General features: G+C 62.4%; 215 protein-coding genes, 1 tRNA gene and 2 pseudogenes. 102 read left to right on the plus strand and 116 right to left on the minus strand.

The annotated features are described in order from the left end of the window. Positions 1 to 4 precede the first annotated feature (4 nt). Complete coding sequence (locus C453_RS08960) at positions 5 to 394, plus strand: DUF7522 family protein (RefSeq protein ID WP_008323988.1); 390 nt, start codon at positions 5 to 7, stop codon at positions 392 to 394. A gap of 4 nt (positions 395 to 398) precedes the next feature. Here C453_RS08960 and C453_RS08965 read toward each other — a convergent pair whose 3' ends face one another. Continuing rightward, complete coding sequence (locus C453_RS08965) at positions 399 to 3236, minus strand: DEAD/DEAH box helicase (RefSeq protein WP_008323989.1); 2838 nt, start codon at positions 3234 to 3236, stop codon at positions 399 to 401. Positions 3237 to 3326: 90 nt separating this feature from the next. Here C453_RS08965 and C453_RS08970 point away from each other — a divergent pair, with 90 nt between their 5' ends. Beyond that, entirely contained in the window at positions 3327 to 3605 is a 279-nt protein-coding gene (locus C453_RS08970) for a hypothetical protein (RefSeq protein WP_008323991.1), read from the plus strand. A 34-nt stretch (positions 3606 to 3639) separates the two neighbouring features. After that, complete coding sequence (locus C453_RS08975; protein WP_049907615.1) at positions 3640 to 3918, plus strand: hypothetical protein; 279 nt, start codon at positions 3640 to 3642, stop codon at positions 3916 to 3918. Positions 3919 to 3968: 50 nt separating this feature from the next. Here the strand turns inward: C453_RS08975 and C453_RS08980 are convergent, their stop codons facing one another. Genes C453_RS08980 through C453_RS08990 form a run of 3 tightly spaced genes read right to left on the minus strand, consistent with a single transcriptional unit; the run spans position 3969 to position 7949 of the window. Beyond that, on the minus strand, positions 3969 to 4751 hold the full coding sequence (locus C453_RS08980) for a metallophosphoesterase (RefSeq protein ID WP_008323994.1): 783 nt from the start codon (positions 4749 to 4751) through the stop codon (positions 3969 to 3971). Between the two features lie 4 nt (positions 4752 to 4755). Next, entirely contained in the window at positions 4756 to 6672 is a 1917-nt protein-coding gene (locus tag C453_RS08985) for a rpa-associated protein (RefSeq protein WP_008323995.1), read from the minus strand. Then, entirely contained in the window at positions 6669 to 7949 is a 1281-nt protein-coding gene (locus C453_RS08990; protein WP_008323996.1) for a Single-stranded DNA binding protein, read from the minus strand. Before C453_RS08990 ends, C453_RS08985 begins: the two co-directional genes overlap by 4 nt. Positions 7950 to 8065: 116 nt before the next feature. On the opposite strand from C453_RS08990, the gene C453_RS08995 reads away from it, so the two are divergent. Next, on the plus strand, positions 8066 to 8431 hold the full coding sequence (locus tag C453_RS08995) for a DUF7510 family protein (protein WP_008323997.1): 366 nt from the start codon (positions 8066 to 8068) through the stop codon (positions 8429 to 8431). 8 nt (positions 8432 to 8439) lie between these two features. Here C453_RS08995 and C453_RS09000 read toward each other — a convergent pair whose 3' ends face one another. Then, on the minus strand, positions 8440 to 9480 hold the full coding sequence (locus tag C453_RS09000; RefSeq protein WP_049907616.1) for a glycosyltransferase family 4 protein: 1041 nt from the start codon (positions 9478 to 9480) through the stop codon (positions 8440 to 8442). Positions 9481 to 9591: 111 nt separating this feature from the next. Here C453_RS09000 and C453_RS09005 point away from each other — a divergent pair, with 111 nt between their 5' ends. Both C453_RS09005 and trxA read left to right on the plus strand, forming a co-directional pair. Then, positions 9592 to 10251, plus strand: coding sequence for a 2,5-diamino-6-(ribosylamino)-4(3H)-pyrimidinone 5'-phosphate reductase (locus C453_RS09005; RefSeq protein WP_008324003.1), 660 nt, complete (start codon positions 9592 to 9594; stop codon positions 10249 to 10251). 112 nt (positions 10252 to 10363) lie between these two features. After that, entirely contained in the window at positions 10364 to 10699 is a 336-nt protein-coding gene (trxA, locus tag C453_RS09010; protein ID WP_008324004.1) for a thioredoxin, read from the plus strand. 102 nt (positions 10700 to 10801) lie between these two features. Here the strand turns inward: trxA and C453_RS09015 are convergent, their stop codons facing one another. Continuing rightward, the gene (locus tag C453_RS09015) at positions 10802 to 11116 is read right to left on the minus strand and encodes a NifU family protein (RefSeq protein WP_083881586.1); all 315 of its coding nucleotides are present in this window, start codon (positions 11114 to 11116) and stop codon (positions 10802 to 10804) included. A 125-nt stretch (positions 11117 to 11241) separates the two neighbouring features. Here C453_RS09015 and C453_RS09020 point away from each other — a divergent pair, with 125 nt between their 5' ends. Beyond that, on the plus strand, positions 11242 to 11958 hold the full coding sequence (locus C453_RS09020; RefSeq protein ID WP_008324006.1) for a ribosome assembly factor SBDS: 717 nt from the start codon (positions 11242 to 11244) through the stop codon (positions 11956 to 11958). Between the two features lie 66 nt (positions 11959 to 12024). On the opposite strand, the gene C453_RS09025 is transcribed toward C453_RS09020, so the two are convergent. Continuing rightward, positions 12025 to 12354 (minus strand): FUN14 domain-containing protein, encoded by a 330-nt coding sequence (locus tag C453_RS09025; RefSeq protein WP_007539889.1) that lies wholly within the window; start codon positions 12352 to 12354, stop codon positions 12025 to 12027. A gap of 266 nt (positions 12355 to 12620) precedes the next feature. Here C453_RS09025 and hflX point away from each other — a divergent pair, with 266 nt between their 5' ends. Then, on the plus strand, positions 12621 to 13916 hold the full coding sequence (gene hflX, locus C453_RS09030; protein ID WP_008324007.1) for a GTPase HflX: 1296 nt from the start codon (positions 12621 to 12623) through the stop codon (positions 13914 to 13916). An 89-nt stretch (positions 13917 to 14005) separates the two neighbouring features. Here the strand turns inward: hflX and C453_RS09035 are convergent, their stop codons facing one another. The 3 genes from C453_RS09035 to C453_RS09045 form a co-directional block, all read right to left on the minus strand. Beyond that, entirely contained in the window at positions 14006 to 17116 is a 3111-nt protein-coding gene (locus tag C453_RS09035; protein WP_049907589.1) for a PGF-pre-PGF domain-containing protein, read from the minus strand. A 159-nt stretch (positions 17117 to 17275) separates the two neighbouring features. Next, the gene (gene moaC, locus C453_RS09040; RefSeq protein WP_008324009.1) at positions 17276 to 17809 is read right to left on the minus strand and encodes a cyclic pyranopterin monophosphate synthase MoaC; all 534 of its coding nucleotides are present in this window, start codon (positions 17807 to 17809) and stop codon (positions 17276 to 17278) included. Beyond that, a complete protein-coding gene (locus C453_RS09045; RefSeq protein ID WP_083881587.1) occupies positions 17806 to 19239 on the minus strand; it encodes an NAD(P)H-hydrate dehydratase in 1434 nt (477 codons plus the stop codon). Before C453_RS09045 ends, moaC begins: the two co-directional genes overlap by 4 nt. 106 nt (positions 19240 to 19345) lie before the next feature. Here C453_RS09045 and C453_RS09050 point away from each other — a divergent pair, with 106 nt between their 5' ends. The 3 genes from C453_RS09050 to C453_RS09060 all read left to right on the plus strand — a co-directional run bounded on the left by C453_RS09050 (position 19346) and on the right by C453_RS09060 (position 23404). Next, on the plus strand, positions 19346 to 20530 hold the full coding sequence (locus C453_RS09050; protein WP_008324011.1) for an MFS transporter: 1185 nt from the start codon (positions 19346 to 19348) through the stop codon (positions 20528 to 20530). Between the two features lie 44 nt (positions 20531 to 20574). Next, positions 20575 to 20970: an ArsR/SmtB family transcription factor gene (locus C453_RS09055; protein ID WP_049907590.1), complete on the plus strand. Its 396-nt coding sequence runs from the start codon at positions 20575 to 20577 to the stop codon at positions 20968 to 20970. 79 nt (positions 20971 to 21049) lie between these two features. Continuing rightward, complete coding sequence (locus tag C453_RS09060; protein WP_008324023.1) at positions 21050 to 23404, plus strand: ATP-dependent DNA helicase; 2355 nt, start codon at positions 21050 to 21052, stop codon at positions 23402 to 23404. Between the two features lie 24 nt (positions 23405 to 23428). Here C453_RS09060 and C453_RS09065 read toward each other — a convergent pair whose 3' ends face one another. Further along, a complete protein-coding gene (locus C453_RS09065) occupies positions 23429 to 23617 on the minus strand; it encodes a DUF7576 family protein (RefSeq protein WP_008324025.1) in 189 nt (62 codons plus the stop codon). Positions 23618 to 23854: 237 nt separating this feature from the next. Here C453_RS09065 and C453_RS09070 point away from each other — a divergent pair, with 237 nt between their 5' ends. Then, positions 23855 to 24076, plus strand: a complete 222-nt coding sequence (locus C453_RS09070) for a DUF7511 domain-containing protein (protein WP_008324026.1) — start codon at positions 23855 to 23857, stop codon at positions 24074 to 24076. 42 nt (positions 24077 to 24118) lie between these two features. Here C453_RS09070 and C453_RS09075 read toward each other — a convergent pair whose 3' ends face one another. After that, a complete protein-coding gene (locus C453_RS09075; protein ID WP_008324027.1) occupies positions 24119 to 25861 on the minus strand; it encodes a DNA mismatch repair protein MutS in 1743 nt (580 codons plus the stop codon). A gap of 65 nt (positions 25862 to 25926) precedes the next feature. Then, positions 25927 to 26232, minus strand: a complete 306-nt coding sequence (locus tag C453_RS09080) for a UPF0058 family protein (protein ID WP_008324028.1) — start codon at positions 26230 to 26232, stop codon at positions 25927 to 25929. Between the two features lie 492 nt (positions 26233 to 26724). Between C453_RS09080 and C453_RS09085 the strand changes: the two genes are divergently transcribed. Continuing rightward, positions 26725 to 28776 (plus strand): PAS domain S-box protein, encoded by a 2052-nt coding sequence (locus C453_RS09085; RefSeq protein ID WP_008324029.1) that lies wholly within the window; start codon positions 26725 to 26727, stop codon positions 28774 to 28776. Positions 28777 to 28928: 152 nt separating this feature from the next. Further along, entirely contained in the window at positions 28929 to 30674 is a 1746-nt protein-coding gene (locus C453_RS09090; RefSeq protein ID WP_008324030.1) for a bacterio-opsin activator domain-containing protein, read from the plus strand. Here the strand turns inward: C453_RS09090 and C453_RS09095 are convergent. The 8 genes from C453_RS09095 to C453_RS09125 all read right to left on the minus strand — a co-directional run bounded on the left by C453_RS09095 (position 30671) and on the right by C453_RS09125 (position 35804). Further along, positions 30671 to 31108 carry a response regulator transcription factor gene (locus C453_RS09095; protein WP_049907591.1) on the minus strand — a complete coding sequence of 146 codons (438 nt, stop codon included), beginning with the start codon at positions 31106 to 31108 and terminating at the stop codon, positions 30671 to 30673. The two genes, C453_RS09090 and C453_RS09095, sit on opposite strands and share 4 nt — an antisense overlap. 62 nt (positions 31109 to 31170) lie before the next feature. Then, entirely contained in the window at positions 31171 to 31377 is a 207-nt protein-coding gene (locus tag C453_RS20675) for a DUF7835 family putative zinc beta-ribbon protein (protein WP_007539905.1), read from the minus strand. Between the two features lie 112 nt (positions 31378 to 31489). Then, complete coding sequence (locus C453_RS09105; RefSeq protein WP_007539906.1) at positions 31490 to 31870, minus strand: helix-turn-helix domain-containing protein; 381 nt, start codon at positions 31868 to 31870, stop codon at positions 31490 to 31492. A 136-nt stretch (positions 31871 to 32006) separates the two neighbouring features. Beyond that, positions 32007 to 33044, minus strand: coding sequence for a sulfite exporter TauE/SafE family protein (locus C453_RS09110; RefSeq protein WP_008324032.1), 1038 nt, complete (start codon positions 33042 to 33044; stop codon positions 32007 to 32009). Then, the gene (locus C453_RS20415; protein ID WP_008324034.1) at positions 33044 to 33193 is read right to left on the minus strand and encodes a DUF7512 family protein; all 150 of its coding nucleotides are present in this window, start codon (positions 33191 to 33193) and stop codon (positions 33044 to 33046) included. The genes C453_RS09110 and C453_RS20415 overlap by 1 nt, the downstream gene beginning before the upstream one ends. Before the next feature lie 470 nt (positions 33194 to 33663). After that, positions 33664 to 34128, minus strand: coding sequence for a DUF6691 family protein (locus tag C453_RS09115; protein WP_008324035.1), 465 nt, complete (start codon positions 34126 to 34128; stop codon positions 33664 to 33666). After that, positions 34125 to 34616, minus strand: a complete 492-nt coding sequence (locus tag C453_RS09120) for a YeeE/YedE family protein (RefSeq protein ID WP_008324037.1) — start codon at positions 34614 to 34616, stop codon at positions 34125 to 34127. The genes C453_RS09115 and C453_RS09120 overlap by 4 nt, the downstream gene beginning before the upstream one ends. Beyond that, positions 34617 to 35804 carry an MBL fold metallo-hydrolase gene (locus tag C453_RS09125; RefSeq protein ID WP_008324039.1) on the minus strand — a complete coding sequence of 396 codons (1188 nt, stop codon included), beginning with the start codon at positions 35802 to 35804 and terminating at the stop codon, positions 34617 to 34619. Positions 35805 to 36075: 271 nt separating this feature from the next. Here C453_RS09125 and C453_RS09130 point away from each other — a divergent pair, with 271 nt between their 5' ends. Beyond that, positions 36076 to 36327 (plus strand): sulfurtransferase TusA family protein, encoded by a 252-nt coding sequence (locus C453_RS09130; protein WP_008324041.1) that lies wholly within the window; start codon positions 36076 to 36078, stop codon positions 36325 to 36327. Next, positions 36324 to 36905: a DsrE/DsrF/DrsH-like family protein gene (locus C453_RS09135; RefSeq protein ID WP_008324043.1), complete on the plus strand. Its 582-nt coding sequence runs from the start codon at positions 36324 to 36326 to the stop codon at positions 36903 to 36905. The genes C453_RS09130 and C453_RS09135 overlap by 4 nt, the downstream gene beginning before the upstream one ends. A 64-nt stretch (positions 36906 to 36969) precedes the next feature. Here the strand turns inward: C453_RS09135 and C453_RS09140 are convergent, their stop codons facing one another. The 6 genes from C453_RS09140 to mce form a co-directional block, all read right to left on the minus strand. Further along, positions 36970 to 37773, minus strand: a complete 804-nt coding sequence (locus C453_RS09140; RefSeq protein ID WP_008324045.1) for an N-acyl homoserine lactonase family protein — start codon at positions 37771 to 37773, stop codon at positions 36970 to 36972. A gap of 126 nt (positions 37774 to 37899) precedes the next feature. After that, entirely contained in the window at positions 37900 to 38562 is a 663-nt protein-coding gene (locus C453_RS09145; protein ID WP_008324046.1) for an AIM24 family protein, read from the minus strand. A gap of 130 nt (positions 38563 to 38692) precedes the next feature. Next, positions 38693 to 39844: an acyl-CoA dehydrogenase family protein gene (locus C453_RS09150; RefSeq protein ID WP_008324047.1), complete on the minus strand. Its 1152-nt coding sequence runs from the start codon at positions 39842 to 39844 to the stop codon at positions 38693 to 38695. Positions 39845 to 39993: 149 nt separating this feature from the next. After that, complete coding sequence (locus C453_RS09155; RefSeq protein ID WP_008324048.1) at positions 39994 to 41655, minus strand: long-chain fatty acid--CoA ligase; 1662 nt, start codon at positions 41653 to 41655, stop codon at positions 39994 to 39996. 87 nt (positions 41656 to 41742) lie between these two features. After that, positions 41743 to 43890, minus strand: coding sequence for an o-succinylbenzoate--CoA ligase (gene menE / locus C453_RS09160; RefSeq protein ID WP_008324052.1), 2148 nt, complete (start codon positions 43888 to 43890; stop codon positions 41743 to 41745). Positions 43891 to 43978: 88 nt separating this feature from the next. Then, entirely contained in the window at positions 43979 to 44362 is a 384-nt protein-coding gene (gene mce, locus C453_RS09165) for a methylmalonyl-CoA epimerase (protein WP_008324053.1), read from the minus strand. Between the two features lie 54 nt (positions 44363 to 44416). On the opposite strand from mce, the gene C453_RS09170 reads away from it, so the two are divergent. Next, on the plus strand, positions 44417 to 44761 hold the full coding sequence (locus C453_RS09170) for a YbjQ family protein (protein ID WP_008324054.1): 345 nt from the start codon (positions 44417 to 44419) through the stop codon (positions 44759 to 44761). Beyond that, positions 44758 to 45057 (plus strand): hypothetical protein, encoded by a 300-nt coding sequence (locus tag C453_RS09175; RefSeq protein WP_008324055.1) that lies wholly within the window; start codon positions 44758 to 44760, stop codon positions 45055 to 45057. The genes C453_RS09170 and C453_RS09175 overlap by 4 nt, the downstream gene beginning before the upstream one ends. A 47-nt stretch (positions 45058 to 45104) precedes the next feature. On the opposite strand, the gene C453_RS09180 is transcribed toward C453_RS09175, so the two are convergent. The 4 genes from C453_RS09180 to C453_RS09195 form a co-directional block, all read right to left on the minus strand. Next, positions 45105 to 46064: a phosphotransferase family protein gene (locus C453_RS09180; protein WP_008324058.1), complete on the minus strand. Its 960-nt coding sequence runs from the start codon at positions 46062 to 46064 to the stop codon at positions 45105 to 45107. A 136-nt stretch (positions 46065 to 46200) separates the two neighbouring features. After that, positions 46201 to 46485 (minus strand): hypothetical protein, encoded by a 285-nt coding sequence (locus C453_RS09185; RefSeq protein WP_008324059.1) that lies wholly within the window; start codon positions 46483 to 46485, stop codon positions 46201 to 46203. A 267-nt stretch (positions 46486 to 46752) separates the two neighbouring features. Beyond that, complete coding sequence (locus C453_RS09190) at positions 46753 to 48429, minus strand: acyl-CoA mutase large subunit family protein (protein WP_008324060.1); 1677 nt, start codon at positions 48427 to 48429, stop codon at positions 46753 to 46755. A gap of 40 nt (positions 48430 to 48469) precedes the next feature. Then, positions 48470 to 50335 (minus strand): right-handed parallel beta-helix repeat-containing protein, encoded by a 1866-nt coding sequence (locus tag C453_RS09195; RefSeq protein WP_008324061.1) that lies wholly within the window; start codon positions 50333 to 50335, stop codon positions 48470 to 48472. A 140-nt stretch (positions 50336 to 50475) separates the two neighbouring features. Here C453_RS09195 and C453_RS09200 point away from each other — a divergent pair, with 140 nt between their 5' ends. The 3 genes from C453_RS09200 (at position 50476) to C453_RS19565 (ending at position 52426) form a co-directional block, all read left to right on the plus strand. Beyond that, positions 50476 to 51144, plus strand: a complete 669-nt coding sequence (locus C453_RS09200; RefSeq protein ID WP_008324062.1) for an O-methyltransferase — start codon at positions 50476 to 50478, stop codon at positions 51142 to 51144. 182 nt (positions 51145 to 51326) lie between these two features. Next, positions 51327 to 51704: a nascent polypeptide-associated complex protein gene (locus C453_RS09205; RefSeq protein ID WP_083881588.1), complete on the plus strand. Its 378-nt coding sequence runs from the start codon at positions 51327 to 51329 to the stop codon at positions 51702 to 51704. Then, positions 51701 to 52426: a tRNA (adenine-N1)-methyltransferase gene (locus C453_RS19565; RefSeq protein ID WP_008324067.1), complete on the plus strand. Its 726-nt coding sequence runs from the start codon at positions 51701 to 51703 to the stop codon at positions 52424 to 52426. The genes C453_RS09205 and C453_RS19565 overlap by 4 nt, the downstream gene beginning before the upstream one ends. A 177-nt stretch (positions 52427 to 52603) precedes the next feature. Here the strand turns inward: C453_RS19565 and C453_RS09210 are convergent. From C453_RS09210 to C453_RS09220, 3 genes and pseudogenes are all read right to left on the minus strand, one after another. Next, a pseudogene (locus C453_RS09210) lies at positions 52604 to 53164 on the minus strand (DUF6517 family protein); the annotation flags it as partial. Between the two features lie 39 nt (positions 53165 to 53203). After that, a complete protein-coding gene (locus C453_RS09215; RefSeq protein ID WP_007539939.1) occupies positions 53204 to 53524 on the minus strand; it encodes a transcription factor S in 321 nt (106 codons plus the stop codon). A gap of 98 nt (positions 53525 to 53622) precedes the next feature. Next, complete coding sequence (locus tag C453_RS09220; protein ID WP_008324068.1) at positions 53623 to 53880, minus strand: DUF5789 family protein; 258 nt, start codon at positions 53878 to 53880, stop codon at positions 53623 to 53625. Between the two features lie 123 nt (positions 53881 to 54003). Here C453_RS09220 and C453_RS20180 point away from each other — a divergent pair, with 123 nt between their 5' ends. Both C453_RS20180 and C453_RS09225 read left to right on the plus strand, forming a co-directional pair. After that, entirely contained in the window at positions 54004 to 54156 is a 153-nt protein-coding gene (locus C453_RS20180) for a hypothetical protein (protein WP_160163393.1), read from the plus strand. A 169-nt stretch (positions 54157 to 54325) separates the two neighbouring features. After that, positions 54326 to 55663, plus strand: a complete 1338-nt coding sequence (locus C453_RS09225; RefSeq protein ID WP_008324070.1) for a methyl-accepting chemotaxis protein — start codon at positions 54326 to 54328, stop codon at positions 55661 to 55663. A 15-nt stretch (positions 55664 to 55678) separates the two neighbouring features. Here the strand turns inward: C453_RS09225 and C453_RS09230 are convergent, their stop codons facing one another. Continuing rightward, positions 55679 to 56452, minus strand: coding sequence for an enoyl-CoA hydratase/isomerase family protein (locus tag C453_RS09230; protein ID WP_008324071.1), 774 nt, complete (start codon positions 56450 to 56452; stop codon positions 55679 to 55681). 101 nt (positions 56453 to 56553) lie between these two features. Here C453_RS09230 and C453_RS09235 point away from each other — a divergent pair, with 101 nt between their 5' ends. Further along, positions 56554 to 57054 (plus strand): DUF5797 family protein, encoded by a 501-nt coding sequence (locus tag C453_RS09235; protein ID WP_008324072.1) that lies wholly within the window; start codon positions 56554 to 56556, stop codon positions 57052 to 57054. Here the strand turns inward: C453_RS09235 and C453_RS09240 are convergent. Together C453_RS09240 and C453_RS09245 are read right to left on the minus strand one after the other, a co-directional pair. Next, positions 57051 to 58022 carry a DUF5787 family protein gene (locus tag C453_RS09240; RefSeq protein ID WP_008324074.1) on the minus strand — a complete coding sequence of 324 codons (972 nt, stop codon included), beginning with the start codon at positions 58020 to 58022 and terminating at the stop codon, positions 57051 to 57053. The genes C453_RS09235 and C453_RS09240 overlap by 4 nt on opposite strands. A gap of 120 nt (positions 58023 to 58142) precedes the next feature. After that, on the minus strand, positions 58143 to 58598 hold the full coding sequence (locus C453_RS09245) for a bis(5'-nucleosyl)-tetraphosphatase (RefSeq protein ID WP_008324076.1): 456 nt from the start codon (positions 58596 to 58598) through the stop codon (positions 58143 to 58145). Positions 58599 to 58757: 159 nt separating this feature from the next. Here C453_RS09245 and C453_RS09250 point away from each other — a divergent pair, with 159 nt between their 5' ends. Next, positions 58758 to 59090, plus strand: coding sequence for an uS10/mL48 family ribosomal protein (locus tag C453_RS09250; RefSeq protein WP_008324078.1), 333 nt, complete (start codon positions 58758 to 58760; stop codon positions 59088 to 59090). Between the two features lie 171 nt (positions 59091 to 59261). On the opposite strand, the gene C453_RS09255 is transcribed toward C453_RS09250, so the two are convergent. Together C453_RS09255 and C453_RS09260 are read right to left on the minus strand one after the other, a co-directional pair. Further along, positions 59262 to 59522, minus strand: a complete 261-nt coding sequence (locus C453_RS09255) for a DUF7513 family protein (protein WP_008324079.1) — start codon at positions 59520 to 59522, stop codon at positions 59262 to 59264. Then, entirely contained in the window at positions 59519 to 61069 is a 1551-nt protein-coding gene (locus C453_RS09260; protein WP_008324080.1) for a Na+/H+ antiporter NhaC family protein, read from the minus strand. The genes C453_RS09255 and C453_RS09260 overlap by 4 nt, the downstream gene beginning before the upstream one ends. A gap of 150 nt (positions 61070 to 61219) precedes the next feature. On the opposite strand from C453_RS09260, the gene C453_RS09265 reads away from it, so the two are divergent. Both C453_RS09265 and C453_RS09270 read left to right on the plus strand, forming a co-directional pair. Further along, a complete protein-coding gene (locus C453_RS09265) occupies positions 61220 to 62512 on the plus strand; it encodes an amidohydrolase (RefSeq protein WP_008324081.1) in 1293 nt (430 codons plus the stop codon). Between the two features lie 119 nt (positions 62513 to 62631). Further along, positions 62632 to 63690 carry a sensor histidine kinase gene (locus tag C453_RS09270; protein WP_008324082.1) on the plus strand — a complete coding sequence of 353 codons (1059 nt, stop codon included), beginning with the start codon at positions 62632 to 62634 and terminating at the stop codon, positions 63688 to 63690. Here C453_RS09270 and C453_RS09275 read toward each other — a convergent pair. The 6 genes from C453_RS09275 to C453_RS09300 all read right to left on the minus strand — a co-directional run bounded on the left by C453_RS09275 (position 63665) and on the right by C453_RS09300 (position 72013). Further along, entirely contained in the window at positions 63665 to 65080 is a 1416-nt protein-coding gene (locus tag C453_RS09275) for a geranylgeranyl reductase family protein (protein WP_008324083.1), read from the minus strand. The two genes, C453_RS09270 and C453_RS09275, sit on opposite strands and share 26 nt — an antisense overlap. A gap of 105 nt (positions 65081 to 65185) precedes the next feature. Further along, complete coding sequence (locus tag C453_RS09280; protein ID WP_008324084.1) at positions 65186 to 66289, minus strand: ABC transporter permease; 1104 nt, start codon at positions 66287 to 66289, stop codon at positions 65186 to 65188. Next, complete coding sequence (locus C453_RS09285) at positions 66286 to 67551, minus strand: ABC transporter permease (protein WP_008324085.1); 1266 nt, start codon at positions 67549 to 67551, stop codon at positions 66286 to 66288. The genes C453_RS09280 and C453_RS09285 overlap by 4 nt, the downstream gene beginning before the upstream one ends. Then, positions 67548 to 69116, minus strand: coding sequence for an ABC transporter ATP-binding protein (locus C453_RS09290; protein WP_008324086.1), 1569 nt, complete (start codon positions 69114 to 69116; stop codon positions 67548 to 67550). The genes C453_RS09285 and C453_RS09290 overlap by 4 nt, the downstream gene beginning before the upstream one ends. Positions 69117 to 69328: 212 nt before the next feature. Continuing rightward, entirely contained in the window at positions 69329 to 70459 is a 1131-nt protein-coding gene (locus tag C453_RS09295) for a BMP family lipoprotein (RefSeq protein WP_008324087.1), read from the minus strand. Positions 70460 to 70651: 192 nt separating this feature from the next. After that, positions 70652 to 72013, minus strand: coding sequence for a phosphopentomutase/phosphoglucosamine mutase (locus C453_RS09300; protein ID WP_008324088.1), 1362 nt, complete (start codon positions 72011 to 72013; stop codon positions 70652 to 70654). Between the two features lie 135 nt (positions 72014 to 72148). On the opposite strand from C453_RS09300, the gene C453_RS09305 reads away from it, so the two are divergent. The 3 genes from C453_RS09305 to C453_RS09315 all read left to right on the plus strand — a co-directional run bounded on the left by C453_RS09305 (position 72149) and on the right by C453_RS09315 (position 73373). After that, the gene (locus C453_RS09305) at positions 72149 to 72433 is read left to right on the plus strand and encodes an acylphosphatase (RefSeq protein ID WP_049907592.1); all 285 of its coding nucleotides are present in this window, start codon (positions 72149 to 72151) and stop codon (positions 72431 to 72433) included. Positions 72434 to 72489: 56 nt separating this feature from the next. Next, a complete protein-coding gene (locus tag C453_RS09310) occupies positions 72490 to 72732 on the plus strand; it encodes a hypothetical protein (RefSeq protein ID WP_008324090.1) in 243 nt (80 codons plus the stop codon). 278 nt (positions 72733 to 73010) lie between these two features. Then, complete coding sequence (locus tag C453_RS09315) at positions 73011 to 73373, plus strand: ABC transporter substrate-binding protein (protein ID WP_008324092.1); 363 nt, start codon at positions 73011 to 73013, stop codon at positions 73371 to 73373. Positions 73374 to 73476: 103 nt separating this feature from the next. Here C453_RS09315 and C453_RS09320 read toward each other — a convergent pair whose 3' ends face one another. Next, entirely contained in the window at positions 73477 to 74361 is an 885-nt protein-coding gene (locus C453_RS09320; RefSeq protein ID WP_008324094.1) for an IS1595 family transposase, read from the minus strand. 186 nt (positions 74362 to 74547) lie between these two features. Here C453_RS09320 and C453_RS09325 point away from each other — a divergent pair, with 186 nt between their 5' ends. The 5 genes from C453_RS09325 to C453_RS09345 all read left to right on the plus strand — a co-directional run bounded on the left by C453_RS09325 (position 74548) and on the right by C453_RS09345 (position 79030). Next, a complete protein-coding gene (locus tag C453_RS09325; RefSeq protein WP_275039768.1) occupies positions 74548 to 75492 on the plus strand; it encodes an ABC transporter substrate-binding protein in 945 nt (314 codons plus the stop codon). Positions 75493 to 75514: 22 nt separating this feature from the next. Next, the gene (locus tag C453_RS09330) at positions 75515 to 76399 is read left to right on the plus strand and encodes a branched-chain amino acid ABC transporter permease (RefSeq protein WP_008324096.1); all 885 of its coding nucleotides are present in this window, start codon (positions 75515 to 75517) and stop codon (positions 76397 to 76399) included. Positions 76400 to 76466: 67 nt separating this feature from the next. Continuing rightward, on the plus strand, positions 76467 to 77504 hold the full coding sequence (locus C453_RS09335; RefSeq protein ID WP_008324097.1) for a branched-chain amino acid ABC transporter permease: 1038 nt from the start codon (positions 76467 to 76469) through the stop codon (positions 77502 to 77504). Then, positions 77501 to 78256 carry an ABC transporter ATP-binding protein gene (locus tag C453_RS09340; RefSeq protein WP_008324098.1) on the plus strand — a complete coding sequence of 252 codons (756 nt, stop codon included), beginning with the start codon at positions 77501 to 77503 and terminating at the stop codon, positions 78254 to 78256. Before C453_RS09335 ends, C453_RS09340 begins: the two co-directional genes overlap by 4 nt. 51 nt (positions 78257 to 78307) lie before the next feature. Next, positions 78308 to 79030 carry an ABC transporter ATP-binding protein gene (locus tag C453_RS09345; protein ID WP_008324099.1) on the plus strand — a complete coding sequence of 241 codons (723 nt, stop codon included), beginning with the start codon at positions 78308 to 78310 and terminating at the stop codon, positions 79028 to 79030. Positions 79031 to 79092: 62 nt separating this feature from the next. Here C453_RS09345 and C453_RS09350 read toward each other — a convergent pair whose 3' ends face one another. The 4 genes from C453_RS09350 to C453_RS09365 all read right to left on the minus strand — a co-directional run bounded on the left by C453_RS09350 (position 79093) and on the right by C453_RS09365 (position 85147). After that, positions 79093 to 81621: an efflux RND transporter permease subunit gene (locus tag C453_RS09350; RefSeq protein WP_008324100.1), complete on the minus strand. Its 2529-nt coding sequence runs from the start codon at positions 81619 to 81621 to the stop codon at positions 79093 to 79095. A 3-nt stretch (positions 81622 to 81624) separates the two neighbouring features. Then, a complete protein-coding gene (locus tag C453_RS09355; protein ID WP_008324102.1) occupies positions 81625 to 83202 on the minus strand; it encodes a COG1361 S-layer family protein in 1578 nt (525 codons plus the stop codon). Positions 83203 to 83474: 272 nt separating this feature from the next. Next, positions 83475 to 83921 carry a hypothetical protein gene (locus tag C453_RS09360; protein ID WP_049907619.1) on the minus strand — a complete coding sequence of 149 codons (447 nt, stop codon included), beginning with the start codon at positions 83919 to 83921 and terminating at the stop codon, positions 83475 to 83477. Between the two features lie 542 nt (positions 83922 to 84463). Further along, positions 84464 to 85147: a winged helix-turn-helix domain-containing protein gene (locus C453_RS09365; protein WP_008324104.1), complete on the minus strand. Its 684-nt coding sequence runs from the start codon at positions 85145 to 85147 to the stop codon at positions 84464 to 84466. 376 nt (positions 85148 to 85523) lie between these two features. Here C453_RS09365 and C453_RS09370 point away from each other — a divergent pair, with 376 nt between their 5' ends. The 3 genes from C453_RS09370 to C453_RS09380 all read left to right on the plus strand — a co-directional run bounded on the left by C453_RS09370 (position 85524) and on the right by C453_RS09380 (position 87398). After that, positions 85524 to 85955, plus strand: coding sequence for a DoxX family protein (locus C453_RS09370; RefSeq protein ID WP_008324105.1), 432 nt, complete (start codon positions 85524 to 85526; stop codon positions 85953 to 85955). Positions 85956 to 86122: 167 nt separating this feature from the next. Next, positions 86123 to 86704 carry a flavin reductase family protein gene (locus C453_RS09375; RefSeq protein WP_008324106.1) on the plus strand — a complete coding sequence of 194 codons (582 nt, stop codon included), beginning with the start codon at positions 86123 to 86125 and terminating at the stop codon, positions 86702 to 86704. 40 nt (positions 86705 to 86744) lie between these two features. After that, positions 86745 to 87398, plus strand: coding sequence for a hypothetical protein (locus C453_RS09380; RefSeq protein WP_008324107.1), 654 nt, complete (start codon positions 86745 to 86747; stop codon positions 87396 to 87398). A 34-nt stretch (positions 87399 to 87432) separates the two neighbouring features. Here C453_RS09380 and C453_RS09385 read toward each other — a convergent pair whose 3' ends face one another. Further along, on the minus strand, positions 87433 to 87858 hold the full coding sequence (locus C453_RS09385) for an SRPBCC family protein (RefSeq protein ID WP_008324108.1): 426 nt from the start codon (positions 87856 to 87858) through the stop codon (positions 87433 to 87435). 488 nt (positions 87859 to 88346) lie between these two features. Here C453_RS09385 and mvaD point away from each other — a divergent pair, with 488 nt between their 5' ends. The 5 genes from mvaD (at position 88347) to C453_RS09410 (ending at position 94275) form a co-directional block, all read left to right on the plus strand. Further along, positions 88347 to 89321: a phosphomevalonate decarboxylase MvaD gene (gene mvaD / locus C453_RS09390; RefSeq protein ID WP_008324111.1), complete on the plus strand. Its 975-nt coding sequence runs from the start codon at positions 88347 to 88349 to the stop codon at positions 89319 to 89321. 83 nt (positions 89322 to 89404) lie between these two features. After that, complete coding sequence (locus C453_RS09395; protein ID WP_008324112.1) at positions 89405 to 90538, plus strand: NAD(P)/FAD-dependent oxidoreductase; 1134 nt, start codon at positions 89405 to 89407, stop codon at positions 90536 to 90538. A 223-nt stretch (positions 90539 to 90761) separates the two neighbouring features. Continuing rightward, complete coding sequence (locus tag C453_RS09400; protein ID WP_008324113.1) at positions 90762 to 92459, plus strand: histidine kinase N-terminal 7TM domain-containing protein; 1698 nt, start codon at positions 90762 to 90764, stop codon at positions 92457 to 92459. Between the two features lie 253 nt (positions 92460 to 92712). After that, a complete protein-coding gene (locus C453_RS09405; protein ID WP_008324114.1) occupies positions 92713 to 93867 on the plus strand; it encodes an acyl-CoA dehydrogenase family protein in 1155 nt (384 codons plus the stop codon). 96 nt (positions 93868 to 93963) lie between these two features. Further along, positions 93964 to 94275: a non-histone chromosomal MC1 family protein gene (locus C453_RS09410; protein ID WP_008324115.1), complete on the plus strand. Its 312-nt coding sequence runs from the start codon at positions 93964 to 93966 to the stop codon at positions 94273 to 94275. A 78-nt stretch (positions 94276 to 94353) separates the two neighbouring features. Here C453_RS09410 and C453_RS09415 read toward each other — a convergent pair whose 3' ends face one another. Further along, complete coding sequence (locus C453_RS09415; protein WP_008324116.1) at positions 94354 to 94974, minus strand: class I SAM-dependent methyltransferase; 621 nt, start codon at positions 94972 to 94974, stop codon at positions 94354 to 94356. A gap of 252 nt (positions 94975 to 95226) precedes the next feature. Here C453_RS09415 and C453_RS09420 point away from each other — a divergent pair, with 252 nt between their 5' ends. Next, a complete protein-coding gene (locus C453_RS09420; protein ID WP_004041873.1) occupies positions 95227 to 95421 on the plus strand; it encodes a cold-shock protein in 195 nt (64 codons plus the stop codon). Between the two features lie 201 nt (positions 95422 to 95622). Beyond that, positions 95623 to 96681 (plus strand): NAD-dependent epimerase/dehydratase family protein, encoded by a 1059-nt coding sequence (locus C453_RS09425; protein ID WP_008324117.1) that lies wholly within the window; start codon positions 95623 to 95625, stop codon positions 96679 to 96681. Between the two features lie 99 nt (positions 96682 to 96780). Here the strand turns inward: C453_RS09425 and C453_RS09430 are convergent, their stop codons facing one another. Further along, a complete protein-coding gene (locus tag C453_RS09430) occupies positions 96781 to 97005 on the minus strand; it encodes a DUF1059 domain-containing protein (RefSeq protein ID WP_049907593.1) in 225 nt (74 codons plus the stop codon). Positions 97006 to 97266: 261 nt separating this feature from the next. Between C453_RS09430 and C453_RS09435 the strand changes: the two genes are divergently transcribed. After that, positions 97267 to 98775 carry a molybdopterin-dependent oxidoreductase gene (locus C453_RS09435; RefSeq protein WP_008324120.1) on the plus strand — a complete coding sequence of 503 codons (1509 nt, stop codon included), beginning with the start codon at positions 97267 to 97269 and terminating at the stop codon, positions 98773 to 98775. A 97-nt stretch (positions 98776 to 98872) separates the two neighbouring features. Here C453_RS09435 and C453_RS09440 read toward each other — a convergent pair whose 3' ends face one another. Further along, positions 98873 to 99565, minus strand: coding sequence for a PKD domain-containing protein (locus C453_RS09440; protein WP_008324123.1), 693 nt, complete (start codon positions 99563 to 99565; stop codon positions 98873 to 98875). A gap of 307 nt (positions 99566 to 99872) precedes the next feature. Between C453_RS09440 and C453_RS20825 the strand changes: the two genes are divergently transcribed. Next, a complete protein-coding gene (locus tag C453_RS20825; protein ID WP_275039767.1) occupies positions 99873 to 100001 on the plus strand; it encodes a hypothetical protein in 129 nt (42 codons plus the stop codon). Positions 100002 to 100165: 164 nt separating this feature from the next. Beyond that, entirely contained in the window at positions 100166 to 100378 is a 213-nt protein-coding gene (locus C453_RS09445; protein WP_008324124.1) for a hypothetical protein, read from the plus strand. A 271-nt stretch (positions 100379 to 100649) separates the two neighbouring features. On the opposite strand, the gene C453_RS09450 is transcribed toward C453_RS09445, so the two are convergent. Continuing rightward, positions 100650 to 100724 (minus strand) — tRNA-Arg (locus C453_RS09450). Positions 100725 to 100818: 94 nt separating this feature from the next. On the opposite strand from C453_RS09450, the gene C453_RS09455 reads away from it, so the two are divergent. The 3 genes from C453_RS09455 to C453_RS09465 all read left to right on the plus strand — a co-directional run bounded on the left by C453_RS09455 (position 100819) and on the right by C453_RS09465 (position 102951). Next, positions 100819 to 101673: a geranylgeranylglycerol-phosphate geranylgeranyltransferase gene (locus C453_RS09455; RefSeq protein ID WP_008324136.1), complete on the plus strand. Its 855-nt coding sequence runs from the start codon at positions 100819 to 100821 to the stop codon at positions 101671 to 101673. Between the two features lie 153 nt (positions 101674 to 101826). Further along, the gene (locus C453_RS09460) at positions 101827 to 102438 is read left to right on the plus strand and encodes an RAD55 family ATPase (protein WP_008324138.1); all 612 of its coding nucleotides are present in this window, start codon (positions 101827 to 101829) and stop codon (positions 102436 to 102438) included. Positions 102439 to 102528: 90 nt separating this feature from the next. Then, positions 102529 to 102951 (plus strand): CoA-binding protein, encoded by a 423-nt coding sequence (locus tag C453_RS09465; RefSeq protein ID WP_008324140.1) that lies wholly within the window; start codon positions 102529 to 102531, stop codon positions 102949 to 102951. Between the two features lie 36 nt (positions 102952 to 102987). Here the strand turns inward: C453_RS09465 and C453_RS09470 are convergent, their stop codons facing one another. The 5 genes from C453_RS09470 to C453_RS09495 all read right to left on the minus strand — a co-directional run bounded on the left by C453_RS09470 (position 102988) and on the right by C453_RS09495 (position 108549). Further along, on the minus strand, positions 102988 to 103968 hold the full coding sequence (locus tag C453_RS09470; protein WP_008324142.1) for a PLP-dependent cysteine synthase family protein: 981 nt from the start codon (positions 103966 to 103968) through the stop codon (positions 102988 to 102990). Positions 103969 to 104344: 376 nt separating this feature from the next. Then, complete coding sequence (locus tag C453_RS09480) at positions 104345 to 104659, minus strand: DUF5798 family protein (RefSeq protein ID WP_008324144.1); 315 nt, start codon at positions 104657 to 104659, stop codon at positions 104345 to 104347. Between the two features lie 77 nt (positions 104660 to 104736). Beyond that, positions 104737 to 105795, minus strand: a complete 1059-nt coding sequence (locus tag C453_RS09485; RefSeq protein WP_008324145.1) for an ABC transporter permease — start codon at positions 105793 to 105795, stop codon at positions 104737 to 104739. Then, entirely contained in the window at positions 105788 to 107629 is a 1842-nt protein-coding gene (locus C453_RS09490; RefSeq protein ID WP_008324146.1) for an ABC transporter permease, read from the minus strand. Before C453_RS09490 ends, C453_RS09485 begins: the two co-directional genes overlap by 8 nt. After that, complete coding sequence (locus C453_RS09495; RefSeq protein WP_008324147.1) at positions 107626 to 108549, minus strand: ABC transporter ATP-binding protein; 924 nt, start codon at positions 108547 to 108549, stop codon at positions 107626 to 107628. The genes C453_RS09490 and C453_RS09495 overlap by 4 nt, the downstream gene beginning before the upstream one ends. 143 nt (positions 108550 to 108692) lie before the next feature. Here C453_RS09495 and C453_RS09500 point away from each other — a divergent pair, with 143 nt between their 5' ends. Both C453_RS09500 and C453_RS09505 read left to right on the plus strand, forming a co-directional pair. After that, positions 108693 to 108908: a hypothetical protein gene (locus tag C453_RS09500; RefSeq protein WP_008324148.1), complete on the plus strand. Its 216-nt coding sequence runs from the start codon at positions 108693 to 108695 to the stop codon at positions 108906 to 108908. A 37-nt stretch (positions 108909 to 108945) separates the two neighbouring features. Continuing rightward, positions 108946 to 109473 carry a hypothetical protein gene (locus tag C453_RS09505; RefSeq protein ID WP_008324149.1) on the plus strand — a complete coding sequence of 176 codons (528 nt, stop codon included), beginning with the start codon at positions 108946 to 108948 and terminating at the stop codon, positions 109471 to 109473. Positions 109474 to 109494: 21 nt separating this feature from the next. Here the strand turns inward: C453_RS09505 and C453_RS09510 are convergent, their stop codons facing one another. Continuing rightward, complete coding sequence (locus C453_RS09510) at positions 109495 to 110355, minus strand: 3-hydroxyacyl-CoA dehydrogenase family protein (RefSeq protein WP_008324150.1); 861 nt, start codon at positions 110353 to 110355, stop codon at positions 109495 to 109497. 163 nt (positions 110356 to 110518) lie between these two features. On the opposite strand from C453_RS09510, the gene C453_RS09515 reads away from it, so the two are divergent. From C453_RS09515 to C453_RS09530, 4 genes are all read left to right on the plus strand, one after another. After that, the gene (locus C453_RS09515; RefSeq protein ID WP_008324151.1) at positions 110519 to 111547 is read left to right on the plus strand and encodes a helix-hairpin-helix domain-containing protein; all 1029 of its coding nucleotides are present in this window, start codon (positions 110519 to 110521) and stop codon (positions 111545 to 111547) included. Between the two features lie 296 nt (positions 111548 to 111843). Next, the gene (locus C453_RS09520; RefSeq protein ID WP_008324152.1) at positions 111844 to 112737 is read left to right on the plus strand and encodes a class 1 fructose-bisphosphatase; all 894 of its coding nucleotides are present in this window, start codon (positions 111844 to 111846) and stop codon (positions 112735 to 112737) included. Positions 112738 to 112861: 124 nt separating this feature from the next. After that, the gene (locus C453_RS09525) at positions 112862 to 114607 is read left to right on the plus strand and encodes an acyl-CoA carboxylase subunit beta (RefSeq protein WP_008324153.1); all 1746 of its coding nucleotides are present in this window, start codon (positions 112862 to 112864) and stop codon (positions 114605 to 114607) included. A 127-nt stretch (positions 114608 to 114734) separates the two neighbouring features. After that, positions 114735 to 115094 (plus strand): hypothetical protein, encoded by a 360-nt coding sequence (locus C453_RS09530; RefSeq protein ID WP_008324155.1) that lies wholly within the window; start codon positions 114735 to 114737, stop codon positions 115092 to 115094. Between the two features lie 178 nt (positions 115095 to 115272). On the opposite strand, the pseudogene C453_RS09535 reads toward C453_RS09530, so the two are convergent. Continuing rightward, positions 115273 to 115755 (minus strand): annotated as a pseudogene (locus C453_RS09535) (MaoC family dehydratase); the annotation flags it as partial. 200 nt (positions 115756 to 115955) lie between these two features. On the opposite strand from C453_RS09535, the gene gdhB reads away from it, so the two are divergent. From gdhB to pyrI, 5 genes are all read left to right on the plus strand, one after another. Further along, on the plus strand, positions 115956 to 117242 hold the full coding sequence (gdhB, locus tag C453_RS09540; protein WP_008324161.1) for a glutamate dehydrogenase GdhB: 1287 nt from the start codon (positions 115956 to 115958) through the stop codon (positions 117240 to 117242). Positions 117243 to 117382: 140 nt separating this feature from the next. Next, entirely contained in the window at positions 117383 to 118222 is an 840-nt protein-coding gene (locus tag C453_RS09545; RefSeq protein WP_049907594.1) for an HpcH/HpaI aldolase/citrate lyase family protein, read from the plus strand. Positions 118223 to 118378: 156 nt separating this feature from the next. Then, a complete protein-coding gene (locus tag C453_RS09550) occupies positions 118379 to 119632 on the plus strand; it encodes a Glu/Leu/Phe/Val family dehydrogenase (RefSeq protein WP_008324164.1) in 1254 nt (417 codons plus the stop codon). Positions 119633 to 119843: 211 nt separating this feature from the next. After that, positions 119844 to 120758 carry an aspartate carbamoyltransferase gene (gene pyrB / locus C453_RS09555; RefSeq protein ID WP_008324169.1) on the plus strand — a complete coding sequence of 305 codons (915 nt, stop codon included), beginning with the start codon at positions 119844 to 119846 and terminating at the stop codon, positions 120756 to 120758. Then, the gene (gene pyrI / locus C453_RS09560) at positions 120751 to 121218 is read left to right on the plus strand and encodes an aspartate carbamoyltransferase regulatory subunit (RefSeq protein ID WP_008324172.1); all 468 of its coding nucleotides are present in this window, start codon (positions 120751 to 120753) and stop codon (positions 121216 to 121218) included. The genes pyrB and pyrI overlap by 8 nt, the downstream gene beginning before the upstream one ends. Before the next feature lie 9 nt (positions 121219 to 121227). Here the strand turns inward: pyrI and C453_RS09565 are convergent, their stop codons facing one another. Further along, positions 121228 to 122715: a hybrid sensor histidine kinase/response regulator gene (locus tag C453_RS09565; RefSeq protein WP_008324173.1), complete on the minus strand. Its 1488-nt coding sequence runs from the start codon at positions 122713 to 122715 to the stop codon at positions 121228 to 121230. A 427-nt stretch (positions 122716 to 123142) separates the two neighbouring features. On the opposite strand from C453_RS09565, the gene C453_RS09570 reads away from it, so the two are divergent. Further along, positions 123143 to 124015 carry an alpha-amylase family protein gene (locus tag C453_RS09570; RefSeq protein WP_008324175.1) on the plus strand — a complete coding sequence of 291 codons (873 nt, stop codon included), beginning with the start codon at positions 123143 to 123145 and terminating at the stop codon, positions 124013 to 124015. 237 nt (positions 124016 to 124252) lie between these two features. Here the strand turns inward: C453_RS09570 and C453_RS09575 are convergent, their stop codons facing one another. The 8 genes from C453_RS09575 to C453_RS09610 form a co-directional block, all read right to left on the minus strand. Next, positions 124253 to 125011: an SDR family oxidoreductase gene (locus C453_RS09575; protein ID WP_008324179.1), complete on the minus strand. Its 759-nt coding sequence runs from the start codon at positions 125009 to 125011 to the stop codon at positions 124253 to 124255. Positions 125012 to 125136: 125 nt separating this feature from the next. Then, positions 125137 to 125853: a ThuA domain-containing protein gene (locus tag C453_RS09580; protein WP_008324182.1), complete on the minus strand. Its 717-nt coding sequence runs from the start codon at positions 125851 to 125853 to the stop codon at positions 125137 to 125139. Positions 125854 to 125907: 54 nt separating this feature from the next. Further along, complete coding sequence (locus C453_RS09585; protein WP_008324184.1) at positions 125908 to 126711, minus strand: enoyl-CoA hydratase/isomerase family protein; 804 nt, start codon at positions 126709 to 126711, stop codon at positions 125908 to 125910. Between the two features lie 72 nt (positions 126712 to 126783). Next, positions 126784 to 127806: an o-succinylbenzoate synthase gene (gene menC / locus C453_RS09590; RefSeq protein WP_008324187.1), complete on the minus strand. Its 1023-nt coding sequence runs from the start codon at positions 127804 to 127806 to the stop codon at positions 126784 to 126786. After that, complete coding sequence (locus C453_RS09595) at positions 127806 to 128705, minus strand: 1,4-dihydroxy-2-naphthoate polyprenyltransferase (protein ID WP_241430718.1); 900 nt, start codon at positions 128703 to 128705, stop codon at positions 127806 to 127808. Before C453_RS09595 ends, menC begins: the two co-directional genes overlap by 1 nt. A 115-nt stretch (positions 128706 to 128820) precedes the next feature. Further along, positions 128821 to 129687, minus strand: coding sequence for an NAD(P)/FAD-dependent oxidoreductase (locus C453_RS09600; RefSeq protein WP_008324191.1), 867 nt, complete (start codon positions 129685 to 129687; stop codon positions 128821 to 128823). 2 nt (positions 129688 to 129689) lie between these two features. Continuing rightward, positions 129690 to 130904, minus strand: a complete 1215-nt coding sequence (locus C453_RS09605) for an ABC transporter substrate-binding protein (protein ID WP_008324196.1) — start codon at positions 130902 to 130904, stop codon at positions 129690 to 129692. A gap of 80 nt (positions 130905 to 130984) precedes the next feature. Continuing rightward, positions 130985 to 131902 carry a 1,4-dihydroxy-2-naphthoyl-CoA synthase gene (locus C453_RS09610; protein ID WP_008324197.1) on the minus strand — a complete coding sequence of 306 codons (918 nt, stop codon included), beginning with the start codon at positions 131900 to 131902 and terminating at the stop codon, positions 130985 to 130987. Between the two features lie 123 nt (positions 131903 to 132025). Here C453_RS09610 and C453_RS09615 point away from each other — a divergent pair, with 123 nt between their 5' ends. Both C453_RS09615 and C453_RS09620 read left to right on the plus strand, forming a co-directional pair. After that, complete coding sequence (locus C453_RS09615; protein WP_008324199.1) at positions 132026 to 132451, plus strand: CopD family protein; 426 nt, start codon at positions 132026 to 132028, stop codon at positions 132449 to 132451. Next, a complete protein-coding gene (locus C453_RS09620) occupies positions 132444 to 132953 on the plus strand; it encodes a hypothetical protein (protein WP_008324201.1) in 510 nt (169 codons plus the stop codon). The genes C453_RS09615 and C453_RS09620 overlap by 8 nt, the downstream gene beginning before the upstream one ends. A gap of 2 nt (positions 132954 to 132955) precedes the next feature. On the opposite strand, the gene C453_RS09625 is transcribed toward C453_RS09620, so the two are convergent. From C453_RS09625 to C453_RS09635, 3 genes are all read right to left on the minus strand, one after another. Continuing rightward, positions 132956 to 133462: a hypothetical protein gene (locus C453_RS09625; protein ID WP_008324203.1), complete on the minus strand. Its 507-nt coding sequence runs from the start codon at positions 133460 to 133462 to the stop codon at positions 132956 to 132958. Positions 133463 to 133545: 83 nt separating this feature from the next. Continuing rightward, positions 133546 to 135291: a 2-succinyl-5-enolpyruvyl-6-hydroxy-3-cyclohexene-1-carboxylic-acid synthase gene (menD, locus tag C453_RS09630; RefSeq protein ID WP_008324205.1), complete on the minus strand. Its 1746-nt coding sequence runs from the start codon at positions 135289 to 135291 to the stop codon at positions 133546 to 133548. A gap of 61 nt (positions 135292 to 135352) precedes the next feature. Beyond that, positions 135353 to 136678, minus strand: coding sequence for an isochorismate synthase (locus tag C453_RS09635; RefSeq protein WP_049907595.1), 1326 nt, complete (start codon positions 136676 to 136678; stop codon positions 135353 to 135355). A 272-nt stretch (positions 136679 to 136950) separates the two neighbouring features. On the opposite strand from C453_RS09635, the gene C453_RS09640 reads away from it, so the two are divergent. Continuing rightward, a complete protein-coding gene (locus C453_RS09640; RefSeq protein ID WP_049907621.1) occupies positions 136951 to 137382 on the plus strand; it encodes an ester cyclase in 432 nt (143 codons plus the stop codon). Positions 137383 to 137429: 47 nt separating this feature from the next. Here the strand turns inward: C453_RS09640 and C453_RS09645 are convergent, their stop codons facing one another. Then, a complete protein-coding gene (locus C453_RS09645) occupies positions 137430 to 138023 on the minus strand; it encodes a sulfite oxidase-like oxidoreductase (RefSeq protein WP_049907622.1) in 594 nt (197 codons plus the stop codon). Positions 138024 to 138208: 185 nt separating this feature from the next. Between C453_RS09645 and C453_RS09650 the strand changes: the two genes are divergently transcribed. From C453_RS09650 to C453_RS09660, 3 genes are all read left to right on the plus strand, one after another. Then, complete coding sequence (locus tag C453_RS09650) at positions 138209 to 138421, plus strand: ribbon-helix-helix domain-containing protein (protein WP_007540115.1); 213 nt, start codon at positions 138209 to 138211, stop codon at positions 138419 to 138421. 58 nt (positions 138422 to 138479) lie between these two features. Continuing rightward, positions 138480 to 138758: a UPF0058 family protein gene (locus tag C453_RS09655; RefSeq protein WP_007540117.1), complete on the plus strand. Its 279-nt coding sequence runs from the start codon at positions 138480 to 138482 to the stop codon at positions 138756 to 138758. 158 nt (positions 138759 to 138916) lie between these two features. Next, positions 138917 to 140572 (plus strand): rhomboid family intramembrane serine protease, encoded by a 1656-nt coding sequence (locus C453_RS09660; protein ID WP_008324216.1) that lies wholly within the window; start codon positions 138917 to 138919, stop codon positions 140570 to 140572. 25 nt (positions 140573 to 140597) lie between these two features. Here the strand turns inward: C453_RS09660 and C453_RS09665 are convergent, their stop codons facing one another. The 3 genes from C453_RS09665 to C453_RS09675 all read right to left on the minus strand — a co-directional run bounded on the left by C453_RS09665 (position 140598) and on the right by C453_RS09675 (position 142849). Further along, on the minus strand, positions 140598 to 141224 hold the full coding sequence (locus tag C453_RS09665) for an METTL5 family protein (protein ID WP_008324217.1): 627 nt from the start codon (positions 141222 to 141224) through the stop codon (positions 140598 to 140600). Next, on the minus strand, positions 141224 to 141619 hold the full coding sequence (locus tag C453_RS09670; protein ID WP_049907623.1) for a hypothetical protein: 396 nt from the start codon (positions 141617 to 141619) through the stop codon (positions 141224 to 141226). The genes C453_RS09665 and C453_RS09670 overlap by 1 nt, the downstream gene beginning before the upstream one ends. A gap of 246 nt (positions 141620 to 141865) precedes the next feature. After that, positions 141866 to 142849, minus strand: coding sequence for a lamin tail domain-containing protein (locus C453_RS09675; RefSeq protein ID WP_008324219.1), 984 nt, complete (start codon positions 142847 to 142849; stop codon positions 141866 to 141868). Positions 142850 to 142990: 141 nt separating this feature from the next. On the opposite strand from C453_RS09675, the gene C453_RS09680 reads away from it, so the two are divergent. After that, positions 142991 to 143941, plus strand: coding sequence for a transcription initiation factor IIB (locus tag C453_RS09680; RefSeq protein ID WP_007540126.1), 951 nt, complete (start codon positions 142991 to 142993; stop codon positions 143939 to 143941). Positions 143942 to 143950: 9 nt separating this feature from the next. Here C453_RS09680 and C453_RS09685 read toward each other — a convergent pair whose 3' ends face one another. Then, entirely contained in the window at positions 143951 to 145594 is a 1644-nt protein-coding gene (locus C453_RS09685; protein ID WP_008324221.1) for a flippase activity-associated protein Agl23, read from the minus strand. 112 nt (positions 145595 to 145706) lie between these two features. Here C453_RS09685 and C453_RS09690 point away from each other — a divergent pair, with 112 nt between their 5' ends. The 3 genes from C453_RS09690 (at position 145707) to C453_RS09700 (ending at position 146957) form a co-directional block, all read left to right on the plus strand. Next, positions 145707 to 145994 carry a hypothetical protein gene (locus tag C453_RS09690; RefSeq protein ID WP_007540130.1) on the plus strand — a complete coding sequence of 96 codons (288 nt, stop codon included), beginning with the start codon at positions 145707 to 145709 and terminating at the stop codon, positions 145992 to 145994. Between the two features lie 33 nt (positions 145995 to 146027). Next, positions 146028 to 146516, plus strand: coding sequence for a universal stress protein (locus C453_RS09695; RefSeq protein ID WP_008324222.1), 489 nt, complete (start codon positions 146028 to 146030; stop codon positions 146514 to 146516). Positions 146517 to 146630: 114 nt separating this feature from the next. Next, positions 146631 to 146957 (plus strand): 2Fe-2S iron-sulfur cluster-binding protein, encoded by a 327-nt coding sequence (locus C453_RS09700; protein WP_008324223.1) that lies wholly within the window; start codon positions 146631 to 146633, stop codon positions 146955 to 146957. A 71-nt stretch (positions 146958 to 147028) separates the two neighbouring features. On the opposite strand, the gene C453_RS09705 is transcribed toward C453_RS09700, so the two are convergent. Continuing rightward, positions 147029 to 148165, minus strand: a complete 1137-nt coding sequence (locus tag C453_RS09705; protein ID WP_008324224.1) for an MBL fold metallo-hydrolase — start codon at positions 148163 to 148165, stop codon at positions 147029 to 147031. A gap of 78 nt (positions 148166 to 148243) precedes the next feature. Then, positions 148244 to 149989, minus strand: a complete 1746-nt coding sequence (locus C453_RS09710; RefSeq protein WP_008324225.1) for a globin-coupled sensor protein — start codon at positions 149987 to 149989, stop codon at positions 148244 to 148246. A 143-nt stretch (positions 149990 to 150132) separates the two neighbouring features. On the opposite strand from C453_RS09710, the gene C453_RS09715 reads away from it, so the two are divergent. The 3 genes from C453_RS09715 (at position 150133) to galK (ending at position 152556) form a co-directional block, all read left to right on the plus strand. Beyond that, a complete protein-coding gene (locus C453_RS09715) occupies positions 150133 to 150768 on the plus strand; it encodes a hypothetical protein (protein WP_008324226.1) in 636 nt (211 codons plus the stop codon). A gap of 73 nt (positions 150769 to 150841) precedes the next feature. Further along, positions 150842 to 151366: an MOSC domain-containing protein gene (locus C453_RS09720; protein ID WP_008324227.1), complete on the plus strand. Its 525-nt coding sequence runs from the start codon at positions 150842 to 150844 to the stop codon at positions 151364 to 151366. Then, entirely contained in the window at positions 151363 to 152556 is a 1194-nt protein-coding gene (gene galK / locus C453_RS09725; RefSeq protein WP_008324228.1) for a galactokinase, read from the plus strand. Before C453_RS09720 ends, galK begins: the two co-directional genes overlap by 4 nt. Positions 152557 to 152571: 15 nt before the next feature. Here galK and C453_RS09730 read toward each other — a convergent pair whose 3' ends face one another. Further along, the gene (locus C453_RS09730) at positions 152572 to 153531 is read right to left on the minus strand and encodes an acetamidase/formamidase family protein (RefSeq protein WP_008324229.1); all 960 of its coding nucleotides are present in this window, start codon (positions 153529 to 153531) and stop codon (positions 152572 to 152574) included. Positions 153532 to 153709: 178 nt separating this feature from the next. Between C453_RS09730 and C453_RS09735 the strand changes: the two genes are divergently transcribed. Beyond that, positions 153710 to 154840: a citrate synthase/methylcitrate synthase gene (locus tag C453_RS09735; RefSeq protein WP_008324230.1), complete on the plus strand. Its 1131-nt coding sequence runs from the start codon at positions 153710 to 153712 to the stop codon at positions 154838 to 154840. Positions 154841 to 154956: 116 nt separating this feature from the next. Here the strand turns inward: C453_RS09735 and C453_RS09740 are convergent, their stop codons facing one another. Together C453_RS09740 and C453_RS09745 are read right to left on the minus strand one after the other, a co-directional pair. Then, on the minus strand, positions 154957 to 156195 hold the full coding sequence (locus tag C453_RS09740) for a mandelate racemase/muconate lactonizing enzyme family protein (protein WP_008324231.1): 1239 nt from the start codon (positions 156193 to 156195) through the stop codon (positions 154957 to 154959). Between the two features lie 95 nt (positions 156196 to 156290). Then, positions 156291 to 156737 (minus strand): luciferase domain-containing protein, encoded by a 447-nt coding sequence (locus tag C453_RS09745; protein WP_008324232.1) that lies wholly within the window; start codon positions 156735 to 156737, stop codon positions 156291 to 156293. Positions 156738 to 157014: 277 nt separating this feature from the next. Here C453_RS09745 and C453_RS09750 point away from each other — a divergent pair, with 277 nt between their 5' ends. Together C453_RS09750 and C453_RS09755 are read left to right on the plus strand one after the other, a co-directional pair. Beyond that, the gene (locus C453_RS09750) at positions 157015 to 158190 is read left to right on the plus strand and encodes a SipW-dependent-type signal peptide-containing protein (RefSeq protein WP_008324233.1); all 1176 of its coding nucleotides are present in this window, start codon (positions 157015 to 157017) and stop codon (positions 158188 to 158190) included. Between the two features lie 57 nt (positions 158191 to 158247). Beyond that, the gene (locus C453_RS09755; RefSeq protein ID WP_008324234.1) at positions 158248 to 158784 is read left to right on the plus strand and encodes a signal peptidase I; all 537 of its coding nucleotides are present in this window, start codon (positions 158248 to 158250) and stop codon (positions 158782 to 158784) included. 844 nt (positions 158785 to 159628) lie between these two features. On the opposite strand, the gene C453_RS09765 is transcribed toward C453_RS09755, so the two are convergent. Continuing rightward, on the minus strand, positions 159629 to 160855 hold the full coding sequence (locus C453_RS09765; protein WP_008324236.1) for an HAD family hydrolase: 1227 nt from the start codon (positions 160853 to 160855) through the stop codon (positions 159629 to 159631). A 144-nt stretch (positions 160856 to 160999) separates the two neighbouring features. Between C453_RS09765 and C453_RS09770 the strand changes: the two genes are divergently transcribed. Continuing rightward, on the plus strand, positions 161000 to 161455 hold the full coding sequence (locus C453_RS09770; protein WP_008324237.1) for a DUF5799 family protein: 456 nt from the start codon (positions 161000 to 161002) through the stop codon (positions 161453 to 161455). A gap of 94 nt (positions 161456 to 161549) precedes the next feature. Here C453_RS09770 and C453_RS20420 read toward each other — a convergent pair whose 3' ends face one another. Then, positions 161550 to 161699 carry a DUF7557 family protein gene (locus C453_RS20420; RefSeq protein ID WP_007540184.1) on the minus strand — a complete coding sequence of 50 codons (150 nt, stop codon included), beginning with the start codon at positions 161697 to 161699 and terminating at the stop codon, positions 161550 to 161552. A 115-nt stretch (positions 161700 to 161814) separates the two neighbouring features. Between C453_RS20420 and C453_RS09775 the strand changes: the two genes are divergently transcribed. Beyond that, positions 161815 to 164982, plus strand: coding sequence for a PAS domain-containing protein (locus tag C453_RS09775; RefSeq protein ID WP_008324238.1), 3168 nt, complete (start codon positions 161815 to 161817; stop codon positions 164980 to 164982). Between the two features lie 26 nt (positions 164983 to 165008). On the opposite strand, the gene fba is transcribed toward C453_RS09775, so the two are convergent. The 4 genes from fba to leuB all read right to left on the minus strand — a co-directional run bounded on the left by fba (position 165009) and on the right by leuB (position 169292). Further along, entirely contained in the window at positions 165009 to 166001 is a 993-nt protein-coding gene (gene fba, locus C453_RS09780; protein WP_008324239.1) for a class II fructose-bisphosphate aldolase, read from the minus strand. Between the two features lie 369 nt (positions 166002 to 166370). Continuing rightward, complete coding sequence (gene pfkB / locus C453_RS09785; protein WP_008324240.1) at positions 166371 to 167279, minus strand: 1-phosphofructokinase; 909 nt, start codon at positions 167277 to 167279, stop codon at positions 166371 to 166373. Beyond that, positions 167276 to 168043, minus strand: a complete 768-nt coding sequence (glpR, locus tag C453_RS09790; protein ID WP_008324241.1) for an HTH-type transcriptional regulator GlpR — start codon at positions 168041 to 168043, stop codon at positions 167276 to 167278. The genes pfkB and glpR overlap by 4 nt, the downstream gene beginning before the upstream one ends. 274 nt (positions 168044 to 168317) lie before the next feature. After that, a complete protein-coding gene (leuB, locus tag C453_RS09795; protein ID WP_008324242.1) occupies positions 168318 to 169292 on the minus strand; it encodes a 3-isopropylmalate dehydrogenase in 975 nt (324 codons plus the stop codon). A 427-nt stretch (positions 169293 to 169719) separates the two neighbouring features. Between leuB and C453_RS09800 the strand changes: the two genes are divergently transcribed. Beyond that, entirely contained in the window at positions 169720 to 170259 is a 540-nt protein-coding gene (locus C453_RS09800) for a hypothetical protein (protein WP_008324243.1), read from the plus strand. Positions 170260 to 170364: 105 nt separating this feature from the next. On the opposite strand, the gene leuD is transcribed toward C453_RS09800, so the two are convergent. From leuD to C453_RS09835, 7 genes are all read right to left on the minus strand, one after another. Next, on the minus strand, positions 170365 to 170973 hold the full coding sequence (gene leuD / locus C453_RS09805) for a 3-isopropylmalate dehydratase small subunit (RefSeq protein WP_008324245.1): 609 nt from the start codon (positions 170971 to 170973) through the stop codon (positions 170365 to 170367). Further along, complete coding sequence (leuC, locus tag C453_RS09810) at positions 170970 to 172391, minus strand: 3-isopropylmalate dehydratase large subunit (protein ID WP_008324246.1); 1422 nt, start codon at positions 172389 to 172391, stop codon at positions 170970 to 170972. Before leuC ends, leuD begins: the two co-directional genes overlap by 4 nt. Further along, entirely contained in the window at positions 172384 to 172701 is a 318-nt protein-coding gene (locus tag C453_RS09815; protein WP_008324247.1) for a hypothetical protein, read from the minus strand. The genes leuC and C453_RS09815 overlap by 8 nt, the downstream gene beginning before the upstream one ends. A gap of 29 nt (positions 172702 to 172730) precedes the next feature. Continuing rightward, positions 172731 to 173771, minus strand: a complete 1041-nt coding sequence (gene ilvC / locus C453_RS09820; protein WP_008324249.1) for a ketol-acid reductoisomerase — start codon at positions 173769 to 173771, stop codon at positions 172731 to 172733. Continuing rightward, on the minus strand, positions 173768 to 174421 hold the full coding sequence (gene ilvN, locus C453_RS09825; RefSeq protein WP_008324250.1) for an acetolactate synthase small subunit: 654 nt from the start codon (positions 174419 to 174421) through the stop codon (positions 173768 to 173770). Before ilvN ends, ilvC begins: the two co-directional genes overlap by 4 nt. Then, a complete protein-coding gene (gene ilvB / locus C453_RS09830; protein WP_008324251.1) occupies positions 174418 to 176178 on the minus strand; it encodes a biosynthetic-type acetolactate synthase large subunit in 1761 nt (586 codons plus the stop codon). The genes ilvN and ilvB overlap by 4 nt, the downstream gene beginning before the upstream one ends. Before the next feature lie 367 nt (positions 176179 to 176545). After that, on the minus strand, positions 176546 to 177772 hold the full coding sequence (locus C453_RS09835; protein ID WP_008324252.1) for a LeuA family protein: 1227 nt from the start codon (positions 177770 to 177772) through the stop codon (positions 176546 to 176548). 366 nt (positions 177773 to 178138) lie between these two features. On the opposite strand from C453_RS09835, the gene C453_RS09840 reads away from it, so the two are divergent. The 3 genes from C453_RS09840 to C453_RS09850 all read left to right on the plus strand — a co-directional run bounded on the left by C453_RS09840 (position 178139) and on the right by C453_RS09850 (position 179884). Then, positions 178139 to 178426 (plus strand): DUF5779 family protein, encoded by a 288-nt coding sequence (locus tag C453_RS09840; protein WP_008324253.1) that lies wholly within the window; start codon positions 178139 to 178141, stop codon positions 178424 to 178426. Between the two features lie 190 nt (positions 178427 to 178616). Continuing rightward, positions 178617 to 179303, plus strand: a complete 687-nt coding sequence (locus C453_RS09845) for an MBL fold metallo-hydrolase (protein ID WP_049907596.1) — start codon at positions 178617 to 178619, stop codon at positions 179301 to 179303. Then, positions 179303 to 179884 carry a hypothetical protein gene (locus C453_RS09850; RefSeq protein WP_008324255.1) on the plus strand — a complete coding sequence of 194 codons (582 nt, stop codon included), beginning with the start codon at positions 179303 to 179305 and terminating at the stop codon, positions 179882 to 179884. The genes C453_RS09845 and C453_RS09850 overlap by 1 nt, the downstream gene beginning before the upstream one ends. Positions 179885 to 179910: 26 nt before the next feature. Here C453_RS09850 and C453_RS09855 read toward each other — a convergent pair whose 3' ends face one another. Next, positions 179911 to 180123, minus strand: coding sequence for a ribbon-helix-helix domain-containing protein (locus tag C453_RS09855; RefSeq protein WP_007540223.1), 213 nt, complete (start codon positions 180121 to 180123; stop codon positions 179911 to 179913). Between the two features lie 76 nt (positions 180124 to 180199). On the opposite strand from C453_RS09855, the gene C453_RS09860 reads away from it, so the two are divergent. Next, the gene (locus C453_RS09860) at positions 180200 to 180526 is read left to right on the plus strand and encodes a hypothetical protein (RefSeq protein ID WP_008324256.1); all 327 of its coding nucleotides are present in this window, start codon (positions 180200 to 180202) and stop codon (positions 180524 to 180526) included. Between the two features lie 41 nt (positions 180527 to 180567). On the opposite strand, the gene aglJ is transcribed toward C453_RS09860, so the two are convergent. After that, complete coding sequence (gene aglJ / locus C453_RS09865; protein WP_008324257.1) at positions 180568 to 181479, minus strand: S-layer glycoprotein N-glycosyltransferase AglJ; 912 nt, start codon at positions 181477 to 181479, stop codon at positions 180568 to 180570. A 280-nt stretch (positions 181480 to 181759) separates the two neighbouring features. Between aglJ and C453_RS09870 the strand changes: the two genes are divergently transcribed. Further along, positions 181760 to 182512 (plus strand): sulfatase-like hydrolase/transferase, encoded by a 753-nt coding sequence (locus C453_RS09870; protein WP_160163394.1) that lies wholly within the window; start codon positions 181760 to 181762, stop codon positions 182510 to 182512. A 13-nt stretch (positions 182513 to 182525) separates the two neighbouring features. Here C453_RS09870 and C453_RS09875 read toward each other — a convergent pair whose 3' ends face one another. Then, positions 182526 to 183614 carry a glycosyltransferase gene (locus C453_RS09875; protein ID WP_160163395.1) on the minus strand — a complete coding sequence of 363 codons (1089 nt, stop codon included), beginning with the start codon at positions 183612 to 183614 and terminating at the stop codon, positions 182526 to 182528. 103 nt (positions 183615 to 183717) lie between these two features. On the opposite strand from C453_RS09875, the gene C453_RS09880 reads away from it, so the two are divergent. Beyond that, entirely contained in the window at positions 183718 to 185133 is a 1416-nt protein-coding gene (locus C453_RS09880) for a lipopolysaccharide biosynthesis protein (RefSeq protein ID WP_008324260.1), read from the plus strand. A gap of 58 nt (positions 185134 to 185191) precedes the next feature. Continuing rightward, positions 185192 to 186172: an alkaline phosphatase family protein gene (locus C453_RS09885; RefSeq protein ID WP_008324261.1), complete on the plus strand. Its 981-nt coding sequence runs from the start codon at positions 185192 to 185194 to the stop codon at positions 186170 to 186172. 28 nt (positions 186173 to 186200) lie between these two features. Here C453_RS09885 and C453_RS19955 read toward each other — a convergent pair whose 3' ends face one another. Continuing rightward, positions 186201 to 187316, minus strand: a complete 1116-nt coding sequence (locus C453_RS19955; protein WP_152418032.1) for a hypothetical protein — start codon at positions 187314 to 187316, stop codon at positions 186201 to 186203. A gap of 223 nt (positions 187317 to 187539) precedes the next feature. On the opposite strand from C453_RS19955, the gene aglF reads away from it, so the two are divergent. Together aglF and C453_RS09895 are read left to right on the plus strand one after the other, a co-directional pair. Beyond that, a complete protein-coding gene (gene aglF, locus C453_RS09890) occupies positions 187540 to 188271 on the plus strand; it encodes a UTP--glucose-1-phosphate uridylyltransferase AglF (protein ID WP_008324262.1) in 732 nt (243 codons plus the stop codon). Between the two features lie 47 nt (positions 188272 to 188318). Then, complete coding sequence (locus tag C453_RS09895; protein ID WP_008324263.1) at positions 188319 to 189209, plus strand: glycosyltransferase; 891 nt, start codon at positions 188319 to 188321, stop codon at positions 189207 to 189209. Between the two features lie 36 nt (positions 189210 to 189245). On the opposite strand, the gene aglG is transcribed toward C453_RS09895, so the two are convergent. After that, complete coding sequence (gene aglG, locus C453_RS09900) at positions 189246 to 190187, minus strand: glucosyl-dolichyl phosphate glucuronosyltransferase (protein WP_008324264.1); 942 nt, start codon at positions 190185 to 190187, stop codon at positions 189246 to 189248. A gap of 115 nt (positions 190188 to 190302) precedes the next feature. Here aglG and C453_RS09905 point away from each other — a divergent pair, with 115 nt between their 5' ends. Beyond that, complete coding sequence (locus C453_RS09905) at positions 190303 to 193482, plus strand: oligosaccharyl transferase, archaeosortase A system-associated (protein WP_008324265.1); 3180 nt, start codon at positions 190303 to 190305, stop codon at positions 193480 to 193482. A gap of 185 nt (positions 193483 to 193667) precedes the next feature. On the opposite strand, the gene aglM is transcribed toward C453_RS09905, so the two are convergent. Further along, positions 193668 to 194960: a UDP-glucose 6-dehydrogenase AglM gene (gene aglM / locus C453_RS09910; RefSeq protein WP_008324266.1), complete on the minus strand. Its 1293-nt coding sequence runs from the start codon at positions 194958 to 194960 to the stop codon at positions 193668 to 193670. A gap of 182 nt (positions 194961 to 195142) precedes the next feature. Here aglM and C453_RS09915 point away from each other — a divergent pair, with 182 nt between their 5' ends. Next, positions 195143 to 196111 carry a DUF368 domain-containing protein gene (locus C453_RS09915; RefSeq protein WP_008324267.1) on the plus strand — a complete coding sequence of 323 codons (969 nt, stop codon included), beginning with the start codon at positions 195143 to 195145 and terminating at the stop codon, positions 196109 to 196111. Positions 196112 to 196144: 33 nt separating this feature from the next. On the opposite strand, the gene C453_RS09920 is transcribed toward C453_RS09915, so the two are convergent. Continuing rightward, positions 196145 to 196699, minus strand: coding sequence for a class I SAM-dependent methyltransferase (locus C453_RS09920; RefSeq protein WP_008324268.1), 555 nt, complete (start codon positions 196697 to 196699; stop codon positions 196145 to 196147). Between the two features lie 128 nt (positions 196700 to 196827). On the opposite strand from C453_RS09920, the gene C453_RS09925 reads away from it, so the two are divergent. Together C453_RS09925 and cutA are read left to right on the plus strand one after the other, a co-directional pair. Further along, on the plus strand, positions 196828 to 197016 hold the full coding sequence (locus C453_RS09925; RefSeq protein ID WP_007540262.1) for an HEWD family protein: 189 nt from the start codon (positions 196828 to 196830) through the stop codon (positions 197014 to 197016). A gap of 24 nt (positions 197017 to 197040) precedes the next feature. After that, positions 197041 to 197355 carry a divalent-cation tolerance protein CutA gene (gene cutA, locus C453_RS09930; protein ID WP_008324269.1) on the plus strand — a complete coding sequence of 105 codons (315 nt, stop codon included), beginning with the start codon at positions 197041 to 197043 and terminating at the stop codon, positions 197353 to 197355. 31 nt (positions 197356 to 197386) lie between these two features. Here cutA and C453_RS09935 read toward each other — a convergent pair whose 3' ends face one another. Next, positions 197387 to 198058, minus strand: coding sequence for an HAD-IIB family hydrolase (locus C453_RS09935; protein ID WP_008324270.1), 672 nt, complete (start codon positions 198056 to 198058; stop codon positions 197387 to 197389). 30 nt (positions 198059 to 198088) lie between these two features. Beyond that, positions 198089 to 199258, minus strand: coding sequence for a Cdc6/Cdc18 family protein (locus tag C453_RS09940; RefSeq protein WP_008324271.1), 1170 nt, complete (start codon positions 199256 to 199258; stop codon positions 198089 to 198091). Between the two features lie 367 nt (positions 199259 to 199625). Here C453_RS09940 and glpA point away from each other — a divergent pair, with 367 nt between their 5' ends. Genes glpA through C453_RS09955 form a run of 3 tightly spaced genes read left to right on the plus strand, consistent with a single transcriptional unit; the run spans position 199626 to position 203918 of the window. After that, on the plus strand, positions 199626 to 201353 hold the full coding sequence (gene glpA / locus C453_RS09945; protein ID WP_008324272.1) for an anaerobic glycerol-3-phosphate dehydrogenase subunit GlpA: 1728 nt from the start codon (positions 199626 to 199628) through the stop codon (positions 201351 to 201353). Then, positions 201340 to 202608: a glycerol-3-phosphate dehydrogenase subunit GlpB gene (gene glpB / locus C453_RS09950; protein WP_008324273.1), complete on the plus strand. Its 1269-nt coding sequence runs from the start codon at positions 201340 to 201342 to the stop codon at positions 202606 to 202608. The genes glpA and glpB overlap by 14 nt, the downstream gene beginning before the upstream one ends. Then, positions 202605 to 203918 (plus strand): anaerobic glycerol-3-phosphate dehydrogenase subunit C, encoded by a 1314-nt coding sequence (locus C453_RS09955; protein ID WP_008324274.1) that lies wholly within the window; start codon positions 202605 to 202607, stop codon positions 203916 to 203918. The genes glpB and C453_RS09955 overlap by 4 nt, the downstream gene beginning before the upstream one ends. 52 nt (positions 203919 to 203970) lie before the next feature. Here the strand turns inward: C453_RS09955 and glmS are convergent, their stop codons facing one another. Both glmS and C453_RS09965 read right to left on the minus strand, forming a co-directional pair. Next, positions 203971 to 205782, minus strand: coding sequence for a glutamine--fructose-6-phosphate transaminase (isomerizing) (gene glmS, locus C453_RS09960; RefSeq protein WP_008324275.1), 1812 nt, complete (start codon positions 205780 to 205782; stop codon positions 203971 to 203973). Continuing rightward, entirely contained in the window at positions 205782 to 206957 is a 1176-nt protein-coding gene (locus C453_RS09965) for a sugar phosphate nucleotidyltransferase (RefSeq protein ID WP_008324276.1), read from the minus strand. Before C453_RS09965 ends, glmS begins: the two co-directional genes overlap by 1 nt. 249 nt (positions 206958 to 207206) lie before the next feature. On the opposite strand from C453_RS09965, the gene glpK reads away from it, so the two are divergent. Then, positions 207207 to 208745: a glycerol kinase GlpK gene (gene glpK, locus C453_RS09970; protein WP_008324277.1), complete on the plus strand. Its 1539-nt coding sequence runs from the start codon at positions 207207 to 207209 to the stop codon at positions 208743 to 208745. Between the two features lie 3 nt (positions 208746 to 208748). Further along, positions 208749 to 209801: a hypothetical protein gene (locus tag C453_RS09975; protein WP_008324278.1), complete on the plus strand. Its 1053-nt coding sequence runs from the start codon at positions 208749 to 208751 to the stop codon at positions 209799 to 209801. A gap of 171 nt (positions 209802 to 209972) precedes the next feature. Here C453_RS09975 and ileS read toward each other — a convergent pair whose 3' ends face one another. The 7 genes from ileS to C453_RS10010 all read right to left on the minus strand — a co-directional run bounded on the left by ileS (position 209973) and on the right by C453_RS10010 (position 217834). Next, the gene (gene ileS, locus C453_RS09980) at positions 209973 to 213104 is read right to left on the minus strand and encodes an isoleucine--tRNA ligase (protein ID WP_008324280.1); all 3132 of its coding nucleotides are present in this window, start codon (positions 213102 to 213104) and stop codon (positions 209973 to 209975) included. 431 nt (positions 213105 to 213535) lie between these two features. After that, positions 213536 to 214126, minus strand: a complete 591-nt coding sequence (locus tag C453_RS09985) for a hypothetical protein (protein WP_008324281.1) — start codon at positions 214124 to 214126, stop codon at positions 213536 to 213538. Positions 214127 to 214181: 55 nt separating this feature from the next. Continuing rightward, the gene (locus tag C453_RS09990) at positions 214182 to 214637 is read right to left on the minus strand and encodes a hypothetical protein (protein ID WP_008324282.1); all 456 of its coding nucleotides are present in this window, start codon (positions 214635 to 214637) and stop codon (positions 214182 to 214184) included. A gap of 52 nt (positions 214638 to 214689) precedes the next feature. Continuing rightward, positions 214690 to 215178, minus strand: a complete 489-nt coding sequence (locus tag C453_RS09995; protein WP_008324283.1) for an acyl-CoA thioesterase — start codon at positions 215176 to 215178, stop codon at positions 214690 to 214692. 103 nt (positions 215179 to 215281) lie between these two features. Further along, positions 215282 to 215725, minus strand: a complete 444-nt coding sequence (locus tag C453_RS10000; protein WP_008324285.1) for a bifunctional nuclease family protein — start codon at positions 215723 to 215725, stop codon at positions 215282 to 215284. 83 nt (positions 215726 to 215808) lie between these two features. Beyond that, positions 215809 to 216438, minus strand: a complete 630-nt coding sequence (locus C453_RS10005; RefSeq protein ID WP_008324286.1) for an ArsR/SmtB family transcription factor — start codon at positions 216436 to 216438, stop codon at positions 215809 to 215811. Positions 216439 to 216505: 67 nt separating this feature from the next. Further along, on the minus strand, positions 216506 to 217834 hold the full coding sequence (locus tag C453_RS10010; protein WP_008324287.1) for a glycerate kinase type-2 family protein: 1329 nt from the start codon (positions 217832 to 217834) through the stop codon (positions 216506 to 216508). 53 nt (positions 217835 to 217887) lie between these two features. On the opposite strand from C453_RS10010, the gene C453_RS10015 reads away from it, so the two are divergent. Together C453_RS10015 and C453_RS10020 are read left to right on the plus strand one after the other, a co-directional pair. Continuing rightward, entirely contained in the window at positions 217888 to 219558 is a 1671-nt protein-coding gene (locus C453_RS10015; protein WP_008324288.1) for a TraB/GumN family protein, read from the plus strand. Continuing rightward, positions 219555 to 220178 (plus strand): zinc metalloprotease, encoded by a 624-nt coding sequence (locus C453_RS10020; protein WP_008324289.1) that lies wholly within the window; start codon positions 219555 to 219557, stop codon positions 220176 to 220178. The genes C453_RS10015 and C453_RS10020 overlap by 4 nt, the downstream gene beginning before the upstream one ends. Positions 220179 to 220541: 363 nt before the next feature. Here C453_RS10020 and C453_RS10025 read toward each other — a convergent pair whose 3' ends face one another. After that, complete coding sequence (locus C453_RS10025) at positions 220542 to 220778, minus strand: hypothetical protein (protein ID WP_008324290.1); 237 nt, start codon at positions 220776 to 220778, stop codon at positions 220542 to 220544. Positions 220779 to 221169: the final 391 nt, after the last annotated feature.

Below are 221169 nucleotides of genomic sequence, written 5' to 3' on the forward strand. Positions count from 1 at the left end.
GGCGATGTCAAATCTCCTTCCCGACGAGGCCCAAGCGAAGTTGGTGACGACGTGCCGGACCGCGGTCGGCGACAGTTTGCGGTCGCTCACGTACTTCAACCGCTTCGACTACGTGCAGGTCTACCTCCGCGACGACCTCGAACAGGAAGCCGACCTGAACTCCTTTATCGGCAACGAGTGGCACGACTTCAAGATGACCCAAGACGCCTACCGCGGGTCCGAACTCGGCGACTACGAGTACACGATTCGCGTGTTCGAAAACGGCTACCTCGTCCGTATCACGCTCGAAGACATCGGCGTGTTCGTCACGACCGACGGCATCTCGATGCAGGACTTCGAAGCTCTCGCCAGCGCGACGACCGAGATTCTCGACGAGTGGGCGATAGCGGAGTGAGTCTTCAGTCCCAAAACGACTGCGTCCGGGCGTATTCACGCTCGCGTTCGAGGATGTCGCGGTAGAAGTCGTCCTCGTCCTCGCGGAGTTTGTTGATGATACGCGCCGCGTTGTGCGGGCCGACGCCGCGGGCCGCGAGCGCGACGACCGCTTTCCGGCCGTGTGCTTGCACCAGACTCGCCGAGCGATACGCTCGCTTCGTCAGACGCTCTTGTTCTTCGTCTTTCTCCTTGGCCCGTACCGCCTTCACCGCCTCGTCGTCCCACGGATTCAACGCGGCGATGCGTGTCGCACCGCACTCGGGGCACTTCGGCGGGTCGCGAACGCGCTTGACCGGTTTCTTCCGCGTCCAGTCCTTGCAGTGGAGGCATGCGAGCAACACGCGGTCGTTCTGGATGCGCTCTTTGACCGTCTGGATGACGCTGGCGTCGGCGTTTTCGGGGACGAGCAAGTCGGTTCCCGACCCGCGTCCGCCGATTCCGATTGGCGTCGGTTCGCGGGCGACCACCAGTTCCACGTCGCCGTCGTGGATACGCCGGAGCAGTTCGACCGTTTCGCCGACCGCGAGGTCCGTGTGGAACACCTCGCGAACCGCCTCGTCGTAGACTGGCGTGCCTTCGAGGGCCGCGAGGAGTCTGTCGCCGCCGAAGCGGCCCTTCCCCTGGTACCGTTTGAGCGTCCCGAATTTCGCGGCGACCTGTGCGAGCGTGAACTTCAGCGAGTCCGAGCGCTTGAGCGCGAGTTCGATGAGGGCTTCGACGTGCTCGGGGTCGGTCTCCCGAAGCACCTCGGCGAACGTCGTCGGACTTACCTTCCCCGGCACGTCGAACTCGACGCGGTAGGGGTCGACCTCCATCCCGACCGACGACCCGGTTCGCTGGCCGACGAGCGCCGACAGAAGGCGGCCGAGCGTCTCGTTCACGCGGTGGCCGTAACAAGTGTTGAGCGTCACTTGTCGGGGCGAGCCTTCGAGGACGAGTCTGTCGGCGGTCGGTATCGGTGCGTCCGTCTCGACCTGTCGTTCGATGGGGCCGAGCGCAGAGGAGACGGTTTCGGCGTCTGTCGGGTACTGCGTGGTGATGTCGCGTGCGACCCCCTCGCGGTCTGCCCCCGACTCGAACTGCGGGGCGGCCACGTCTCGAAGTTCGCCGACCTCCCCGGCGACTGCGGCAGGAACCGGAATCTCCGAGCCGACCCACGACGGGACTTCGCCGCCGGGGTCTTCGATTGGCGAGACGTTCACCCGCGCTTCCTCGTCGTCCACGTCGTTGACGCGCCACATCTCGCCGCGCTGGATGAACGTCGCACCCGGCGTGGCGAAGTTGAGGACGAACTTCTCGTCGAGCGTCCCGATTTGCCGCCGCGAGGAGATGTCGTGGACCTCGTAGGTCTCCTCGTCGGGAATCATCGAGAGATTCGCGTAGAAGTACTGCCACGTCCCGCTGGACTTTTCGAGGAGGTCCTTTTCCTCTTCGACCCAGAGCAGTCGGTTCTGCGAGAGTTCGCGAACGATTCCGCGGAAGTCGTCCTCCGAGAGGTCGCGGAAGGGGTACGCCCGAGTAACGATTTCGTACGCCCGCCGGGCCGACACGTCGCCGTAATCCATGACGATGCCGACGATTTGGTTCGCGACGGTGTCGAGACTCCCGTGGTGGACGCGAGCGGGTTCGACCTCGCCAGATTCGGCGCGGCGGGCGATAGCCAGCGCTTCGAGCGTGTCGTCCGGGTGGTCGGTGACGATGGTGCCACGGGAGACGACCCCGAGGCGGTGGCCCGCCCGCCCGACTCGCTGGAGCAGGCGGGCGACCTCGCGCGGACTGTTGTACTGGACGACGTGGTCCACGCGCCCCACGTCGATGCCGAGTTCCATCGACGACGTACAGATGAGCGCGTCCAACTCGCCTGCTTTGAATCGGTCCTCAACGTCGATTCGCACGTCCTTCGACAGCGACCCGTGGTGGACCTCGATGGGGTCGTCGAGTGCCTTGAACCGCGACCCGAGCGCTTCGGCCGTCTGGCGGGTGTTGACGAAGACGAGCACCGATTCGTGGCTTCGGACGATGTCGCGTATCGTTCGGACGTGACTCGCTATCTCGGGGTCCGTGGCGAGTTTCCCTGCCAGTCGCTCGTCCTCGTTCGTCACCTGCGGCCGCACGACTTCGAACTCCACGCGATTGTCCACGTCCACTTCGATAATCTCGAAGTCTCGGTCTCCGGTAAGGAATCGACCGACCTCTGCTGGCGAGCCAACAGTCGCCGAGAGACCGATTCGCTGGAACGACCCGGCGAGTTCCCGAAGGCGCTCCAAACCGATGGTCAACTGCGCGCCGCGCTTGGCCGACGCGAGTTCGTGAACCTCGTCGACGACGACGTGTTCCACGTCCGAAAGCGCCGTTCTGAGCTTCTTCCCGGTCAACATCGCTTGCAGGGTCTCGGGCGTCGTCACCAGCACGTCCGGCGGGTCGTTGGCCTGCTTTTGGCGCTGGTACTGCGTGGTGTCGCCGTGGCGAACGTCGATGTCGATTCCGAGGTGCTCGCCCCACCAGTCGAGGCGCTGGCGCATGTCGCGGTTCAGCGCCCGAAGCGGCGTGATGTACAGTGCCGAGATTCCGAATCGCTCGTCGGCGTCGGCGATGGCCGAAAAGACTGGCAACATGGCCGTCTCGGTCTTGCCGGTCCCGGTCGGTGCGATGATGAGGCCGTTCTTTCCGGCGGCGAGCGGGGGTATCGCCCGGCGCTGTGGCTCCGTCGGTGTCGTGAATCCGCGCTCCGAGAGGGCGTCGCGGACGGGTTGCGAGAGCCTCGTAAAGGCGTCCATTCCAGCGGCCTCGCCGTCTGGCATCGCCCGAGGTTACGGGTGAACGCGATTAAACGCACCGCTCGGGGTGGTCGTCTCCGGCAGATTCATGTCGAATGTGAGTGAAGTTCGGCCGTGTCCCCGAATCGCGTCTATTGGCTCTCGTTCGTGTGCTTCGGCCTCGCCGCAGCAGCCAGTGCTGGCGTGAAAATCGCCCACGGGGCGACCGACATCGCGACGCTCGTTTCGGCCCTCGGAGGGACCGTCCTCGTCGCTGTCGCGGTGGTCGCGCTGACGAATCCCGAGCGTGCCGACGGCCCAACGGAATGGGGGCCGCTCGTCTATCTCGTCGCGGGGAGTGCAGCCCTCTACGCCGGAATACATGCGTGGGAGCTTGTTTCGGTGGTCGTCTGATGTGGTCGCCACGCGCCGAGGGTGGGGTACCACTGTGACCCCGGAACGGACGTTCTGGCTATCGCAGGCAGGGTTCACTGCCGGGAACCTGCTTATCGTGCTCGGCACCCAGCGAGACGACCTCGCGGCGTGGCAACTGGTCTTCGCCGCAGTGCTTGTGCTTTCGAGTCTCTGGTTCGTCGTCTATGCTGTTCGGGAACGAGAGAAAGGCGTTCCAGCGTTCTTCTTCGAGTGGACCGGCTGGCAGCGACTCGCTCGCGTGACGGCCGGTTCTGTGTTTGTCCTCGGTACTCTCACGTTCGCCTTCGCGTAGGCGCGTCAGAAAACGGAGACCGTGTTTGGCGACCCTGACAACTGCTCCGCTCAGACGTTCCGATAGTCACCCAACCGCGTCCCATCGAGCAGGTACGCCTCCCCATCTACCAGCCCGTCCGGCAGGAACGGCGAGAGAAACTCCTGCCCGGGGACGTTGACCCACGTTCCCCCGGAGGTGTTGTTGAACGCCGGGAACACGACCAATTCGGGGTCGTGCCACTCCAACTCCGATACGTCCACGTCGAAGTGGTCGGCAAAGACCTCCGCCGCGAGCGACCCACGAAGCCAGACGCGCTCTTTTCGCCCGCCGCCAACTTCGTCTTCGAGTCTGACTGCCGGGTGTTCGTGCGCCGAGCAGACGATATCGGCCGCCAGCACCTCTCGCGAGGGCCACGTATGGCCGTGGCAAAACCCAACGTCGCCAAGCCGGACGCCGGAGCCGTCGGTCACCTCTACTCGGTCGCCGAAAAAGTCCGCGAGCCCGCCGTCGTGGTTGCCGGGAACGAGCGTCATCTCCGCGTGGTCGGTCACGGCCTCCACGAGGTCAGTCAGCTCCTCGGCTTCGTCGCCCTTCGGACCGGAAATTCGGTGTCCGAGGTCGCCGAGGACGACCAATCGGTCGGCGTCGGTCCGGTCGAGAAGCGACAGCAGTCGCTCGCGGCGAACGTCGGTGTTCGACGGGAGTTCGACGCCGCGTTCGTATCGCAGACCCGCCTCGATACCGGCGTGGTAGTCGGCGACGACGAGCGACCGCTCGGGGAAGTCCCGGCGTGTCGTTCGTGCGACCGCCGCGGGATGGCCGGGAATCGGTTCGACGAGTGGGTCGGTCACGCCCTCAGATTGCCTTCAGGACGTCTTCCTTCGGTTCGTAGCAGCGACCGCCGAGAAGTGCCTCCTCGATGGCATCGTCGACTGCGGCCGCGTCCACGCCGTACTCGTCCACGACGGAGTCGACGACTGCGTCGCGTGCAGCGCCGTCACCATCGTCGAGGCCCTCCATCGCCTCCACAACGACCGCTTCGAGGTTCACGTCCTCGGCAGCGACGTCCGGTTCGTCCGATTCCGCTGCTGGTTCGGGGTCCGATTCAGCCGCGGGTTCCGTCTCCGCGTCTGCTTCTGGTTCAGGTTCAGGTTCGGACTCCGACTCGACATCGAGCGCCGGTTCGTCGCTAGCCGGTTCGGTGTCTGCCGCCGGTTCATCTGCGGCTTCCGCTTCGAGCTCGTCTGCGTCGGGCACGTCGATGTCTGCCTCGCCAGCGGGGTCGACCTCCGCACCGCTCGTGAACTCGGTTCCGAACTCGGATTCGATTTCTTCGCGCTCTTCCTCGTCGAGTTCGTACATCCCGTTCGGGTCGGCCGCGTCGGTTGCACCGGTCGCGTCGGCCGTGCTGGCTGTGTCGTCGTCAGTCGAATCTGGTTCGTCTCCGAAGTCACCGAGCTCTCCATCGGTCGACTCGGACCCGTCGTCGAAGTCGCCGAGCGTTCCGCTTTCGGTGTCGTCGAAGTCACCCAACTCACCCGATTCGGCCGTCGAATCGCCGAAGTCACCGAGGTCGTCGGCCGTGTCCAGCGACGGCTCAGCGTCGGCTTCAGCATCCAGCGATGGCTCGGAGCCGGGTTCGGATTCGATATCAGGTTCTGATTCGGATTCGATGTCAGGCTCTGGCTCGGAGTCGATGGCGGATTCCGACTCTGGTTCGGACACAGGGTCGGCTTCAGGCTCCGACTCCAGTTCCGGTTCTGGCTCAGGCTCAGATTCAATCTCCGGTTCAGGTTCAGATTCTGGCTCTGGTTCAGTCTCGGGCTCCGAAGTGTCGGATTCGAGGTCGAGTTCCGACTCTGACGGTGTCGAGTCCGAGCCGGGCGAATCAGCCGAGTCAGCCGAGTCGACCGACGCTTCGGCAGCAATCGGCTCAGACTCGGTTGGCGTCTCGGCCGGTTCTTCGGCCGCGTCCGTCTCCGGAGCGTGGTCGGCGTCTGTCTCTTCGACCGACTCCTCGATAGCGACGGCATCGGCAGGTTCGAGGTCGAGTTCCGGCAGCGTGCCGAGCGTCACGTCGCCGGGTTCGTCTGGCGAGACGGTGAGCTGGTCGACTTCCGTTCGGTCGCCCGTGACGAGTTCGAGCGTCTGGACGGCGAGCGTCCGCATGGCTTCGAGGTACCGGCGGGTCGTCCCGTAGTGGTCGATTGCACGCGGGATGCCGGCGGCCAGCGTCGGGTCGACACCGCGGGCTTCCAGCGCTGTCTGGAGGTTCTCACCGCGGTAGGGCATCGAGAGCGCCTCGTCGAAGACGGCGATGCGTTCGAGTGTCGCTTCGGCCGCGGAGACGACCCAACGGTCCCGAACGTCGGCGTCAACGTCGTTGACGCTCTCCGGTCGAATCGACGTGAAGACCACGTCGGAGTCGTCCGGCTCGTAGGTTCGCGCCTTGCCGGTGAGTGCGACGAACGCGGGGGGCTTGGTCTGGTCGAGGAACGCCATCGCCTCGGGCTGGTACTGTCCGGCGTAGGTGACGAACACGCCCGTCGGGTCAGCGAAGCGGCCGCGAAGGACCTCGTCGTTGACGGGTTCGACTTCCGTGAGGACGCCCGCAACGAACGTCCGGTTGAGGCGCGCGCCCGTCGGCGTGACAACGTAGTTCGGGGCACGCTCTTCGTCGCTCTCGGAGTACGACAGCGACGCGTCGTCGAACTCGGCGGCGAAGACGCGGTAGGCGACTTCGCGCGTTCCGACGACTGGTGAGGAGCTCATGCGCCCACCTCCGTGAGGAGGGCCGCGGCACGTTCAGCCGGGTCGTCGTCAGTCTCTTCGAACTCGTCGGCTTCGAGGTTCGCGCCGTACTCGTCCACAGAGAGGTTCCCGCGAACGCGGTACTCGCGGCCGACGAGCGTGTCGGCGATGTCGTCGGCGACGACTTCCTTGTCCATCGCCTCTCGCGCTTGGGCCATCGCGTCTTCCATCGTCCCGCCGTAGACTGCTTCGGTCAGGTCGCGGTCGAGGATAGCCGTCACGGTTCCCGTGCCGTCGTCGAGAATCGCCTTGACGCGCATGTCGTCCTCGCCGTCGACATCGCCGTGTTGGCGACACTGGCCGTTCTGGAGGACGCGACTACAGTCGGAACAGCGTTCGATGAGTCCCGACCCGTCGCGTACTTCGAGGACGTTGCCGAGGAGTTCGATGTCGAAGACGCCGCCTGCGTCGACCGCCTCGCCGATTTTGAGGCGCGGCGCGGAGTCGGAGACTTCCACAGCGTCGTCGAGCACTTCGACGGTCGTGAACTCCGAGAGGTTCACTTGCGGGACTCCGCGGAACTCGCGGACGTACACGTCCGAGAGGCGAAGGCTTGCACCTTCTTTCAGGTCCGGGCGCGGTGCCCAATCGGTGAAGGGGAGTCGCCCGGTTTCGTCGGCGAGGACGCCAGAGAGGATAGTCGTCTCACCGTCGCGGCCGTCGATAGTCCGCGATTCGACTTCGAGCACGCGCGTCTCGACGACCCGGCCGCGGTCGCCAGCCTGCAGGTCGATGAGGTCGGCATCGCCGCCGATTTGGTCGTCGTAGGGCGTCTCGACCGGTTCAGATTCGACCGCGACGGTCGATGCTGCGCCGATGTTTAATTCAGGTTTGCCGTCCCACTCTCGGACGCCAGCGTTGCCGATAGTGACGGAGTCCCCGGGTTCGAATCCGAAATCCTGCCACGCGGTGTAGGAGATTGTCCCGGAGCCGTCGGCGAGTTTCCCCTCGTGAATCGTCTGGGATTCGCCCTGGTAGACGATAGAGCGCGTACCAACCGTTAGGACGCGGACAGTCACCGAGACGTTGCCGCCGTTGGGTTCGATGTCGGCGATGCGCTTGGCCGACGGCGGAGCATCACTGCTCGACGAGCTTCCACCGTGTTTTCGTCGGACGCTCTGTTTCGCTTCGTCCAGCGGGACGCTGTACTGCAAGAGGTTCTGCAAGTCGCTTTTGACCTCCTCTTTGTCGACACCGAGGGCGGAGGCAAGCTCCTCGGCATGGTGATCGAGTTCCATCGGTGAGGGCTTCGCCCCCATTCAATAAAAAGGATTGCCGGGCCGCCAACTCGACTGCGAACCCGGGTCGCCTACGGGAGCGAATCACTAAGTGTTCGCGTGTCAGTTGCATTCGTATGACGAACGACGCCGACCCCGACGCCGCGGAGGCAGTTTCCTTCTCCGTGACCGTCGAAAACGGGTGGACGACTATCGTGATGGAGGGCGACAAGGACACCGCGGTCATCGTCCGCTCGGAGTCGGGCGAGCGAATCTATCTCCCACCAGAAGGCTTCGACACCGACGCGTCCGGCGATAGCCCGTACCAGCGCTCCGACAGCGCCTACCAGTCGGCTGACTCGCCGTACCAGTCAGTCCAGACCGACGATTCACCGTATCAGTCAGCCCGCGGGACGATGCCCCGAGAAGGGATGGTACCGACGCGAGACGGCTACCGAATCCGGCACCCGGAACCGGTGACAGACCTGCGATTGCTGCGGTAGTCCGGTCCCTATTCTTCGTCGTCTAACACGTCGTGGTAGTATTCGACCGTCTCGTCGACGACGCGGTCCCACGTGTACGGTTCGTATTCGGGTTCACCCTCCAGTGAGAGGCCGTACTCGATACCGTCGGCGATAGAGTGCGAGTCGGGTTCGACTTCGATGACGCAGTCGTCGGGAAGGACCTCCGCGGCACCGCTTTCGGTGGCGACGACGCGCGTCCCGACCGAGAGGGCTTCGACGATTGTGATGCCGAACGGCTCCGACAGCGACGGCGAGACGAACAGGTCGGCGGCGGCGTAGTAGTCGCCGAGTGCGTCTTCGGGGACGTACCCTGCCCACTCGATTCGGTCTCCGACGCCGAGCAGTTCGGCGAATCGCTTGAGTTGGTCGGTGAGGTGTCCCGACCCACCCATGACGAGCGTCACGTCGTCGCGGTCGAGTTTTTCCAGCGCGTAGACGAGATGTGAGATTCCCTTCTGGTCTGTGTGCCGCCCGACGAAAAAGAGCATCTTCCCGTCGATACCGAGTTCGGATTTGATGTCGCGGCCGGTCGTCTCACACTCCGAGAAGCCGTTGTAGATGACGTGGCAGTCGCCGCCGTACTCCTCTTTGACCTTTCCAGCGAGGAGCTTGCTCACCGCGATGAGATGGTCGCATCGCTCGACGACGCGGCGCTCGGTTTCGACCTCTCGCTGCGGCGGGTCGATGTTGCGGTCCGACGACAGCGAGTGGAACGTCGAGACCCACGTCACGTCCTCGTTGTTCGACTTCGCGCGCGACCCGGGACCGTAGCCGAACCAGTCGTGGGTGTGGACGATATCGGCGTCTTCGGCTCGCTCGGCGAACGTCGACCCTAACCGGCCGATGCGCGTGATGATGTCGCCGTCGCCTGTCGGGACTCCGATGATGCCCTCACGCTCCGGGGCGTACTCGGCAGGCAACACGAGTTCGATTTCGACGTCGTCGCGGTCTTCGAGACGTTCGAACATTTCGCCGACATGTGTGTCGAGGCCGCCGCTGACGTTCGGCGGGAACCCCCACCCCAGCATGAGGACCTTCGGAACCATTGATGGCACAAGGTAGCACGGTGGCCTATTTAATTCCTCTCCGGCAAACTCGGTCACCGAAAGGGGTTTTCGACGCCCGCGCGACTCGCGAGTATGCACGTCCACGTGAACGCCGCCACGAGCGTCGACGGAAAGCTCTCTTCTCGGCGACGCGAACAGGTCATGATTAGCGGCGACGACGACTTCGAGCGCGTGGACAGGATACGCGCGGCGTCCGACGCGGTCCTCGTGGGTGTCGGGACGGTTCTCGCCGACGACCCGCACCTCACACTCGACGCCGAGGAACTCGTCGCTGAGCGCGCCGAGAACGGAGACAGTGCTCACCCAGCACGAGTCGTCGCCGACTCGCGCGCCAGAACGCCGACTGACGCACGCATTTTGGACGACGCAGCGACGACGTACCTCCTTATCTCCGAGGACGCACCAGAGGCCCGCCGTCGGGAACTCGAAGCCGCGGGCGCGACGCTCGTCGTCGCCGGGGCTGAACGAGTCTCGTTTCCGGCCGCGTTCGAGGCTCTCGAAGACGTAGGCGTCGAGCGATTGATGGTCGAAGGCGGCGGCGAGGTCATCTTCTCACTGTTCGACGACGACCTCGTGGACGAACTCACGCTCTACGTCGGGTCGATGGTTATCGGCGGTCGCGACGCGCCCACACTCGCAGACGGCGACGGATTCGTGTCCGACTTTCCCCGACTCTCGCTTCGAGACGTGGAGCGCGTCGACGACGGGGTACTGTTGACGTACGACTGCTGAGTGGCAGTCGCTCGTTAGAACGGCCCACTCGTCAGAAATTCGACTTCTGCGGTCGTGCATTCCGGCGCAGACGGGCGCAACCGGTAAGAGTGTCGCGCGAATATGAATCTGCATGAGTACACCCGAAGCAACCGGCTCACCTATTCACGTCGAGAGTGCGGACCACCTCGACGAACTCCTCGCCGACCACGATATCGTCCTCGTGGACTACCACGCCGAGTGGTGCGGGCCGTGCAAGATGCTCGAACCGACGGTCAAGGAGATTGCCGAGGAGACCGACGCGGTCGTCGCTAAGGTCGACATCGACGAACTCCAGGCACTCGCCCGCGACAAGCAGATTCGTAGCGTTCCGACCCTCCAGTTCTACCACGACGGCGAGCAGGTAAAGCAGGTCATCGGCGTCCAGAGTAAAGAGGACCTCGTCGAAATCATCGAGCAACTCGCATAGGCTCGGACGGCCGTACTCACTCGAATTCGTGTTTTACTCCGTCACTCGCGTAGCGAACGCTCTCCTCGCGGCGGCGAGAACGTGCCTCTCAGAAACTCGCGTTCAGAACGGTACGTCGGAGATGTCGGGGTCGACTCCGGAACCCTGCCCGTCGTCGTAGGAGCCACCAGTCGTGGCGTGGACTGCGTCGATTTCGTCGAACTCGGCGACCATCCGGGACTTCAGCGCCTGAATCGTCATCGGCGAGATACCGCAGCCAGAACACGCGCCGGTGAGCGAAATCCACACTTCGCCCGTCTCTTCGTCGATAGCGTCGATGCCAGCACTGCCGCCGTGCATCTGAATCTGAGGGAAGTTGCGGCGCATGAACAACTCGATGCGCTCTTCGAGTGACTTCTCGGAGGCTTGGGAACTCATGCCAGAATGTGGGTAGTCGGCGGGCATAACGGTTTCTTCGTCGGAAAATCGACGAATACCCAGTGCGACCGCCGTCGTTCGACAGGCGGCGAGGGCTTTTTACCTCGGAGAGTGAATCGCCGTCTATGATTTCACTCGACGAAGCAGTCACTGCCCGCTTGGAATCACACGGCGCACGCTTCGAGGTCCTCATCGACCCCGACGCGGCACTGGCAATCAAGCGCGGCGAGTTCGACGGCGACCTAGAGGACGTCATCGCCGCCGAAGACGTGTTCGAAGACGCGTCTCGCGGCGACCGTCCCGCAGAGAACGATCTCGAAGAGGTCTTCGGGACGACAGACCCGCTGACCATTATCCCCGAGGTCGTCAAGAAAGGTGAGATTCAGATTACCGCCGAGCAGCGCCGCGAGATGCAAGAACAGAAGCGTCGGTCGCTCATCAACCGCATCGCGCGGAACGCGGTCAACCCGCAGATGAACGACACGCCGCACCCACCAGAGCGAATCGAGCGAGCGCTCGAAGAGGCCGGGTTCACCATCGACCCGATGGAACCGGTCGAATCGCAGGTCGACGACGCGCTCGACGCGCTCCGTCCCGTCCTTCCCATCAAGTTCGCCGAAGTCACTGTCGCCGTCCAACTGCCCGCCGAATACGCCGGGAGCGGACAGGCGCAGATTCGAAGCTACGGCGACCTCGAACGCGAAGAGTGGCAAAGCGACGGCTCGTGGGTCGGCGTCATCACCTTCCCGGCGGGGATGCAGAACGACTTCTACGACAAGGTCAACAACATCACAAGCGGGACCGCCGAGACGCGTATCGTCAAAGACGAAGACGACCTGTAACGACCGAGACGCGACTCAGCGTCGGCTCTGACCGAGCGAAAATCAGCCGCGAAAACCGGCCGCGAATTACCCTTTCTTGAAGCCGACGAGGAAGCCGCCGGAGAAGCCAGCCGAGATGGAGAGCGTCGAGAGGATGGTCGAAATCCAGTCCGGTGGTGCGCCGGTCGCGGCGTCCTGCGTCGCGCTCACGAGGCCGCCGGTGAGACGCTCCCAGTCGACGGTGATGATGCCCCGCGATTCGAGGAATTTGAACACAGCGAGTTCGAGGCCGACGATGACGGCGATGAGCTTTGCCACCTTCTTGGCGGCGAAGCCGATGATGCCGCCGACGACGGCCCCGCTTCCGAATTCGAGACCGAGTTGTTGTGGGTCGATGCTCAGTTGCAAGGGGTCCATACGCCGAACATCCTGCGCGTTCATATAAGTGATTTGTGGGGCGGATTCCTCGCAGGGGGACTCACGACGTTCGCGAAAGCGACGATGACTGTCACTCTGTGGGCGATAACCTACAAGACTCGGCCCGTGGTATCACTCGTATGGACGTGGAGGTGACGAGCACCCATCTCGTCGTATGAGTCTGCCCGAGGGGGGCTTAAGTGCCTCCGCCGGCTAGGGTACACCGACACAGTGCAGGCGAGATACCAGACGAACGGGGGACGGCGATGACTCGCGTCGTCGTCGCGAAGCGCGTCGACAGGGGAGACGCCGACCTCTCCGAGATAACCGACCTCGCGCGAGCGGCTGGCTACGACGTCGTCGCGAGTCTCACGCAAACTCGTGACGAAGACCCCGCGTTCCACTTCGGTGAAGGGAAGGCCGAGGAGTTAGCGTCGCTCGTCGCTCGCGAGGACGCCGGGGCGGTCATCATCGACAACCGACTGGGCCCGTACCAGACGTACAACATCGCCCAGAAACTGCCGACCGACACCGAGGTCGTCGACCGCTTTACGCTCATCCTCGAAATCTTCGGACAGCGAGCGAGTACGCGCAAGGCACAGTTGCAGGTCGAGTTGGCCGAGTTGCGCTACGAACTGCCGCGTGCCGAGGCGAAGGCGTCGCTGGCGAAGCGCGACGAACGCCCCGGATTCATGGGGCTCGGCGAGTACGACGAGAGCCGCGAACGCGACATCAAAGCGCAGATTTCGCGCATCAAGAACGAACTCGACTCTATCGCCGAGAAAGAAGAGACGCGGCGCGAACAGCGCCGGGAATCGGGCTTCGACCTCGTGGCGCTCGCGGGCTACACGAACGCCGGGAAGTCGACGCTCATGCAGCGTCTCGCGGCGGACCTCGAAGTCGGGGAGAACGACGACCTCCATCCCGACCTCGACCCGACCGCCGAGTCACAGGACAAACTGTTTACGACGCTCGGCACGACGACGCGCCGGGCCGAAACAGGCAAGCGAGACGTCCTTCTGACCGACACTGTCGGATTCATCTCTGACTTGCCACACTGGCTCGTCGAGTCGTTCAAGTCGACGCTCGATTCGGTCTACCGTGCCGACCTCGTGCTCTTGGTCGTGGACGCGTCGGAATCGCTCGAAGCGATGCGGGAGAAACTCGTCACGAGCCACGACACGCTCTACGAGCGCAACGAGGCTCCTATCGTGACCGTGTTCAACAAGGTGGACAAGGTCGACGACGAGGAACTCGAAGAAAAGCGTGCGGCGCTGTCGGCGCTCGCGCCGAACCCGGTGCCCGTCTCGGGACTCACCGGAGAGAACATCGAGGAGTTGACCGAGCGCGTCGAGCGCGCCCTGCCCGCATGGGAACAGGAACGACTCTTGCTTCCGATGGCGGACGACACGATGAGCCTCGTCTCGTGGCTCTACGACCACGCACACGTCGAAAGCGAGGAGTACGAAGGCGAGCAAGTGCTCGTCGAGTTCGAGGCCCGCCCCGAAATCGTCGAGAAGGCGCGGGCGAAGGCCTCATCGCTGTCTGCTGCGCCGAACTAGCGATACCGAGTCTGATTTTCAAAAAAGGCCGTCGAGAGATTGCTTCTTGCTCGACCGAGACGGTTGGTGTCGACCGCGACGGTAGGTGGTTAGTCGCGCCAGACGCGCGCAGCCACCAGTGCGAGTGCGGCCAGTGCGACAGTCACCCCGAATCCGGGTGCGTCACTCTGGGTCGTCGAGGCCGCCGTCGTCGGCTGTTGCGTCTCGGTGGCGGTCGTCGCGTCCGAAGACGTGGTCGTCTCAGTCTGTTCCGCCGCGTCTTCGCTCGACTCGGTCGTCGTCTCGTCGCCAGCGTCTGCCGACTGGGCCGAGATGGCGAACACGGAGAACCCCGGCGTCACGGCAGCGTAGCGGTCACCGCCGAGGTGGGTCGTCTCCAGCGTTTGCCACTCGCCGTCGTGGTAGCGAGACAGCGTCACGTCTGACGGGTCGGTCCCGGACTGTTCGAGTCTCTTCGACGGAACCGTGAACGTGATTGTCGCGTCCTCGATGTCGTCGTCGGTCGTTCCAGAGAGGTCGATTTGCAGGTAGCCGACCACCTCCGAACTCGACTCGCCATCGTCCGACTCGGTCCCCGTGAATTCAGGCGTTCCGTCAGGTGCCTCGTCAGCGGAACTGACCGAGACGCCCATCTCCGGGGCCTCCGACGAGAGGTTGAGGTCGAGTTGCGAGACCGACGGTCGCGTGTCGTTCGACGCGTCTTCGGTCGTGTTCGTGGTCGTCGCGTTCGCGGACGTCTCGTTCGTCGCCGACTCGTTCGTGGTCGTGCCGTTCGTAGTCGTCTCGTTGCTGGACACGTTCGACGCGTCGTTCAGGCGGTCGAGGTCGATGCTCACCGTCTCGTCCGGGGAGGCGTTGGTGAGCGTCACCGTCGTCTCCTCGTCGGTGGTCGAGGCGGTTGCGGTTTCCGCGCCCGAGACGGACGTACTTGCGTCGACTTCGGTGGTCGAACTCGTGTCGTCAGTCTCGTCGCTGGTGGTCGTTGTGGTGTCTGCGTCGTCGTCGTCATCATCGTCATCACCGTCGTCGCTCGTGGAAGACGACGGGCTCGAACCGGACGAGGGCGACGACCCCGAAGACGACGGGGAATCGCCCGACTCGGAGTCGCTTCCGGAGTCCGGCGCTAAGTTGACCTGTCCTGCAGAGTAGTGGATGTCGAAGCCGACGTCGATACTGCCGTCGGAGTTCGACTGGGCGTTGACCGACTTGTTCTCACCCTCGTAATCTGCAGAGAGGTCGGACGGCGACGACACGCCCCATTGGTTGAGCAGCGCCGACGGGAGCGTCGCTTCGAACCGTCCTGTGTTGTTGTCGCCAGTGATGGTCTTGTGCGGCCCGGCGACTTCGACTTCGAGCTGTCCGGCCGTATCGTTGTATCTGGGCGGCGTGAACGCCTGTGCGTCGGTGGCGACGACAAGCCCCGACATGTTCGGATTGAACGTCTGGACGCTGTCGTTCGAGACGAACGCGAGCGAGAACATCGGCTTGAACGCCGCAGTCGCCTTGTCTTCGTTCGACGGGAGCGTCTCCCAATCACTCACACCGGTCGCGTTACTGGTGTACTGCGACTCGATTGGGTTCGCCGTGACGTTCACCTCGTAGTAGGAGGACTTGTTCGTCACGTTCATCGAGACGTTCTGTGCCGTCGCGATGAGGACGCCGGGCTCGTAGGAGTGGTTGACGTGGAGCGTCACCTTGACTCTCGATTCGTTCGTGAGGCCGGTCCCAGAGAGGTTCTGCGACCACGTCTTCTGGTAGTCGTTGAGGTCGAACTGAAGGAGTCCGCCCTGCCCCGACGGTGGGGCGACAGACGACTCGACGACGGTCGTGTTCGTCGGACCGGAGACGACGCTCCATCCCTGGACGGTCGCGAGGTCCTCGACACTGACCGTGACGGGCGTCTCGTTGCCGGCGCTGAGTTGGTACGACCCGGACGTGTACGAACTGGAATACGACACCATGACGCTCACGGTGCGCTCGCTGTTCGGTTGGACTTCGAACGTGCTGCTGTTGAGCGCCTCGTAGCCGCCCGCTTGCGGGTACACGTGAACCGTGTAGTTCTGTGCGGTCCCGCCGGTGTTGTTCAGCGTGACGTTCACCGGGTACGACCGGCCTTTGAACAGCGGGTCGTCGTCGACGGTGTACGATTCGAGCGTGACGTCGTTCGTCACGTTCACCGAGAAGCGGTCCTTCGCGACGGGGTTGAGCGACGCCCACTGCATCGAGTCGTCGATGACTGCCGCGCGGACGCGGAAGTCGCCTGCTGCCGTCTTCGCGGGCAGCGTGAAGGTCGCAGAGCCGTCGAGCGTGCTCAGCGAATTGTTGTGGTCGATGACGCCGTTCGGACCACGGAGCGTGAGGTTCGCGTTGTCCTTCGTGACCGAGCCCGTGACGTTGTACTGGACAGTCACGTCCACCGTCGAACCGGCCGTCGTCGACTGGTCCGAGACGGTGACACTCGGCGATGAGGAACCGGAGCCACCGCCGCCAGAGCTGTTGACTTGCACGCTGGTCGTCGTCTCGTTGTTGAGCGTGAGTTGCCGCGTCGTGCCCGCAGCGGACGCTCCGTAGGCGACCGAGATATTGACGGTGGTCGACGCACCACCCAAAAGCGTCTCGGTCGTACTGTTCATCGGCGTCGAGTTACCCTGCTCTCCGTAGACGCGCGCGTCGAAGTCCTCGGAGACACCGCCAGTGTTGTTCAGCGTGGCGTTGACCCAGAACGTCTCACCGGCGTCGACCGCCGTCTCGGAGACGCTGTACGACTCGATTGTGACGTTGCCCCCGGAGTCGACGACGAACGTCTGCGAGACGAGTCCCTCCATCGAAGAACTGTTGTACGTCGTCGCGATGAGCCGCTTTGCCCCCGTGTTGAGCGTCCCATCAGTGATAGACATCGTCGTCGAATCGACGAGCGGCGGGCTACTGGAGTTCGACACCAGCGTCCCTCCCGTAGCCGGGTCGACGACGCTGACGACCAAGTCTGATTGGTCGACAGCCCCCGTCAGATTGTATGCGACCCCGATATCGGTCGATTGCCCCGGCGTGATTGTCGTCTGTGCTTGTGCTCTGATTTCGGGCGACGACGCCGGTGCCGTCAGCCCGGCGGCGGCCGTCACCATCGCCCCGAGTGGAACGACTGACGTAACGACTACGAGCGCCACCACTAATGTCAGAATTTTATCCCTGTCCCCTGCCATGCGAACGAGTAGCTAGACTAAATTGATAAAACTGACTTCAACAGAGTCAGAATTGATATCGGGAGAGCGGCCGAGAGAACGATTACGGGCAGTTAGCGCAGTCGTATGCTGTTGTATTCAAAGAAAATAATATCTCCGAGACTCAGAGAGTGCGACTGGCTACGAATACTTCTCTTTGCGTATAACTTCGATATCTGATAGTTTCGTCCCAGGGTACTGCCCGTCGTCGTCTTTCTCGGCTGCCTTGACCATGTCCCAGACCACGTTGAGACCAGTCGTGACACCTTCCAGCGCCTCCATCTCACACCCGGTCTTTCCTGTCGTCTCGACAGTGACCGAGAGCGTGACTGCGTCGTCGCCGACCTCGAAGTCGGTGTCGACGTTGGTGATGGGAATCTGGTGGCACATCGGAATCGTCTCCCACGTGTGTTTGACCGCCTGAATCGCACCGATACGGGCGGTTGCGAGCACGTCTCCCTTCCCGATTTGGTCGTCCCGAATCGCCCGAACCGTGGACTCGCTGAGGTGAATCGTGCCGCGGGCGACTGCCCGACGGTGTGTATCGGGCTTCGCGCCGACGTCGACCATCTGGACGTTTCCGTCGTCGTCGACGTGTGTCAGGTCGTCCTGTGTGGCTGCGTCGTCCGGCTCGGTTGGAGCGTCTTGGGTAGTCGCGTCGTCTTCTCCCGTCATTCGTCCACCTCCAGACCGGCAGGCACGCGGTTCAGAACGTCGGTCGCGACGAGTCCACCACCGAACTCCTCGACTGCAACGTCACCTGCACGGCCGTTCACGTACGCGCCGACAGCGGCGGCGTCGAGAGGCGGGAGCACACACGCAAGCGCCCCCGTCACACCTGCGAGCACGTCGCCAGTACCACCGACAGTCATTCCCGGATTGCCGGTTCGATTGACGCGCACGTCGTCGCCGTCCGAAACGATATCGTAGGCACCCTTGACGAGGAGCACGTGCCCGAGTTCGCCTGCGAAGTCGCGGACGAGTTCGCACCGGGCATCCCAGTCGTTGGCTGTCTCGCCGCCCATCTTCTGCAACTCTCCCTGATGGGGCGTACAGATGAGCGTCGCGTCGGTGTCAACTTCGGGGACGACCTGCAACGCGTCGGCGTCGACGACGGCGGTCCCGTCGAAGTCGGCGAGGAACGACCCGACTGCGTCGAGCGTCGCATCGGCGTCGCCGAGTCCCGGACCGAAGACGACGACGTCGCGGTCGGCGGCGAGTTCGAGCAGGTCAGGAACGTGGTCGGGCGTGAGGTGGGCACCCGAGAATCCCGAGACGATGAGGTTCTCAGAGTACCCCTGAATCTCGCGGGCGACGTGTTCGGGTGCTGCGACGCGGGCGAGGTCGGCACCGGCGCGGAGTGCGGCCTGCGCGGCGAGCGCGGGCGCACCAGTGTACGGACCGCCACCGACGACCAGCACGTCGCCGTGGTCGCCTTTGTGGCTCTGTGAGTCGCGTCCGAGCGCGATGAGGTCGCCGGGACCGGTGAACAACTCGGCGGCGTCCGGGATGCCGATGTCGGCGACCGTCACCTCGCAGTCGAGCGCGTCGAGGCCGGGCTTGTCGTCGTGAAAAGTGACGACGTGGTCGGCCGCGACCGAGACGCCTTCGGCCTCGCCCGTGTCGGCATCGACACCCGAAGGAACGTCCACAGCGAGCACTGTCGCGTCGGTATCGTTGATTGCTCGGGCAGCGGTCGCTTCAGGTTCGCGGAGCGCGCCCGTGACGCCGGTTCCGAGCATCGCGTCGATGACCACGTCCGGGTCACCGAGGTCGAGGTCGGCTGAGTCGGTGACGGTCCGCACGTCGGCTTCGGCGGCGACGAGCGCGTCCCAATTCTCGCGGGCGATGTCGGTCGAGATGGTTTCGGGACGGCCGAGCAGGTGGACCGTTACGTCGTACGCTTTCAGGAACCGGGCTGTGACGAGGGCGTCGCCCCCGTTGTTGCCGCGCCCGGCGACGATAGCGACCGTGGAACCGGGGTCGGCGAGGTCGCGACACGCCCGAGCGACGGCGTTCCCACTCGACTCCATGAGCTGTTTCCGCGGGACGCCGAGTGATTCGGCGTTCAGGTCGACCGCGGCCATGCGTCGACTCGTAATCATGTGGTGGTGTTCGGCCGGTCCCGCGTTACCGTTTGTGGTCCGGGACCACGCCTCTCGTGCGTCCAGATTCGCAACGTTTGACTCGCCCCCGTCTGAATCGAGGGTAGTGACTCGCCGCCTCTTCGGAACCCTCTGCGGACTCGTCTTTCTCGTCAACTTCGGTCGTGTGGCCTTCCCACCGTTAGTCGAAACCTTGCAGAACCAGTTCGGCGTGGGACCGGCGACAATCGGTATCGTGACCAGTCTCGTCTGGTTGGGGACGGCGCTGCCGCGTATCCCGGTCGGATACCTGCTTACTCGCATTCCTCGTCATCGCGTCGTCCTCGCCTCGGGGACGCTGCTCGTGCTCGCGTCGGCGTTCACCGCGAGCGCGACGTCGATTCCGATGCTTCAGGTCGGCGCGTTCACCATCGGTGTCGCCTCGGGCGCGTACTTCGTCTCTGCGGTGCCGCTCATCGGCGAGTTGTTCCCGGAGCGCGTCGGCCGCATGGTCGGTATCCACGGCACCGCCAGCCAAGTCGCGGCCGTGGTCGCCGCGCCAATCGTCGTCGCCATCCTCGCCGCCTTCTCGTGGCGTGAGACGTTCTGGGCGCTCTCTGTCGTGGCGGCGGCAGTGACGCTCATTCTCTTTGTCGTCTCCCGCGACGGGAGCATGGACGCAGCGACCGGCGCGGACCGGAACTTCATGGCCGCACTCGCTCACTGGAAAGTCATCCTCACGGGCATCCTCCTTATCGCGCCCGCCGGGTTCATCTGGCAGGGCTTGTTCAACTTCCTCGTCTCGTACATGACGCAGGCGAAGAGCTTCGACCCGACGACGGCGAGTACGATGCTCACTATCGTCTTCGCTGCCGGTGTCCCGGCGTTTTCGCTATCGGGGAGACTCGCCGACAAACTCCCGCACGTGCCCTACATCTTTGCGCTTCTCGTCGCCTTCTCGGGTGCGTTAGTCGCACTGACGTTCGCGCAGGGCTTTCTCGCCGTCGCCGCCGTCATCGCAATCCTCGGGTACGTCATCCACAGCCTGTTCCCCGCACTGGACACGTTCATGCTTTCGTCGCTTCCGAGTGACGTGCGCGGGAGCGCCTACGCAATCTTCAGCGGCGCAGCGCTCCTCTTGGAAGCGAACGGTAGCGGGGCTGTCGGGTTCCTGACCGAGGCGAACTACGGATTCGAGTTCATCTTCCAGACGCTCGCTGGCGCGCTCATCGTGACTGTCGTCCTGCTGTCTGTCCTTTACGCCGCCGACCGACTACCAGGAGTACAACGGAAAACGAGGCCGTCTACGTAGGACTCCGAAACGGTTTACTATCTTCACTTCATTTGGCTGATATTGTGTCAGGGTTGTTACCGTCTGACGGCGACGTCGATGTCGGTGGTGAGGGGTCGCCGCGTGTCCATTTATTCGACGACGAGGAGACGGAGGAACTCATCGGAAGTCTCTCGTGTGCGACTGCGCGGGAGATACTGTCGAGTCTACACGAGTCGCCCGCGACGGCCGCGGAACTCGCCGACTCGGTCGATACGTCGATACAGAACGTGCGCCACCACCTCGGAAACCTCGAAGACGCCGAGTTGGTCCAACTCGCCGGGACGCGATACTCGGAGAAAGGCCGAGAGATGAAAGTGTACGCACCGACCGACGACCCGTTCGTCGTTTGTGTCGGCGGACTCGACGACGATGGTGCGAGAGAAGGTATCGTCGACGCCATCGAGTCCTTTTTAGAGTAGTTCGGCCGGCGAGGAAGAGGCACCCCCCACCACCGCCGAACGTTCAAATACGAAACCGCGGCCACTCACCGACACCCCTATGGCCGTCGCAACTGGACCTGAGAGCGTGACCTGGCAGGAGGTGTTTGGCCACCCGGAGGCGTACCCGGAACAAGCCGACGGAATCGAGACTGCGATAGAGACTGCCCGAGACGACGGCTTCACGGTCGTCGAAGGAGCCTGCGGAACTGGCAAGACGATGCTGGCGCTCACCGCGGGTATCGAACTCGTGCGCGACCCCGACTCCGACTACGACCGCGTGGTCGTCCTCACGAGCGTCAAACAGCAACTCCGGCAGTTCGAAGCCGACCTCCGAACCATCAACGAGAACCTTCCCGACGAGTGGAAGCCCGTCTCCGGCCTCACGCTCGTCGGGAAAGCAGACGTCTGTCCGTACAGTAGAGAGCGCTGCGGCGGCATCGACGAATCGACCGTCTACGACCGGTGTGACGGTCTCCGCGACCGGACCCGTGGCCTCGTCGGCGACGGCGGTCGCACCAGCGCGGAGACACTGGCGAAAGACGCCCGCGAGCAGCAGACCGGACTCCTCGACACTGGCTCGTCGGCGGCCGGTCCGTCTTACCTCGAAACTGCGGGCGACCCGACACCGTACCCGAAGTCGATGCCCGAATACGAGGACGTGGAGTACTGCCCGTTCTATGCGAACTTCCTCGCCGACCTGCCCGAAGACGGCGACCCTGTCGAGGCTGTCCCCTTCGAGTTCGACGACGTGGGCCACATCACGCCCGACGACCTCGTCTCGCTGGCCGCCGGTGCTGGCTCGTGTCCACACTCCGTGATGGGCGCACTGTTGCCCCACATCGAGGTCGTCGTCGGCAACTACTACCACGCGTTCGACCCGACGACGGTCGGCACGTTCACCGGCCCGCTCGTCGACGACTCGACGTTCGTCATCTGCGACGAGGCGCACATGCTCGAACCGCGCGTCCGCGACCTCGTTTCGGTCGGCGTCGGCGACCGAACCCTCCGCGACGCCGAAAGCGAGTACACTCGCGTCATCCAGCCCGTCGAGTTCGACGACGCGGGCAAGTCCACCGCCGACGCGGAACTCGTCCGCGGCGAGTTGCAAGAAGCCGACGTGACGCTCCGCGAACTGAAGGAGACACGAGATTTCATCCGCGACCTCCGCGAGGAACTCGACCGCCGTGTGACCGCCTATCTCGACACCGAGTACGTCGGATGGCGCGCCGACGTGACCGAACTCGACGACGAGGAGATTCCCCTTCGCGACCCCGAAGAACCCGGCGTGGACGAACTCACCGAGTGGGCCGAGGAAAACGGCTACGACGAGGGAACGTGGGTCCGCTCGGAAGCCACGGGGTCTGCGGTCGCTCGCATCCTCGATTCGGTCGAAGAAGAAGACAAGCGCCGTGCTGCACCCGCCGCGGGTCGCGCACTCGCCACGTGGGCCTACGCCGACCACGAGCGCTATTTCCGCGAAATCGACCTCGAACGGACGTGGGACGAGATGGAACCGGCCGAGTCGTGGCGGCGGGCCTACAACGCCCACCTGTCGGTCCACAACTGCGTCCCCGGCGAGGCAATCGCCGAGCGCCTCGCCGACTTCGGCGGTGGCGTGCTCATGAGCGCGACGCTTGAACCGCTCGACGTGTTCCGGCGCGTCACTGGCCTGGACTCCCTCGTGGACGACGGCCGCCCGGTCGCCGAGCGAACCTACGGTCTCGGCTTCCCCGACGAGAACCGCGCGAGTTTCGCCGTCGACGTACCGAAATTCACCCACAGCAACCGCGGCGCGCCGGGAGAGGAAAACGAGACGCGACTGGCGCACGCCGACGCTGCGGTCGAAGTCTGTCGGCGCTCGGCCGGAAACGTCCTCGTCGGGATGCCGAACTACGCCGAAGCGGAGTGGATGGCTGGCGTCCTCGACGAACGCGTCGAGCGCCCGGTTCTCCTCGACGAATCGTCTGACGACGGTGCGACAGAGGACCTCAAAAGCGACTTCTTCGGCGGCGAGGCGAAAGTCCTCGTAACGAGCCTCCGGGGGACGCTGACCGAGGGCGTCGATTACAGCGGTGACCGCCTCTCGGCCGCCGTCGTTTGCGGCGTCCCGCTCATCAATACGTCGTCGCCACGGACGCGCGCGGTGATGACGGCCTACGACAGAGAGTTCGGCGATGGATTCGAAACCGCGCTGACCGTTCCAGCCGTCCGAAAGGCTCGGCAGGCGCTCGGGCGCGTCATCCGTGGGTGGGACGAAGTCGGCGTTCGCGTCCTCGTGGACGCGCGCTACGCCCGCGACTCGTGGAACGGGGTGCGCGAATACTTCCCGGAAGAAGAGCGCGACGAGTTCCGCCCGGTCAGCCCGGACATGCTCGGGTTCGCACTCGACCAGTTCTGGTCGGGCGTCGAGTAGCCTGCGGCGGCTCTCGAAACAGGATTACCGCTCGTCGTCCCAGTCGTCTCGACACGCGTCGCCACAGAAGTGTCGCTGTCGTGTCTCCCCGTCGTCGACCCACGTGACGACGCGGTGGCTCGGGCTGTTCACGATTGGCTCGTCGCAGGTCGCACACGTCGGGGCGTCGGCTGGGTCTACGTCTTCTTCTAAGTCAGATGTCGGGTCGACCATCGACACGCATGTGGCGTGGCCGCGTACTTGAAGCCGACTCCGGCGGCAGAAGTCGCCCACCGGACATCGCGACCGTACCGCTGTTTCCGCCGGCGAATCGAACGAAGACACTTGCGACTATGTTTCACATACCTCCGTACCCCCCGGAAACGTGCCCGTTCCACGAGGTATTGGCAATCTGTACCACACTTAGTGAAAGTTATGTAAGCACCGTCGCCTCTGTATATGCGACGGCGAATGTCCGAAATGCCCGCTCACCAAGACTCGGTTGCAGGGACTACAGACCACTTCGGTTCGGAGGCGGCCGAGGAGTACTTCCTCCACAGCGTCGTCGTAAACTACCGAGAAGGCTCCGACCAAGTGACCGTCTACCCGCGGCGAGACAGTTGCTGCGACCAAATCGAGGCGTGGCTCACAGCCGACGCCGACGCCTTCGTCTCACTCGAAGAGATGCGGTGACTGGACGCGACGCCGGACTCTGAGGGCGTCTCCCCGGCGTCGTCAGTCCGTGAATTCCGCGTCCGAGAGGGTCTTCTGTACCGCTTCTTCACCCACAGCCGCCGCCAGCGCTTCGAAGCCTGCGCGTTCGGCCCGGCCACGGGCGTTCGCCACCAACCGCGAGACGATGAACTCCGGCGTGGACTTGCCGACGGTGCCGAACCGCGGCTGGTAGTCGACGCGGAGTTCGAGCGACTCGGTCAGTCCTTCTGCGAAGATACCGTCGATGCGTGCCTCCGGTGGGAGCGGGCTGAGTTCGTCTGCGAGGTGCGTCACGTAGACGCCGAAGGCGTCGCGTTCGACGGTGAGATTCACCAACCCGTTGAGCAGGTCGGCCGCCCGACCCGGCTCGGTGATTGCCTCGAACTCGTCGACGAGCATCATCGTCCGGCCGTCGCCCGAAAGCGGCGGCACGATGGATTTGAGCGTCGATTCGAGGACGCCAGCGTTGAAACTCGCGTGCCGACGGTGGAACACGAGCGCGTCGAACCGACCGACGACCGCCGATTCTGCGGGGACCGGAAGCCCCATCGACGCGAGGATAGCCACCTGCGAGAGCGTCTCCAACAGCGTCGTCTTCCCACCGCTGTTCGCCCCGGTGAGGACCGAGACGCGGTCGCCACTCGGCGGGGCGACGCCCGACGAACACGAGAGGTCGTGTTCGCCGACGGCGTAGGAGACTGGCTGCGGGTCGTCGAGAAAGAGGTTCCGTGCGCCGCAGACTGCCAGCCCTGTCTCGGAGAGCGTGGGCTCCGACAGGTCGTACTCGTCGGCGAAACGGGCGAGCGACAGCGACAGCGCCACGTCGTCGACGGCTTCGACGGCAACGTCCACGTCGTCGCGGGCGGCCCAGATACGGTCTCGAAGCTCCTCGGCGACGGTCTCTTCTCGCGCGTCCACGTCGGCTTCGAGTTCGTCCACGAGCGCCCGAAGCGACGTACTCACGAAGTCGGCAGCGTCGCGGGCGTCAGCAGCGGCGGCCGATTCGACCTCACCGCGCGAGAGGTCTGTCTCGTGGGCGACGTACTCGACGAACGCGGCTCGGAAGTCGTCGAGCGAGCGCACACCGCGTTCCTGAATCGTTTCGAGGACGTCGAAGGCGCTGGATTCGAGCGATTCGAGCGTCTCCAGCCGGTCCCGCATTCGGTCGAGTCGGTCGTCTGCCCCGGGGGCGACCGAGCCGTCGGCGGAGACGTAGCCGAGGGCACCGAGCGCGTCGCGGAGCGCGTCTGGGTCCGCTTCGTCCAACGCCTCGAACGTCTCGCCACGAAGTCCGGCCTCGCGGAGTTCGAGCGCCGTTTTGACCGCGGCGCGTTCCGTCTCGCCAGCCTCGTCGTAGGCGTCGAAGGCCTCCTTCACGGCAGTCCGTGCTTCGTCGTCGAGTCTGGCCCACGCGTCGCGGGCCGCGAGCACTCGGTCGAGTCGCTCGCGGCGGGCCTCGATTGTCGGCAGCGGCGTCAACACGCGAATTCGGTCGGCGGCGTGGTCGGTCACGGCGCACTCGCTTGCGAGCGTGAGTAAGTCGTCGTAGACATCTCTGGCGTCACGCGTCGCAAGTGCGTCGATACCGCTTTTCCCGTTCGCTCGCCGGAGAATACGCACTGCTCGTCCGCGGGTGACTCCCGCGTCCACCAGCGCACGAACGTCGGCCGACTCGATGGCGGCAACTGCGCCCTCCCTGCCGAGTGCCGATTCCAAGCGGGTCGACGTTTTCGGGCCGACCCCCCAGTAGTCTTCGAGTCGCATACCGGCCGGTCACACTGACGTGTCTTAGGTTATCCGTCGTGCGGTCGTACGAGCGAGGAGAAGGATTAGTTCGAAGCGAGGCGCTGGTCTGTTCCTGTGGACTCTGTTCCGTTGGGCGGCTCCAACAGAGACTGACCCGGCACAGTGGTGGTGTCGCGTCCCAGGTTGTGGGCCGCACACGTCGCGAGCGCAGTCGTGAGTGTTCGGACTGCGATTTCGTGGTCTGCACGACACGACCTGAGCGCCATCGGTCCGACTTTGAGTTGGTTGTACGCTTTCATGTCGTCTTGTGTGGCAATCCCTTCTTCGAGGAAGTCCGACGCGATTTCGACGAGCAGTGTGTGCATGTGAATTAGTTCGTTTTTCTTCATGAAATTCACATACGTGCTCATCTGGCCTAAAACCGGCGGTGAAGCGTATATTTAGTCTTTAATCTGCTTCGACTAGAAATGAATGTATGCCGGAGAGACACGTAGAAAATGTATCTGTCGGTCGGAATAACACGCAATTTCGGACAAATTAATCAGTATATAACGTTGGCTGATGGTTCTAATTCGTGCATAACGTTCCGCACCATTCCGCAGACGCTCGGCTCGGCGGGTGAGTGTTCGAAGGGAGTAGGGTTGGGCAGGGACACGTCCCCACGAGAACAAGGGGGGAGTTTCTCGGTGAGGACGTGCGGGCACGACGTGACCGGGAGGGTCACTGTGTCCACTTTATCGAATGGACGCAGCCGTAGTAATTCCAGCCCCTATTCAATTAGGGACCACCTCGCGTCGTCGGGAAACGCACAAGGTGGCAGAGCACACGAGTGCAGGTATGCGACCACAGGGACGTGACTGTCAGCCGGAGGTCGCTGCCAGATGACAGATTCACACTCGACGATGAACGACGACTCACCGGAACGAAGCGCCGACGCTTCCGACCAACTCGGCGTACTTTCTGCGGTCACCGCGGCTCTCACGGACGTGACCGAGCGCATCGGTTCCGTGTCGACCCGCGAGGACATCGAACAGCCGGTCTGTGACCGCCTCGCCGGGGCAGACGCGATTCGCTTCGTGTGGAGTGGCGTCGTCGACGAATCGGGAAGCCGGGTTCGCCCCCTCGCGTGGGCGGGCACCGAAACCGACACGGTGGACTGGGACACCGACACGCTAGACCAGAACACGAGTTCGTCGCCGTCATCCACATCCATAGAGTCGGTAGCTGCCGTTCAGGAGGCGCTCCAGACAGAGACAGTCGTACTCGTCGAGTCGCTCGCTGAAACCCCTGTGTCGGCGGGCGAACCATCCGAGTCAGGACACTCGGTTGCGGTGGTTCCGCTGACTGACGACGGCCGGACTGACGGTGTCATCATCGTCGAGGCCGACGACGCTGTCTTCACGTCCGACGTAACCGGGGCACTTCGAAATCTTGGCCGTGCCGTAGCTCACGGCATCCACTCGGCAGATTCCAGCGCATCCGAATCGAACTCGGGACGGTCTTCGACAGCACTGCAACACCGACGTGAAGAATTCGAGCGAATCGTCGCCGACATCGAAGAGTACGCACTCTTTCGGCTCGACGCATCGGGGCACGTCGAGAGTTGGAACCGCGGTGCTGAGGCCATCAAAGGCTACTCGGCAGACGAGATACTCGGCAACCACATCAGAACGTTCTACACCGAAGCAGACCGCGACCGTGGACTTCCAGAGCAGTTACTCGACGAAGCACGAGAGAACGGTCGGGCCGAAGACGAAGGCTGGCGCGTCCGCGCCGACGGCACCCGATTCTGGGCATCGGTCGTCATCAACGCGTTGACCGACGAGGACGGAACGGTCCGCGGCTTTGCGAAGGTGACTCGCGACATGACGAACAGAAAGCGTCGCGAGCGGCAGTTAGACGCCGTGTTCAACAGCACGTTCCAGTTCATGGGCTTGCTCGACACCGAGGGCACGGTGCTCCGCGTGAACGACGCAGCGTTGGAACTCGTCGAGGAGTCACGTGAGGACATTCTCGGTCGCCCTGCGTGGGAGACGCCGTGGTGGCAGGGGGACGACGAGCGCGTGGCGGCACTCAAAGACGCCATCGAACGAGCCGCGTCGGGCGAGTTCGTCAAATACGAGGTCGACATCGACACCAACCAGTGTGACGACGACCGCCCGGTGACAATCGACTTCTCGTTGACGCCCGTCTACGACGACGACGGTGATGTCTCTCTCGTCGTCCCCGAAGGCCACGACATCACCGTTCGAAAAGAGCGGGCGCGTGAACTCCGCCGCGAACAGGAGCGACTCGAGTTCGTCAATCGCGTCATCCGCCACAACCTCCTGAACGGACTCAACGTGGTCGGTGCGCGGGCGGACATCCTCGGCGATTTCGTCGACGACGCTGGCCACACGCACCTCGACACCGTCCGGAGCCGGGTCGACGAGATGACGGACCTCGTCGGGACCATGCGGACGTTTATGAACGTCATCGTCGAGGACGAACAACACGAGTTCGAAGCACGGTCGATTTCGGAGACTGTCGAGGACTGCGTCACAGCGGCCCGAGACGACTATCCCGACGCGACGATTTCGGTCGGCTCGATTCCGGATATTTCGGTGTGGGCTGACGAGCTACTCGACGAAGTGGTCGAACAACTCCTGGCAAACGCGATTCAGCACAACGACACGCCCCATCCGACAGTCACACTCGACGTCGCAACAGGCGACGAGACTGTCGAACTCTGCGTCTCGGACGACGGGCCGGGCATCCCTGACGCGGAAAAGCACAAGATAGTCGACAAGCGCATCGAGGACCTGTCGAATCCGAGCAGTGGGTTCGGCCTGTTTCTCGTTCGGGAAATCGTCGAGGGGTACGGCGGCGACATCCGAATCGAAGACAACGACCCCGAGGGGTCGACGTTCGTCGTGGAACTTCCTCGTCCGTAGACCTTCCTTACTCGTTGACCTACCTCACTCGTTAACCTGCCTCGCCCGTAGACGCGCTGACAGGAACCGAACCCCGGCGTGTACCAAGAGTAAACACCCCTCGAACGATGGCCAGATATATATCTGTACACTGAGAGGGTTTGTTCGATACGATGGCTTCCGAACGCTCGGCGGGACACGAAACCGACCAACAGGCCGCCGAGCCAGTCGTCCTCGTCGTCGACGACGACAAAGACCTCGCAGACACCTGTCAATATTGGCTCGACGACGGACGGTACACTGTCGAGACAGCCTACGGCGGGACCGCCGCGCTGGAGCGTCTGGACGACAGTATCGACGTCGTTCTCTTGGACCGTCGAATGCCCACCATCTCGGGCGACGACGTGCTCGAGGAGATTCGCGCCCGCGACATCGACTGCCGAGTGGCGATGATGACCGCGGTCGAACCGGACACGGACATCGTCGACATGCCCTTCGACGCATATCTCGTCAAGCCGGTCTCGGAGTCGGAGGTCACAGAGACAGTCGAGGAACTTCTCGTCCGCTCCGGGTTCGAAGCGGAGGTACGCGAGTATTTCGCGCTCGAATCGACCGAGGCGGCGTTAGAGAGCCGCGACGTCGAAGAACTCCGTCATCCGAACGCACTGGAGGACCTCCGTGGCCGTCTCGACGCAATCCGAAGCGAACACGAGACGGCAATCGAAAACCGCGAGCAGCAACTCGCCCGCGTCACTCGGGTCAACGACCTGCTTCGCGAGGTCGACCGCGCAATCGTCGACGCCCGCACACGCGACGAAATCGAACAGACAGTCTGTGAGTCCGTCGCAGACGCCCACGAGGCGGCGTTCGTCGCTCGCCGCACCGCCGCCGGGTTGCTTCGGTGTACGACCGTCTCGGGGCTCGACACCGACCCATCCGGAATCGACCTCGGGTTCATCACCGACGCCCTCGGCCCAGATATCTCACCCGGAGACGTCCGCGCCGTCGACGAAATTTCCGAATCACACCGGGCGGCGGTGTTCAACGGGCAGGCCGACCAGTTTGACTCGGTGTCGGCGCTCTGTGTACCTATTTCGTACCGAGAGACGGTCTACGGCATTCTCGTCGTCTACGACGAGGGGATGCAGTTCGACGAAGAGTCGGCATCGGTGTTCTCGGACCTCGGTTCGAGCGTCGGAAACGGTATCAACTCAATCGAGAGCAAGCGCCTCCTCAACGGCGACAGCGTCGTCGAACTCGAATTCTCCTTCGGCCCTGAGTCGGACGCGCTCGCCGCTGTCACCGCTGACCTCGGCTGTGACCTCTCGCTCGACGGTATCGCACAGGTCGACGACACCGTGACGTGCTTTGCGACCGTGCGTGGTCCCCCTGCGACCGACGTCGTCGAAGTGGCCGAAGACCGCGACCAGTTCGAAAGCGCGCGCGTCGTCGCGGACGGCGACGACGAGTCGGTGGTCGAACTCCGACTCGCCGAGGAGTCGATTCTCATCGCAGCCGCCGAGTACGGAGCGAGTATCGAGGCGCTCGAACTCGACGGCGGCCGCGGCACGCTCGCGCTCCACGTCGCCCCCGACGCAGACCACGGTGCAATCGCCGAGACGCTTTCGGAGTCGATTCCCGGGACATCTGTCACCGCGAAACGCGAAGTCGAGCGAACGGTCACGTCCAGCGAGTCCTTCCGAACTGACCTCGACGACAAACTGACCGAGCGACAGCAGTCCGTTCTCGAAACATCGTACGTCTCTGGGTACTTCGACTGGCCGCGCGGCAGTACGGCAGAAGAAGTTGCCGACGCACTCGGCATCTCGCCGCCCACACTACACGAGCATCTTCGGACGGCAGAGCGGAAGCTCATCGAGACGTACTTCGAAGATAAACGCGAGTCGAACGAAGACTAATCTAAGGTCGCTTCTGCCGGGTCGTCGACGCCCGGGTCTGGGGTATCGCTCACCGTTGCTTCCATCTCACTCACTGTGTGACGAGCGGCGGCTTCGAACAGGTCGGACTTCGTCACCGGTTTGGTGAGAACGCCGTCCGCAGGGAGGTCTGAGAGGTCGTTTTCCGGCGTGGCCGTCATGAGCACGACGCGAAGGTCGTCAGCCGAGTCCCGGCGTAATTCGTCGAGCACGTCGTCACCGGAGAGGCCGGGGAGGTTTCGGTCGAGAAAGACGACGTCGACGGCGTCGTCGAACGCCGAGAGGGCCTCGCGCCCGGAGTACGAGACTCGGACGTCGTAGCGCTCGCCAAGCCAGAGGGCGATGCTGTCTGCGAGCGCCACCTCATCGTCGACGATGAGGAGCGTTGGGTCGTCGTGTGTGGTATCGGATTTCATCTCTCGAAACGGATGGAAGTCGTCTGCGAGCACGCCGGCTCGCCCGTGACCAAGGCGGTTGGTTATGCGTCGTTCATTCGCTGCGAGCGCGTCTCGCCGCATCGTGCACACGTTGACACCCGGTACGGCTCGCGGGAGAACTGCCGGTTCTCCCGTTTTCGGCTTTCGGTCTTGATTTCTATCGAGACCTCGTGTGGGGTGCGCGATTTGCACGACGGACATTCTTCGACGAACTCGTTGCTGCGAGGACTGCTCTTACTCTTCGACATAGGGCGGTCGTAAAAGAAACTACGGGTCCGGCGCGGTTGAATAACGAGCCTAACTGATTTGGTCCGCAGGAGAAGTCCGGTGCCGACTGGCGATTCTACGTGTGGCCGAGCCTTACTCGGCGGTGAGAATCTTCTCGTCGTACTTGTCGCGGAACTCCTGGATGAGCGTGCCCATCTGGGCGTACCAGTCGTTGAGGAGCCGCTGCATGTCGTCTGCGACTTCGTTGGGGTCGGTCGGCCGGTAGACGTGGTAGTAGCCGCCGTGTTCGTAGTTGACCTGTTCTTTCTGGATGAGTCCAGATTGGAGGAGCCGCTGAATCGCGCGATACGCCGTCGAGCGCTCGCGTTCGACAGCCTCTGCGACCTCGTCGACGGTCATGGGGTCCTCAGTTTCGACGAGGACCTCGAAGCACCGTCGGTCGAGCTGCTTGAGTCCGTGGAGACACTCGAGGAGCCCCTCGCACTGCATGTCTGACTGCAGGTATTCGACCATCGAGCTAGCCATTTCAAGTTTGCCTACGTAGTGCGCAGTCAAAAGGGTTTGTATACTTTGTGCAACACCGAGGACCGGAGCGCAGTCGCTCGACGGGGAGCGATTCGAAGTGAGAGAAATGAGCGTCTGAAGGGCGTTAGTCGGCAGTCACACCGGCTGAACCGGGAGCACGGATAGACTTGAGTGCGCTGTAGATGACCGCACTAGCGACCATGAGTGCCGACCCGAGGATGAGTGCCAGACTGACGTAGTCGAGAACGCCCATTCCGAGGTAGTTACCGGCCTGACGGACTGCCACGGCGAGCGCGCCGAGAAGCAGCATGAGGCCGAAGTAAATCTTGATTTCCTCTTCGTTGACGATGGACGTCGCCGCGGAGCCGACGCGAGCACCGAGCGCGGAGCCAGCCAGCAGTGGAGCGACGATAGAGAGGTCGACACCGCCGGACTGGGCGTAGAGGAACGACCCGATACCGCCCGAGAACATAATCTCGAACAGGTCGGTCCCCACCGCGATGGGCACGGGCACGCCGATGAGGTAGAACAGCGCGGGCATGCGGATGAAGCCGCCACCGACGCCGAGGAAGCCCGACAGCAGGCCCGTCGCGAACGCCACGAGAAGCACCATCCAGAGCGAGACCTGGATACCGCCGCGCAGCGTAATCATCGGCGGAATGGAGTAGCTCTGAATCTTCTTCGCGATTTCGGGGATGTCGTCGGCGTTTATCTCGGCGTCTTCTTCGACGTCGTGGCTGACGCCGCCGTCGCCGCTACCGCCCTTGAGCGCTTCGTAGGTGACGAACAGGCCGATACCGCCGAGCAACAGCACGTACGTGATGCTGATGATGTTCCCGGCGAGGCCCAACTCTTCGAGGTGGAGGACGATTTCTTTCCCGACTTCGAGGCCGACAGTCGTCCCGATAATCATCGAGACACCGAGTTTGTAGTCGACTTGGCCGAGGTCACGGTGTTTGAGCGTCGCGATGACGGACGTCCCGAAGACGAACGCCAATCCCGACCCGACCGCCACGCGCGAGGGATAGCCCATCACGAGGAGTGCGGGCGTGACGAGGAACGACCCACCCATCCCGAAGAACCCGAAGAGGACGCCGATGAGCAGGCCGAACCCTGCGAACAGCGCCAGCATCGTCGCCGAGATACCGAATAGCTCGAACATCAGTCTCCTCCGAGGAGTTTGAGAACGGTCGAGCCGACGGCGCTCTCCAGTGCGCCGTATCCGACGTACAGTACCATCGCTTCGACGAGGACGACACCGACGAGTGCCGCCGCCTGCGAGCTTCCAGTCAGGGTTTCGATTCCGAACATCTTACCAGCACCCCAAGGGGTACTCAGTGTGTATTGTACGAATCATGCTTTCCTATACAGTGCTGGCTAACCGGAGTGAGAATATAACGCTTTTGGGAATAGCGTGCAATACCATATCGCTATTGGATATGCATAAGTTATGAGTTTGAGATAGAAATACCGTTATACTGAGCCAAGTTTTGTACCTCAGGAAGTTACGAACAAATACTGCGGCTATCTATGACAAAATTGTTGTTCAAGATTTGTACAATACTATCTGATATCGGTCGAGGCGGCGGTATTCCGCCGCGACTGACTTGCTCGCTGACGCGCCACGCGACCACAACTGACTGACGCGCTGGTAAGCCACTCTACCACTACCGGCTGGGTCGCTGACGCGCGGCTCTCCCTGTGGCGACAACGAAGGAAGGAACGAGAGCGTCGAGAAGCGGTAGGATGTGTCGAGCAGGAGCCGAGAAAGAAAACGGGAGTCAGTCAGCCGACGTGCCGCGAGCGGTGCTCTCGGCGCGTCGAGCGCGCCAGAGGCCCTGCAGATACGCACCGACGAACATCCCGCCGATTGCGATGAGGATGGGATAGTTACCGACGCCGACGCTTGCGTACGCGGCACCGGGGCAGATGCCGGAGAGACCCCAGCCAGCGCCGAAGACGACGCCACCGACGACGACGTTCTTGTCGAACGACTTCAGACGACGACCGTAGTCGGCACCGGTGAGGGGGGCACGGCCCTTAGACCGCTCCGCGAGCGCGAAGACGGTCCCAGTGACGACCGCAGCCCCGCCCATGACGAAGAGCAGGCCGAAGTCCTCGAACTGGAGGAAGTCGAGGACGACTTCCGGTCGGGCCATGTTACTCAGCGCGAGCCCGAACCCGAATATCAGGCCGCCGAGGATGACGACCAGCATGAATCCGAGTCCGCGTTCGTCGTCGCTCACGGCGACACCCCCAGTGCGCTCATGAGTTGTGCGACGCCGATTGCGACGAGCATGAACGTGGCGACGTTGACGAAGGACGTCCGCGACCGAGAGCCGACGCCACAGACCCCATGGCCGGAGGTACATCCCTTCCCGATTCGGGTGCCGATTCCGACGAGGACGCCGCCGACGGCAAAGCGCCACGGTTGGACGTCCGAGACCCACCACCCGTCACCGAGTGTGACGGTGTAGAGGGCGGCCCCGGCCACGATACTCAGCGTGAAGACGACCCGCCAGTTGCGTGACGCGACGTACTTCGCTTTGTTGAACCGCGGGAGGTCCGAGACGTACGAGAGCGTCGACTCGAGGAACGTGCTCGCGCCCGCGATGATGCCCGTTCCGAGGTAGATGATGGCCGTCCCCAGACCGATGAGGAGACCACCGAGCGCGTAGTGCCCGATTCCGTTCGGAAAGAGGGTGTCGACGAGGAGCGGCGTCAGACCCGTCATTTAGTTCGTCAGCGCGTCGTTGCTGGCCGCGCAGTTGTTCGGGCCGAGTTCGAGTTCGAACGCGCGGTCGTCGTCCGACTCCTGCACACCGAGGTTCGTCTCGATGATGTCGACGTAGTTGGCTGGGCGAGGCGGCATGTCCGAGAGGATGAACTCCACGAACTCCTCTTTCGGCATCGAGAGCGCGTCCATGATGTCTTTCAGTTCCCCGAGTGTCGCCGTGTAGCTGCCGTCATCGGCGGGGTTTGCCGCGTCGCTGAAGTGCGCAGAGGCCACGATATCGTCGTCGTCGTGCGAAAGGACGCGCTCTTGGAGCGAGTCGTAGAGCATGCCCGCAGCGTTGGGTGCGCCTTCGTCGCCGTCTTCGAGGTCGGGACGGGCGACCGACTCGATGAACAGGCCGTCGCCCGTAAAGAGCACGTTGTCGACCTTGTAGGTCGTCATGCCGGTCGTGTGACCCGGCGTGTGGATGGCTTCGAGTTCAGTGTCGCCGATTGTGAGCGTCTCGCCGTCCGCGATAGTCTGGTATTCGACGTCGTAATCGACGCCGCGGCCCTCGGCGGCCTCGGGGATGATTCCCGTGATACTCTCGTCTTCGACCAGCGTGCGGACGCCGGAGATGTGGTCAGCGTGGATGTGCGTGTCGATGGCGTACTTCAGCTCTGCGCCCATCGCCTTGGCGTCCTGCACGTACTCGTCGGAGAAGTACCGAAGCGGGTCGACGACCGCGGCCTCGTCGCCGTCGACGATGAGGTACGCGAGACAGCCACTGGAGGGCCGCTGGTACTGTGCGACGACGGCGTCGCCGTCGGTGTCCAGTTCGGTGTACTCGTAGATGCTCGCCCAGCCGTTCATGCCGCGTTCGAGGGCGACTGCGTCGTATCCCTCCTCGATGAGCAGTCCGGCGACGTACTCTGAAGACGACCCCTTCGCACAGAGCACGACGAACTCTTCGTCTTCGGGGAGGTCTTCGAAGAGGTCCTCACCGAGGTCGTCGTCGAGGAACTCGAAGTACGGGATGTTCACGTGCGAAACGTTCTCGCCTTCGATGCGCCACTCCTCGTGTTCGGATTGGACGCGGTTGTCGAGGATGGTGAGTGCTTCACCGTCGTCGATGCGTTCTTTGAGCGTCTCGGGCTCGATGACGGGAACGTCGGTATCCAGTTCCGGAAGGTCGAGTGCAGTCATGTATGCATCACCCACTATTGGGTGGCTTGACTTAAGATTTTGCATAGTCGTTCTATTTTTCTACAAGACTAGAAGAGGCTCGGACAGTTGATTTGTAGTGTAATTACGCACTCACGAGCGTGTGGAATGATACTAAGAGCGACTACACGGCGAATACTAGTCGATGATTGCCTCGGGAAAGCTAGTATTGTGTAGACAGTCCAAGAACCGACAAACTTTTACGAAACACCCTGATATTGTGGGATACACCCAACACAGGTGAACTCAACAAATGAGCCAACACGAAGTCACCCAGACGCTCGACGTGAAAGGACTGTCCTGCCCAATGCCCGTCGTCAAGACCCGTGGTGCGGTCGACGACCTCTCAGCTGGCGAGGTGCTGAAAGTCGTCTCGACGGACTCCGGTAGTATGAGCGACCTGAAGGGCTGGGCCGACAGCACCGACGGTGTCTCGATGCTCGACCAGGAAGAGACCGAAGAGAGCGGCGACACGCTCTTCGTCCACTACATCCAGAAGGAATGAGTTCGAACGCTGACGCGCCCGTCGAGACGGCGACCGCTTCGGTCGAAGACCTGCAAGCGCACGTCGAGACGCTCGAAGCGGAGCTTGCGGACCTTCGCGAGGCGGTCGACGACGACGGCCAGAAGTCGATGACCATCATCGCGACCAAAGGCACGCTCGACATGGCGTACCCGCCGCTCATCCTCGCGAGTACGGCGGCCGCCTTCGGCTGGGATGTCGTGGTCTTCCACACGTTCTGGGGACTCGAAATTCTCCACGAGGAGAAGTCGAAGAACCTCAAACTCAGCGCGGTCGGCAATCCCAGCATGCCCATGCCGAACGCCATCGCCGCGTTGCCGTTCATGGACAACGTCGCCACGAGCATGATGGAAAAGAAAATCGCCGAAAACGGGACCGCGACCATCGAGGAACTCATCGAGACGAGCCTCGATATGGGCGTGGACCTGCAGGCGTGTCAGATGACCATCGAACTGATGGGCTACGACGAAGACGAATTCTACGACGGCGTCACGACCGGCGTCGGCGCGGCCACAGCACTGCAGCACATGGCCGATGCCGACGTGCAACTCATGATCTGATTCGTCTGCGGCGACGCGCTCGTGTCTTCCCCCTCGACACTACCACGTTTCCACAGCCAACTGTTCAGACGTTCCACCCACCCTCGAACGAACGGAACCGGTCTAAATCGTGTCCGAACAACACGTCTGCGCCGGTTTGTCGTTCCAACTCCTTGATTTTCTGTAGACTCTCGAACCAGTGGCGGTCGCTCCACAGCAGCCCCGGTCCGAGTGGGACTTCGTCGGTGTAGTTGCCCTCGACGTAGCATTCGTCGCCAGCGACGAGCACGTCACCGTCCGGCGTTTCGATGTGGGCACCGAGGACGCCGGGCGTGTGTCCCGGTAGGTGCAGCAGCCGGAATCCGTCGAACATCGTGTGTTCCGACCCGTGGACGATGTTCCAGTTCAGGTCGTGGTCGAAGTCCGACGCGAGGTACGCAATCGACCCCTTGGTCGTCTTCGCCGAGTAGTAGGCGAACTTCAACTCTTCTTCGTGGACGTAAATCGGCACGCCAGTCCCGGCGAACTCGGCGAGTCCGCCGGCGTGGTCGAGGTGCAGATGACTCGTCACGACCGCGTCGATGTCGGACCGCGAGTACCCGGCCGCATCGAGGTCGGCTTCTAACGTGTGTTCCGCCGCATCGACGTGCGAAAACGCGTCGTACAGCGGGTCGGGCCAGTAGCCGTTTGCCGCCTCTGGATTCGACCCGGTATCCCACAGCACTGTCTGGTCGGGACCGTCGATAACGGCGTTCCAGACGACGAACTCGGCAACCTCGTGGTCTGGGCCTGGATTCGATGCGCTTCCCATGGAGTAGCCGTCGAGGACGTACGCCATGTCGGCGTAGATTCGGCCGCGGTCGAGCAGGTGGACGCTGATGTCACCCATAGCCGGGTTTAGGATTGAGTGATGATAACGTTTCAGGCAATCAATATATGTGTGTCGAGCACTACTGGTACGAATCTGTTTCGCACGCTCGACGCGGAGCGCTGGAAAAATGCGAGGTGTGCTGGGTTACTGACTCGGGCCGACTTCCTCGAACGGTTGGACGATGACGAAGCCGTCTGCCCCCTCGAAGTGGAGTTGATACGACTCGCCGGACGACCGGCCCAACAGTCCCTTGATGTTGATGTCGCGCTTCGAACTCGGAGTGACGTTCCCGCTCCACGCGACGGTTGCGTGAGGGTCTGTGCTGACTGGTGTCGGGAGGACGATTGGTTCGCCGTGGGTCGTGATTGCCACGTGACCGGAGCCTTCGAGGAAGACGTTGAACAGTCCACCCGTCTTGGCACCGGCGATACTGGAGAGCATCTTGATATCCCACGAGACGGAGTCCTCGAAGGCCAGTACGTCGTTGCCGTTGACGCTGAGTTCCTCGCCCGCGTCGAGTTCGAGAATCTGGACTTCCTTGCCTTGGTCTGCGAGATAGAGATGTCCCGACCCGGACGCCTCCATCATGACTGAGCCCTCGCCCGTCGCCTTCTTTTTGAGCATTCCCGTCAGGCCGCCAGCGGATTTCCGCTCGAAGGAGACGTCGCCGGTGTAGCCGACCATCGACCCTGCCTTGGCCATGACGCTCCCCTCAAGCGTCACGTCGAGCAGTTTCGAGTTTTCGCGTTCGAACGTCTTTCCGCCGTCTTTCGGTGTGTGCGTGTCGATGAATTCGTCGAGGTCCATGAGTGTCACCGAGCCGAGACCGTCACGACTCAGGTGAGAGTGGCGACGGTATCGCAGTTAAGTCTTCGCGCCGCTCGCGAACGAAGAAAACAGAAAAGCGGGGGAGCGCCCAGACTGACCCGTAGAGAGCTTACAGCGAGCCTTGGCTGTAGATGAGGTTACGCTGAATCTCGTTTGCACCCTCGTAGATGACGGGGATGCGAACGTCGCGGTAGACGCGAGAGATTTTGAACTCGTTGAGGACGGAGCGACCGCCGTGGAGTTGCATCCCGCGCTCGGCGACGTCGACGGCCATCTCGGTGGACTTGGTCTTGGCGACCGCAGCCCAGAAGCCGGCGTCGTCGTTGTTCGCGACTTTCGATGCGGCCCGCCAGTTCATCGCCCGCGCGGACTCGAACTCCATGCGCATGTCGGCGAGGATGTGTTGGACCGACTGGAACTCAGAGACGTTGCGCCCGAACGCCGTGCGCCCGTGGACGAAGTCCCACGTCTCTTCGATGGCGGCGGCAGCGAGGCCGATGCCGTGGCCACCGACGATGATGCGACCGTGGTTGAAGAAGTCCGCGAGCATGTAGAAGCCGCCGCCTTCCGTTCCGATGAGGTTCTCTTCGGGAATCTCACAGTCGTCGAAGACGATGTGGCCCTGCTTCGAGGCGCGCATGCCCATCTTCTCGGGGATGTGCTCGGCCTCGTAGCCGGGAGTGTCCGTCGGGACGATAAACATCGAGTAGTTCGAGTAGCGGTCGTCGGAGTCGCCGGTCTTCGCGTAGACGGTAATCCAGTCGGCTTCGACGGCGTTTCCGACCCAGTACTTCTCGCCGTTGAGGACGTAGCCGTCGTCGGTCTTCTCGGCGGTCGTCTCCATGCCAGCCATGTCGGAGCCGGTCTGGGGTTCGGAGACGGCGAGGCCCGAAATCTGCTCGTTTTCAGCGACCGGGCGGAGCCACTTTTCTTTCTGCTCTTCGCTGCCGTAGTGCTGCATAATCTCACAGCCGAAGGAAGCCAGTTGGAGCGTCAGGGCGATACCGGCGTCCGCGCGGTAGAACTCTTCGGCGATGGCGAGAATCTGTTCGAGCGTGAGCCCGCGACCACCGTACTCTTCGGAGATGTCCTGTGCCACGAGTCCAGCCTCCATCCCCGCTTCGAGAATCTCCCACGGGTACTCACCGGATTCGTAGTATTCCTCGGCAGCGGGTTCGATGTATTCTTCTGCGAACTCGCGCGCGTCCTGCTTGATTTCGCGGGCGTGTTCGGGGACGATTGAGTCGTCGAGGAGGTCCATACACCCTTGTCGGCTTCTATCATGAAAAGATATATGGAACCCGTATAAACTTCAAACAAATTCGTTATTGTGATGCCGAGAGACCGCCGTCTGAGACGAGAGACGTCGAAAAAGGAGTGTTGCTGGTCCAGAGTGCGGTCGACAATCGGTTACTCGTTGTCCGTCGGAGCGTCTTCCTCGGGTGTCTTCCCTTCGACGAGCGAGGAGTCGTCGTACTGGTCGCGGAGCACTTTCTTGTCGAACTTCCCGGTCGCGGTCTTCGGAACCTCGTCGATGAAGACGACTTCGTCGGGCGTCCACCACTTGGGGAACTCCTCGCGGACGAGTTCGACGACGCCCTGTTTGACCTCGTCTTCTGTGACTCCGGCGGTCGGGACGACGAACGCAACGGGGCGCTCCTGCCACCGTTCGTGCGGGACGCCGACCACTGTCGCTTCGGCCACGTCGTCGTGGGCCATGATGGTGTTCTCCAGTTCGACGGAGGAGATCCATTCCCCGCCGGACTTGATGACGTCTTTCGCCCGGTCGACGATTTTCACGTAGCCTTCTTCGTCGACGGTGACAACGTCGCCCGTCTTCAGCCAGTTGCCTTCGAAGTCTGCTTCGTTGGCGTCTGGACGCTCGAAGTACTCCGTCGTGACCCACGGCCCGCGGACCCACAACTCGCCGAAGTCCTCGCCGTTCCACGGGACTTCGTTGCCGTCGTCGTCGACGACGCGCATTTCGAGACCCGGCGCGAGGAGGCCCTGTTTCGCGCGCTTGTCGTACTGCTCTTCGGCGGGAAGGCCTTCCATCCCGGGCTTGAGGTGGGCAACAGTACCGACGGGCGACATCTCGGTCATCCCCCACGCGTGCAGCACGTCCACGTCGTACTCCTCGTCGAAGCGGCGGATGACCGATTTCGGTGCGGCCGACCCGCCGATGATGATGCGTTCGAGAGACGACATGTCCGCGTCGTTCTCGTCGAGGTATTCGAGGAGGCCGAGCCACACCGTCGGCACGCCCGCAGTCATCGTCACACCCTCTTCTTCGATGAGTTTCGCGAGGTCTTCGGGTGTCGGCGACGGCCCCGGATAGACGTGTTTCGCGCCCGCTGCCGTCGTCGAGAACGGCAGGCCCCACGCGTTGACGTGGAACATCGGCACGACGGGCATGATGACGTCGCTAGCACCGATGTCGAGCGCCGATTTGGGCAGCGTCGCCATCGTGTGCGCCCAGAGCATCTGCTGGGAGTATTCGACGCCTTTCGGCTTCCCCGTGGTTCCAGAGGTGTAGCACATCCCCGCCGGTTGGTCTTCCGGGAGGTCCGGCCAGTCGTAGTCAGTCGGTTGGTCGGCGATGAACGACTCGTAGTCGGTCACTGGTTCGAGGTCCGTCTCTGGAACCTCCGACGCCATCACGACGAATTGGTCGACCGATTCGAAGGCGTCCTCGTCCACCGCACCCGCAAGCTTGGGTGCCAGCGACGGGTCGACGAAGATGAGTTGGTCTTCCGCGTTTTCGACGATATACTGGATGTGGTGGTCTGGGAGAAGCGGATTGATGGTGTGCAGTTGCGCACCCATCGAGGGCACGCCGAAGTACGTCTCGAAGTGCCGATTGTGGTTCCAGCAGAACGTCGCAACCCGGTCTCCCCTGTCGATTCCCGCGTCGGCGAGTGCACCCGCGAGTTGTGCGACTCGGTCTTCGTACTCCGAATATGTGTAGCGCTCTAGCCCCTCGGCGGTCCGAGAGACGATTTCTCGGTCGGGAAAGAGCTTGCCTGCGCGCCACATAAACGGACGAAGTGTTTGATTGGTAGCACCTACCATAGTGGTACCCATGGCGCATACTGTAATCATTGTTTGGCAAAAAGAAATCTGGACGGCGGCTGTCGATTTCTCGCAGGAGAGTGGTCTTTAGGCTTCGTCAGCGTCGTCTCGTACGCCAGCGTCGTTGTTGTCGTCAGTATCGTCGGCACTATCGCTCTCGTCGTCTTCGGTCTCAGCAACGGCGTCGCCATTTACGACATCGGCCTCCTGTTCGTCCGCTACGTCGGCCGCACTCCCACCGGCATCTTGCGGATCGCTTTCTGGGGCCGTTTCGTCCGGTGTCGTCTCGTTCGGTGCCGTTTCGTCCGGTGTCGCCTGGGTCGGCGTCGTCACTTCGCCGACTGGGTCGCTCGCAGCGGTTTCATCTGGCGCTTCGCGCTGGGTGCTGGTCGATTCGGGTTCGTCGTCTGTTTCGGTGGCACCCGATTCAGCGACTCCTTCAGCGTCGGTGTCGGCTGCGTCGGAACGTTCGGCTTCGGCCTCGGCCGTTTCAGCCGCATCCGTTTCGGCTTCGACTGTGTCACCCTCGCCCGCTTCGACTTCGCCCATTTCGCCATCGTCAGCATCCGCTGCGGTCGCTTCTGCATCGGCGACGAGTTCCGATTCAGCCTTTAGACTGCTGTCGTCCGCCTCACTGGCAGCACTGTCGTCGTCCTGCCATCCCGGTTCCGCCACGTCGACCGGGCGCGCTGCTTCGAGACGCTCGCGGACCGCGTCGCGGTCGATGGTTCCGGAGACCGTTCGCGGGAGTTCGTCCGCAGTCTCGACCAGTCGCGGAATCTTGTAGCCGGCGAGGTGCTCGCGGCAGAAGGATTCGAGTGAGGTCTCGTCGAGACTGGCGTCGGGGTCGGCAGGCACGACGAGTGCAGAGACGCGCTCGCCCCATTCGGGGTCCGAAATTCCGAGGACGCCCGCGTCGTCGATAGCCGGGTACTGACGGAGGACTTCGACGACTTCGCCGGGGTCGACGTTCTCGCCGCCCGTGACGATACGGTCGTCTCGTCTGTTGAGTACGTACAACAAGCCGTCTTCATCTCGATAACCGATGTCGCCGGTTCGGAGGCCGCGGTCGGTGAACGACTCGGCGTTCGCTTCGGGGTTCTGGTAGTACCCTGTGGTGACGGTCGGCCCGGAGACGACGATTTCACCGACTGTTCCTGGTTCGACGGGAGCGCCAGCGTCGTCGACGACCGTGAGGTCGGCGAAGTACAGCGGTCGGCCCACCGTTCCGATAGCGTCGAACGCTTCTCGCGGTGTCGCCGTGGCGATTTGCGACGCCGTCTCGGTCATCCCGTAGGTCGGATAGACGGGCACAGAGTAGTTGCGGCAACGCTCGATGAGGTCGTCGCTGGCGGGTGCGCCGCCGAGCAGGACGACCCGAAGCGAGTCTGAAAGCGTCCCGCGACTGTCGAGCATCCGAGTGAGCATCGTCGGCACGAGCGAGACACCAGTCACGTCGTACTTCCCGATGTCGTCGGCCGCACCGCCCGCGGCGAACTCCTCGCGGAGGACGACCGTCGTCCCGTAGAGCGGACTTCGGAGAATCGGTCCGATGCCACCCATGTGGTGCAACGAGAGCGTGACCATCCACCTGTCGTCCGGTGAGAGACCGAGTCTGAACGCCGAGGCGACGGCGTTCGCCAACAGGTTCCCCATGGAGAGTCGGACCGCTTTCGGCGTTCCCGTGGTTCCCGAGGTGAAAAGCAGCAGCATCGTCTCCGAGAGGCCCCAGCCCGCAGGTGTGATAGATTTCGGCGCGATAGACGAGAGGTTGACGACGCCCTCCCACCGCGGTTCGTCGACCGACGCAACCGGGACGTCAGAAGTCGCTTCCACAGCGACCGCTTCGGTCTCTTCGCCACAGATGAGCGTCGTAACGTCCGCGATGTCGACGTTGCGCTCGACTTCAGTCGCGGTCAGTCGCTCGCTCAACGGAACCAAGACGGCACCGAGCCGAGTGGCGGCGTGAATCAATCTGACGTACTGGATGCCGGGTTCGAGAATGACTCCGAGATGGTCGCCCGATTCGATGCCGAGTGCAGCCAGTTGTCCGGCCGTCTCGCGTACGAGCGCATCGAGTTCTCTGAAGGTCAGTGACTCACCCGACGACGCGAGGATGAGCGCTTGGCGGTCCGGCGTCGCGGCGACGCGGTGAGACAGCCAGTCGCGCATCGGTCGGGAGAGACCTGCTGCGGTCGAATCGTCGTGGTCGTCTGTCGTCGAATCGTTCGTCATCGTTCACCGTGGGTAGAGTTCGCTGGAGGTCGGCCGTGCGGGGATGGTCGTCTGGGGAACGAGCGAAGGTGTAGTCCGACCACTGGAGTTAGTGGGAGACGAACTCCACGAGCACGCCGCCGGTCGATTTGGGGTGGAGGAAGGCAACGTCGTGACCCCACGCGCCCGGCCGTGGTTCCTCGTCGATGAGTTCGACACCAGCGTCGCGTGCGGTCGCCAGCGCGGCATCGATGTCGTCAGTTTCGAGTGCGATGTGGTGGATTCCTGACCCTCGCTTTTCGAGGAACGACGAGATGGCACCGTCTTCGTGGGGTTCGAGGAGTTCGAAATACCCGTCTTCGAGTTCGAGGAACACGACGGTCATCCCGTCGAACGTCTCCTCGTGGGCGACTGGCGCGTCGAACAGTTCTTCGAATAGCGCTGCCAACCCGGCGGCATCCGGCGTGGCGATGCCGATGTGGTCGAAGTGCATAGGGGACGTTCTACGGGCACAAGGGATAAACCCAGTCGATTCGATGCACCTGTCATGATTGTAACGACAACCGAGACCATCGCTGGTGAAGAGATAACCGAAACACTGGGTGCAGTTCGCGGGAACACGATTCGCGCCCGCAACGTCGGCCGCGACATCACACAGGGGCTTCGAAACATCGTCGGTGGTGAACTCAAGTCCTACACCGGCCTCATGACCGACGCCCGCACCGAAGCGACAGACCGGATGGTCGAAGAAGCTGAGGAGATGGGTGCAGACGCCGTCGTCGGCGTCCGGTACGTCACCTCGGAAGTCGCACAGGGTGCGGCGGAAATTCTCGCCTACGGCACCGCAGTCAAACTCGCTGGAACATCCGACTCCAACGAAACCACTGCATGACTCCCGGAACCGGCGACACCAGCATCGGTCGCCGGTTGTGGCGCGTCGCAGTGGCTCCCGAGACCATCGTCACGTTTGCAGTCCTCGCGCTCGCGTGGCTCCTCGGCTTCGTCGGCGTGCTCCCACAGGAAGTGTGGGTCGTCGATTTCCCCGCGCTCGCAGTCGCGTTCTTTCTCGACACGCTCGCGTACAACGAGTTCGGAATTCGAGAGAACACGGTGTTCTATCCGGCGCTTGCACTGTTCGGATACTTGGAAGCGATAGTCGTCGGGGCGGTCATCAGGTGGCTGCGATAGCCGGAGGCCCGCCGACTCAAACGAACTGACGAGTGATTGGAGGGTAGTTAGGTCGTGATTCTATCGAGCAATAGACCCATCTCCCCTTTCATCCATTCGGCGAGTTCCTCGGGGTCCTCGTCGTAGTCGGCGACGAACTTGTCGAAGTAGCCCGGCACGATGAGGAACCAGACGGCCTCGTAGATGGGGCGGCGGTCGTCGTACCCCTCCGGCAGGCCGCCCGCGACCGACCGGTACCCGTCGAAGAGTGCCTCGACACCCCCCTCAGGCGGGTCGGTGCGAAACACGTTGAACTGCTGTTTCTTCGCCCGGTAGAGGTCTCTAGCCGGGTCGCCGACGTGGGCAATCTCCCAGTCGAGAAAGCCGATTCGGTCGTCGAGTCGGAAGCAATTCGGCTGTGCGAGGTCGCCGTGGACCAACGCTGCGGGGGCGTCGTCGAGGAGGCGACGATTCTCTTCGACCGCCGCGACGACCTCGTCGAAGTAGTGGTCGAAGCGGTCCGTCGTCGCGAGCCCTCGGGTGTGGTCGATTGTCTCGACGAGCACGTCAGTCCACGACCCCGTCTCCAGTTCGAGTTGGCTCGCGTCTCCGCCGGTGATGAGTCCGTGGTCGTCGAACCGAAGTGCGTGAACGCGAGCGAGCGCGGCCCCGGTTTCGTAGGCGAGAGAGTCGCGTTCTGACTCGGTGGCGTTCCCCCACGGCTCGACGAGAATCTGGCCGGAGACTGGGGCAGTCGCGAGGTACGGAACTGTCCCGTCGGCCTCGCTCGACAGAATCGTCGGCACAGGAACGTCGGTGTGTGTCCCCACGTAGGCGACGACTGCCGACTCGCGGGCGATTCGCACGCCGTGGTCGTGTGCGACCTTGAGGTAGACGACCTCGCCATCGGCGAATTCCACTCGTACCGTGGTGTTCTTCTCGTTCCACGAGATTCCCGCGGGAGCAACGCTGTCGACGTCGCGGCCGGGAAAAGCACGCCTGAGCGCCGTCTCGATTCGGTCGTCCATTGACATCGCTGTGGACTCGGTAGCGTACAAAGCTGCTGGAAGTCCGCTGGCGGGAAGGAGACTGGTGGAGGAGGGCCGAAACGCGGGGAACTGCTGTGCCGGGGCGGGAGGCGTTCAGTCGCAAGCCGTCGGATGTTCAGTCGCGGGCCGTGCTGGCGACCGTGACCTGAACCGGCAGACCGGGGACATGGACGTTCACCGAATCGCGCTCGGCGCGGCGGGTCACGACGCGACCGAGGGCGACCAGACCAACGGCCGCGGTCATGGCGACCAGCGACAGCACGGGATAGCTGGCGACGACGACCACGCCGACAGTCAGGGCCAGCATGATGGCCTGCACCGTGAACGATGGCGCGGGTCGGTGGCGTGTGGGTTGGTAGTCGGAGTCTGTACGAGTGTCGTGGGAGTGTCTTCGTGACATTCGTGTTCTGATGGGGACAGTCGGATACGATACCGGGGGCTCTCGGGTGAGAGATGCCCCACGACGCGCCAGCCGCATGGCTACACACCGCTGTGGTGTGACCACGAGAAACGCAGAAGCGGCCGGGCGTGTGACGAGGGGGTCAGAATCCAATAAGAGGCATCGTCAATCCTCGTTATTCGCCACACGAGGGTGGATAATAAGTTTTCTTAGCCGGGTGAAAGTGCAATTTATGTGACTAGTTGTCGAGCCACACAGCGTGGCTGGTCACGCCATTCCGGGTTCGTACTCGCCGAACTCCTCGCGGAGGACGCCGCAAATCTCACCGACCGTGGCGTAGACTTTGACCGCCTCGACGATTGGCGGCATGAGGTTCTCGTCGCTGTTCGCAGCGGCGCGAACGTCATCGAGCGCCGCTTCGACGGCCTCGGAGTCGCGTTCTTCCTTCACGGCGTTCAGTGAATCGACCTGCTTTTGCTCTTCTTCCTCGGAGACTTCCTGGACTTCGACGGTCGGTTCCTCGTCGACCTGATACTCGTTGACGCCGACGATGACGCGCTCGCCCGTCTCGATTTCGCGCTGGCGCTCGTAGGCGACGTCCTGAATCTCCCGCTGAATCCACTGGTTTTTGAGTGCTTCGAGCGCGCCGCCGCGTTCGTCAACCTCGTCGAGCAGGTCGAACGCTTCCTCTTCGATGTCGTCGGTCAGCGCCTCGACGTAGTAGCTTCCGGCGAGGGGGTCGATGGTGTCGGCCGCGCCCGACTCGTGAGCGAGAATCTGCTGGGTGCGGAGCGCCGTCCGAACCGACTGCTCGGTCGGCAGCGACAGCGCCTCGTCTTTTCCGTTCGTGTGCAGCGACTGCGTCCCACCGAGAACGGCCGCGAGCGCCTGATACGCGACGCGAACGACGTTGTTCTCGACCTGCTGGGCGGTGAGCGTCGAGCCGCCGGTCTGGGTGTGGAACTTCAACTGCATCGACTTCGGGTTCTCCGCGCCGAAGCGCTCTTCCATAATCTTCGCCCACATCCGGCGGGCGGCGCGGAACTTCGAAACCTCTTCGAGGATGTTGTTGTGCGCGTTGAAGAAAAACGAGAGCTGCGGCGCGAAGTCGTCCACGTCGAGTCCGGCGTCGATTGCGGCCTGCACGTACTCGATTCCGTTGCCGAGCGTGAACGCGACTTCCTGCGCCGCAGTCGACCCCGCCTCGCGGATGTGGTACCCGGAGATAGAGATAGTGTTGAACTTCGGCGTCTCCTCGGCACAGAACTCGAAGATGTCCGTGATGAGTCGCATCGACTGCTCTGGGGGGTAGATGTAGAGGTTCCGCGCGATGTACTCCTTCATGATGTCGTTCTGGATGGTCCCGCGGAGTTGCTCGCGGGGGACACCCTGTTTGTCGCCGAGGGCGACGTACATCGCCAGCAGCACCGCCGCGGGCGCGTTAATCGTCATCGAGGTCGAGACTTCGCCGAGGTCGATGCCGTCGAAGACCGTCTCCATGTCGTGGAGGCTGTCGATGGCGACGCCCGACTTCCCGACTTCGCCGGCGGCCATCATCGCGTCAGAGTCGTAGCCCATCTGTGTCGGCAGGTCGAAGGCCAAAGAGAGGCCGGACGACCCGTTTTCGATGAGGTAGCGGAATCGCTCGTTGGTCTCGGCTGCTGTCCCGAAGCCAGCGTACTGTCGCATCGTCCACAGTCGCCCGCGGTGCATCGTCGGGTAGACACCGCGCGTGTAGGGTTTCTCACCGGGGAAGCCGAGGTCCTCCCGATAGTCGAGGTCCACGTCGGCGGGGGTGTACAACCGGTCGACGGTGTTGCCACCCGTGTCCGTCGTAAACTCCTCCTCGCGCTCCCCGAATCGTTCGAGCGTCGGCGACAGCGTCTCCTCCTCCCACTCGGACTTCGCCTCCCGAATCTGTTCGAGTTCGTCGGGGTCAAACATGGTCGAAAATGAGGGTCGCCCTGACTTAAGCGTAGGCGGGTTACGTGTGAACCTTCACTGTCGCCGCAGTCGACACGGGCGTCTGGTTGGAATCGACGACCGAGAGGCCGACACCGACGTAGTCGCCGTCGTCTCGAACCCAGTCTGCCGACCAGAGAATCGGGTCGTCGCTGTGGACACTGAGCGTCGGCTTGCGCTGATATCGTCGCTCGAAGGCGACGACTGCCTCCCCACCGTCCACGGTGACAGCATGGCGTTCACCCCCACCGACGACGGTCGTCTCCTGACCGCGAACGGCCCGTGAGCGAATCAGGTTCCCAAACAAGATGTTCTGGTCTGCGTCTGGTCCCTCCGCGAGTATTCCATCGGGGGCGACGGTTCCGGCGACGACACATTCTTTTCCATCCACGCTGACTGCCTGCGACGCGTTTCTGATGCGGTTGCCGATGGCCGAAACCCGCTTGGCAGCCTCCGAGATGTGGATACCGACAGCTCTCGGATTGTTCACTGCGTTTCCGAGTAGACTGACGTCGGTCGATTCGACTGCAATCCCGTCTCGCCGCGGTCGTGAGACACGGTTTCCCGTCACCACAGCATCCTCCACGTCAACGACGATACCGGCCCGCCTCGGTCTGGCGACGGTGTTGTTGGCACAGACGACGCCCGACCCGTTCCCGACGAGTTCGATTCCGTGAAGCGAGTAGTCCGAGAGCGTGTTTCCGGTCACAGTCAGGTTCGAGACGTGCCCGGCGACGTAGATGCCTGACCGTCGCTCGTCGAAGGTGGCCTGTCTGCCCACGTTGCCGACGATGGCTACGTTCTCCATTCGGGCTTCGACCCCGAGATACACGGTTCGCCGATGCGTGCCAGCCGCGACGTTGCCGACGATGGCCACGTTTCCCGGCCCGGGTTCGTCGGTCGGCCCCTGTGACGCACCGACGAGCGACCCATCCGAGTTGTCTCTTCCGAGGTTGTTCACGACGGAGACGCTTTCTGCGAACCGTTTCCGACCGTCCGGGTGACGAACCTCAAGTGAGATGCATCGGTCGAACCCGTCGGTGAACTGGTTTCGAGCGACGACGATGTCCCGCCCCGCGACTTGGATACCTCGGTCGCCGATGTCGTGGGTTCGGTTGCCGACGAGCGAGACGTTTGACGCCGACTCGCGGACGCAAAAGCCGCTGCCGCCAGCGTCGTGTTCGTGGTAGGGGTGAGTCTTGGTCGCGTAACAGTCCTCGATACTGACGGTTTGCGCGTCGTCGACGAGGAAGGCGTGGCAGCGCTTCACCTCGTCGTCCATCCTCGAGTGATTGCCGTGAAAGCCGATACCGCGGATACGGACGTTGTTGACGCGACGACGCGCGCCGACGTGAAACCCGCCGACGTTTGCGCCATTGGCCGGTTTAACGAGCGTTGCACGCGGCCCCGCCCCGCGGATGGTCACGTCGTCGCGGTCGATACGGAGCCACTTGGACGTCCGATACGTCCCGGGTGCGAGGACGATAGTTTCGCCGCTGGAAAGGTCGTTGATTGCGGATTCGAGTCCGTCGGTGGTTGAGACGACTCGGTCGGCGATGCCGGGAAGCCGTTCAGTTTGGAGTGCCGGTGTCGAAATCGAGAGCCAGTGCCAGCGACCACCCGTGGAGACGAACAACCGGTTCGTGTCGGTCGCGAAGTACCACGTCCCGGCTGGTGCCGACGACGGTTTGCCTGCTTCCGGGCCGGACCAGTACACGGTTGCCTCGTGGGTGAGGTTGAGTGGGTTGTCCCCTGAGAGCGGTGCGCCACTCGCGGCTGCAACACCCGTCGCCGCCATGAGTTTCAGATACGCTCGTCGGGAGAGTCCAGTCGGCCGCCCGCCGGAAGCAGCCTCGAGACGCCGACCGTCGTCGTCGCTCGGGTGCATAGTAGAATCGTGTCCCCGACGAGTGATAATATCTAGCACAGAATGGGCGAAGGTGCAAGTGCAAAACCCCCGTAGCGACGCGAGCACGGCTGGCCCCGATAATGACAGCAATTTATCCATCCTGCAGACCCTCTTTTGGTATGGATATCTTCACCGAGCACACCGAGCGGTTCCTCGCGGCGCTCGCACCCGAACACGACGCGGTGCAAGCAGAGATGGCGGCGTACGCCTCCGAATACGGCTTTCCAATCGTCGGCCCGGAAGCGGGGAGCGTCCTCCAGTTCCTCGCCGGACTCTCCGGTGGGAAGCGGTTGTTCGAGTTCGGGTCTGGGTTCGGCTACTCGGCGACGTGGTTCGCCAAGGGGATGGCGGACGACGCCGAGCTATTCTTGACCGAACACGACCCCGACGAACTCGACATGGCTCGTGACTTTTTCGATGAGGCGGGTCTCGCAGACCAGACGACGTTCCTCGAAGGCGACGCCCTCGAACTCGTCGAGATGGTCGACGGCGAGTTCGACCTCGTGTTGTTCGACCACCAGAAACATCGATACGCCGAGGCGTTCGACCTCGTCAACGACCGCGTCAGCGTCGGTGGCATCGTCGTCGCCGACAACATGATGCGCGGACCGATAGACTTCGGCGCACTCGTCGAGCGCGTCGAAGGCGAGTCTGACGCACTCGCTGGAGTGAATGCCGACACACGCGGTGTCGCGGCGTATCTCGATGCCGTCCGGGCCGACCCGCGCTACGAGACTATCGTCCTTCCCGTCGGCAACGGTCTTGCGGTTAGTTCCCGCGTGGAGTAGTCCAAACAGGAACTCGGCGGCGCACCATTCTCATCTCCTCTCCGCGGTCGTGTTTCGCTGCCATGACTCGCGCGAACCCATCTGAGTGTCGCGCTCTCCCGAGTGTCGCCCAGGGATTCACCAGACGGGAGCGACTGGGCGTGTTCGCCACGCTTTTGAGCGCCCACCCCGACCCTTCGGGTATGTTTGGAGGCGGCGGGATGAACCCGCGAAAGATGAAGCAGATGATGAAGCAGATGGGTATCGACGTCACCGAGCTCGACGCCGAGGAAGTCGTCATCAAGACGGCCGACGAAGAGCTCGTCTTCACCGACGCCCAGGTCACGCGCATGGACGCGCAGGGCCAGGAAACCTACCAAATCGTCGGCGAGCCCGAGACGCGCGAACTCGGCGCTGGTGACGAAGGCGGCGACGACGCCGCAGCCGATGCCGACGCCGGTATCCCGGAAGACGACATCGAAATCGTCGCACAGCGCGCCGGTGCCTCGAAGGACGAGGCCCGCGAAGCGCTGGAGGCCGAAGGCGGCGACCTCGCCGCGGCAATCGCGCGACTGGAGTGATACTCCTCGTCCACGGCGACCGGGAGTACCTGCGAGCCCCCGGTGAGGAGCTACACACGGACCTCGGGATGCTGACTGTCCCCGAGGACGTCGAAGCCGGACAGACGCTGGAGACACACATCGGCGAGGAGTTCCTCGTCCGCGAGCCACGCGGCCCCGACCTGTTCAACCACTTCGAGCGAACGGGCGCGCCGATGATGCCGCGCGACATCGGACTCATCGTCGGTCACACCGGCATCGCGGCCGGTGAACGCGTCCTCGACGCCGGAACCGGTACGGGTGTTCTGTCGGCGTATCTCGGTCGCCTCGACGTCGAGGTGACCACGTTCGAACGGAACGCCGACTTCGCAGACGTCGCCCGCGAGAACATGCGACTCGCCGGTGTCGAAGAGAACGTCGACGTTCGAACCGGCGACATCACCGACGAACTCGACGACCTGCGCGACGAGCAGTTCCACGCGCTCACGCTCGACACGGAGAACGCGCCGGAAGTCGTCCGCGAAGCGCCGGACCTCCTCTCGACCGGCGGCTACGTCGCCGTCTACTCCCCGTTCGTCGAGGGGACGCGAGCGACCGTCGAGGCCGCCAAAGAGGCTGGCCTCTCGGATATCGAGACGTTCGAGACGATTCAACGCCAGATGGACTTCGGCGAGCGCGGGTCGCGACCGTCGACGGCCGGTGTCGGACACACGGGCTATCTCGTCTTCGCTCGCAACGAGTAATTCGTCTTCGCTCGCAACGAGTAATTCGTCTTCGCTCGCAACGAAAATCGGCCGACCAGCTATCGAGACACCATCTCGTGGGTGGCGGTCACTCCATGCGCCGAACCACGTCGAAGAACTCTTCTCTGAACTGCTCCGGGTCGATGACCTGTCTCTTATACACATCTCTGATGGCNGAACCACGTCGAAGAACTCTTCTCTGAACTGCTCCGGGTCGATGACTTCGCGGAGCGTGGCGGCCGTCTCCTCGTCGCCACCGACGACTTCGCGCGGATACGCGCCTCCCATCAACAAGAACTCACCGCCGACCGGCGTCACTGCGACGTAGGCGTCAGCGAGGAGGTCGACGCCGTTCACGGTGACGTTTGCAGTGTAGTGGACGACATCGGCCTCACCGCTATCGACAGCCAGTGTCCGCGAGTCGATGCGGCGGATATCGGAAAACCCGCGGTCACGGAGGCGCGATTTGAACTCGGTGGTTGCACCGCTTCGGACGAGTTGCGTGAGCGCCGTCGACGGCGGGGTCCGAGGTCGAATCACGAGCCGACTCGCAAAGAGGAACCGCCACGTGTCGCCTCCGGTCTCCGGCATCCGTGACTGAATCGCTTCGTCTTCGTAGACGACAGTCCTCGCGGTGACGCGAACGAGACCGAACTGGAACAGGTGGTCAGTCGATTCGTCGACGCGGACCCAGCCATCGAGCGCGGGGAGTGTCGGCGAGGCTAGCGAATCGACCATACCCTGCGTACGGACGGAAGGGTGAAAAAGGCGTACCGCTCAGTGGTCGTCTTCGCGCCACTTGTGGTCGCACTCGACACACGTGAAGAAGCGCGTCTCAGACTCGTCGGCCGAGCGAATCTGCTTCATCTCGTAGCGGGCAACGTCGTGGCCGCACTCCGGGCAGATAGCCGTCGTCGTCGGGCCGATATCGGCGTTGTCGACGTCAGACATGTCGACGACTTCGCTCGACTCTTGGCCCTCTGTCGTGACCATCGTCTTTTCTTTCTCGCTGTCGCGCGCTTTCTCGTGGCCGTTCGGACAGACCCAGACGCCGTCCTGAGGCGTCATCAGGGACCCACAGTCGTCGCAGAACTCCATGATAGTACGTCCTACCGCTTGAGGCACTTAAGCAACTGGGTTACGTCGCCGAAGAAGGGGTGTGGTGGGTGGGTCCTGATTCGGGGACTGCGGCCGATTCAGGCGTCGCCGTCCGACTGGCCGGGTTCTCCGAGCGCCGCTATCGGCATCGCGTTGTGCAACTCGTAGTAGAGGTCCATCGGGTCGTCGAACTCGTCTGTGACGCAGTCGCGGATGAGCGCCCCGAGGTCGGCGTCGCCGTCGGCCAGGAGGATGGTCACTCCGTCGAAGGCGTTCGCAGCATCGTGCCGTTCGACAGGATAGGAAATGTCCTGAAGGGTCGCTCGGAGGTGACTCAATTTGATTGGTTTATTCATTATTATTCATTATACTTGCAGTGGCTTAGTCATTACATGACACATGATAACACACAACATTTAAAACTGAAGGGAGAGATGTACCACAACCAGACGTACTATCAGTCGTGAGAGGTCGCCAGCATGGTCGACAGTGCCTCGAAGCAGGCCACCGAGGTCCAAGAAGAGACGGCGAGAGCAGTTTCGGCGAACGACACGCAAATCGAAGTCGTCGCCGATATCTCCGAGTTAGTCCGCCAACTCAAGTCGACGATGGCGACAATGGACGACGCCTGAGTAGACGATTGAATCGACAACTGAGTAGACGCTGAATCGGTCCTCAGTCCTAATTTATCACAATTAATTCACGTCCTGTTGCGACAATTACCGCAAGCAGAAGCTGATATCAGTCGTGATATTCTGTGTGAAGGATTTTTAAACTGAGTTTTCATTTCTTCTGACACGTATGCAGAGACAGGCAGCACGGGCTGAACTCGATTGGGAGTTGGACGACTCGCTAACCGAAGCAGAGCGACTCGAAGCAGAGCGCGACTTCTGGAGAGGGCTGTTCGAACAGGTCGTCGCCGATATCCCCGAACCGGCGTTCGTCGTCAACGACGAGGGGCGACTCACACACATCAACGACCTCACGTTCGAGCGGTACGGACTCGACGAGAGCGACTACGGAAAACGCGGCATCGAGGCGTTCGGAACCAAGGGCAAAGACGAGATTCTCGCGGAGACGATTGCGCGAACCGACCAGGTCATCCGCGAAGACGACTTCCGCGAAGTGCCGACCGAAGACGGGTCGCTTTGGAACCGGTCGATGGGGCTTCCCCTTCACGCTCCCGACGGCGAGGTCGTCGGCGCGCTCGAACTCACGCCCATCACGACCGACGTGGCTCGGAAGAACAAACAGATGGCCGAAGCACAGGAACACCTCTCCGAGCAGATTTCCGGTGCTATCGACCAGGCGATGACCTGCACCGACGAGGTGTCCGACAGCGCTACTACTGCTCGTGAAATCGCTGCACAACAGGCGGACGCGATGGAAGAGGTGTCCGACGAAATCGGCTCGCTCTCGGCGACGGTCGAAGAAATCGCCGCCAGCGCCGAGGAAATAAACAAACAGAGCACGGAAGCCCAACAACTCGCAGAAGAGTCCCGCGAAGATGGCGAAGCCGTGGCCGAGGCGATGGACCGCGTTGCGGAGGGCGGCAAACACGTCACCGACCGCACGCATGAACTCGCCGAGCACATCGAGGAGATTGGCGACATCATCGAGGTCATCAACGACATCGCCGACCAGACCAACATCCTCGCGCTCAACGCCAATATCGAAGCCGCCCGCGCAGGGGATGCAGGTGCTGGGTTCGCGGTCGTCGCGGACGAGGTGAAATCCCTGGCGAACGAAGTCCAAGCCGAATCCGAGCGTATCGAGGAGATTATCATCGAAACCCGTGAGGACGCGACGGAGACCGTCGAGGGAATCAAATCACTCACCGAGGACGTCCGCGACAGTTCGGAGCGTATCGACACGCTCATCGAAAACCAAGACGAGATTGCCGCGACGATTCGGGAGGCCGCCACGGGCATGGACGACATTGCCAACGCGACCGACGACCAAGCAGTACGAACCGAGGAGGTCGCGAACATGGTCGACAACGCGGCCAAGCAAGCGGTAGAGGTACAGGAAGAGACCAAGAACGTCGCCACGGCGAACGACACGCAAGTCGAAGTCGTCGCCGAGATTTCCGAATCGGTTCAGGAACTCGAATCGACACTCGGAACGCTCGACGACTGAGCGGCCCGACGTCCGTTACTCGAAGTCTGGGTCGCGTTTTTCGACGAAGGCGTCCATCCCTTCGCGCTGGTCGTGAGTCCCGAAGAGGCCACTCCAGACGCGTGCTTCGTACTCGAGGGCGGCTTCGCGTGGGGCTTCGTGCGACATGTTGATTGCGGCTTTCGCACCCTGCAGGGCGTGGCGAGGCTTCGCTGCGAGTTCCGACGCGAGTTCAGAGACGTGCGAGTCGAGTTGGTCGTGGGCGACGACTTCACCGACGAGACCGTGTTCGTGCGCGTCGCTCGCGTCGATTCGCTCCCCGAAGTAGATGAGTCGGCGTGCGATTTCGTCGCCGACGAGTTTCGGCAGGCGGACACTGCCACCCCACCCGGGCATGATTCCGAGGTCGATTTCGGTCTGTCCGAGGACGGCGCGCTCGGATGCGACGCGGAGGTCGCACGCGAGGGCGAACTCCATCCCCCCACCGAACGCGTAGCCGTTGATTGCCGCGATGGTCGGTGCGGGGAACGTCTCGATTCGCGAGGCGATGCGGTGGCCCTGCTCGGCGTACTCCTGTGCGGCCGGTGTGTCGATGTCCTTCATGTAGCTGATGTCGGCACCGGCGATGAACGCCTTGTCACCCGCTCCGGTGAGGACGAGCACGCGCGCACCCTCCGATTCGGCCTCGTCGAGCGCGTCTTCGAGCGCGTCGAGCGTGTCCGTGTTGAGCGCGTTCATGCTGTCCGGGCGGTCGATAACGAGGGTTGCCACGTCGCCGTCCCATTCGAGTCGAAGTGTTTCCCAGCTCATACGAGTGCCGACGAAGGGCGGCGGGATAATAATTAACGTTCACCGGAGAACCGAAACCCGTCTCGAACAACGTTATATCCCGTCCGTCGAATCGTGCGAATATGACGCTCTCCGATGAGGCCACAGAACGCCTCGCCGACATCGTTCGCCTGCAGCCGACGAAGAACAAGGAGCTTCAAGAGCGATGGGACCTCGAAAGCGGGAGTGAGGTCCACCAGTATCTCGAATCCGAACTGAAGGACTACTACTACCGCGACGACAACAGCCTCATTCGCGCCACGGCCGAGGCGGCGGAACTCGTCGGCGTCGACCCCGGCGTCGAAAGCGACGGCGACGAAGAGTCGATTCCGAGCGTCATCCGCGTGCCCACGCTCGAAGCGCGCGTCTTCCAGGTCGTCGCCGGTCCGGACGAGCGCTCAGAGAGCGTCGTCAGCGTCCTCAACAACGTCCGCGAGGAATTCGACATCGACCCCGACGTGGACGACGTTCGGCGGGCGCTCCAGAGCCTCCGCCGGAAGGGAGTCGTCGAAGTTATCTACCGGACGGTCCCCACGTTCCGACTCGCCGTCGAACGAGACGAGGTCGACGTGGAAATCGTCTAACCGGCGGATTCTGTACGCTCCCGTTCGCGCTCGCGGCGCGCACGGAGCAGCTCCCGCAGCCCCTTTCCCGGCCCGCCTTCGATAGGCCACCCGTTCATCCGCCACGCGGGCGGTTCAGGCTCGAACGCCGAACACGAGTGGGCGCACTCGCGTTGGCTCTGAAAACAGTCTTTTGCGGCACAGCGCGGAACAAGCGCCATGCCTCGGCGCGCGAGTTCGAAGTGGCGACAGTCGGGACGCATCGTATCGACGTAGCTCCGCCAGCCACGGTCGTAGGCTCGCTCTGCGAGGACGAGGCGGCGGCGGGCATCGTCAGGGTCGGGTGTGAGTGTACTCGGGTGCCACAGCACGTCCATCGTCCCGTCGTCGAGCGAGAGGATGCCGACTTCGACCGGGAGGTCTTCGAGCAGTGCCGGTTCGACCCGGTCGCCGGTCGCTTCGGTCGCGACCCACACCTCGTCGGCGAGGCCGCGTTCGACGTCGTGTTCGAGTTGGTCGGCCAGTGCGCGGGCGGCGCTGGCGTCGAGGTCGGGTTTGTTCTCGATGGCGACGATTCGTTCGACCCAGTCGGGATACGGAGTCGTCTGTCGGTACTCGACGCGGTTCCGGCTTCCGCGACGTTTTTCGACCACACCGCGTCCCGCAGCGCGGTGGACCGCCGGGACCACGTGCCGCCACGGGAAGTCGGGTTCCGGAATCGCATCCCGATACCACTGCCAGTCGGCGGGTGCGTGGCGCACGACCCGCAGGAGGTCGGAGTCGAACCCCTCCGTCGAGAGGGCACGGCGGGCGGCGAACGCTTCGGGGTCGACTTCGACGACGACGGTGTCCCATCGTCTGTCTCGCGTCCCGAGTTGCCGCGCGACGAATGCCGGGCGCGGCCCGTCAGGGTGCCACGCGCGCTCCGCCCAGCGACAGACTCGAAGCTCGAAGGCGAACTCCGGGTCGCGGTCGGCGGTGTCGGTCACAGTGAAGCGTCGCTGTGCGTTCGTGAAGGTATTTCGGTCACGGGGCTACGTCCCGTCCGTCAGAGAGCAGTGGCTGGCCGCGGTGGCGAACCGTTCGCTGCCGACGCGGTGCCGACGACCCTATTTCAGGTATTTGTGCTGGCCTTCGTTCTTCGCTGCGAGGTGGTCGAGAAAGTCGTGGGCTTGCTCGAGGATGTCGCGCGGGCCGTCCTGCGTAATCGTGTTGATGGCCTGTTCGTAGTCGCGCCACTGAAGGTCGCGGTGCTCGGTCGAAAGCTCCGCGGACGCCTCGAACGAGTGTGCGATGAACAGGTGCACCGTCTTGTGTATCGTTGTACCGTTCGCTTCGAAGACGTAGTCGTAGTCTTCGCGGAAGCCGTCGATGAGGCGGAAATCGTCTATTCCGGCCTCCTCTTTGACCTCCCTGATTGCCGTTTGCTGGAGCTCCTCGTCCCCTTCGACCCCGCCTTTGGGGAATTCCCAGTCCCCAGGACGGCTCTTCAGGAGTAAGTACTCCCTCCGGCCGCGGGTGTCGCGGAAGAGGATGGCACCAGCGCTTACCGCTTCGACTGCCATTACCCGAGATAAACGTGCCACCGTTTAAGAGGGTATCGGAGAATTACCCCCGCCGTGACATGGTCGTTCGTGCAGAACTGACGCGAGTCGGTCCAACCACGCGCACGTGTAGATGCGTTTTTACCGTCGGAGCAACCAAGAACGTGGTAGTACCCAGCTATGACCTTCGTCACAAAACTCACCTTTCAAAGCGGTGATAAGGCTGTCCTCGACAGAGTCGTCGACAACCTCAAATCGCTCATCGAAAAGAAGGGCGCGGAGTGCCGCGGCCCGCACGCCGACCAGCCAGAGCGCACGAGCGTCCCCCAGTATCGCACGCTCCAACCGGGCGACCAGTTCCCCGCGTGGAACTACACCGTCTACACGCGACGACTGGAGATTCACGGCGCAGACCAAATCGCTCGCCAAGTGAGCGAGCGAGACTACCCCGACAGCGTCCACATCGAAATCGAACTCGAACAGAAGAAACCGCTCGGCCACCGCCGCAACTGACGTCGGCGCGGCCGACCGCGAGCGCGTCTCGACGCGGGTCTTCGCTTTTCGTCTCTCTTTCGTTCGTCTTGTCACGAGGTAGCAACCGTCGGTCCGGCAGGTCGCAGACGATATGAATTCGCCAGCGACGCCACTGGCGAACGCAGTGTTCAAAAAACGAAGTGTGTCGGCTCAGAACTCGCCGAGGAATTCGACGATTTCGGCAGTGCCGACGTGATTTTGCTCGTCGAACGACGTGACCTTCAAGCGGACTTTCGTTTCGATGTCGACGTCGGTCTCTCCTTCGATTCGGAGCACGGAGTCGCCGATTCGGGACGAGACTCCGTCACCGTCGCTGTGGGTGACGAACGCCGTGATGACGTCGCCGGGTTCGAACGACGGCGTCGCGGTGCGGAACGTCCAGCCCTTGAGGAGCTTGTCGAGTCGGCTCATACGCGACTCACCTCCTCGGAGGTACGGTCAGAGACGTATTCGCGGCCGTAGCCGGTCCACGCGGCCACGAGGAACACAGCCACGAGGAACCAGCCGTGGAACACGTACGGCCAGACGGACGCGGGGTTCACCAGCATCTCTTGGGTAAACCACGGCGTTCCGTTCCCGCCGACGAGTCCTTGCATGGCACCGAAGCCAGCGAGCAGGCCACCCCCCCACGGGAAGATGTACCCGAGCGCGGACGTGTTGGCGTCGAGGATGTTGGCACGGCGGTAGCCGTTGATGTTGAAGCGCTTGCCGAGCGTGGCGATGTACGGCGCGATAGCGATTTCGGCTGCCGTGTTGATGGTGACCGTCGCGTTGACGAGCGCCGTCCCGAGGACCATCGTGGTCTCGGCGCGGCGGACGGTGGTCGCGACACGGTCGATGAGCAACTCCTGAATCGCGTCGAAGCCGCCACCGGCGCGCATGATTTCAGCACCAGCGACGAGCAGGAGCGTCAGCACGATGAGCGGGAAGAAGCCCGCCGCACCGGAGTAGATGCTCCCGCCGACGCCAGCCTGTCCACCCGGAACAGTTTCGACGACTGCGCCGAGGAGCGGAAGCGCATCGACAGCCTGCGTCAGGCCGTTTTGCGGAGCCCGGAACAGGAGCATGCTCGCGGCCGAAACGTCGATGAGGTCTGCGGCGCCGAGTGCGACGTTGAACACCGCCGCGGCGATGAGTCCCCACGAGATGGCTTCGATGATGTGGCGACCGCGAACTGCGAGGACGATGACGATGGCGATGTCGAGGAGGTGAACGAGACCCCACGCCGACACCGTAGCATCGACCTGCCCGGTCACGTTCGCGTGCGGCATCCCACTCACGACGCCGGGGATTCCGAACCCGGCGGCGAGATAGGCCGCGATTGCGAGCACCGCCGCGACGACGGCGTACTTCACGCGGGACGCGACGACGCCACCGATGTCGGCGTCTTGCGTCACAGCGGAGACGATTGTGGTGTCACTCACGGGTGCGAGGTTGTCACCGAAGACGGCACCCGACAGAATGGCACCGAACAACAGCACTGGGTTCGCACCGAGGAGCAGTCCCGCGGGGAACACGAGACTCGTGAAGGCGATTGCGGTACCGTAGCCGGTGCCGATACCCGTCGCGAGCAGCGCTGCGAGCAGGAACGTCACCGCCGGGAACAACCCGGGGCCGACGTTCAGCGCAGTCGCCGCCCAAACGAGGCCGTCGACGAAGCCGCCTACTTGAATCGTCTCTGCGAACATGCCTGCCCACAGCCACGCGACCACAGCAGTCGCAGCGACCCGACGGGTCATGCCCGCGAAGACGACGTCCGCGTAGTCCTTCCAATCTCCCCGGACGAACAGCAGTCCAACGATGAGTCCTGTCAGCATCCCCGCGACGAGGCCGGTCGTATCGCCGATTCCGAGGATACCGCTTTGGAAAATAGCCCAGGCGATGAAGAACGCGATAGGGAGCGCGCTAACGAGTCTCCCACCGCGGAAACTGAGCTCAATGTCCGGTTCTTCTGGCATCGTTTGTCAGACATTCACTGTGATATATAATAGGCACGAATTTCCTCTAACTATCTGTCTCGTATTTGAATTTTGCGCCATTCTTTTGCTTCAGGTTAATTTTACCAGCGGTCGAGAGCGTTTATCTCCGTCCGGGGAGTGAGTCGGGGTATGAGTCACCAAGCGACGATGGACGACCTCATCTCGTTCCGGCGCGACCTCCACCGACATCCCGAGCCTGCGTGGCGAGAGTTCTACACCACCGCTCGTATCGTCGACGAGTTAGAGACGCGCGACCTCGACGCCCTCTACGTCGGCCCGGAAATCCTCGGCAGCGAGAATCGAATGGCCGTCCCCGACGACGACGAACTCGACACGTGGTTCGAGCGAGCGCGTGCGGCCGGTGCCCGAGAGGACATCCTCGAACGTCTCACCGGCGGCTACACGGGCGCATTGGCCGTCTTCGAACGCGGCGAGGGACCGACAGTCGGCTTGCGTGTCGACATCGACGCGCTCCCAATCACGGAATCCGACGAGGAGACGCACCTACCGACTGCCGAGGGGTTCCGCTCCGAGAACGAGGGCTTCATGCACGCCTGCGGGCACGACGCGCACGCGACAATCGGTCTCGGCGTCCTCGACGCCGTCCTCGACTCCGACTTCGAGGGAACGCTCAAGGTGTTCTTCCAACCGAGCGAGGAGCGAGTCGCGGGCGGAAAGGCAGTCGTCCAAGGTGGCCACCTCGACGACGTGGACGCTCTCCTCGCGGTCCACGTCGGCCTCGACCACCCGACCGGAGAGGTCGTCTGCGGTGTCGATGGCTTCCTTGCCGTCTCACACTTCCGCGCTGACTTCACCGGCGCGCCAGCACACGCGGGCGCGAAACCAGAAGAGGGAAAGAACGCCAACCTCGCTGCGGCCGCAGCAACACAGAACCTCTACAGTATCTCTCGCCACTCCGACGGCGCGACCCGCGTCAACGTCGGCCTGATGGGTGGCGGCACTGCGACGAACATCGTCGCCGAAGAATCCTTCATCGAGGGTGAGGTTCGCGGTGAGACGACCGAACTCATGGAGTACATGGAAGACCGCGCGCACACCGTCATCGAATCGGCCGCCGCGATGTACGACTGCGAGGTCGACATCGGCGTCGAGGGCAAAGCACCCAGCGCCCGAAGCGACGAGGAACTCACGACGCTCGTCCGGTCGGTGAGCGAAGGCGTCGAGGGCGTCGACTCAATCCTCGACAGCGACGACCTCGGCGGCAGCGAGGACGCGACCTACCTCATGCAACACGTCCAAGACAACGGCGGCCTCGCGGCCTACGTCGGCGTCGGCACCGACCATCCGGGCGGCCACCACACCCGCACCTTCGACGTCGACGAAGAAACGATTCGTATCGCTATCGACGTTCTCTCGGGGAGTATCGAGCAAATCGCGGCCACCGACCCGCAGGCATCCTGACAGTCGGGAGAGAGGCACTCGACCAACTGAGAGAGTGCCGCGCTAACACACAATCCACCGGCGGCGTGACGAACGGACCGCCAGCGGTTATTTGTCCCCCCCGTGCATAGCCGCCAGCGATGGGTGCCCGCCGAGGTGAACTGCTCGCAGACGCCGACCTTCGTCCCGCCGCTCTGGCCGTCGGCGTCGTCGCCGGGGCGGCTACGCTGCAGGTCGTGGTCTTTCCCGGCACGGCAGACACCTCGTGGCTTCGATTCGCGGTCGAGATTCTGCTGGTCCCGCTTCCCCTCATTTGCTCGTTCGTCCTCACGACCATCAGAGACATTCAGACTGTCTGGCGACCACTCTACGCGGGCACCGTCCTCATCGGCGTGTACGCCGTGACCGACGCCCTCGACGAAGTGGTTTCACAACCCGACGCGTTCGCTCTCGTCTTCGAAGACGGGGCGCTCCTCGTCGGCGCGGGCGCGCTGGTCGTCGGGACGTACCGCTGGGTCGAGCGAAAACGCGCCTACGAAGCGGACCTCGAACGCCGAAACGAACGACTCGACCAGTTCGCGTCGGTGGTGAGCCACGACCTGCGCAACCCCCTGAACGTCGCACAGATGCGCCTCGAACTCGCCCGCGACGGCCACGGCACCGAGCACCTCTCGACGGTCGCAGACGCACACGACCGAATGGAATCACTCATCGAAGACGTGCTGCAACTCGCTCGGAGCGGTGAGGCAGTGGGGAACACCGAGCCTGTCGGTCTGGCGACGGTCGCTGCAGACGCCGTCGCGAACACGAATCTCGACGCCGCCGCACTCACTGTCGAAGCCGACGTGGACCTCCAAGCAGACCCCGGGCGACTCACCGCCGTCTTCGAGAACCTCTTTCGGAACGCGCTGGACCACGGCGGCCGGGACGTGCAAGTTCGCGTCGGCCCGCTCGAAGACGGCTTTTTCGTCGAAGACGACGGGCCGGGTATCCCACCGGAAGAACGCAATCGAATCTTCGAATCCGGTTACTCGAACAATCCCGACGGGACGGGACTCGGACTGGCAATCGTCTCGGGCGTCGCAGAAGCCCACGGCTGGTCCGTCGAGGCGACGGCCGCAGAAAGCGGCGGCGCGCGGTTCGAGTTCCGAGACGTGACGCTCGCGACCGAACTCAGTACTTCGGGTCCGCGCCAGTGACTTCGTAGATTTCGTCCATGATGCGGTCGCGTTCGTCCTGCCAGCCAGCGAGTGCGCTCGGCCGCGTCGGGTAGCGGTCGTAGTGGGCCATCAGTTCGTCGGCGAGTCGCTTCACCTTGAAGAAGTCCCAAATCTGGCTCCAGTGGCCGTAGCTCGACACGGCGGTCTGAAGGAGGAGTGCCGGGCTGAACGAGGTCGTCCCCGAGTAGAGCGCTTCGGCCAGGTTCTCGCCGGGGAGCGAGGCGATGAGACCCATCAGGTCGTCTACGTCGACGGCCGTCGAGAGGATGTTGTACACGTCGAGACTGGCGTAGCGACCGCCGAAGTGGTCCATGACGCGCTGGTTGTACCGCCAGAGCGTCTCTTCGGACACGTCACCGTCTTCGAGTGCGACGATGGCCTGCTCACCAGCGTAGGAACCGGCGTAGGCCGCGCCGGCGATACCGCCGCCGGTCGTCGGGTTGACGTGTGCTGCGGCGTCACCGACTGCCATGTAGCCCGGTGCGGTGGCCGAGTCGTAGGGGCGGCGGGTCGGAAGCGCCGCGCCCAGTTTGTCGATGACCTCTGCGCCCTCGAACTCGGGGCGGGCGCGCAAGTCTTTCTTCAGGTCGTCGACGAGCTTCATCGGCTCTTCTGTCATCTGGAAGCCCAGTCCGGCGTTGATTTCGGTCTCAGTGCGCGGGAAGTACCAGATGTAGCCGGCGGCGACGTCGGCCGGTTTGAACACCAGCGCGTCGTCCCACTCGACGGGTTCGGGAACCTCGACGACTTCGCGGTAGGCAGAACAGAACTGCGAGTACGAGACGTTCGTGTCGAACGTCGCATCCGAGAAGTCGACTTTGTCTTGGAGCAGCGAGAGTGCGCCCGCGCCGTCGATGACGATGTCGGCGTCGTACTCGACGGCATCGCCGTCGTGCTTTGCGCGGATGCCGGTGACGACGCCGTCGTCGTCCTGCGTGACGTCCTGTACGACGGTGTCGTAGTGGAACTCGGCACCAGCATCGTCTGCGCCCTCGATGATGAGACGCCCGTACTCCCAGCGGTCGATGACGGCGAGTTCGCCGGGGACGGGAATGTCGAGCACCGTGTCCTCCTGCGGAATCTCGAACCGGCCGTGGTCGACGTCCGTGTTCGTGAACGCGGGTTCGATTTGCGACTTCGGAATCGCGTCGGGGAAGGCGTCTGCGCCTTTCAGGGCGTCACCGCACGCGATGTGTCCTGCTTCCTCGGCGGACTTTCGCTCGACGACGGCGACGTCGTAGCCCGCGTTGGCGATGGTCGCAGCGGCGTAGCAACCGGAGGTTCCCGCGCCGACGACCACCACATCCACGGACTCTGTCCGTGGGTTCGCCGAGGACTCCTCGGCGGTTTCGTTCTCGTCTGTGGACATGGTATCACCTCCATATCGTGGGCAGAAAACTCTTTACTCCCAATCTGTCCTTCTGTGGAAAACGAAACGCCGAACGGGGCGAGAAAATCGAACGCTGACCGAACGTTACCGGTTGTCTTCGCCCGTGTCGTAGTGTTCCCCAGCGGCCTGCGGGATGCGAGTGCGGCCGACGAGTGCGAGGATGACGATAACCGTGATGTACGGAATCGTCTGGATAAGCGAGTCGGGGATTGCGTAGCCCGGGACCTGCTGGAGGCGAATCTGGACGGCCTCCAGTCCGGCAAAGAGGAACGACGCGCCGAACGCGCCGAGCGGGTTGTAGTTCCCGAAGAGGTACGCGACGATAGCGATGAACCCCTTGCCGTTGACCATCGTCTGGTTGTTCCCGATGAACTGGCCGAGACCGAGCGATAGCGCGGAACCACCGATACCGGAGAGGAACCCAGAGAGGAGCACGCCCGCGTAGCGGACGCGACTCACGTCGACACCCACAGTGTCGAGCGCCTTCGGGTTCTCACCGGACGCGCGGATGTGGCGACCGAACGCCGTTCGGTTCAGTACGAACCACGACGCCGGAACCGCGACGAGCATCATGTACACCGCCGGACCAGCGTCGAAGAACGCGCCGAAGAACGGGATGTCCGAGAGGACGGGAATCGTCCACGTTCCGAGCGTCGTCCCCACGTTGTCGGTGTTGACACCGCCGTAGTAGACTGTCGCCGCGAACGGTGCGAGACCGAGGGCGATGAGCCAGACGGCGAGTCCGGCGATGATTTGGTCCGCTTTGAACCGGATGCAAACCACGGCAAAGATGAGGGAGAACACGAGCGATGCGAGCACGCCCGCGAAGAAGCCAATCCAGATTGCCGGGAGGCCGAGGATAGTCACACCTGGGCCGATGACGGCCGTCGTGATGACTGCCGTGAAGGCCGAGATGATGAGCAGGCCTTCCAGTCCGATGTTGATGACACCGGCCTTTTCGGCGAAGATGCCGCCGAGTGCGGCGAACGTGATAGGCACTGCGAGTCGCAGCGCCGACGAGAGCGTACTGCGACTGATGAGGATGCCCAGCAGGTCTGCCCAGATACTCTCGGGGAACACGAGACCGAAAAATGCGATGAACGAGAACACCGCGATAGCCCCGACAGCCAAGAGTGCTCGATAGGACAGTTCCGTGTCGCGGAGTTGGTCAATGGTGGCCGTGCTCATTCGTCGTCACCTCCGAGAAGACTGCGGCCGCCGTCGGTCGCCACGGCGTCGTCGTCAGTTTCGAGGCTGATGCTCGACCCAATCATGCGGAAGAACTCCGGCATGGCGACAAAGAGGATGATGAGGCCGCGAAGGACCCCGACGAGTTGCTTCGGGACGCCCGTCCCGAACTGCACGGCAAGCGACCCGGACTTGAGCGTCCCGAACAGGAGCGCCGCCGGGACGATACCGAACGGGTTGTTGCCCGCGAGGATGGTGACGGTGATGCCGTCGAAACCGAGCGACGGGACACCGGCCTGCCATTTGCCCATGACCATGAGAACCCAGATGGCACCACCGATACCACCGAGGGCACCGGAGAGGAACATACTGGTGACGGTCGTGCGCTTGGCATCGACACCACCGTATTCGGCCGCTTCGGGTTGCTCACCGCTTGTCCGCAGGTCGTACCCGAACGACGTCTGTTCGAGGAGGTACCAGACAGCGACGACGAGTCCCAACCCGAACGCGAGCGCGAGAAGCGAGAAGTCACCGCCCTTGGGGAACGCGACCGGGAGTAGCGTCCCCCAGTCGGGAAGCGGCGTCGTCTCGACGACTTGCGAGTCGGGGTTGCGGAAGAACTCGCTGACGAGGACGAACGCCACCTGCGCGGCGATGAAGTTCAGCATGATAGTCGTGATGACCTCGTTCGCGTCCGCGTAGGCTTTCAGTGCGCCCGGAATCGCGCCATACACTCCGCCGACAAACGCGCCGACGAAGATGGACAGCGGAATCAGGATGAGGCCACCGAGGACTCCCGACGGGAGGAACGGCGCGACGAAGAACGCGAACAGCGCCGTCGCGAGCGCGCCGAGGATGAGTTGCCCCTGCGTCCCGATATTGAACAGCCCAGCACGGAAGGCGACAGCGACCGAGAGGCCGGTAAAGATGAGGAGCGTCGTCTCCTTGAGCGTGAGCGCGAACCCGAAGTTCAGCGGGTTCCAGTTCGGGTTGAACAGTCCGGGAGAGTCCAAGAGGAACGGCCCACCAAGTGCGCCGTTGAACAACACGAGATACACTTCGACGGGGTCGTAACAGAAGCCGAGACCGAAGAGGGTCGTCGCCGCGGTCTGGCACGTGGCGACGCGGCCGGAGACGAGAACGATGACCGCGCCGACCACGACTGCCATGAAGAGCGCCGCGAAACTGATGAGAATACGTTCGACTGTCGAGGCGTTCACGAGGCGGCGAAGGACGGACTTTGCGCCGTCTGCCGCGCTCATCGCGCGTCACCCACCGAGGCGTCCGCAGCGTCAGTCTCAGACTCCGCCGACTCGGGGTGTTCCCCGGCCATCAGGAGGCCAATCTCTTCTTCTGTCGTGTTTCGTGGGTCGACGATATCCATGAGTTCGCCGTCGTGCATGACGCCGAGGCGGTCCGAGAGCCCCTGCACCTCGTCGAGTTTCGAGGAGATAAGGAGGACCGCCTTGCCCTGCTGTCGCAGGTCCAATAGTCGTTCGTGGATGAACTCCATCGCCCCGATGTCCACGCCGCGGGTCGGGTGGGTTGCGACGACGAAATCCGGTTCGCGTTCGAACTCACGTCCGACGATGAACTTCTGCTGGTTGCCGCCCGAGAACGACTCGGCGTCGGCGTCCGCGTGTGGCGGCCGCACGTCGTACTCGGAGATGATTCGTTCTGCGTGTCCGCGTGCGGTGGACCAGTCGATAGACCCACCGGACGAGAACTTCGAACTGTGCTGGCTGCCGAGGATGCCGTTTTGGACGAGGTCGAAGTCCATCACGAGGCCGCGTTCGTGGCGGTCTTCGGGGATGTACGCCATCCCGTCGTCGATGCGGGAGCGACGAGATGCGCGTGTGATGTCGCGTCCCTTGTAGGTAATCTTCCCCGACGTGGGTTCGCGAAGCCCGGTAATCGACTCGACGAGTTGCGACTGCCCGTTGCCGTCGACACCGGCGATACCGAACACCTCGCCCTCGCGGATGTCGAACGACACGTCGGTGACTGCTTCGATACCGCGGTTGTCGTCCGCGTGGACGTTCTCGACCGTGAGGACCTGTTCGCCCGGTTCTCGGGGCGCGCTCTTGGGTTCGAGGAGAACCTCGCGGCCGACCATCAGTTCGGCGAGTTCCTCGTTGGAGGTCTCATCCGCCTTCACCGTGCCCACGTTCTTCCCGTCGCGGAGGACGGTGATGTCGTCGGCGGCGTGCATCGCTTCGCCGAGTTTGTGGCTGATGAAGATAATCGTCTTGCCCTGCGCCGTCAGTTCCTCGAAGACCTCGAACAGCTCTTCGACTTCCTGTGGCGTGAGGACCGCGGTGGGTTCGTCCAGAATCAGAATCTCTGCCCCACGATAGAGTGCTTTCAGAATCTCGACGCGCTGTTGAACGCCGACACTCACGTCCTCGATGGTGTCGTCGGGGTTCACGTCGAATCCGTATCGTTGCGAGAGGTCGATGACCTCTTGGCGCGCGCGCTCCCGGTCGACCGTCGTCCCGAACCATTTCCGCGGCTCGTTGCCGAGGACGATGTTCTCAGCGACAGTCATGGGGTCGACCAGCATGAAGTGCTGGTGAATCATCCCGACACCCGCCTCGATGGCGTCCGCTGGGGAGTTGAAGTCCCGCGGTTCGCCGTCGACGTAGACGGTCCCCTCTGTGGGTTCGTAGAGCCCGTAGAGGATGTTCATCAGCGTCGTCTTGCCGGCCCCGTTTTCACCCAGAAGTGCGTGCACCGTGCCGCGCTCGACGGTCAGGTCCACGTCGTCGTTCGCTACGACGCCGGGGAACCGTTTGGTGATTTCGTCGAGATGAACAGCGGTGCTCATCTTGCACACTTTTTCGGGGGGGTTTGCTTAAACTCGTGGGATTCGATTCGCCGCGGGACACCTCCACACGGGGTATCGAGGCGCTTCGTGGGGGATTTGGAATATTCACCAGCCGTGAATTACCAATTTACTGAAATATGGAAGCGGCAATAGTGTCTGGTTGTTGCGTCGCTCGACTGAAGTATCAAAAAACGACAGATTCGGTGACGGAGTTACTCGGTCGTCGTCGGGACTTCGATGTCGCCGGCGATGATGGACTCACGGGACTCCGTGAGCGCATCCTTGACGTCCTGCGGAATCTCGGAGCCGAGTTGGGCACCGAAGACGGCGGCAACGCCGTCTTCTTCGAGACCGAGCGTCGTGGTCGACCCACCGTTGAACTCGCCGTTGACGACATTTTCGACGGAGGCGAACACGGGCGTCTCGACGCGCTTGACCATCGATGCGAGGATGACGTCGGCGTAGTTCGACTCGGTCTTCGACTGGTCGGAGTCGACACCGATAGCGAACTTGCCCTGTTCCTTCGCCGCCTGGAAGACACCGAGACCGGTCCCACCAGCAGCGTGGTAGACGATGTCCGCACCCTTGTCGTACATCGACGTGGCGATTTCCTTCCCCTTCGCGGAGTCGGAGAACGAACCAGCGTACGCGGTGTCGATGGTGATTTCCTCGTCAGCGTGCTTCACACCGGCCTCGTAGCCAGCCTGGAACTTGCGGATGAGCGGTGCGTCGACACCGCCGACGAAGCCAACGCGCTTCTCGCCGGTCGTCGTCGCGCCAGCGCCCGCAGAGAACTCCTGCGTCGTGAGCAGACCGGCCATGTAACCGACCTGGAACGAGCCCTGCTCCTCGCGGAACTTGTAGCTCGCGACGTTCGGTTCGTCGACCTCGTCGTCGACGATCATGAAGTTCTGGTCCGGGAAGTTCGGCGCCGTCTCGGAGAGCGCAGACTTCTGCGCGAAGCCGATACACGACACGAGGTCGTAGTTCGGGCTCGACGACTGTGCGAAGCGGCGCTGGAACTGCGGGAACTCCTCGGCCGCCGATGGCTGTGCTTCCTCGTAGGCGATGCCCAGGTCGGACTTCGCCTGTTCGATACCGCGCTTGGCTGCGTCGTTGAACGACTTGTCGCCGAGGCCACCGAGTGCGTAAACCATCCCCACGTTGGCTGCGGGTCCGGACTCCTCGGTCGTCTTCTCGGCGGCCGTCGTCTCGTCGCCACCGTTGCCACCGGACTGCTCGGTGGTCGTCTGTTCGCTACCCTCGGACGGGCCGCCTGTACACCCTGCGAGGCCGGCGATACCCGCGACCCCTGCCGCTTTGACAAAAGAGCGTCTGTCCATGACTATTGTCTCCTATTGATACAGGGGCCGTGAAAATTGCATAAAGGTGTCGCTTCGGCGTTCGGTCGATACAAGCCCCCTCGCATACAAATTCGGCAAAACTAGAGTCTCGTTTGTGCCACCGTCACGCGATTTCGACCGGCACCGAGATGGCCGTCGACTGCTCGATGGCTGTGGGCGACCCGTGACCGCTCAGGCGTTTGCGATTTCGTCTTCGACCACAGCAGTCACCGACTCGACGAGCGCGTCGACGTCGTCGGCTTCGGCGTAGACGCGGATGTACGGCTCCGTGCCCGACGGTCGGACCAGCGTCCACGACGCGTCGTCGAATTCGAGGCGAACCCCGTACTCAGTATCGACCGACTCTGGCGACAGCGCCTCGGGAAGCGACGTTTCGAGGGCTGCCATCGCGACTGCCTTCTTCTCGTCCGGGCAGGAGACGCTTACTTTCCGGTAAGGGCGCTCTGTCACCGGCTCGCGCAGGCCATCGAGACCCGACTCGGCGACGAGTCGCGCGACGAGCGCGGCGGAGACAACACCGTCTATCCAGCCGCCGAACGCCGGGTGGATGTGCTTCCACGGTTCGGCCGCGAAGACCACGTCGCCGCCGTCAGCGCGGGCGCTTGCGATTCCCTCGTGGAGCGCACCGAGTCGGACGCGTTCGACGCGACCGTCGGCTTCCCGGACGCGCTCGTCGATTCGGCCCGAAGCGTTCGGCGTCGTGACGACGACCGGATCCTCGACGTCACTCACGCGGACGTAGTGCTCGGCGACGATTGCGATAATCGTGTCCTCGTGGACCACGTCGCCCTCGCCGTCGATGATGACGATGCGGTCGGAGTCGCCGTCGTGACCGATACCGAAGTCGAAGTCGCCGTCGGCGACGAACGCACGGAGGTCAGAAAGCGTCTCGGGCGTCGGCTTCGACTCGCGACCGGGGAAGTGGCCGTCGATTTGCGCGTTCAGCGTGACGACGTGTGCACCGAGGTCACGGAGAACCTGTGGCGTGCCGAGTGCGGACATCCCGTTTCCACAGTCGACAGCGACGTTGAGACCGTCGAGGTCGGCCCCGTGGTCTCGTGCGAAGTCCACGATGGCATCGCGGTAGTCGTCAAGCACGTCGGCAGAGCCGCTTTTCCCCCACTCGTCCCAGTCGGTTGGGTTGACGCCAGCTTCGACGCGGGCTTCGATGTCGCGTTCGAGGTCGCGGTCGTACTCCTCGCCGTCGACGAACATCTTGATGCCGTTGTCGGTCGGTGGGTTATGCGAAGCGGTCAGCATCACACCCCGGCGGCCTTGCGAGGCGTAGGCGAGTGCCGGAGTCGGGACGACGCCGACGCGGACGACGTCCGCACCAGCAGAGAGGAGCCCCGCCTCGACTGCGGCGGCGAGACTTTCCCCACTCGTCCGGCCGTCACGGCCGACGACGAACTCGGCGGTGGCGTCCGATTCGAGTGCGGCGCGGCCGGCGGCGCGACCGACGTCGAGAGCGAGTTCCGGTGTGACTCGCGTCGTCACACTGCCGCGAATACCGGCAGTACCGAAGAGTTCCATACTCCAGCGTGGTGTGGGCTGCACTTAGATGCTGACGATTCGGGAGGCGCGTGCGAGGTGCAGACACGGTCGGGGTATCATGGGCCCGACCGCGTAGACGCCACGCCTTTTGTGTCGGCCGGCGAAGCACCGTCTATGAGTGAGAGTTCGCGTACCCGCGCACACGTGTACGTCTCAGGTCACGTCCAAGGCGTGTACTACCGAGCGACGACCCGAGACACCGCCCGCGACCTCGGCGTCGATGGGTGGGTGAAGAACCTCTCCGATGGCCGCGTCGAAGCCGTCTTCGAGGGGCCGCGCGACGACGTCGAAGAGATGGTTCGGTGGTGCCACGGCGGGAGTCCGATGGCCAGCGTCTCCGACGTCGATGTGACCTACGAAGAGCCGGAGGGAGAGACCGGATTCACCGTCGAGCGGTAGCTCACGTCAACGAATCGGCCAAATTATTCAAGCGGCCACCTCGCAGACGTGGCCGCATGAGCTTCCGGAGCGATACCCGTGGAATCGGCGTGATACAACTGTTTTTCACCATCGTCTGTGGAATCGGACTCGGTCTCTCGATTGGCACCGCATTCCTCATCATCCAAGGCCCGTTTCTCGGCGGCCCGACGCTCGACCCGTTCCCGATGATGGGCGCACTCGCCGCCTTCGTCGTCGGCATCGTCGTGTTGTCGTGGGGGACGACGCGACTGTTCGGCATCGGTGGGACAGCCATCTGAGAGTCCAGTCGAGACAGGACGTCCACAAGTCGAGAGACAAGACCCACTGACTTCCTTGAACATCTCCTGACGTGGGTTGTCGCTTCGTTTGTCATTGACGAGTACAACAACAAGCGGGGAGTATAGTGCAAGAAACGCTGCACTCAGCTCTGATAGGGCCTATTTCACCGAATAACTATACGGCATGTTAACTAACATCAAATGTTATGAGGGGAAGTGTCGACACTGCGAACAGAACTGACCGACGAACGTTTCTGAAAAAGACGGGGGCATGCTCAGTGCTCGCCGCTGGGCTCGCTGGCTGTGTCGGGACCGAGGGGAACGGCGACGGGAATGGTGCTACTCCCACTGACGAGCCCACAGACGGAGACACCATGGACGGCACGACCACAGAGATGGCTGGTCCCGAGCGCGTCCTCATCGGTCAGCCGGCGTCGCTGACCGGACAGTGGGACTTCCTCCAGCCAGCAGTGTCGCAGTCGACGGACCTCGCAGTGCAGGAAATCAACGAGGCAGGTGGACCACTCGACGCGACGTTCGAAGTACAACGACGTGACACGGCAGTCGACCCACAGCAGGCCCGACAGGTCGTCAGGCAGTTGGTCGATAGCGACGAAGTCCACGCGATCGCTCATGTGTAGCAGATTGTTGATTTCAGAGAGTCGCTTTGACAGCGTGTTTGAGTGCTTCTCGACCGGGTTTTCTGAAGAGTTCGCTNCGCTCATGTGTAGCAGATTGTTGATTTCAGAGAGTCGCTTTGACAGCGTGTTTGAGTGCTTCTCGACCGGGTTTTCTGAAGAGTTCGCTGCGTAGCTGAAAGGCTCGGAGATACTGTGTCAACTTGTCCTTCGAGACACCTCGATGCGGCGAGAGCCAGCGTCGCACCAGCGACGCGTGGCTCTCGCAGGTGTTGACGTGGACGTCTCCATCCGCGTACTCGCCGTCACCGTGGACGACGTATTCGCGGGTGAATTCGTCGTCGTCCTCAAGTGGGTTGTATGCCCGAAATCCGTCGGTGTAGACGGTTAGCGACTCCTCCTCGTGGTCGGCGAGGAGGAGTCGCACGGTCGATTCGTCAGCGGATTTCGCTGGGACGACGTACCGCTGTCCCGTCCCACGGTCAACGATAGTGAAGACGGGTGGTTTGTCTCCCTCATACGAACCACGCCCACGCGTAGAGAGGCCACGCGAGCGCGACTCTTGGTCGCGCTCGCGGCCTTTCAATCCGGCAGAGACGTACACTTCGTCTATTTCGACCGGTCCAACGAGGCCGAGTTGAGGCGCGTCGAGCGCTCTGGTAAAGCGCTCGACGCGGCGGTGCATCGTCTTGTAGGTAACACCAATCTCTCGGTGAAGTTGGCGGAGACTCGTGTTGAACCGCAAGAACGCGTAGATCGAGAACAACCACTTGCGGAGCGCAACCTTCGAGTGAGCGAAAATCGTGCCCGTCTTGTCGTTGAACGTGCGGTCGCAATTCTTACAGAGATAGCGTTGAAACGGCCCATAGCTGCCGTTTCTGACCGTCCGGTCAGAACGGCAGCGAGGGCAGGAAACGCCGTCACGCCAGCGAACTTGTTGGAGCAGGTTCGCTGCGAGCGATTCCGAGCCAAACACATCGAGCGGAATCATTCGTGTCGGACACCGCTAGCGCGGTGTCCTTGCCCTCTTCGATTTCAGAGCAGCAGCTGAACTCTATCAACAATCTCCTACAGAAGAGCGANACCGCTAGCGCGGTGTCCTTGCCCTCTTCGATTTCAGAGCAGCAGCTGAACTCTATCAACAATCTCCTACAGAAGAGCGCACGCGATAAACGGTCTGTTCTCCAGCGAAATCGTTCCGCTGTGGGACTTCCTCCAAGAACAGCAAGTGCCGGTCGTCACGCCGTGGCCGGGGACGACGTTCCTCGACACTCGGGGCGGGGACAAGGGAACGGACGACCTCGGTGACGACGAGTGGCTCTGGCGAACTGTCATCGGTGACACCGTCCACACCTCCGGGGCAGCGGAAGCGATGATTGACGAGGCTGGAATCGAGCAGATGGGTATCCTCAGCGCTACGTCCGCTGGCGAAGAAGGGTGGACGAGGCAGTTCGTCAACTGGTACGAGAGCCTCGGTGGAGAGATAGTCGAGGTCGTCTCGGCTCAGGGAGGACAGTCCTCCTATCAGAGCCAACTCGACAGACTGTTCGAGAACGACTTCGAGGCGTGGGCACTCTCCTTTGCTCTCGAGGATGCAACCACAATCATTCGGAACTGGGACGAAGGCGGGTACGGCAGACAGCTTCTGATGGAAGATGGCTTGCGGGACCCCGGCCTCATCGACGCAGTTGGCGACGTCGCCGAGGGAGCATGGATTGCGGCTGGGAGCACAGAGGGTCCGAACTTCGAAAGTTTCCTCCCGAAGTTCCGCGACGCGGGCGATGCCAGCCTCCACCCCTGGGGGGTCGCCGCGTACGACGCCACAAACGTCATCGCACTCGCCATCCACCACGCCGGTGAGACCTCGCACGACGCCATCCAGCAGAGCCTCGGTGATGTCGCCCGAGGGGGCGGGACGACCGTCACGACGTTCGCCGAGGGCAAAGAGGCGCTCGACAACGGCGAAGAAATCAACTACGAGGGCGCGGTCACGAACGTTGATTTCACCCCGCACGGGAACGTCTGGGGAGACGTCGCAGTTGATAGGGTCACTCCCGACGGCTTCGAGAACGAGTTCACCATCGGGGCCGACAAGCTGCAGGCCGAGATCGACGACTACTGACGCGGTTTGTTTCCCCGATACCATGGCACTCCCCCTTGCACAAGAACTAATCTTCGGACTCGTCATCGGGTCGTACATCGCACTGGGTGCAATCGGGTTCACCCTTGTGTACGGGCTCGTCAACATGATCAACTTCGCCCACGGTGAGTTCATCACCATCGGGGCGTTCGTCGGCTACCTCGCCGTCGTGTTCGGTGGGGTGTCCCTCCCGGTCGCGCTCGTCGTCGCACTTGGCGTCGCCGCCGTCACCGGATGGGCCATTGCACGGCTCACTTTCGAGCCGATGAACGATGCCGGTGCGGTGCCGCTGCTTTTGATGTCTATCGGTCTGGGACTCGTCCTGCGGAACGGCATGCGAGCGATTGCGGGACCCGACCGCCGGAACGTACCGGTTGCTGTCACGACCTATCGCTTCGACGACCTCGGCTTCTTCGTGACGAGCAATCAGTTGTTCATCATCGGGGTGACGCTCTTTGTGGTGCTCGTCTTGCACCTCTTTCTCAGCCGGACGATGGTTGGAATTTCGATGCGTGCAACCGCCGACAACGAGCGTCTCGCACTCGTCTCCGGCATCGATACGCGGCAGATTCGGAACGCGGTCTGGCTCGCGGCCTCCGGGCTGGCGGGCGTGGCGGGCGTCATGCTTGCGGTCTCACAGTCTGCGAATCCCAGCGTCGGGTTCGGCCAACTGTTGTTGATAATCACGGCCGCCATCCTCGGGGGGGCTGGAAGCCCGTACGGAGCGGTCGCCGGTTCGTATCTGCTGGGAGTCGGCATCGCTGTCTCCGTGGCCTTCCTCCCAGCCGACATCGTGGCGCTCAGTTCGACGATGGCCTTTGCCATCCTCATAGTGGTCCTTTTGGTCCGCCCTGGTGGCATCGCCAACACGGAGGTGCGGACGTCGTGACCCCACGCGGAGGTGCAGACATCGTGACGGTGCAGTCCGTGGCCGTGGCCGATAGTGAGGTGAGCCGATGAGTCGTCTCGAACTCCCCGCAATCGACGCGACCCGCGCCGGCCTCGTGTTGTTCGTCGCCTCGATTGCCTTCCTCTACAGCCCGATTTTTATCAGGCCACCGAGCGGCACGTTCGTCTTCCTCGAACTCGCCGTCCTCTTTCTGCTGTATGCGCTGATACTCATCGGGCTAAACCTCCAATTCGGCCACACGGGACTCGTCAACTTCGGACCCGTCGCTTTCTTCGCCGTCGGCGGGTACGCCGCTGCGATACTGACCGCGAACGACCCCTACAGAGCTGTCGGACTCGGCTTTGCGTGGCCAGTCGGCCTCGTCGCCGGGGTGCTCGCCGCGGTCGCACTCGGAGTCTTACTCGGCTTCTCGACGCTCAAACTCCGGGATGACTTCCTCGCAATCGTTACGCTTGCAGTGGCCGAAATCATTCACGGGCTGACCATCACATTCCGCGACATCACCGGCGGTTCAATCGGACTACAGAACGTTCCACGGCCGATAGCCGACATGACTGGTGGTGGCGGCGGCGCAGAGCTATTCGCGACAATAGTCGTCCTCGGCTCTGTGTGCCTCCTCGCGTACGGCGTGTTCCATCGACTGTCAGCGTCGCCCTACGGGCGTGTTCTCAGAGCCATCAGGGCCGACGAACAGGTGACAGAAACGCTCGGCAAGCGGGTGTTCCGGTACAAACTCGTCGTATTCATCTACGGGGCAGCTATCGGGGGGCTGGCTGGCGCGCTCCTCGTCTTCTACAACGGCGCTGCCTCGGCGAGTTTCTTCACTATCGACGTCACGGTTATCGTCTGGATTGGCATGCTCATCGGCGGCGCGGGGAGTGACCGCGGCGTGCTCGGCGGACTCGCGCTCATCATGGGCTTTCAGTTGCTCACCCGCTTTTTCAACGACCTGCTTCCGTTCGTCACACAGGACCAGTTCGCTTCGATTCGCCTCGTTCTCGTGGGACTGCTGTTGATGCTCGTCGTCAAGTATCGCCCCGAGGGAATCTGGGGAACCGCCGAAGAACTGGAGGTCGAGTCATGACGCTTCTGGCAGTCGATAGCCTCCACCGCTCGTTCGGCAGCCTCGTCGCAGTCGACGACGTCTCCTTCGAAATCGAGCCCGGGGAAGTCGTCGGGATGATTGGTCCGAACGGTGCCGGAAAGACGACGACGTTCAACTGTGTCTCCGGCGTCCTCGACAGCGACGCTGGCACCGTCACCTTCGACGGCGAGGACGTGACTAACGTCCCCGCGTACGAACTCGCACGGAACGGGCTGGTCAGGACGTTCCAGCAAACCCGGGAGCTATCGACGATGACCGTCGAAGCGAACGTACTGTTACCGACGCCTGCGCATCCCGGCGAGCGAGCCTGGCACGCCATCACGCGGTCGGAGGCGAGCCAGCAGCGCGAGCGGGAGGCACGAGAGCAAGCGATGGAACTACTCGACGTGTTCGACATTCGGTCGAAGGCTGACGAGTACGCTGGCACCCTCTCTGGCGGCCAGCGGAAACTGCTGGAACTAGCGCGGGCATTGATGCTCGACCCGACGATGCTCATGCTCGATGAACCGTTCGCGGGCGTCAATCCGACGCTCACGACGGAACTCGTCGCTCACCTCGAATCGCTCAACGACGATGGACTCACGCTGCTCATCATCGAGCACGAACTAGAGACGCTCACCGACCTCGTCGACCGCCTGATTGTGCTGACCGATGGGCGCGTCTTGGCGTCCGGCACGCCGGCGGAAGTCACGAGCAACGAGGAGGTAATCGATGCCTATCTGGGCAACTAAATTCACCGACAGCAGGGCGATGAAACGACGGCCGAGACAGGGAGGAGACCGATGAGTCTGCTTGAAGTCACTGAACTAGACGCAGGGTACGGCGACCTGCAGGTACTGTTCGGCGTCGACCTCCACGTCACCGAAGGCGAGTACGTCGCAATCGTCGGCCCAAACGGGGCCGGGAAGTCGACGGTGATGAAAGCCGTCGTGGGGTTGGCCACGCACATGGGCGGGGAGATTCGGTTTGACGGCGAGGATATCACGGGGTTGGGGCCCCAGACGAGAATCGAGCGCGGACTTGGGTACGTCCCACAGACGGAGAACGTCTTCCCGACCCTGACTGTCGAGGAGAACCTCAAGATAGGCGGCTATCTGCTCGGCGGCCTCCCGGACGACCGGCGAGAGGCGGTCGTCGAACAGTTCCCCATCCTCGCAGAGCGCTTCGACCAGCGGGCGGGCAACCTCTCCGGCGGGCAACAACAGATGCTTGCGATGGCGCGGGCGCTAATCCCGGACCCGCCCGTGTTGTTACTCGATGAACCGTCCGCAGGGCTGGCCCCGGACCTCGTCGATACTGTGTTCGACCACATCGACGCGGTCAACGACCGCGGAGTCACGGTGGTCATCGTCGAGCAGAACGCGAAGACCGCCCTTCGTCGCTGTGACCGGGGGTACGTGCTCACACAGGGTGAGAACCGATACACAGACGAGGGCGACGCACTGCTGGACGACCCCGAGGTCCGAAAGCAGTTCTTGGGCGGGTCAGACTCTTCCAACGGCTGAAGCCGTGGGGTTTTCTTCGTCTCTCGTTCTCCTCCTCTCTCGTTCCCCTTGGCTCTCTGACTTCAATCGTCTCCCGGCGTGGGACCGATATCCATCTCCAGTGCGTCGAGTGGGACCATCGGGTCGTTGCCGCTGAATCTGTCCCAGACGACGAGTGCTGACGGAAGAACGAGCACCGACGCGAGGAACGAGTAGACGATGCTCGCCGCAGTGAGAAGCCCGAACTGCCCGAGGACCGAGAGGACTGCGAGGACGAGCACGCCGAGTCCGAAGACGGTCGTGAGCATGCTCCCCGCGAGTGCGCCGCCGGTTCCGCGGACAGTTCGGTCGAGCGCCGTTCGGAGGTCGTTCTCCGCGCGCTCGTCGATGAAGCGGTGGACGACGTGGACCGAGTAATCGACGCCGAGGCCGATAGTCAACGCGAGGACCGTCGCGGTGAAGGCGTTGAACGAGATTCCGACCAATCGCATCGTTCCGGCGACCGACGTGACGGCGACCAAGATAGGCACGAGGTTGGCGAGTGCCAGGGACGGCCGGCCTTCGAGCCACCAGTAGATGAAGATGAGGAACGCGCCCGTGCCAGCGAGAGAGATGGCGAGGCTCTGAACCGCCGAGTCGAGGATGAGGTCCGAGATGGCCGTGAAGACGACGACTGTCCCCGTCGCGGTGCTCGTCGTTCGGAACCGGTCGGCTATCGTGCGAGCGTCGGCGACGACCGTATCGTCGTCTGCATCGGCTTTGACGCGGTAATCCACGCGGGCGCTCCGGTAGTCGTCGGCAAGGTAGTTGGCAGCCTGCTCGCCCGACTCGGTCGCGAGCAGCGCGTCGTACACTGTCTCAAGGTCGCGGTCGGGGATGCCGTCGCCGTCGGTATCGTGGCGTGCGACGAGCGTTGCGAAGTCCTCGTTTATGGCTTTCTCAGCCTGCAAAACGGTCAGAATGCTCGTCGAGTCTGCGCGTCGGTTCTCGACGAGGAACGTTCCCGGTGGGTCCTGTGCGACCCGGTCGAGTTCTTCGAGGAACGCGCCGTCTGTCATCCGCCCTTCCAAGAATATCGTCACGACGCCGCTTTGGGAGGACGTAAAGCGGTCTTCGAGGAACTCGATGTCGGCGACGACGCTGTAGTCACCCGGAGCGAACGGTTCGGGCAGTGCCTTCAGATAGGCTGGCGCCTCTGCGGGTGGCAGGAAATCTTCTTGTCCGAACTCGGTGTCGACACCGGTTGCGTACCACATCGCGCCGCTTGAGAGAAGCAGTGCGGCGACGAGGACGACCACAGGCGCGCGGAGTGCAGGGCCGATGCCGACTCGGAGGGCTGACCCGAGTGAACTCCCCTCGCGCCCGAGCGGGGACTGACTGAACGTCGGAATCGGGTATCGCTGGCGGAGACGGTCGACTTCGACCTTCGTGGCGGGGAGGAAGACACCGAAGACGAAGAACGTGAAGATGATGCCGATAGCCGCGACCACGCCGAAATCACGAATCGGGGTGAGGTTGCTCACGAGATTCGAGAGGAACCCGATGACTGTGGTACAGGTGACGATGAAGAACGCGACGAGGAGTTGGTCGGTCGCTTTGCGCATAGCATCGTCGACGTCGTGGCCCTCGGCGCGGTCCTCGCGATAGCGGTTCACCGCGTGAATCCCGAAGTCGATGCCGACCGCCAACAAGAGTGGCGGGACGGCAATCATAATCTGGTTGAAGGGGATGCCCGCGAGGCCGAGGAACCCGAAGGTCCAGACGAGGGCCATCCCGAGCGCCGCAGTACCCAACAATAGGTCCACGAGGTCGCGGTAGGCGACGACGAGAAAGAGGACGATAAACAGCACCGCCGCGGGCACGACGATGATGAGCGAATCGACGATGACCGTGCTGAACTCGTCGGCGATGACGCCGGTTCCGAACACCGAAATGTCGCCGCCGACGGTGGCGACGACGCGCTGTGCTTTGCGCTGAATCGGCGTCAGTTGGCTCTCACCGCCTTGTCCTGCACTGGCGGCTTCGTCCTGCGGGAGCGAGTGGGTGATGACGGCGATAGTCGCCGTCGACGAGGCACCGGTCGGATTGAAGTCGTCGGCAAGAAGCCCGACGAACCGGGGGTTGTTCGCGTTCGCGCTCACCGCGGTGGCGACCTCCCTGTCTGTCGCCCGTTCGACGGCAGTTATCTGTGCGTCGAGTGTCTCGGCGTCCTCGTCGAGCGTCTGTGCGACGACAGACGCCGCACTCGCGGTCGAGCGCACGCGGAGGTCGTCGCGGTCTGCCAGTCGCTTCTGCGCTTCGAGCATTCGAAGGAGTTCACGTCTCGTCAGCACGTTCGGCGCGCGCTGGATGAGTTGCGTGCTACCAGTGGCCTCGGAAAAACTCGGTGAGAACTCCTCGCTGATGCGCGAGAACGCTTCTTCTTCGGGGACTTCCTCGGCGAACTGCTCGGTTCCGGCTTCCGTCTCGACGGCGCTCAGGCCAGCTCCGAAGACGAGCGTCAAGGCGAGAAAGACGAGAATCACGCGCCGAGAGCGATTGACGATGCGGTGGTCGACCCAGTCGACGAACCGCTGAAAGTCGAATCGAGACACCGAATCCAATCGGGACATCGCTCAGTCCTGTCCGCGTCTGCGGACGACGAGGAAGCCAGCACCACCCGCAGCCGCGACGACGACAGCAGCACCGAGAAGCGGCAGTGTGAGACCGAAGGGAAGCCCACTGCGGTCCTCGTTGGACTCGACCTGAACCGGGACACGGTAGGCGTCGGAGATGGTCGTCTCACCGCTTTCGTCTTCGTAGCGGAAGTCGAGTTCGGCCGGGTACTGTTTCTCCAGTGCGCCACCGTCAGCAGCGACCCGGAAGACGAGTGTCGCCGACTCGCCGGGTTCGAGTTCACTGACGAACGATTCGGTGTCCGACGACGACAACGGTTCTTCGAAGTACACCTTCGCCGAGATGTCCCGAAGCGTCTCGTCGCGGGCGTTCACGATGGTGACGCGGAGTTCGGTGCTCTGGCCCGGCGCGACAGTCGATTCTTCGACGGAGACATCGAACTCTGGCGTCTCGGGTGCCACCTCGACTCGCAGGTCGATATCGTCGCTCGACCGGCGCTCACCGTCTGCATCGCGGTAGGTGACGGTGGCAGTGAACTGTCTCGGGCCGGGGTCAGCGTTGCCGGCTACCTGCACGTCGAACGAAAACGGCACCGACTCGCCGGGCGCCATGTCGCCGAGTGCGTACTCGGTCTCGGTCGCTGTCGCAGTTCCTTCGGGCAGCGAGAGCGTCACGACGGCGTTTTTCGCGATCGCGCCACCGTCGTTGACGACTGCACCGCTGACGCGGCCCTCGTCACCGACGCGGAGCGTGCTCGTCACCTCGTCGACGCTGAACGACTGTTCCGCGACTGGGATGAATCCCGCGGCGAGGTCAGTGTACGCCAGTCGCGCCCCGTCCGGGTTCTCGTAGGCGACGTTCACGCCGAGCGCGTAGCCACGGACTGAACTCTCAGACGAGAGCGACGTGTCGTAGACGAAGGTTCTGTTCTCGCCCGCTGGCCACGACACTGCGAACTGCGTCGCAGTGGCCGAGCCCTCGAATCTGACCTCGTCGGATTGCGACGTGACGGCGACGATTGCGTTGCGCGCGTCAAGTTCGCCGGTGTTCTGGATGGTAATGGCAACGTCGCCACGCCCGCCGACAGGGACTGTCGCCTCGGAGCCGACGACTGCGAACCGGACGCGTTCTTCGACGCGGAGGGGAACGTCGAGGGTGTACGTTCGGCGGTGGGCGTTGTCGAATTCGTAGAACACCTTCAGTCCGAGGTCGTACTCACCGGCCGCGATGTTCTCGGGGGCTTCGACGCGGAAGGCGACCTCTCGTGTGTCGCTGTCGTTCATGCGCCCGACGACGATATCACCGGTTCGAACGACGAACGGAGTGTTCCGTGGTTCGAGTCTGACACGGACGTTCTCGGCCGTCTTCGACACGTCTTCAGGTTTGCCCGGGTCGTTGGTGAAGACGACGCGGACCATCATCTCCTCGCCGGGTTCGACGACTGGGTCGACGACGTAGGCGCGAAAGACGGGGACTTTGTTCGGGTCTCGTTCTTCGTCGCTTTGCGCTACGACTGGTGCCGCAATCGGGACGAGGACGAGCAGTACGACAGATAGGATGACGAGAGTTCTCTTCATTTGAGCTCCGAGGTGAACACACCGACTGCGAATCGACCCGCGAGCGTCGGTGGAGGGCGGGGTTGTACCGACCCAACTAGCCACTGATACGTTGCCGACAGGCAAATACCCGTATTCACACTAGTTAGGATACTCAGCCATCCGAGACAGTCAGTTTGTGCTGTGGCTAGGGCCCTGCGAGTGTTGCCCAGTGAGGCGACTCCGTCGGTGTGGTTCTGTGGAGGTGACTCAGTAGGTGCGGTTCTGTGGAGGTGACTCTGTTGTGGTCCCTGTTACGACGTTCGGGGGTGACTACCGAGTTCCGCCAGCGCGCGGACGACGATGTGGGCCTCGACGAGGTCGCGACGTTCGACCAGTGGATTCTCGGCGTCGTCGAGCACTTCGCGTGCCTCCGAGAGGAGTTTTCGCTCTTGTTCGGTCTGGTCTGGTTCGTCGCGGGTGGCGTTCAGAAGCGCCTCGAAATCCTCGCGGATACTGAAGTCAGCACGCGCGACGTTACACCGAGAAAGTGGGTGTGTCCCTAAATCGAGAACGAGTTCGGAGACGAGTTCCCAATCGCTCTCACAGAAGTGCAGCGTCACGTCACCGACGATATCCCGCCAAGCGATGGGGCCGGAGTTCTTCATGAGCAGCACCGCTCGCGGTGGCACTGCGATTCGTGCGACGGTCTTGGGGTCGTCGCAGAGACAGCACGGTTGCTCCGTCCTGCCGGTGTACATACCCGTCATATGGAGGCCAGAGAGATGTACTTTCGGTCCGAATCGACGCGGGACTCGCTCGTCGAGACATGCGTGTCGACGACAGAACTGAGACGTATGAGGTTCGACCGCCGGGGCAAGGCAGTCGAACCCGTTGGCAGCGGGAGGCGCGACCGGCTAACTGGCTGGCACTGAATCACGCATTAGGCTGGGCTGGATGTAACACAGTAGACGGTGTCAGTGGTCACGCCAACTACGCATTTGTTGACTTCTCATAAATATCTTGTTCTACAAGACATAATACGACATATTGTGCACTATATATTCTAACAATAGGTAGAAAACCACCAATATATGAACGATTGTAAATATCGGTGGTGAGTCAGGGTGCGGCCTAGAAGTAGAGGGCTAGCCTCCACACACCAGCCTTCGGGCCAAGAACTGTTCAAATACCGGAGACTGGGGGCAAGAGGCTGGAAGCTGGAGACTGAGGACTAACCACTGCACCACCAAGAGAGCAAAGTCAGGGGCCACTGTTCGCCCCGTGTAGTGAGATTGCAGTACTAGCTTGATTCCAGTGCCGTCACCTGCGTTGCAGAGCGGCACGTCTCGATGAGTCCGCGAAGCTTCCCGTCGAAGTCGGTGTCGACGGAGACGAGCAACGCGAGTTCGCTCTCCACAGGAATCCTGACCACGAGCGCGTCCTCGAGTCCGAATGCGACAAATTCGGGGCCGCCAGTCGGTGAGTCCGCTAACACAGTCCCAAACTCTTCGTCGTCTTTGAATGCAGAGACGATTGCTTTCAGGGTTTCTGGGTCGTAGTTGTCGGATACCGTCGACGAGGCGAAGTTGACCCACGTTTGGTTTGGCTCGCACCAGACGACTGCCCGAAGGTCGTCGTCGTAGGACTCTGCGAGCGACTCGACCAGTTCTGGGGCCGGGAACTCACCTCTCTCGACGATATTCAATTCTGCTTCTCGGTCCGATGCAACTCGTTCGTACGCAAGTTCTCCATGGTCAGTCAGTCCGTACAACCGACCTTTCTGCTGCGATTCGGGAACAAGTAATTCCACGATGTCCCGGTCTCGAAGCTCGGAAAGTGCTCGCGATACGTGTGGTTGTGCGAGTCCAGTCTCCGTCGCTATTCGTGACGGAAGTCCAGAACCATGCTGGACGAGATACTCACACACTGCGAGTCTGTAGCGAGAACTTGCGATGTAGCCAGCCGAATCCCACGTTTCGGTCATGGCGTGTCGTCCTCGCTGTTCGTTTTCATCATTGCTGACACGTCCCGTTTAACTATCGATTTTCGAGACGGGTATATTTTTCGTGGAATTCAAGACAAATCCATACCACATTTATACAATATGTCACTTTGTCAGGAGGAGAGCCGAGAGTCCGCCCACAGTACGGTGATTGTTAAATGAGTTCTGAAATTCGAAATTTTGTCAACCGAATGGTTGTTCAGTATCACCGGTGTGACCTGGTGTGAGTGCAGCCCTCCGGTAACATACATGTTAGCAAACGTACATTAGTGGAACACGCTGTAGTGTAAGGTGCAATGATATCCGATCCACTACAGCCAGCACAGCAGACAAACACCTTCGCGAGCGAGGTGGCGGCGTGAGCGTCCCAGTCCAATTCGCGTCTCCGACGGCCGACATCGCGTTCCTGCTGGCGCGTGTGCTCTTCGGCGCGGTCATCGCGTTCATGGGCCTCAATCACTTCATGAACACTGACCAGATGGCCGGCTATGCCGAGATGAAGGGCCTCCCGGCACCTCGCCTCGGTGTCGTCTTCTCCGGTGGGATGCTCGCCTTCGGCGGTCTCGGTATCGCGGCAGGCGTGCTTCCGGCGCTCGCTGCCGGTGCCATCATCCTCTTCTTGCTCGTCAGCACACCGATGTTCCACAACTTCTGGGCGGTACCCGAAGAGCAGCAAGAATCCGAGATGACCAGTTTCCTGAAAAACGTCGTGATGCTCGGTGGCGCACTCGTCTTCCTCGCGCTCAGTACGGTCTCGTGGCCGTACGCGATTGGACTCACGATGTTCTGACACCACCGAAACCCACGGTGTTCTGATACCACCGACAACCGAGCCAGAACGCTCCCCCACACTAGCGACCGAACTCGGGCGTCCCACCCGACCGACCACACCTTCATCCCTCTACACTCCCCTTCCCCAAGCATGACTGACGCGACGACCACAATGGAGGCACCCTAATGGAGGGGTCGCCGACCGACTTCGGGTCCGCTTACAGACTCCTGTCGGGAGCAGTTATCCCGCGCCCCATCGCGTGGGTGAGTACTCGCGACGACGGCGCAGACAACCTCGCACCGTACAGTTTCTTCACCGTCGCCAGCATCGACCCGCCGATTGTCGTATTCGCGCCTGTCGGCCGCGGTGACGACCTGAAAGACACGCCACGAAACGCCATCGAACACGGCGAGTTCGTCGTCAACGTGGTCACTCGCGACCTCGTCGAACAGATGAACCAGACCGCTGCGACAGTCTCCGCCGATGTCGACGAGTTCGACCACGCAGGTATCGAGAAAGCCGAATCAACGGTCGTCGACGCGCCGCGCGTCGTCGATGCGCACGTCGCCTTCGAGTGTACGCTCCACGATACCGTCGAGATGGGGTCGTCAACACTCGTCTTCGGTGAAGTCGTCCACGCCCACGTCGCAGATGGCGTCTTGACCGACGGGAAACTCGACACGACGAAGCTCGAAGCGGTCGGACGCCTCGCCGGGAGTCAGTACGTTTACACGACAGACCGATTCGAACTCACGCGGCCGCCGTAGGCGGGAAGATTTATTTCTCGATGTTCTGTTCCTTCGGCTAATGAGTGACGTATCGCTGTCGAACGTGCTCTCTTTCCTCGATGTCGACGACCTCGCGACCGTCGTCGAGCGAGTACGTGCTCGACGCGGTGAGCGAACCAAGCGAGTCCACCGCGACGGCCGGACGTTCCTCTTCGTCGCGCCGGAAGGAGAGAAGCAACCGACGGAGGTCGTCTGGGTCGATATCGCAGCCGAGTTCGACACGAAGACGGTCGAGGTGTTCGCCGAGCGCTGCGACTCGCGTGGCGTCTCCGGGACGCTCCTCACGACAGGTGATGGGGACGAGGCCCGGGAGACGCTGGCGAGAGCCTTCGCAACCGAAGAACAATTCGAAGAGCCCGAAGACGAAGAGGCGGAACCGGAACTCGCGGTCGACCCCGAGGACGTCGAGACGCCGATTACGCTCGAGACGCTCGACAACCTCGTCGAGGCGCTGGAAGAACTCGAACTCGACGAGGACGTCATCGACGAGTATCACGAACCGCACGAACCCGAGTTCGAAGAGGTGCTCAACGAAATCGACGCGGAAGAGGAGGGGGAAACCGCGACAGCCGACACGTCCGAATCGGGACTCGGACTGACGACGCTTCTCCTCGTCGCGGTCGTGCTCGTCATTCTCGTCGGCGGGGCACTGGTTGTACTCGGCATTCTCTGAAGGCTATTCGTCGCTTATTCGTCGCACCTCTCACTCAGTGGCGTCGAGAGGCGATATCGTCGATTCGGCGGAGTGCCACCGCACAGACTGCTGCGTAGGGCGCAGCATACAGCGGAATCTCGAATGCGACTTCACATTGCTCGACACCGGCCGGTTTCACTCGGTGGCCGGTCGCAGGGACGCCAGCGACGCGCCACGTCCAGCGGTGGTCTCGACACGTCTCGATGACGAACGGAATCCACGCACCGGCAACCTTGACTTCGCCGCGCGTTCCCTCCTCGATTGCTCCCTCGACGCCCCGAACCGCCGAGACAGATGGTCCCCACTCAGGCCAGTGAGCAACGTTGACGAGAACGTCCCACACCTCGTCGAGCGGCGCGCCGACGACGCGAGCGACGACGAACCGCCGACCATCGGGTGTCTGCTCGATTCGCGGGCGTCGACCTGATATCACATTCATCAACCTAGTATGGTAATAAGTCGTAATATAACATGGGCGAAACCTTTACATAGAAACCGAGTTAGGTGATACCAAGATGCACACAAACCACTCCGCACACTCACGAACCATGAAAGACGTCAGCCACACGCCGCCAGCAGGCGAGAGCGTCACCAACGTCTGGGAACGAGGAAACGAAGCAGAAGCAAACGCAGACGACTGACAGACCGATATAAACTGAGAAACCCAACGCAAACGACTGGAAAGCTGAACGCAGGCGAATAAGAACCCGAACACCAGCGACGAACCTTGTACCGGCCGTCGTCTCCACGAGCCCTGTCGTGGGGCATCCTTCTCCGTTCGAACCAAATCAGCGCGCAGTGACGACGTTCCGTCTCCGCGAAGCCCAGTGACGACGTTCCGTCTCCGCGAAGCCGAATCACGTCGGCCGACCCGCTATTTCGATACCTATCGGGACGTTTAACCCCCAGTCCAACGGGCGTTCGAATATGAAGGCTACCGCCAAGGCTCACCCGATTCAGGGCCTCGTGAAGTATCACGGGATGCGAGACACGGAGCGCCGAATGCCGTACCACGACAGCATCAGCGTCTGCACGGCACCGAGCCACACGAAGACGACGGTCGAATTCCTCCCCGACGCCGACGAAGACGTCTACGTCATCGGCGGCGAGGAAGTCGACGGACGCGGTGCGGAGCGTATCTGCGCCGTCGTCGACCGAGTCCGCGAGCTGGCCGGGTTCGACCACCGGGTTCGACTGGAAAGTGAGAACTCCTTCCCCTCGAACATCGGATTTGGGTCGTCGGCGTCCGGGTTCGCCGCCGCCGCGATGGCCCTCGCCGAGGCGGCCGACCTCGACGTGACGCGTCCCGAAATCTCGACTATCGCCCGCCGCGGGTCGGCGTCTGCCGCCCGCGCCGTCACGGGTGCGTTCTCGCACCTCTACGCGGGGATGAACGACACTGACTGTCGCTCCGAGCGCATCGAGACCGACCTCGAAGACGACCTGCGCATCGTCGCCGCACACGTCCCGGCCTACAAAGAGACCGAACAGGCTCACGCCGAAGCGGCGGACAGCCACATGTTCCAAGCGCGGATGGCGCACATGCACGCCCAGATAGACGACATGCGTGACGCGCTGTACGACGCCGACTTCGACGCCGCTTTCGAACTCGCCGAACACGACTCGCTGTCGCTCGCGGCGACGACCATGACCGGCCCCGCGGGATGGGTCTACTGGCAACCACGCACTATCGCCGTCTTCAACGCCGTCCGCGAACTGCGTACCGAAGAGGAGATTCCGGTCTACTTCTCGACCGACACGGGCGCGAGCGTCTACATCAACACGACCGAGGAGTACGTCGACCGCGTCGAGGAAGTCGTCGCCGACTGCGGCGTCGAGACTGACGTGTGGAGCGTCGGCGGTCCTGCCGAAGTCCTCGACGAGTCCGAAGCGCTGTTCTGACACCGCGACGCGACGGTCTGACTCGCTCGCGTTGATTTTCTGCTGCCGTCACCCTCATTTCTCTCGGCTCCTACGTCACGGTCATGCGCGTCCTCGTACTCGGCGCAGGATATGCTGGCCTGACACTCGCCCGCGACCTCGAACGCCGACTCCCGGCAGCCGTCGAGTTGACCGTCGTCAACGACTCGCCCTTCCATCTCGTACAGCACGAAGTCCACCGCGCGATTCGTCGCCCGTCTGTCGCCGACGCTATCGAAGTGCCACTCGACGAGGCACTCGACCGCGCCGAAATAGTCGTCGACCGCGTGACCGACATCGACAGAACGAGTCGCCGGGTCCACCTCGCCGACTCTGACCCACTCGACTACGACTACTGCGCGGTCTGTCTCGGCGCGACCACCGCGTACTACGACATTCCGGGCCTCGAATCCCACGCGATTCCCCTCAAATCCTTGGACGACGCGGCAGCAATCCGCGCTCGCTACTTCGACGCCTGCGACGACGGCGGCCGAGTCGTCGTCGGCGGGGCCGGTCTCTCGGGTATCCAAGTGGCCGGTGAACTCGCGACACTCAGCGCCGAAGAAGACGCACACACCGATATCGTCCTCGTCGAGCAGTTAGACACCGTCGCACCCTCGTTCCCGGAAGCGTTCCAGCGTGCGGTTCGAGACGAGTTACTCGACCGCGGCGTCGAGATTCGAACCGAGACGACCATCGAGTCCGTGAGCGCGTCGACCGTCGAGACCGATACCGGCGACCTCGAGTACGAACTGCTCGTCTGGGCTGGTGGACTCGCCGGGCAAGACGCGATGGGAGCCGATAGGCCCACCGTCCGCGCCGACCTCCGTCTCGACCGGCGAACCTACGTCGTCGGCGACGCTGCCCGGGCTATGGATGCCAACGGGGAGCCAGTCCCCGCGAGTGCCTCTGCGGCAATCCGCGAAGCGAAAATCGTCGGCGAAAATATCGCGGAACAGGTCGCCCACGAACAGGCAGGAGACATCGGGGACTTCCCACCGCGGCCGCGACAGTACCGGTTCGACGTCCCCGGCTGGATTGTCTCTGTCGGCGACGGGGCTGTTGCCCAGGTCGGCCCGAGCATCTTCTGTGGGAGTGCGGCGAAGGCGATGAAAGCGACCGTGGGAGCAGGCCACCTCACGTCGGTCGGTGCTATCTCGAAGGCGGCCGAACTCGTCGAAGAGGAATTGAACAGCTAATCGAAACGTTTCGGCCGGGACAGAGGCGACCACACCGGATTTGCGGCTGTCGCGATGGTGGTTTTTATCCGGTTCCGATTCTTTCGGCCGTACAAGATGGGACGGTCGAGTGGCGCAGCCCGAAAACGAGACGGTGTGAGGTCGTCGCTCCAGTGAGCGGTGTGAGTTCGACGAGTAGTATCAACACGGTGAACGATGCGGTGCCAATGAGTATCGACGTCTGATGGAGTGGCAGTACACAGTCTACGCGTATCCGACGATATTCGCTGCCATAGCGTCGGCCATCATCTTCGTGTACACCCTCGACTTCATGCGACAGCGAGGACAGAGCCCGGTCGCGCTCTCGTTTGCCGCACTCGCAGTGACGACAACTATCTGGACCGGGACGAGCGTCATCAAGCTACTCGCCGTGGATGCGGGCGTGAAGCTTCTCGCCTACAAAGTGTTGCACATCGGTGGCACGTTCGCTCCGCCGGCGTTTCTCCTCTTCGCGCTGGCTTACACCGACCGAAAGCAGTACCTAAACAGGAAGACTGTCGTGGCGCTCTTCGTCGTTCCGTCAGTGTTCGTCCTCGTGTTGTTTACCAACCCGATGGAACTCGCGTACACGGGGTGGGAACTCACGACTGCCAATGGCATCACGACGCTTAGTGTCGAGGACGGTCCCGTAAGCACCCTCTCGTTCATCTACGTGTTCGTCGCTCTCTTTACGGCATTCGGCGTTATCGGACACCACGTCATCAGGCTCGGCAAACCGTTCAGCCTGCAAGCGGCGTTGTTACTCGTTGGCTTGGTCCTGCCAACCGTCGTCGCCGTATTCGAATTCACCGACACACCACCGCTCGCAGGTGGCGTGAACCTCGTTCCGGCGTCGCTCGCGATTCCGACGACGTTGTACGCGATTGCCGTCTTCCGCTACAAGCTTCTCGACATCCTCCCTATCGCCTACGCCGCGGCCGGAGAGCACTCGACTGACGGGTTCATCGTCCTCGACTCGTCGGAGACCGTCGTTCACACAAACGACACCGCCGCCGAATTGCTCGGGGCGAGACGGTCGCTCAGAGGGAACGCCGCAGCCAACGTTATTCCGGCGTACGACCAGCTGAAACGAAGCGACGAGCCGCTCGACTGCCAGGTACAGCAAGTACCGAACCGATACGTGGAACTCACGCGGATTCCGCTCGAACAGTCTTACGGGCGCGTCGGCTGGGTCGTCACCGTCCGAGACGTGACGCCGCGAAAGCAGTACGAACTGTCGCTGGAGTCACGAAACGACGAACTGGAGATGTTGAACCGAATCGTCAGACACGACATCCGAAACGACATGCAAATCGTCACCGCCTACATCGAGCTTGCGATGGAAGACGGGCTGGTCGAGCCGGACGGGCGACCATATCTCCAGACGGCGCTCACCCGGGCGCAGAACACGGTCGAGTTGACCAACGCCCTCGGTCAGTTAACGAAAGTGACGAACGAGGACGAACGGCTGTATTCGGTCGACGTCGGAACCGTCGTCTCGAAAGTCGCCGACAGCGTCCGCGAGAGCCACCCCGAGGCCACGATTACAGTCGCGTCGCTTCCGGCGGCGACTATCCTCGGAAATGACCTCCTCGAATCCGTCTTCGTGAACATCATCGAGAACGCAATCGTCCACAACGACACCGACGCTCCTGACGTCGACGTGGGACTATCGGTGACTGAAGACGCTGCAACCGTCCGAATCGCCGATAACGGCCCCGGAATTCCAGACGACAAGAAAAAGGAGGTCTTCGGAAAAGGAGAGAAGGGCCTCGAAAGCCCGGGAACGGGGGTCGGACTCTACCTCGTCGACGCAATCGTCACAACCTACGGCGGGAAAGTGTGGGTCGAAGACAACGACCCACGCGGGGCGCGGTTCATGATTGAACTTCCGTTGGCGTGAGCGGTCCGCGCGAGGGCGCGACAGCGTTATCAGTGGTCGGTGCTACGGGACAGACTTGTGAGAGCGCCGCTTATCGCCACGGGGTCGCTGGCCAGAGTGGAAGATACTCCCAATGACTTAAAGCACCGAAATTTGGAGTCTAGGGCACTATACCCACACATTATCTAGCGACGAAAAACTCGAACACAGACAACAGAGTCTCCGTTTTTTTGAGTGTCACAAACATTATTGGACTCGTTTGTGATTAATAACCATGGATTTCCATCTCACAGAGGAGCAGGAGGCCATCCGCGAGGAGGTTCGCCGATTCGCCGAGAACGAGATTGCACCCGTCGCCAGCGAGTACGACGAGGAAGAAAAGTACCCCCACGACATCATGCAGAAGGCAGCCAAGATGGGGCTGACCGGGGCACACTTCCCCGTCGAGTACGGCGGTGTCGGGTACTCGTCGCTGGAGAACGCACTCGTCACGGAGGAACTGTTCGCCGTCGACCCCGGAATCGGACTCTGTATCACGAGCGCTGGCTTCGGGGCAGAGGCCATCATCAACTTCGGGACCGAAGACCAGAAAGAGCGCTTCCTGCCGCCTATCGTGGAAGGCGAGTCCGTGATGGGTGCGGCCATCAGTGAACCGCAAGCCGGCTCAGACGTGACGTCCGTCCGCACGCAGGCAGAGAAAGACGGCGACGAGTGGGTCCTCAACGGCAACAAGATGTGGATTACCAACGGGAGCGTCGGCGACTACTTCGTCGTCATGTGCCAGACCGACCCCGACGCAGACGACCGCTACTCCGGCTTTTCCCAAATCGTCGTCGAGTCCGACCGCGACGGATTCAGCGCCGACAAGATTACCGGAAAGATGGGCATTCGCGCCAGCGACACGGCCGAACTCATCCTCGACGACGTGCGCGTCCCCGAAGAGAACCTCATCGGGACCGAAGGGATGGGCTTCCTCCAACTCATGCAGTTCTTCGACGAGACCCGAACCGCGGTCGCTGCACAGGGCGTCGGCATCGCCAAAGGTGCCTGCGAGCGTGCACTCGAATACGCAAAAGAGCGCGAACAGTTCGGTCGCTCTATCAGCGACTTCCAGGCGATTCAGCACAAACTCGCCGAGATGCACACCGCGACCGAAGCCGCGCGCCAGTTGACCTACAAGTCCGCTTGGAGCGTCGACAACGACGAGGGTCAACTGACCGCGCTCGCGTCCATGGCCAAGGAGTTCGCGTCCGACGTCGCGACCGACGTCGCCGACGAAGCCGTCCAGATTCACGGTGGTGCCGGGTTCGTCAACGACCACGACGTCGAACGCCTCTACCGCGACTCCAAGATTACCCAGATTTACGAGGGGACGACCGAGATTCAAAAGACCATCATCGCACGCGAACTGCTCGGGAAGGGCTTCTAACCCACCCCGTTCAGTCGCCGCTTCGGCGGTGTCGTCACCGAGAAGCACGTCGATTCGACACGAAGTACTAACACCATGTCTGTGGTATAACACGTCATGCCGCGAAAAGATGGCAAGCGAAACTTCGTCCTCATCGAAGACGACGATGAAGAAACGAGCGTATTTAGCGGACAGTACCCACGGCAGGCGGCGTTGAAAGCCGCCCGTCGGCTCCATCCCGCCCCGAGTCGTGACGAGGTAGACGGGAAGGCAACCCTACGACTCCGCGAGCGCGGGACCGACCGTGTCCACGTCTACGAAGGCTGGGCGTGGACCGAATCGAAGAGCGACGACGACCCCGAGTGGATGGGCGACAGCGTCACACGAGCCAACGTTTCGAAACAAGGTATCGAACACCTCGACGAGTGACTACTCGACAGTCTCCGTCGTGACGACGAGCGTTCGGTCGTCGCCTCCAACGTGTCGGAGGCGTTTCGACATGTCGGGTTAGCTGTCTTGCCGTTCGAAGACTCGCAACGTATCTGGGTCCTCGTGCGTGACGTCACGCTGCGACAAGCCGAACTGCGTGAAGATGTCGTTCCAGTCGCGGTAGTAAAGCGGAAAGTCGTACTCAGAGTCGTTCACGTCAGGACCGCTCGTCTGGTTGTCGTCAGCCCCCTCGTTTTCGACGGTGATGAGAAGGTCGTCCGTACACCGGGCGAGTTCTTCGAAGACCCACGCATCGTCGGGGTGGATGTGCTGCAGCGTCTCGATAGAGTATACCACGTCGAACTGACCGTCGTCGAACTCCTCGACGATATCCTCGATGGCTGCCGCGTAGAACGTGCCGCTGGCAGCGAGTTCGGGATACGCCTCCTGCATCACCTCAAACGAGTCGGCGTTGATGTCGATGCCGTGGACGTTCTCGAAGCCGTTGTCTCGAAGGTGCGACAGGTGTCGTCCCGACCCGCATCCGAGTTCTAACACCGACGCAGTCGGGTCGACGGCATCCTCGAGAATCTGATGAATCGTCTCGCTCGTTTCGTTCGGCCCGTAATAGGCGTAGTACTCCGGGGAAAACTCTCCCGACCGGTCTGCCCACTGCCGACGAACATCGTTAGGACCCACAGGAATCACAGGGTTCCTCGACGGGTAAAGCCTCGTCGGACGAGCCGCCCCTGTTGGAGCGAGCAGAACTGCCGATACCACAGAATCCTCTCTGAACACCGACGGTACGCTAGCCGAGCGCACACAGAATAGACGAATCAGAACAAATGTCTATTTGAGTGGCGATATCGGAAAAAGAATTCAACAAAATCGACCCATGATACAACGACCCTCACAAGCTTTATCCCCAAACGGCCACTGTGTCCAAAAGCAATGGCGAAAGGAAACGTTGATTTCTTCAACGACACTGGCGGCTACGGTTTCATTTCGACGGACGATGCGGACGACGACGTGTTCTTCCACATGGAAGACATCGGCGGCCCTGACCTCGAAGAAGGAACGGATGTGGAGTTTGACATTGAACAGGCCCCCAAGGGCCCGCGTGCGACGAACCTCACGCGTCTTTAAATCGGTAGGACGTCGCGCGTAGCGACAATACTACGGATTATTTCTCACGAAGTTACACTCGAAAAGCGGCAGTGCTCTCGACTGTTGTACGACGCTGTCGAAACACAGCGCTGAGCCACTCGTCGAGACCGTCAGGTTTCGAGCCGGGTTGACTATGCTAACGTTGCACATAGTTTTGCGTCGTTAGGTTGTATATCGTGTATGACATCCGCGCTCGTCATTGGGGGGACTGGCTTCGTCGGGCACTACACCACAGCAGAACTGCTCGACCACGGATACAAGGTGACGGTGTTCAGCCGTGGGGTACGAGACTATCCATCGGACCCACGCGAGGGCGTCTCCTACGTCACGGTCGCCAGGGCCGACGCCGACGCGCTCGAATCGGCCGCCGAGCGCGTCGACCCGGACATCGTCATCGACAACGCTCTCTTTCACCCAGAACACGCACGGGTGGCAGTGGAGATTTTCGCGGACGTGGACGCGTACGTCTACGTCTCTAGCGGTGGCGTCTACGACGCTCACGAGATTCCGAAGCGAGAAGACGAAACCGCACTGCATTCGTTCTCCGCAGAGCAGGCGGGCGACAACACAATGCGAACGTATGGCCCTCGCAAGGCCGAGTGTGACCGAATCGTCAGGGCCGCCGCCGACCGAGGTGTCGCAGCCACGTGTGTCCGACCAACGATGGTCTACGGGCCAAAATCGACCGCTTCCGGCGACACCTCGTTGGTGGACGCTATCTCTTGGGCGGCAGACCTTCCAGAGCTGCAGGACCACCACGACTACTGGATTGACCGCATCGACCGCTACGACCGGGTCGTCGTCCCTGGCGACGGAACCGCAATCTGGCATCGCGTGTACGTCGAGGACGTGGCGCGGGCGCTCCGAGTCGTCGCCGAATCGGGGACGCCCGGCGAAGTCTACAACGCGGCCGACCGCACCGTATTCACGATGGAAGACGTTATCGACCTCATCGCCGAGACGCTCGACACGACGGTCGACGTCTATCACGCGAGTCGCCGCGAACTCGCCGAATTCGACCTCGAACCGGACGACTTCGTCCTCTATCACCACCTCGGCAGCGACTACCCGCACGTCCTTTCGACGTGCAAACTCTCGTCGCTCGGATGGGACTCGACACCTCCGGAAGTCGCGATGGAGCGAACCGTCGAAGAATCACTCGCGAGCGAGCGCGACGGCAGCATGTTCGACCCGGGCCGAGAGGCCGAAGAACGATTCATCGAAGCGGTAACTGGCTAGTCACGCTCTCCCGTGAACGTGGCTTCGACGGCGACTCTACAGTGGTGCTCGTCGTCTGCAGCAGAGCTTGCCGTCTACAGTGAGACTCGCCGTCCCCGGTTAGTGGTCGTGAAACGAGTCGTGAAGTTCTCGTGCCTCTTCGAACGTCGTCGTAATCCACTCACCGTCCTCTTGGAGTTTGATTTGGACCATCCCGTCCGGGATATCCGCCTCCACGGTCTTCGCGTGGGCCTCGACGAGATGCTCGGCGTACTGCGCCATCGCTGCATCCGAAGACGGGGCGATGGCCTGCCACGAACAGCCCGGGTGTGAGCAGCGTTTCATTCTCTTACCACCGGCATTCCCCGACCCAGTATGAATCTTTTCTTCAGTGCAGTATTCTTGGTAGCCAGACTGTCAGTATCGAGACGAAGGAGTTCGCCTGCTCGAACGCATTACGGCGAATTGGACAGAGAGTTGGAAGAGAGTTGGAAAAGAGCTCAAGTAGACTTCTGGCCGAGTATACACCTGTACGGCAGTGAATTCGGTGTTCGGCCCGCAGGCATACTGGATTCCACTCACAGACACACCAGCCTCCCATCGCCAATGTCCCACTCCACACACCCTGTCACCGACCGATTGCCCGGCATCGAAGCAGTGCTCGTCGCACTTCTCGCCGGCGTCGCGGGCGTCGCAGGGTCGTTTGCTGTCGCCGCGTTCACGCCCGCGTTTATCGCCGGGCCGATTGCGGGCTTCATGGCCCGAACGCTCCCGGGCGCGCTCATCACGTTCAGTATCGTCGTACTCGGTGACCTCGGAAGCCAGCTTAACGTCCTCCTCGCAGTGGGTCTTTCGACCACCATTTTCGCTGTCGCGGCACTGCTCGGACAAGCCGTCGGGCAGCGCACGGCGTATCCCATCGCTGGCGTCGTCGCGGCCGCGACGACCGCACTCATCTCGGTCGCGATTACCGCCGCCCCGACTCCTTCGGTCGTCGCGGGCGTCGCTACCGGAACTGTGGTGCTGCTCTCCGACCTCAGCCAGAGCCAAGCCGTTTCGTCCCACACTGCCGACCTCTCTGCAGGCCGCCGGCGTCTGCTCGCGGCGGTTGCGAGTGCAGCCTCGCTCGGTATCGGTGGCTACGTACTCGGCTCGCAGCAATCGACCCAAGTCTCCCCACCGACGCTCGAAGGTGCCCAACCGTGGGCCGCTCCCGAAATTGAACCTCTCCTCGCGGAAGCGGCCGAGAAATCCCTCGGCGTCTCAGGTCTCGAACCTCTCGTGAGCGACCGCTTCTACGAGGTCGACATCAACTCCACCGACCCAACGCTCGACGCCACCTCGTGGTCGTTGACTGTCACCGGGACGGTCGACCGAGAGCTGTCTTATTCGTACGAAGACATCCTCTCGATGGAGGTCGACCACCAGTTCGTCTCGCTTCGCTGTGTCGGCGAGGCGCTCAACGGGAAGAAGATGGACAACGCGCTGTGGACCGGCGTCTCGATTATGGACCTCGTCGAGCCCGCTGGCCTCCCCGAAGACTGCTGTGTGATGCTCCGCGCCGCCGACGGCTTCTACGAAGAGTTCCCGCTTTCCGCCCTCCAAGACGGGTTCCTCGCCGTCGGAATGAACGGTGAACCGCTTCCACGCGGCCACGGCTACCCTGCGCGGGCACTCATCCCCGGCCACTGGGGCGAAATCAACGTCAAGTGGCTCACCGAAATCGAGATTCTCGAAGAAGAGCAAGACGGCTACTGGGAAGAACGCGGCTGGCACGGAACCGGCCCGGTCAACACCGTTGCGAAACTGCACGTCATCAACACGCTCGACGATGGACGCAAACAGGTCGGCGGCCACGCCTATGCGGGCGTCCGAGGTATCGACCGGGTCGAAGTCTCGACCGATGGCGGCGACACGTGGGCCGACGCCACACTCTCGGAGCCGCTTCCCGGAACCGACGTGTGGCGACAATGGACCTACACCTACGACCCGCCGGGTGGTGAACACGAAGTCGTCGTCCGCGCGACCGACGGTATGGGCGCGCTCCAACCCGAAGAAAAGTCGTCACCGTTCCCGAGCGGGCCGTCTGGCTGGGTGACCAAAACCGTTCGGTAGTGATGTCGGTCTTGGTGTGACCCGACCCAGCTATTCAGACGCAGATTCTGACGAGGATACGGAGGGTGAGGAGACTCAGCCCTCGTTCTGCCGGGTGTTAGACGGTGAACGTCGTTTCAGTAGTGCTCGTGTTGCCGTGGGAGTCAGTCACGACGAGTTTCAGCGAGAACGTGTTGTCATCGGCGAACTGCTCTACGAACGTAGGGCCAGTTTTCCACGGCGAAGACAGGTAGTCGTCTTGGTGCTCGTGGTTTCGGACGTACCATTCGTAGGACTCGATAGTGCCACGCGGCGCTGCCGAGAGTCGGCCACTAAAGGTAATCGGCCCGCTGTTATCCGGTGCCTCGGGGTGCCGAGTGAGGCGTGCCGTCGGCGTGACCGCTTGGTGAGCGATGAAATCCAGTTGCGTGCTGTCCGTGTTTCCGTCGTTGTCGGTGACGACGAGTTTCAGCGAAAACGGACTGTCGGCGAACGATTCGGTGAACGTCTCGCCGGTTTTCCACGGTGAGGAGGGAAAGTCGTCCTGCGCCTCGTTGTTACGAACGTACCATTCGTAAGACTGGATTCCGGTGGGTGCGCTCGATTCGCTCGCATCGAACGTAATATCGTCACCCTGTTCGGCCGGAAGCGAGTCGGCGTTGATGACGGCGGTTGGACCACTTGATGCGGCGGCGCTGCCGGTACTCGCGCCTACGCTAAGCATCCCAATCCCCGCTGCTGCGCCAGTCTTGAGGACCGTTCGTCGCGTCGAGTCGTCGACCAATCCAGAGTCTTCGTTGTCGTCTTTCATGACAACATTCCAATTGTATTTGAAATACATATTGAACGTTATGGCACATTCGCAACGAGCGGATTGATGTGTGTCTGCAATCCGTCGCGCGGTCGCAAGTAACAGTGGCCGACGAGGAGGTCGCGAGAGGGTGCCATTCCCGGTGAATATACGTCTTAAAAACATTTCGTTATTCTTGGATTTTCCAAAGCTTCTAGCAGTTGATGACTTAAAACTCCGGTCAAATTCTCGGCCAAACTCATGACTGTGGGAAATGATTAAATACCTGATAATAATTAAGTGGTAACAGCCACTGGCTGAGATTGCAATGCAAGAATCCAAACTCAATGCATTGACGTTCGCACTGCCACTGATACCAGCCTTCGTGCTTGCAAGTTGGCTCGACGTAGCCAAGGCCGGTCTCGAAATTCTGCAAATCATCCTCGGCCTGTTCTGATACGACGGGGGACTTCACAGCCACTCCCCCGCCTCCGTCTGGCAGTTAGAACACAGTGGATAGTCGTGTGACCGTCTGCAGTTGCTGGGGCAGAGACGAACGTGGCGTTCACAGTCGGCCGACGAACCGACCTGTTTACACCGAATCGGTGACGAGCCACTCGTATGAGCCACGATTCGAGCGACGACCCGACTGTTCCGATTGTCTGCGACGACTGTGGCACGCGAACTCGCGTTCCGCTTTCCGACCTCGCGGACCTCATCGAACGACACAACGAGACGCGACACGACGGTGACTCGGTCGCTACAGTCGAGCCCGAACTCGCAGAACAAATCGCGGACCTCGTCACGGAAGACCTAGGACTGCTCGAAGAGTAGTGTTTCCTGCCGACCACGGCTGGTGGTGGCGTAGGTGAGTTCACGTCCTTCTGGTTCGGCCCCACGTCACGGTCGGTGAGTGCTTCCAGTTGTCACTTTAACCTAGTCGAATCTGGATGAGCGGCTCTGTTTTCCGATCGTTCTGACAGTTTGAAAAGGCGCTGCAGGATTGTGAACTACGCCCGAGAACCTGCGCTCCGCGCAGAACCTCGGTCTAGTTCAAATCCTTCGCGGAGATGATTCTCCGCTCACGTTGTTCGCGGAAGAATCATGGGCGCTGCAGGATTTGAACCCACGGCAACTTGGTCCGAAGCCAAGCACTCTGTCCAGACTGAGCTAAGCGCCCGACAATACTCCGTCTGTTGCCAACCATTTTAAATGGATTGATTCGCGGCGACAACTCCGCGCGATTTATACCAAGTCACCGAACAGTACGGGGTATGTCTCTGGGAGTGCGGGCGCGCGGCTTTCTCGAACTCACCCGGCCAGGGAACGCCATCGCCGCGGGCGTGCTCACGTTTACGGGTGCAATCGTCGCAGGGGGGACACTCGAAGACACGTTCGTCGTTATCGCGGCTATCCTCGCGACAGTATTCGCAACGGGGGCAGGAAACGCGATTAACGACTACTTCGACCGCGATATCGACCGCATCAACCGTCCCGATAGACCAATTCCGCGCGGGGCAGTCAGCGCCGACGCGGCCAAGTGGTTCAGTATTGCTCTCTTCGGCGGCGCGGTCGTTTCGGCGCTCGCGCTCCCGCTCGTCGCGCTCGCCATCGCGGTGGTGAACCTCACCGCGCTGGTCGCCTACACGGAGTTCCTCAAAGGGCTGCCGGGCGTCGGGAACGTCGTCGTCGCGGCCCTCACGGGGTCGACGTTCCTCTTCGGAGGAGCAGCTATCGGCGAGCCACTCGGTGCAGTCGTCTTGGCCGTGCTGGCCGCGCTGGCGACCCTCACCCGTGAAATCGTCAAAGACGTCGAGGACATCGCTGGCGACAAGGAAGAAGGACTTCGCACGCTTCCCATCGTCGTCGGCGAACGACCGTCGCTCGTGTTCGGGACGGGAGTTCTCGTCGTCGCCGTCCTCGCGAGCGCGGTCCCGTATCTCGACGGCGAGTTCGGACTCGCGTACCTCGGATTGGTCGTGCCCGCCGACGTGCTGATGCTCGCGGGGACAATCCAGTCGTTTGAGGACCCAACGCTGGCACAGCGCCGCCTCAAACACGGGATGTTTCTGGCTGCCGCCGCATTCATCGTCGGCCGGGTTGCAGCGCTCGGTGGTGTTTCGGTATGAATGACCCCCATCGAAATCCAAAATCAGGATGGGATAATCAAAAAGAATATTACTTGCTCACGGTATGGTCGTATTATCCGATGACTCCCGGCGAGCGGAAGCGTCATTCGATTGTCCACCTCGGAGCGAACGGTGAACAGCCGAGGTGCTCGTATGTATGACCTCGGCCCCGACCTCGATGCCGAGGTCGAACCGGGAACGAATCTTCTCATCAGTGGACCGCCGCTGACCGGCAAGCGAGCCCTCGCACTCGACATCTTGGCAGCGGGGACCGAGAAAGGAGAGGGTGCGGTTATCGTCACCACCAAAGACGGTGCCGAACGCGTCCTCAACGACTACGCGAAGCGCATCGACTACGAGGGGAAACCCGTCTCGGTCGTCGACTGCGTCACGCGACAGCAAGGTGTCGGCGACGTGCGTGACGACGAGCGTGTCAAGTACACGTCGTCGCCCGTGGACATGACAGGTATCGGTATCAAACTCTCGGAAGTACTCCAGGAGTACTACCAGCAGCGTGGTCTCGAACAGAACCGCATCATGCTGCACTCGCTTTCGACACTCCTGATGTACGCCGACTTGCAGACCGTCTTCCGGTTCCTCCACGTCTTCACCGGTCGCATCCAGAGCGTCGGCGGCCTCGGCTTGTTCGCCATCGACGCGGACGCGCACGACGACCGGACGATGAACACCATCAAACAACTGTTCGATGGCATCATCACCACCCACGAAGACGCGGAGCCCGACGTTCGCCTCGCAGGCGACTAACGAGTCGGTGGCGACCGCCGAACGACTGCGCATCCGGCGCACGGCCGCCCGCCGTTTTTACCGACTCACTACTAACACCCGGTACCAATTATGCCTAGCACCAGCAGCGACACGCTACAGGACCTCTTCGACCTCGAAACGATTGCGGTCGTCGGCTGTTCGGCTACGCCCGGCAAGGCCGCCCACGAGATTCCGGCGTACATGCAACGCCACGGCTACCGAGTCATTCCGGTCAACCCGTTTCACGACGAAATTCTCGGCGAGACAGCGTACGACTCGCTGGCCGACGTCGAGGAAGACGTCGACCTCGTCAACGTGTTCCGGCCGTCGGACGAAGCGGGCGGCGTTGTCGACGCAGCAATCGAACGAGCACAGACGCGGGGCGACGTAGCGGCAGTCTGGCTCCAGTTGGGAATCAAAGACAACGAGGCGGCCGCCCGCGCCGAAGAGGCGGGCCTCGCGTTCGTCCAAAACAAGTGTTACAAAGTCGAGCACGCTCGGCTCGTCGCCTGAGTAGGACGTAGCAGTCCGGCTACCCAGTGACGAGCATCAGCCTTCCCAGGACTCGAAGTCGCCGTAGACGCCTTTCGAGAGATAGCGCTCCGAGGAGTCGGCGAAGACAGTCACGACCGAGTCGTACGGGAGGTCGACCTCACCTGCGGCAGCGCGCTCGGCGAGGTCGACAGCCGCGAGGCAGTTCGCGGCGGCGCTCGACCCGACGAGGTGACCCTCCTCGGCGGCGAGTCGCTGCATCTCCGCGTGCGTGTCGCGGTCGTCGATTTGGACGATTTCGTCCACGAGGTCCGGTTCGAACAGTTCGTTCGTCGCGGGGTTGTGCGTCCCGATACCTTCGGTCTTGTACTCGGCTTCTTCGACGTCGCGGCCGTGGAGCGTCGAGTAGAGCGAGCCAGCCGGTTCGACGGCGGTGACGTAGGTGTCTTCGTGTCGCTCGCGTCCGTAGCGGGCCATCCCCATGAGCGTCCCCGCGGTTCCGCAGCCGGCGACGAGTGCCCCGACTTCGTCGTCGAGCGCGTCGTAGACTTCCGGCGCAGTGGTCTCGTAGTGCGCTTCGGGGTTGAGCGGGTTCGAGAACTGTTGTGGGACCACGGCGTCGTCGAGTTCCTCGGCGAGTTGGTGCGCGCGGTCGATTGCCCCGCCCATGCCGTCTTCGGTCGGGGTGTTGACGACGTCAGCGCCCAGTGCGCGCATCAGCGTCTGCTTTTCGACGCTGAACCGTTCGGGGACGACGAACACCGCGCGGATGCCGAGTTGGTTGGCAGCGACGGCGATGCCGATGCCGGTGTTGCCCGCGGTCGGTTCGACGACGGTCCCGCCCTCGGGGAGCGTCCCGTCGGCGAGCATCTGTTCGAGCATGTACTTCCCGATGCGGTCTTTGACACTCGCGCCGGGGTTGAACGATTCCAGCTTCGCGTAGACGGGGACTTCGTCGGGCGATGCCTGAACCCGGACGAGTGGCGTCTCAGCGATGGTGTCGAGCACCGAGTCGAGGGGTTCGCGGTGCGTGGTCATACTGGGGCAAATGTTGCCCCCGCTCCTGAACGTTATCATCCCGTCGTTGGGGGACGCGAAGTAACCACTCCCACCGCCATCGAGAGGTAGATTTAATGTTGCTCTGTAGACACCATAGCAGATGTGGAACGTCTCCTCTCGGATGTCCGGGACGAACTCGACAGCGACCTCGAACACCAGAAATTCGGTAGCGTCCTCACTGGACGGGGTTGGCGTATGGGCCACAGCAACGTTCTTCGACTCTGTGGTCCGGGCACCGGAGGCAATCGTCGTCATCACGACTCTGATTGCCGCCGGAGCCACTCCTGCTGTGACGTGGTACGTGCTCAGCAAAAACGGAGTGTGAGGAAGACGGGGAGAAAAGCGAGTCGTCGCGCTACTCGGACTGGTCGGCGTCGGCAGCCTCGTCGGTCGTGTCGGTCGCCGACTCGTCTGCGGGTGTCTCCGCCTCGGCGATGTGTGCGTCGGCGATGACGGCGTCGAGGTCGATACCCTGCTCTTCGGCGATGGCTTCGAGAATCGCGCGCTGTTCTGCGTTCTCGGCTTCGAGTCGGTCCACGCGGTCTTTCGTCTCGGTGACCGTCTCACGAACCTCGACGATTTGCTCGCGGAGTTCGTTGAGTTTCTTGTAGACGTCTTCGGCCATCTCTGCGACCTTCTGGAGCTTTTTCGCGGTTCCTCCGAGTGCCATGTGTCGGTTCTCGAACTCCGGACTTGTACGACTTCCGGTGCTGCGAGAGAGACGCAAAAAGCAGCGACGAAGTGGCCTTAGCCGAGTTCGTTGGGGTCGACGCGTCCGACGACGAATCGCAGGCCGACGAGCGCGACGACACCAACCACGACAAGTCCTGTGACTGCAGCCTGTGCACCCACACCGGCCGTACCGATTGCGAGTCGCGCAGCCGTATTTGCAGGGTTCAGTGGGAGCAGCGACGTGCCCGCGAAGACGAGCAGGACGCCGAGCGAGTAGAGCAGTTGCGCGATTCTCCGGTCGGGTGCTGTCAGCGCCACCGTCGCGCCGAGGGTGACGACGAGCGCGGCTAATCCGGCAACCATCCCGAAGAGCCACGGGAGGTTGTCGATTCCGGTGCCGTTCAGTTGGAGCAGCACCATCCACGCGACCCCCTGAATCGGTGCGAGGGCACCGGCGGCGAGGACCTTCCCGTCGACGACGGCCGAGAAGCTCACCGGGGCGACGCGCAGGAGTTCGAGCGTCCCGCGTTCTATCTCTTCGGTCAACGAGTCGACGACGAGCGACCCGGAAATGAACACCGGGAGGAACAACAGCAGTGGGACGAGCACCGTGTACGTGAAGCTGAAGTACGGGCTCGAAGTCCCGGCAGGCGGGAGCGAAAGCGGCGTCGTCGAGAGGTACGCGCTTCGCTCGGTGCGCTCGCTCCGTTCGAGTTCGCGGAGTGCGTCCCGCAGGCGGACGACCACAGCGGTCGTCTCGACGCCTGAATCGGGAGCGATAGCGAGCACCCGTATCCGCCCATCCTCTCCTGTCGAGGCCTCTATCACCGTGTCGGCGCGCCGTTCTTCGAAGGCGGTCATCGCCGCGTCGGTCGAGGGGTACGACCGCCCGGCGAGTCCGTCTTCGGTGCCGATTGCGCGCAACAGGTCCTCGACCGACTCGTCACCTCCAGTGACCGCGACATCGACCTGGTAGTTGGACGCCCCGGGGTCGTACAGCGAGACGAGACCGACGACGAGGAACGACGAGAACGCCGCCACGAACAGTTGGATAGCCAGCGCGAGCACGATGGTCTTTTCTTTGCCCAGACTCCCGAGTTCGCGCCGGGCGATGTCGAATCGCGGGTTACCCAAGGGAACTCACCACCTGAAGGTTGTAGACGACGTGAATGCCGATTGCGGCGACCAACGCGAGCGCGTAGGCCGACCGTCCACGCGTGGCCCCGAGTGCCGTCACCGTGGCCGTCACGGCGTGCAGGACGAGCGGTGCGAGGAGGAGGCCCGTGGCTGCGACGACGCCGATACCGGATGGCGCGAACGCTGCTTGCCCGAGCGTGAGCGATGGGAGGCCGACGAGTTGGACGATGGCCGTGAACTTCTCGCCGACGAAGAAGCCGAAGCCCGAGAGCGCGCCGAGCAGGAGTGAGACGCGAATCGTCCGGGCGAACCGTGCCTTCTCGAAGGCGGCGTACACGTGGAGGCTCTTCGCCAACTCCTCGACCACTGCGACGGCGAGGAGGACAAGCGGAATCGTCAGGTCCACCGGGAGGACGTACAAGACGGCGATGACCAGCAGTTCGGCGATGAAGACGAACGGAATCGACAGCGCCGAGAGCGTCGCGACCGACCGTGGACGAGAGATTCGACTGTCGAGCGCGTCGAGGAACTTCAGCGGGACGGGACGCTGGGTGAACATATCCTCCTCGCGGTAGACGCCGGTGCCGAGGAGGAACAAGACGAGCGCGGCGAGGAGAATCGGGCCGACCGAGAACGCGAAGTCGCCGAGCGACACGGCCGTTCCACTCAAGTCGCGGACGACCAGCGTGAGCGGCGAGATGAGCGCGATTGGCGTCACGTTCGTGAAGATAGCCGGAACGAACGTGTAGGTCGTCAGGAACACCGAGATAGTCACGGTGACGAAGGTGAGTTCCTTGAACGACCGCGCGAACATCGCGCCGACGAAGGTCGCAGAGAGGAACAACAGCCCGATTGGGACGACGGCGGCGACCGAAACCGGCCCGCCGCCGATTGCGAGCGCGATGGCGACCGTGAGACCGACCATCCCTGCGAGGTACGGCACGGTCTTTCCGGCGACGATGTCACCGGGCGTCACGGGCGCGACGAGGAGGAGTTCGCCGCGGCGATTCACACGCTCGTTGAGGATGCTCGACCCGTAGGCCTGAATGACGAAGTTCATCGGGACGAGGAACGCGAAGGCGAGAACCAGCGATGCGAAGGGGAACGGTGGGCTGATGCTCGCTGGCGACCCGCTGGTATCACCGCCGAGGAAGCCACCCGCGCCGCCGACGTCCGGTGCTGCTATCGGCCCGTCGTCTGCTGCGGCGGCACCACTGGCTGCCGAAGAGCCGGATGTTCCGCCTGCTTGTCCGTCGGTGTCGCTATCGGACGAGCCACTACCGCCGTCCGCTCCTGTGGCGTCACCGCCGGTACTTCCACCACTGCCGCCTCCGTCATCGACGCGACTTCCGGGCGGGACGAGCGCCCCGCGCTCTCGATATTGGAGGTTCACGACGACGGGAAACGCCGCCGTCTGGTTCGACTCGCGGAGCATCTGGCGTTCGTTGTAGGTTTGAACCGCGTCACGGAACGCTTCGTAGGCGGCCATCCCGGTCGGCGTGTCAGTGACCGAGACGTGCGTCTCGCTGACGATGAGTTCGACGTTCGGGTCGGAGACCGACCGCGGGTCGAGAACCGTCGATTCCTCGACAGCGTCGTAGTACGGACTATCGGACGCGACGCCGACTCGATAGAGGTCTTTGTCGATTGCAACGCCACCGCTAGCAGCCCCGAGTGCGACACCGCCAGCGACGAGGACGGCGATGACCCCGAGGATAATAGTCCGGCGGTCGAGCGTCCCGGCGGAGCGCGTGACCTCCCAGCGAGCGATTCTGGCTATCGCACGGGCGTGTGCGGCGAGGCGGGACTTCAGTCCGGTGTCGTCGGTCACGACTGACCGCGACCCCCTTCTGCCGCGCTCGTCGTCGGTGCCTCACGAGCGAGTTGCAGGAAGATATCCTCCAGCGATGGCTCGTCGGTTCGGATGTCGGCGACGCTTCCACCGGCCGCTTCGGCCGCCTCGCGGATGGCTTCCACGTCGGCCATCTCATCGACGACGGCGACGTGCTGGTCGCCCTCGGGTTCGGTCGCCGGGTGGTGGTTTGTCTCAGAGAGAGACACGGTGGTGTACACGCGATAGGTGGTCTCACCGTGTTCCGCGCGGATTTCGGGAATCGTCCCGCGGGCGATTATCTCCCCGCGGTTCATGATGACCACGCGGTCGCAGACCGACTCGACGTGAAAGAGGTTGTGCGCGCTGAAGACGACCGTTTTCCCCTCGTCGCGGAGTTCACGAACGAACTCCAAGACGACGTTCGTCGTCAGCGGGTCCAGCCCGCTCGCGGGTTCGTCGTAGATGAGCAAGTCGGGGTCGTTGACGAGCGACCGGGCGATAGCGACCTTTCGTTTCATCCCCTTCGACATGTCGCCGAGGCGGCGGTCGCGATATTCGAGGTCAAGTCTGTCGAGGACGGCCTCGGTTCGCTTGGTTCCTTCCTCACGCGGCACGTCGTACAAGTCGGCGAAAAAGCGGAGGTACGACCGCGGCGTCATATCTTCGTACAGCGGCGACTCTTCCGGGAGGAAGCCGAGTCGGCGGCGCATCTCCGGCTCTTCGGGGTCGAATCCGAGGACCGAAGCGGTACCGTCGGTGGGTTCGACGAGTCCGGCGAGCATCTTCAGCGTCGTCGTCTTGCCCGCGCCGTTGGGGCCGACGATGCCGAACACCTCGCCAGACTCGACCGAGAAGTCGCTGCCCACGACGGCGGGGAAGTCGCCGTAGGCCTTCCGCAGGTTCTCGACCGTTATCATTGCCAGACCTTCACGCGGGACGGGATAAAAGGGTTCGCGCGGGATTTCAGAACTGATAGGCTTCGTCTCCGGAGGACAACAGTTCCGAGGCGCATCATCGTCGGAAGACAACAGTTTCGTCGCTCCATGGTGAATGGAAAGTCATGCCCGCCGACGATTTCCTGACACCCGCGTTCGTCCTCTTCGTCGGTGGATTCGTGGCGGCGATGTTCTTTTTCGGGGCGCTCTTGGCCAGCGTCGCGGGCGGCGGCTCAGACATCGTGAATGGGTTGGCGTTCGCGCTCGCCGGGCTCGGTGGAGTGTTTCTCGTCGTGGGTGTCGTCGGCGCTGGCGTGTTGAAACTGTTGGGCGACGACTGACCAGAAGATACTCACCGGGTTGTTGTCAGACACGCGTATGGTCAGCATCGATAGACGAACGTTTCTTGGCGTCGCTGGCGCGTCGGTTTTGGGTGCGAGTTCGAGATGTCTCGGCCGTGCCGCGGTGGTCCCGTTGCGGGAAACCGACCTCGACGGGGTGGGAATGCTTCCGCTAAACGTCCAAGGAGACGCCACCATCGTAACGACCCACGTCGTCGGCCACCGCGGTCCCGACGACGTCTTCGCGGAGAAGCCAGTCGGTCTCGTCGTCGCCAACCAGACGGCGTCGGCTGCCGAGATGAGTATCTCCGTCGAACGCCGCGACCTCCTTTCGTGGACTTCGCTGTACGACGCTCGCCACAGTCTCGCGGCAGACACCAGAATCAACTTCGTCCTTCGAGACCCCGCAGCCTACCGGATTCGAGTCTCGACGCCCAACCACGAGGATGAAATGCAGATAGCGAAATCGGAGTTCGACTGCAACGAAAAAGCGTTCAGCCTCGTCGCAACCGACGAGGGCATCGACCAATCGTCGATTTCGACGACGATGGGCTGTGGCCTCTAACGGCCTTCGACCGCGTTCAGCTCAGTCGTACTCGTAGAAGCCTTTGCCCGTCTTCTTGCCGAGGTCGCCAGCATCGACCTTGCGCTTGAGCAGGTACGCAGGCTTGTAGCGGTCGCCGAGTTCCTCGAAGAGCGTCTCGGAGGCGTCCAGACAGATGTCCAGCCCGATGTGGTCGGCGAGCGTGAGCGGCCCCATCGGGACGTTGGTGCCGAGGGTCATGCCGCGGTCGATGTCTTCCTTCGAGGCGACGCCCTCGTCGTAGGCGCGGATGCCCTCGTTAATCCACGGCATGAGGATGCGGTTCGTGACGAATCCGGGCTTGTCGTCGGACTCCCAGGTCTCCTTACCGAGTTCTTCGGAGAAGTCGTGGGCGAACTCGACGACTGCGGGGTCGGTCTTCTCGCCGCGAACGACTTCGACGCCCTTCATGATGGGAACGGGGTTCATGAAGTGAAGGCCGACGACCTGTTCGGGGCGCTCTGTCGCGGCCGCGATGGTCGTAATCGAGAGCGTGCTGGTGTTCGTCGCCAGAATCACGTCCTCGGGCATCAGGTCGTCGAGGTCCGCGAAGATGTCGCGCTTGACGTCCATGTTCTCGACGGCCGCCTCGACGACGAGGTCGCAGTCGGCCAGCGCGTCGAAGTCCGTCGTGCCCGTGATACGGTCCTTCGTCGCTTCGGCCTCGTCCTCGCTGAGTTTCTCTTTCGAGACGAAGCGCGAGAGACTGTCGTCGATAGCGGAAAGCCCGCGGTCGACGAACTCTACCTGGATGTCCCGCATGACCACGTCGTAGCCGGACATCGCCGCGACCTGTGCGATTCCGTTGCCCATGGTTCCAGCGCCGATGACTCCAACCGTGTCGATATCGTTCATGCCGCGCATGCGCTGGACTCCGCGAGGACGCAAGGTAAAACTTGCCGAGTCATCCAGAACTGTGACAATCAATTACTCAGTTCACTCGATTGTGACAACTGTGTGACTTTCACGGAAACGCTCAAGTTCGGGGCCGGAATGGTCACACGCAACGGTGACTGGCGCGAACAATATGGGTAGGGACGACGGGGATGCCGCACCGGACGGTGGTTCGTCCGGAGGAGAGAGCGGCCGCGGGGCGCAAACCGGGAGTGTAAATTCGGCGTCCGGCGCGGCCGACACACACCATTCTGAGAGCCACGGCCGACCAGATTCCGGGAGTGACGACGCACGCGAACCGAGTACCGACGAGGCAATCGAGAAACTGCTCCGGCCGCGCGGCGCAGCCGATGGTGACGAGACACCAGAAGAGCTAGCGGACCTGAAATTCATCGGCCCCGCGACGGCAGCGGAACTCGACGACTCCGAAATCGGTGTCGAATCCATCCTCGACGGGGCAGTCTGTTACCGTGACCTCGTCGATGCGGGAGTCAATCCGGGCGTCGCGGCCAAGATTCGTCGATGGCACTCGCTTTCGTGGTCGTTCAGTTCCGGCGACGACCTCGACCGCCGGTCCGCACAAGTGCGTGGACTCGGCGACGAAGAACGGGAGTGGGTCGCGGCGAGTTCCGGCGACTGGGGCACCGACGACGACGCCGAAACTGCTGACGGCGATTGGACTCCGACCGGCGAGTCGCAGACGGCGACCGGACCGACGCGAGAGGGCGACTGGACGCCCTCCGGGTCGGCCACACAGTCCGAGAATGCGACCAAAAGCGGTGATTGGACGCCGACGAACCGGGAGGAGTCGTCCGACGCGACACGTTCTACTCAGGAAGGCGAGGGTAAGCAGACAGAGGCCGCCAGTCACGGGGGAGACTGGACGCCGCGCGGGACGCCGAACGCCGAGAATAGCGCGTCCGCAGATGGGTCTGGTGACGCGCTCGCCGCCGAAGCCGCGTGGCGTGAGCGCTCGAAACCAACGCCACTCACCACGCTCGATGGTATCGACGAAGGCGACGCCGAGATGCTCGCCGAGGCGGGCGTTCGCTCCGTGCGCCGACTCGCCACTGCCGACCCCGAACACGTCGCAGACGCCCTGCAAATCGACCCTGCAGTCGTCAGCGCGTGGAAGGGGCAGGCCCGCGAGTCGATGGAGTAGTCTTTCCCACCCGAAAATTTACTATCGGAGTAGTAATTTATATTCACAATATTTTGAATCGCAATATTTGACTAGAGCGCGCCTACCGGTTGAATTCCTCCTTTTCTGAGTTCCCACTCCAGCCAATGACTTTATATACGAAGTTACCCGATGCTGACGTAGATGATGCTCGGTGTCGACACGTCCGTTAGCCCCGCCGAGGCGGGTCCCACGTCTTCGACAGCCCCCAGTTCTGGTTCCTCACTGGTTCGAACGCTCCGGTGTTGTATCCGCGGCGCGTCGGAGGTGCGACTCTGATGGCGACGCACGACGTGAACACGGCAGACTCCACGAAAGACGTCCGAACTATCGACAAAGTGGTCGACGTTATCGCGACCACCGCGCCCGAGATTCGCACGGGACTTCCCGGCCGCCGCGTGGCGTCCGAAGAGGAGAACCCGAGTGGCGAGACGCAGATGGCCGCCGACGTGTTCGCCGACGACCTGCTCTGTGAGCGGATCGGTGCACTCGACGGCGTCAGCGAGTACGCGAGCGAGGAACGCCCGGAAGCTATCGACGTCGGCAGTGGCAACCTCTCGGTCGCTGTCGACCCCCTCGACGGGTCGTCGAACCTCAAGCCGAACAACACGATGGGGACCATCTTCGCCGTCTACGACGCGCCGCTTCCGGCCCACGGACGCGACCTCGTCGCCGCCGGCTACGTCCTCTACGGCCCCGTGATGACGATGATTGTCGCCCGCAAGGGCTCGGTCGACGAGTACGTCATCTACGACGATTCGAGCTACGAACTCGTCCGTGAAGACGTCACGCTCCCCGACGAGGGGACCGTCTACGGATTCGGCGGTCGCGTCCCCGACTGGACCGAGGACTTCGAGAACTTCGCGCGCGAGGTCGAACAGGACGCGTCGCGCAAGCTCCGCTACGGCGGCTCGATGATTGGCGACGTGAACCAGATTCTCTCTTACGGCGGCATCTTCAGCTATCCGGGCCTCCGGTCGGCACCGGAAGGAAAGCTCCGCGTTCAGTTCGAAGGCTACCCCATCGGCTACATCCTCGAAACCGCCGGTGGCGCGTCCTCCGACGGAACACAGTCGCTTCTCGACGTCGACAAGGACGAACTCCACGCACGGACCCCAGTCCACATCGGAAACGAGAGTCTCATCGACGACCTCGAAGCGGCGTTGGAATAACGCCGCATTCGGGCGTTTTCTTTCCTCACCGCCGACCGCGAGCGTACCTGCCACGACTCAGAGACGTGACCGTGACAAAACATACATGGAAAACCATTTTGAATACGGTGCGTCATCCGAACGTATGAAGGTTAGAATCGGTGACGGCGCGACCGGCGAAGAGGCAGAGGCCATCGCGGGCGCGCTGGCGCGACACCTCGGAACGGACGTCGACGTGTACGTCGGCGACGAGGACGACGCCGCAGCGAACGCCGAACCGCCCGCAGAGGCCTTCCCGCTCGACGACGACCTCTCTCCGACAGAGCGCGAAGAACAACTCAAAGAGGAGATTGCCGACATCCTCGGCGGCGGTCCGCAGAAGTACAAAGACCGCCTCCCCGAGCAGGGCAAACTGTTCGTCCGTGACCGCCTCGACCTCTGGTTCCCGGAGGGCCTGAAGTTCGAAGACGGCAAGTTCGCCAACTTCGACTCGTGGCACGAGGACTCGCCGGAAGTAGAAGAATCAGACCCGAACAACCGGCTTCCGGGTGACGGTCTGCTCACCGGCGCGGCCGAGTTCGAAGACCGCGACCTCCACTTCATGGCCAACGACTTCACCGTCAAGGCCGGGTCGATGGCGCGCCGCGGCGTCGAGAAGTTCCTCCGCATGCAACAGCGCGCGCTCAAGACCGGCAAGCCGGTCCTCTACCTGATGGACTCCTCCGGCGGGCGCATCGACCAGCAGACCGGCTTCTTCGCCAACCGCGAGGGCATCGGGAAGTACTACTACAACCACTCGATGCTGTCGGGGTACGTCCCGCAAATCTGTGTCCTCTACGGGCCGTGTATCGCCGGTGCGGCGTACACGCCCGTCTTCGCCGACTTCACCATCATGGTCGAGGGGATGTCGGCGATGGCTATCGCGTCCCCGCGGATGGTGAAGATGGTCACCGGCGAGGAAATCGATATGCAGGACCTCGGCGGTGCGCACATGCACGCCCAAGAGTCCGGGAGCGCCGACCTCGTCGCCCGCGACGAGGAACACGCCCGCGAACTCGTGGCACAGCTCGTTACCTACCTGCCCGACAAGGCGGGCGAGAAACCGCCGCGCTCGGAGCCGAAACCGCCGCGGTTCTCCCCCGAGGGGATCGACGAACTCATCCCCGAGTCACCGAACCGCGCCTACGACGTGCACGACCTCATCGCACGTATCGCCGACGCCGAATCGGTCTTCGAACTGAAGCCCGACTACGGCAAGGAAATCGTCACGGCGTTCGCCCGCATCGACGGCCGACCGGTCGGCATCGTCGCCAACCAACCCACGGAGCGGTCGGGCGCAATCTTCCCCGACGCCGCCGAGAAGGCCGCCGAGTTCATCTGGACGTGCGACGCCTACGAGATTCCGCTCTTGTACCTCTGTGACACCCCGGGCTTCATGGCCGGGTCGCAAGTCGAGAAAGACGCCATTCTGGAGAAGGGCAAGAAGTTCATCTACGCCACGTCGTCGGCGACGGTTCCGAAACAGACGGTCATCGTGCGCAAGGCCTACGGCGCGGGTATCTACGCGATGGGCGGCCCCGCCTACGACCCCGACAGCGTCATTGGCCTCCCCTCGGGCGAAATCGGTATCATGGGCCCCGAGGCCGCAATCAACGCCGTCTACGCGAACAAACTCAACGCCATCGACGACCCCGAAGAGCGAAAAGCGATGGAAGACGAACTCCGCGAGGAGTACCGCGAGGACATCAACGTCCACCGAATGGCGAGCGAAGTCGTCATCGACGAAATCGTCCCGCCGTCGACGCTCCGCGAGGAACTCGTCAATCGATTCGAGTTCTACGCTGACGTGGACAAGTCACTGCCGGACAAGAAACACGGCACCATCCTCTGAAACGGCGTCTGAGCGCTCGTTAATACTCTGTTTTTCCGGCCGGTAATGTCGCGATAAGTGACGTATGGAGTGGCTACTGAGGATACCTGCGTGCCAACCACGGGTGTCACCGTCTCTGGTGCGTGTTATGAGCCTCGAAACACCACGGCCTGAGTCCGCCCCGACGCTCTTTTCCCGCGTCTTCAGCGACGATTCCCACCTCTGGTTGGTCACGCTCTTGGCGCTCGTCCTCGACGTGGCGACCACGATGTTCGGGCTGAGTCGCGGCCTCTCCGAGCTGAATCCAGTCGTCCTCGCCTTGATGCCGCAGTTCGGCGCGCTCGGGACGTTGCTCTTGTTGAAGTCAATTGTACTTCTCATCTCAGGGACGATGTGGGTGTTTCTCCCCGTTCGCTACCGCGGTGCGATTCCAATCGGTGTCGCGGTCCCGTGGGGCGTCGCGGGCCTGATGAACGCCCAACTCATCCTCCTGACGTCAGTGGGGTAGCAGGACAGCACGAACGAGAAGCGCGTAGCCAGGTGCTAATTGCGTAAGTGAGACGGCCGTGATAGCGCTCGCGACGCGAAGCCGTCGAAGTCCATAGCCAACGTAGCGACGCAGCACACAAAGCGGTACGGAACGAGAGAATTCAGGCGAGACGGGAGAGCGGATCGGAGACGACGCTCTATGCTTCGTCGACGTTCGCTTTCTTCAGCGACAGCGCCGTGCGCTCGAACTCACACACGAGGTCGTCGTCCTGGTTGAACACCTCGACTTTCATCGTCACGATACCGCGCTCGCCGTCGGACGTTTCGCGCTTGTCGAGGACGGTGGTTTGCGCACGGAGCGTGTCGCCGTGGAACACCGGGTTCGGATGCGACACGTTGTCGTAGCTGAGGTTTGCGACGATGGTCCCGTCGGTCGTATCGGGAATCGAGACGCCGACTGCGAGGCTCATGGTGAACAGGCCGTTGACGAGGCGCTCGCCGAACTGCGTGTCCGAGGCGAACTCCTCGTCGAGGTGCAGCGGCTGCTGGTTCATCGTCATGTCGCAGAAACGCTGGTTGTCTGACTCCGAGACCGTCCGCCGCTTTTCGTGTTCGATGGTCTGTCCGACCTCGAACTCCTCGTAGTACAGGCCAGTCATACGCCAGTTTGTGTAAGACCGTGATAAAACCGTGACGGTTCGATGGCCGTTTCACGGTATGACAACTCTTGCCCTAAGCGAAATCAGATAACAACCATTATAATTATCCAACGAAGAGCAACGCGAACACGCTCATTAGCTGCCCACACGGGTGGCTGGTGAACGTCATGGACAGTATCTGACCGGCTGCACGGCCGGTACCAGGCTGGTACGAACGCACTATGGCATCCGCAGCACCAACATCCGAGCCGGACGACGAACCGACGGAAGAGACAGCCCTCGAAACAGCCCGACGCCAACTCGAACGCGCGGCAGCGCATCTCGACGTTGACCCGGGCATCATCGAGCGGCTTCACCACCCGAACCAGGTCCACCGCGTCTCGGTCCCTCTCGAGCGTGACGATGGTTCGACCGCAGTCTACACCGGCTACCGCGCCCAGCACGACAGCGTGCGCGGCCCGTACAAAGGCGGCCTCCGTTTCCACCCCGACGTCACCGAAGACGAGTGTATCGGCCTCTCGATGTGGATGACGTGGAAGTGCGCCCTGATGGACATTCCATTCGGCGGCGGCAAGGGCGGCATCGTCGTCAACCCCAAAGACCTCTCTATCGACGAGAAAGAACGTCTGACGCGCCGCTTCGCCGAGGAACTGCGTCCATTCATCGGCCCCACGAAGGACATCCCTGCACCCGACATGGGCACGGACTCGCAGGCGATGGCGTGGTTCATGGACGCGTACTCGATGCAGGAAGGCGAGACGCAGGCGGGCGTCGTCACGGGCAAGCCCCCTGTCGTCGGCGGGAGCAAGGGTCGTGACACGGCCCCCGGTCGCTCTGTCGCCATCATCGCCCGCGAAGCTATCGAACACCTCGGCTGGGACCTCGAAGACACCACCGTCGCCGTGCAGGGCTTCGGCTCTGTCGGCGCACCCGCCGCACGCCTCCTCGACGACTACGGCGCGACGGTCGTCGCCGTCTCCGACGTGAACGGCGCAATCTACGACCCCGACGGCCTCGACACCCACGACGTCCCGACCCACGAGGAAGAGCCCGAAGCTGTCATGAAGTACGACGCGCCGCAGAAGCTCTCCAACGGGGAACTCCTCGAACTCGACGTCGACGTCCTCATCCCGGCGGCAATCGGTAACGTGCTGACCGAGGAGAACGCCGACGACGTGAAGGCAGACCTCATCGTCGAAGGTGCCAACGGACCGACGACCTCGGCCGCCGACGCGACCTTCGAAGAGCGCGGCATCGACGTCGTTCCCGACATCCTCGCCAACGCGGGCGGTGTCACCGTCTCGTACTTCGAGTGGCTGCAGGACCTCAACCACCGCTCGTGGTCGCTCGAACGCGTCCACGACGAACTGGAGTCCGAGATGCTCGATGCGTGGACCGCCGTCTGCGAAGAAGTCGAATCCCGCGACGTGACGTGGCGTGACGCCGCGTACATCGTCGCACTCGAACGCGTCGCGGCCGCCCACGAGCACCGCGGGCTCTGGCCCTAACGCGTCGAACACAGGCCGGACCAGCCTCGGCCACATCCGAGTAAAACCGACGGCTGTCTCTGCCGTCGCCACTCGTCCGCGACGACGAACAATTCAATCCCCGTACAACTTTCACCCTTCCATCCCTCTCTCCGCACGACATGCCACGACGGAGCGTGCTGTTCTCACCCGGCGATAGACCCGAACTGATGCGCAAAGCCCCGAGCTCCGGAGCCGACGTGCTCGTCTTCGACCTCGAAGACGCCGTCGCACCCGGGCGAAAAGCCGAGGCCAGAGCCGCCGTTGGCGACCTCCTCTCCGACGACGAGTTCGACCCGGACGCGGAGGTTACGGTCCGTGTGAATCCGGGCGAGACGGGCCTCGAAGATATCGCGGCCGTCTGCGAGACACACCCGCCGGACGCGCTCGTCGTCCCGAAAGCGACCGACGGGACAGACGTGACGAACGTCGCTGCCGCAGCACGGGAAGTCGGTGCCGACTGCCCAGTCCTTCCGATTGTCGAGAGCGCTGCTGGCGTCCTTGCGGCCCCGGAGATTGCCGCCGCCCCCGACACCACCGCCGTCATCTTCGGTGCGGAGGACTTCGCCGCCGACGTGGGCGCGACCCGAACCGACGAGGGGACCGAAGTGCTCTACGCCAGAGAGCGCGTCGTCGTCGCGACCGCCGCAGCGGGCGTCGATGCTATCGACACGCTCCACGTCGACTACCACGACGAAGAAGGCCTGCGCGAAGACGCGCGCTTCGGTCGAGAACTCGGGTACGACGGGAAGTTAGCGATTCACCCGGCACAGGTCGGCCCAATTAACGAGGCATTCTCACCGGACCCCGAAGACGTGACGTGGGCGAAAAAGGTGCTGCGGGCGCGTGACGAGGCGAACGCGGACGACCGTGGTGTCTTCGGTGTGGACGGCGAGATGATAGACGCACCGCTGATTAAACAGGCGGAGAATATTCTCGACCGAGCCGGCGAATCGTACTAGAAATCAAACAATTCCTCGGTCCGAGTGTCGGCACGCACTAATCGGCCGACAGGTCCGTGTGCTGAATACTCCTATTACCACTGGGTACGCATATTATCATTATAATATGGTAAAATTTCCGCTACTCTTAAACCACCGGCCGGTGCGTATCATAACATGGCACAAGAGGCGAATCCGTTCGAGAGTTTGCAGGAACAAGTCGACGACGCAGCCGCCTACCTCGACGTGAGCGAGGATGTCATCGAGCGCCTGAAGAACCCCGAGCGAGTGCTCGAGACGAACCTCTCCGTCGAGATGGACGACGGCGACATCGAGCTCTTCCGCGCCTATCGCTCGCAGTTCAACGGCGACCGAGGCCCGTACAAAGGAGGTATTCGCTACCACCCGGGCGTCACACGAGACGAAGTAAAGGCCCTCTCCGGGTGGATGGTCTACAAGTGCGCCGTCGTCGATATCCCGTACGGCGGTGGCAAAGGCGGTATCGTCATCGACCCCGCAGACTACAGTGAGTCCGAACTCGAACGCGTCTCTCGCTCCTTCGCGAAGGAACTCCGCCCGTTCATCGGCGAGAGTCGCGACATCCCCGCACCGGACGTGAACACCGGCCAGCGCGAGATGAACTGGATTAAGGACACTTACGAGACCCTCGAAAACACCACGGCACCGGGCGTCATCACGGGCAAGGCGCTCGAAAACGGCGGCAGTGAAGGCCGCGTCGAAGCGACCGGTCGCTCGACGATGCTCACCGCGCGCGAGGCGTTCAAATACCTCGACCGCGACATCGAGGGCGCGACCGTCGCCGTCCAGGGCTACGGGAACGCTGGCTCTGTCGCCGCGAAACTCATCGAGGACCTCGGCGCAAACATCGTCGCCGTCTCCGACTCTTCCGGCGGTATCTACGACCCCGAGGGCCTCGACGCCCGCGCTGTCAAAGACTTCAAGAACGAGACGGGCACCGTCTCCGAGTACGAGGGAACCGAGGCCATCACGAACGACGAGCTGCTGACGCTCGACGTGGACCTGCTCGTCCCCGCTGCGCTCGAAAACGCAATCGACGGCGACCTCGCGAAAGAGGTTCAGGCTGACATCATCGCCGAGGCCGCGAACGGCCCGCTGACGCCCCGCGCCGACGACGTGCTCACCGAGCGCGGCGTCCACGTCTTCCCCGACATTCTCGCCAACGCGGGCGGCGTCACCGTCTCGTACTTCGAGTGGGTCCAGAACCGCCAGCGGTTCTACTGGACCGAAGACCGCGTTAACGACGAACTCGAACGCATCATCGTCGATGCCTTCGACAACCTCGTCGACGCCTACGAGACCCACGACCTGACGAACTTCCGCACCGCCGCCTACGTCGTCGCCATCCAGCGCGTCGTCGACTCCTACGAGTCGAGCGGCAACTGGCCCTAACTGACGGGCTCGCCGTCCTGGCGACGGCATCGGCATCACACCGCTATCGAGCCGTCATCGCCGACGCCATCACCGACCGCGTGTCGCGGTCGATTCGCCGACTGAACCGCGTCGGAATTCTGACAACCACGTTTTATTGCATGAAAATGTATAGCATCCGCTTCGGCCGATGCCGAGGGATTCAAGTCGGTGTAGGTCGGTCAAATCATCAATGCGTCAGGACCACCTCATCTCCGCGGTAGACCTCTCGCGGGAGGACATCGAGGCGGTGCTCGACCGCGCGGCCGAAATCGACGCGAATCCAGCGGCGTTCCGACAGCGGCACGCCGGAACGGTTCTCGGACTCTGTTTCTTCGAGCCGAGTACGCGAACCCGGATGAGCTTCGATACCGCGATGAAACGCCTCGGCGGCCAGACGGTCGACATGGGACCGGTCGAGTCGTCGTCGGTCAAAAAAGGCGAGACTCTCGCCGACACCGTTCGCGTCGTCGAAGGCTACGCGGACGCGCTCGTCCTTCGCCACCCGAGTGAGGGTGCAGCGACGATGGCCGCCGAATTCATCGACGTGCCGCTCGTCAACGCGGGCGACGGCGCGGGTCAGCACCCGAGTCAGACACTCCTCGACCTCTACACTATCCGCGAAAACGCCGGACTGGACGACATCACCATCGGTATCATGGGCGACCTGAAGTACGGTCGCACGGTTCACTCGCTGGCCGAAGCGCTGACGAACTTCGACGTGAATCAGCACTTCATCAGTCCCGAGAGCCTGCAACTGCCCCGAAACGTTCGCTACGACCTGCACGCCTCGGGCGCGAGCGTCAAGGAACACACCGAACTCGACGAGGTACTCCCGGAACTCGACGTGCTCTACGTGACGCGCATCCAGCGCGAGCGCTTCCCCGACGAAAACGAGTACCGCAAGGTCGCAGGCGAGTACAAAATCGACGACGAGACGCTCGCCGCCGCGTCCGACGACCTCGTCATCATGCACCCGCTGCCACGCGTAGACGAGATTTCACCCGAAATCGACGACAGCGACCACGCGAAATACTTCGAACAGGCACACAACGGCATCCCCGTCCGAATGGCGCTTCTGGACATCCTCCTCTCCAACGATGACTGACGACCACCAACTCCGCGTCTCCAAGATTCAAAACGGAACCGTCATCGACCACGTCGAGGCTGGCCAGGCACTCAACGTCCTCGCCATCCTCGGAATCGACGGCACCAGCGGTGAGACCGTCTCTGTCGGGATGAACGTCCCTTCGGACCGCCTCGGCCGCAAGGACATCGTCAAGGTCGAAGGGCGCGAACTGAGCCAGTCCGAAGTCGACGTGCTCTCGCTTATCGCCCCGGCGGCGAGCATCAACATCGTCCGCGACTACGAAGTGGTCGAAAAGAGCCGCGTCGTCCGCCCCGAAACCGTCTCGGGCGTCGTCTCCTGTCCGAACCGCAACTGCATCAGCAACGCCGACGAGCCGATTACCTCCGGCTTTGCCGTTCTCTCCGACGGCGTCCGCTGTGACTACTGCGGGGCTATCGTCCGCGAGAAAGAAATCGCCGCGAACCTCGACGTCAGCTAACGCGCGTCGTCACTCGTTTTCGTCGGTCGAATCCGTATTGTCTGCCTCGGGTTGGCAGAACGTCACGCCAGTGAACTCGAAGCGCGCACCCTCGATGTCCCCGCTCGCGTTTTCCACCGACCAGCTGTGTGCGTCCGCCAGCGACCGGACGATGTCGAGGCCGAATCCCGTTCCGTTGGGAGTAGTGGTGACGCCGGGTTCGAAGACGTTCCCGCTGACGTCTGGATTGATTCCGTCTCCGTCGTCTCCGACGGCGAACCCCGCGTTCGAGTCGAGCAGTTCGACCGTCACTGTTGGCGATGGACCGGCGTGTTCTATCGAGTTTCGAAAGAGATTCTCGAACAGTCGTTGCAGGCGTTCGCGGTCCGCTTCGATGGTCGCGTCTGCCTCGACGACGAGCGTCGACCCGTTCGTGTCGACCGACGACCAAGCGTCTCGTGCGACCGATTCGAGTGAGACAGTGTCGATATCGAGGACGGCAGTCCCCTGTCGGGCGACGTGCAACACGTCCTCGACGATGTCTCGAATCCGTTCGAGCGAGTCGGCCACGCGACCGAGATACTCCGAGTCGTTGGCCTCCCGTTCGAGTTCGAGAAAGCCCATCGAGATGGAAAGCGGGTTCCGGAGGTCGTGCGAGAGGACGCGGGCGAACTCGTCGAGGCGTTCGTTCTGTCGCGCGAGTTGCTCTTCGTGGTGTCTGTGAAGCGTCACGTCGCGCGCGACGCCGCAGACTCCGACGATAGACCCGTCTTGGGCGACCAATCGACGGTTCGACAGTTGGAACAAGATTCGCCCTTCTTTCGTCTTCGCCCGCGCTTCGACGACTTTCTCTTCGCCTTCGAGCACATCGTTGAACGCCCGGCGGATAGCAGGGCGGTCCCGCTCGTCGAAAAACGAGTCGGCGCTCTTCCCGTAGAGTTCCTCGTCGGAGAGTCCGAACAGTTCGTTGAGTCGTGCGTTCCACCGCACGAGAGCGCCGGTCTGGTCGTAGACGTAGAAGACATCGTCGAGGGCGTCGAGCGCATCTTCGAGGAGCCAATCGTCGTCGGTGTATCCACTTCCGTCTTCGGTGGCGGCCTCCGCGAGCCGTTCGGCACGGTGTCGAGTTGCCAAACGCTCGACGCGGGGGACCAGTTCGATGTTCGGGTCGAAGGAGTCCTGCTGCAGATACCCCTCGATACCCAGTTCGACGAGTTCGGTCGTGTGGTCGGCGACGGTGCTGTTTGCGAGATAGACGATTGGAAGGTCGCTGTCCGTTGCGCGAATCTCCCTGACGAGTTCGACGCCGACTCCGTCCACGGGGCGCTCTGCGATGACGACACAATCGAACGGGTCGTCCCCTCTGAGCCGAGAGAGTGCAGCGCCGACACCATCAGTAACCATCACTGAGACCGTCTCACTGTTGCAATCGTCGCCTGCGGTTTCGAACGCGGTGACGAGCGGCTCGGCTACCTGTGACTCACCGACGAGGAGGATATGAGGTGTCTCAGAGGGCATAGTATGTACCGAACCGAGTCGGAATTAACTGAGAGGACGAACTGAAAGCCCATAACTGTACTGTAGATACAATATTCATATTGTAAATACTGTCTAGGTATACTCTCGGAGTAAGGTCTCGTGTGTCCGCCGCGCGTCGTGTCGAAATCACTTAGTGTCGCCACAGTCTACGCTACTGTATGTCCAAGAAGGCCAAACTCGTCTTGGTGCTCGCAGTAGTCGCCGTCCTCTACACCGTCTTCTCCGGCGATGGTGAAGCGGTCGAAGTCGAAATCGAAGAGTAGTCGAACGTTCCTCCGCTCGGCAGTAGCCGAGCCTCCGTTTTTTTTTGTCCCGTGAGTCTGCCGTCTCGATAGCACTCGTTCAGTGTCGATTCGGCGCTTCGGAGAGCGAACGACTTACCCACGACCCAACCGAAAGCGGATTCATGTACGGGGTCGTCACACGCAACGCAGAAGAGGTCGACTGGCCAGAGTTCGACCGCGGATTCTACGAAGTCAAGGACGTGACCGGCCGCGCGGCCGAACCGCTGTCGAACGCGGTCAACATGATATCGTGTTTCGGCGACAACGCCGCCGCAAACGAGAATCCAGACCTCGTCCCCGTCGACGACGAGGGGAACCTCGCCACCCGCGACCGGACCTACTTCGACTGGGCCTACATCTGCCCGACGAACGAGAAGTACCGCGCCGGACTTCTCGAAATCGTCGAGGACGCCGCCGAGGCAAACGGCGACGTTCGTCTCGACGACGTTGGGTTCCCTCGCGAAGAGTACTGCCACTGCGAACGCTGCACCGAGCAGTTCCGCGAGTGGTCCGAAGAGAACGACCGCGACGGCGACGAAGACGACTGGTTCGACTGGCGTGCCGAGGTCATCACCGACTTCGTCGCCGAGGCGGCCGACCGAATTCCCGGGCGACTGTACCTGACGCTCTATCCCGACCCGTATCCGGGACACCTCTATCGTCGCGCCGGACTCGACATCGACGCCCTTTCGACCTACGTCGACGAGTTCGTCGTCCCGCTGTACGACACCAACTACGGCACGACCTACTGGCTAGAGACCATCGCAAAGGGCTTCCAGACGCTCCTCGCCGACACCGGCGCGGACCTCTCTGTGGAACTCTACGCCGTCAACGTGGACGTAGACGACCTCATTCACGCGCTCGAAGTCGCCGACGAGTACGCGAAAGACGTGCTCTTCGGCTACGACGCGAGCAACGCAGCGGCGGCCCTCAGGCGGATGACCGCCGACGAGAAAGGTGGCAAGACCTTCCGTCCCGAGGATTCGACGCGCTAACCGGGACCGGTGCTACCCCTCGGCGAGTCGTCAAATCGCACCCGAGAGGAACCCGATGACGACGATTCCGAGGATGAAAATCAGCGTGGCGACTGCGAACAAGACGAACATGAGGCGTTGTTGGCCACTCGTCGGTTGTGCCATGACGTTCGTTCAGGACCGACAGCACTTAGCATAGTCGGCGACCGCGACTGATTCTCGAATAAGGGTGTCGCTGTGCGGGGATTGGTGGTGCGGTCAGGGGACGACGTAGCCGCCGTCGACGACCATCGGGTGGCCGGTGACGTACGACGCGTCGTCCGAACAGAGGTAGACCACTGCACCCGCAACTTCCTCCGGTGTTCCGAACCGCCCGATTGGTTCGGTCGCGAGCAGTCCTTCTTTCGCCTCTTCGTCGTCGCCGACGAACCGCTCTATCATCGGCGTCTCGATGACGCCCGGTAAGACGGCGTTGACCCGGATGTTCTCGGACGCCACTTCGAGGGCGGCCGAGCGCGTCAGTCCGATAACCCCGTGTTTCGCGGCGTAGTAATGCGAGAGGTTCGCGCCGCCGGTCATTCCGGCGACAGACGAGGTGTTGACGATTGCGCCGCCACCCTGTTCGACGAGGCGTGGAATCTCGTATTTCAGCCCGAGGAAGACGCCCGTGAGGTTGATGTCGATGACGCGCTGGAAGTCCTCGATGGACATCTCTGCGATTGACGATTGGGTGCCTTCGATACCGGCGTTGTTGTGGGCGAAGTCGAGGCCGCCGAACTCCTCGACGGTCCGTTCGACCAGTCCGGCCACGTCGGCTTCCTTCGAGACGTCGGCTTCGAAGAACACGGCCTCACCGCCTTCAGCCTCTATCTCGCGTACCACTTGCTGTCCCGCGTCGACCTGCACGTCCGAGAGTGCGACCTTCGCACCCTCTTCGGCGAACCGAATTGCTGTCGACCGCCCGATACCCGACGCAGCGCCCGTGACGAGGGCGACCTTTCCACTGATTCCCTTCATGGTCTCACCGCGACTCGGGACGAGTGTGCCACCGAATCGCCCGTGAAACTAGGACCGCAGACAGAATAACGACTCCTCAGGAACTTGCGACAGTCAGGAGACTCGAAAAACGCTGCAAACGCATCTCAGTCGAGGTCTTCGAGCGGGGCGACGTTGTCGAAGTTCGGGTCTGGTCCGCTTCCGGGGGCAGCCCAGTCGACGGCGTTCGCGAGGACTGTCTGAATCTCTGGTTGCTCGTAGATTGGGAACGTCTCGTGGCCCGGTCGGAAGTAGAAGATGCGGCCCTTGCCGCGGGTGTAACAGCATCCGCTTCTGAACACTTCGCCGCCTTCGAACCACGAGAGGAAGACGAGTTCGTCGGGTGCCGGAATGTCGAATCGCTCGCCGTACATCTCGGCGCGCGGCACCTCGAACGACTCGGGGAGACCGTCGGCGATGGGGTGGCCCGGTTCGACCGTCCAGATGCGCTCGCGTTCGCCGGAATCGCGCCACTTCAGCGAACACGAGGTACCCATGAGTCGCGTGAATGGTTTCGAGTAGTGGCCCGAGTGGAGGACGAGAAGACCCATCCCGTCGCGGACGCGCTGAACCACCTTGTCAACGATTTCGTCGTCAACCTCGCCGTGGGCTTTGTGGCCCCACCACGCCAGCACGTCCGTGTCGTCGAGGACCGATTCGGAGAGGCCGTGTTCGGGTTCGTCGAGCGTCGCGGTGTTTACGTCGTAGCCCGCGTCGCGGAGGCCCTCGGCGATAGTCGCGTGGATGCCATCGGGATAGACGGCCGCGACTTCCTCGCTTTCCTTCTCGTGGCGGTATTCGTTCCAGACAGTGACAGTGACCATACGCCCGCCGTCACCGGGCGGGGACAAGTAGCCACCGCTGTGTGACCCGAACGCTTAGCGCCCTTCGAACTCCGGCTCTCTGCGCTCCATGAACGATTCGACGCCCTCGGCGTGGTCCTCGGTCTCGAAGATGACCGCCTGCGCAGTCGCCTCGTGTTCGATGGCCGCCTCGATGGAGTCGTCCTGTCTGCGAAGGAGGCGCTTCGATGCGGTGAGCGCCTTCGTCGGCCCGCCCGCGATGCGCGCGGTCAACTCGTCGAGTTCGGCTTCGAACTCGTCAGCGCCCGCGACGCGGTTGACGACGCCCAGTTCGAGCGCCCGTTCGGGGCCGAGCAGTTCGCCCGTGTAGACGAGTTCCATCGCGACGTTCTGTCCGACGTGTCGCGGGAGGAGATACGAGAGTCCCGAGTCCACCGCGAGGCCGACTCGCCGGAATCCGAAGCCGATGTGGGCCTCTTCGTGGAGGAGTTGGATGTCGCAGGCGATGGCCAGCGCGCCGCCAGCGCCGACTGCCGCACCGTCGATTGCGGCGACCGTCGGGAGGTCACACTCGTAGACGCGGCGAACACAGTCGGCCGTGTCGTCGATGATGTGGTCGACCGCGTCGGGAAGCGAAAGCGCGCCCGACTGTAACTGCATCATCGCGTTGACGTCGCCGCCCGCGCAGAACGCGCCTTCAGACCCACGGAAGACGACACAGCGCGCTTCGTCCGGCAGGGAGTCGAGCGCCTCGCGCACGCCAGCGGTCACTTCCATCGTGAGCGCGTTCCGCGTCTCTGGCGCGTCGAGCGTCACTGTGGCGACGTGTTCGTCGATAGCGAGACGCACTGCGTCGGAGTCGAGTTCGACTTCGGTCATTTTCGACGTGGACGTGTAGAACCGTGAAAAACGTTTGGTCCGTGGAGAGTTTCCCACCCCGAGACTGCGGTCTCAGTCCAGTACAGCGTCGGGGTCGATGCCGAGGCCGGGCGACTCGGGCACGCTCATCTTCCCGTCACGGACCGGCGCTGGGTCGGCCGCAACGTCCGAATCGAGGAGTGATGCAGTTGCAAGCCCGTGTGCGCGCTCGCCGGGCAGTGCGGCCGCGACGTGGAGCGCGCCGAGTCTGGCGACGACGGCGTCGATAGTCGTCGTGACGACAATATCGACACCCGCGTTGCGTGCGCGACTTGCCACGTCAAGCACGCGGTCCGGCCCGCCGAGTGCCATCGGTTTACAGACGAGGACGTCTGCGGCGTTCGACGCGAGCGCACGTACTGGCGGGACCGACGCGAGCGATTCGTCGAGCGCGATGGGTGTGTCGTGGCGGCGGCGCAAGACGGCGTGGCCAGCCAATTCCTCGGCCGGAAGCGGCTGTTCGACGTATTCGAGGTCGAGGTCAGAGATGGCTGCCAGGACTCGGTCGGCCGTCCAGCGGTCCCACGCACCGTTTGCATCGGCCCGAATCGACACGTCGTCGCCGACTGCTTCTCGGACTGCCCTGAGGCGAGTGATGTCGGCGCCGGTGTCGCGTGCGCCGACCTTCAGTTTTAGACAGTCGAATCCCGCAGAAACAGCGTTCTCGGCGGCTTCGACTGTCTGCTCGACGGGCGCGTCACCGACTGTCGAATTCACCGGAAGCGAGGTGTGTGGGTTGCTAGCGAACGATGCCGCGAGTGGGGTGTCGTCGCGCCGGGCGCGAGCGTCTGCGAGCGCGAGCGACACCGCGTGTCTGGCCGCCGGTGTGTCCGCGAGCGCGTCGGTCTCGATTGCGGTCTTCGGGTGGTCGACACCGTCGAGTGCAGCGCGACAGTCGTCGAGCGATTCGGTCCAGCCCGGAAGCGGCGTCGCCTCCCCGATGCCCGTGTGGCCGTCCACGTCGACCGCGACGAGGAATCCTTCGCGGCGCTCGATGTCACCGGTCGCGGTGGTGAGCGGCTGTCGCAGGTCGAGCGCGAAGTTTCGGATACGCATCACGCGAGGGCGAGGCCGACCGAGAACAGGAGCGCGTAGAGCGCCAGCAGTTTCCCGGTGTCCTCCAATGCAGGGTTGAGCAGTTCGCCGTTCGTCTCCGTGAGGACGGTTCGGGCGATTCGGGCGGCGATAGGCATCGAGAGGAACGGCAGCAAGACGTGCCACTCGAACCCGGAGCGCGTCCAGAGATACAGCGGAACCGCGTAGGCGACGACCAGCATCACCACGTACTCGGCGCGGGCGAAGCCGTAGCCGAACCGGACGGCGAGGGTTCGCTTGCCCGTCGTCGCGTCTTCTTCCTTGTCGCGGATGTTGTTCACGACGAGGATATTCGTCGAAATCGCCGCGATTGGGAGACTGGCGAGGACGGCGACGAGCGTCACTGTCTCCGGTGGGATACCCATCGACAGTGGGGCCGCGAGGATACTCGCTGCTTGGACGTAGTAGGTGCCGACGACGGCGACGAGGCCGAAGAAGACGAAGACGAACAGGTCGCCGAGTCCGTGGTAGCCGAGGGGGTACGGACCGCCGGTGTAGGCGATGCCTGAAGCGACCGAGAGCAGGCCGATGACGAGAATCGGCACGCCACCGACGTAGACGAGGTAGGTGCCGAGGAGGATAGCCGCGGCGAAGGTGAGATACATCGCGCGCTTGACCTCGGCGGGTGGGATGAGACCGCCAGCCGTCACGCGAGTGAAGCCTTCGCGCGCCTCGGTGTCGGCTCCCTGAATCGCGTCGTAGTAGTCGTTGGCGAAGTTGGTTCCAACCTGGATGAGAAGCGCACCGACGAGGGCCGCAAGCGCGGGCAGTGGGGCGAACAGACCGTCGTGGACCGCGAGGGCCGTGCCGACCAAAACGGGAGCGGCGGCCGCGGGGAGCGTCTGCGGCCGCGACGCCATCACCCACGCCTGCGTGCGAGAGATGTCCTGCGTGCTCATTGTGTGAACACGAGGGCCGTAGCAGTGAGTAAGTTCCTATCGAAAAGCGCGCGACACTGGTGCGGTGGAGGCGCGGCTACGACGACTCGGCGTCGATGTCGAGGTGTTCAGCGAGTCGCTCGTGGGCCTGCTCGGCACGTGCTTCCATCTCTTCGTCGGAGAGGTACGTCGAGAGTCGGCGGTCGATTTCGGCCTCTCGGATTTCGGTGAGTCGCTCCTCGTCGACGTCGCAGTCGTCGGGAACGCGCTCGTCGAACCACTCGCGCCAGTCGTCGCGTTCGCCTTCGAGTTCCGCCTCGCGGCGCATCCAGTCCCAGTGCTTGGCGATTGCTTCGGGATACCCTTCGTCGCGGCGCGCGTCTGCGATGACCGTTCGGGCGACGCGCGCACCGTGGCCAGCCGAGATAATCGCCTGCGCGTTGATGTCGGTCACGGGCGCGACGACGTACAGCCCGTCGAACGGCGTTCGGCCGTCTTGGTCCGGGTAGTCGCGGTTGAACCGCTCTTGTTCCTCGCCGTCGTGTTCGTACTGAATGAACATCGAGTCGTCGCCGAGCGGTTTGAGATACTCGCCACCGTACCGGGCGGCCGCGACGACGCGTTTCGTGGTGACTGTCCGGCCGTCCTGCGTCGTGACGGTGAACCCCGTCTCCAACTCGGAAACCTCCTCGACGAGGTCCGGGACGATTTCGCACCCGGCTTCCTCGGCGTGGTCGTGCATCAGGTCGTAGAGGGTGTCGATGTCGATGCCACCGGGGAACCCGAGGTAGTTTTCGAGGTGTGCGCACCGTCGAAGCGACGACCGGCCCCGGTCGAAGATGACCGTGTCGAGGCCGTACCGGCCGGTGAACACGCCCGCCGAACAACCTGCGGGACCGCCGCCGACGATGACGACGTCGCGGTCGAACTCGGTCTGCGATGGTTGAGAGTCGTCGCTTGACATGGTCAGAAGTCGCCGTTGACGATGTCCGCGACGCGCTGGCGGTCGAACAGTGTCTCGTCGCTCGTGACCTCACCGAAGACGTCGGGATACAGTTGCTGTGCCCCGCGCTCGGTCAGGAACAGGTTCTGAATCGGACCCTGGAAGAGGTAGCCACCACGGTAGACGCGCTCGTTCTTGACGGCAGTCAGTTCGCTCGCGACCGGGTGGGACTTCATGAATTCGAGCACGGTGTCGCGGAACTCTTCGGCCGATTTGCGCTCGTGGGCGCGCAGGAGAATCACGTCTGGGTCGACCTCCAGCATGGCCTCGTAGTCGATTTTTCCGCGGTCGGTCGTGCTCAGCCCCTCGATACCGGTACCCGAGAGCGCGTCGCTGACGCCGAGGTCGCGCCACTGTTTCTTGCTCGTCCCCTTGTCGTTGAGACGGTACGGCGAGAACTTCTCGGGTTCGTCGCTGCCGGCGTACACCAGAAGGACGTTCGGGCGCTCGTCGGCAGACGGAAGCTTCGCCTGAATGTCGGCGATGAACTCGTCGTGGAGCGATTCGAACGCCTCGTAGCGCGCTTCTTCTTGGAAGAGTTGTGCGACCTTCTCGAAGGCCTCATAGAGGGTGTAGTACCGGTAGTCGTGCCACTCGTCTTCGCGTCGGAAGATGAGGTTGCCGAAGAACGGCGCGACGCCCTTGGTAATCTCGTCGACGTCCTTCTGCTTCCAGCCGAACCAGTTGACGAGCATCTCCGGGTCCATCAGGTGGACGTCGTTGTCCAACTCGTAGAAAATCTCCTTGGACATGTCGCTGTCCGAGAGTTGGTTCTCCTCTATGACCGAGCGGTCCACACTCACGCCGGGGAGTTCGTCGTAGACGTAGGTGTAGTAGCGACCCGCGCCACCGATACCGGTCATCTTGTCACCGAGGCCGAGTGCGACGCCCATGTCGGCGTAGCCGCCGTCGTAGGCAATCCACGACTCGGGGACCGAATCGAACGTGACCTCACCGACCGGTGCCATCGACACCGAGTACGACGTGTCGGGTTCAGCCGTCGTCGTGGTCGCGGTGTCCGTTTCAGCGGCAGTCTCTGCTGCGGTGGTCGTCTCGGCGGTACTGTCACCACTCGAATCAGACGTACATCCGGCGAGAAGCCCGGCACTGGCGAGTGCACCGTACTGTAGATAGTTGCGACGCGTCAGCCCGTTCCGTTCCGTGGAGTCTCCGTCCATATCTTTAGGCTCACCTAAAGGTATAAGTCGCTTCCTAATTTTAGGCGTCCCTAAATCCTTTGCTCGGGGGTGCTACTGTCTCAGTAGTGCCACGGGTAGTCGCGGAACGCCGGCTGGCGTTTTTCGAGGAACGCGTCGCGGCCCTCTTGGGCTTCCTCGGTCATGTACGCGAGTCGGGTCGCTTCACCGGCGAACACTTGCTGGCCGACCATCCCGTCGTCGGTCATGTTGAACGCGTATTTGAGCATCCGCATGGCCGTCGGCGACTTCTTCGTCATCTCGTCGGCCCACTCCAGCGCGACATCCTCCAGTTCCTCGTGCGGAATCGCTTCGTTCGCCATCCCCATGTCGACGGCTTCCTCAGCGGAGTAGGTCTTGCCCATGAAGAACACCTCGCGGGCTTTCTTCTGGCCGACCTGTTTGGCGAGATACGCCGAGCCGAACCCGCCGTCGAACGAGGCCACGTCGGGGTCGGTCTGGAGGAACTTCGCGTGCTCGTCGGATGCGAGCGTCATGTCGCAGACGACGTGCAGCGAGTGGCCGCCGCCGACGGCCCAGCCGGGAACGACGGCGACGACGGGCTTGGGCATGAATCGGATGAGTCGCTGGACTTCGAGGATGTGCAGTCGGCCAGCCTTGGCTTCGCGCACGAGCGGGTCGTCGGACACGTCTGCCTCGTCGTCCTCGCGGTACTCGTAGCCAGAGCCACCGCGAACCGACTGGTCGCCGCCGGAACAGAACGCCCAGCCGCCGTCTTTCTCGGACGGGCCGTTGCCGGTCAGGAGGACACAGCCCACGTCGGCCCGCTTTCTGGCATCGTCGAGTGCGGCGTAGAGTTCGTCTACCGTCCCCGGACGGAAGGCGTTGCGGACCTCGGGGCGGTCGAATGCGATGCGCACCGCCGGAACGTCGACGGCGCGGTGATAGGTGATGTCGTCGAACTCGTCGGACCCCTCGACCGGTTCCCAGCGGTCGGGATCGAATATCTCCGAGACCATATCGAGTGGCGGCACGGGCGGCGCAAAAAGATTCGCTTGCGTGGCCACCGCGACGACACCCCCCGGCTCGAAGCCGCGTGACAGCCCCATCGTATTTGACTGTTCCCTTACAATTATTAGAGAATGTCCGCCGCTTCCGCCCTCCTCGTTCGGTTCGTCCACATCGTCGGAATGACGATTCTGTTCGGGGGTGCAATCGGCGCGTGGGTCGCAACACGGACGACCAGCGACCGCGGTATCGAACTCGCAGCGCGCTACGAGTGGATATTTTGGGGCGCGATGGGCGTCATAGTCGTCACCGGCGTCGGAAATCTCGGGGCGGTCGGGCCACCGGGACCAGAAACGACGTGGGGACTCGTCCTGACCGTCAAACTCGCTCTCGTCGTCGTGTTCGTCCTCGGGTCGTTCGTTCGGACACTCGTCGTCTTGGGATGGCTTCGCGCCGCGACCGTGACGCCCGACGCGACTTCGCTGCGCACCCTGTATGCGGCGACTGCCGGATGGCTTCTCGTGCTGGTCGCGTTCGCGGAGGTGCTCGCCCATGGCTGACGCCGACCGACTCGAAACGTGGACCATAACGACGGTCAACGTCACGCTCTTGAGTCTCATCGGTGTCTTCGCAGCGCACACGAGCGGCGTGCTCACGAATGCACTCTCTGGCTTCGGGACGCTCCCCGGCGTGGCCGTCTTCACCTATCTCTGGGTCGTCGTCTGGCTCTCGACGCGCTGGGCAGTTGCCGACGGCGGCCTCGACAGGATTGCCCGTGAGGACTCGGGCTTTCGGTCACTCGTCCTTCGCGGCATCGCCGGCGGCGCAGCAAGCGGCGTGGTGTTCGTATTCGGGATTCTCGTCACCGCGTTTCTCGCCAGCGTCAGTCGCGGCGAGTTAGAACTGACTTCGTTCGCACTGTTCGGTCTCTTCGGCGGCGGGGTTTCGGGCGTCGTCGGCGGCGTTATCGGTGGAGTTTCGGTCGTCCTCGACGCCGCAGTCTACCTCGTCGCCACGCACGTCGGTCCGAAACAGGATGGCGAGTCAGCCACAGAGTCGTAGCCTCACTCACGGAGCGGTCCAAGTGGACTCGTCAACCACGACGCGAGGCCGACGAGGACACCCGTCGAAATACCTGCAAGCAACCCGACTGCGCCGTGAAACGCCCCGTACGCGACGAGACTGCTCACGACGAGTCCGGTCGTGAGTGACCGGCGACGACCCAGCGACGTGGGATAGCCGGGAAACGTGAGACGGGAGAGCATCCACACCGCGATGGCTGCTGGCGGGAGGAGGAGCATCGGGACGAACGACTCGAGAATTGGGCGCGCAGAGAGAAGGCCGTCGCCGAAGAAGAGACAGGCACCAACGACGGCCGCGAGCGTCACCCACCGTTGGAGTTCGGTCGAATAGCCATTGTCAGCGATGTCGGAAAGTAGCAGGACCGCAACTGCGGTGGAGACACCGGTGAGAAGCCCGGCGAATGGATCCAAATACGGAGGAAGCGAGAGTACGACCGGCAGCAACCCGGCGACGACTGCAGTAACGTAGGTGGTTCGCGTGGAGGGCATACGACCACGATGAAATCCGTGGCTAAAAAGTCAGTCGGTTGACGTGAAGAGAGAAGGGAAAGGGAGTGAAGAACGACCGAGACTCAGTCGGTCAGCGCGTCTACGACTCGCTCTCGCAGGTCGTCGCGCACGCGGTGAGAGTCCTTGGCGTCGGTTCGGACCTCGATGACGTCGGTCCCGACGCTCGCCACCGACTCGGCGTACGCGTCGCGGAAGTCGCCCATCTCGACCGAGTCGAACGAGAGGTCGTACAGGTCTTCGGTGGCCTCGAAGTCGAGGCCGTGGGGCGTCTTGAACTGCTCCGTAAACGGCGGTTCGAACTCCTCGATGGGGAGCATGTGGAAGATGCCGCCGCCGTCGTTGTTCACGAGGACGATGGTCGCGTCCACGCCGAGGCGACCAAGCGCGAGCAGGCCGTTCATGTCGTGGTAGTACGCGAGGTCGCCGGTCAGGAGCGTCAGGTGGTCGGTCGTCGCCGACCCGGCACCGAGCGCCGACGAGACGATACCGTCGATACCAGACGCACCGCGGTTCCCGAGGACAGTTCGTGCCTTTGTCGAGGGACGAGCGAAGCGGTCGAGGTCGCGGACAGGCATCGAGTTCGAGACGAAGACGGTCGATGGCTCGGGTGCGAGTTCGGCCACGTCGGCCGCAACGCGCCCCTCGAACGCGCCAGTTTCGGCATCGACAGCGTCCCAGTGTGTCTCTTCGGCGTCGGTCCACAACTGATTCCACTCCGAATCGGGCCGGTTGCGGACGAGTTGCGAGAGTCGCCACGCGAGCACCGAGGGTTCGGCCTCGACGAGATTAGTCGCGGTGAACTCGGCTTCTCGCCAGCGACCCGCGGGGTCGACGAGATACTGTCGGGCGTCGGTCCGGGCGAGGTACTTTCTGAGAGGCTTCGAAGTGGGGGACGCGCCGATTCGGACCACGGCTTGGGGGTCGGGCCAGTCGTCGGTGACGCGCTCGTCGAGGTAGGCGTCGTAGCCGCCGAGGACCGTCGTCGTTCGGGTGTGTCCGCCAAATCGGAGTCCGGAGAGCGGGTCGGCGACGATGGGGAACCCTGTCGCGTGTGCGAGCGCGGCGATTGCTTCGGTGTTGAATCCTGGCGAGTCGGCCGGGCCAGCGACGATGAGCCCGCGGTCGGCGGTCAGTTCGTCGGCGAGTTTTCGAAGGTTGTCCTCCGAGAGCTCGGGGACGCCGCCGGTCGTCTTGACGTACGGGTCGTCGTCGCGGCCGTCGAGTGCCTCGCGCGATAGCCCGTTCGGGATGTCGTCTTCGACGGCGGTCGGTTCGAGAGGTTTCCGAAATGGGAAGTTGAGATGGACCGGGCCGGAGTCGGCACCAGTCGACTCAGAGAGTGCGCGGGACGCAGTCGTCCTGAGACTCCGGAGTTTGCGCTCTGTCGCTTCCGGTTCCGGCATATCCTTGTACCAGCGGACGGCGTCGCCGTAGAGTTTCTCTTGGTCGATGGTCTGGTTCGCGCCACTGTCACGGAGTTCTGGCGGGCGGTCAGCCGTGAGGACGAGCATCGGGACTCGAGATTGGGACGCCTCGATGATTGCGGGGTGGAAATTCGCCGCCGCAGTGCCGGAGGTACAGACGATGGGCGTCACCTCGCCGCTTCGGCGGGCGCGCCCGAGCGCGAAGTAGGCCGCCGAGCGCTCGTCGAGGTGTGAAAACGTCTCGATGTCGTCGTGGCCGTCGAACGCCTCCGTCAACGGTGTCGAGCGACTGCCGGGTGCGATACACACCGCGTCGATGCCGGTGCGAGCCAATTCGTCGACGAACGTCCGTGCCCAGAGGGCGTTTCGATTCGGTGCTGTCATCTCGTCTCGTGTCGATAATCTCGTCTCAGTCGTCGTCTCAAAGAGCGATACGGCGGGCCGGCTACGCCTCGCGTTCGAGTTCGTCGAGGATGGGCCGGTACTTCAGTTGTACTTCGTCCCACTCGGCGTCGGGGTCGGAGTCGGCGACGAGGCCGACCCCAGCGAAGAGTGTCGCCAGCGAGTCGTCGACGACCGCCGAGCGAATCGCCACGGCGAAGCTCCCGTCGCCGTCGGCGTCGAACCACCCGACAGGTGCCGCATACCAGCCGCGGTCGAAGGGTTCGGTCTCGCGGATGACACCGAGCGCATCGGCCGGTGGCAACCCACCGACTGCGGGCGTCGGGTGGAGTGCGTCGACGAGCGAGAGGACGTGCTCGTCGCGTTCGAGGGTCGCGTCGATAGGCGTCCAGAGATGCTGGACGGTCGCGAGTTTGCGAATCCCGCGCTCGCCGACGCGAACCTCGGCTGAGAGCGGGTCGAGTTGCTCGCGAATCGTCTCGGCGACGAGTTCGTGTTCGTGATTGTCCTTCTCGCTCGCGAGGAGTTCGTCAGCCAACCACACGTCTTCGTCGTCGGTGTCGCCGCGGCCGGTCGTTCCGGCGAGCGCGCCAGTCGCGATATCGCGCCCGCGAAGCGAGACGAGTCGCTCGGGGGTCGCGCCGAGGAAACTGGCCCCCGTCGCGGGTTCGACGAGGAAGCGATGACATTCAGGGTACGTCTCGCCGAGGCGAGCCAACAGGTCCGGCACCGACGCCGGGCGGTCGAGTTCCACGTCGAGTGCTTGCGCGAGGACGACCTTTCGAAGGTCGCCAGCGCGAATGCGCGATACGGCGGTGTCGACGCTCTCGCGCCACGCGTCGAGCGACGTCGTTCGGTGTCGACTGACCACGCCGGGCGGTCCGTTGGGGCCGACAGCAGAGAGCGCGTCGAGGTCTGCCCGGACCTCGTCGAGGCGGGTTTCGACCGCATCGGCGTCGGCACCGGCGTCGCTGACCGTCAGCCACACCTCGTCGTCGTCGAAGACGAGTTGGACTTCGGGGACGACGAAGCGCGCCGCCGGGAAGTCGCCCCACGGGTCGCGGCCGGTCGCCGCCTCGTGGAAGGCGAGACCGCCGAAGAAGCGCGGGCGGGCGACAGCGGGTGCCTCAACGTCTGCACCGTCGAAGAGTTCGGTCGCCTGCTCGCGGACGCGCGAGAGACGGTCCGGGCCGTCTGCCTCGACAGTGACGGCGGCACCCCCGCCGACGACTGTCGGTTCGTCGGGAGCAGTCCACAACGTCCGCGGGCGAGAGACCGCCATGAGGGCCGCTCTGACCGACGGCACAGACAGTCGAGCCGACCTGCTGACGAGGGATGTTGCCACCTCGTCGGTCCGCAACGGTTCCATCGCACGAGGCTCAGGACCGGGGACGCTTGAAACTCTCCCTTCTGTTCCGATAGCTGACCACCTCGTGCGCATACACGTACACTGTTCAACAGATTCGGGCGTCGATACGTGTGACAGAGAGAATTTAGTTCGGAGTAATCATTCAGACAACGATTAATATGTGATAACATGTCACACACCAAAAGTCTAGACGGCGTCCGTCACGGAGAGAAGACACAGCGAAGATGCAGGCGAGCGTGGTCGGGACGAACGTCACAGAGGAGAGGGAGCCAATGGCAGCAACAGAAGAAACAAACAAACAGCTCGTTCGACGGTCGAACGACGAAATCTGGGGAGACGGAAATCTCGACATCATCGAGGGGTACGTCGCCGACGACTACGTCGAACACAACGCCGCGTCACCCCAGACGATTCACGGGCCAGAAGGGTACAAAGAGAACGTCCAGATAGTTCGGTCGGCGTTCCCGGATTTGGAAGTGACCACGGAGGACGTAATCGCAGAAGACGACAAAGTGGTGACTCGGTACACGCTCAGAGGAACACACGAAGGAGAACTGATGGGCATCGAACCGACCGGGAAGACCATCGAGGTTCAAGGAATCAGCATCGGGAGATTCGAGGATGAAACGGTCGTGGAGGGCTGGTCAGTTATCGATATGATGAGTATGATGCAGCAACTCGGCATCGTCGAAACACCCGGCTAGTGGGTCGACGGTGACTCACCTTTTTCCAGTGGACAAAGAGGCTAGAATTAGCTATACCGCTCTTCGTTCCACGGATTCGCCGTGTTCGAATACCCGCGCTTCTCCCAGTAGCCGCGTTCGGGTTCCGTGAGGAACTCGACGCCCGTCACCCACTTCGCGCCCTTGTAGGCGTACTTGTGCGGCGTGACGACGCGAAGCGGGCCGCCGTGGTCCGCAGGCAGGTCGTCGCCGTCGTACCCCCACACGAACATCACTTCGTCGCGCATGCACTCGTCGAGCGGGAGGTTCGTCGTGTAGCCGTCGAGCGCGTGGAACATGACGTGGACCGCGTCGTCTACGACGCCCGCTTCCTCGGCGAGCGTCGGGAACGTGACACCCTCGAACTCGCAGTCGAACTTACTCCAGCCAGTGACGCAGTGGAAGTCCTGAACCTGCGTCTCGGAAGGAAGCGACTGGAACTCATCGAACGAGAGGTCGAGTTCGGTTTCGACCGCGCCCCAGACTTCGAACGACCACGTCTCGGGGTCCCACGACGGCGTGCCACTCTTCGAGAGGACCGGGAACCGCTGTGTCTCGCGCTGTCCCGGCGGCAGGCGGTCTCCATCGAACTCTTCGTGGAGGTGCGTGACGTTCTTGCTCATGGTCGCTTCTTCGACCCGACGCACCTATCTGTACCGACTCGGAGAGACGGGACAGTTCGGTATTCGAAAACGAACGTCCACCGATAGTAAAAAGAAGCATACCAATCTGTAACCAACGCTTCGGGAATCCGAATTGTCCCCCCGGCAGACTTAAATACGGCCCTTTCAAACCGTCGGACGTTCAGATGCCGAAAGTAGAGATCACCGTGCCGGAACACCTGGAGATGCAGATCGTGCAGCTCGTCGAACAGGGGGAGTTCGTCAACCGCGACGAGGCAATCGAGGACCTCCTGTCGACCGGAATTCGTGCGTACAAGACCAGCGGCCCGATGTCGGACGACGACCGGGCCTACGAAGACGACGGGATGATGGGTCACGAAGACGAGTACGTCTTCTGAGCCGAATGACAGCCCGCCCCAATAACTCTTAAACCACCGTCGCTCCTAAGCAACCCTCATGCACAAGGACGAACTGCTCGAGCTCCACGAACAGATGGTTATCATCAAAGACCACTTCAAGTCCCGCAACCACGTCGACGACACGCTGTTCGACCCGTACGACGAACTCGGCGTCGAGCCGTCCCACGTCCACAAATCGAAGAGCGAACACAAACACGCCGTCTTCGTCCTCGGGAACGCCCTCGCCACCGCGATGAGCGAAGACGAGTTCTCCAGTGCCGGCCGCGTCGGAAAGCGTATGGAAGAACTCGCCGACGACGCCGAAGGAAAGATCTGAACGGGTCTCCCCGCTCGCAGCACTGCCCGCCGCCGGCATCAGTCACACCAGAACCGACTGCCGGAGCTCACTTTCGTCCACTTCGTGCTTCGCGGTAGCACGAGACACGATTTTCCCACTGGTTTCTTAACCCCTCGTTTGCTGGTGACTGGTAGCAAATGCTCGACATCCCCGGTTGGGTTCCGTTCCACCGGCTTGCGGTCGTCTTCGCACTTCTCGTTGCTATCGGAGCGCTCGCGTTCGTCGACCGGCCCAGCCGTCTCACAGCCACGCTTCGCCGACGCTTCCTCTTCGGGGTTCCGTGGGGCACGCTCGTCACCATCGGTGGCGTCCTCGCAGTGTACCTCTTCTTGCAGGACGGCCGGTCGTCGTGGTATCGACCCATCGTCATTCCGTTCCGGGCGTGGTCGTACTTCTACCCACTCGGGATGCTCAGCGCACCGTTTTCACACTCGAGCGCCGGACACCTTATCGGTAATCTGATTGGGACGCTGACGCTGGCCCCCGTCGCCGAATACGCGCTCGGGCACTACCCGAGGCGACGTGGGTCGACCTCGTTCGGGTCGCTCCGCACCAACCCCTACGTTCGCGCCTTCCTCCTCTTCCCGGCGGGCGTGTTCGTCGTCGGACTCCTGACCTCGGTGTTCGCGCTCGGCCCTGTCATCGGGTTCTCCGGCGTCGTCTTCGCGTTCGGCGGGTTCGCGCTCGTCACGCGACCCGTCACGACCATCCTTGCACTGTTCTCGGGTCGCGTCGTCCGTCTGTTCTACGACGCGATGCTTTCGCCGGAAGTAACCGCTACGGCCCGCCCCGTGTTCTCGACGCCGTGGTGGGCACAAATCGCCCTTCAGGGGCACGCGATTGGGCTTTTGTTCGGCGTCATGCTCGGCATCTGGGTCCTGCGTCGTCGCGACGGAACCCAACCGACGGCGATGCGAAGCTTCGCCGCAGTCCTCCTGTTTGCGGTACAGGAGTCGATGTGGGCCGTCTACTGGTTCCGCGGGTCCGAGACGTTCGTCCTCTTCCGTGCCGTCGGCTTGGCACTCGTCATCATGTTGGCGATACTCGTCGCGCTCACCGTCGCCTCCTCTAACCGCCCGATTCGAGCGAACGCACCGACCGGGTCGGTCGGGTCCGCGCGACGGTGGCAAGTCGGGGTTGCCGTGCTCCTCCTTGCAACGTCGGCACTCACGGGACCGGCGATTCCAGCCAACATGTTCACGGCCGCGTCCGACGACCTGCCCGGCGAACGCGTCGAGGTGAGAGATTACGAAATCACCTACGTCGAAGACGTTCCGAACGGGCTGACCGCCGCGTTCGACATCGAACTCTTCGGAGAGTCGACGACGACGAACACGTCCGGCGTCGTCGTCAAGAGCGAACAACGTGGTATCTGGACGACTGCAGTCTCGAAAAACCGACTCGCGTTCGACGGGCGGTCGGTCGTTAGACTCGGCGGCGTCGGCTGGCGCGACGAGGCCGTTGCCGCCCGCGATGGCTACGTCGTCATGGGCACGGGAACGTCCGCGTACCGCGTCTTCCTCGCGACGGAAAACGAGACCGTCCTCGCCCACAAAACTGGCCCCGTACAGGCTGAACCTGTCGTCGCCGGACGCAACATCTCTGTCGTCCCGACGGACGCGGGCTACGACCTCCAAGTTTCGTCAGATCGAGGGACCGTCCGCGGACCGATGCCCACAGCGAACGTCAGCACGACCCTCGACAACATCCGCTTCGTCAGACACGAGCAGTTCATCTTCGCGGAGTATCGAGGGACACGCGTGCGAGTCGCGCGGGAAGAAACGTACAACTAAAACAGAGCACAGCGGGACGACCGCGTTACCACTCGATTCTGAACACTTCGGCGTCGAGTTCTCGTCGCTCGGCTTCGTGGAAGTCGAACTGGTGGTCGAGGTCGAAGGTCGCCCGGAAGGCGTCGGTCACGTCGGCACCGGCGTCGTCGGCGAACGCCTCGATGAACTCCTTGCTGCCTTCGTTGTGGACGGAGTAGGAGACGTCGGCGAGCGACGCGATGGTTTCGAGGAACGCGCGGTCTGCGTGCGCGTTCTCGTTTTGAGCACCGAACGGTGGGTTCATCAGGACTGTCACCGGTTCGCGTTCGGAGAGACACAGCGGGAGTCTCGTCGCGTCGCCGCGGACCCAGTGAACGGGAGCGCTTGCGCCGACGCGACGAGCGTTGTCCACGGCGGTTTCGAGCGCGTCCGCGTCGAGTTCGACGCCGACGACACGCGCAGGAGACCGGAGGGCGGCACCGAGGGCGAGCATTCCTGTCCCGGTCCCGAGGTCGACGACCGTCTTCCCGTCGACGTCACCGCGGAGGTCGGCGAGATGGACGAGGTGCGCCGCGAGGTCCGGCGGCGTGGGGTACTGTTCGAGGGCGACTTTTGGGTTTTCGAAGCCAGCGACTACCGCCAGTTGCGCCTCTAACGCGGCCTTGGTTGCCATCAGGTGTTCGTGCGGTGGCGAACCTCAAAAGCGACACCCTCGCGGTGGGCCCGTTCTTCGAGGGCGGCCAGCGCCGACTCCTCGTCGTCCGGGCGACACGACCGGGCCACGTCCACGACGATACGCCCGGAACCGAGGAACGACGCCGCGCGCACGTACTCACGCAGACGGTCGGACTCGGACTGAATCGCCAGCGGGTCGTCTTCGCAGAACTCCGCTTCGACGACGAGTTCGGCCGGAAGGTAGCCTTCGTCGGCGAGTCCGGCTTTCAGGTCCCGAAGCCGCGATGGGGCGGTCGAATCGAGGTTCGACGCGTCGAGGACGACGGGAGTGAGGTCGGTCGAGCGGGAGGTCGAGAGCGCTGCTTTCACGTCCGAGGTGTCGTGGGTGCTCATGTCGTCCACACATATTCTCTAGTTATACATATAACTTTGTGAATGCACAGTAGTAATATTTTGGCAGAGTAATTCGCCCGATATTCGGCTCAGTCGGCGCAAAACGGCAGGCTAGAGACTAATGAGGGCGCAGGCCGAAGTTATTCCGGGGGTCACACGCTTCACCCCCATTCCCCACGGCGGAGTGTGGAGTCGCACAACACCTTGGGGGAGCTTTTCCAACGCGTGGTTGCACTGGAGTCGCGCTTACTGATACGTGTACGTGGCCACCGTCGAACCCGACGAGTTAGTCACAGTCACCGTGTCGCCACCGTTGTTCCAGACCGCACCCGAGCGCCCCCAGTACACGTCTGTTTTGGTATCCGTCCCGGACCCGGTGTAGAGCGTGAGCGTCTCTCCAGCAGGGAGTTCGGTTCCCTCGGCGAACGTGTACGACGCACCGGCCGCGTCCGAGACAGTCCACCCCGAGAGGTCGAGCGTCTCCGTGCCACCATTTCGGAGCGTCACGTACTCTCCGTTGAGATTGTCGTTGTCGTTGCCGGGTGCGTCGGCGACGACGTCGATGCCGAGTCCGTACTCGTTCGTCGCGGTCGTCCCTTCGGCAGCACCACCTTCGGTCGCACACGTCCACAGGCCGACACCGCGCTCGCGCGCATCGCGTTCGGCTCGTTCGTACCGCGCGCGCTCTTCGAGCGAACTCTCGTAGAACCGCGCGTGTCCCTCGGCGAGCAACTCGTAGTTGAACTCCGTGCCGTCGACGACGACGTAGGCGAGAATCCGACCGTAGTAGCCGCGTTCGCCCGCCTTTTCGTCGTACCGAAGACCAACCGTTCGGTTCGACAGGCGCGTTTTTGCGAAGTCGCTGGCGTCGTGTCCCGCCTCGCGGAGACAGGCCTCACCCGCCTCGGTCTCAGGAACACCTTCGAACTCGTCGGGCGTGTTCGACCCGTACACCTCCGGCGTATCGACGCCGAGCAACCTGACTGTCTCGCGCGCACCGTCCGGCATGACGACTTTAATCGTGTCGCCATCGACAACTTCGACGACTTCCACGGTCACGTCGCTCTCTGCTGGGTCGGCCCTCTCTGTGAGTGTCGTCGGGGTCGGTGTCGTCGTCGCGCTCGTCGTCGTCCCCGGTGTGGTATCTGTCTGACCAATTCCACCGCCGAGACATCCCGCGAGAACCGCGAGAATCACGACAACGAGTGTCGCGGTAGCACGTCTGACCATCCGATTCACCGTTGGTCAAGGAACATTATAAGTAGGTGAGTCAGACAGGTCGACCGACACGAGAGGCGAATCGCTAGACAGCGCGCTGTATAATATTTCTGATACAAAGGTTTAAATTCGAGCTCCACCAGAAACCTTTTAATGGAACGTCCGAGCCGGCAGCGTCAACGTGAGGAGGCAACGGCACAGGAGGACGAGCAACTAAGTTGCCCGGAGTGTGGGTCCGACCAGGTCGTCACCGATGCAGACCAGGGGGAACTGGTGTGTGACGACTGTGGTCTCGTTCTCGACGAGCGTCAAATCGACCGTGGTCCAGAGTGGCGTGCGTTCAATCACTCGGAACGCCAATCGAAGTCTCGTGTCGGTGCCCCGATTACCGAGACGATGCACGACCGTGGGCTGACGACGACCATCGACTGGAAGGACAAAGACGCATACGGACGGTCGCTCTCTTCGGAGAAGCGGTCGCAGATGCACCGCCTGCGTAAGTGGCAGGAACGAATTCGAACGAAGGACGCTGGTGAACGAAACCTGCAGTTCGCACTCAGCGAAATCGACCGCATGGCGTCGGCACTCGGCGTTCCGCGGTCGGTTCGTGAAGTCGCGTCGGTCATTTATCGCCGCGCACTCAACGAAGACCTGATTCGCGGGCGCTCCATCGAGGGAGTCGCCACATCGGCACTCTACGCCGCCTGCCGTCAGGAAGGTATCCCGCGCTCGCTCGACGAAGTCGCGGAGGTATCTCGCGTCCCGCAAAAAGAGATTGGACGAACATACCGATACATCTCGCAGGAACTCGGGTTGGAACTCAAACCCGTCGACCCCAAACAGTTCGTCCCTCGTTTTGCATCCGCGCTCAATTTGTCCGAAGAAGTCCAGTCCAAGGCCACCGAAATCATCGACGTCTCCGCAGAGCAGGGCCTGCTCTCGGGGAAGTCGCCGACCGGGTTCGCCGCGGCAGCCATCTACGCGGCATCGCTTCTCTGCAACGAGAAGAAGACCCAGCGCGAAGTCGCCGACGTCGCGCAGGTGACCGAAGTCACCATCCGAAACCGGTACCAAGAACAAATCGAAGCGATGGGCTTCCGCTAACGTCCGTCGTCAGTTTTTAACGAACACCACGACACTCCGCCCCCACAGGGCTGTGTCGTATTCGTGCGCAACGTACCCGTCAAGCAGTGGCGCTATCGTTCCGCGCTCGGTCGCTGGCGCGATGACGACTGGGGGAACGTCCGACATCCTCCGTAGTTCGGCCGCGTTCGCAACCGAGCGAGTGTCCGCTTTCTCGCGAGTGACGTACCACGTGACGGGTAATCGCTCACCCCACGAGTCTGGCACTGGCGGGTAAGCGTCAGCCGTGTCTGCGACGTACATCGAACTGCCGTAGTAGAGGACGTCCACGCCCGCGTCGTCTGTCTCCCCAATCCAACCCGACACGTTCTCCCGGAACGATGCGAACTCCGCGTTCGGTTGGGCGTAGTGGGCGAGGTCGGTGTCGCGTTCGCTCGGCCCGTACACCTCGCTGGCGGCGACTGCACCGGTCTGAGCGAACAGTGCACCGAAAATCAAGACCGCGGCAGCGACACGCGCGGTGTCCCTCGCGTCGAACGCACGCTGCCCCCATCGAACGAGCGCCGCCAGTGCGACAGCAGCCGGAAGTGCAAGTGGGACGGCCACGTGCACGCCGAGCCACGGAGCCGAAACCTCCGAGAGCATCGGGACGAACACCAGCGCCGTCCCGGCCCAGTACGCACCCACAGAGACGAGTGTACGCGGTCCGGTTGCAGCGTATCTGTCCACGAGGAACGCACCGAGCGCCAGTATCGACAGCGGGACTGCTGCGACGGCGAGCGTGCCGAGGAGGTCGCCGAGATAGGGGAGGTACTCGTGGGTGTAGTGCGGGTATCGGTGAACGACGCGGACGCCGACGAGTCGCCGAACAGAGCCGAAAAGCGCCGCATCGAGCGCTGACAGTATCGTTCCCGGCGTGTAGAGACCGGCAGCGTCGGTCTCGCCCGCACGGGGGGCGAACGTGAACACGTACAGACCGACGAAGACGAGCAGCGCCCGGGCCGCTGGCGTCGCCGAGCCGCGAGCGCGTGCGACGAGTTCGCCCAGTCGAGTCGCAACCGGACGCGAGGAAGCGACGAGTGCGGCGTGGTCGAACACGAGGAGACCAGCGACGCCGAGACAGGCGAGCGCGACGATGCCGAAGCCCGAGGAGGCGACAGCGAGCGCTGCGGCCGCCGCGAGTCCATAGGCGTTCCATCTGCTGCCGCCGTCGAGGAGCCTAACGGCGAACCCGAGGACGAGCAGGGCAAAGCCCGCTGCGAGGACGTCACCGCGTGCGAATCGGCCGTAGTAGACGAGGAGTGGATTGAAGGCAAGAATCGCAGCGAGTGCGACGGTTTCGTCGTCGCCGAGTCGCCCTCGAAAGAGGAGCGCAGCACCGGGAAGCAGCGCTCCGGCGAGTGCGAACGGCAGACGGAGGGCGAAGTCGGTCGTTCCGAACAGGGCCAGCGACGGTCGGGCGAGGAGGTAGACGAGCGGGCCGCCAGCGACCGGGCGGTAGCTGAAGAATCCGGTCTCCAAATATCTGAGACTCCAGTAGCCGACTCGGGCTTCGTCCCAGTGGAGTGGCTGGGACCCGAGCGCGGCGAGGCGAACCGCGAGTGCGAGGACCACCATCGCACCGACGGCGAGCCCTGTGCGGTCGACTCGTCGTCGGAGGCGAGCGGGAATCATGGGGTGACGTGACACCGCGGGCGGCAAGGTGTTTTCGGAACAATCGAGCCGCTGTCGTCGTCCCACAGTCGCGTTCGAAAGCGTCATCCTACCGGCCCGGTAGGTGACGGATATGGCGCTCATCGAATCGCTTCCGCCGCGTCCGCTGGAAGCTTCCGAACTGACGTCGCTGAATCGGTCTGACGCGTTCGAACTCGTCGTCTCTATCGAGAGCGAAGAGCCGGCGCGCGGACTGCTGTTTGCGACCGCGTCGTGGGTCAAAGGAGTCGCCTACGACGACAGACAGGGATGGACGGTCGTCGACACCGTCGAACTCGACGAGGAAACCGCCAGAATCGACGGCCTGCAAGCCTGTGAGGAGGCGGTTCGTTCCTTCCACGACGACGGGAACGAGGAGTAGAACTAACTCCGCTGCTCCCCAAATACAACTGTCATGTACGACGATATTCTCGTGCCGACCGACGGAAGTCAAGCCGCCGAGCGTGCCATCGACCACGCACTCGATATCGCCAAGACCTACGGTGCAACACTGCACGCGCTCTACGTCGTCGACACGAGTATTTACACGTCGCTCGACGCCGGAGCAGACGTCGTCATCGACGCCCTCGAACGTGAGGGCGAAGTCGCAACCAAGCACATCCTCGATGCCGCCGAGGAGGCCGGCGTCGATGCCGACGCCGAGGTAACGACGGGGACTGCGTACCGTTCGATTCGAGACTACATCGAGTCTCACGACATCGACCTCGTCGTGATGGGAACCCACGGTCGCACCGGCCTGAGTCACTACCTGCTCGGCAGCGTGACAGAGCGCGTCGTCCGTACCTCGCCGATTCCGGTTCTCACGGTTCGAATGGAGGAGGAAGAAGAAGACGAAGACGAGACGGACGAAGTCGCCGACGCCGAGGACGCAAGGACGGCGTAGTCCGAATACACAGGCCAGCCGATTTCCCTAATCCGTTTCCTCTGCGGCGACTAAACTACACCTCTGGTCGTCCTTTGATAAACAGTTTTGTCGGGGTCGCTCATATCCCGAGGTATGACTGACTACACCGTCGAGTTCGTCGGTACCGGGGAGACCATCACCGTCTCCGACAAGCAAACGATTCTGAAAGCGTGTATCGAGGAGGGCATCGCACAGGAGTACTCCTGCCGTGTCGGGATGTGTCTCGCCTGTTCTGCAGAGATACTCGAAGGCGAAGTTACCCAGCCTGCGGCCCGTGGGCTGACCGACGAGGAAGCCGAAGAATACGCACTCACCTGCATGGCGCGCCCGCAGAGCGACCTCAAACTCGAACGCGGCGTCTACCCGCCGAGCATCGAAGACGACGCTGCCACCGCTGGCGCTGCCGCTGACGACGACTAACGACGACTAACGACGGATTCTGCGGGGACACCCGCTCAGTGTTGGGCGGGCGTTGGTCCGCGACTCTCTTCTCAGGCTTCTGGAACCGTCGCCGCGCAGTTGTTCGGCCCCAGTTCCGTCTCGAACGCCTCGTCGTCGGTGAGTGACTGTCGGCCCAGATTGGTCGCGATGATGCGCTCGAAGTTCGCCGGGCGAGGAGGCATATCGGCGAGAATGAACTCGACGAACTCGTCGGTGTCCATCGAGAGTGCGTCCAGCCGTTCACGGAGTGTGTCGAGCGTCGCCACGTACGCCCCGTTTTGGGGCGTCGCCTGTGCGCTGTAGTGAGCTGGCGCGATTCGCGTGTCGCCGTCGAACTCGGCGTACCTCCCGACGAGCGTCTCGTGTAGCCGTCTGGCGGCCTCGGGCGCGCCTTCGTCGCCGTCTTCGAGGTCCGGCCGGGCGACGCTCTCCAAAAAGAGCCCGTCGCCGACGAAAAGTAAGTCGCCGAGTCGGTAGGCAGTCATCTCCGAGGTGTGCCCGGGCGACGCGACCGCGACCAGTTCCGTGTCGCCGACAGTCACTGCGTCGCCGTCTTCGACGAGTCGCGCATCGAAGTCGAGACCACGGGCGGTCGCGCCTGCGGGGAGGACGACTTCGGCACCGGTGCTGTCGCTGACGGCTCGGACGCCACTCACGTGGTCGGCGTGGACGTGCGTGTCGATGGCGGCGACGATGTCGGCACCCAAGTCGGCCGCGTCTTCGACGTATCGGTCGGTGAAGGCGCGCAGCGGGTCCACGACGACGGCCTCGCCATCGGAGACGACGAGAGAAGCGAGACAGCCACTCGACGGGCGGTCATACTGAAGCACGGTCGCGTCGGCGTGTGGTATCTCCGTGGACAGGTACACTCGGGCCCAGCCGTCCATGCCGGTTTCTAAGTTCTCGGCCGCGACACCGGCTTCGTTCAGGAGGTCGGCGACGTGGTCGCTCGCCTTCCCCTCGCCGCACACGACGACGACAGGGTCGGGCGCGTCCGCGAACTGCTCGGCGAGTTCGTCGACGGTGCCGAGGACCTCTGCCTGCGTGAACTTGACCGCGGGAATCTGCGTCGCGGTGACGCTCGGGCCGTCGACGTGCCACTCCTCGAACTCGTCGCGGTTCCGAACGTCGAGGATGGTCGTCGGTTCACCACGCTTGAGTCGTCGTGCAAGCGCCTCTGGGGACATATCGAGGACGTAGGGGTGCCCGACGTAAGAACACACCGCGGGGGAGAGAAGAAAACAGCAGACGCCGAAGGCCGTCTGTTACCGGTCTTTGCCGCCGTCGTTGCGGAAGTGATCCGGTGGGTCGTCTATCGACCCGTCTTGGACAGAACCCGGCATCGTATCCACGCCGGACGGACCATCAGCTTCCCCGGCGGCGTCTGAGACCGCATCGGGCATTGAACCGGGCATTGCGGCATCGAGGCGAGAGGCCCCGCCAGTCTCGTCCAGTTCAGTGAGTCGGTGGGTTGCGTCGCGAATCGCGAGCACCTGCTCGGTCTGTTCGCGATTGGCGTCAGCGACCCCACCGATTTGGTCGGAGACGTCCGTGGCGTGTTCGGTGGCGCGTTCGACCATATCCGCGATTTGCTCTGCACTCACCGCTTGGTCGTCGGTCGCGGCCGCGACTTCGCTGACGCCTGCGGTCGCCTGTTCGACCGCCGCAGAGATGTCCGTGAGGCTCCGCATCACGTCCTCTCCGCGGTCGATACCGTCGTAGAGGCGGTCGGTCGTCTGCGAGAGACTGTCGATGGTCTCCTGTGCCTCGACTTGAATCTGGTCGACCGTCTCTTCGACTTCGGTCGCGCGTGCCTGCGACTCCTCGGCGAGATTCTTGACCTCGCTTGCGACGACGGCGAAGCCTTCCCCGGCGTCGCCCGCGCGAGCGGCCTCGATAGACGCGTTGAGCGCGAGCAGATTCGTCTGCTCTGCGATGTCGTTGATGGCTTCGAGGACTTCGTCGATTTCGTCGATTCTGTCGTGGAGTTGCTGGACATCGGCCGACGCCGTCTCCGCCGCCTCGCTCACGTCGCGCATGACGTCGATAGCCTCGTCGGCCGCGTCTTCACCCTCGGCCGCGCGTTCTGCCGCGTCGGCACTCGTTCGCTCGACCTCTTCGGCCGTCGCCGCAATCTCCTCGACAGTGGCGCTCATATCGGAGACCTCGGCGGCGACCGTCGACATGTCCTCGGCCTGCGAGTCGGCGATGTCCTCGATGTGGGTCGCTCGCTCCGTAACTTCCTGCGAACGTTCGAGTAACGTCTCGACGGGTTCTTGAACGTCGGCTTCGACCTCCTCCGCGAGTTGGCGACGCTGTTCTGCCTCGCGCTGGGCCGTCTCGCTGTACGAGTCGATGTACGTCTCCATCGCGACTTGCTGGTCGAGCGAGAGGAGTTTCAACACCGGAAGGAATCGCTCGACGACAGCATCGACCGCCTCTTCGACGTTCGATTCGGCCGTGGCGTCACCACGGAATTTGTCGAGCAGTTCGCCGACGGGAGAGTCGGCCGACTCGTCGGTACGCTCGGACTCGCTGGCTCCACCGAACTCCGCTTTGACGTCCTCGGCGATTGCCTCGGCAATCCCCTCGTAGTACACCGAGTAGGCCCCGAGGTAGTACTTCGGGCCGAGGTCTATCATGTCGTGGAGTTTGCCGATTCGCGCCCGCTTCGCGAAATAGTCGGTGTCGTACTCGCCGCGACCGAGCGCCCGGAGGTACGCTGCCTGGTCGGCTCGGAGCATCTCGGTCGTCTTGGTCGAACGGTCGAAGTACGTGGCAGCGCCAGCGTGCTCCCCGAGATGGTCGTAGAACTCCTGTGCGAACTCGTCGGCGACGTCGTCGAAAAGCGGGTCCAACGATTCGAGCAGGCGTTCGTCTTCGTCCGAAAGTCTGACGAACGATTTGCGTTCTTCGACCTCTGCTGCATCGATATTCAAGCGTGAGAGAAGGTGCTCTCCGTCGACGCGTGCCCTCGCGTCAGCCGTTACTTGTTCGGAGGAGTCATCCATTGCCGGTATTGAACGGATTGCACTATTTCAATCCTTACCACACAGTATCACGATTGATACCCGTAATACGCGGGGACATTATTTTGTGTCAGTACGACGATTTGGACAGAACGTTCACAACTGTGGGGACCGTGCGTCGTCGCATGGACGCCGATGCATTTCGTGACGCGGTCGAGGACGCAAAACAGACCGAACTCGACCGACTCGGCTCGTCGAAACTCCTCATCGCGTTGACCGAGGCAGACCTCTCCGAGCCAGCCGTGCTCCGGGCCGCCGCATTCTCCGAGTACGCGGCCCGCGAAACCTTTAGAGCGTGGGCGGACGACGAGGCTGTCGACTCGGCACGAACGGCGTTCGAAGCAACCGCAGAACAGGAAGACGAGCACCTCCAGCGCGTTCTCGAACGCCTCGAATCGGATATCGAACTCCCAGACGAACCGGGACCGATGCACGCCTACCTCCGCGGGCGCGACGACACCATCGAGCGCATCGCTGCCGGGATGGTCGGTCGAGGACTCGTGTCGCTTCGGACCCACACGCAGGTCATCAGCTTCTTCATCAACGAGGCGGACCCGGCCGGTGCCGACCTCTTTCGAGACCTCAAACGCGAGACGGACGCGACGCTCACGACCGGACTCGACCTCCTCGACGACCTGTGTGAGTCCGACGAGGACTGGGAACGCGCTCAGATGGTCGCGGAGTACGTGATACAGGTCGCCTACGACGACTACGCCGACGGACTCGCCGAACTCGGCGTCGACCCCAAGCCACTCTGCTGAGTCGCAACTGTCTCGCCCTCGGACGACGGGGCGCAACCGAACCTATTCGTCCCCGCCAGTGCTAGCCGGAAGCATGAAAACCGAGACGGGGCGCGTCGAGGAACTCTACACCGCGCCCTCGAAAGGTTCGCCGATGGTCGCCCACGACGCCGTCGAACTGTGCGATGGTGGTCTCGCTGGCGACCGCTACCGCGACGGCACGGGGTACTACTCGGCGACAGACGGGTGTGCAGTGACGCTCGTCGATGCCGCCGTCCTCGACGACGCCCGAACCGAGTTCGGTCTCGACCTCTCGGAGGGTGTCCACCGCCGCAATATCGTCGTTCGCGGTGTCGACCTCGACACGCTCCTCGATGCGACGTTCGACCTCGGCGAGGCGACGCTCCGCGGGACGAAACTTCGACCACCCTGTGCACACCTCGCTGACCTCGTTGGCGACGAGGTTGGCGACGCCCTCCGAGAGAAACGCGGCGGTATCTGTGCCGAGGTCGTCGCACCCGGTCGCATCGGAGTTGGCGACGAACTTCGGGTGGTCGAAGCGAACCCACGAGAGATGGGTCGCCACATCGCCGCGCGACTCGGGGGAGACACCGAATGACTCGACAGAGTTCCGACTCCGATTCAGACCCCAAGTCCCGAGCGATTGCCGGACTGCGGGACACATTTGATGGGGACGTCCCCCGTGCTTCCGACCCGATTCTCGCAGTTGCGCCCGGCCGTGTGAACCTCGTCGGAGGACACACAGACTACAACGACGGCCTCTGTCTCCCGCTTGCTGTGGACCGCCACGTCGCCGTGGCTGCGTGGCCCCGCGACGACGACGTAATTCGTGCCCACGCGACCGACTTCGGGGAGACGACGACGTTCGACCCTGACGACAGCCCCGATGGATGGGCTGCCTACGTCGCCGCCGTCGCCCGAGTTCTCCGAGAAGACGTCTCTCTGCTCGGCGCTGACCTCGCAATCGCCTCCGACGTGCCATCTGGTGCTGGGCTCTCGTCGTCCGCCGCACTCGAACTCGCAGTCGGGCAGGCACTGCTCGGGGTCGCAGACGAGACCATGGACTCGACCGGCCTCGCGCTCGCCTGCTGGCGGGCCGAACGCGAGGGCGTCGGCGTCGAGTGCGGCATCCTCGACCAGTTTGCGTCCGGGCTCTGCGAACCCGACGCTGCACTCTTTTTGGACTGCCGTTCGCGCGAGTTCGAACACGTCGCGTTCGGCGGCGACGTGGGGATTCTGGTCGTCGATACCGGCGTCTCCCACGAACTGGCCGACTCCGGGTACAACGACCGAGTGCGCGAGTGTCGCGAGGCGGTCGCCACGCTCGCAGCGGCGTCAGGGTTGGACCTCACGTCGCTCCGTGATGTCGATATCGACCTGCTCGAACGTCACGCCGACGCCCTCGACGACGTTCACTACCGCCGGGCGAGACACGTCGTCTCGGAGAACGAGCGAGTCGAAACCGCACGGAAAGCGTTGGCAGCGGGTGACTTCGACACAGTCGGTGAGGCGATGTACGGCAGTCACGAGAGCCTCCGCGACGACTACGAGGTGAGTTGCGCCGAGTTGGACGCCGCCGTCGAACTTGCGTCCGAGACAGACGGTGTCTACGGCGCACGAATGACTGGCGGCGGCTTCGGCGGGAGTGCCGTCGCCCTCGTCGATGGCTCGGCGCTCGACCGGGTCGAACGCGAGATTCGTGCCAGCGTTTCGAGCCGAGTCGGCGCGACGGCCAACGTGTTCGCCTGCCGACCCAGTGGTGGTGTTCGGCTGGTAGCCACCGACTAACGACCGTCTGTTTCCTCACTCGGGGAAGATGCTCTCCGGTAGGTACGCCGAGACAGTCCAGTTCGGCGCGTCGACGACTTCGTTTATCTTGAGGTCGACCGCGGCCGAACAGAGGATGTACGCCTCGCCAGCGGTCAGTCCGTGTTCGACCTGCAGGTGCGAAATCATGTGTCGAATCGCCTTCTTGGTGGCTACCATCAGGTCGTCTGCGACACCCGAGGTACCGTACATCGGCTCGTCCGCCCCTGTCGGGGTGAACGGTCCCGTCGTCTCGAACTCGGGTTGCGAGATGGATTTCCCTTTCAGCACGTCGAACCGTGCCGTCACGAACATCGGCGCTTCGATGCCGGTCACACAGACCTCGCCGTCGCCCTGTGCCGCGTGGCAGTCGCCGGTCGAAAAGAGCGCCCCTTCGACTTCGACCGGGAGGTACAGTGTCGAGCCTTTCGTGAGGTGCTTGATGTCAATGTTGCCACCGGTGTCGCGCGGTGGGAGCGTGTTGTGTGCGCCGCCCTCGGCGGGGGCGACGCCCGAGACACCGGCGAACATGCCCAGTGGGACTTCGATGTCCTTGACGAAGTGCGCCACCTCGTCGCCGAGGTCCCAGACGTGGAACCCTGGTTTGTCGAAGTCCTCCGGGAGGAGTCCGAATCCCATCCCGCCGGGGAAATAGCCCGTATAGCCCCACCCTTTGTGTTCGAAGTCGAGGAACTCGACGGCGAGTACGTCACCCGGCTCTGCACCTGCGATTTCGACGGGGCCTGTAAGCGGGTGAACTGGGTCGAAGTTCGCGTTCGCGAAGTCCTCGGCGGTGGACTCCGGTGTGAGTTGCCTGTCGAGTGCGTCCCGGCATTCGAACCGGACGACCTCACCGGAGTCGACCGTTACGAGCGGTTCGAGTCGGTTGTCCCACTTGTTGTGGATGTTCTCTTCGGCAGCGGTCAGTTCCTGGTCGACGGTGAAAGTAGACGACATACGTTAGCATATAACGTATCGAAGTGACAAAAGCTAGCTAGGCATCCGAGAATCCGAACGTCAGGAGTGTCGCGACGCGAGTGGAAATTCGTCTAACACTCAGCTTGATTCTAACCGAACACCTTCTGCAACAACAGTAAATCGAATTACATAAGGAGGTGAAATGGTATCTAAACGCATGGGTGACGAACTCAACCGCGGCCTCGAAGGGATTGCAGTCGCGGAGACGAGACTGAGTTACATCGACGGCGAGGAGGGCGAACTCATCATCGGCGGGTTCCCGCTCGCCGAACTGGCAGGGAATGCGACGTACGAAGAGAGTGTCTTCCTACTTCTGAACGACAGGCTACCGACGGCGACAGAGCTCGACGAGTTCCGGGCCGACCTCGCAGCACGACGCGAAATCGGTTCTGAGGTGCGTGACGTCCTCCGACGCGCCGCCGAGGCGGACGAACCCCCGATGGATGCGCTACGAATGGGTGTCGCGGCGGCGAGTCTCGGGACGGACGTCGATTCAAACGAGTCCGCGGCGAAGCGCGCAGTCGCCGTCTTTCCGACAGTCGTCGCCACGTACTGGCGGTATCGACAGGGCGAAGAGCCAGTTTCACCCCGCGAGGACCTGAGCCACGCCGCGAACTATCTCTACATGCTGAACGGCGAGGAGCCGACCGATGCCGCAGTTCGCGGCCTCGAAACCTATCTCAACACCGTTGTCGACCACGGACTCAACGCCTCGACGTTCACCGCCCGCGTGGTCGTCTCGACCGAGTCGGACGTCGTTTCGGCGGCCACCGCCGCAGTCGGGACGCTCAAAGGGCCGCTCCACGGTGGCGCACCCGGACCCGTTCTCGACATGCTTCGGGAGGTCGCCGACGGGGACGACCCGCGAGCCTACGTCCAAGCGAAATTCGACGCTGGCGAGCGCCTGATGGGCTTCGGCCACCGCGTCTACCGCGTCCGCGACCCCCGCGCAGCGGTGCTTTCGGCCGCGGCGGAGAGTTTCTACGAGGAAAGCGGCGACACCGAGTTTTTCGACACCGTCCAGGAGTTCGAAGACGTTGCGGTCGAGATGCTGGCCGACCACAAACCGGGTCGGCGACTGGAGACGAACGTCGAGTTCTACACCGCCGCGCTCCTCCACGGTGTCGGCATCCCGAAGGACCTCTTTACCACGACGTTCGCCATCTCCCGCGTCGGCGGCTGGATGGCCCACTGTCTCGAACAACTCGCCGACAATCGCATCATCCGTCCCCGGAGTCACTACGTCGGCGAAAAGGGTCGGACGTGGACGCCGGCCGAAGAGCGGTAAACCGGCGCAGTCGCTACGTGGGCTTCGTTTGCGAAGAGAAAACCGCAGGAGAACGTTCTCGACTTACGCCTCGTCGAACAGGTCGAATCAGAGATTCGCTGGCTCGACGAGTCGCTTCACTCCTCGTCGAACAGGCTCTCGCCGTCGACCATGTGCTCCTCGACGGCGTCCATGTCGAGCGTCAGGCCGAGGCCCGGCTTCTCGGGAATCTCGATGTAGCCGTCCTCGATGACGGTCTCTTCGACGAGGTCCTCCCACCAGCCGAGTTCGTAGGAGTGGTATTCGACGGCCAGCGAGTTCGGAATCGCCGTGCCGACGTGCGCGGAGGCCATCGTCGCGACGGGCGACGAGACGTTGTGCATGGCGACCGGGACGTAGTACTGGTTCGCGACGTCCGCAATCTTCCGCGTCTCGCGCATGCCGCCGACCTTGGGCATGTCGGGCGCGACGATGTCGACCGCCTGATTCTGGATGAGGCGACGCAGTTCGGTCACGCGGTAGCGGTTTTCACCGACCGTGATGGGCGTGAGCGTGGACTTCGTGACCTCTTCCTGCACTTCGAGGTTCTCCGGCGGGACGGGGTCTTCGAGCCACCACACGTCGTAGTCCTCGATAGCTGCGGCGAGGCGCTTGGCGCTGCCACCCGAGAAGGTCCAGTGGCAGTCGAAGGCCACGTCGGCGCGGTCCTTCACGCGCTCGGTGACGGCCTCGACGATTTCGGCCTTGTGCCGAATCTCACCGGGGCGGAGGTGTCGGTTCGCACGGTCCTTTTCGAAGCCAGAGGGAACGTCGAGGTCGAACTTCAGCGCGTCGTAGCCGAGTTCCTCGACGACGCGCTCTGCCTCGTCGGCGCAGGCCTGTGGGTCGGCCTCTTCTTCGGTGTGGCAGTCACAGTAGACGCGCACTTCGTCGCGGTACTTGCCGCCGAGCAGTTGGTAGGCCGGGACTTCGAGAATCTTGCCCGCGAGGTCGTGCAGGGCGATTTCGATGCCAGCGATGGCCGTGACGGTGACGCCCTCGACGGAGCCCTCACCGGACATCTTCTGGACGAGGTGCTCGTACAGACGGTCGATGTCGAGCGGGTTCTCGCCGACGATGAAGGGCTTCATGCGCTCGATGAGTTCGGGAACGCCCGCGCCCCAGTAGGCCTCACCGGTGCCGACGATGCCGGCGTCGGTGTAGATGCGGACGAGTGTCCACGGGAAGTTGCCGTCGACCATCGTCGTCTGTACGTCCGTAATCTCCACGTCTCGGCCGCCACCGCGCTTTGCGGTGACACCCATCGTCTCCGCGGAGAGCTCTCGCATCGTATACTCCGCGTTCGGGTCGTGAAGGTCCGCGTAGTTCTTACCCATGTGTAGTGGTTTACTCGGTCATTAGTAAAGTTTTTCCGACGCGGCCAAGGTTCGACGGGTCGCTCTGTTCCCCCTTGGCTTCGAGACAGCCGAGATTAGGCGTATGCCTGCCGATTCAATGCGTCCCCGAAGGTGTCTCGGACGAGTGTGTCGAGTTCGGCAGGTAAGTCGAGGCGTCGGAGTTCCCGGTCGGCATCGAACGTCGGGTCAAGATCGAGACCACGACGCCGAAGCGCGGAGAGTCGCCAGAGATACGCGAGTCTGAGGAGTCGCATCGCCCCCGTGATATCTCGTTCGCCACGCACGCGGTAGCTCACCCACGCAGAGTTCGGGAGGATGTGGTGAGCGTCTGCGAGTCCGTCCGTGATGATGATGTCTCGGGCTCGCTTCGTAATCGCGAGGTCCACGAGACCGGTGTCGTGAACGTGGCCAATCTCCTTGCCAGCGACGACGAACTCGGTGCCACCGAATCGGTGTGGTTCGGTTTCGACTCCCGGCCACCGGAGGACCCGAGAGACGATACGGTCAATTGCAGCAGTCATACTAGAGGTACGTCAGGGGAGAGCATAAGCGAGGTAGTCAACCGTACAGACCCTCAGCGAGAGCTGGTATTCGTGAACACCATTCTATCCAGATTTCCGAGATAAATTTCATTGTATCTGATATGTATTCAGCCCCGCAGTCGGGCTTTCAGCGCCTCTCAGACGTGGTAGTCACTCCCTGAAAGCTCCCGACGACATACGTCACAATCGACGATGGTGCTGAATCACTGGTAGTCGTGAAGTAACGAAACACCAGTCTGACGAAGGGAATTATGTAATGTCATCAAAGGACACTATCGAGCTTTCACGGCGCAAAGTACTCGGTGGACTCGCAGTCATCGGCGTCGCATCTGCGACAGCAGGGGCGGGAACCATCGCAGCACTCAACGATACAGAGACGAGTAACGGGAACAGCATCTACGCGGGGACACTCGACCTCAAGATTGGGTCGCCGGGGTCGTTCGGAGATTCGAACGTCACGCTCCTCGACGCACAGGGAATCGTACCGGGGCAGAGTGGCTCCGGGATGGTCCACCTCAAGAACGACAACAGCAGTAGCACCGGCGGCGCGGTCGACGTTCGCATCACCGACGTCAACGCAAGAGAGAACGGTCGGACAGAGATGGAGCGCGAAGCGGGCGACACCGACTCTGACTCCGAACTGCCCGAGTATCTCAAGGTTCGGATGTACTTCGAAGACCTCGCCACTGGCGACCGGACGTACCTCGGTGACGACGTCTTCCGCAAAGCGTCGAACCGTCTCCAGTCGGGCAAGACGTTCGCTGTCCACTACCCGCTGACACCGAGTGAGAAAGTAAAGTTCGTCCTCGAATGGCAACTGCCCGCCTCCGCCCCCTCGACCATCATGACCGACACCATCAGCGTCGACTTCGCGTTCGACATGATGCAAGCAGTCCTCGGAACGTCAATCGACGGCGGAACGAACAGCTACGGCGACGTGAGTGGCAACCCGCGCTTCGATGGCTTCCCCGCGTGGACCGCCTCAGACAAAGCCTTCGATACGAAGGCTGTCTTTGGCGGCTCTGGTGACGAACTCCGAATATCCGGGAACCCCGGTGGCTCGTACACGTGGACTGGCTCACCACTGAGTGCCCCGTTCACGTTCACGTACGATGGTGCGACGACGACGACCATCAATCTCGGCGGAAGCGGCGGTTCGACAGTGACCGGAACGGTTCCCTCGACCGACTCCGGCATCTTCGCGCTCATCGCCAAGTCTGAATCCGGTGGCACCGTCGAAGTCTCGGACGTCGCTATCAACGGCATCGCTGCCGCCCCGGGAATGGTGACGAAGACCGGAGACGGATCGAAAGGTATCGAGTTCGACATCGGTGACTTCAGCGGCGGCGTCGAGGTCACGGGCACTATCGAGCTCTCCGGAACGATCTCCGCCCAGGAGACTGGCCTCCAAATCGACGTCAGAGACGACTAAGAACCGACCACGAGCGGTGGGCGACCACCACCGTCTCACACCCACCCATTTCCGTACATGAACCTCAATCCGTCAACTCTGCTTCGGGGTCTCCTCGTCGCCGTCGTCGTCCTCGGCGTCTCGATAGCCGTGGTGTTCGCCGTCCCCGCCGTCATCGGTGCCGACCACGGCTACGTCGTGCTTACCGGCAGTATGGCTCCAGCAATCGCCGCAGGCGATGCTATCATCGTCGACGACCAACCGGCAGCACGCATCTCCGAAGGCGACGTTATCACGTTCGTCCCGTCCGGCTTCACCTCACAGAGCGACGTTCGGGTGACACACCGCGTCGTCGCAGTTCACGAACGTGCGGACGGCGTCTACTTCGAGACGAAAGGAGACGCGAACGAGGACCCCGACCCAGGGTTAGTTCCTGCCGACCGCGTCATCGGAGTGGTCGTATTCAGCATTCCCAAATTCGGGTATCTGGTCTCGTTTGTGGGCACGCCGATTGGTAAGCTCTCCATAATCGTCGTCCCCGCGGTCCTTCTGGCAGTGTCCGAAGTGTACTCGCTCGTCGAGAAGGGGCTCGGAAAAGAGGAGCGTGAGCGGTGATGATTAGCCGATACGGAACCGCACTCGCGGTCGTCGCGGTCGTGATGCTCTCGTTTGCCTCCGGCGGTGCGTACACGTTTAGCGTTCTGACCGATACTGAAACTGCAGACGCCGTCGTGTCGGCTGGCGTGTTCGACGCTGCCGACGAAAATTCGGACAGCGGATTCGAGAGTGCAGGTGCTGGCAGTGTTGTGGCGTTCGCTGCCGCGGATGAGAACGAACCCAGCGACACGGACGATGACGAGGGTGATGAGCTGGACGAATCCAGCGACGAAAACGAGACGGAGACCGCGTTCAACAACACGACCGTCACGAACGAGACTGGGACACCGGCTGCCAACACGACTGTCGGCAACGAAACCGACAGCAACACGAACGAAACCGACACAGTCGACTCAAACGAGACTGAGACAGACGATATCAACGACTCTGACTCCGGCGACATCAACGAATCCGAGACAGACGATATCAACGAATCCGAGACAGACGATATCAACGAATCCGAGACAGACGATATCAANTCCGAGACAGACGATATCAACGAATCCGAGACAGACGATATCAACGAATCCGAGACAGACGATATCAACGAATCCGAGACAGACGATATCAACGAATCCGACCCTGACGACACCAACGAAACTGACCCCGACGATACCAACGAAACTGACCCCGACGATACCAACGAATCCGACACGACGACCGAAGAGACAGACACGTCATCGACCGACCCCGACGACGACTCGGAGACAACAGAGACTGAGACGACAGCGGCGGTGGTCGCAGAAAGCGAGACGTTCACCGTGACCGCGGTGGGCTGACCGAATACAGTCGGTGAGGAAGCTCAGTCGACGAGGAGATTCAGCGCGTAGATGGTTCGGAGCATCGACGAGGCGTCGCCTCGGTCGAAGACGAGCCCATCTGTGTCACGGACGTGGTCGAGAACACCCGGTGAAGAGTGGTCCGGCGCGGCGGAGATACCGCAGTCGTTCGCCGCGACCCACTCCATCACGTCGAGGTCGGACTTGGAATCGCCCATGACGAGTACGAACGGGTCGTCGACGCCGAGGACGTCGAGGGCGGCTTCGACACCCGCGGCTTTGTTGAGGTCCACGGCCGAGAGTTCCGCAGCGTCGGCATGGTAGTAGGCGATAGTGACGCGGTCGAACGTCGCCCGGACGTCGTCCGGAATCTCGTCAGTCACGCCCGCTTCGGGGAGCGCGTCGCGGTCGGAGAGAACCGATTCGATTTCCGGGTCCGATTCGGCGTAGAAAGCCCGTGCCCACGTCGGTCCTGCCGGGTCGTCGGTGACGGCTTCGCCGAGCAAGTCGAGCATGTAGACCAGTCCGCCGTCGATGACTGCCTCGGCGTCGTCGCTGCCGGTCTCGAAGTTCGGCTTGAGCGTGACGTTGAACTCGTTTCCTTGCAGGTGGACGTTGCCCCGAAGTTCGTCCGGGAGGTCCCGGATGACACGACCACGGACGGACTCGAAGACCGATTGGACCGACTCGTCGAGCGTCTCGTAGAGCAGGCGCTTCGTGTCAGACCCGTGGCCCGGTGTGAACACGCCGGTTCCTGCCTCGTAAACGATGCTCACGTCGCCGGAGTGGACGAGTTCGTTACCCAGTCCCTGAATCGCGAATCCCTTGACGTTCTCCAGCGTCTGGCCCGTGCAGATGACGATGGGGACGCCCGACTCGTGGAACTCGGTGAGGAGGTGCAGCACCTCCCGTGGAATCTCGTTGTCCGTGCTCCCGGCCGACCGGAGTGTCTCGTCCACGTCGAGGACGAGGGCGTTCACAGCGCGACCGTACTTGGTGTAGAGGTCGAGGGCAGTGAACGCCTGGTCTCGGGTCGCTCGTGCCGCGAGTTCGGCATAGCGGTCGCCATCTGGAAGCGACCGGCGAATGCGCGCCTTTTCGTTGGATAGTTCGTCGGCAACCGCCTGCCAGTGTGAGAGTCCGACCCGCGAGTCCAGCGGCGGCAGCAAGTCGACGAAGTCCTGCTCCTCGCGGACACCCGCGGCGTCGAAGGTGTCGTACAGCCGATACAGAAGGTCGTACCGCTCCATGTGTCGGTGTGGTCACCCCCTGCCATTAAATCCGCGTCGTTCGGTGAATACCGCCGCCGGTGTGGTCCGGTTTGCAATCGTGCCGTCTCCATCTACTCGACAGACCCCGCAACCCTGATACGGTCCGACCGACGACATGTGCACATGGCACACTGGACCGACAGCATCGTCGGCGACCGAATGACGGTGGACCGCGAGTTCAACGACCACGTGATGAACTCCCGATTCTCCAGCCAGGAGTGGGGGCTCATCATGACGGCCACCGAGTTCGAAATCGAACACGCCGACGACCCAGAGCAAGCGCGCATCGTCGCCAACACCGACAAAGTACCGCAGATTATCCCTGAACTCGACAACATCCGCAAGCAGATGGGGTCGATGGGTGGCGCACCACAGGAGTCTGGCGGCGATGGTGGCGGAAGCGGCCTCGTCGACTCTATCAAAGGCGCGCTCGGTCTCGGAAACGGCGGCGGTGAGAAGGCGTCCGAAGAGAAACTCGAAGATGCAGAACGACTGACCCAAGCCTACGCGGACGCGCTTCAGGAGCACCTCGAAAGCAAGGGGAAGTGGGAGCAGGTCAGACTCGCGTACCAGGAGTAATCGGCCGCCTCGCGACTCGTTCTCTCGCTAATTGAGCGCTGTTCTCGCGACGTGTGACTGCCGGCCGTTCAGTCGGTGGCTGTCTCTCACGCAGTCAGTACTCGTCGCCCGCGTGGAACAGCGTCCGCTCGCTGGCCTCGTAGATGTTCATCAACTCGGTTATGAGTTCGTCGTACTCTTCGTCTTCTTCGCGGAGATTGTCGAGTCGGGCGATTGTCTCGTCGTCGAGGTGAATCTGAGGCATGGTTGGAATCACGTCATCAGACGACTTAAGCGGCAGGGCAGTCCCGAAATCGGGAGGTCTCCCCACCAGACGGACCTGAACCGTTAACACACTCGACACCGTATCTGTCGATATTGTGGATGGTCTGGAAGACAGACGCGGGCAGCCGATTTGCGTCCTCTACGTAGACGACGACGCGGAATTCGCGGAGGTCGTCGAAACGGAGCTTCCTCGAATTGATTCGCGCTTCGATGTTACTCTTGCAGGCACTGTCGACGAGGTGTTCGAAACGCTGGCCGCACAGCCGGTCGACTGCGTCGTGACTGCGTCTTCTCTCGGTGAACAAACTGGTATCGACCTCGTCGATTCGGTGCGGAAGTCCGACGAGAATCTGCCGACTATTCTGTGTACTGACGGCCAACACGAGCAGCTTACCCCGAGGGAATACGGTGTTGGCGTCTCCGACCACGTTACGATTCACGTGAGGCGAGACACTCTCAGACTGCTCGCATCTGCTATCGGGACCCTCGTCGATGCTTCCCGGGCTACGAAGCGTGCAGACGAGACCATCGACAGATTCCGTCGAACGCTCGAACGCGCGACCGACGCGGTCTACTCTGTCGACACCGAGTGGCGCATCGAGTACCTGAACCAGAAGATGGCAGAGCGCGTGGGCTGTGACCCAGACGCCGTCATGGGTTCGATACTCTGGGAGGAGTTCCCGTCTATCGTCGGCACCGAACTGGAGACGAAGTATCGAACCGCGATGGAGACCGGCGAGCCGGTGTCCTTCGAGCAGTACCTCGAACCGCCGTTCGACTACTGGGTCGAAATCCGGGCTTTTCCGGACGACGACGGACTGACCGTGTTCTCCCGCGAGATAACCCACGAGCGGGAGCAAACACACGAACTGGAGCGAAGCAAGGCGATTTTAGAGCAGGTTCACGACGTCGTGTTCGTCCTCGATTCGTCGTTCGATATCCAGTATGCGAACCCATCGGCTGCCCGTGCTCGCGGTGGCCCCGACGAGATGCGTGGGATGAACATTCTCGACATCGTCGACGACCGCGTCCCGGACGAGGATCTCGCCCGATTCCGCGAGGCGGTTTCGAAGACGGTTTCGCGAACCAACGTGCGGGGCGACGGAGCCCAAACGGGACTGTACGATACCGACCTTCAGGTGACGTTCGACGCAGCAGACGGTCCCCGGACGTTCGACGTCAGACTCACACCCCTCACCGAGACAGACGAGGACCGAGTACTCGTCGTCGGCCGAGACGTGACCAGCCATCAGGAGATAAAGCGACAGCTCGAACGCGAGCGAGACGCGCTACAAGCGGTCCAACGAGTGATGGGCGACGCCGACCTCTCGACCGACGAGCGGTTAGCGAAGTTGCTCGATGTCGGCCGGTGGACACTCGACCTGGATGTCGGTATCGTCTCCGACATCGGCGGGTCAGATTACGTCGTTCGGGCAGTCTCCCCAGCCGGTGGTGGTGTCTCTGTCGGCGACCGGTTCGACCTCGAATCGACGTACTGCGAAGCGGTCGTCGCCAGCGACGAGGTGTGTTCGTTCGTGGACGCTGTTGAGGCCGGACGAGAGAGCCATCCGGCGTATCGGGAGTTCGAACTGGAGTCGTACATCGGCGCACCACTGTCGGTCGACGGTGAACGGTTCGGGACGGTGAACTTCTCAAGTCCGAACTCCAGAGACGTTGCGTTTGGAGAGATAGAACGAACGTTTGTCGAGCTCCTCGGCGAACTCGTGAGCGCCGAGTTGGCGCGGGAGCAGAGTCGATGCAGGCTCGAACAGACGAACCAACGACTCGAATCGCTGATTCAGGCCGCACCGATGGCGATTATGGAAGTCGACGAGGATGGACACGTCCACCACTGGAATCACGGTGCTGAAGCGATGTTCGGGTGGACGAGTGACGAAGTCGTCGGTGAGCAAAACCCACTCATCCCCGAGGACAAAACAGACGAGTTCGAAATACACCGAAAACAGACGTTCTCTGGCGACCGCATCCGTGGGAAAGAGGTCCGCCGCCAGACGAAATCCGGCGAGGTGCGTGACTACCTCCTCTCGACTGCGCCCGTCGAGTCGGCAGACGGCGATATCGACCGAACAATCGCCGTCCTCGAAGACATCACTCGGCAAAAAGCACTCGAAGCAAACCTCAGAGCACTCCAACAGACGACACAGGAACTCAGCATCGCGTCGTCGGTCGACGACATCGCCGAGATTGCCGTCGACGCTGCGGCGACGGTTCTCGACCTCGATGTGACCAGCATCTGGCAGTACGACGATCACAGGGAGATGCTCGTACCGCTTACAGAGACGAGTGCAGCACGTGGGCTCTACGGGGAGACACCACCGCTCACTCCCGGTGAAAGCCTCGCGTGGGATGCGTTCGAAGCTGGCGAGGTTCGCGCCTACGACGACATCCGCGAATACGACAACCGCTACAACGACGACACCGAGATTCGAAGCGAGATAATCGTTCCACTCGGGCAGGACGGACTCCTCCTCACCGGGTCGACGTCGCCACACGAGTTTAACGAACAGGACGTCGACCTCTTTCGAATCCTCGCGTCGTCGGTGGGAGCGGCACTCGTGAGAGCGAAGCGGGAAGGCGAACTTCGACAGCAGAACGAACGACTCGACCAGTTCGCATCGGTCGTCTCACACGACCTCCGTAACCCACTGTCTGTCGCAACCGGGTTCCTCGAAATCGCCGAAGAGACAGGTGAGAAAGCGTACTTCGAAAAGGTTGAATCTGCCCACGAACGCATCGAGGACCTTATCGACGACCTCCTGAGCCTCGCCCGAGGCGAGCGACCTGTCGAAGACGGAGTCGACGTCGGTCTCGATTCGATAGCGAACGAGGCGTGGGAGTACGTCGACACTGCCGATGCAACCCTCTCGGTTGGGGAGCTACCGACGATTACTGGCGACCCGAGTCGGTTGAAGCAACTGTTCGAGAATCTGTTTCGAAATGCCGCCGAACACAGTGGTGACGACGTGAGTATCACTGTCGACAGCCTAGACCGCGGCCACGGATTCTACGTCGAAGACGACGGCGTCGGTATCCCACCAACCCATCGAGAGAACATCTTCGAACACGGTGTCTCGTACAGTCGGTCTGGAACTGGCTTCGGGCTGAGTATCGTGGCCGCCATCGCTCGCGCACACGGCTGGACAGTTACAGTCACTGACGGCGCGGACGGTGGTGCACGGTTCGAATTCGAACCAAGACGTATCCACGGGACCGCCTCGAAAGAGGCGCATTCGACCCGGTGATAAGGCGCTCGACGGGTCGAAACTGATTATTTGAAGAGCGTCTGACCGGCGCTGCCAGAGACAGTCGTCAGGTCAGCGTGCACGTCGGCGATGCGTGCGCGAATGTCGCGACCGGCGACACGGGGGTCGAACACAGACTTATCGGGCGACCAGTCGGTCTCGTTGAAGAAGGTGTCACGGGCGTCCTCGACGCCTTCCGGCGGGACGATGGCGTGTGGGTCTTCGCTGTAGAGGTCGTACGCGGTTCGGGTGTATTCGTACTGGTAGCGCGTGTCTTTGTTGACCTTGCAGATGCCGTGTTTGAGCATCTCCTGCAGTTGGTCGGGCTGGACGCCGGACGAGCCGTGGAGGACGAGCGGCGTGTCGAGACCGTGGTCCCGAAGGGCGACGCGGATGTCGTGGGCGAGGTCGGGGCGAAGTTCGAGGTCCTTGCCCTTGGCGACGCCGTGCTGGGTTCCGACGGAGATAGCAAGCAGGTCGGCACCCGTCCGGTCGACGAACTCGACGGCCTGTTCGGGGTCCGTGTAGAATGCTTCTTCAGCCTCGATTTCGTCTTCGACACCCTTGATTTGGCCGAGTTCGGCCTCGATGAGGATGTCGGAATTAGCTTCCTCGACCATCTCGACGACTTCGCGACTCGTCGCGACGTTCTCCTCGAACGGTTCGTGAGAGGCGTCGATCATGATAGACGACGGGATGTCGAGTTCGATTTGCTGCTGGATGAACTCGAGGTCCGTCTGGTGGTCCATGTTGAGGAAGACACCGATGTCGTACCGTTCGGCGATGGTCTCGATGTAGGTTCCCATCGCCTTCAGGCCCGCGACCGGGTCGCCGTCACCTGCGAACTTGCAGGCCCCGCCGCTGAGTTGGAGAAGGAGGTCCGAATCCATCCGATCGGCACCTTCCATGAGACCCATCATGATGCTCGGCTCTGCGATGTTGCTCGCGATGAGACCGAACCCTTCGTCGAGCGCCTCGTCGTACACTGTGGCGAGTTCGTCCCCGCCGTAGAACGGCATTATGCGTTCACCTCGTGTCGGCCAACGACTGCGAGGATAATAATCTATGGGAATATGGTTTTGATTTTGCTCGTTAGTGTTCGTTCACTACCGAGTTAATTTTTCGAGACACCGTATTCTTCCACACAGATTTACCGTCTCTGTGTCTCCACGAGAATTGACCACTCATACACCGAAACCCACCAACCGCGGTCGTCTTAGTCGACCAGAACCATTCGAGTTCTTCCGGTGTGATATCGTTCCGTCAACGGCACCACTTATTACTATTTTTACACATCCTCGACAGACAAAGCGGGTGACTTCACTCGGTGATGATTGTTTTTGATTGATACAGCGAGGCGGTCGACACACTCCGTCTCGACACCTCACTCAGTACACTTGCACGTCGACATGGGCGTCACTTTCGAGGACGTCTTCGAGGTCAGGAACACGTGTCCCGGCGACACCGACCACGCGCGCTGCAGTGAGCATCCCCATCCGAAGCGCCGCCACAGTGTCGTGTCCATGGTCGAGACCCGCGAGGAAGCCTGAAAGAACAGCGTCACCAGCACCGACAGTGTCGACGACATCCACATCCAGCGCCGACGCTGCCACGGTTTCGTCCGGGCCGACAAGGACTGCGCCATCAGCGCCAAGCGAGGCAAGGACGTACTCGAATCCCTGCTCACGGAGAGCGTTCGCCGCCGAAATCGTCTCTTCTCTCGTCTCGACCGTCTGGCCGGTCGCCGCTTCGAGTTCCGACCGATTGGGTTTGCAGACGAAGTACGAGGCGTCGAGTTCCGTGAGCGACTCACCACCCATGTCGACCGCCATCCGCCAGTCACCCGCTTCAGCAAGCCTGTCGACCGCCGACAACGGCATGCCCGGCGGAAGACTCCCGCCGACGAGGACCGTCTCTGGGTCGTGTTTCTGTACGATGCTGAGCAGTTCGTCCACATCGGCGTCTCGTACGGTCGGGCCGTTGTGGTTGAGTTTGTACTCGCCGTCTTCGGCGAGCACAGTCGTGTTGAGTCGTGTCTCTGCATCGATGTGCACGAACGCACTCGGAATGCCGTCGTCGTCGAGTCGGGTTTCGATAAATTTCCCGAAGTAGCCACCCAGAAACCCGGACGCAGTGACGTCGACAGCCAGCGCGGACACGTACTTGGCGACGTTGATACCCTTGCCGCCGGCGGTGAACACCTGGTCGTCGGTCCGGTGGACGACGTCGGTCTGAAGTGGTTCGTCGAAGTGGATGGTGTGGTCGATAGCGGGATTCGGTGTGACAGAGAAAATCATCGGCCGACCCCGTCGACGATGTCGACACCTGCGTTTTCGAGTTCGTCTCGGGTTTCGCCGTCGATGACGGCGTCCGTAATAAATCGGTCAACGTCTTCGAACGACGCGAACTGCACGAAGCTCCTGCGGCCGAGTTTCGATTCGTCGGCGACGAGAACGACACGCGCCGCCTTCTCGACCATCAATTCCTTCATCCGTGCTTCGTCCTCGTTCGGCGTCGTGAGACCGGATTCGACGTCGATGGCGTTCGTCCCCAGAAACAGGAGGTCGAAGTTGGTCCGCTGCATGAACGATTCTGCAGTCGGGCCGACGAGCGAGCGTGTCCGCCGTCGGAGTGTGCCACCGGTGAGCTTCACCTCGTTGTCCTCCTCGTTCAGTTCGATTGCGAGACGCGGCGAGTTCGTGACACCGAGGATGCCCCCGTCGTTCGGGACCTGCTTTGCGATTTGAATCGTCGTCGTTCCCGCGTCGAAGAAGACGACCTGTCCGTTTGCAAGTTCCTCGGTGGCATGCTCGGCGATTGCTCGCTTCGCGTCGAGATGCTGTACCTCTTTTTGTCCGTACGTCTGCTCTCGGCCGACAGACGTCACCGGAACTGCGCCACCGTGGGAGCGCTCTATGAGGCCGCGGTCTTCGAGTTTGCGCAGGTCTCGGCGAATCGTCGCTTTCGAGTAGCCAAGTTCGCTGGCGAGTGCTTCGACCGACCGGCCATCAGACTCCGAGACAAGTTCGACGATACGGCGTTTTCGCTCTGCTGGTAACATCGATAACGGTTCCTCGTTGTCTGTTGGATAGGTCAGTGTGCATTGTTAATTGTTTGTGTTGGGTTTCGTGTGAATCTGCTCGGAATCGCCTTCGATTCACTCAATAACGAAAAACAGTACGACTGAGAACAGAATCGAAAGGCGAGAGCGAGGAAACGACGGGCGAGAGTCGTGACTCTCGGGGTGACTGAGAGTGAGAGTGAGACTGAGAGTGAGTGAATCGAAAGAAGGCGGTCGGAGTGGTCGGTGCGCAGCGATTCGAAGGTCGGGCGGCTTACAGGCGGTCGATGATGGCCGCCGTGACCTCCTCGGTGGAGGCGTCGCCGCCGAGGTCGGGCGTCCGCGGTCCGTCTTCGAGGACGCCTTCGACGGCAGTTCTGACCTGCTGTGCCTCGTCCTCGTAGTCGAGGTAGTCGAGGAGCATCGCGGCCGAGAGAATCGTCGCCGCCGGGTTGGCGATGCCTTCGCCAGCGATGTCGGGGGCGGAGCCGTGAACCGGTTCGAACAGCGCACTGTCCGGGCCGATGTTCGCCGAGGGGAGCAGACCGAGGCCGCCGACGAGACCCGCCGCGAGGTCCGACAGCACGTCGCCCGCGAGGTTCGGACAGACGATAGTGTCGAACTGGGCCGGGTCGAGACAGACACGCGTCGCGAACGCGTCCATCAGGACTTCCTCGACCTCAACGCCGTTCTCGTCGGCGACCGAGACGACGGCGTCGCGGAAGCGACCGTCGGTCTCGCGCATCACGTTCGCCTTGTGAGCGACTTGGAAACTGCCGCCCTCGCCGCCGACGTAGTCACAGGCGTACTCGGCGAGTCGCTCGGATGCGGACGTGGTCACGACGCGCGTGAGCGTCGAGAGGTCGTCGGAAAGGCGGTCTTCGTGACCCGAGTAGACGCCTTCGGTGTTCTCACGGAGGAAGACGAGGTCCGTCTCCGGGCGCAGGGCGTCCACGCCGGGGTAGGCCTTCGCGGGTCGGACGTTGACGAAGGAGTCCACTGCAGTTCGAAGTGGGAGAATAACGTCCGCCGCCGTCTCGCCCGCGGCCCCGAACAGGGTCGCGTCGGCCTCTGCCGCGAGGTCGTAGGTCTCCTGCGGGAGCGCCTCGCCGGTTTCTGCTTTCACGTGGTCGCCCGCGTCGGCTTCGACGAATTCGAAGTCACCGACCGCTTTCAGTACGTCCACGGCGGCCGGGACGACCTCCGCCCCGATTCCATCGCCGGGGATGACGACAATCTCGTGAGTCATGTCAAACCGTGGGATGGGCGACGGAAAGAGTGTGTCGATACCCCCGAAAACCGCCTTTCACCGGGGTGTGAACTTCAGCCCAAAAATGACTTCTTCCCGAATGTTTTTATCCTCTCCGTGAGAATAATTACGTGTAGTAAGTATTCGAAAATAAATCAGTGTTTTCTTGTATCATGTTCCTGTAGCTATTGCTCCGGAGCACCGACCTCCGGGAACGACCTGCTCTGTGGGTCGGGGTTCGCCGTCTACGAGCGTCTGCCACGCGAAGCGTCTATCACGCGAATAGCGACGCGACACGAAGAGCGTCTATCACGCGAATAGCGACGCGACACGAAGAGCGTCTATCACGTGAACAGCGACGCGTATAGCCAGCGATTCGACACGAAGAGCCACACGGTCACCCCGACTCACGAGCCACCAACAAGCTATGTCCGAACACACCCACCCAGACGAGATTGCAGCCGAATCAGCGACCGAACGACACCTCCCGGACCCGGCGGTACTCGCCGACCGCGAGGACATCGACTACTGCGAGCATACGTTCGTCCACGAAGACGGTGACTTCTGTGAGCGCGACTACGCCGGTCGAGCCATCGTCGGCGTCACGAACGACGCGGGTGAGGTTCTCCTGCAAATTCATCAAGAATCCGGGGCCGGTGTTCTCCCGAACGTGAAAGTCGCCTCGGACGACGACTACGTCGCCGAAGCTGTTCGGGGAGTCAGCGAACAGACCGGCATCGACGTCGAAATCGAGGGTATCGAGTGCTGTCGGCTCGCCAAACACGACGTCGAAGGCGAGGACACGTCCATCGACGCGACGACTCACGTCGTACTCAGCGCTTCCCCCGTCTCCGACGACGACCCACACTCTGACACCGACGGTGTGACCGCCGAATGGCGCGACGCCGTCCCGGAGGCGAACCGTGGCCTCCCAGCCGACGACGACGTGCGACTGTTCGTCGAGTAAGCAACAGAGTCACACAGCAGCCGTCGCGTCACGCTCACAATCAGGTCGAAACGCTCGCCAGAAACAGTGCGGTGCGTCTGTGACTGCCGAAGAAACAGCGACCGGTCAGCCGTCCACGTAGGGGAGGCTGTCTGCCGTGTCCTGTACCGCGTCGGCGTTCGACTTCATGAGCGCCGTCGTGTCCCAGACTCCCTCGGTGAGCGCCTTTCTCTGTGCGTCGTCAACGGTCACGTCCACAGTCTTCTCGTCGTAGGTGACTGTCTCGTTTTCCACGTCCACGTCGATGTCTGCGCCGGGGTTCTCGTCGACCCAGTCCTGCAGTTCGACGATGGTGTCGTGGTCGGCGGTGACAGTTGGAATACCCAGTGCGAGGCAGTTACCCGCGAAGATTTCCGCGAAGGACTCACCGATGATGGCGTCGATACCCCAGCGCATGAGCGCCTGTGGAGCGTGTTCGCGCGACGAGCCACAGCCGAAGTTGGCGTTGACGACCATGATAGAGGCCTCCTGGAAGTGCGGCTCGTTCATCGGGTGGTCCTTGGGGTCGTCGTGCTCGTCGTACCGCTTGTCGAAGAACGCGAACTCACCGAGGCCGTCGAACGTGACGACCTTCATGAACCGCGCCGGGATAATCTGGTCGGTGTCGATGTCGTTACCGCGGATGGGGACGCCCGTCCCGGATGCGGAGTCGATTGCTGGGATTTCGTCGGTCATGCTTCGGTCACCTCCTTCAGGTCGCGCACGTCAGTCACGTGGCCGGTCACGGCCGCCGCGGCCACCATGCGCGGGTTCATCAGCACCGTCTTGCCATCTTTCGACCCCTGTCGGCCGATGAAGTTCCGGTTCGACGAGGACGCCGAAGCTTCGTCGCCCTCCAGTTGGTCTTCGTTCATGCCGAGACACATCGAACAGCCCGCTTCGCGCCACTCGAATCCGGCTTCTTTGAACACTTCGTCGAGGCCTTCCGCTTCGGCGGCGGCCTTGACGCGTTGACTGCCGGGAACGACCATCGCGCGGACGCTGTCAGCGACCTGTCGGCCCTTGACGACCTCAGCAGCGCGGCGCAGGTCCGGCATCCGAGCGTTCGTACACGACCCGAGGAACGCCACGTCGATTTCGTAGCCTTCCATCGTCTCGCCGGGTTCGACGCCCATGTGTTCCTGCGACATCCGGGCGGTGTCCTGCTTTTCTTCGGGCAGGTCCTCCGGGGCCGGAATCGGTTCGGTGATGCCGACGCCCTGTCCGGGCGTGGTCCCCCACGTGACGACGGGTTCCAGTTCGGAACCGTCGATGGTGACGACGTCGTCGTACTCGGCGTCCGCGTCGGAGCGGATGGACTCCCAGTACGGCTTGAGTTCGTCGAACTTCTCGGGGTTCTCTTGGAAGTAGTCGGTCTGCTTCAGCCACTCGTAGGTGGTCTCGTCGGGGTTGACGTAGCCCGCGCGAGCGCCGCCCTCGATAGACATGTTGCAGATGCTCATCCGACCTTCCATGTCGAGGTTCTCGATGGCCTCACCGGCGTACTCGTAGACGTAGCCGACGCCGCCTTCGGTGCCGAGACGGCGGATGATTTCCAGCACCACGTCCTTGGCTTCGACGCCGGGGCCGAGTTCGCCCGTGACCTCGATTTTGCGAACCTTCTTTTTCTCCATCGCGACGGTCTGGGTCGCCAGCACGTCGCGAATCTGGCTCGTCCCGATACCGAACGCCAGCGCGCCGAACGCGCCGTGAGTCGAGGTGTGGCTGTCACCGCAGACGATAGTCATGCCGGGCTGGGTGAGTCCCTGCTCCGGCCCGATGACGTGGACGATACCCTGGTCACCGGAGGTCGGGTCCGAGAAGTTGATGCCCGCGTCGCGAACGTTCTGTTCGAGTTCGGACATCATCTCCTCTGCGGCGTCGTCCTGGAACGGCCGCGACTGGTCCGACGTGGGAACGATGTGGTCTACCGTCGCGTGGGTGCGCTCGGGATAGGCGACTTCCAGGTCGCGCTCTTGGAGCATCCCGAACGCCTGCGGACTCGTCACCTCGTGGATGAGGTGCAGACCGCAGAACAACTGCGTCTGGCCGGTCGGGAGTTCGGAGACGGTGTGTTCCTCCCAGACTTTGTCGTAGAGCGTGCCCTCACTCATCTACGTCACCTGTCTCCGCCGGATTCCCGCCCGTCTCTCCGGGGTGGCGATGGTCGGTCAATTCGGTGCGACCGCGGTTCCAGACGCGGTTCGTGTCGTTTCCGTGCGGCGGTGTGTGGTCCACGTCGTCCATCGTGTCGGAGCCACCAGTCATCGCTGGGGATGAGTCGGTCGAGTCCACGGCACCGCCGTCTGTGACGGCCGGGCCGCGTTCGTAGACCGTCGTGAAGGTCTCTCCCGTGTAGGGATTCGTGTGGCTAACATCTCGCATGCGGGTCGGTGTGTTGCTTCGGTTCTCGTTTCGAGTCATGGTACTGAATAGGGTGTATTAGGGGGTGGTCAGTCGTCTGCCGGTGCTTCTGCTTTCTCTGTGTCGTCGGCCTCGTCGGCCCACGCGAACAACTCGCGCAGGCGACCGCCGACGTCCTCGATGTCGTGGTTCTCTTCGGCTTCCTTGAGCTGGGAGTACGACGGGCGGCCCGCCTGGTTCTCCAGAATCCACTCGCGGGCGAAGGTGCCGTCTTGGACCTCTTCGAGGACTTCCTCCATGCGCTCGCGGCTGTGTTCGTCGACCACGCGGTCACCGCGGGTCAGGCCGCCGAATTCGGCGGTGTCGGACACCGAGTGCCACATGCCGCCGAGCCCGTCTTCGTACATCAGGTCGACGATGAGCTTCAGTTCGTTCAGGCACTCGAAGTAGGCCATCTCGGGGGAGTAGCCTGCATCGACGAGCGTCTCGTAGCCCTGCTTGACCAGCGAGGTGACGCCGCCGCAGAGGACGGCCTGCTCGCCGAACAGGTCGGTCTCGGTCTCCTCGCGGAACGAGGTCTGGATGACACCAGCGCGGGTACAGCCGATTCCGTGGGCGTACGCTAGTGCTTCCTCCTTGGCCTCGCCGGTCGTGTCCTGATAAACGGCGATGAGACCGGGCGTTCCCTCGCCACTCTCGTAGTTGCGGCGGACGAGGTGGCCGGGCGACTTGGGCGCGACGAGCGTCACGTCCACGTCCTCCGGGGGACGAATCTGGTTGTAGTGGATGTTGAACCCGTGAGCGAACTGGAGCGTGTCGCCAGCGTCGAGTTCGTCGCGAATCTCCTCGAAGACCGCTGGCTGGACGGTGTCGGGGACGAGCACGGAGACGATGTCCGCCTCTGCTGCGGCCTCGGTGGGCGTCGCAACGCGGAGTCCGTCTTCGCGTGCGGCGTCACGGGACGAGGAATCTTCGCGGAGGCCGACGACCACGTCGACCCCGCTTTCGTCGAGGTTCTGTGCGTGGGCGTGGCCTTGGCTGCCGTACCCGAGGATGGCTACGGTCTTGTCGTCGATGTGCGTTCGGTCTGCGTCGTCGTCGTAGTAGACAGTCGTGGTGAAATCGGTCATTGTGTATCAGTCGTTGGTGTCGTCGGTTCGCCGGACGTGCCGGGTTCCTCTCCGGGGACGGTCTTCTTCGCACCGTGGGCGAGGGCGGTCTGGCCGGTTCGGGCGATTTCGATGATGCCGAACCGCCGGAACGCGTCCACGGCGTCGTCTATCTTGCGCTCGTCGCCGGTCAGTTGGACCGTGATGGTCTCCGGGCCGACGTCGAGGGTCTGGCCGTCGTACATCTCCGTGACGGCGTGGACCTTGTCGGGGTCTTCGCCGCGAACCTTCAGGAGGACGAGTTCGGCGCGGATGGCGTCGTCGTCCAGTTCGCCGATGGAGATGACTGGCTTCAGCTTGGCCAGCTGTTTTTCGATTTGGTCGATGCCGGGGTCGGGCTCCTCGACGACCATCGTGATGCGCGCGTGGCCGTCGACGGTGGTCGGCCCGACAGTGAGGCTCTCGATGTTGAACTGTCGGCGAGCGGCGAGGCCAGCGACTCGGGAGAGGACGCCGGGTTCGTGCTCGACGATGGCCGACAGCACGGTTCTGCGTGGTTCGTGTTCGGCTTCTGCTTCGGGGTCGATGCGGATGCCCTGGGAGTTCCGGCGACCGTCGGGGTGTGGCCGCTCTTCCGGGGCAGGCCCCTGCAGTCCTTGTTCGTTGCTCATAACTGGTCCTCCGAGAGTGCGAATTTTCCGTTCGCGCCACCCGACGAGACCATCGGGTAGACGTTCTCCGCCGGGTCGACGTGGAAGTCGATGACCGACGGGCCGTCGTAGGCGAGCGCTTCTTCGATGGCGTCCGGGACTTCCTCGTAGGAGTCGACGGCCCAGCCGCGGGCACCGAACGCCTCAGCGAGCTTGTCGAACTGCGGACACCAGTCGTAGCCAGCGGCCATGCGCCGGCCTTCGAAGAAGGCGTCCTGCCACTGGCGAACCATCCCGATGTACTCGTTGTTCAGGATGGCGACGGTGATGTCGAGGTCTTCGCGGACGGCGACCGACAGTTCCTGAATCGTCATCAGGAACGAGGCATCGCCGTCGACGCAGACGACGGTCTCGTCGTCGTCGGCAGCGAGCCGTGCACCGATGGCGGCAGGCAAGCCGTATCCCATCGTGCCCAGCCCGTGCGAGGACACCCAACGCCGCGGTTCACGGAAGGTCCAGTACTGAGCGGCCCACATCTGGTGTTGGCCAACGCCGCTCGTGACGATTGTTTCGTCGGGCGTGGCTTCGTCCAGCGCCTCGACGACGAACTGCGGTTTCAGCGGTTCGTCGTCGGGTGCTGCGTAGTCCATCGGGTACTCGTCTTTCCACGTCAGGCACTGTTCGCGCCACTCGCGGGCGTCGGGCGTCTGGTCCATCTCGGCGTCGATTGCCTCGATAGCTCGGCCTGCGTCGCCGACGACCGGATAGTCCGCGTGGACGTTCTTGGAAATCTCCGCCGGGTCGATGTCGATGTGCACGACTTCCGCCTCGGGTGCGAACGTGTCGATACCACCAGTCAAGCGGTCGTCGAAGCGAGTGCCGACTGCGATGAGGCAGTCGGTGTGAGTGATGGCCATGTTCGCGTATCCGGTGCCGTGCATGCCCGCCCACGAGAGACACAGGTCGTCGTCTTCGGGCATCGCGCCGATGCCGGGCATCGTCGTGACGACCGGAATCTGGTGCTCGGTCGCAAACGCCCGTGCTTCGTCGGTCGCATCCCCTTTGACGACGCCGCCACCGAACAGGAGCAGTGGCTTCTCTGCGCGCTCGATGGCGCGAGCAGCCGCTTCGACCTCGTGGCTGTCGGGGTTGGTCTTGGGACGGCACGTCGCTGGCGCGCGCACCTCACCGGGTTCTCTGTCTGTCTCGCCCAGCGAGACGTCTTTCGGGAGGTCGACCAGCGTCGGCCCGGGGCGACCCTCAGCCGCCAGCGCGAACGCTTCGCCGACAACGTCGCCAACCGTGTCGGACGACGAGGCGAAGTAGTTGTGCTTCGTGATAGGCGCGGTGACGCCGGTGGTGTCGGTCTCCTGGAACGCGTCGGAGCCGACCATCTCGGAGGGGACCTGTCCGGTGAGTGCGAGCATCGCGTCGGAGTCCATGTTGGCGTCAGCGATGCCGGTCACGAGGTTCGTCGCGCCGGGGCCGGACGTTGCGAGGCAAACACCGGGGTCGCCCTTGACGACACCGTAGGCGTCTGCTGCGTGCGAGGCACCCTGTTCGTGGGCCATCGTGACGTGCCGGATGTCGGAGTGATACAGGGCGTCGTAGATTGGCATGATAGCGCCACCCTGCACACCGAACGCGGTCTCGACACCTGCGTTCTCCAGTGCTCGAACGACCGACGTCGCACCCGAGGTGACGTCCGTCTCTGTCGGGTCGTCGTCTGCGGGCGTCGGCGCGTCAGTCTCGGTCGGTGGTGCTGTACGTTCGCTCATGTGCGGGCTCCGTGGTGGTGTGTTCGTTGTGGTCGATACGCGTGCTGTCGGTCGGTTTCGTGGTGCTGGTGCTCCATATTGGGGACTCCAAACGTGGCTGAAAACGGTGCAAACCCGTGGGACTGAGAAGTGGAGTGGTGAGGGGCTATGCCCCTACAATAATGAGCGACCGAACAGCAGCGACGGCGGCACCGCACACTCCGGACTGCGGAGCGGCGAGTGCCAGGGTGTCGTCGTGCTGATTCATCGTATGCCACACGTACTCCCGGTCTGTAATAACCCTTTCGCGGGGCGCAACGATTGCACGCCCTCGGGGCCGGAGAGGCAGTGTGGGGCAGTCGCCCAGTAGGGCCACAGCCCGACGCCATCAGGCGCGGACCTCCTCCTCCTTGTCGTCTACGTGGGCTACACCCACGTCGCGGGCGAACGACCTGAGCGTCACGTCGTCGACGCGCTCTTTCTCCGCGCCGTGGTCTTTGACGCGACGGGTTACCTCTCGGACCTCGGCGTCCGAGGGGTCGAACCCAATGTCCGCCAGGCGCTTGCGAACCGAGTGAGTCCCCGTGTGCTTGCCGAGTACGAACTCGCGGGTCGCCCCGACCATCTCGGGGGTCATGACGCCCGGTTCGAACGTATCGGCGTTCTCGATGACGCCGGCAGCGTGGATGCCGCTCTCGTGAGAGAAGGCGTTCTGTCCGACGACCGGCTTGTTCGCCGGAATCGGGATGTCGGACGCCGCCTCGACGATACGAGCTAACTCGGTGATTCGAGTGGTATCGATGCCGGTGTCGACGCCGTAGAGGGATTCTGCGGCCATGACGACCTCCTCGTAGGCGGCGTTGCCGGCACGTTCGCCGATGCCGTTGACCGAAACCTGTGCCTGTGCGGCACCGGCTTCGAACCCGGCCATCGCGTTGGCCGACGCCAGTCCGAAGTCGTCGTGTGCGTGCACGTCGATTCGGGCGTCGGTGTGTTCGCGGACGGTTTCGACCATCCGGGCGAACCGCGTCGGCGTCGCCACGCCGCACGTGTCGGGGAGGTTAATCCAGTCGACGCCGGCCTCGGAGACCGCTTCGACGACTTCGATGAGGAACTCCTCGTCCGTTCGGGTGGCGTCCATCGGCGAGAACATTACTTCGACGCCCGCGTCGCGGACGCGTTCGACACTACGGACGGCGCGCTCGACGGCTTCTGCGCGAGAAGCGTGCATCGAGTCGGCCAGTTGGACATCGCTGGTGCTCACGAACGTGTGCACCATGTCCACGCCGGAATCCAGCGCGGCTTCGATATCCTTGTCGACGACGCGGGCCAACCCGCACGTCGTCGTGTCCGTCGAAGCAGCGATATCGGCGACTGCGTCGAACTCCGCGTCAGAGTTGACCGGGAACCCTGCCTCGATGACGTGGGTACCCATGTCGTCGAGGGTGGCGGCCATATCCCGTTTCTCCTCGTAACTGAACGAGGTTCGGGGTGACTGTTCGCCGTCGCGGAGTGTCGTGTCGAAGATTCGTACGTCTTCGATTTCAGATTGTTGGGCTAATGTGCCCTGGAAGAACTCGACCCGCCGGGGAACCCGACGAATCCTCCGTGTCATTGTGAGACATCGTGTCAGTCAGGTGCCCGAACTCATATTTAAGTGTTTCTCCCAGACAGTATCACGAATGTTCTCGGTGGACCGAATGACACGGATTCACGAGCCTAATCGCACGACATAAACGTCCTTATACAACACCATGACATACTGTGTCTTGATATAGCGACACAGCATTCTCCATCATGTAGACCATAAACCAATCACCTAAGGTTTAGAAATAATAGTTCGACCCCATCACGCGCGCCACCAAGTGGACGATTGTGAATCGCGTCGTCGCCAGAGAATTGTCAGTGGGAAGTCAACCAGCGGTCGTGAACTGTCCGACGCGACCGAACGCTTTTCTCGTCTGTTGCCCACGCAGGGGGTATGGGCGATTTCAACCTCAACTTACAGACGGCCGAAGAACACCTCGATAGTGACGACGCCGAGGGTGACGTAGTACTTGGCGTCCTCGACGGGTCGACGCCACCGGAAGAGTGGGTCGAATCCATCGCACGCGGGAACACGCTCGTGCTCGCCATCGAGGGTGACCTGAACAAGCTCGCCTCCAGCTTCGCACGCGAAGTCAAGGATATGGGCGGTCAACTGATGCACTTCCGGAAGTTCCTCATCGTCTCTCCACCGGGTGTCGATATCGACACTGGCAATCTCTGAGTACGGACCTCCTCTAGGTATCCCGATTCGACACCGACAGTGGGCTTCTCGTTTCTCGTTTCCCCACCACCGACTGCATCGGCCAGGATTGCCAACATCGCTGCGACGTCTCATTTGCAACTGACAGCCGAAACCGGGTGAGAACGCTGCAGGGCGAGGGCTTATCCGGCGTCCACCCGTTACTACGGTCATGCCGATGAAAGGTCGCGGAACGGCACAGCTCCGCGAAATCGACCGTTGGGAGGACGGCGTCGGATGGCTCGCGTATCCCGACGAGACGATGCAACGCGCCAGCCACGCGGTTCGCGTCGACGGCGACGTGTGGGTATTCGACCCCGTCGATGCACCCGGCGTCGACGACCTACTAGCCGAGTTCGGCGACGTTGCGGGCGTCGTCATCGGACTCGACAGGCACAAACGCGATGCTGCGGCCATCGCGAACCGCCACGAGGTTCCGGTCTACGTAGCCTCGTGGATGACCGGCGTCGCGGACAAACTCGACGCCAACGTCGAACGGTTCGGAGGAACTCTCTCAGATTCGGGGTTCAAGACGTTCCGAATCGTCGACCGGACGTTCCCGCCGTGGCAGGAAGTCGGCTTCTACCACGACGAGTTGCGGACGCTCGTCGTCCCCGAAACCGTGGGGAGCGTCGGCTACTTCTGCGCCCCCGGAGAGCGACTGGGCGTCCATCCGATGCTCCGCCCGTTCCCACCGCGTCAGACACTCACCGGGTTCGACCCCGAGCGCCTCCTCGTCGGACACGGTGCTGGAGTGACAGAAGATGCTGGCGATGCGCTTCGTGAGGCGCTGTTGAACGCGCGGAAGAATCTCCCCGGTGCGTACGTTCGGGCGTTCAAATCGATGCTCACGAACTGATGTCCGAGTCTGACGACGTCCGTGTCCAAAGCGACAGCGACCACGGGAGTGTCCAGAATAACGGTGCTCATGGGAGCGTCCAGAACAACGGTGACCATAGGGGCGCATCCCCGACCAACGAGGTTGGCACCGAATCGTCCGGTTCGGAGACCGAGGCAGAGCACCGCCGAGTCTACGTTACTCGCGGCCTTGTCGATGTGCTCTTGGAGATGGCGGAGGCAGCCGAGCCGAACGACGTGAACGTCGTTCTCGCGCCGACACCCGCCGGTGAGTTCGATGCCGACCTCGGTATCGACCCGGACACGCCGGTCCTCACGCACTTCTACATGTCTGAGGCGGGCGGGTCGGTCAGCGCCGTCTTCGGGATGGACCTCGGAACCCCCGCAGGTCGAGGGCGCGCCCGGTTCCTGACCCACCCACAGGGACCGTTCGAACTCACAGAACGCGACGACCTCGCTGCGGTCGTCTTGCTCGCCGTCCCGCCGTGGGAAGACGAGACGTTCGGTGCCTTCGACCGCGCCGGGCGAACACTCGAACTCACGATTCTCGACGCGGAACCACCGACAGAAGAACTTGCGTGACTTGACACACGAAACCGCCGCCTCAACTACCGAAGGTATCCGAGGTCCGTCAACTGCTCTGCAATCTCTTGGAACTCCGACTCAGAAAGTTCGCCGCCGGACCGCTCGTGCTGGATGACGATGCTGCGGAGGAGGAATCGAACCAAGTCGCTCGTGCTGGAGAACGTCGTTCCCTCGATTGTGTCGTCGACGCGAGCGGCCAGTTCCTTCGGAATCGAGACCGTCGTGTACTCCGTCATGACAGATTGGAAGTCCTGCCGAGGGTTAACCCCAACGGTCGGGGATTTTTCAAGGGGGGTTCCGTACTCCGACGCGATGGCTGCTAGACCGCCGCAAGACAACACGTCGGAACCGGACACGATTGAGTTCGGTATCGCTGCACTGGCCGACGACGTCGACGAGGCGGACATCGACTTTCCGGCGGACGCGAAGACGATTGCGCGTGCGCTCGGCCACGTCGACGTTCCGATAGACGCTGCCGGAAACACCGTCTCTATCGACGAGGCACTCGAAGCCACCGGGCGAACCACCTTCGAGTCGCGTCGGGAGTTACTCGACGTTCTCCACCCTGTCTTCGAAGAGTTCCGGGCGAAGGCCTCGACGAGCCTCCTCGGTCGGCTCCGTGCCCTCGTTCCGTTCTAAGACCCACGTTTCGACGCCGTCAGAACGACCGGCGACGACCCTTACTCTAACTCCTCGATTCGCTTCATCTGCTCGCGGTGCAAAGACAGAATAAGGTCTGAGAGCACCCCGAACATCAGCAATTGAATGCCGAAGAGGATTCCTGCTGCCGAGACGACGGCGATGACTTCGTGTGAGACAGTTCGAACGATCCACTCGTAGGCGACGTACGCCGCGAGTCCGAGACCGGTCGCCGTCGACGCGAACCCGACGCTCCCGAAGTAGAAAAGTGGGTTGTTGGTCTTCGCCCGGCGGTAGAGTTCGAGGAAGATGATACCGCCGTCGCGGACGGGGTTGAGGTTGGTGTCCGACCCGTCCGGCCGCGGGAGGTACGTCGTCGGGACGACAGTGGTCTTGATGCCGCGTTTCGCACACTCGACTGCCATCTCCGTCTCGATACCGAACCCGTCAGACGTGAGCGTCATTTCGAGGAACGACTCCCGTGTGAACGCCCGGTACCCACTGAGAATGTCTTCGTAGTCCGTGCCGTGGATGTAGGCGAACGCCCGGTTGATGATTCGGTTTCCAACTTTGTTCAGCGAGGTCATCGCCCCCTCGCGCATGTCGGCGAACCGGTCGCCGATGACGTGGTCGAATCCCTCGTCGAGGGGAGCGAGCATCTTCTCGGCGTCCTTCGCGAGATAGGTCCCGTCGCCGTCGAGCATCAGGACGTACTCCGCGACGATGTGCTCTTCGATGGCTTCTCTGACAGCCTGTCCCTTCCCAGATCCGGACTGCATGACCACGTGCGCGCCCGCCTCTTCGGCGAGTTCACGCGTGCCGTCTGTCGAGCCGCCGTCGATGACGAGGATGTTCGTGAATCCTTCCTCTCTGTAGTCGGCAACGACGTCGGCAATCGTCTCGGCCTCGTCGTACGTGGGGACGAGGACGCAGACGGAGTCTGGGTTGGGCATTAGAAGTCCATCCACGGCCGGTTTTGAAAAGCGTTATCTCTCGTAATACCAACGGTGAGTCCCGGAACCCGAACCTACTTATCCCGAAACGAGAGACAGCAGGGCAAAGATGACGTTTTCTGATTGGGTCGAGAATACGCTCTCTGACGTCAGTAACCATGGTTTACGGCGAGGAATGCGAAATTCCGTCTACCAGCTTCGACTGGGGTTGTTCAGAAAATATTACAACAGTTTCCAACGAGGGGAAGAAGAATCGATTTTCGACCGAGAGTGGGACGTGATGATTATCCTCGACGCATGCCGGTGCGACCTCATTGAGTCCGTCGAAGACGAGTACGGGTTCCTCACGGAGAATAACCGATTCCGATCTCGTGGTACACACTCGAAAGAGTGGATGCGACGGAACTTCATTTCAGAGCACCGTGACGATCTCAGAAAGCTGGCCTATGTCACGGGGAATATATGGACCGAAGAGTACGTCGATCCGAACGACCTACGCGTACTGGATGAGGTGTGGCGCTACGCCTGGAACACAGAGCACGGGACGATTCTTCCTCGGTCGATTACGGAGCGGGCAATCGCGACGCACCGAGAGCACAACCCAGAACGACTTTTAGTACACTACATGCAACCGCATGCCCCCTCAATTCCAGACCCAATCGGAGAGGGAATGAATACTCCAGAGACAGATGGCGAGTGGCGCGCTGCCCCATTCCTGCTTCAGGATGGTGAAGTGACAAGAGAACGCCTTGTGGAGTCCTACAAAGCCAACCTTCGGTGCGTTCTCGACGAAGTAGAGCTACTGTTGGAGAATGTTGACGCCGAAACAGTCGTCGTGACGGCAGATCACGGTGAGGCGTTCGGGGAGTTTGGCGTCTACGAACATCCGTTCGGGATGCCGTTCGACGTCCTTAGAACGGTACCGTGGTACGTGACTTCGGCGACAGACAAACAGACGTTCGAGCCAACTCTCGAACCGGGCCAAGAACACGGTGACACCAAAGAGAAGTTGCGGGCCCTCGGATACGCGTGAAAATCAGCGGTAATTACAGCTCTTCGATTACTCGTTCGTAATTCTCGATTACTGACTCTACTGAGAAGGCCGCTGCGCGCTCTCTCGTGACTACCTCTGGCGTAGGATTGGCCAACATATTATCGATTGCAGTGCTCAGTTGGTCGGCGTCACCGACTGGGACTAGTGACCCGTATTTTCCATCTGCTAATATCTCTGCAGGCCCACTTGGGCAGTCGGTCGAGACAACCGGCGTCCCGCAAGCTAACGCCTCTGCGATAACCATTCCAAAGCCCTCATTCAGCGATGAGAGGACGAACACGTCGGCGTTCGACATGTACTTGTACACGTTATCGACGAATCCAGCGAACTCGACGGACTCTTCGAGGCCACGCGACTTGACGAGTTGTTCGAGTGTGTCCCGTTCAGGTCCTGCACCAGTTATGACGAGTCGAGCGTCACGTTTCTCCGTGAGCCTGTCGAACGCACGTATGAGAGTTGGGAAGTCTTTTTCAGGAGCTAGCCGTCCAGCACCAAGAACCACTGGAGTCTTACTATCGAACCATGGATGTTCGAGTGGTTCTTCGGCGTCTCGGAGAAGTTGCTCTGAGACGATTGGATTGTACACTACTTCTGCGTTACCTCGATAACCAACCTCACTCCGAAGTTCATCAAGAACACCTTGACTCACGGCTACAACACAGTCCGAGAGCGGATAGAAAACCCGCGCGAGTACTTTCATTAGCGACGCCTTCCTTTCGTCAGGCATCCTCTTCATGATGCTATGCTCAGTGAGCAGGAGAGTCGGAGACGCCATGGTTGTGAGTCGCCCCCAAACAGAAACGAGATTCACGTGAGCACCGATTGAGATGACCACGTCAGGACGGTGTGTAGAGAGGTATCCCCGTAGAGGTGCAAGGCTCCGAAGAACGCGCTCTGCGCCCAGATCGACGACTGAAACCGATTCGTCAACTTCACTCAACAATTCACCCTGCTCTGAAACCAGGACTAAATCGACGTTATGGCCGGTATTTGCAAACCCGTTCGCGAGATTCAGTGCGACGCGTTCTGCGCCACCTAGTCGGAGACTATTTGCGAAGATGGCGATGTGGCGCGAGTCCATGAGCCAGGATTCCATACCGGCTTAAAAATATCTACTTGTTCTCGACGCGGTTCCAAACGAGTCACCGAACGTATAACAACCAACCGTGAATAGGGGAACCTGAATGAAGCGTGGCCAGACATCGATTGTTCACTTTGCTGGACAAATAATCCTCTCTGTCTCTGGATTTGCGGTCAACCTGTATGTCGCACGGACGCTCGGGTCGGAAGTTCTTGGCCGGTATGCACTCGTCGTTTCGGTTATCGCGTGGCTCACCATCAGCTCTGATTTGGGACTTCACCAATCAGTGAAGAAGCGATTGAGTGAACTCGATAGCCGGGCGGGAGTCTTGAATGCAAGCGCGATAGCTCAGTTTGGGCTGATTTTTATCATCGGCAGTGTCGTGTATATATTTCGAGGACAAGTTGACCGATATATCGGGGCTCCTGTCGGTGAATTCGTCGTCGCAATGTTCATCGTTAACGTCCTTTTTCGATTCGTACAATCAGTTCTCGTCGGGCAACACAAAGTCCATATCTCAGGGCTGATCCCAGCCGTCTGGTGGGGTGGAAGGGCGATATTCCAAATCGCGCTCGTCATCTTAGGATACTCTCTGCTGGGCCTTCTTTGGGGATACCTCATTTCAGGTATCATCGCAGTTGCCGTCGCTGTGTACTTCGTCTCATATCAACCAACGCTACCGAGTCGTGCTGATTTCGCTGCACTCACATCGTTTGCAAAATACTCCTGGGTCGGACCGTTAAAGAGCCGTTCGTGGCTTTCGATGGATACGATAATCCTGGGATTCTTCATCACAAAGGGATTGATCGGAGTCTACGAGATTGCATGGAACATTGCCTCCCTGTTTGCGATATTCGGTAACTCAATCAGTGTCACGCACTTCCCTGAGATTAGTTCTCTCGCAGATGAGAACGAGACGGAGAAGGTCCGCGATGCTATTTCGAATTCACTCGCGTACGCTGGCCTCTTTTTGATTCCTGGCCTCCTCGGAAGTGCACTCGTCGGTGAGCAGATTCTTTCGATATACGGAGACGAGTTCACTGTCGGCGTGGAGATACTGTTACTACTCGTTTCGGCTCGACTCGTCTATTCGTACGAACAACAACTGTCGAACGCGTTAGATGCGATGGATCACCCAGAGTCAACGTTTCGGATAAATTCGGTTTTCATCGGATTAAACCTCTTGTTGAATATCGTTCTCGTATATCTCTACGGCTGGTATGGAGCTGCTGTCGCAACAGCAACTTCTGCCACGGTGAGTCTTCTCTTCGCGTATACCGAGATCAACCGGTACTTGACGATCAACATCCCGTTCCGTGAAATCGGAAAGCAAGTAGTTGCAGCTACTTTGATGGGAGGGGTAGTCGCACTTGGAAAGGAAACTCTCGGCACCAGTCTACCGGTGGTTCTCGTTCTCGTTGCCGTGGGTAGTGGGATCTACTTTGGGTTGTTGTTCGGTATCTCTCGGCAGTTCCGGAAGACAGTTCGGGACAACCTCCCGGCATTCCTCACGTCATAACGATTTCGGGGAAACCTCAACCGGTCATTTCTTACTGTCTGCCTGACCACCGACGAGTATGCAACTGTCGGTCAGAGAATGGTTCAGCGAGATGCAAGAACGAGTTAGCGACCTTGGTTTGCGGGGTCTGCTCTACATTCCTTTCACCATCTACCTATCTCTGTGGTATGGAGTGACCTCTCGGTACGAACCGGGTGAAAATGTCTTCGAAGATGAGTGGGACTTACTCATAATCCTCGATGCGTGCCGGATAGATACACTACGTGAAGTGGCAGACGAATATGAATTCATTCGAGAAATCGACACCCGGTGGTCAGTCGGGACGCAATCAGCAGAATGGATCGCGAAGACGTTTACAAAAACCTACGAGAGAGAGATTCAGAAAACATCGTACATTACCGGGAACCCATTCTCAGATAGAGTACTCAAAGAAAAACGGTATCCGCCAGTCGTCAACAACACGATACCTTTCGATATCGCCAACTGGAACGTGGCCGAAGGCACGGACTTCAACGACCTAGACATCGTCTGGCAGGAAAGCGACGACACGTACAATGTGGTGCTTCCAGACGTTTTGACCGACAGAGTCATCAAAGCTGGACGGGAGGGAACGCAGGACAAAATAATCGTCCACTACATGCAACCCCACTTACCATACATTGGAGAAGCTATCAAAACGGGACGACCCGCAACCGAAGTTGAAGCCAAGGGGTACGAACTGATGGAGCGCGGTCAAGCGCAGAGAGAAGAGGTCTACCCACTCTATCGAGAGACACTCAGATACGTTCTTGATGACGTTGAAGAGCTCTTAGAGAACATTGACGCTGAGAAAGTGGCGATTACGGCTGACCACGGAGAAGCGTTCGGAGAAATGTCTTTGTACGGCCATCCTGAGGGTCTTCCTCTCCCCATCGTCAAGCGGGTTCCCTGGGTCGAAACCACGGCGAAAGACCTCGGAACACGAGACCCAAAAGAAACTGAAAGCCAGTCACTCGACAAGAATATCGAAAGCCAGCTTCGTGACCTAGGGTACGTCTGAGCAATTCTACTGGCTAGATTCACCCCAATCAATCGTTCCTGATCGAGTCGGGGATAGTTACGTCAGGTAGGAACGATATCAAATAAATATTTGAAGCCTGAAGTTCCGGATCGGCAGCGTTTCTATTCAGTTCTTGCTGCTCGAAGTCGTAAGCTCGTCTGAGTTGTTCTCTAACCCACCAGTCTCGACGGTCGTCGTCAATATCGAATACTGTGTGGCAGACCGCATTGTGGAAACCAGAAGGAGTGTTTACCAGCCCTCGGTCAAGTTCGAGAATCTGCTCTCGGTATGATTCTGTTGTGGAGTAATTTACTGCATCGATTATTTTCTGGTGGTTCCATACATCTAGATTGGGGAAATTCCTCTTCAAAATAGACAATCCAAACAGATTTACTGAATGATAACCGACTTCTTTCGACCGGATACTGTTGGCTGGATAGTGATGTCGCTTATATAATAAGTAACCCAGTGCAAGTTTCCAATAGGATTTTGTCTGAGAGAGTAGCCGGGTTTCAGACAATCCAGTACAGAGGTGGTGTTTTACGAGTCCATCGCGGTAAACACCCATTCGAACCGGGAGCTTCCGGACGAACTGTTCGAGCTCGTCAGCGACTGATTCGTAATGCTCAGCAAGTGGAGAAGCACTTGCTGCGAATATCAACTGGTGGTTGAACGTTCGGTCTATCCCGAGATTTTCACCAGTGACTTCAATTTTGTCCCAAAGAGCAACGCTCGGATCAAATGAGTGATGATGATAGACATCCGCCGCTATTTCGAGATACTCGTCACTCTCTAGTACCTGACCTCCACGGGCGAGTGCCAGTATCGGTGTTGCTTGGCCAAGTAGCCCATTACACAGGTCCTTTTCTGGAGTCAACCGACAGAGGAATGTCCGTCTCGACGGTCGAACCTCGTCAGACGCTAAGTAGTCGAGTGCATCGGCAGCAGCACACCGGTATCGTTCGTTTTCGGTCAATTCAAACGCACGAAGAGATGCAAGCGCCCAGTTAGCAGTCGTGCGAACACGAGTGGACTCTTCTTTATAGAGACCGTTGTGTGCTGGAGGAAACGAGCCATCAGAACGTTGCCGTTCGAGGCCTACCTCTACGGCGTCAACGAGAATATCGTAGAGAGACGCGGGCATGTGTAGAGCTACTTGGACCTCTGTGTTAACCTTTCGTCTTATACGTGCCTGGTGTTCCTGAGACATCTCTCGACGTCTACCGAAGCCGTACGGAATTTCTAACTCTACTCAGCTCTATTGAACTCCAAATACTACTCTAAGACGGCCGAGGAATCGACCAACCTCACAAGTTCAGAATGAGTCCCACACAAGATATATTACAATCTCTGAGTTACTTCCTTTAATGCAAGCAGTCGTCCTCGCCGCCGGCAAAGGAACTCGACTCCGGCCACTCACGGAAGACAAACCGAAGGGAATGGTCGAAGTCGACGGCAAGCCCATCCTCACCCACTGTTTCGACCAACTCGTCGACCTCGGTGCAGAGAAACTCGTCGTCGTCGTCGGATACAAAAAAGAGGTCATCATCGAACACTACGACGACGAATACCGCGGTGTCCCTATCACGTACTCCCACCAGCGTGAACAGAAAGGACTCGCACACGCTCTCTTGACTGTCGAAGAGCACGTCGACGAGGACTTCATGCTCATGCTCGGCGACAACATCTTCCAGGCGAACCTCGCCGACGTTGTCAAGCGCCAGCGAGAAGACCGTGCTGACGCCGCGTTCCTCGTCGAGGAAGTCGATTGGGACGAAGCGTCCCGCTACGGTGTCTGTGTGACGAACGATTACGGCGAGATTACGGAAGTCATCGAGAAACCGGAAGAGCCGCCGTCGAACTTGGTGATGACCGGCTTCTACACGTTCACCCCCGCAATCTTCCACGCGTGCCACCTCGTCCAACCATCGAACCGCGGCGAGTACGAGATTAGCGAGGCAATCGACCTGTTGATTCGCTCGGGGCGGACTATCGACGCGATTCGAATCGACGGCTGGCGGATGGACATCGGATACCCAGAAGACCGGGACGAAGCGGAGAACCGACTGCAAGATGAAACAGAAGCCACATCTGAATAGCAGCTAACCACGGCGCCTTTTTATTGGCGCGCGTCAACCGACTGCTAATGTCGGGCTCCGACCGTCCCCGTGTCTCGGTCATCATCCCAGTCTATAACGACCCCGAGGGAATCGAGGATACGCTGACTGCACTCACCAACCAGACGTATCCAGCAGACAAGCTCGAACTCCTCCCCGTCGACAACGGGTCGACAGACAACACTCGTGAGGTCATTCGCCAGTTTGCTGCTGAAAACGAAACAGTCGAACTCGTCGTCGAAGATGAGATTCAAGGCTCGTATGCCGCTCGAAACACCGGGATTGAACGAGCAACCGGTGATGTGCTCGCCTTCGTCGACGCTGATATGTACATGGACGAGACGTGGTTGGAGACAGCGGTCGAGGCCGTCGAAGACGCTCCATACGTCGGGTGCAACGTCGAACTCGTCGTTGACGGCGACGAAACGTTCGCGGCGAGATTCGACTCCCGAACGGCATTTCCCATCGAGCAGTACATCACCGAGCAGCAGTACGCACCAACCTGCTGTCTTCTCGTCCACCGGTCGGTGTTCGAAGACGTCGGACCGTTCGACGCGCTGTTAGTCTCTGGTGGCGACTCAGAGTTTGGAAACCGGGTCGCACAAGCAGGGTACGACCAGCAGTTCGCCGCCGGAGCGACGCTGTACCATCCCGTTCGAGATTCGTTCTCGTCTCTCGTCAAAAAAGAACTACGCGTCGGGCGGGGGCTGTGTCAGCGACAGGAGTTCTACCCAGAGCGCTTCGGACGGCCCGGTATCCCACCGCGCCCGAGTGGTGCAAAATCTCCCGATAAGTCCTCGAATCGAGAGCGTCCGCGAGAGCAGATTCTGTTTGCGATACTCTCGGTGGCGATGACCGGTGTTCGTGCACTCGGATACTTCCGTGAGTACGTTCGCTACGTTCGCGGAAACGCGCGGTGAGTCACCGCGTCGTTCTGACAGAACTATTCGGTCGAACTACGCGTTCGTCTTCTCTACCAAGTCCGGCGTCAACAACCCGTAGACGTAGCCAAAGCCGACAGCGGCGGTGAACACGAAGATAGCAATCAGTTGTTGAACCTTCGCCATCGACGGCTCTTTGACGAGTTTGACGAGGCGGTCGACGACGTAGACGAGCATCAAGTCCCGCAGGTAGTCGTTCTTGTCGCCCGAGGCTTCGGGATACAGCAGGTCCATCACGCGCTTGGAGTACCCCTGCCAGAACGACCGGAAGGTGAGCCAGCGGAACTTAGTACGGTACTCGAAGAGTTTGTGGTCGACGCGAGCGCGCTTGTTGTAGATAACGCGCTTACCGGTGTTGTTGTAGATGCGGATACAGACGGGTGCTTCGTGGGCCTGCACGTGTTTGTCGCCCTTGCGCCCGGTGTTCGTGTCGTAGCCACCGGCTTCGAGGAACACGTCCCGCTTGAACGAGATGTTCGAGCCGTAGGTGTTTCGGACCCGTTCCATGTGGTGTCCGAACCCGCGTTCGTCACAGCCAACGAGCCAGTAGAACTCCTCGGGGAAGAAGTCGGGCTTGCGAGCGACCCAGTCGGGGACGACAGTACCGCCGACGGCGACAGCCTCGGGGTTCTCCTCGTAGGTCTCGACCAGCGTCTCGATCCAATCTGGTCGGGCCGTCGCGTCGTCGTCGATCATCGCGACGACGTCGCCCGAAGCGAGTTCAGCACCCTTCGTACGACTGTAGGAGATACCTCGGTTTTCGTCGTTGCAGTGGAGGACGACGTTCTCTCTGTCACCGAAGTCTTCCTCGACACGCGCAAACACTTCCTCGTTCCCGTCGACGACGAGAACCACTTCGAGGGGTTCGTAGGTCTGTTCGAGCACGCTCTCGACGGCTTCGGTAAACGGTTCGTACCGTTCCATCGAGTAGGTACAGACCACGACGGAGACTTTCATCGCCCGGTGCTACCGAGGACGGCCGAATAAGCATTGTCCTTCGGCCGAATTCACCCAAATCGGTCGAAATCGCCTATCACAAGGCTTATGAAAGGCTTGACAGTTGTTGGGCACAATGAGCGACGAGCAACGAGAGTATTCGCCTTCCATAGCGGATCTCGCTCGCGACTGGTATCACATACCGGTCCTCTCGGCTATCGTCCTCGTCATGCTGTGGATACGGCTCCGCAGCTACGAGGCGTTTACCCGAGCGGGCTCGGTGTATTTCTCAGGAAACGACGCCTGGTATCACCTCCGCCAGGTAGAATACACGGTCAAGCACTGGCCTGCAACCATGCCGTTCGACCCGTGGACAGAGTTCCCATTCGGTCGAACGGCCGGTCAGTTCGGAACGATTTACGACCAACTCGTTGCGACCGCAGCACTCGTCGTCGGGCTCGGTAGCCCGTCGTCCGACTTGATCGCCAAGACGCTGTTGGTCGCCCCGCCCATCTTCGGTGCCCTGATTGCGATTCCGACGTATCTCATCGGGAAGCGTCTCGGTGGCCGACTCGCCGGTCTCTTCGGCGCAGCTATCCTGATGCTCCTCCCCGGAACGTTCCTCCAGCGCGGTCTGGTCGGATTCGCCGACCACAACATTGTCGAGCCGCTGTTCCAAGGCTTCGCCGTCCTCGCTGTCATGATTGCCCTCACGGTCGCCGAACGCGAGAAACCCGTCTGGGAACTCGTTCAAGCCCGCGACCTCGACGCCCTCCGTGAGCCACTGAAGTGGTCTGCACTCGCTGGTGTCGCAATTGCGCTGTACATGTGGTCGTGGCCGCCGGGCATCCTTCTGGTCGGTATCTTCGGTCTCTTCCTCGTCTTGAAGATGACCTCCGACTACGTTCGCGGACGCTCGCCCGAGCACGCCGCGTTCGTCGGAGCGGTGTCGATGCTCGTCACCGCGGTCCTGATGGTCGTTCCGTTCGAAGAACCGACGTTCGGTGTCACCGACTTCGGTTTCCTCCAGCCGCTTTTCTCCCTCGGTGTCGGTCTTGGTGCTGTGTTCCTCGCTGGCCTCGCCCGCTGGTGGGAGTCGAACGATATCGACGACCGCGGCTACCCGGCTGCGGTCGGTGGTATCGCAGTCGTCGGACTTGTGCTGTTCTCGGTGGTTCTTCCGGACGTATTCGGGAGAATCGCGCGGAACTTCCTCCGCACCGTTGGCTTCAGCGCCGGTGCGGCGACGCGAACCATCGGTGAGGCACAACCGTTCCTCGCCCAGAACACGCTACAGGCAGCCGGTATCTCCGCCGTCGACCGCATCATGTCGGAGTACGGCTTCACGTTCTTCACCGGTGTTGCCGCTGCCATCTGGTTCGTCGCCAAACCGCTCGTCCGCGACGGTGAGACGCGCAAGATTGGCTACGCTGCAGGTGGTCTCGCAGGCATCGGCCTCCTCTTTTTGCTCCCGGTTATCCCGGACAGCATCGGCGGCCTCGTCGGTCTCGACTCCTCGCTTATCAGCCTCGGTATCGTCAGCGCCATCATCGTCGGCGCGGTAATGCAGGCTGACTACGAGAGCGAACACCTCTTCGTCCTCGTGTGGGCGGCCATCATGACGTCGGCCGCGTTCACGCAGGTTCGTTTCAACTACTACCTCGCGGTCGTCGTCGCGGTCATGAACGCGTACCTCCTCCGCGAGGTGCTCGCCATCGACTTCGTCGGTCTCGCTGACGTCGACCGACTCGACGACGTTTCGACGGGACAGGTCGCCGCGGTCGCTATCGCGGTGCTCCTCGTCCTCACGCCAGTCCTCGTCGTCCCGGTTCAACTCGGGAACGGACAGGCGACCGACACTGCGTATCAGGCCGCCGAAACCGGTCCTGGCCCAGTCACGCAGTGGGACGGAACTCTCGGTTGGATGCAGAACAACACCCCGAAGGAAGGTGCCTTCGGCGGCGCATCGAACGAGATGGACTACTACGGGACGTACAAGTACACGAGTGACTTCGACTACCCTGAAGGCGCCTACGGCGTGATGTCGTGGTGGGACTACGGTCACTGGATTACCCTCCTCGGCGAACGGATTCCGAACGCGAACCCGTTCCAGGGTGGTGCGACGGAGGCGGCAAACTTCCTGCTCGCCCCCAACGAGGAGCAGGCGTCTGATGTCCTCTCCTCGATGGGTGACGACGGTGAAGGCGAAGAAACCCGCTACGTCATGGTCGACTGGCAGATGGCCTCGACCGAGTCGAAGTTCGGTGCACCGACTGTCTGGTACGACCAGGAGAACGTCTCCACCTCAGACTTCTACAACCGCGTCTACCGCCTGCAGGAGCAGAACGGCCAGACGCAACTCGTCTCCTCTGCGAACGTTCACGACCAGCGGTACTACGAGAGCCTCATGGTTCGGCTCTACAAGTTCCACGGGAGTGCAACGGCACCCTCGCCCATCGTCGTCGACTGGGAGGAACGCACCAGTGCCGACGGTTCGGTGACGTTCCGCACGACGCCCGCTGACGGACAAGCCGTCAAGACGTTCGACAACATGAGCGCAGCCGAAGAGTACGTCGCCAACGACCCATCCTCGCAGATTGGCGGCATCGGCTCGTTCCCCGAAGAGCGCGTCGAGGCACTCGAACACTACCGCCTCGTGAAGTCGTCGAACAGTTCGTCGCTCCGCTCTGGCTCGTACCAGAACTCGCTCGTCCGCGCACGCAGCACCTACGGCATCCAGCCACAGGCGCTGCTCGGAAACAACCCGGCGTGGGTCAAGACGTTCGAGCGCGTCCCCGGTGCGACGGTCGAAGGCAGCGGTGCCCCGGCCAACACGACGGTGACTGCTCGCGTTCAGATGCGCGACCTAACGAAGGGCACGAACTTCACCTACACCCAGCAGGCGCAGACCAACGAGAACGGTGAGTTCACGATGACGCTGCCGTACTCGACGACTGGCTACGACGACTACGGTCCCGAAAACGGCTACACGAACGTCAGCGTCCGCGCGACGGGCGACTACACCTTCGCCGGACCGACGTCGTTCGAAGGTAACAACACCATCGTCAGATATCAGGCACAGAACGTCAGTGTGGACGAGGGCCTCGTCAACGGTGCTGAAGACGGCACCGTCGAGGTGACGCTCGAACGCGCCGAGTCTGAACTCACGTTCAACGACGACGCGTCCTCGAACGAAACCGCCACGAACGAGACGGCAACTAACGAGACTGCGACCAACGAAACCGCGACGAACGACACGTCGACCAACGAGTCGGCCGCCATCGACGCGAGCGCGCTGACCGCGGTCGTCGCGTAAGTTCGCTCGACGCGATTCGCAGTCCGCAACTCGATTCGCAGTCCGCAACTCGACTCGCCGTCCGAAACGCAATTCTTCCATTTTTCGACCCGCGAGCGACAGCACTCGCTTCGGGACGCGAGCCGACGAGAAAACAGTGAAAAGAGCGCTGAGTAGCTAGATTGGGGTGAGCCCCCTTCTTCCCCTCAGACCAGCGATTCGTAGTCGATACCGTCGCGGCGGGTGACGATGCGGCGACCGTCGATGACGACGGGCTCGCGCATCTCGTCGAACTGCTCGTCGAGCGCGGCGAACTCGTCCCAGTCGGTTGCGACGAGCGCAGCGTCCGCATCGACGAGTGCGGCGGCCGCAGAGTCCGCATAGTCGATGTCGGGGAACAGCTCGCGCATGTTCTCGGTCGCGACGGGGTCGTAGCCGACGACGTCCGCGCCAGCGTCGAGCAGTGCCTCGACGAGCGGAATCGACCGCGACCCGCGAATGTCGTCGGTTCCGGGCTTGAACGAAAGGCCGAGGACGGCAACACGCTTGCCTTCGGGGTCGAACCGCTCGCGAAGGAGGTCGAGCATCCGTTCGGGTTGGCCGTCGTTGACGTCGACAGCGGCTTGGAGGAGACGCGGTTCGTAGCCGCGCCCGCGGGCAGCAGCGATGATGGCTGCGGTGTCTTTCGGGAAGCACGATCCGCCCCAACCGAGACCGGCACCGAGGAACGCCGAGCCGATACGGGAGTCGAGGCCGATAGCGTCGAGCACTTCCGCGGAGTCGACGCCGAACTCCTTGCAGATGTTCGCGAGGTCGTTCGCGAGGCTGATTTTCGCGGCGAGGAAGGCGTTGTTCGCGTACTTTATCATCTCCGCTTCGCGGATACCGGTCTTGACGACCGGCGGTTCGTCGGCGCGCTCGACCAGTGGAGCGAAGATGTCGTCGAGGAGGTCGTACGCACGGTCGGTGTGGGCACCGAGGACGATTTTGTCGGGGGCGAGGAAGTCCTCGACTGCGGTCCCTTCGCGCTGGAACTCAGGGTTCATCGCGATGTCGAACTCCTCACCGACGGTCTTGCCGGAGGCCGCCGCGATTCGCGGCCCGACCACCTCTTCGGTCGTGGTCGGAACGACCGTACTCTTCGTGACGACGAGGTGATAGTCGTCCTTGGCGGCGAGGGTCTCTCCGAGCGACGTGGACGCCGCCTTCACCGCACCGAGGTCGATGCTGCCGTCGTCGGTGGCCGGCGTCGGGAGCGCGAGGAACGTGGCATCCGTGTCGAGAATTTCTTCATAGTCGGTCGTCGCTCGAAGTCGGTCGCCGGCGTGCTCGGCGACGAGTTCGTCGAGGCCGGGTTCGTGAATCGGCGACCGGCCATCGTTGAGTGCGGCGACGATGTCCTCGTCGATGTCGACGTTGACCACGTCATGTCCCAACTCCGCGAAACAGGCCGCGATTGTGGTGCCGACGTACCCACTCCCAATGATGCTGAGCTTCATTAGGTCACCTGTCGCTTTCGAGTGGTTTCATTCTTTCCGACGGGCGCGTTCGGCGACTCGGCGTGACGCACACCGTCCGAACAGAGTGGCGAGATAGCGTGTCTAAACGTACTTTCTGAACGTACTTTCGCAGACACGAACGGTGGACTCATATCCCTCGCGGAAAAGCTTCGGAACACGAAATGACGACGGGAACCGACGAACGGTCCGCGCTCGTGCCCTGGGTAATCCTCTATCTGAAAGGTGTCTGTATGGGTACGGCCGACGCCGTTCCGGGCGTCTCCGGCGGTACAATCGCACTCATTACCGGCATCTACGAACGTCTCATCAGTGCCCTCACTGCCATCACACCGGCGCGCATCCAGCGCGTTCTCTCGGGTATCGCATCGACCCGGCGCGAGGACGCCCTGTCGGCCCTCCGCGAGATAGACGTCGGATTCCTGCTCGTCCTCGGTGCGGGTATCGCCACGGCCGTCATCACCGTGACGCGCGTTCTCGACACCGCTATCGACCAGTATCCGGTCATCACGTTCGGGTTCTTCTTCGGCCTTATCGGCGCGTCGGCCGTCGTGTTGTACGCGCAAGTCTCTCTCGACGGTCCGCGCCAACTCGCTGCGGCCGCCGCCGGGTTCCTCCTCGCATTCTTCGCGTCGGGGACTGCAGGTACCGCACTCGGACACTCGCCACCGGCGACCATGTTCGCGGGCGCAATCGCGGTGAGTGCGATGATTCTCCCCGGTATCTCGGGGTCGCTCCTCCTGTTGCTCCTCGGTCAGTACGAGTTCATGACGGGGACGCTCAAGACGTTCGTCGACGCGCTTTTGGACGTTGTGACGGGTGGCCCAGTCGCCGCACTCGTCGAACCGGGTGCCATCGTCGTCGCGTTCATCAGCGGCGCGCTCGTCGGCCTGTTCACTATCGCCCACGCCGTTCGCTGGGCGCTCGAACACTACCGGCGTGCGACCCTCGCGTTCCTCGTGAGCCTCATCGTCGGCGCACTCCGCGCACCAATCGTCAAAGCCAGCGAAAAGCTCGCTGAAGGGAATCAGCCGTGGACTGCCGAACTCATCGGTATCTTTGCCGTGACGGCGGTTATCGGAGCTGCGCTGGTCCTCCTCGTGGACCGATACACGTCGGTCATCGAGTCCTAAGTCGGGAAGAAAGCAGTCTTTTCTGAGACCGATTTACCGCCGAGCCACGCAGACGAACGTCTCGCGTCGCGTCGCCCCGTGGGTGACAGTGAATCCGGCCGCCTCGAAGGCTTCGACGGCGTCTCCGAGTCCGAATCGTTCGTCAGTCGGTGGGCCTGCCTCTCCGTCACCAGCGGCGGACCAGTCGATAGTGACGACGTGACCACCGGGCGCGACGACTCTGGCAATTTCGGCCAGCGCCTCGTCGGTGGCGAACTCGTGGTAGGTCATCGTCGAGAACGCGGCGTCGAGGTGGTCGTCGTCGAAGGGCAGCGAGGCGACGTCCGCGGTGACGAACTCCACGTTCTCCGGTGTGCCCTTGTCGCGGTAGAAGTCGTGCATCGCCTCCTGTACGTCCACGGCGTACATCGTGTCGACGGACGGCGCGACGTCGTCAGTGAAGAAACCAGTTCCACTCCCGAGGTCGGCGACGACGTCCCCCGGACGCGGGTCGAGCAGGGAGAGTAATTCTTCACGAGAGACGAACCGGTACCGACTTGGGTCGTCGAGCTTCGCCGCAGAGTCGACGTCGAAAGTGTGAAACCCCATACGAGAGGTGTGTTCGGAAGGTGCTAAGTCCCATCGGTCGGCTGAGGGTGTGTAGAAATCACGCACAAACGCGACCGAATATGCCGTCGGCGATGGGCTTTTGCGTGCCGACAGATACCATTTGAGATATGGAACCCCAACTTCGACGACCGACTCGACGCGCCTGCGAGCGCTGTGGTCGCGTGGAACGATGGGACGGCGACGCAGCGACGTGGCGTGTCGCGTCCGAAGACGGCGACAAGCAGGTCGGAAACCCCTACTGCATCCACGAGTGGGACATCAACGGCCGCTTTGCGCCCTTCGAAGAACCGGCGTAACACGACGAGACGAGTTACACAGCGATGCCGACAGCATACGTGACCGCGCCACCCGACGCGGCAGACGAACTCGCCCGAACGCTCGTCGAGGAACGACTCGCGGCGTGTGTGAACCGCGTTCCTTGCCAGTCGGTGTATCGGTGGGACGGCGAGGTCCACGACGACGACGAGGTCATCCTGCTCGCGAAGACGACCGACGACCGATACGACGAGTTCGTCTCGCGGGTGGTCGAACTCCATCCATACGACGTGCCCTGCATCGAACGCTTCGACGAATCCCACGTCCTCGACGAGTACGCGACGTGGGTCGCAACCGAAGTATCGGACCCCGAAAACTAGCCGCAGGCCGGCGGTTCCGTTGCTGTCGATTCTACGACTCCTGTAGCGACTGAAGGACCGAGAGCGTGCCGTCCATGTACGAGTCTTCGAGCACTTCGTCTGCGGCCGCTTTCGCCACGTCGTCGGCGTTCGCGACGGCGTAGGACTGCCCGGCGACGCCGAAGGTGGAGGCGTCGTTTTCGCTGTCGCCGATTGCAACGAAGTCGGCGGGGTCGTAGTCGAGGCGGTCACAGACGTGTTCGAGGCCGACCGCCTTCTCGACGCCCGGACTCTTTACGTGGTAGGCAAAGCCCGTATCGACGACTTCGAGGTCGAACTCGGCAGAGACCTCCCGAAGAAGCGCTTCGTCCGCATCGAGGCTGATGGCAATCTCCGTCTCGCGCCAGCGGTTGACAGTGTCGGCGGGACCCCAGCCGAGGTCGCCACCGCGGGCGACGAACTCGTCTGCGGCGGCCTGTGCGTCCTCGCGGTCGCCCGCGAAGGTCACGTCGCCCTCGACGAGGACGACCCCGCCATTTTCGGCGACGACCGTCTCGGGGAGTCCGAGGTAGTGACACAGAGAGACAGGGTACGGGAACGCCTTTCCGGTGGCTAAGACCACGGGCGCGTCCCACGAGGGGAGCACGTCGAAGGCGCGGGGGTCGAGATGACCGTCGGCGTCGGTGAGTGTGCCGTCGATATCGAGTACGAGCGGTGGAACCATACCACCGCTTGGGAGACAGGGGAAAAAGAGTCAGCGGTCGGAGCCGTCGATTCCGCGGAAGACCAGCGTCGAGAAGTTCGGCACGGGACGCGTCGCGGGTCGTCCCGGCCCGTCTGTCGTCCCAGCGACCGCGACGCGCCGGACGATTCCGAGGTCCGACAGTTCGTAGAGGACGCGCCGAACGGTCGTCTGCGAGAGCGACACGGACGGTTGGGCGGCGATTGCCTCGGTCGCCGCCGTGACGGACTCACACTCGTCGTCGTCGAGTTCGACGAACGCCCGAAGCACCTGTCGGCGGTTCTCGGAGAGGGCGAAGACGCGGCCGAGCGAGCACCCGTCTTCGGGGACTGCGTCGATTCCGGCAGTCACGTACTCCGGGTCGATAGTGTCTGCCTCGTCTGCCGCGGCGAGCGTCGCCGCACCGTAGAGTGCGGAGAGCGCGTCGTGTGCATCGCCGTCGGCCCAATCGGCGATAGTGTTCGTCACGTCGTGCGTGAGCGCGGTTCGCGTGATGGCGTCCGACCCGCGCTCGGCGAGAACGTCGGCGAGTGCGTGCCGCTCGTAGGCTGGAATCTCGATGTCCGCCACGTCCGCTTCCAGCGCCGGTCGTTCGTCTCGCCCGATTGCGATGACAGAGACGTGCGGTGAGGCGTCGGCAAGCGTCTCGATAGCAGTTTCCGCACTGTACGTCATCGGTTCGCCGACGTGGTCGACCGCGACGACCGCCCGATTGTCGTGCGTAAGTCGGTCCGCTAGTCGGGTGCGGAGCGACTCGACGCCCACGCCCTGCGAGGGGACGTCCTCCTCGCTGAGGTCGTCGAGGACGGCGTGGAGGAGCGTAAACTCCGTCTGGGCCGCGCGGGCGTCGACGTAGGAAAACGAGATGGTCGGTGGTTGGACCGCGCGCGTCGTCGTGTAAATCACCGACTGAGGGGACGGTATCGCCCGCGAGATGTGGTCGAACAGTGAAGTTACGAGTGCGGACTTCCCAGCGCCCTTCGGCCCGTGGACGTACGCGTGCGTCGGAAGCGACCCGTCGAAGACGGGGTCGAGATGGTCGAGAAGCATCTCGAGTGTTGGCCCGCGACCAGTCGGTTCGTCCGGGTGGACCGTCGGGTTCAATACGGTCACGTCGCGGACGATACGGCGTCTCGACTCACCTCGGTTCCGGCGTCGCGCGATTCGGTCTTCGAGTCGCATGAGGAATTGTCTCTTACGTGGCCGGTTTTCCGTGCATGGATAAAAATGAACGTACTGTCGTCTCGGGATTTTCCAGAGACCGCTGTCCTCCCGGCAGTGTCACTCTCGGCCGCCGTGAGGGAGTACTGTGAGCAACTGTGAACGCCACTGATTCACCCGTAGATTCGGAGTGCCAATAACTATTTTGAATGTTCATTTTGAAAACTTCCTGTCCTATGCGACCCACTGAGAAACCGCATACTCCGCTATTCTACGGGGTTGAACAGCGCACCGGGACAGAAAAAGCAGTCCAGAAGTTGAACTAAACCGCCTCGTTAGCCAGTGAAGGTAAAATAAAGTGCCCGCAGTTCTTTTTCACGAAAGACGGATGAGTACATCGCCGAGCGTTCTCGTCATCGGCGGGGGGTCGACCGGAACCGGCATCGCGCGCGACCTCGCGATGCGCGGTCTTGACGTCACCCTCGTCGAGAAGGGGAACCTCACACACGGGACAACGGGGCGGATGCACGGGCTCCTCCACAGCGGTGGACGCTACGCGGTATCTGACCAGGCGTCCGCAAAGGAGTGTATCGTGGAGAATCGCGTCCTGCGACGAATCGCCGGGCACTGCGTCGAAATGACCGGCGGGCTGTTCGTCCAGCGACCCGAGGACTCGGACGAGTACTTCGAGAAGAAACTCGAAGGCTGTCGGGAGTGCGGCATTCCCGTCGAAGTCCTCTCGGCCGAGGAGGCGCGCGAGCAAGAGCCGTACCTCGCGAAAGACATCAAACGCGCCATCAGAGTTCCTGACGGTGCTATCGACCCGTTCCGGCTCTGTGTCGCGAACGCCGCGAGCGCGGTCGAACACGGCGCGCGCATCGAGACGCACTCGGAGGTCACAGACGTGCTCGTCGAGGACGGCGAAGTCGTCGGCGTCGAAGTCACACACAAGTCTGGAACCGGCCCGTACGTCCACGGGAATCCCGGCGAAGTCGAAGAGATTCGCGCCGACTACGTCGTCAACGCGACGGGCGCGTGGGCGGGTCAAATCGGCGACCTCGCGGGCGTGGACGTCGAAGTCCGCCCCTCGAAGGGTGTCATGACTATCATGAACACCCGGCAGGTCGACACGGTCGTCAACCGCTGTCGGCCGAAGGGCGACGCGGACATCATCGTCCCCCACGAGACGACCTGTATCCTCGGCACGACCGACGAAGAGGTCGAAGACCCCGAAGACTACCCCGAAGAGGGCTGGGAAGTCGACCTCATGATAGACACGCTCTCCGAACTCGTTCCGATGCTGAAAGACGCGCGGACGATTCGGTCGTTCTGGGGCGTGCGCCCGCTCTACGAGCCCCCGGGAACCGGCACCGAGGACCCGACGGACATCACCCGCGAGTTCTTCTTGCTCGACCACGCCGACCGCGACGACCTCCCCGGCATGACGAGCATCGTCGGCGGCAAACTCACCACCTACCGGATGATGGCCGAGAAGATTTCCGACCACGTCTGCGAGAAGGTCGGCGTCGACGCCGAGTGCCGCACCGCCGACGTCCCGCTTCCCGGAAGCGAGGACTTCAGCGTCCTCCGCGACTACATGGACGACTTCGGCCTGCGCTCGCCAATCGGCCGCCGCTCGGTCCAGCGTCTCGGCTCTCGGGCCGACGACGTGCTGACCAGCATCGACCCGAACCCGGTCGTCTGCGAGTGCGAGGCCGTCACCCGCGCGGAGATTCAAGACTCGCTCGACACGGCTGGAACCGACCTCAACTCGGTTCGCATCCAGACGCGCGCCTCGATGGGGAACTGTCAGGGCGCGATTTGCTGTCACCGGATGGCGAGCGAACTCGCACCCGAATACGACGAAGACGTTGTCCGCGCCTCGCTCGACGACCTGTATCAGGAGCGCTGGAAGGGCGAGCGTCACGGTATGTGGGGTGAACAACTCTCGCAAGCCGCGCTCAAGCACATGCTGCATGCGACGACGATGAACCGCGACGCGGACCCGGCGGCAACCGAATCCGGCGTCGACTTCGCGGCGTTCGACGACGGGGCCGTCGCGGACGGCGGCCGCGACGCACACGCTGTTTCGGAGGTGGACGATGGCGATTACTGACGACGTGCTCGTCATCGGCGGCGGTATCGCCGCCTGTACGGCCGCGCTCTCGGCCGCTGAGACCGGCGCGCAGGTTCGACTGCTCGCACACAAGAAGAGCACGCTCCGACAGGCCAGCGGCCTCGTGGACGTCCTCGGGTACGCGGGCGACGACGGACCACTCGCGAACCCCTACGACGGCCTCGACGAACTGCCCGAAGACCACCCCTACCGAATCGTCGGCGAAGACGGCATCCGCGACGGTCTGCGCCTCTTCGACGAGGCCGTGGGCGACGCCTACCGCGGCGGCCACACCGACGACAACGCGCTCGTGGCGACCTACGGCGGTACGATGAAACCGACTGCTCGGTATCCCGAGTCGGTCGCGTCCGGTCTCGTGAGCGCGTCCGGCGACATGCTGCTCGTCGGCTTCGAGAGCCTCACCGACTTCGACGCGCCGGTCGCCGCAGACCATCTGGAAGCCGCTGGCGTCCCCTTCTCGGTGCGCGGCGTAACCCTCTCGTTCCCCAAAGCGTTCCGCGCGGACGCCAAACTGACGCGCTTCGCCAAGGCGCTCGACCGCGACGAGTCAGTCGAGGGGGAAACGGTTCGTTCGGCCCTCGCTGACGCCGTCGCCGACGAACTCGACGGTGAGTCGCGTGTCGGCTTCCCGGCCATGCTCGGCGACGACCACGACACGGAAGTCCGCGACGAACTTGCCGACCGCCTCGGCGTTCCCGTCTTCGAAGTCCCTACCGGCCCGCCGAGCCTCCTCGGCCTGAAACTCGAAGACATGCTGTTCGACGCCCTCGACGAGGCGGGCGTCCGCATCGCGTCCGGCAATCCCGCGGTCGACTTCGAGGCCGACGGCGACCGAATCGAGACGGTTCTCGTCGACCAGAAGAGTCGGATGACGCCCTACGAGGCCGACCAAATCGTCCTCGCGACGGGTGGCCTCGTCGGCAAAGGCCTCGACTCTGACAGAGAGCACGTGACCGAACCGGTGTTCGGCTGCCACGTCCCGCATCCCGAGGACCGCTACGACTGGTCGGAACCCGAGGCCTTCGGCGACCACGAGTTCGCTCGCTTCGGTGTCGTACCGGACGACGAACTCCGGCCAACTGACGCAGACGGCGAATCGCACTTCGAAAACCTGCGTGCGGCGGGTGGCGTCGTCGGTGGCGCACACGTCGCACGCGAGAAATCCGCGAGCGGCGTCTCGTTGGCGACTGGTGCGGTTGCCGGCCGCCTCGCGGGGGAGGACGCAACCCAATGAGTGACGCAGAGACACCACCAGACACGACACCCACACCCGGCGAACAGGGCGAAGACGACTTCGAACCAGTAGAGGTGTTCCCCGAGAGCACCGAGATGGACCTCCGACCCGGCGCGGACAACTGTTACAAGTGCACCTCCTGTGACGTGTCCTGTCCGGTCGCGGAAGTCGACGACGAGTTCCCCGGCCCGAAGTTCCAAGGACCGGAACAGTGGCGCTTGAAGCGCAAAGAGGACGCCTCGGTCGACGACTCCATCATGTCGTGTTCGAACTGCATGCGCTGTGACGACGCCTGTCCGTCCGGCGTCCCGCTCAGCCAGATGCACAACACGGCTCGCGGCGAGTACGTCGACGAGGAGATGGACAAACTCTCCCGTGAATACATCCGCAACCGCATCCTCGCAAATTACCGGACGCTGGCCGAACTCGGCAGCATGTTCCCCCGCCTGACGAACGCCGTCATGGGGAACTCGCTGGTCCAGCAGATAAACGAGAAAGTCCTCGGCATCACCGCCGAGCGCGAATTCCCGGACTTCGCCACGCAGACGTTCCGCGAGTGGTGGAACGAACGCGGCGGCCCGCAGGTCCGCTCCGAAGACAAGCGCGTCGCCTACTTCCACGGGTGTTATTCGAACTATAACACCCCGGAAGTCGGGAAGGCGATGGTCCGCGTCTTCGAGGAGTTCGGCTACGAAGTCGTCGTCCCCAAGCAGCGCTGTTCGGGGACGCCGATGTTCGCAAACGGCATGATAGACGACGCGAAGCGCGCCGCGGGCATCAACGCCGAGAACTTCGCCGGTCTCATCCCCGAGGGCTACGACATCATCGCCTCGTGTACCTCGTGTTCGATGTCGCTCAGACAGGAGTACCCCGAACTGTTCGACATCGACGGGCTCGAAGACATCTCCGAGCACACCTACGAAGCCATGGAGTATCTCCGCATCCACGAGGACCTCGACAGCGCCATCGCCGACGCGTCGGTCTCCGAGCAGTCCTTCGCGTACCACGCCCCGTGTCACGCCCGCAATCAGGGTCTCGACCGGCAGGCAGTCGAGCTGTTCCGCGACCTCGACGGTGTCAACATCGAGGACGTGGGCGACTCCTGTTCCGGCATCTCCGGCACGTACGGCTGGAAAGAAGAGAAGTACGACAAGTCGATGCAAATCGGCTCGGACATGTTCGACCACATGGAGCACGCCGAGGGCAACGTCGGGATGACCGAGTGTCCGACCTGTTCGATGCAGATGGAACACGGCACCGGCTACGACATCAAACACCCGCTGCAACTGCTCGAGGAGGCGCTGGTCTGAATCGGAACACCACCGCGCGGTGAGAACCGCGCACCGGCTTGCGGCCCCGCTTTTATTCGACGGTGACGCTTTTGGCGAGATTCCGCGGTTTGTCTATCGGTCGGCCGAGCGACGCGGCCATCTCGTAGGCGACGAGCTGGAGTTGGACGTTGGCGAGGAGCGACCCGAGGTTGCCGTCAGTTTCGGGGACGCGAAGCACCTCGTCGGCGAAGCGCTCGACTTCGAGGACGCCGTCTGTGACTGCAACCACGGGCGCGCCGCGAGCCTGTACCTCTTTGATGTTGCCGAGAGTCTTCCGCGCCGCCTCGTCGTCGCCGGTGACGACGGCAAACACGGGCGTCTCGTCGGTGATGAGCGCGAGCGGGCCGTGTTTCAGTTCGCCCGCCGGGAAGCCCTCGGCGTGTTCGTACGTTATCTCCTTGAACTTCAGCGCGCCTTCGAGCGCGACGGGGGCGTTGTAGCCGCGACCGATGAAGAAGTACGCGTCAGAACCGCCGAGTTCGTCGACGAGTTCTTCGATTTCGCCTTCGCTGTCGTCGAGGACTGACTGCACGTCGCCCGCGACATCCCGCAGGGACTCTACGAGAGCGCGCGTCCGTCCGCTTCCGGTGTTCGAGGTAACGCTCTCGACGAAGAGCGACAGCGACACGAGTTGCGACGAGAACGTCTTCGTCGCGGCGACACCGATTTCGGGACCCGACCGGATGTACATCACGTGGTCACACTCGCGGGAGGCGGTGCTCCCGACGACGTTCGTCACCGCGAGCGTCTCCGCACCTCGCCCCTGTGCCGTTCTGAGCGCCGAGAGCGTGTCCGCGGTCTCGCCACTCTGTGTGACGCCGACGACGAGTTCGTCGTCGGCAATCGGCGGCGGCGCAGTCGCGTACTCGCTGGCGAGGAACGCCTGCGCGGGGATGCCGACTTCTCTGAATCGCATCGCACCGTACAGTGCAGCGTGATATGAGGTGCCGCAGGCGACGAACTGGACCGCTCCCGGCGTGTCGAGGTCCGAGAGTTCTTCGACAATCACGTCACCTTCGAGCGGGTCGAGGCGGCCGCTCAGACACTGCCGAAGCGCGGTCGGCTGTTCGTGAATCTCCTTGAGCATGAAGTGCTCGTACCCGCTTTTGCCGGTCTGTTCGGCGTCCCACTCGACGGTGTGGACCGGCGGTTCGACGACCGCCCCGTCGCCGTTTTTGACCTGCCATCCGTTCGGGCGAAGCGTCACGGACTGGCCGTCTTCGAGGTAGACGACGTTTCGCGTGTACGAGAGGAACGCCGGAACGTCGCTTCCGAGGTAGTAAGCGTCCTCGCCGATGCCGAGGACGAGCGGCGAGTCCTGCCGCGTCGCGAAGATGGAGTCCTCGCCCGCGACGATGACGGCGAGCGCGTAGCTTCCCTCCAGACGCGAGACCGCTCGTGAGAAACTCTCTGCGGCGTCGTAGCCCTCGTCGAGGAACGACGCGACGAGGTTCGGGACGACTTCGGTGTCAGTGTCGCTCACGAACTCGTATCCGGCCGCTTCGAGTTCGTCGCGGAGTTCCTGATAGTTCTCGATGATGCCGTTGTGGACGACCGCCACGCGCCAGTCAGCGTCCGTGTGCGGGTGTGCGTTCTCGTCTGTCGGCGGGCCGTGAGTGCTCCAGCGTGTGTGTCCGATACCGAACGTGCCAGAGATGGGGTCTGTGTCCACCGCATCGTGGAGGTTGTCGAGTTCACCCTCGCGCTTTCGGACGTCTAGTGTCCCGTTGGAGACGGCGATACCGGCGGAGTCGTAGCCGCGGTATTCGAGCGACGAAAGCCCCGAAAGCAGCACGTCGACGGTGTCGTCCGTGTGGCCGATACAGGCGATGATTCCACACATTAGCGGACGACCTCCACACCGTCTTCGACGACACCGTCGAGGACGACCCCGGTTGCGACGGACGCTTCCGCGCCGACGATGGTTCCGGGTTCGACCGAGACGCCGCCGCCGAGTTCGGTTCGGTCTGCGACGACCGCCCCCAGTTCGACCTCCTCGTGGATTCGGTCGCCGATACGAACGTCGCCGTCTCCGCCTTCGATAGTGACGCCAGCGGCGATATCGACGCCGCGGCCCGTGACGGAGTCGACGAGCGTCGCGTTCGGTCCGATGCGCGTGTCTTCGTCGACGATAGTGTGCTCGACGACGGCGTTACACCCGATAGAGGCGTTTCGACCGACCGTCGTGTACGGACCGACGACAGCGCCGGGCGCAACGACGGCATCGGGGCCGACGACGACTGGAGCGCGGACGATAGCCCCGTCTGCGACAGTCGCAGACGAATCGATAGTGACTGCCTCGTCGCTCCGGTCGAGCATTTCGGCGCTGAGCGACAGCAGGTCCCACGGATACGTCGCATCGCGCCACAGTCCTTCAGTTCGGACACCCATGAGCGTCGAACCGGCTTCGATGGCCGACGTGAGTGCGGTCGTGAGCGAGCGCTCGCCATCCTCTGCGGGCGTCGAAGCGATACGGTCGAAGATGGCTGGTTCGAACGCGTAGACACCGGCGTTGAGGAGGTGGTGGTGGCCTTCACCGGGCTTTTCGACGAGGTCTGTGACCGTGTCGCCATCGAGAGAGACCGCACCGTACTTCGAAGCTAACTCGGATTCGACGACACTTATCGTCCCGAGTTGCTCGCCTGCGGCGTGGGCTTCGACGACCGCATCGACGATTTCCGGCGACGTTAGCTGGTCGCCGTTGACGACCAAGAACGGGCCGTCGACGCCGGGTTGGGCCTGTAAAACCGCGTGTCCAGACCCGAGTTGCTGCTCTTGGACGTGGTAGGTGAGCGGGACCCCGTCGTATTCGAACCCAAAGTACTCCTGGACGCGGTCGCGTTTGTAGCCGACCACGACGTGTATCTCAGAGATGCCGCTGGCGACGAGCACGCCGAAGACGTGTTCCAAGATGGGAACGTTCGTCACCGGCAACATCGGTTTGGGCCGGTACTTCGTGAGCGGTCGAAGCCGCATCCCCTCCCCGGCGGCGAGGACCACGGCAGACTCGATGTGCATGCACAGTTCTCGACAGCTCGGAACCTAACTAGCCACATTTTTATCCGCGTTTGTGAATGGAGAATTCAATGACGAATCGACCACCAGTACAAAATACGGCGGCCGAAATACCGGCACAAGAGCGGCCTACCTAACATAATCATAAATGGTGGCTAGTATCCAGTAGTAAAGAAACATTTATCATGGTTTTTCCACCATGTACTGACGTTCGGACTCTCACCGCGGGAGTCCACCACGAGGTTGGTTAAAATGTCAGGAGAAAAATACGTTGGTGCCATCGACCAAGGTACCACAGGCACGCGATTCATGGTGTTCGACCACGACGGTAAGGTGGTTGCTAACGCCTACGAGAAGCACGAACAGATCTACCCCGAACCCGGTTGGGTCGAACACGACGCAAACGAGATTTGGGGCAACACGAAGAAGGTCATTAACGAGGCGCTCGACGACGCGCTTCTCGACGCCGACCAACTGGAAGCAATCGGTATCACGAACCAGCGCGAGACGACCATCGTCTGGGACCGTGAGACTGGACAGCCGATTCACAACGCCATCGTCTGGCAGGACCGCCGGACGACCGACCGCATCGAGACGCTCGAAGCGGACGACAAGACCGACGACGTGCGCGCGAAGACGGGTCTCGAACCCGACGCGTACTTCTCTGCGACGAAGGCCGAGTGGCTGCTCGACAACTCTGACCCCATCAAGCTCCAGCGCTCGCGGCCGGAAGATATCCGCGACCGCGCCGAGGAAGGCGAACTCGCCTTCGGTACCATCGACACGTGGCTCATCTACAATCTCACTGGGAACCACATCACCGACGTGACCAACGCGTCGCGGACGATGTTGTTCAACATCCACGACATGGAGTGGGACGACGAACTCCTCGACGAGTTCAACGTGCCCCGCGAGATTCTGCCCGAAGTCCGCCCGTCGTCTGACGACAACTACTACGGGACGACCGACGCAGACGGCTTCCTCGGTGCCGAGATTCCCGTCGCGGGTGCCCTCGGTGACCAGCAGGCCGCCCTGTTCGGCCAGACCTGTTTCGACGCCGGTGACGCCAAGAACACCTACGGAACCGGGTCGTTCATGCTCATGAACACCGGCGAAGAGGCCGTCATGTCCGAACACGGCCTTCTCACTACCGTCGGCTTCCAGCGCTCCGGCGAACCCGTGCAGTACGCCCTCGAAGGCTCTATCTTCATCACGGGCGCGGCAATCGAGTGGCTCGAAGACATGACGCTCATCGAGAGCGCCGCCGAGTCCGAAAAGCTCGCCCGCTCTGTCGATTCGACCGACGGCGTCTACTTCGTGCCCGCCTTCGCCGGTCTCGGTGCCCCGCACTGGGACCAGCGCGCACGCGGTACCATCGTCGGCATGACCCGCGGTACCCGCCGCGAGCACATCGTTCGCGCGACGCTCGAATCCATTGCGTTCCAGACGCGCGACGTGGCCGAAGCCATGCAGTCCGACAGCGACATCGACCTCGCCAGCCTCCGCGTGGACGGCGGGGCGGTCAAGAACAACTTCCTCTGTCAGCTTCAGTCGAACATCCTCGACACCGAAATCGTCCGCCCGCAGGTCGACGAGACGACGGCGCTCGGATCCGCCTACGCCGCCGGCCTCGCAGTCGGCTACTGGGAGAATCTGGACGAACTCCGCGCGAACTGGCAGGTCGACCGCGAGTTCGAGCCGAAAGACCCCCAGAACGTCGAGCACCGCTACGGCCGCTGGAAGGAAGCAGTCGACCGCTCGCTCGACTGGGCGCGCGACACGGAGGAATAACACATGGCACTGGACCAACTCTGGGCGCTCGAAATGCTCATCGCCGCCTTCGCTGGCGGTGCCTTCGGCGCAGCAATCGGTGCGCTTCCGGCGTTTATCTTCACCGGCTTCATGGTCATCGCTGGCGAGACGGCGAACCTCGCGAGCAAGTCCCTCGGTGGCGTCATCAGCGCCGAGTCGGGCGCGCTCGGCTCGGTCGGCATCACCGGCGCAATCGCCTTCGGCGTCCCGTTCTCCCCGGCAATCAGCTTCGCCGGCGGCGCGGCTGCCGCAGCCTACGCGGCGAACCGCGGCTACATGGAATCCGGATTCGACTACCACAACGCGAAGGACATCGGCTTCGCCCTCGGTTCGAAGCCTGACGTGCTCGCGGTCGGTGGTATCTTCGGCATCATCGGCTACTGGCTGACCGTCGTCTCGGCGTCGTTCAACATGCCGTACGACCACATCGCGATGGGTGTCGTGCTCTCGGCGCTCATCCACCGCGTCGCCTTCGGCTACGACATCATCGGCAAGGCACGCGGCAGCAGCCTCCTCGACATGACCCCGTTCGAACGCGGCGAGACCCGCAGTAACGCGGTCGCCGACGGCGGCGAGGCCGCACGCATGAGCGTCGAGCCGTGGCTGCCGAACATGTACAAGTGGGAAGAAGTGACCGCTATCGGCATCGTCGTCGGTCTCGTGGCCGCGTACATCGCGCTCTCGACCGGCAGCCCGTTCCTCGCGTTCGGTATCTCGGCCGCGAGCCTCATCTTCCTGAACCTGGGCGTCGAGCGCGTCCCCGTCACGCACCACATGTCGCTTCCCGCGTCGACGGCGGCACTCGCGTTCACCGCGGGTGCGGCTGAACTCGGTGCTGCGGCGCTCCTCGTCGGCGGCGTCTTCGGTGGCATCTGTGCCATCTTCGGTGAAGCCTTCCAGCGCGTCTTCTACGCGCACGGCGACACCCACTGGGACCCGCCGGCCGCCGCAATCGTCTTCGGGACGTTCCTCGTCGCGATGCTCGCCATCGCAGGCGTCTTCCCCGGTTCGTCTTGGGTCGCGATTCCGTTCTAACGCGACCTGACACGTCCCACTGCAACTGACTCACGTCCCCACTCGTTTTCGCCGATTTGCTACGGTTCGAGCGACAATTCGACTGATTGAGACGTCGCTCAGTGTGATGTCACTCAGGTGGCGTCGCTCCGCGGTCCGAGACTGGGCAAAAAATCGTTTGTAGCGAGCCGTTCAGCCGAGTTGCGTGACCGCGATAGTCACAGAGACGTCTTCGACGTCCCACTCTTCGACTGTCTCGCCTTCGGCGCGGCCGAGTTCGAGTTCGCGGGCGCGAACCTCATCGGCGATGAGGTCGCGGTTCTCCTCGACAAAGGCGGCGACGCGCTCGTCTGCGACGTCGATGCCGACGTCGATTTCCTCTTCGACGTCGAGGTCGAGTTGCTTGCGCATCTCCTGAATACGCCGGATGACATCGCGGGCGTAGCCCTCGGACTCGATGTCGTCGGTGAGGGCGGTGTCCACGTAGACGGTACCACCTTCGAACTCGGCACCCGAGACGTTCTCCGGCGGTTCGGCCGCGTAGGAGACCATCTCGTCTGTGAGTTCGTAGGTCTCACCGTCGACTTCGACGCCGGATTCGACGTCGGCGCGGGTGAGCCCTTCGACAGCGCCCATGATTTTCTGGGCGTCAGCGCCGAACTCCGGCCCGATGACGCTCATTTGCGGTTCGGCCTTCTCGACGAGTTCGTCGAAGACCTCGACGACTTCCACCGACTGGGTGTTCACGCGCTCCGAGAGGAGGTCCGAGAGGGCAGTGACTGCTTCAGCCACGTCCTCGTCGTCGGACTCGACGACGATGCGCGAGACAGGCCAGCGGAGCTTGCGGCCGCCCAGCTGACGGGCGTGGGCCGCGGCCTCCTCGACATCGCGGAGAACCGCCATGTTGGTTTCGAGCGTCTCGTTGCGAAGGTCCTCGTCGACCTCGGGGTACGAGAGCATGTGGACGGTCGTCTCGCCGCCGTCGAGACGCTGGTACATCCGCTCGGCCATGTACGGCGTGTACGGCGCGATGAGTCGGAGCGACTCGGAGAGGACCGTCGAAAGCGTGGCGTACGCGCCGAGTTTCGACGCGGACTCCTCTTCGTCCCACATGCGCTCGCGGATGGCCTTCACGTAGAAGCGCGACACGTCTTCGGTAATGAAGTCCAGAAGCGTGTTGAGCGCGGTGGAGACCTCGTAGTCGTCCCACGCGTCGTGCATCTCAGCCTTGACGGTCTGGAGACGCGAAAGCACCCACTCGTCGACGACGGTGAGTTCACCCTCCGAGAGGTCAGCCTCGGCGGGGTCGTAACCGTCCAGTTCCATGTACGGCAGCGGGAACCGGAAGACGTTCCAGAAGATGTTGAGCGTGGACTGCATGTCCGCGAGGCCACCCCAGTCGAACGAGAGGTCGACACCCTGCTGGTCGTGGCTGAGCAGGTACGCACGAAGCGGGTCACGACCGGCGCGGTCGATTGCCTCCTCGGGCGTGACGATGTTGCCGACGGACTTCGACATCTTGCGACCGTCCTTGTCGTTGGCGAACCCGTGCATGAGGACCTCCTTGTACGGGGATTCGCCCGTCGCGGCGGTGCCCATGCCGAGTTGCGACCAGAACCAGCCGCGGGTCTGGTCGTGCGCCTCGATGATGAGGTCGGCGGGCCACAGTTCCTCGTAGGCCTCCGTCTCACCGGGGAAGTCGAGCGTACCCCACGTGGCGACCGAGGAGTCGATCCACACGTCGAACACGTCAGGGACGCGCTCGTAGGTGACGCCGTCTTCCGTGATGGTGATGGGGTCGACAGAGGGTCGGTGGAGGTCCACCGTCTCGGGGTCGATGTCCTGGTCGGCGCGCTCGGCGAGTTCCTCGCGCGTGCCCACGACAATCATTTCTTTCGCGCTCTCGGCGTCGGGGTCCTGCGGGACCCAGATGGGAAGCGGGATGCCCCAGTAGCGCTGCCGGGAGACGTTCCAGTCGGGCGCGTCGGTCACGAAGTCGTGGAAGCGGTTGTCGCGCGCCCACTGCGGGTGCCACTCGGACTCCTCGATGTTGTCGAGGAGTTCCTCTTTGACGTCCGTGATGGTGATGAACCACTGGTCGGTCGCGAGGAAGATGATGTCCGTGTCGCAGCGCCAACAGTGCCCGTAGCGGTGGTCGTGTTCGCCTGCGTGGAGCAGGTGGCCGAGTTCGTCGAGGTCCTCGATGACCTGCGGGTTGGCGTCGCGGACGAAGGTGCCCGCGTAGTCGCCGCCCTGCTCTGTGAACTCACCTTTGTCGTCCACGGGGACGAACACGTCGAGACCGAGTTCCTGCCCGCGGGCGAAGTCCTCTTGACCGTGGCCGGGCGCGGAGTGAACGAGTCCCGTGCGGTCGGCTTCGACGTACTCGGCGGTGTAGACCTGTCCAGCACCCTCGAAGTCGGCGTACTCACCCAGCACGTCTTCGAGCGGGTGGTCGTACTCCCAGCCGACCATCTCTTCGCCGGTGACCTCGTCGAGCACTTCGAAGTCCTCGTAGCGGCCCTTCTTGAGTACGTCCTCGACGCAGGGTTCGGCGAGGTACAGCACCTCGCTCTCGCCGTCCTTCTCGGCGCGGACGGCCTGATAGGTCATCTCGCCGTCGACGGCGACGAAGGTGTTCGCGGGGATGGTCCACGGCGTCGTCGTCCAGATGACGAGGTTACCCTCGCGGCCCTGCAGCGGGAACTTGACGTAGATAGACGGCGACGTGATTTCGTCGTATTCGACCTCGTTGGCGGCGATTGCAGTCTGACAGCGTGGGCAGTAGTTAACCGAGCGCTTGCCCTGCTCGACCAGACCGTTTTCGGCGACCTTCGAGAACGCCCACCACGCCGACTCCATGTACTCGGGAGACAGCGTCTCGTAGGGGTTGTCCCAGTCCATCCACGTGCCGATAGACTGGAAGTCGTCGTCCATCGCCTTGCGGTTGCGGACGGCGAACTCCTTGCACTTCTGGATGAACTGCTCCATGCCGAACTCCTCGATATCGCGCTTCGAGGTGAAGCCGAGTTCCTCTTCGACTTTGACCTCGATGGGGAGGCCGTGCATGTCGTAGCCGGGGCGGTCGGTGACGTGGTGCCCCGTCATGCGCTTGTGCCGGATGACGGCGTCTTTCAGCGTCTTGTTCCAGGCCGTGCCGAGGTGCATCTGGCCGGACGTGTACGGCGGGCCGTCGACGAAGAAGAACGACGGGTCGTCGGCGTGTGCCTCCTTCGTCGCCTCGTACGCGTCGTTCTCGTCCCAGTACTCGCTGACGGCGGACTCGACGTCCCCCGGCGTGTACTGGTCTGCGATGTCTTCCATACCCCGACGTTCTCGTGGATATATATCAAAACGGCGGGTCTCGTCCGCGTCCGTCGGTCGTTCCGTCTGGTCGCTTTCAGACATGGCGTGCGCTCCGCTTTGCTGGGGTGGTGGCTCGTCGCCACCGCCCGGAGGCTGTCTGTCGTCGATACTGCTGTCGAGTGTGGTGTGTGGATGGCATCATTCGATGTGTTGGGGTCGATTCACACGGCGTGCTGTGGGTACTCAGAAACGATGCAAGCGCAGAGAACGAGTGTGGAGATGTGCGAGGCTACTGCCCCGCAATAATCAGCGAGTCGGAGACGACAGCGCGGCGGAGCGGCTGCTCGACCTCAGTTGGTCGGGTCGCAGCCGGTCCTAAGTGCCGCATCGTATGCGAAAGCAGACGCGCGGCGGACAAAACGTTTACTCCGACGATAGCCCTTGAATACTCACTGCGACGCCGCAGTCTCCTCGTTCGACCACTCGCTGACGCGGTATTCCGCGACGACCTCATTGGACTCTCTTTCGCGGACGGAGAGCGTCGCCTGCGACGGTGCTCCGCCACCCTCGACGTCGAATTTCGAGATGTGCGTACAGACGAGTTCGTCGGCGTCGAAGTCGCGCTCCGAGGTGTCCGGCGAGCGTCGAATCGGTATCTCGGCGTCGCGCCAGCCACTCCATCGCGGTGACGTGCCCACGTTGTAGAACGCGGCGTCTTCGGCAGCCATCCGAACTTCGAACAGGAGGACGAACGAGTTGCCTTCGGCCCACAGGAGGTCGTTCGAGTACTGCCCCTGCATGGCACGGTCGGTGAACACGTCGGTCTGGTCGTCCGGTGGCTCAGGAAACAGCCATCCACGGACGTTGCTCCCCTCCGAAAACGAGCCACGGACGTACTGCTCGTCGGCGGGGTGGGGCTTCGAGTTGCCGTGGGCGGGAGAAATCTCACCGCTCACGGTTCGTCGAACGTCGGCGAGACACCCACTGGTCGCGGCGAGCGAAAGCGTTGCAGTGCTGGCGAGGAGGGCACGGCGGCGCATAGTCTCTCCTGACACTAGAGAGATATAAATTGGCAGTCTGGACGGTGCGGAACAGTCACCCGAAGTCCGGCAGGTCGTCCGGCGCTTCGTACTCTGACTCCCAGTCGATGTAGTCGTCTTTGAGCACGTCACACACCTCTTGGCCGAGTTCGGTGAGCCCGGCGTTGATAGACGACACCTGTCCCCACGAGGTCAACTCGGGGTGGAGCTGACGCTCCTTCCAGTCCTCGGGGATGCCCGGCGCGTGATAGCCGACACGGTCCGCGAAGTCGTCCCAAAAGAAGTCGAAGAACGTCAGTAAGTCGAGTTCGACGACGACCTGCCACTGGTCTTCTGTGACGGTTGTCTCGGCCGCCCACGTCTCGAACGCCTCGGCCCACGCGCCCTCGTGGAGGAACGCCTCCAGTTCGGTTCGCTTGAAGTCGGCGTCGGCCGCGATGTTCGCGTCGTCGTACTCGTTGGGGTCGACTGTCGGAAGCGTCGGCGGGTCGGGGACGGGTACGTCGAGCATACTTTGGGGTGAGTCGCCGCGCCGGATAAGCGTTCGCCGCGACAGGTAGCAATTACGCCTCGTCCATCCGCTGGATAACGTCTTCCAACTGGGAGGCACGGGCTTCGACTGCCTCCTGACGGAGCGCCTCTTCTTCGGGCGTCGGGCATTCGAGACGCGGGACCGGCGTGGTCTCACCGTCGTCGTCAAGCGCGACGAACGTCAGGAACGACGACGTGGTCTTGCGTCGCTCGTCGGTCTTCGGGTTTTCGGCGTGGACATCGACTTTCACGTCGACACTCGTCTGGCCGACGTTGAACACGTAAGCCTCCATAACCGCCACTTCACCGAGGTCGATGGGGCTGATGAAGTCGACGTGGTCCATCGAGGCGGTGACACACTGGCGGTTGGAGAATCGCATCGCCGCGATTGCCCCGCAGATGTCCATCCAGTGGAGGACCGCCCCACCGAGCGCGCGCCCGAGGTTGTTGGTGTCGTTCGGCAGGAGAAGCTCGGTCATCTCGGTTCGCGATTCGGCGAGCGTGGACGTTTTCTGGCTCATGCGAGAGCCGTCGCACTGGGGGGGCTTGAAATCGTGGGACCTGCGTTCGACGGAGAAACTGATGGCTCGAAAGCGAGACCGAAGCCGTGGGCAGGGAGTACCCTTACTCGTCGAAGTCGACGTCGAAGATTTCGGGCGGCTGTCCGGCCGCATCGAGTACCTCGTCGGAGATGAGAATCGGACAATCGACGCGAACGCCGAGCGCGATAGCGTCACTCGGGCGGGCGTCGAAGACGAACGACCGCACCTCGCCGCCGTGATAGCGCTCAGCATCGACTTTCGCAAAGAACGTCCCCTCAGAGAGGTCGTCGATGCGGATGCTGTCGATTGCACCGCCGAACTCTGTCACCATCTCGACCAACAGGTCGTGGGTCAGCGGTCGCTCGAACTTGTCGCCGGACAGGCCGAGCTGAATCGCCTGCGCCTGGTCAGACGTGATGACGATGGGCAAAAACTCGTCTCGGGCTTCGAGAATCACTGCCGGGACGTTCGACCCGTCCTCGCCGACACCAACCCCGATGCCACGGACCACGGCACGGTGTTCCATACACACAATAGTTGGCGGGAGTACGAATAGTTACCCCAGCAAAGTGTTGCGGCCGACAAACACAGCACCGACGACTGCCGATGTCAGCGGCGGTAGTACTGCACGACCGCAATGGCGAGCAAGATGGCAATCCCACCCGCGAAGAACGCGATACCGGGTGGAATCGCCTGTCCGACGACCGGGGCGGCCTCGGTGGCTGCCTCGGTCGTCGCGAGCGAGACGCTATCGGCTTCTGCCCCGCCAGTTTGCGCAGTGGGAACGAGCCAGTCTAACCCACGGGTCGCCACCAACTGGACGAACGCCGCGAGGAGCCCTAAGACTGCAACGCCACCGAGAAGGCTCGTCAGGGCTGTCGCGAGCCCAGTTCTCGTCTCCTCGGTCGCCGCGACGACGACGAGCGGCCGGTCAGCGGGCGCGTAGACTTTCATCTCGCGGCCTTTCTCGGAGTAGACCGTGTCGACGACCTCGATGAGTCCGGCCTCGTCGAGTTTGCCGAGGTGGTACTGAACGTTCTGTAGCGACGTGTCCACCCGGTCGGCGAGTTCGGCGGGGTTCGTCGGCTCGTCGTGGAGCGCGGCCAGTACGTGTCGGGCCGTCTCCGACGAGAGCGCCGACAGGAGGTTCGACGCCTCGTCATCGTCGAGGCCGATGACGCGGGGGGAGGGCTCGTCGGCGGCGGAGGTGTCCGGTGCGGAGGGCAGCAAATCTGCCATACGAGCCGATACTACACCGAAGGATACAAACTTGTTGTCGGGAGCGCGACCGGGCAAGCCCGCGGAATCAACAGAACTCGGCAGGCTCGACCACCAGCACGCGAAGGTCGTTAACGTTCGTGCCGGTCGGTCCCGTCTCCACGAGCGCGTCGGCGTCGCGCAGCACGGGAAGGGCGTCGTTACGTGCCAACGAAGCGTTCGCCTCGCGGCGCTCGACTGTCTCGGCGTCCACGAGCGCGCCCGCGACGTCGGTGCCGCCGTCTTTGCCGTCGCTATCGATGCTCGCGAGCACGGTTCCATCTGGAAGGTCTGGTGCGGCTTCGAGACAGAATTCGAGGTTTGGCCCGCCCTGCCCGTCGCCACGGACGGTTACGGTACACTCGCCGCCGGAGAGAATCACCGCCGGGGCCTCCAGTGGATTCCCGGTCGCGCGAACCTCTTCCGCGACGGCGACGTGGGTCTTTGCGGCTTCGCGTGCCTCCCCGCGGACGCGCGACGAGAGAATGAGTGGGTCGTAGCCGCTGTCGCGGGCGACCGTTCTGGCGGCGTCAAGTGCAGTGAACGCGTCTGCGAGCACGTGGTTCGTCACCCGGTCGAAGACCGAGTCGCCGGGCTTCGGCGTCTCGGGAACCTCGCCCGCAGACCCGCGCGCGAGTCGTGTCCGAACCGACCGCGGCACGTCGAGGTCAAATCGGTCGAGCACGTCCAGCGCGTCGTCGAAGGTCGTCTCGTCGGGCGCTGTCGGGCCGGAGGCGATGACGCCGAGGTCGTTGCCGACCACGTCCGAGAGGACGAGTCCGACCACCGTCGCGGGCGCGGCGAGACGGGCGATTCCGCCGCCCTTGAGGGTCGAGAGGTGCTTTCTGACCGCGTTCAGGTCGTCGATTTCAGCGCCGCTTTCCAGAAGCAATTGGGTCGTCTCTCGGAGGTCCGACAGCGAGACGCCTGTCGCGGGCGCAGGGAGAATCGCGCTCGCGCCACCAGTGACGGCGACGAGGACCAGTGTTCGTTCGTCGAGGTCCGAGACGAGGTCGATAAGGCGGCGCGTGCTCTCGACGCCCCGGTCCGACGGGACGGGGTGGTCGCCCGGAAGTCGCCGAATTCGATTCCCGTCTCCGGGCTCGGGCGTGACGACGACGCCATCGTCGATTCGGTCGCCGAGGAGTGCTTCGAGGGCGTCGGCGACGCCATCGCCCGCTTTCCCGCCGCCGACAACGAGAATCCGGTCGAACTCCGTGAGGTCGTACGTCGTCTCCGCGACCGTGAGTGTGTCGCCATCGAGCGCCACCGCGTCGCGGACGACGCGCTCGGGACGGACGGATTCGACGCCAGCGCGGAGGCAGTCGAGTGCCACCTCGTGGGTCGTCGTCGGGGTTCGCGCGTCGAACTCGTGCATGGTTCGTGGGTGATGCCGACACGGATAAAAACCGTGGGGCGGTAATCCCGGCGATGAACGATTCGTCGCCCGGCGAGGGTCACGTCCACGTTGTCGGCACGGCCCACGTCTCGGCCGACAGCGTCCGAGAGGTCGAAGAGACCATCGAAGCGGAGCAACCGGACGTGGTCGCGGTCGAACTCGACGAAGGTCGATACCGGCAGTTGAAGGGCGGAACGCCCGACGACATCGAAGCGCGCGACCTCCTACGAGGGAACACGGTCTTCCAGTTTATCGCCTACTGGATGCTCTCGTACGTCCAGTCGCGCATGGGAGAAAAATTCGACGTGAAGCCCGGCGCGGACATGCTCGCGGCCGTCGAGACGGCCGAAGACGAGGGCATCGACGTCGCGCTCGTCGACCGCGACATCCAAACGACCATCCAACGCTTCTGGCGACGGATGGGCCTCGTCGAGAAGATGCGCATGGCGGGCGACCTCGCGTTCGGCGTGGCCGACGCGCGTGGTGTCGGAGCCGTCTTCGGCATCGCTGTCGGTGTCTTCCTCGGGCCGCTTATCGGTCTCTACGGTGATATCGTCGGCATCTCCGACGTAATCCTCGGTCGAACTGCGACCGGGGCCGTCGTCGGCGTCGCGGCTTCGTATCTCCTCTACACCGTCGCGACGTTCGTCCTCGACGGCGACGACGCGGTCCTCGCTGGCCTCGGCGGCGGTGCAGCAGTCGGACTCGTCGGTGGGTTCGGCCTTGGACTCGGTTCTGGCTTCGTCTCGTCCACGCTCGGGAGCCTCGGCGTCGCTATCCTCGGGAGTCTCGTCCTCGGCGTGCTCGCGGGAATCGTCGTGGGTGTCGCGGCCGGAAGCGTCCTAAACGTACTCGGCCTGTTCGCACCCGCAGAGGACGTCGAAGAGTTCGACATGGAAGAACTGACCGACGGCGACGTCGTCTCGGCGATGATGGAAGAGTTCCGCCGATTCAGTCCCGGCGGTGCGGAGGCGCTCATCGACGAGCGCGACGCCTTCATCGCTCACCAACTCGTCGCACTCCGACAGTCCGGCCACCACGTCGTCGCCATCGTCGGCGCGGGCCACAAAGCAGGAATCGAGGGCTACCTCCGAGACCCATCGACGCTCCCGCCGATGGAGTCGCTCGTGGGCGTCGCCGAGAAAGACGGCTTCCCGTGGGGGAAACTCATCGGCTTCGGTATCACCGTCATCTTCATCGCGTTCTTCGTCCTGCTCGCGATGGCTGGCGTCGGCAACGAACGCCTGCTCACCATCTTCGGCGCGTGGTTCCTCATCAATGGCCTCTTCGCCGCCAGTCTCGCCAAACTCGCCGGTGCGCGCTGGACGTCTGCTCTCGTCGGCGGCCTCGTGGCGTGGATGACGTCCATCAATCCGCTTCTCGCACCCGGTTGGTTCACCGGCTACGTCGAACTCCGACACACGCCGGTCAACGTCGGTGACATCAGCACGCTCAACCGAATCCTCTCGGACGAAGAGACGCCGATGCGGGAGCTTATCGGGCAACTGTTCGACGTCCCGCTTTTCAAGCTCATCATGGTCGTCGCGATGACGAACATCGGGAGCATGATTGCGAGCTTCCTCTTTGTCACCTACGTGCTCCCGGTCATCGCCGCGGACCTCGGCGGCGTCTCGGGCGTCGCAAACCTGATGTTCGAGGGTGCACGAAATAGCGCCGAACTCCTCTGGAGGACACTCGCATGAACATCACCTTCTCGTCGCGCGAACTTCGTGACCTCGCAGTCGCGTGGCTCGCGCTCGGGCTCGCGTTCGCCATCTTCTTCGCGGGCGGCGGGCAGCGCGCTATCGGACTGCTCTTGAGCGGGTCGTTCGGACTCGCACTCGTCGTGAGCCTGCTGACTGCGGGCATCGCGTTTCTGTTCCACGAAGTCGCGCACAAAGTCGTCGCCGTCAGATTCGGTCAGGTCGCCGAGTTCCGCGCCGACTACGGCATGCTCGGTATCGCGGTCATGAGCGCCCTCATCGGGTTCATCTTCGCGGCACCCGGCGCGGTCCACCACCGCGGGATGCTCACGAAGCGCGAACACGGGCTTATCGCGCTCGCAGGCCCAGCGATGAACCTCGTGCTCGTCGTCGCCTTCGTCCCGATATTCGTCGCTGGCCTCGTCCTCAATTCGGGGCTCGTCGAACTCGTCGGCGCGCGTGGACTCGTTATCAACGCCTTCCTCGCGGCGTTCAACATGCTCCCGTTCGCCTCGCTGGACGGTCGGACTGTCAAGGCGTGGAGCACGCCCGTCTTCGCCGGGTTCTTCGCTGTCTCGGCGCTCCTGACGGTCGCACTGCTCCTGTTCGTCGGCTTCTAACGCCGACGACAGGGACGGCAGAGAATTCGCAATTCGCCTTTTGACGCCGGAGACTGGTTCTTTGCGCACTTGCTGTTACTCCCGAGTGAAAATCCCAAGTGAAAGCTGTGGAGAGCCAAAGCGAGGGGGTGAGTTGGCACGAACGAGGTGGGAGTATTACGAACGAAGGGGAGGCACGGGCGGGAAGGGAGTGCCACGAACGAGGAAGGGTGGGGCAGAGAGCGTGCCACCATTGGGTAGGAGCGGAGGGTGGACGCCACGAGGGGTGGGGAACGAGGGGGCAGGCAGGGACCAATCGACGCACTTTGGAGGGCAGTCGTCGGCGGGAACTGAGGGACGACGCCGGAGTTATGCGTCCGAGACTCAGTCCTGTCCGTGGTCGCGGCCGAGGACCAGTGCCGCCACGTGGAGTGCCAGCAGGCCGGCAAACAGGGGCAGGTTGCCGCCGCCGAGTCCCTCTGCGAGCAGGGGCAGGTACGCGAGGGGAAGGGCGATTGCTGACCAGAACGCTATCGTCTCGAACGGTGCGAGCGCAACTCGGCCAAGCGTCGACGCGAGGTCGAGTGCGAGCGAATCTGTCGTGGAGGGGATTCCGGACATCGTCACTTCTGCGTATGACCGGGACCATCATATAAGGGGTCGAGCGTTGGCGCGATTTCGCTCGGTTTTCTAACGCTTTAGGGAATCCCAGACAATTTACGACCCCTCGATTTGGTGTTTCAGACCTTTTACGAAGTTCTTAAAATCCATTAGACCATTTATAGATCGTTCTGAGGCCGTAATCGTTAAACAAACAATTTGTAACGATTGGTAATTGATTTTCCTATATGGATCCCTCTAATTAACGTCTGACGCGACAGTCGCAACTCACTCTCCGGCCAGAGGACCAGTCCGCGTCGAGACGAGTGTGTGGTAGAACGGGAGGTGCTGACCAACGTGTTTCGGGGGAGACGACCGACCGAGCCGGCCGGGGTACTTCGACACGACCCAC

Origin of the sequence: Haloferax elongans ATCC BAA-1513 (assembly GCF_000336755.1) — an archaeon.
Classification (GTDB): domain Archaea; phylum Halobacteriota; class Halobacteria; order Halobacteriales; family Haloferacaceae; genus Haloferax; species Haloferax elongans.

What these genes read in the sequence shown, in the direction of transcription:
- C453_RS09130 (WP_008324041.1), top strand. Translation starts at nt 36,076, where the DNA reads ATGAGCCAACACGAAGTCACCCAGACGCTCGACGTGAAAGGACTGTCC.
- aglF (WP_008324262.1), top strand. Translation starts at nt 187,540, where the DNA reads ATGCAAGCAGTCGTCCTCGCCGCCGGCAAAGGAACTCGACTCCGGCCA.
- menD (WP_008324205.1), bottom strand. Translation starts at nt 135,291, where the DNA reads ATGACAGCACCGAATCGAAACGCCCTCTGGGCACGGACGTTCGTCGAC.
- C453_RS09250 (WP_008324078.1), top strand. Translation starts at nt 58,758, where the DNA reads ATGACCTTCGTCACAAAACTCACCTTTCAAAGCGGTGATAAGGCTGTC.
- C453_RS09185 (WP_008324059.1), bottom strand. Translation starts at nt 46,485, where the DNA reads ATGTCACGAAGACACTCCCACGACACTCGTACAGACTCCGACTACCAA.
- C453_RS09440 (WP_008324123.1), bottom strand. Translation starts at nt 99,565, where the DNA reads ATGAAAGACGACAACGAAGACTCTGGATTGGTCGACGACTCGACGCGA.
- ilvB (WP_008324251.1), bottom strand. Translation starts at nt 176,178, where the DNA reads ATGAGCGAACGTACAGCACCACCGACCGAGACTGACGCGCCGACGCCC.
- aglJ (WP_008324257.1), bottom strand. Translation starts at nt 181,479, where the DNA reads ATGCCCAACCCAGACTCCGTCTGCGTCCTCGTCCCCACGTACGACGAG.
- C453_RS08965 (WP_008323989.1), bottom strand. Translation starts at nt 3,236, where the DNA reads ATGCCAGACGGCGAGGCCGCTGGAATGGACGCCTTTACGAGGCTCTCG.
- C453_RS09500 (WP_008324148.1), top strand. Translation starts at nt 108,693, where the DNA reads ATGCCCGCCGACGATTTCCTGACACCCGCGTTCGTCCTCTTCGTCGGT.
- aglM (WP_008324266.1), bottom strand. Translation starts at nt 194,960, where the DNA reads ATGAAGCTCAGCATCATTGGGAGTGGGTACGTCGGCACCACAATCGCG.
- menC (WP_008324187.1), bottom strand. Translation starts at nt 127,806, where the DNA reads ATGCGTATCCGAAACTTCGCGCTCGACCTGCGACAGCCGCTCACCACC.
- C453_RS09510 (WP_008324150.1), bottom strand. Translation starts at nt 110,355, where the DNA reads ATGCGCGGCATGAACGATATCGACACGGTTGGAGTCATCGGCGCTGGA.
- fba (WP_008324239.1), bottom strand. Translation starts at nt 166,001, where the DNA reads ATGCCGTTCTACGGCGGGGACGAACTCGCCACAGTGTACGACGAGGCG.
- C453_RS10015 (WP_008324288.1), top strand. Translation starts at nt 217,888, where the DNA reads ATGAACGATTCGTCGCCCGGCGAGGGTCACGTCCACGTTGTCGGCACG.
- C453_RS09695 (WP_008324222.1), top strand. Translation starts at nt 146,028, where the DNA reads ATGTACGACGATATTCTCGTGCCGACCGACGGAAGTCAAGCCGCCGAG.
- C453_RS09300 (WP_008324088.1), bottom strand. Translation starts at nt 72,013, where the DNA reads ATGGAACTCTTCGGTACTGCCGGTATTCGCGGCAGTGTGACGACGCGA.
- C453_RS09090 (WP_008324030.1), top strand. Translation starts at nt 28,929, where the DNA reads ATGGCTTCCGAACGCTCGGCGGGACACGAAACCGACCAACAGGCCGCC.
- C453_RS09965 (WP_008324276.1), bottom strand. Translation starts at nt 206,957, where the DNA reads ATGCACATCGAGTCTGCCGTGGTCCTCGCCGCCGGGGAGGGGATGCGG.
- C453_RS09515 (WP_008324151.1), top strand. Translation starts at nt 110,519, where the DNA reads ATGGGTAGGGACGACGGGGATGCCGCACCGGACGGTGGTTCGTCCGGA.
- C453_RS09855 (WP_007540223.1), bottom strand. Translation starts at nt 180,123, where the DNA reads ATGACGGAGTACACGACGGTCTCGATTCCGAAGGAACTGGCCGCTCGC.
- C453_RS09065 (WP_008324025.1), bottom strand. Translation starts at nt 23,617, where the DNA reads ATGGTCGACCCGACATCTGACTTAGAAGAAGACGTAGACCCAGCCGAC.
- C453_RS09615 (WP_008324199.1), top strand. Translation starts at nt 132,026, where the DNA reads ATGTCCGCCGCTTCCGCCCTCCTCGTTCGGTTCGTCCACATCGTCGGA.
- C453_RS09685 (WP_008324221.1), bottom strand. Translation starts at nt 145,594, where the DNA reads ATGATTCCCGCTCGCCTCCGACGACGAGTCGACCGCACAGGGCTCGCC.
- C453_RS09350 (WP_008324100.1), bottom strand. Translation starts at nt 81,621, where the DNA reads ATGTCCCGATTGGATTCGGTGTCTCGATTCGACTTTCAGCGGTTCGTC.
- C453_RS09655 (WP_007540117.1), top strand. Translation starts at nt 138,480, where the DNA reads ATGCACAAGGACGAACTGCTCGAGCTCCACGAACAGATGGTTATCATC.
- C453_RS09460 (WP_008324138.1), top strand. Translation starts at nt 101,827, where the DNA reads ATGTATGACCTCGGCCCCGACCTCGATGCCGAGGTCGAACCGGGAACG.
- C453_RS09495 (WP_008324147.1), bottom strand. Translation starts at nt 108,549, where the DNA reads ATGATAACGGTCGAGAACCTGCGGAAGGCCTACGGCGACTTCCCCGCC.
- C453_RS09175 (WP_008324055.1), top strand. Translation starts at nt 44,758, where the DNA reads ATGACTCCCGGAACCGGCGACACCAGCATCGGTCGCCGGTTGTGGCGC.
- C453_RS09265 (WP_008324081.1), top strand. Translation starts at nt 61,220, where the DNA reads ATGAGTCACCAAGCGACGATGGACGACCTCATCTCGTTCCGGCGCGAC.
- C453_RS09320 (WP_008324094.1), bottom strand. Translation starts at nt 74,361, where the DNA reads ATGATTCCGCTCGATGTGTTTGGCTCGGAATCGCTCGCAGCGAACCTG.
- C453_RS09155 (WP_008324048.1), bottom strand. Translation starts at nt 41,655, where the DNA reads ATGGTAGGTGCTACCAATCAAACACTTCGTCCGTTTATGTGGCGCGCA.
- C453_RS09620 (WP_008324201.1), top strand. Translation starts at nt 132,444, where the DNA reads ATGGCTGACGCCGACCGACTCGAAACGTGGACCATAACGACGGTCAAC.
- C453_RS09740 (WP_008324231.1), bottom strand. Translation starts at nt 156,195, where the DNA reads ATGGGTAAGAACTACGCGGACCTTCACGACCCGAACGCGGAGTATACG.
- C453_RS09570 (WP_008324175.1), top strand. Translation starts at nt 123,143, where the DNA reads ATGTACGGGGTCGTCACACGCAACGCAGAAGAGGTCGACTGGCCAGAG.
- C453_RS09120 (WP_008324037.1), bottom strand. Translation starts at nt 34,616, where the DNA reads ATGACGGGTCTGACGCCGCTCCTCGTCGACACCCTCTTTCCGAACGGA.
- C453_RS09575 (WP_008324179.1), bottom strand. Translation starts at nt 125,011, where the DNA reads ATGAAGGGAATCAGTGGAAAGGTCGCCCTCGTCACGGGCGCTGCGTCG.
- C453_RS09270 (WP_008324082.1), top strand. Translation starts at nt 62,632, where the DNA reads ATGGGTGCCCGCCGAGGTGAACTGCTCGCAGACGCCGACCTTCGTCCC.
- C453_RS09000 (WP_049907616.1), bottom strand. Translation starts at nt 9,480, where the DNA reads ATGCTGGGGTGGGGGTTCCCGCCGAACGTCAGCGGCGGCCTCGACACA.
- C453_RS09360 (WP_049907619.1), bottom strand. Translation starts at nt 83,921, where the DNA reads ATGTACACCGGCAGGACGGAGCAACCGTGCTGTCTCTGCGACGACCCC.
- C453_RS09365 (WP_008324104.1), bottom strand. Translation starts at nt 85,147, where the DNA reads ATGACCGAAACGTGGGATTCGGCTGGCTACATCGCAAGTTCTCGCTAC.
- C453_RS09095 (WP_049907591.1), bottom strand. Translation starts at nt 31,108, where the DNA reads ATGAAATCCGATACCACACACGACGACCCAACGCTCCTCATCGTCGAC.
- C453_RS09710 (WP_008324225.1), bottom strand. Translation starts at nt 149,989, where the DNA reads ATGGATGACTCCTCCGAACAAGTAACGGCTGACGCGAGGGCACGCGTC.
- C453_RS09045 (WP_083881587.1), bottom strand. Translation starts at nt 19,239, where the DNA reads ATGATTACGAGTCGACGCATGGCCGCGGTCGACCTGAACGCCGAATCA.
- C453_RS09335 (WP_008324097.1), top strand. Translation starts at nt 76,467, where the DNA reads ATGAGTCGTCTCGAACTCCCCGCAATCGACGCGACCCGCGCCGGCCTC.
- hflX (WP_008324007.1), top strand. Translation starts at nt 12,621, where the DNA reads ATGACTCGCGTCGTCGTCGCGAAGCGCGTCGACAGGGGAGACGCCGAC.
- C453_RS09765 (WP_008324236.1), bottom strand. Translation starts at nt 160,855, where the DNA reads ATGGAGCGGTACGACCTTCTGTATCGGCTGTACGACACCTTCGACGCC.
- galK (WP_008324228.1), top strand. Translation starts at nt 151,363, where the DNA reads ATGACTCGACAGAGTTCCGACTCCGATTCAGACCCCAAGTCCCGAGCG.
- C453_RS09715 (WP_008324226.1), top strand. Translation starts at nt 150,133, where the DNA reads ATGGACGCCGATGCATTTCGTGACGCGGTCGAGGACGCAAAACAGACC.
- C453_RS09565 (WP_008324173.1), bottom strand. Translation starts at nt 122,715, where the DNA reads ATGCCCTCTGAGACACCTCATATCCTCCTCGTCGGTGAGTCACAGGTA.
- cutA (WP_008324269.1), top strand. Translation starts at nt 197,041, where the DNA reads ATGCCGACAGCATACGTGACCGCGCCACCCGACGCGGCAGACGAACTC.
- C453_RS09355 (WP_008324102.1), bottom strand. Translation starts at nt 83,202, where the DNA reads ATGAAGAGAACTCTCGTCATCCTATCTGTCGTACTGCTCGTCCTCGTC.
- C453_RS09400 (WP_008324113.1), top strand. Translation starts at nt 90,762, where the DNA reads ATGGAGTGGCAGTACACAGTCTACGCGTATCCGACGATATTCGCTGCC.
- C453_RS09665 (WP_008324217.1), bottom strand. Translation starts at nt 141,224, where the DNA reads ATGGCAACCAAGGCCGCGTTAGAGGCGCAACTGGCGGTAGTCGCTGGC.
- C453_RS09670 (WP_049907623.1), bottom strand. Translation starts at nt 141,619, where the DNA reads ATGAGCACCCACGACACCTCGGACGTGAAAGCAGCGCTCTCGACCTCC.
- C453_RS09975 (WP_008324278.1), top strand. Translation starts at nt 208,749, where the DNA reads ATGGCACTGGACCAACTCTGGGCGCTCGAAATGCTCATCGCCGCCTTC.
- C453_RS09470 (WP_008324142.1), bottom strand. Translation starts at nt 103,968, where the DNA reads ATGACCACGCACCGCGAACCCCTCGACTCGGTGCTCGACACCATCGCT.
- C453_RS09660 (WP_008324216.1), top strand. Translation starts at nt 138,917, where the DNA reads ATGCTCGACATCCCCGGTTGGGTTCCGTTCCACCGGCTTGCGGTCGTC.
- C453_RS09150 (WP_008324047.1), bottom strand. Translation starts at nt 39,844, where the DNA reads ATGGACCTCCTCGACGACTCAATCGTCCCCGAACACGCCCGCGAAATC.
- C453_RS09885 (WP_008324261.1), top strand. Translation starts at nt 185,192, where the DNA reads ATGCAACTGTCGGTCAGAGAATGGTTCAGCGAGATGCAAGAACGAGTT.
- C453_RS09750 (WP_008324233.1), top strand. Translation starts at nt 157,015, where the DNA reads ATGTCATCAAAGGACACTATCGAGCTTTCACGGCGCAAAGTACTCGGT.
- C453_RS09990 (WP_008324282.1), bottom strand. Translation starts at nt 214,637, where the DNA reads ATGCTCGACGTACCCGTCCCCGACCCGCCGACGCTTCCGACAGTCGAC.
- C453_RS09110 (WP_008324032.1), bottom strand. Translation starts at nt 33,044, where the DNA reads ATGTTCGAGCTATTCGGTATCTCGGCGACGATGCTGGCGCTGTTCGCA.
- C453_RS09015 (WP_083881586.1), bottom strand. Translation starts at nt 11,116, where the DNA reads ATGAGTTCCCAAGCCTCCGAGAAGTCACTCGAAGAGCGCATCGAGTTG.
- C453_RS09085 (WP_008324029.1), top strand. Translation starts at nt 26,725, where the DNA reads ATGACAGATTCACACTCGACGATGAACGACGACTCACCGGAACGAAGC.
- C453_RS09205 (WP_083881588.1), top strand. Translation starts at nt 51,327, where the DNA reads ATGTTTGGAGGCGGCGGGATGAACCCGCGAAAGATGAAGCAGATGATG.
- C453_RS09680 (WP_007540126.1), top strand. Translation starts at nt 142,991, where the DNA reads ATGGAACGTCCGAGCCGGCAGCGTCAACGTGAGGAGGCAACGGCACAG.
- C453_RS20415 (WP_008324034.1), bottom strand. Translation starts at nt 33,193, where the DNA reads ATGTTCGGAATCGAAACCCTGACTGGAAGCTCGCAGGCGGCGGCACTC.
- pfkB (WP_008324240.1), bottom strand. Translation starts at nt 167,279, where the DNA reads ATGATTTTCTCTGTCACACCGAATCCCGCTATCGACCACACCATCCAC.
- C453_RS09190 (WP_008324060.1), bottom strand. Translation starts at nt 48,429, where the DNA reads ATGTTTGACCCCGACGAACTCGAACAGATTCGGGAGGCGAAGTCCGAG.
- leuD (WP_008324245.1), bottom strand. Translation starts at nt 170,973, where the DNA reads ATGACCGACGAAATCCCAGCAATCGACTCCGCATCCGGGACGGGCGTC.
- C453_RS09995 (WP_008324283.1), bottom strand. Translation starts at nt 215,178, where the DNA reads ATGAGCCAGAAAACGTCCACGCTCGCCGAATCGCGAACCGAGATGACC.
- C453_RS09520 (WP_008324152.1), top strand. Translation starts at nt 111,844, where the DNA reads ATGGCGACGCACGACGTGAACACGGCAGACTCCACGAAAGACGTCCGA.
- C453_RS09035 (WP_049907589.1), bottom strand. Translation starts at nt 17,116, where the DNA reads ATGGCAGGGGACAGGGATAAAATTCTGACATTAGTGGTGGCGCTCGTA.
- C453_RS19955 (WP_152418032.1), bottom strand. Translation starts at nt 187,316, where the DNA reads ATGCCCGCGTCTCTCTACGATATTCTCGTTGACGCCGTAGAGGTAGGC.
- C453_RS20675 (WP_007539905.1), bottom strand. Translation starts at nt 31,377, where the DNA reads ATGTCGAAGAGTAAGAGCAGTCCTCGCAGCAACGAGTTCGTCGAAGAA.
- C453_RS09745 (WP_008324232.1), bottom strand. Translation starts at nt 156,737, where the DNA reads ATGACTGCTGCAATTGACCGTATCGTCTCTCGGGTCCTCCGGTGGCCG.
- C453_RS09525 (WP_008324153.1), top strand. Translation starts at nt 112,862, where the DNA reads ATGAAGGTTAGAATCGGTGACGGCGCGACCGGCGAAGAGGCAGAGGCC.
- C453_RS09595 (WP_241430718.1), bottom strand. Translation starts at nt 128,705, where the DNA reads ATGGCGTCGCGGCCGCAGACGCTCCCCGCGGCCGCCGCTCCCGTTTTG.
- C453_RS09145 (WP_008324046.1), bottom strand. Translation starts at nt 38,562, where the DNA reads ATGGACCTCGACGAATTCATCGACACGCACACACCGAAAGACGGCGGA.
- C453_RS09180 (WP_008324058.1), bottom strand. Translation starts at nt 46,064, where the DNA reads ATGGACGACCGAATCGAGACGGCGCTCAGGCGTGCTTTTCCCGGCCGC.
- C453_RS09840 (WP_008324253.1), top strand. Translation starts at nt 178,139, where the DNA reads ATGGGCGATTTCAACCTCAACTTACAGACGGCCGAAGAACACCTCGAT.
- C453_RS08985 (WP_008323995.1), bottom strand. Translation starts at nt 6,672, where the DNA reads ATGAGCTCCTCACCAGTCGTCGGAACGCGCGAAGTCGCCTACCGCGTC.
- C453_RS10020 (WP_008324289.1), top strand. Translation starts at nt 219,555, where the DNA reads ATGAACATCACCTTCTCGTCGCGCGAACTTCGTGACCTCGCAGTCGCG.
- C453_RS09640 (WP_049907621.1), top strand. Translation starts at nt 136,951, where the DNA reads ATGGCAGCAACAGAAGAAACAAACAAACAGCTCGTTCGACGGTCGAAC.
- pyrB (WP_008324169.1), top strand. Translation starts at nt 119,844, where the DNA reads ATGCGTCAGGACCACCTCATCTCCGCGGTAGACCTCTCGCGGGAGGAC.
- C453_RS09875 (WP_160163395.1), bottom strand. Translation starts at nt 183,614, where the DNA reads ATGGACTCGCGCCACATCGCCATCTTCGCAAATAGTCTCCGACTAGGT.
- C453_RS09340 (WP_008324098.1), top strand. Translation starts at nt 77,501, where the DNA reads ATGACGCTTCTGGCAGTCGATAGCCTCCACCGCTCGTTCGGCAGCCTC.
- C453_RS09080 (WP_008324028.1), bottom strand. Translation starts at nt 26,232, where the DNA reads ATGAAGAAAAACGAACTAATTCACATGCACACACTGCTCGTCGAAATC.
- C453_RS09835 (WP_008324252.1), bottom strand. Translation starts at nt 177,772, where the DNA reads ATGACACGGAGGATTCGTCGGGTTCCCCGGCGGGTCGAGTTCTTCCAG.
- C453_RS09700 (WP_008324223.1), top strand. Translation starts at nt 146,631, where the DNA reads ATGACTGACTACACCGTCGAGTTCGTCGGTACCGGGGAGACCATCACC.
- C453_RS09170 (WP_008324054.1), top strand. Translation starts at nt 44,417, where the DNA reads ATGATTGTAACGACAACCGAGACCATCGCTGGTGAAGAGATAACCGAA.
- C453_RS09955 (WP_008324274.1), top strand. Translation starts at nt 202,605, where the DNA reads ATGAGTGACGCAGAGACACCACCAGACACGACACCCACACCCGGCGAA.
- C453_RS09905 (WP_008324265.1), top strand. Translation starts at nt 190,303, where the DNA reads ATGAGCGACGAGCAACGAGAGTATTCGCCTTCCATAGCGGATCTCGCT.
- C453_RS20420 (WP_007540184.1), bottom strand. Translation starts at nt 161,699, where the DNA reads ATGCCTCAGATTCACCTCGACGACGAGACAATCGCCCGACTCGACAAT.
- C453_RS09550 (WP_008324164.1), top strand. Translation starts at nt 118,379, where the DNA reads ATGGCACAAGAGGCGAATCCGTTCGAGAGTTTGCAGGAACAAGTCGAC.
- C453_RS09405 (WP_008324114.1), top strand. Translation starts at nt 92,713, where the DNA reads ATGGATTTCCATCTCACAGAGGAGCAGGAGGCCATCCGCGAGGAGGTT.
- C453_RS09235 (WP_008324072.1), top strand. Translation starts at nt 56,554, where the DNA reads ATGACGCTCTCCGATGAGGCCACAGAACGCCTCGCCGACATCGTTCGC.
- C453_RS09625 (WP_008324203.1), bottom strand. Translation starts at nt 133,462, where the DNA reads ATGCCCTCCACGCGAACCACCTACGTTACTGCAGTCGTCGCCGGGTTG.
- C453_RS09925 (WP_007540262.1), top strand. Translation starts at nt 196,828, where the DNA reads ATGGAACCCCAACTTCGACGACCGACTCGACGCGCCTGCGAGCGCTGT.
- leuC (WP_008324246.1), bottom strand. Translation starts at nt 172,391, where the DNA reads ATGAGTGAGGGCACGCTCTACGACAAAGTCTGGGAGGAACACACCGTC.
- ileS (WP_008324280.1), bottom strand. Translation starts at nt 213,104, where the DNA reads ATGGAAGACATCGCAGACCAGTACACGCCGGGGGACGTCGAGTCCGCC.
- ilvN (WP_008324250.1), bottom strand. Translation starts at nt 174,421, where the DNA reads ATGAGCAACGAACAAGGACTGCAGGGGCCTGCCCCGGAAGAGCGGCCA.
- C453_RS20825 (WP_275039767.1), top strand. Translation starts at nt 99,873, where the DNA reads ATGCAAGAATCCAAACTCAATGCATTGACGTTCGCACTGCCACTGATA.
- C453_RS10000 (WP_008324285.1), bottom strand. Translation starts at nt 215,725, where the DNA reads ATGGAACACCGTGCCGTGGTCCGTGGCATCGGGGTTGGTGTCGGCGAG.
- ilvC (WP_008324249.1), bottom strand. Translation starts at nt 173,771, where the DNA reads ATGACCGATTTCACCACGACTGTCTACTACGACGACGACGCAGACCGA.
- C453_RS08960 (WP_008323988.1), top strand. Translation starts at nt 5, where the DNA reads ATGTCAAATCTCCTTCCCGACGAGGCCCAAGCGAAGTTGGTGACGACG.
- C453_RS09220 (WP_008324068.1), bottom strand. Translation starts at nt 53,880, where the DNA reads ATGAATAAACCAATCAAATTGAGTCACCTCCGAGCGACCCTTCAGGAC.
- C453_RS09295 (WP_008324087.1), bottom strand. Translation starts at nt 70,459, where the DNA reads ATGGACAGACGCTCTTTTGTCAAAGCGGCAGGGGTCGCGGGTATCGCC.
- C453_RS09135 (WP_008324043.1), top strand. Translation starts at nt 36,324, where the DNA reads ATGAGTTCGAACGCTGACGCGCCCGTCGAGACGGCGACCGCTTCGGTC.
- glpA (WP_008324272.1), top strand. Translation starts at nt 199,626, where the DNA reads ATGAGTACATCGCCGAGCGTTCTCGTCATCGGCGGGGGGTCGACCGGA.
- C453_RS09895 (WP_008324263.1), top strand. Translation starts at nt 188,319, where the DNA reads ATGTCGGGCTCCGACCGTCCCCGTGTCTCGGTCATCATCCCAGTCTAT.
- C453_RS09985 (WP_008324281.1), bottom strand. Translation starts at nt 214,126, where the DNA reads ATGCGCCGCCGTGCCCTCCTCGCCAGCACTGCAACGCTTTCGCTCGCC.
- C453_RS09275 (WP_008324083.1), bottom strand. Translation starts at nt 65,080, where the DNA reads ATGTCCACAGACGAGAACGAAACCGCCGAGGAGTCCTCGGCGAACCCA.
- C453_RS09225 (WP_008324070.1), top strand. Translation starts at nt 54,326, where the DNA reads ATGCAGAGACAGGCAGCACGGGCTGAACTCGATTGGGAGTTGGACGAC.
- C453_RS09815 (WP_008324247.1), bottom strand. Translation starts at nt 172,701, where the DNA reads ATGACTCGAAACGAGAACCGAAGCAACACACCGACCCGCATGCGAGAT.
- C453_RS09420 (WP_004041873.1), top strand. Translation starts at nt 95,227, where the DNA reads ATGGCGAAAGGAAACGTTGATTTCTTCAACGACACTGGCGGCTACGGT.
- C453_RS09260 (WP_008324080.1), bottom strand. Translation starts at nt 61,069, where the DNA reads ATGCCAGAAGAACCGGACATTGAGCTCAGTTTCCGCGGTGGGAGACTC.
- C453_RS09435 (WP_008324120.1), top strand. Translation starts at nt 97,267, where the DNA reads ATGTCCCACTCCACACACCCTGTCACCGACCGATTGCCCGGCATCGAA.
- menE (WP_008324052.1), bottom strand. Translation starts at nt 43,890, where the DNA reads ATGACGAACGATTCGACGACAGACGACCACGACGATTCGACCGCAGCA.
- pyrI (WP_008324172.1), top strand. Translation starts at nt 120,751, where the DNA reads ATGACTGACGACCACCAACTCCGCGTCTCCAAGATTCAAAACGGAACC.
- C453_RS09545 (WP_049907594.1), top strand. Translation starts at nt 117,383, where the DNA reads ATGCCACGACGGAGCGTGCTGTTCTCACCCGGCGATAGACCCGAACTG.
- C453_RS09425 (WP_008324117.1), top strand. Translation starts at nt 95,623, where the DNA reads ATGACATCCGCGCTCGTCATTGGGGGGACTGGCTTCGTCGGGCACTAC.
- C453_RS09330 (WP_008324096.1), top strand. Translation starts at nt 75,515, where the DNA reads ATGGCACTCCCCCTTGCACAAGAACTAATCTTCGGACTCGTCATCGGG.
- C453_RS09610 (WP_008324197.1), bottom strand. Translation starts at nt 131,902, where the DNA reads ATGGTCTCGGAGATATTCGATCCCGACCGCTGGGAACCGGTCGAGGGG.
- C453_RS09870 (WP_160163394.1), top strand. Translation starts at nt 181,760, where the DNA reads ATGATTATCCTCGACGCATGCCGGTGCGACCTCATTGAGTCCGTCGAA.
- C453_RS09920 (WP_008324268.1), bottom strand. Translation starts at nt 196,699, where the DNA reads ATGGGGTTTCACACTTTCGACGTCGACTCTGCGGCGAAGCTCGACGAC.
- C453_RS09140 (WP_008324045.1), bottom strand. Translation starts at nt 37,773, where the DNA reads ATGGGTGACATCAGCGTCCACCTGCTCGACCGCGGCCGAATCTACGCC.
- mce (WP_008324053.1), bottom strand. Translation starts at nt 44,362, where the DNA reads ATGCACTTCGACCACATCGGCATCGCCACGCCGGATGCCGCCGGGTTG.
- C453_RS09445 (WP_008324124.1), top strand. Translation starts at nt 100,166, where the DNA reads ATGAGCCACGATTCGAGCGACGACCCGACTGTTCCGATTGTCTGCGAC.
- C453_RS09005 (WP_008324003.1), top strand. Translation starts at nt 9,592, where the DNA reads ATGCACGTCCACGTGAACGCCGCCACGAGCGTCGACGGAAAGCTCTCT.
- moaC (WP_008324009.1), bottom strand. Translation starts at nt 17,809, where the DNA reads ATGACGGGAGAAGACGACGCGACTACCCAAGACGCTCCAACCGAGCCG.
- C453_RS09385 (WP_008324108.1), bottom strand. Translation starts at nt 87,858, where the DNA reads ATGAATGTGATATCAGGTCGACGCCCGCGAATCGAGCAGACACCCGAT.
- glmS (WP_008324275.1), bottom strand. Translation starts at nt 205,782, where the DNA reads ATGTGTGGAATCATCGCCTGTATCGGCCACACGGACGACACCGTCGAC.
- C453_RS20180 (WP_160163393.1), top strand. Translation starts at nt 54,004, where the DNA reads ATGGTCGACAGTGCCTCGAAGCAGGCCACCGAGGTCCAAGAAGAGACG.
- C453_RS09245 (WP_008324076.1), bottom strand. Translation starts at nt 58,598, where the DNA reads ATGGCAGTCGAAGCGGTAAGCGCTGGTGCCATCCTCTTCCGCGACACC.
- C453_RS09705 (WP_008324224.1), bottom strand. Translation starts at nt 148,165, where the DNA reads ATGTCCCCAGAGGCGCTTGCACGACGACTCAAGCGTGGTGAACCGACG.
- C453_RS09075 (WP_008324027.1), bottom strand. Translation starts at nt 25,861, where the DNA reads ATGCGACTCGAAGACTACTGGGGGGTCGGCCCGAAAACGTCGACCCGC.
- C453_RS09585 (WP_008324184.1), bottom strand. Translation starts at nt 126,711, where the DNA reads ATGACCGAAGTCGAACTCGACTCCGACGCAGTGCGTCTCGCTATCGAC.
- C453_RS09850 (WP_008324255.1), top strand. Translation starts at nt 179,303, where the DNA reads ATGTCCGAGTCTGACGACGTCCGTGTCCAAAGCGACAGCGACCACGGG.
- C453_RS09020 (WP_008324006.1), top strand. Translation starts at nt 11,242, where the DNA reads ATGATTTCACTCGACGAAGCAGTCACTGCCCGCTTGGAATCACACGGC.
- C453_RS09230 (WP_008324071.1), bottom strand. Translation starts at nt 56,452, where the DNA reads ATGAGCTGGGAAACACTTCGACTCGAATGGGACGGCGACGTGGCAACC.
- trxA (WP_008324004.1), top strand. Translation starts at nt 10,364, where the DNA reads ATGAGTACACCCGAAGCAACCGGCTCACCTATTCACGTCGAGAGTGCG.
- C453_RS09650 (WP_007540115.1), top strand. Translation starts at nt 138,209, where the DNA reads ATGCCGAAAGTAGAGATCACCGTGCCGGAACACCTGGAGATGCAGATC.
- C453_RS09255 (WP_008324079.1), bottom strand. Translation starts at nt 59,522, where the DNA reads ATGAGCCGACTCGACAAGCTCCTCAAGGGCTGGACGTTCCGCACCGCG.
- mvaD (WP_008324111.1), top strand. Translation starts at nt 88,347, where the DNA reads ATGAAGGCTACCGCCAAGGCTCACCCGATTCAGGGCCTCGTGAAGTAT.
- C453_RS09770 (WP_008324237.1), top strand. Translation starts at nt 161,000, where the DNA reads ATGGCACACTGGACCGACAGCATCGTCGGCGACCGAATGACGGTGGAC.
- C453_RS09480 (WP_008324144.1), bottom strand. Translation starts at nt 104,659, where the DNA reads ATGGCACTCGGAGGAACCGCGAAAAAGCTCCAGAAGGTCGCAGAGATG.
- glpK (WP_008324277.1), top strand. Translation starts at nt 207,207, where the DNA reads ATGTCAGGAGAAAAATACGTTGGTGCCATCGACCAAGGTACCACAGGC.
- C453_RS09915 (WP_008324267.1), top strand. Translation starts at nt 195,143, where the DNA reads ATGACGACGGGAACCGACGAACGGTCCGCGCTCGTGCCCTGGGTAATC.
- C453_RS09310 (WP_008324090.1), top strand. Translation starts at nt 72,490, where the DNA reads ATGAGCTTCCGGAGCGATACCCGTGGAATCGGCGTGATACAACTGTTT.
- C453_RS09410 (WP_008324115.1), top strand. Translation starts at nt 93,964, where the DNA reads ATGCCGCGAAAAGATGGCAAGCGAAACTTCGTCCTCATCGAAGACGAC.
- C453_RS09530 (WP_008324155.1), top strand. Translation starts at nt 114,735, where the DNA reads ATGAGCCTCGAAACACCACGGCCTGAGTCCGCCCCGACGCTCTTTTCC.
- C453_RS09505 (WP_008324149.1), top strand. Translation starts at nt 108,946, where the DNA reads ATGGTCAGCATCGATAGACGAACGTTTCTTGGCGTCGCTGGCGCGTCG.
- C453_RS09845 (WP_049907596.1), top strand. Translation starts at nt 178,617, where the DNA reads ATGCCGATGAAAGGTCGCGGAACGGCACAGCTCCGCGAAATCGACCGT.
- C453_RS09280 (WP_008324084.1), bottom strand. Translation starts at nt 66,289, where the DNA reads ATGAGCACGGCCACCATTGACCAACTCCGCGACACGGAACTGTCCTAT.
- C453_RS09430 (WP_049907593.1), bottom strand. Translation starts at nt 97,005, where the DNA reads ATGAAACGCTGCTCACACCCGGGCTGTTCGTGGCAGGCCATCGCCCCG.
- C453_RS09125 (WP_008324039.1), bottom strand. Translation starts at nt 35,804, where the DNA reads ATGACTGCACTCGACCTTCCGGAACTGGATACCGACGTTCCCGTCATC.
- C453_RS09105 (WP_007539906.1), bottom strand. Translation starts at nt 31,870, where the DNA reads ATGGTCGAATACCTGCAGTCAGACATGCAGTGCGAGGGGCTCCTCGAG.
- C453_RS09200 (WP_008324062.1), top strand. Translation starts at nt 50,476, where the DNA reads ATGGATATCTTCACCGAGCACACCGAGCGGTTCCTCGCGGCGCTCGCA.
- C453_RS09195 (WP_008324061.1), bottom strand. Translation starts at nt 50,335, where the DNA reads ATGCACCCGAGCGACGACGACGGTCGGCGTCTCGAGGCTGCTTCCGGC.
- C453_RS09755 (WP_008324234.1), top strand. Translation starts at nt 158,248, where the DNA reads ATGAACCTCAATCCGTCAACTCTGCTTCGGGGTCTCCTCGTCGCCGTC.
- C453_RS09675 (WP_008324219.1), bottom strand. Translation starts at nt 142,849, where the DNA reads ATGGTCAGACGTGCTACCGCGACACTCGTTGTCGTGATTCTCGCGGTT.
- C453_RS10005 (WP_008324286.1), bottom strand. Translation starts at nt 216,438, where the DNA reads ATGGCAGATTTGCTGCCCTCCGCACCGGACACCTCCGCCGCCGACGAG.
- C453_RS09285 (WP_008324085.1), bottom strand. Translation starts at nt 67,551, where the DNA reads ATGAGCGCGGCAGACGGCGCAAAGTCCGTCCTTCGCCGCCTCGTGAAC.
- C453_RS09395 (WP_008324112.1), top strand. Translation starts at nt 89,405, where the DNA reads ATGCGCGTCCTCGTACTCGGCGCAGGATATGCTGGCCTGACACTCGCC.
- C453_RS09060 (WP_008324023.1), top strand. Translation starts at nt 21,050, where the DNA reads ATGGCCGTCGCAACTGGACCTGAGAGCGTGACCTGGCAGGAGGTGTTT.
- C453_RS09720 (WP_008324227.1), top strand. Translation starts at nt 150,842, where the DNA reads ATGAAAACCGAGACGGGGCGCGTCGAGGAACTCTACACCGCGCCCTCG.
- leuB (WP_008324242.1), bottom strand. Translation starts at nt 169,292, where the DNA reads ATGACTCACGAGATTGTCGTCATCCCCGGCGATGGAATCGGGGCGGAG.
- C453_RS09730 (WP_008324229.1), bottom strand. Translation starts at nt 153,531, where the DNA reads ATGTCGTCTACTTTCACCGTCGACCAGGAACTGACCGCTGCCGAAGAG.
- C453_RS09880 (WP_008324260.1), top strand. Translation starts at nt 183,718, where the DNA reads ATGAAGCGTGGCCAGACATCGATTGTTCACTTTGCTGGACAAATAATC.
- C453_RS09645 (WP_049907622.1), bottom strand. Translation starts at nt 138,023, where the DNA reads ATGAGCAAGAACGTCACGCACCTCCACGAAGAGTTCGATGGAGACCGC.
- C453_RS09345 (WP_008324099.1), top strand. Translation starts at nt 78,308, where the DNA reads ATGAGTCTGCTTGAAGTCACTGAACTAGACGCAGGGTACGGCGACCTG.
- C453_RS09735 (WP_008324230.1), top strand. Translation starts at nt 153,710, where the DNA reads ATGGGTGACGAACTCAACCGCGGCCTCGAAGGGATTGCAGTCGCGGAG.
- glpB (WP_008324273.1), top strand. Translation starts at nt 201,340, where the DNA reads ATGGCGATTACTGACGACGTGCTCGTCATCGGCGGCGGTATCGCCGCC.
- C453_RS09025 (WP_007539889.1), bottom strand. Translation starts at nt 12,354, where the DNA reads ATGGACCCCTTGCAACTGAGCATCGACCCACAACAACTCGGTCTCGAA.
- C453_RS09580 (WP_008324182.1), bottom strand. Translation starts at nt 125,853, where the DNA reads ATGGTCACTGTCACTGTCTGGAACGAATACCGCCACGAGAAGGAAAGC.
- C453_RS08995 (WP_008323997.1), top strand. Translation starts at nt 8,066, where the DNA reads ATGACGAACGACGCCGACCCCGACGCCGCGGAGGCAGTTTCCTTCTCC.
- gdhB (WP_008324161.1), top strand. Translation starts at nt 115,956, where the DNA reads ATGGCATCCGCAGCACCAACATCCGAGCCGGACGACGAACCGACGGAA.
- C453_RS09935 (WP_008324270.1), bottom strand. Translation starts at nt 198,058, where the DNA reads ATGGTTCCACCGCTCGTACTCGATATCGACGGCACACTCACCGACGCC.
- C453_RS09455 (WP_008324136.1), top strand. Translation starts at nt 100,819, where the DNA reads ATGTCTCTGGGAGTGCGGGCGCGCGGCTTTCTCGAACTCACCCGGCCA.
- glpR (WP_008324241.1), bottom strand. Translation starts at nt 168,043, where the DNA reads ATGTTACCAGCAGAGCGAAAACGCCGTATCGTCGAACTTGTCTCGGAG.
- C453_RS09605 (WP_008324196.1), bottom strand. Translation starts at nt 130,904, where the DNA reads ATGGACGGAGACTCCACGGAACGGAACGGGCTGACGCGTCGCAACTAT.
- C453_RS09940 (WP_008324271.1), bottom strand. Translation starts at nt 199,258, where the DNA reads ATGCGACTCGAAGACCGAATCGCGCGACGCCGGAACCGAGGTGAGTCG.
- C453_RS09690 (WP_007540130.1), top strand. Translation starts at nt 145,707, where the DNA reads ATGGCGCTCATCGAATCGCTTCCGCCGCGTCCGCTGGAAGCTTCCGAA.
- C453_RS09380 (WP_008324107.1), top strand. Translation starts at nt 86,745, where the DNA reads ATGAGTGACGTATCGCTGTCGAACGTGCTCTCTTTCCTCGATGTCGAC.
- C453_RS09465 (WP_008324140.1), top strand. Translation starts at nt 102,529, where the DNA reads ATGCCTAGCACCAGCAGCGACACGCTACAGGACCTCTTCGACCTCGAA.
- C453_RS08990 (WP_008323996.1), bottom strand. Translation starts at nt 7,949, where the DNA reads ATGGAACTCGATCACCATGCCGAGGAGCTTGCCTCCGCCCTCGGTGTC.
- C453_RS09600 (WP_008324191.1), bottom strand. Translation starts at nt 129,687, where the DNA reads ATGTCAAGCGACGACTCTCAACCATCGCAGACCGAGTTCGACCGCGAC.
- C453_RS09800 (WP_008324243.1), top strand. Translation starts at nt 169,720, where the DNA reads ATGTCCGAACACACCCACCCAGACGAGATTGCAGCCGAATCAGCGACC.
- C453_RS09860 (WP_008324256.1), top strand. Translation starts at nt 180,200, where the DNA reads ATGGCTGCTAGACCGCCGCAAGACAACACGTCGGAACCGGACACGATT.
- C453_RS10025 (WP_008324290.1), bottom strand. Translation starts at nt 220,778, where the DNA reads ATGTCCGGAATCCCCTCCACGACAGATTCGCTCGCACTCGACCTCGCG.
- C453_RS09305 (WP_049907592.1), top strand. Translation starts at nt 72,149, where the DNA reads ATGAGTGAGAGTTCGCGTACCCGCGCACACGTGTACGTCTCAGGTCAC.
- C453_RS09070 (WP_008324026.1), top strand. Translation starts at nt 23,855, where the DNA reads ATGTCCGAAATGCCCGCTCACCAAGACTCGGTTGCAGGGACTACAGAC.
- C453_RS09635 (WP_049907595.1), bottom strand. Translation starts at nt 136,678, where the DNA reads ATGGAACCGTTGCGGACCGACGAGGTGGCAACATCCCTCGTCAGCAGG.
- C453_RS10010 (WP_008324287.1), bottom strand. Translation starts at nt 217,834, where the DNA reads ATGCACGAGTTCGACGCGCGAACCCCGACGACGACCCACGAGGTGGCA.
- C453_RS09375 (WP_008324106.1), top strand. Translation starts at nt 86,123, where the DNA reads ATGGAGGGGTCGCCGACCGACTTCGGGTCCGCTTACAGACTCCTGTCG.
- aglG (WP_008324264.1), bottom strand. Translation starts at nt 190,187, where the DNA reads ATGAAAGTCTCCGTCGTGGTCTGTACCTACTCGATGGAACGGTACGAA.
- C453_RS09290 (WP_008324086.1), bottom strand. Translation starts at nt 69,116, where the DNA reads ATGAGCACCGCTGTTCATCTCGACGAAATCACCAAACGGTTCCCCGGC.
- C453_RS09215 (WP_007539939.1), bottom strand. Translation starts at nt 53,524, where the DNA reads ATGGAGTTCTGCGACGACTGTGGGTCCCTGATGACGCCTCAGGACGGC.